This window comes from Dryocola baronae (assembly GCF_051297175.1).
In the GTDB taxonomy this organism is placed as follows: Bacteria; Pseudomonadota; Gammaproteobacteria; order Enterobacterales; family Enterobacteriaceae; genus Dryocola.
In genome coordinates, this window is record NZ_JBINNY010000001.1 from 1891690 (window position 1) to 2122375 (window position 230686).

Sequence of the window (230686 nt, forward strand, 5' to 3'; positions counted from 1 at the left end):
GCGCATACACGGCTACGACAGGGCACAGCGCGAGGCGCGAACGCTTGAACTGCTGGAAAAGGTCGGCCTGAAGGCCGAGCATCTCAACCGCTTTCCGCACGAGTTCAGCGGCGGCCAGCGCCAGCGGATAAGCATCGCCCGCGCGCTATCGGTCAACCCTGAATTCGTGCTGTGCGACGAGCCGCTTTCCGCGCTGGACGTTTCGGTGCAGGCGCAGGTGGTGAACATCCTGCAAGACTTGCAGCAGGATCTCGGGCTGACGTACCTGTTTATTGCCCACGATCTGTCGATGGTGCGCCACATCTCAGACCGCATCGGCGTGATGTACCTCGGCGCGCTGGTGGAAGAAGCCCCGGCGGAAGAGCTGTACACCCAGCCCGCGCATCCGTACACCCGAGCGCTGCTGGCCTCGATCCCCGTCGCCGATCCGCACGTACAGATGCTGGAGCAGGGCGGCATAAAAGGCGAGCTGCCCGGCGCTATCAGCGACTGGCCCGGCTGCAAATTCGCCAACCGCTGCCCGCGCGCAATGGAAAAATGCCAGCGGCAGGCACCGGTCATGCAGGAGATTTCCCCCGGCCACCGCGTGGCCTGCTGGCTGTTTGAGGAACCGCGCTAAAGTCTAGCGCGGAGCGAGGGCGGGGATCACGTGAACCGGGTCATTTTCAATGGCGCGCAGCAAAGCTCGCGCCGGACCGGTGGGTTCGCGCCGACCCTGCTCCCAGTTTTTCAGCGTATCGACGCTCACAGAGATGAGATTCGCGAACCCCGTTTGCGAAAGCCCCGTCGCCTGGCGTATCGCCTTAACCTGCAAGGCGGTGACTTCCGTTACGCGTGACGGGCCTGCTTTGCCCTCCACGATGTCATTCATCTGCGCCATGCTTTTCGACAGACGCTCAAAAAGTTTTTTATCCATTTACCAGCCCTCGTTCAGCTGCCTTAACGCTCGTTTTTCCGTTTCGCTCAGATCGTCTTTAGCGCCTTTAGCATAAATAAGCAGCAGCCTGATGATGTCGTCCGCTGCTTTGTGGAAGTAGATGATTCTGACACCACCGCGCTTCCCGTGGTTTTTTGCCCGCCAGCGAACCTTGCGCAAACCGCCGGTTTGGGGGATTACGTCACCGCTTAGCGGTGAAAGGGTAAGGAATGCCTGAAACAGCGCGTATTCCTCTTCCGTCAGGAGTTCTGCTACATCCTCTGTAAAAATGGGCGTTTCAATAAAGAGCATCATGTCCGCCATTGGCGTATAGCCATCATCAGGTTATCAGTTTATAGGGGTAAGTCAATGGCGTACTTAAATACAGGCGCTGAGTGACTGGCAAGGGAAACAGCAAAACGGCTAAACGTTTTACGAGATGGGTTCCACAACGGAAAGTTGCCTCGTGAATCATCGCCCATGTACTATGCCCCGCATAAACTACGGCGGCGCAAACAAAGCGTTACGCCAAATGAAACAGGAGCAAAAGATGTCTGAACAACTATCCGCCGACCAGGAGCTGGTTTCCGACGTGGTGGCCTGCCAGCTGGTGATCAAACAGATTCTGGACGTGATCGATGTGATTGCGCCGGTGGAAGTGCGCGAGAAAATGGCCAACCAGCTGAAAACCATTGATTTCGCCACCCACCCGGCCGCCGCCGATCCGGTCACCCGCCGGGCGATTCAAAAGGCTATCGCGCTGATTGAGTTGAAGTTTACGCCGCAGAAAGACGCGCATTGATTTCCTGAAGACGACCGTCTTCGGACATCGCGCCGGATGGCGCTGCGCTTATCCGACCTACGGAGGCGGGTTTTGTAGGGTGGATAAGCGCAGCGCCATCCACCAAATCCACCAGCCCCCCAAAAATCCATCAAATCCCCCAAAACTAACCGGAAAACCGCGCCTGGCTGGTTTTCCGGTACTGCAACGGCGTCTGGCGCATCAGCTTCTTAAAGCAGGTAATAAAATAGGTTACCTCGCTAAATCCTACCGCCTCGGCAATCGCGTCGATGCTTAGCGCCGTGGTGCGCAGCAGGTCGCAGCTCCGTTTAATCCTTCTGGTCAGCAGATATTCATGAATGCTTCCCCCGGTTTGCTGGCGGAACGCCCTTGAGGTGTAGCTGCGCGACAGGCCCATCGCCTGCGCCAGATCGTCGAGCGAAAATTTAGACGAATAGTGCGTTTCAACCCAGCCCATAATCCGCGAGGCCAGCGTCTGCTGCTGGGGCACAGCGGGCTGCGGCTGGGCGGGCAGAAAGGTCATGATCTGCATCATCAGAAACGCCACCTCGCTGGCGGATTTCTGCCCCTCGTCGTCGAGCGCGTCGAACTGCTCAAGGATCGCCTCCATAAAATCTGCCTGTTCGCTTAAATCGTAAACCTGCGCCGGAACGTTGCTTGCCGCAAGCGCGGCAAACCGAGCCTGCTGGCGCGGGAAGCCGCCCAGCGCGGTTTCAACCACCGACTGTTCGATGTGCATCGCCGTGCGGTGGTACTGATTTTTCTCGCTGGCCTCAACGTGCACCTTGTGCAGGCGAAACGGCGGGAAGATAAACAGGCGGCCGGGGCGGGCGGTGTAGTGCTGATTGTCGACGATCACGATGCCGTAGCCTTTCGAAATGTAGAGCAGCTCAACGCACTGGTGCCAGTGGTAGTACACCGCGCTCGACGACCACATGCGGTGAAAGGCGATGACCCGGCTATCGAGGGTAATTCGCTCGAGAAGCTGTGATTCTTGCATTTGACCTCAGGACAACAGATTTAAGTTTTTACGCCATGGTTTGCAATTTATTACCGCCGCGCAACGAAAAATCCAGCAAAAATGAAATGGCGGTTTATTTTTGTGAGCAGGCTCACTCAGCGGCGTAATTAAAAGAGGCTACTCTGTTTCCCGACACACCATGATTCTCTTAAGAAAAGCTAAATAACAATAACTTATCTGATTCTCGTGAAAGACGGGAGGACATCTTGCAACCTGAAAATATTACTCTGAACAACGCGATTGAGAGCCGCAGCGATCTGCAAAAGCTGGTTAACGAGCTGCTGAACGCCGTAACGCCATATTTTAAAAAAGACGCCAGCCGCATCGATCTCGCCAACTTTACCGCCCACTACGGGCAGCAGATTGCCAGCATGGAAACCTTTTCGCGGCTGCTGTGGGGCGTCGTGCCGCTGCTGGCCGGGGGAAGCGAGCCGACGCGGTTCTCTTTTTATATCCAGGCGATTAAAAACGGCACTAACCCGCAGCATGCGGACTACTGGGGCGAGGTCACTCCTTACGATCAGCGCATCGTCGAAATGGCGGCCTACGGCCTGCTGCTGGCGCTGGCCCACGAAACCCTGCTCGCCCATTTTGACGAACGGGAAAAGGTCAACCTCTGGCGCTGGCTTAAGCAGAGCGAAACCCAGGCGATCCCGGACAACAACTGGCACTTCTTCCCGATTTTGGTGCAGGTCGGCTTTCACAAGGCCGGGTTTGCAACCAACCCGCAGGCGCTCGAAGAGCACTTCGCCGCCATGGAAAGCTACTACCTCGGCGACGGCTGGTACGCCGACGGGCCGGGCCGCCCGCGGGATTACTACATCTCTATGGGCTTCCATTTTTACGGCCTGATCTACGCGAAGCTGATGGCCGACGTTGACCCCGGGCGCTGCGCTGAACTGCGCCATCGCGCCACGCTCTTCGCCGCCGACTTCATCCACTTCTTTGCCGACGACGGGGCCGCCGTGCCCTTTGGCCGCAGCCTGACCTACCGCTTTGCGCAGGCCGCCTTCTGGAGCGCCGCCGCCTTTGCGGGGCTGGAGGTTTACGGGCCCGGCGTGATTAAGGGCATCGTGCTGCGCCATCTGCGCTGGTGGATGAGGCAGCCGCTGTTCGACCGCGACGGCGTGCTGAGCGTCGGATTCAGCTACCCGAACCTGATTATGGCCGAAGACTACAACGCGCCCGGCTCCCCGTACTGGGGGCTGAAAACCATGCTGGTGCTGGCGCTCGACGAGCAGGACGCCTTCTGGCAGGCGCGCGAGCTCCCGCTGCCGCCGCTGGCCCACGAGCACGCCATTCCCCATGCCGATCAGATTCTGGTGCACCAGCCGCACCACCTGTGGATGCTGACCGCCGGGCAGCTTGAGCTGAACAACTTCGTCAATACCGAAGCCAAATACTGCAAGTTTGCCTACTCGACGCGATATGGCTTCACCGTCGAGCGCGGGCGCTTTGGGCTGGCGCACGCCTCGCCTGACTCGATGCTTCTGCTGTCTGAAAAGGACGACTACTGGCGCGGCAGGCGCGGCTGCACCTCGGTCACCACCGCCGACGGCATGATTTACAGCCGCTGGCAGCCCTGGCACGACGTGACCGTCGATACCTGGCTGTTAGCGCTCGGCGACTGGCAGGTGCGGGTGCACCACATTCTTTCAGCTCGCGAACTCGACGGCGCAGAGGGCGGATTCAGCATCCCGAACCGCCCGCTGCCGCAGGCCGAAACCGGGGCGCATTTCTGCAGGCTCGCCACGGAAGACGACATCAGCGCCATCTTCTGCCTCAGCGCCAGCCCGCGTCGCGGCGAGCAGGTGTTAACGCCGCCGAACGCCAACCTGCTGTTTGCCGAACGTGCCGCCGTGCCGCTGCTGCGCGGCGAACTGGCGAAGGGGAAACACCTGCTGATCGGCGCGGTATGGGCCGGAAACCCGGACGATTTTGACGCGCGGCTTTGCCCGCAGGCCATCGTCCGCGATGACGCCGTGCGCCTCGTGACGGCTCACCATGAAAAAACGCTGGCCCTAAAATCCCTGCCGGAGAGTGCCGTATGACGACCTCAACGCCCGTCCGCAGCGCTCAGATCAAAATGAGCAGCTTTATCTTCCTTTATTTCTTTACCTGGTCGTCAAGCTTTGGGCTTTACGCCCTGTGGCTCAGCCAGAAGGTGGGACTGGACAGCATCACCATCGGCAGCGTGTTCGCCATCAACGGCGTGTTCGCGGTGATCATGAAGCCGGTCTACGGCTACATCATGGACAAGATCGGCATGAGCAAGCGGCTGCTCTATTTTGTCTGCGCCGTGTCGGCGCTGATGGCCCCGTTCTTCGTGTTTGTCTACCAGCCGCTGCTGCTTAGCCATACCACGATCGGCATTATCATCGGCGCGCTTTATCTCAGCCTCGGCTGGTACGCGGGGGTGGCGGCGTCGGAATCTTACGCCGACCGCTTCAGCCGCCTTTACGGGCTGGAGTTTGGCCGCATTCGCATGTGGGGATCGCTCGGCTGGGCGATGGCGGCGTCGGTTTCCGGCGTGCTGTTTAACTTCACGCCAATGGCAAACTTCCTCGTCAGCTCAAGCACCTCGGTGCTGATGCTGCTGGTGCTCGTCAGCCTGAAAATCGGTGACGAGCAGCTGCGCAACAACAACGTCATCTCGGCGAACAAAATCGTCTTTAGCGACGTGCTGATGCTGCTGAAAAACCGCAAGTTCTGGATGTTTAGCCTCTATGTGGCGGGCGTGGCGTGGATGATGTTCATCGCCGAACAGCAGTTCCCGCGCTACTTCGTGTCGTTCTTCGCCACCAAAGAGCAGGGCAACGCCTGGTACGGCTACCTCAGCACCGTGCAATCCGGCATGGAGTTCGTGATGATGATGTTTATCCCGTGGCTGGTAAACCGCTACGGCGCGAAGCGCGGGCTGCTGTTCTGCGGCTGCGTGGTCGGCGCGCGGCTGATTGCCTCCGGCCTGACCAGCGACCCGGTGATCATCTCGATAATCAAGCCGTTCTACGGCGTGGAGATCGCGCTGCTGCTGATTTCGGTATTCAAATACATCGCCGAACACTTCGACAAAAGGATCAACGCCACCATGTACCTGCTGGGCTACCAGGCGATGATTTACGTCGGCTCCATCGTGGTTGCACCCCCTGCGGGCTACCTCTACGACAAGATCGGCTTCGAGCACACCTACCTGCTGATGGGCTGCTGCGCGCTGGCCTTCACCCTGATTTCCGCCTTTACGCTGTCGCGCTGTAAGGCGCTACGCGACGAATCCCGAACTTTTGCTTCGGCACTTGATACCGCCCCGATTGAACCGGTTAAACATTAATTCAGGAGTTGTTATGACCAAGACCGTGATTACCGAAGCCCTGCGCCCGATTGAACTGCATCAGGTCGATAGGCTGGCGTTGCGCCACAAGCTCGACGATGCGCTGGCCCGCGTGACGCGTAAGCTCGATAAAAACATCGTTGCCTTTGGCGACAGGTTCCCCGGCGAGGCGTGCGAGAACGGCATTTGGCCGCGGACTGAAAACGTCGAATGGACCACCAGCTTCTGGCCGGGCCAGCTGTGGCTGGCGTGGGAAATGACCGGCGACGACAAATACCGCCGCGCCGCCGAAAGCTATCTGCCGTCGTTTGCCGAACGCATCGAAAAGCGCATTGATACCGCCACCCACGATCTTGGCTTCTTATATTCGCTCTCCTGCGTAAGCGCGTGGCGGCTAACCGGCAACGAGGCGGCGCGCAAATCGGCGCTGCTGGCGGCGGAAACTCTGATGGAGCGCTTTAACCCGGTGGCGAAAATCATCCAGGCCTGGGGCGATCTCAACGACCCGGAGCAGCAGGGCCGCATGATCATCGACTGCAATATGAACCTGCCGCTGCTGTACTGGGCGAGCGAGCAGACCGGCGACCCGCGCTATGCGCAGGCGGCGACCGCCCACGCCGAGCAGGCCGCGAAGTACATCGTGCGCGAAGACGCCTCGTCGTATCACACCTTCTATATGGACGTGCAGACCGGCGAGCCGCGCTTTGGCAACACGCACCAGGGCTTTAGCGATTCGTCCTGCTGGTCGCGCGGGCAGGCGTGGGGCATTTACGGTTTCCTGCTCAGCTTTCTGCATACCGGGGATAAAAGCATGGTCGAGCTGTCGCGCAGCCTGGCCCACTACTTCCTCAACCGCCTGCCGGAGGACGACGTTTGCCACTGGGATCTGGCGCTGCTCGGCACCGACGCGGTGCGCGACAGCTCGGCGGCGGCGATTACCGCCTGCGGCCTGCTGGAGCTGGTAAAAATCCTGCCGACGCTCGACGAACACCGCGCGCACTATGAGGAGATGGCGCTGCGCATCGTGGGGTCGCTGACCGATAACTACCTGGCGCGCGACGACGAGGCCTGCGAAGGGTTGCTCAAACACTCGGTTTATCATATGGCTAGCGGAAAAGGTGTTGACCAGTGCTGCAGCTGGGGGGACTATTTCTACCTCGAGGCGCTGGCGCGCCTGCGCCAGGTCTGGTACCCGTACTGGTAATTTTTAAGCAAAGGAAAGCCCTAATGAAAAATGTTGCCGTCCTGCTGGCCCCCGGTTTTGAAGAAGCCGAAGCCATTGTCACGATTGATATCCTGCGTCGCCTGAAAATCGACGTGCAAATTGTCTCCTGCGTGGAAACGCGCGCGGTGGTCAGCTATCATGCCATCCCGATGGTGGCCGACACCACGCTCGGCGAATGCTTCGACACCACTTTTGACGCCGTCGTCCTGCCCGGCGGGCCAGAGGGGAGCGTGTTCCTCGCACAAAGCGCAAGCGTTATCGCCTTCGTGCGCCGCCACGACGAGCTGGGCAAACTCATCTGCCCAATCTGTTCCGCCGCGGCCCGCGTGCTGGGCGGCAACGGTCTGTTGAAAGGCCGCCGCTACGTCTGCTCCGGCGATCTGTGGCAACAGGTGACCGACGGCGAATATGTTGATGCCGACGTCGTGGAAGACGGCAACCTGATAAGCGGCAGGGGGCTGGGTAAAGTCTTTGATTTTGCCCTGACCGTAGCGGCGCGCCTTGAAGGCGACGAGGCCCCGGCGCGGGATCACGCGGAGCATATTTATTATCCGTGGTGATGCTTTCCGGCTAATCGTTTTCGCTTTCTATACTTACTCTTTTAGAGCGAGGAGAAAGAGATGGCGAGCGAACTGGAAACCCTGCGTCTGAACCAACCCAGCGGCGGCGTGCCCAACAGCGCGCTGCCGCTGGTGCTTTACCACCACGTATCCCACGAAGAAAATCTTGCCGAGGCGTTCGAAGCGCTTTTCGCGCGCCACGGCTGGCCGCCGCGCTGGCGCTACCCCATTTTTACCTACACCCATTTTCACTCCAACACCCATGAAGCGCTGGGCGTGTTTGCCGGCAGCGCGCGCGTGCAGTTTGGCGGGGAATCCGGGCCGGTGGTCGATCTTTCGCGCGGCGACGCGGTGCTGATCCCGGCGGGCGTGGGGCATAAGCAAATCGAAGCGTCGGAGGATTTTATGTGCGTGGGTGCCTATCCCGACGGCTTCTCGCCGGATAAGTATCTCGACCAGCCGGGGCAGCTCGATGAGGTGAGAGAGAATATCGCCACGGTTCCTAAACCCGAACGTGACCCGGTGACCGGCTCGCGCGACGGGATTAATACGTACTGGTAATTGCGCATATCGGTCCCTTCACCCTCAGGGTGAGGGGACGTTCAGAACGCCCTCATCCCGGCCTTCTCCCCCAGGAGAAGGAGAAAACCGGACGATACTCTCTCCCCCAGGAGAAGGAGCACACCGGACGATACTCTCTCCCCCAGGAGAAGGAGCACACCGGACGATACTCTCTCCCTCTCGAGAAGGAGCGCACCGGACGATCCCCTCTCCCTGAGGGAGAGGGTTAGGGTGAGGGGGGAAATTCAGAACGCCCTTACCATCCCCGCACCGCCTAATCATCATACAAAATCCACTTTTCTTATGGCCTAAATTGCTGAATTTATGCACGGCCTCACTGTAATTCTGCCGTGTGATTCCGCTCTCTTATGGATTATCGCTTTCCGACTACAACTACATCCAGCGCGGCCCAAAACGGACTCTCGTGCTAAAACGTTGTTTTAAATCGACCTTACCCTACGAATAATAAAATCGATCTGGAGTACGCATGCACAAATTTACTAAAACGCTGGTGGCCATTGGCTTTGCGGCGGTTATGTCACAATCAGCTGTTGCGGAAACGATGAAGCTCGGCTTTCTGGTGAAACAGCCGGAAGAGCCGTGGTTCCAGACGGAGTGGAAATTCGCCGATAAGGCCGGGAAAGACCTCGGCTTTGAGGTGATCAAGATTGCCGTGCCGGACGGTGAAAAAACCCTTAACGCCATCGACAGCCTCGCCGCCAGCGGCGCAAAAGGCTTCGTGATCTGTACGCCCGATCCGAAACTCGGCTCGGCTATCGTCGCGAAAGCCAAAAGCTACGACATGAAGGTTATCGCCGTGGATGACCAGTTCGTCACCGCGAAGGGCAAGCCGATGGAAACCGTGCCGCTGGTGATGATGGCGGCGACCAAAATCGGCGAGCGCCAGGGCCAGGAGCTGTTTAAAGAGATGCAAAAACGCGGCTGGGACGTCAAAGAGTCCGCCGTGATGGCGATCACCGCCGACGAGCTGGACACCGCGCGCCGCCGCACCTCGGGTTCGATGGAAGCCCTGAAGGCCGCGGGCTTCCCGGAAAAACAGATCTACAAGGTGCCGACCAAATCCAACGATATCCCCGGCGCGTTTGACGCCGCCAACTCCATGCTGGTGCAGCACCCGGAAGTGAAGCACTGGCTTGTCGTCGGCATGAACGACAACACCGTGCTGGGCGGCGTGCGCGCCACCGAAGGCCAGGGCTTTAAGGCCCCGGACGTGATCGGCATCGGCATCAACGGCGTGGACGCGGTGAGCGAGCTGTCGAAAGCGCAGGCCACCGGCTTCTACGGCTCGCTGCTGCCAAGCCCGGACGTGCACGGCTATAAGAGCAGCGAGATGCTCTACAACTGGGTGACCAAAGACGCCGAGCCGCCGAAGTTTACCGAAGTGACCGACGTGGTGCTGATCACCCGCGACAACTTTAAGGAGGAGCTGGCGAAGAAAGGGTTAGGCGGCAAGTAGGCCATGCGGTGGATGGCGCTTGCGCTTATCCACCCTACAAAAACCCTTCACGTCATCGGAACGTAGGTCGGGCAAGGCGTGAGCCGCCACCCGACGCCATGCAAAAGGTAAACCATGCAACCACAAACTCCGTATCTCTCCTTTCGCGGCATCGGCAAAACCTTCCCCGGCGTGAAAGCATTGCAGGACATCAGCTTTGACTGCTACGCGGGCCAGGTCCACGCCCTGATGGGGGAAAACGGCGCGGGGAAATCCACGCTGCTAAAAATTCTTAGCGGTAACTATGCGCCGAGCCAGGGCAGCATCGTGCTGCGTGGCGAAGAGGTGGCGTTTAGCGACACGACGGCGGCGCTTAACGCGGGCGTCGCGATCATCTACCAGGAGCTGCACCTGGTGCCGGAAATGTCGGTCGCGGAAAACATCTATCTTGGGCAGATCCCGCACAGGGCGGGGTTTGTAAACCGTTCGCTGCTCAACTACGAGGCGCGCCTCCAGCTTGAGCACCTGGGCCTGGATATCGACCCGCAGACGCCGCTGAAATACCTCTCCATCGGCCAGTGGCAGATGGTGGAAATCGCAAAGGCGCTGGCCCGCAACGCCAAGGTTATCGCCTTCGACGAGCCAACCAGCTCGCTGTCCCGCCGGGAGATCGACAACCTGTTCCGCGTTATTCGCGAGCTGCGCGCGGAAGGGCGGGTGATTATCTACGTGTCGCACCGCATGGAGGAGATCTTCGCCCTGAGCGATGCGATCACCGTGTTTAAGGACGGGCGCTACGTGCGCACCTTCGACGATATGCAGCAGGTGAACCACGACTCGCTGGTGCAGGCGATGGTCGGGCGCGACCTCGGGGATATCTACGGCTGGCAGCCGCGCGAACACGGCGCGGAAAGGCTGCGTCTTGAGCAGGTCAAAGCGCCGGGCGTGCGCACGCCAATCTCTTTGCAGGTTCGCTGCGGCGAAATCGTCGGGCTGTTTGGCCTGGTGGGCGCCGGGCGCAGCGAGCTGATGAAGGGGTTATTCGGCGGCACGCGCATCACCGAAGGGCAGGTGTGGATTGACGGCAGCCCCGTTGCCATCAACAAGCCCGGTGACGCCATTCGCGCCGGAATGATGCTCTGCCCGGAAGACCGCAAGGCGGACGGCATCATTCCCGTGCACTCGGTGCGCGACAACATCAACATCAGCGCGCGCCGCAGGCACATCAGCGTGGGCTGCCTTATCAACAACAGATGGGAAAGCGACAACGCCGCTACGCACATCCGCTCGCTGAACATCAAAACGCCGTCGGCGGAGCAGCTGATCATGAACCTGTCCGGCGGCAACCAGCAGAAGGCAATTTTGGGCCGCTGGCTGTCCGAGGAGATGAAGGTGATCCTGCTCGATGAGCCGACGCGCGGCATCGACGTGGGCGCCAAGCATGAAATCTACAACGTGATTTATGCCCTCGCAGCGCGGGGCGTGGCGGTGCTCTTTGCGTCGAGCGACCTGCCTGAAGTGCTGGGCCTCGCCGACCGCATCATCGTGATGCGCGAAGGGGAGATTGCCGGCGAATTGTTGCATGGCAGCGCCAGCGAGCAGCAGGCGCTGAGCCTGGCGATGCCGAAAACCAGTGTGAGTGCCGCATGAGCAAGGGGAACAAAATGTCATCATTTATCAAGTCTGACGGCGAAGCGTCCGGGCCGGGCAGGTCGCAGATGAGCCTCGGGCGCATCTGGGATAACTACGGCATGCTGGTGGTGTTCGCGGTGCTGTTTATCGGCTGCGCGATCTTCGTGCCCAACTTCTCTTCCTTTATCAACATGAAGGGGCTGGGGCTGGCGATTTCCATGTCCGGCATGGTGGCGTGCGGCATGCTGTTCTGCCTCGCCTCCGGGGATTTTGACCTGTCGGTAGCCTCGGTCATTGCCTGCGCAGGCGTGACCACGGCGGTCGTCATCAACATGACCGAAAGCCTGTGGCTGGGCGTGGCGGCGGGGCTGCTGCTGGGCGTGGCCAGCGGCCTGGTCAACGGCTTCGTCATCGCCCGGCTGAAGATCAACGCGCTGATTACCACGCTTGCCACCATGCAGATCGTGCGCGGCCTGGCCTATATTATCTCCGACGGCAAGGCGGTGGGCATCGAAGACGAGCGCTTCTTTACCCTCGGCTACGCCAACTGGCTGGGGTTGCCCGCGCCAATCTGGCTTACGGTAGGCTGCCTGATAATCTTCGGCTTCCTGCTTAACAAAACCACCTTTGGGCGCAACACGCTGGCGATTGGCGGCAACGAAGAGGCGGCAAGGCTTGCGGGTGTGCCGGTGGTGCGCACCAAAATCATTATCTTCGTGCTGTCCGGGCTGGTGTCGGCGGCGGCGGGGATTATTCTTGCCTCGCGCATGACCAGCGGCCAGCCGATGACCTCCATCGGCTATGAGCTGATCGTGATTTCCGCCTGCGTGCTGGGCGGCGTGTCGCTCAAGGGCGGGATAGGTAAAATCTCTTACGTGGTGGCGGGGATATTGATTCTGGGGACGGTGGAAAACGCCATGAACCTGCTGAATATTTCACCGTTTTCCCAGTACGTGGTGCGTGGGCTTATCCTTCTCGCGGCGGTAATTTTTGACCGTTACAAACAGAAGGCGAAGCGGACGGTATAACTTTTTATCACCCTTAACATCAGACAATTCCGAAGCGCAACGCCAGTCCCCACAAGGCCTGGCGATTTATCTTATAAAATTGCGACACCCGTCACCCTGTCTATACTTACATGGCTAATGATAATTTTAAGTTACCGTTCCGGTGACAACGTTACCCATTTAAGGAGGAGCCACAGGTGGCTGAAGTCGTATCTGTACCGCCCTTACTTTCCGGCAACCTAGCCTTTTTCTTTGACCTCGATGGCACTCTGGCAGAAATCAAACCGCACCCGGATCAGGTTTACATTCCGGCCGCCGTGCGCACGCTGCTGCAGAAAATGTCCGTGATGAGCGACGGGGCGCTTGCGCTGATTTCAGGGCGCTCTATGGCCGAGCTGGACAAGCTCGCCACGCCTTTTCATTTTCCGCTGGCCGGGGTGCACGGTGCGGAGCGCCGCGACATCAATGATAAAACCCACGTTGTGACGCTGCCGGCCCCGCTGGTTAAGGCGCTGTACGAGGAGCTAACGGAAATGCTGGCGCTGCTGCCGGGAACCGAGCTTGAGGCCAAGGGGATGGCGTTCGCGCTGCACTATCGCCAGGCGCCGGAAGCCGAAGAAGCCATTATGATGCTCGCGCAAGAGCTTACCGCCCGTTACCCGGAGCTGGCCTTACAGCCGGGGAAATGCGTGGTCGAGCTTAAGCCGCTGGGCATTAACAAAGGCGCTGCAATACGCGCCTTTATGCAGGAAGCACCGTTCAAGGGCCGCACGCCGGTATTTATCGGCGATGACCTCACGGATGAAGCCGGGTTCAAACAGGTCAACGCGCTGGGCGGCCTGACCGTGAAGGTCGGTGCCGGGGAAACCCTCGCGCAGTATCGCCTCGCCAACGTGAGGATGGTTTATCACTGGCTTGGCAAACTTACGCAACATATAGAAAAACAACAAAAGACAGAAACATTACGGGGAGAAGATTATGAGCCGCTTAGTGGTAGTCTCTAATCGCATTGCACCACCAGATGACAAGAAAGCAGGGGCGGGCGGTCTAGCCGTCGGTATTTTAGGCGCGCTGAAGGCCGCAGGCGGGCTGTGGTTCGGCTGGAGCGGCGAGGTAGGCGACCCCGACGCGCCGCTGAAAAAGGTCAAAAAAGGCAATATTACCTGGGCCTCTTTTAACCTGTGTGAAGAAGATTACGAGCAGTATTACCTGCAGTTTTCGAACGCCGTGCTGTGGCCCGCGTTCCACTACCGTTTGGATCTGGTCGACTTCCAGCGTGAAGCCTGGGACGGCTATGCGCGCGTCAACACGCTGCTGGCCGAAAAGCTCAAGCCGCTGGTTGAGGACGACGACATCCTGTGGATCCACGATTACCACCTGCTGCCGTTTGCCGCAGAGTGCCGCAAGCAGGGGCTGAACAACCGCATCGGCTTCTTCCTGCACATCCCGTTCCCGACGCCGGAGGTGTTTAACGCGCTGCCGCCGCACGAGGAGCTGATTGAAGCGCTGTGCGATTACGATCTGCTGGGCTTCCAGACGGAAAACGACCGCCTGGCGTTCCTAGACTGCGTCGCAAGCGTGACGCGCCTTGATAATAAAGGTAAGCATCAGCACCAGGCGTTCGGCAAAACCTTCAGCACCGAGGTTTACCCCATCGGCATCGAGCCGGAGGAGATTGCCCGCAGCGCGAAAGGCCCGCTGCCGCCTAAGCTTGCGCAGCTTAAATCCGAGCTTGGCAACATCAAGAATATCTTCTCCGTGGAGCGACTTGACTATTCCAAAGGGCTGCCGGAGCGCTTCCTCGCCTTCGAGGCGCTGTTGGAAAATTACCCGCAGCACCACGGCAAGATTCGTTATACGCAGATTGCGCCGACTTCCAGAGGCGACGTGCAGGCCTATCAGGACATCCGCCATCAGCTAGAAACCGAAGCGGGGCGTATCAACGGCAAGTACGGCCAGCTGGGCTGGACGCCGCTGTACTACCTCAACCAGCACTTTGACCGCAAGCTGCTGATGAAGGTGTTCCGCTACGCCGAGGTCGGGCTGGTGACGCCGCTGCGCGACGGCATGAACCTGGTGGCAAAAGAGTACGTTGCCGCCCAGGACCCGGCGAATCCGGGCGTACTGGTACTGTCGAAATTTGCCGGTGCGGCTAATGAATTGACCTCGGCGCTGATTGTTAACCCGTACGATCGCGACGACGTTGCCGCCGCCCTGGATCGCGCGTTAACCATGCCGTTAGCGGAACGAATTTCCCGCCACAGCGAAATGATGGACGTGATCCTTAAGAACGACATCAACCACTGGCAGGAGAGGTTCGTGGACGATCTAAAGCAGGTGACGCCGCGCAGCGCTGAGTCTCATCTCCAGCAGAAAGTGGCGACATTTCCGAAATTAGCGTGATGATATAAAGAAAGCGTCGGGTGGCGATTAAGCTTACCCGACCTACGTCTGCCTGTGCGGGTGTAGGGTGGATAAGCGTTAGCGCCATCCACCGCTTTTTACTGTCTCAAACCAACGGCACCAGCAGCACATCTATTTTACTCGACGCCACTACCGCTTTTGCAGAACAAATCGCTTTGCTAAAAAAGCTCTGATTGTGGTTGCCGCAGACAACCAAATCCACGTCCTGTTTTTCACATATCGCCAAAATGTGCTCGCTGAGTTCGCCCGTGGCGATGGCGGCATGTTCAATCGGATAACCCGCCTTATCTTTCAGTTCCTCAAGGAAAAGCTGCGTTTCTTCGAGCATCAGCTCGCGCAGATTTTCCATCATCGGCGCGGCGAGCTGGTTGTAGATTTCCGGGTCGGAGGCAAGCGTAATCAGGGAAATACGCCCGTTTACCGGCTGGACGATAGAAACGGCCTTTTGCACTAGCCTGTGGCTTTCGGGGGTTACGGCAACGGCGACCAACACATGGCGATAGCTCATGTTCTTCTCCTGTAGCGCAAAGGACATTTTGATAACAATTCCTTTACTTTAATATTAACAATAACGCAACGTTGTTAACCCTGGGAACTGTGAGCCTGCTCATGAAAACAGTTCAATTATTCTTATGTAATGAATTTAGAAGACCGTTGCATGGCAGAAAAAGGCGAAAAAACCATCAAACTTTCGAATTATTTTTAATGTGACATTTGGATAGTTTCGATGGGTGATTAGGCCCTTTGTAATGGTCATTTCCAGTTAAAATTCAAAATGGATTGAAGTTAACAGGCTGATATTACTTAATTTATTCTTTAATAGCCTGCGCAAGTGTGATCCACTTAACAGATAATGATTATCGGGCGGGCCATAAATGGCTGAAAAGTCATAAAGTTGTTGTTCAAAAGTGTGGTTATTCCTTGCGCAAGGTGACGGAAATTCCTGATTTGGCTATAAAACAGCCAAATGAAAAGCCTGGCTGATGGTTTTATCTAATGTATATGGTAAATTTATGTGATCTGCGTCACATAAATTCCAAAATCGCGGTTGACCGCATTGTATGTGCTATAGGCTCCGAGTAGAGTTTGCCCGAATTAGGAAAAATCTTAGTTTTTTGTAAGAAAATTAAGAAAGACGTTAACCGATCTGTCAGCGAAGCGGCTGCATCCTACGGGAGTGGCTCCCGGGCAGAGGGCGACATCAACTAATGCATTTTTTTGGCCGTCACGATTGTTTCACTTATTTACCGGGTTTGCCCGGCGACATCACGGGGTGCGGTTTGGCCGCATAAAATAATAGTTGGTTATTCGGGATGGGAAAAATGCATACATCCGAGTTGCTAAAACATATCTATGACATTAATTTGTCTTATTTACTGCTAGCGCAAAGACTTATTAGTCAGGATAAAGCTTCAGCGATGTTTCGTTTAGGCGTTGGCGAGGATATGGCTAACACCTTAAGAGAATTAACGCTGCCACAAATGGTGAAATTAGCGGAGACCAATCAGCTGATTTGTCAGTTCCGTTTTAATGATAACCAAACCATTAACCGTTTAACGCAAGACTCGCGTGTGGATGATTTACAGCAAATTCATACGGGTATTTTGTTATCCACCCGCTTATTAAATGAGGTGTCAGCCAGCGACGAGGCACCGAAGAAAAAAAGGGCGTAACAAAATGAGCGAGAAAAGCATTGTCCAGGAAGCACGCGACATTCAATTAGCGATGGAGCTGATTACGCTGGGCGCGAGATTGCAGATGCTTGAAAGCGAAACGCAGCTCAGTCGCGGCCGCTTGATCAAGCTTTACAAAGAGCTTCGCGGCAGTCCACCGCCGAAAGGAATGTTACCTTTCTCCACGGATTGGTTTATGACCTGGGAGCAGAACATCCACGCATCGATGTTCTGTAACGCCTGGCAATTCCTGTTACGTAGCGGACAATGCAGCGGCGTTGACGCCGTCATTAAAGCCTATCGCTTGTATCTGGAGCAGTGTCCATCCCAGGCAGACGGCCCGCTTCTGGCGCTGACCCGCGCCTGGACGTTGGTGCGTTTTGTTGAGAGCGGTATGCTTCAGCTAAGCCGCTGTAACTGCTGCGGCGGCAACTTTATCACCCATGCTCACCAGCCTGTTGGCAGCTTTGCCTGCAGTTTGTGCCAGCCGCCATCACGAGCGGTAAAAAGACGTAAACTTTCCACGAATCCTGCCGATATTATTCCACAACTGCTGGATGAACAGGTAGAACAGGCCGTTTAACAGGCCCTGTGTGTACGAGCACTCCAGCAGCGGTAAGCGATTACCGCTGCTTTTTTTTGCCCGATACCAGGCCGTGATGCCGCCACCTGTAAGTCCTCGCCACACACCACAGCAGAAGGACTGACTCGTGCTGATATTAATAGGTTACCTGGTCGTACTCGGGACAGTATTCGGCGGCTATATGATGACCGGTGGTCACCTGGGGGCGCTTTATCAGCCCGCTGAATTTGTCATCATTGGTGGCGCGGGTATCGGTGCATTTATCGTTGGCAACAATGGCAAAGCCATTAAGGGCACGTTGAAAGCGCTGCCTTTGCTATTTCGCCGTTCGAAATACACCAAAAGTATGTATATGGATTTGATGGCTCTGCTTTATCGCCTGATGGCGAAGTCGCGCCAGCAGGGGATGTTTTCTCTCGAAAGAGATATCGAGAATCCAAAAGAAAGCGAAATATTTGCCAGCTATCCGCGTATTTTAGCCGACGCCGTGATGCTCGATTTTATTGTTGATTATTTGCGCCTGATCATCAGCGGAAATATGAATACCTTCGAAATTGAAGCCTTAATGGACGAAGAAATTGAAACCCATGAAAGCGAAGCGGAAATACCGGCAAATAGCCTTGCGCTAATGGGGGATTCACTTCCTGCGTTCGGGATTGTGGCGGCGGTAATGGGGGTTGTTCACGCCCTGGCCTCTGCCGACAGGCCTGCGGCAGAGCTTGGCGGATTAATTGCCCACGCGATGGTGGGAACCTTCCTCGGTATTTTACTGGCCTACGGGTTTATTTCCCCGCTGGCGACCGTGCTGCGCCAGAAAAGCGCTGAAACCACCAAAATGATGCAGTGCGTGAAGGTGACGTTGCTCTCCAGCCTCAACGGCTACGCGCCGCCGATTGCCGTAGAATTTGGTCGTAAAACGCTCTATTCCAGCGAACGTCCGTCGTTTATCGAGCTTGAGGAGCACGTTCGTGCCGTCCGCTCGCCGAACGCCCAGGCGCGCGCCACGGAAGAAGAAGTATGAAAAATCAGGCACATCCCATCGTTGTCGTAAGACGGCGCAAGCACAAGGGCCACGGCGGTGGCCATCACGGTGGGTCGTGGAAAATTGCCTACGCGGACTTTATGACCGCCATGATGGCCTTCTTCCTGGTGATGTGGCTGATTTCCATCTCCAGCCCAAAAGAGCTGGCGCAAATTGCTGATTACTTTAAAACCCCGCTAAGCGCCGCTATTACCGGCGGGCAGCGCATCGCAGACAGCTCAAGCCCGATCCCCGGCGGCGGCGACGATGTAACCCAGCAGCAGGGCGAAGTGAAGAAAAGCCCGGACATCGACGAGCTGAAAAAACGCATGGAAACCAACCGGTTGAAGCGCCTTCGTGACCAGCTCGACCAGCTCATTGAGGCCGACCCGAAGCTGCGGGCGCTGCGTCCGCATTTGCAAATCGACCTGGTGCAGGAAGGCCTGCGCATCCAGATTATCGACAGCCAGAACCGCCCGATGTTTAAGAACGGCAGCGCGGAAGTAGAGCCGTATATGCGCGACATTCTGCGCAGCATCGCGCCGCTGCTTAACGATATTCCTAACAAAATCAGTCTTTCCGGGCATACCGACGACTTGCCGTACGCCATGGGCGAACGCGGCTACAGCAACTGGGAGCTATCCGCCGACCGCGCCAACGCCTCGCGCCGCGAGCTGATGTACGGCGGGCTGACGGATGGCAAGGTGCTGCGGGTAGTGGGCATGGCTTCGACCATGCGCGTAACCGACCGTGGCCCGGAAGATGCAATAAACCGTCGCATCAGCCTGCTGGTGCTGAACAAACAGGCCGAGCAAGCCATCGTGCATGAAAACGCAGAGAGCGATAATCAGCCGTTAAGCACTCTGAAAGAACCTGCTGCCGTGGCTCCGGCGCAGACCACATTACCGCCACAACCAGGTACGAGGTGATAGCGTGAGTATGGATATCAGCGATTTTTACCAGACATTTTTTGACGAGGCCGACGAGCTATTGGCCGATATGGAACAACACCTGCTGGATCTCGTTCCCGAGGCGCCGGATTCAGAGCAGCTGAACGCCATATTCCGCGCGGCCCACTCGATCAAAGGGGGCGCCGGCACGTTCGGCTTCTCCGTGCTGCAGGAGACCACCCATCTGATGGAGAACCTGCTCGACGAGGCCCGACGCGGTGAAATGCAGCTTAACACCGACATTATCAACCTGTTTTTGGAAACCAAAGATATTATGCAAGAACAGCTCGACGCTTATAAAAGCTCAACCGAGCCGGACGCCCAGAGCTTTGACTACATCTGCAAAGCCCTGCGCCAGCTGGCGCTGGACGCCAAAGGCGAAGCGCCCGCCGCACCCGCTAAGCTCACCGTGGTAGAAAATGACGTCCCTGCAGCCAACGCGGCGGCGGCAGGCGACGGCAAACTGCGCGTGGCTATCACCGCCCTCAAAGAGAGCGAGCGCGACCTGCTGCTGGAAGAGCTGTCGAACCTCGGCACCCTGAGCGATATCGAAAAGGGCGAAAGCTCGGTGACCGCTACGCTTGAAACCAGCGTCAGCGCCGACGATATCAGCGCCGTGCTGTGCTTCGTCATTGAGCCAGAGCAGATCGAATTCCTGCCGTTCGCAGGCGCTACGGTAGACATCGTCGAAGATAAAGCCCCGGTCGCCGTTGCGGCACGGTCTGAAGCCGTAGCGCCGGTTGCCGCCCCGGCTGCAAAACCGGTCGCCCGTGCGGAGAAACCTGCGGCGCGCGTCGCAGAATCAACCAGCATTCGCGTTGCGGTCGAAAAAGTTGACCAGCTGATTAACCTGGTCGGCGAGCTGGTGATCACCCAGTCGATGCTCGCCCAGCGTTCCAACGAGCTGGACCCGGTCAACCACGGCGAGCTGATCACCAGCATGGGCCAGCTGCAGCGCAACGCCCGCGATCTGCAGGAGTCGGTGATGTCCATCCGCATGATGCCGATGGAATACGTTTTCAGCCGCTTCCCGCGCCTGGTGCGCGACCTTGCTGGCAAGCTCAACAAGCAGGTCGAACTGACGCTGCTGGGCAGCTCCACCGAACTCGATAAGAGTCTCATCGAACGCATTATCGACCCGCTGACGCACCTGGTGCGCAACAGCCTCGACCACGGCATTGAATCCCCGGAAAAACGCCGCGCCGCCGGCAAGTCCGAAGTGGGCAACCTGACGCTTTCCGCTGAACATCAGGGCGGCAACATCTGCATTGAAGTCATTGATGACGGTGCCGGTCTGAACCGCGAACGTATTCTCGCCAAGGCGCTTTCGCAGGGCATGGCGGTGAGCGAAAGCATGTCCGACGACGAAGTAGGGATGCTTATCTTCGCGCCGGGCTTCTCAACCGCCGAGCAGGTCACCGACGTGTCGGGCCGCGGCGTGGGTATGGACGTGGTGAAACGTAACATCCAGGAAATGGGCGGCCACGTTGAGATCCAGTCGAAGGCGGGGGCGGGCACCACCATCCGCATTCTGCTGCCGCTGACGCTCGCGATTCTTGACGGCATGTCCGTGAAGGTTGCCGACGAGGTGTTCATCCTGCCGCTGAACGCGGTGATGGAATCTCTTCAGCCGAAGGACGACGACCTGCATCCGCTGGCGGGCGGCGAGCGCGTGCTTGAGGTGCGCGGCGAGTATCTGCCGCTGGTCGAACTGTGGAAGCTTTTCGACGTGGAAGGGGCGAAAACCGAGGCGACTCAGGGCATCGTCGTGATTCTGCAAAGCGCGGGCCGCCGCTATGCGCTGCTGGTGGATCAGCTGATCGGGCAGCATCAGGTGGTGGTGAAAAACCTTGAAAGTAACTACCGCAAAGTGCCGGGAATCTCTGCCGCGACCATTCTTGGCGACGGCAGCGTGGCGCTGATTGTCGATGTTTCCGCGCTGCAAAACTTAAACCGTGAACAACGTCTGGCATCCTGATAACTAAAATAGGTACGCAAATGAACGCATTAACCAGTGTGACAAAATTAACCGGGGAGCCGTCTGGACAGGAGTTCCTGGTGTTTACTCTCGGTGACGAAGAGTACGGTATCGATATCCTCAAGGTGCAGGAAATCCGTGGCTACGACCAGGTGACCCGCATCGCCAACACGCCGCCGTTTATTAAAGGCGTGACCAACCTGCGCGGCGTTATCGTGCCGATCCTCGACCTGCGCGTGAAGTTTGACCAGGGCGACGTGGAGTACAACGAAAACACCGTGGTAATCGTTCTGAACCTCGGGCAGCGCGTGGTGGGCATTGTGGTTGACGGCGTGTCGGACGTGCTGTCGCTTACCGCCGAGCAGATCCGCCCTGCGCCGGAATTCGCCGTGACGCTTTCGACCGAATACCTGACCGGCCTCGGCGCGCTTGGCGAACGTATGCTGATTCTGGTGAACATCGAGAAGCTGCTAAACAGCGAAGAGATGGCGCTGGTGGACGTGGCCGCAAGCCGCGTGGCGTAAGGGTTAATAAGCGGCGGATGGCACTACGTTTATCCGCCCTACGATTAAGCTGTAGCTGTAGGGCGGATAAGCCTGCGCCATCCGCCGTTTAAACCTTATCGGTCAGGCCTCAATCTCTTCCCCAATCTCAACCTGCTCCTTCATCTGCCCCTCGTTTTTCGACAGCATCGCCGTCGCCACGCCGTTACCCAGCACGTTAATCGCCGAGCGGCCCATGTCCAGGAAGTGGTCGATACCCATCAGCAGCAGAATGCCCGCCACCGGAATATTGAAGCTCGGAATGGTGGCCGCCAGCACGACCAGCGCCGAGCGCGGCACGCCCGCGATGCCCTTCGACGCCAGCATCAGGGTCAGCATCAGCACCACGATCTCCGAGAAGCTAAGGTGGATGTTGTAGGCCTGGGCGATAAACATCGAGGCAAACGAGCAGTAAACCATCGAGCCGACGAGGTTGAACGAATAGCCAATCGGCAGCACGAACGAGGCGATGTTGCGCGAGCAGCCGAAGCGGGTGAGCTGGTCGAGCGTTTTCGGGTAGGCCGCCTCGGAGCTGCTGGTGGTGAACGCCACCAGCACCGGATCCTTCAGCATCGCCAGCAGGCGGAAAATCTCGCCCTTGAGCACCATGTAGCCGACGCTAATCAGCACCAGACAGGTAAGCACAATCGCCAGATAATAGCCGCCGATAAACGACGCGTAGTTCAGCAGGATGCCCAGTCCTTCGGTGGCGATCACCGACGAAATAGCGGCGAAGATCGCCAGCGGCGCAACGTACATCACGTAGCCGGTCACTTTTAGCATGATGTGGGAAACCACATCCAGCGCCGCCACCAGCGGGGCGTTAAACTTCTCGCCAAGCGACGCGCCCGCGATACCGAAGAACAGCGAGAACACCACGATTTGCAGGATTTCGTTATTCGACATCGCCCCGGCGATGCTGGTCGGGAAGGTGTGGGCGATAAAGCTTTTCAGCGACATGCCGCTGACCGCAAGCCCGGTCTGCACGTCGCCCTGCGGGATTTGCAGGTTCATGCCCGCGCCCGGATGCTGCAGCGTGACGATGAACAGGCCCACCAGAATCGACAGCACCGAAGAAGAGACAAACCAGACCATCGCCTTGCCGCCGACGCGACCGATGGTTGACGTTTCGCCCATGCGCATAATGCCCACCGTCAGCGTGCTGAACACCAGCGGGGCAATAACCATTTTGATGAGGCGAAGGAAAATATCCGTGAACAGCGTGATGTTGTCTGCGTAGCCTTTGACCGTGTCGGCGGCGGCGTATTCATGAATTGCCGCACCGCTGAGGATCCCCGCGATCATAAATAAGATAATGAACAGCGTGAGTTTGTTTGAGCTTGCCACTTACGTAATAACCCCTGTCGTGATTTTAATTAACAAAAAAGCAACTTATTGAACCATATGTAATTTTTATAATTGTCCAACAAATATTCACGGAATAAATTGAAGCAAAGCGGAAGCCAATACAACTATTTTTTACTCTTTATGATTTTTGTTAATAAAGAAACATTAACGGATAAGTGTGATGTATCTCACGTATTAATGAATATATCTGTTTCGCGTTGCATTTACCCTCAGGTCAATCAAGGTTAATTTATTGATAGTTAAGGTTTTATGCTGTCAATACGCCATTCGTTTGGTTGTTACCCGTCGCTCTGGTTAATTCCAAATCCCTAAACTAAATTTCTAATTATTAGTGAGTTAATGTCACTAAATGTCTCGGGCGTTGACCCGTAACGTATTCAGGTTGAGGACGACACTATGAAGAAAATCGTGATTCTGGCGCTGTGCGGGAGCAGCCTGTTGGGCATCAACGCGGCGCAGGCGGTGACCAGCAGCGGGACCATCGGTGCGACCTTAACCCTCACCAACGGCTGCCTGATCAACGGCTCGCCCGCGCAGAACGGCATTAACTTCGGTACGCTGAACTTCGGCACCAGCCCGGCGACCTTTTCAACGCTTACCACCACGCTGACCGGCGCGTCCGGCGGCAACAGCTTCGGCATCCAGTGCACCAGCGGCGCGACCTACACCGTCCAGGTGACCGGCAGCACTAACGCGGCGCCGGGTACCATCGTCGGCACGCCGGGCACGCCGGCCCGTTATCTGGTTAACACCGCCGACGCCACTCAGGGCGTGGCCTATAGCATCTACAGCGACAGCGCCTTCGGGAACGTTATCGCCAACAACACGGCGATTCCCAAAGCGTCCACTACCGCAGGGGTGGATAACTACATCGTTTATGGCCGCATTCAGGGCGGGGGGAACAGCGTGACCGTGGCACCGGGCACCTACACCGACACCATAAACGTGAGCGTGACCTACTGACGCTTCGCTTCATTCGTTCATAAAAGAAAGGTTATTACAGGCAGCCGCGACTGCCGAGGGCTTCGCTTTGCTTAAAATCCACGTCCTTGCGCTATCTGCGGTACTTATCGCCTTGCCCGCCGCCGCCCTGACGGTGACCAGTCGGACGTTTCAGGTGGGGGCAACTATCACGCCGGGATGCTCGGTGAGCAGCGGAACGGGCGGGGTATTTGGCACCTTTAACTTTGGCAGCCACAGCGGCGTGGAGAGTGGGATTGCCAGCGCGGCGTTCGTGCCTAACGGCTCGCTGGCGCTGGCCTGCACGCCGGGCGTGGCGCTCAGCATGGCTATCGACGGCGGGCAGAATTACACCACGGTGCGCCGCCTGAAGCGCGCGGGCAGTACGGACGCGGTGCCGTATCGCCTTTACACCACCAGCTCGCTGACGGCGGCGAGTGAAATTTTGCTCAACCAGCCGGTGTCGGTGACCTACAGCAACAGCAATAACATCACGCTGCCCTTATACGGCGCGGCGCAGCTCACCGGCTTTAGCCCGGCGGGCACCTATACCGACCAACTCACCGTGACCCTGTCATGGTAATCAGGGAGAAGCGAGATGAAGCAGTGTATAAGGCGCATCGGCGCCGCCGTTGGCCTGCTGGGCTGCATGCAGGCCGGGGCCGCCAGCAACGTGCTGATCTGGCCGATTGACCCGTATTTAGCCGCCGATGCGAACGCGGCGGAGCTGTGGATCCAAAACCAGGGCACCGAGGCCACTACCATGCAGGTGCGCGTGGTGGGCTGGCAGCAGGAAGGGGGGCACGAGCGCTATCAGCAGCAGCAGGACGTGGTCGCCAGCCCGCCAATCGTAAAAATTAGCGGCGGCAGCAAGCAGCTGATTCGCCTCATTAAACAGAAAACGGCGCCCGTGGGCCAGGAGCAGGCCTACCGCATCGTGGTGGACGAAATCCCCCAGCCGACGGACGACAGCAGGCCGCAGATGGGGCTGAAGCTGCAGATGCGCTACTCCATTCCTCTGTTTTCCTACGGCGCGGGCATTGCGACGCAAAAAGCCGCCAGCCACCATGCCAATACCGATCCCACCAAACTTGCCTGGCGCGTTATCAGCGACGGCGGCAAGCCTGCGCTACAGGTCAGCAACCGGGGTAACGTTCACGTGCGGCTCAGCAAAGTCACCCTGAGCCAGGGCGGCCAGCAGCGCGTGCTGGCGGACGGGCTGATGGGCTACGTGCTGCCGAACAGCGAGCGGGCGTGGCCGCTTCCGGCCTCGTTTACGCGCCCGACCCGGCTTACCGCCTCGATCAATGCGCCAGATGATGTATGGCAATCCGCTCCGGCCAACTGACCCGGTTACTGCCGATGGCGACGCTGCTGATCTCTTTATCACCCGGAGCCTGGGCCGAAGAGGGGGACGATGCGCTGCCGCCTCCGCCGCAGGCACCCGAGGCCGACGCCGCGGCGGTTTTTCACCTGTCGCTGGTTTTTAACCAGTGGGACAGCGGGCAGGTGGTGCCGGTGACCCAGCGCAACGGGCAGTTTTACGTCGCCAGCGCCGATTTACAGCGCGCCGGGCTGCCCGGCGACAGGCTCCCGCACGGCAACGTTAACGTATCCGCGCTCCCCCTGGTGAAAACCACCTACGACAGCGCCGGGCAGCGGCTGCTGCTCAACGTCCCGTCGGACTGGCTGCCGAATCAGGCGTATGCGCTCGGCACGCGCGATCCCCGGGTTCAGCCGCTCGGCGGTACCGGCGCGCTGTTCAACTACGACATCTATGCCAGCAACACCCAAAACGGCGGCAGCCAGGCCTCGGCGTGGCACGAGCTGCGCATGTTCAGCGGCAGCTATAGCCTTTCGAGCACGGGCATTTTTCGCGAGAATTTTTCAGGTTCCGGCAGCGGCGGCAATGAAGGCTACCGCCGCTACGACACGACGCTTACCGGCACCGACGAAAACGACGTGGTGAGCTGGTCGGCGGGGGACGTGGTGAGCGACGCCCTGAGCTGGAGCAGCAGCGTGCGCGTCGGCGGCGTATCCTTCGGGCGCGACTTTTCCCTGCGCCCCGACCTCATCACCTATCCGCTCCCGGCGTTCTCCGGCGAGGCGGCGGTGCCGTCCACCGTGGACGTGTTTATCAACGGCTACCGCACCGGCAGCACCCAGCTCCAGCCGGGGCCGTTTACCCTCACCAATATGCCGTACGTCAACGGCTCCGGCGATGCGGTGCTGGTCACCACAGACGCACTTGGCCGTCAGGTTTCCACCACGCTGCCGTTTTACGTTGCCAGCGAACTGCTCAAGCCCGGCCTGAGCGACGGGGCAATCACTCTCGGCAGCCTGCGCCGGGACTACGGCGTGGAAAACTTCTCCTACGGCCCGGCGGTCGCCAGCGGCTCTTACCGCTACGGCGTTAACGAATACTGGACGCTGGAAAGTCACGCGGAGGGCGCGCAGTCGCTGGCGCTCGGCGGGCTAGGCACGTTGGTCAAACTCGGCAGCCTGGGCGTGGTCAACGGCGCCTACTCCCGCAGCGAAATGCGCGGCGCGGGCGGGCAGCAGGTGAACTGGGGCTATCAGTACAACACCAGCTGGTTCAACGTCGGCACCCAGCACAGCCACCGCGACCGGGGATTTGGTAACCTCGCGCTCTACGACTCGCCCGATCTGTACGACGACAATCATCAGCCCATCGCCAGCCTCAGCCGCAGCACGGATCAGTATTCGCTCTCCTTTAATATGGGCCGCTACGGCAACGTCGGCGCGGCGTGGATCGACGTGCGCAGCTTCGATGATGAAAAAACGCGGCTGCTTAACCTGTCGTGGAGCAAAAACCTGTGGGGCAACAGCAGCTTTTACCTGGCGGCAAGCCACGATCCGGACGCCAGCGGCTGGTCGGTCGCGCTGTCGCTCCAGGTGCCGTTCGGCACCCAGGACAACGTTGCCCTGAGCGTGGAAAACACCCCGGACGCGGGCAGCACGCAGCGCGTCAACTACAGCCACGCGATGCCCAGCGAGGGCGGATTCAGTTGGAACATGGCCTACGCCCACCAAAGCCGGGACGACGACTATCAGCAGGCGACGCTGGGCTGGCGCAATAATAAGGTCGAACTGCAGGGCGGGGCGTATGGCCAGCGGGATAGCTACACCCAGTGGGGCGAAATGACCGGTTCGCTGGTGATGATGGACAATGCGCTGTTTGCCGCCAACCGCATCAACGACGCCTTTGTGGTGGTCAGCACCGACGGGCACCGCGACGTGACGGTCAACTATGAAAACCAGCCGATGGGCGTCACCGACGATAAGGGCTACCTGCTGATCGGCGGCGTGTCGTCTTATTACCCCGCGAGCTACAGCATCAACACGCTGAATCTCCCGGCGGACACCGCGCTTAAGCAGACCGAGCGGCGAATCGCCCTGAAGCGCCATTCGGGATATCTGCTTGATTTCCCGATGGAGCAGCAGCGCGTGGCGAGCGTTATTCTGCACGACGAGGCGGGCAGGCCGCTGCCGGTATCCAGCCAGGTCTATCGCGCGCTGCAAACGCCGGTGCCCGTGGGCTACGACGGCATCGCGTATCTGGAAAACCTGAGCGACGTTAACACGCTGACGGTCACCACGCCGGAAGGCAGGCTGTGCAAAACCACGCTGACGCTCGGCAAAACCCGCGACCACAGGCTGAATACCTACGGCCCGCTGGTCTGCCGCTGGGAGCGTGGCAATGGCTAGATATGCCTGGCTTATCGGCCTGATTTTGCTCTGCGCGGCCTCGCCGCTGCGCGCCGCCTGCACGCTGAGCGGCTCAAACACCGGCGCGTTCGGGACGCAAAGTTCGTTCGTGGTCAACACCACGGTGCAGTCCACCTCGGCGACGTTTTCCCTAAGCTGCGATACGGTGCTCAACCTGCTGACATCGGATAGCGTTACGCTGACCTATCTGGGCGCAACCCCTGCGGCGACCGGCACGCGCGCATCGCTGCGGCGCACCGACCAGCCGGCAAATACCGATAACGTGCCGGTGGTGGTCTGCGGCCAGGCGGCGTGCGCGGGTAACAGCGAGGTGGCGGTCGGCGGCACCTACGTCTGGAGCGGCTCAACGCTGCTCGGCCTGCTGACCAGCAAGCGCTACGACCTGCCGATCTACTACCGCACCGTGGCCGGGCAGAACGTCAGCGCCGGGCCGTATCAGGTGGTGCTCAATTTCCGCATCGACTGGAATATTTGCAGCCTGGGCGTGGCGGTTTGCCTCGCCTACCAGTCGGGCAACGGCTCGCCGACCACCACGCTCACGCTTACCGTCACCAATGACTGCACCGCCATTACCGCGCCCGCCGTCAGCTTCGACAGCGCGCCGCTGGTGCAAAACTTCAAGAGCGTTTCCCAGACCGTGGGTGTCACCTGCACCAAGGGCAGCAGCTATACGGTGGGGGTGAGCAACGGCAATAACGCCAGCGGTTCGCAGCGGCGCATGGCGAGCGGCGCAAACTTTATGAGCTACGAGATCTACAAGTCCAACGGCACTGACCGCTGGGGCAGCGTCGGGGCAGAGCGCTGGGCAAGCGCGGCCTCTTCCGCCGTCAGCAGCGACGGGCTGCTGCGCAGCTATAACTACGTCGCGAAAGTGTTAACCACCCAGACGACGCCGCCCGCCGGGAGCTACACCGACACGCTGGTGGTGGATATTGCTTTTTGAATCAGGGCTTTTAGTGATCTTTATATGCAAGGCTTTATCGGTTTTGATTCATAAAAATCATGTCCATTAAAAGATAATGTGATAAACAGCGTATTAATTGTAAGATTTATTTTCAGAGTGCTATTTATGGCATGAATTATTTAGACGTTATATGCGCCTTAGATATGCGCTTTAAACGCTAATAAATATGTGGTTTGAATAATTAACAACGGAGCGCCTTGCAATAAAAGAAAGTGTGAAAATTATTTGCGGCATGACTCCAAATTTTTATAAATCGCCCTAAGAATAGCCTTATTTATCTGACCTGGCTGAAATGCTATCTTCCTCCGACATTTCTTTCCTGTTTTAACGTTTGGATCACTGAGCGCGTTTTCTGCCGTCTGTGATTTGCCCCGCACGTCATAAAAGGAGTTGGTTGTGTCAAGCTCGTTTCAGAATGAAATACCTAAAGCCCGTGTCAATATTAAGTTAGCGTTGCATACCGGCGGTGTGCAGAGGCGTGTTGAGCTGCCGCTGAAGCTGGTGGTGGTCGGCGATTACAGCAACGGTCAGGAGCACCGCCCGCTGTCAGAACGCGAAAAAATAAACATCAATAAAAATAACTTCAACAGCGTTCTTGCTGAATTTAATCCCTCCTTAAACATCACGGTAAAAAATACGCTGGCAGGTGATGGCTCTGAAGAAAATATCCGTCTCGCGTTTTCAGAAATGAAAGACTTCGAGCCGGAGCAGGTTGCCCGTCAAATTCCCCAGCTGCGCGCCATGCTGGCCATGCGTAATCTGCTGCGCGACCTCAAGTCTAATCTGCTGGATAACGTAACTTTCCGGAAAGAGCTCGAAAGTATTTTAAAAGATCCATCCCTGAGCGACGAGCTGCGCAAAGAACTTAATGCCCTGGCGCCGAAGGCCTGACCCCTCTCTTTAATGGATTAATGCGAGACAATGCTTATGTCAGTGAAATCAAAACAAACCTCTTCAGGCAAAACTACAGTGTTGGAACAGCCGCAGACTGGCGGTGTCTATGCTTCGCTGTTCGAGAAAATCAACCTGACGCCGGTTGCCAGACTTGGCGACCTGAATGACTTCCAGGACGGTTCCGCCCTCGCCGACGTGACCGCTGACCAGCGCGTTACTGCCGCCGTGCAGGTGTTCCTTGAGCGTCTGAAGCAGTCCGGACAGGCCGTTGAGAAACTCGACAAAACCCTGCTCGACCACCATATCGCCGAGCTGGATTACCAGATAAGCCGCCAGCTGGACGCGGTCATGCACCATGATGCTTTCCAGCAGGTGGAATCCGCCTGGCGCGGCCTGAAGTCGCTGGTGGACCGCACCGATTTCCGCCAGAACGTCAAAATCGAAGTGCTGGACGTCTCCAAAGACGACCTGCGTCAGGACTTCGAGGACAGCCCGGAAATCATCCAGACCGGCCTGTATCACCACACCTACATTCAGGAATACGACACCCCGGGCGGCGAGCCAATCGGTGCCGTCATCTCCAACTATGAGTTTGACGCCTCCGCCCAGGACGTGGCGCTGCTGCGCAACATCTCCAAAGTTTCTGCCTCCGCGCACATGCCGTTTATTGGCGCCGTGGGCGCTAAATTCTTCCTGAAAGACTCCATGGAAGAAGTGGCGGCCATCAAAGACATCGGCAACTACTTTGACCGTGCCGAATACATCAAGTGGAAATCCTTCCGCGATACCGATGATTCCCGCTACATCGGCCTGACCATGCCGCGCGTGCTCGGCCGCCTGCCGTATGGCCCGGACACCGTGCCGGTGCGCAGCTTCAACTATGTTGAAGAAGTCAAAGGCCCGGACCACGAGAAATACCTGTGGACCAACGCGTCGTTTGCCTTCGCCGCCAACATGGTGAAAAGCTTCATCAAGAACGGCTGGTGCGTGCAGATCCGCGGCCCGCAGGCCGGCGGTGCCGTCACCGATCTGCCGATCCACCTGTACGATCTCGGCACCGGCAACCAGGTGAAGATCCCGAGTGAGGTGATGATCCCGGAAACCCGCGAGTTCGAGTTCGCCAACCTCGGCTTCATCCCGCTGTCGTACTACAAAAACCGCGACTACTCGTGCTTCTTCTCCGCGAACTCCGCGCAGAAGCCCGCGCTGTACGACACCGCCGATGCGACCGCCAACAGCCGCATCAACGCGCGTCTGCCGTACATCTTCCTGCTGTCGCGCATTGCCCACTACCTGAAGCTTATCCAGCGTGAAAACATCGGCACCACCAAGGACCGCCGTCTGCTGGAGCTGGAGCTGAACACCTGGGTGCGCACGCTGGTCACCGAGATGACCGATCCGGGCGACGAGCTGCAGGCCTCTCACCCGCTGCGCGATGCGAAGGTGACCGTGGAAGACATCGAAGACAATCCGGGCTTCTTCCGCGTGAAGCTGTACGCCGTGCCGCACTTCCAGGTGGAAGGCATGGACGTGAATCTGTCGCTGGTTTCGCAGATGCCAAAAGCTAAAGGATAAGGTGGTTGCAGGGATGAAAATTTACCGTCCACTGTGGAACGAGGGGGCTTTGCTGTCCCCTCAGCAGTTCCAGCAGCAGGCAGAGTGGGAATCGTTTCGCAGTGCCGGGGTGTCGGCACTGGCATCTCCTTTCCCATACGGAATAGAAAAAGTCGAGTTTGACGACAGGCTGCTTTCATCAGGGCTTATCCAGATTTTGCAGTTGAGGCTGTGGCTTGAGGATGGCTCTCTTATTGATGCACAGAGCAGTGAGCTGCCACCCGTTCCCCGGGAACTGGACGCAGCGCTACTTGCAGGCCACGATGTAGTTACCGTGGTCATTGCGCTGCCGTTGATGCAGCCCGGAATAACCAACGTTCAGCAGGAAAGCGTTATTGCCGACAGGCCGCTTCGCTATCGTGAGGAATGGGTGACCGTTCAGGATGCTTTTGGCGTTGAAGAAGAGTCCATGGCCGTCGCCCGGTTCAATTATTCCATCCGTTTTGCCCATGAAAGTAATGAGTCCTGGAAAACCTGTCCGGTCGCTCGCCTTATCAGAGACGGGCAGGAGGGATGGCGTCAGGATCCGACGTTTATTCCACCGCTGGCATTATTTTCAGCAAGTCCGTCGCTCCGTGAGCGCCTGGTCTTACTCAATCGTCAGCTTCGCTCCCGCCGCCAGCGTCTGATGTCGATGCGTCGTGAGAGCAACGAGCGTCTGGCTGATTTTGCGGTTGCAGACGTTTCTCTTTTCTGGCTTTTAAATGCGCTGAACTCCCACGCCCGCGTGCTGGCAGAGTATGAACGTTTCCCGGCCCGTCATCCCGAACTCGTATGGGCAGAGCTCGCACGTCTGGCTGGCAGCATGCTGACGTTTTCTCTGGATCACGACCTTGATGCGATCCCGGGTTATGACCATGCACAACCGGCCAACGCTTTCCCGCCATTATTTGAGCTAATCACCGGTTTGCTGGAAGCCAGTCTTCCATCAAGAGTCATCGCACTGGAAATGTCGCGGCCTGATGAACAGACATGGAAAGCAAGCCTGCACGATATACGCCTACGTGAAGAAGCCGACCTGTATCTTTCCGTCCGCTCCGACGTTCCGGCCTGGCAGATTGCCGAAAGATTCCCGGCACTTTGCCAGGCAGGGTCGCCCGATGAAGTGAATGAAATTTACAGCGCCGCACTTAGAGGGATCCCACTGATTCCTGTAAGCCGAGTCCCTGCCGCACTGCCTGTGCGTATGGAAAACCAATATTTCGCGCTCGATATGGAAAGTGCTGCCGCCCGTGAGATGCAGGAGCAGGGCGTATGCATGTTCTATGTCCCTGCCCTAATGGGAACACTGGAACTTGAACTCTTTGCGGTGCTTCGCTCATGAGACAAGACATTGATATTGACCAGCTGATGGCAGAAACCTGGCTTACTGTCACCATGCTGAAGAAGGGGGCCGTCACACCTGACGGCACGGCTCTTTATGAGAAATGTGTCAGACAGGTTGAAAGCGTTCGTGAGGCGCTGGAGCGTGCCGGGTATGACGATGACAGTATCGATCATATTTCCTATGCTCAGTGTGCCCTGTTGGATGAGGCCGTGATGGGGCGTAAAGCTGAAAAACCGGAAGATAATGACGAGGTAACGCTTGATGCGGGTCAGTTAGCCTGGCGTAAAGCACCGCTACAGGCAAGGTTCTATGGCTCCCTTTACGCCGGTGAGGCTTTGTGGGACCGCATTGCCGAAATACTGCACCAGCCAGCACCCCTCGATGCGGTCCTGATTTGCTTTCACCGTGTAATCGCACTGGGTTTTCAAGGGCAATATAGCCTTAAGGCGGTTAGCCAGACGCAGCGTGATGAAGTGATCAAAGCCCTTTCAGAGCGTGTTCCTCAACCCGATGCGGGACTCTCTCTCGTGGTTCACCGGACGGGCAAACATCGTTACAGCCTGATGCGTTCGGTCTGGTTCTGGATTGTGCTGGCGGTTCTCCTGACTGCGGCTACCTGGTGGGGTGGGCATCTGTGGCTTCAGGCGCTGCTGTCTGCGCAAATTCCGGGGCTGACACCGTAATGCGTAAATCAGTCATCGTATCGGTTGTTATACATACTCTGGCAGGCGCTGCGGCGCTGCTGTGGCTGCTCTGGTATTTCATCCCCCTCAGTAACGCATTGAAGAGTCTGGCAACGGTCGTCCTATTTATTGTGGCTGGCTGGACTGTCTGGAAAAACTGCCGGTATAGCACGCCGCAGTCTGACGAAACCGAATTATCGGTCGAACTGCCGTTACTCGATACCCAAGGACCGATTGTTCTGGTGTGTGGCGATGACCTTGAGGCGTTATTTCAGGGGCAACAACTCAGGAAGACCGCGCAAGGATGGTGGCACTTGGTTGGCGATGTCAGCCGGTTAACGGATGTTGTGCGCAACATACTGATGCAGCAACCCCGTCAGGCCGGACAGCTTTCGGTGATGTATAGGTGTCTGCCCGACAAACATCAGGATGAGCCAGTTCTGCGATCTTCACTGAAAACACTCCGTCAGCAGGTTCGTCAGATGAAAGCACTGACCGGATTTACGCTGCCGGTGGTAGTGAGCTGCGAGTTTTCAGGGCCAGTGACACCCTGGGTGATTGTTCGCGGAGACAGTCCGGTAGTGTGTTCGTCAAGTGAGCCACCTCAGGCATTGGTGGACTGGCAGCAGACGGAAAATAATCTCGTGGTTCTCCCGGTTCTCGGCCAGGCATTCGCTTTTATCCGGGAGACATTACTCGATGAACTGGATAAGGCTGACCGGCTCATCCCTCCCGTTCGCCCGTTCGCCGTGACATTACGCCTCGGTGCAACCATGCCTGAAACTCATTCACTCTGGTCTCGCTGGTTGTATTTACGTTCCTGTTTGCAGTTGTCATGCGCGGTCGCAGCCGACGATGCAGCCAGCCGTTTTCCCGATGCGGTTCTGCCGTTGCTTGCTCCTTTTGCCTCCCCGACTCAGGGGGGTCAGCGTACCCGCAGCCTGGTGATGTTGGTGTGGCTGTGTGCCCTGGCCGCGCTGGGCTTTTCTGCATGCAATAACCGGGACTTGATCCGGCAGGTCAGTAACGATCTCCAGCGTTGGTCCGCTATTCCAATGGATCATTACGTACCTAAAGCACAATCACTTGCGGTGCTGAAACAGGATGCTCTTCTACTTGAACGCTGGCAGCGTCAGGGTGAACCCATCCGCTACAGCCTTGGCTATTATCCCGGACAGCGTCTGTGGTTTGCCCTGCAACGGACAATTGATACGTATCTTCCTCGGCCGACTCCTGCACCCAAGCCTGTTCCAAAAATTGTCCGTCTTGACAGCATGTCGCTGTTTGATTCCGGAAAAGCACGTTTGAAAGACGGCTCGACCAAAATCCTCGTCAACGCGCTGGTGGACATTAAAGCCAAACCGGGCTGGCTGATCGTCGTTAGCGGTCACACGGACGACACCGGCAGCGTGTCGCTCAACCAGTCACTTTCACTGCAAAGAGCGGAATCCGTTCGCAACTGGATGCGGGATACGGGGGATGTGCCGGAAAGTTGTTTTGCGGTGCAGGGGTACGGCGACAGCCGTCCGATTGCTTCTAACGATACCCCTGAAGGCCGTGCGCATAACCGGCGTGTGGAGATCAGTCTGGTGCCGCAGGCAGATGCCTGTCGTCTGTCAGGCAATAAGACTGCATCACAGGGAGAAGTTGGCGTTGTGACACAAGAAATGGAGAAATAAAAACGTGGTAACTGCAGCCTATATGTGGCTGAAGGGTGTCGGCAGCATCATTCATTCCGACACCAGCAAAGAACGTACTGCCGCGTAAAGCCCAAACGGGCTGATGAAAGTCATCCCGTAAGGTGGATTTTGTCGTTATCTGCCCGGACAGCTCCACAAGTTACTTTGAGCACTAACCTGCAACCTTATGCGCTTTGGTCTCCTAATCAAAAGGAATAGCGATGGGCGGTAGCGTGCCCTGAATCTGAGATAACCAAGCAAAGTGATGCAGGTCAATCGGTCGGACATTCACGCAGCATAAACAAGTCATCGAATGTTAGCCGGTTTCCCTTTGGCTGCCGCAGTGTGAAGAAAGGCGTCTGTCGGGAAACTATTCATCAGTTCAATATTTTTTATAGTTGAATAAAATTAAGGAACAATAAATATGTATAAGAAGTTTATAGCAGTATCAATTCTTTCATTGTTATCTCAGGGGGCTTCTGCGGGCTTATTTGACTCAAATGACTTTAAGTGTGGAAGAGAAGATGCGAACAATGCCATCCTGAAATATATTAAGGATGAAGCGTCAGGGGTACTGCAGAGTAAATATCTTGCGGCCGGGAAAAGTGGATTCAGCAGGTCGCTAAATGACTATCAAGGTGAACTTGATGCAATAAATATCTCTGCTTCAAACATTTCAACGATGCGGACTAAAGATGATGAGTTGAGCTGTAGCGCGTCCATTTCCTTTAAAGTCTCACCCGCAACGCTTACTGTCATTGGTGATGATCCAACAAGGCTCTATCGTATCACTCAGGGAAGTGGGAAGTTTAATAATGGGAATGTAGTCTGGAAGAATGTGACGTATCAACTGAAGTTGGCAGATAACGGTAAAGATATCCAGCTGGATAACTTAAGTAACTATAACGAGATTACGCTTTCCCTCTATCAGTCATCCCTGATGGGGGTCGATAAAGAGACTATTATTCAAGGGAATGGTCAAAGCAGGGTGGTGATTGCTAAGCATAAATACGATGAATCCGACATTTACTTGAATCAGGTTTGGAAAGGTCTTCCTGAGTCCGCAAGAAATTCAATGCGTCGAGAACAGGGGGTGTGGGTGAATCAGAAAGCAGCTAAATGTGGGAAGTTATCTGACGCAGAGCTCTCAACTACGCCTGCGGAACAACGAGTTAAAATATACCAATGTCAGGAAAAACTCACGCAGGAACGTATCGTTTTTTTAGGTGGTGAAGAAGAGTGAAAGTTTTGATGCCATAAGAATTAAGCATCATCTTTATTTTTATTTTTTAGCGTCTGAACTTGTTTGCAAAACGAACGTTATTCATTATTGAATGAGGTTGTCGGTATATTGTCGATATTTGATTTGTAATTTCTGATAATAAGTGTTGGAAACGGATTTCTTAATTCAGCACCTCTAAGTAATGCGTCAATACGTATCGATAAATTCTGGAGTGGCTCAACTACTTCAAAGGATATTTATATTTAAAGGATTCCTGGGATGAATGGTTCTCTGGCAAATATTACTGAGGGATTGGCTCGACGACTGCCTGGTCAGTCCCGCTACTGGATGGATGTTCATGACTGTGCTGAATTTCTTGATGTCCTGAAATTCAATTCGGTCGAGTCGTTGAGCCAGCCATGGCGTTATGACATCTCCGTTACCTGTGCAACAAAGGATATCAACAGTGCGACGTTACTGTTAAAACCCGCATCTTTTACGCTCCAGACGCCGGTGTTTACCGAGGCTCCCGCTATCCCTGTGCGTACTGTCTATGGCGTGGTCGAGTCGTTTAAACGTATTTCCACTTCAAAAGAGGATACCGTTTACGCCCTGGCACTGGTCCCACGCATAGCCTTGTTAGCGCATACGAAAGGCAGTGAGGTTTTCCTCAATCAGTCTGTTACTGAAGTTGTCGAGCAGGTATTACGTAAGCACGGGCTGGAAGGGGCGGACTTTGAGTTCCGCCTGTCCCGTGAGTACGCAGCCCGTGAGCTGATTACCCAGTGGCGGGAAACCGATCTGGAGTTTGTTCAACGTCTGCTGGCCGAAGTGGGTATTTTCTGGCGCTTTGAAATGGATGCCCGTCTTGAACAGGACGTGGTGATTTTCCAGGACACCCAAGAGCACTACCAGTTTGGCGTGACCCTGCCGTTACGCAACCAGGCAGGGATGAGCGACAGTGGGCAGGAAAGTATCTGGGATGTTCACACGGCTTATCACGTTGTCAGTGGTAGCGTGGCGACTCGGGATTACAATTACCGCGATGCACTCACGCCTAAGGACAGCACGGAAAGCATTAGCAGCTGTGAGGGTATCACGACAGGTGAAACCTACCATTACGCGGAGCCGTTCCTGACGGAGGGCGATACAGAAAGCACCGAAACCGGCGCTTACTTTGCTCGTCTGCGCCACGAACGCATTCTGAATGCGCAATCGGCCGTCAGCGGGTGTACCTCCAGTCCTCATCTGGCCCCGGGGCAGGTTCTGGAAACTGATGCCAGCCTGCCGGATGTCGTTAATGACGGCATTGTTATCACTACGGTACGCTCCAGCGGCTCGCGTAAAGACAGCTTCCAGATGACGTTTGAAGGTATCCCGTACAGCGAGACGGTCTGTTACCGTCCGGCACTGCTTAACCGGCCGGTCATTTCCGGTTCACTGCCCGCCCGTGTCGAGAGTTCCCAGAAAGGTGATACTTACGCCTGGCTTGATGACCAGGGGCGTTACCGTGTGAAGCTGGACTTTGACCGTAACGGCACCGAACAGGGCTATGCCTACCTTTGGCTGCGGATGGCAAAATCCTATGCCGGTGATACCTACGGCTGGCATGCGCCGCTCCTCGATGGCACCGAGGTGTCGGTGGTATTCGACAGCGGCGATCCGGACCGCCCGTATATCGCTTATGCCCAGCATGACTCCGAACATCCCGACCACGTCACCAGCGGCAATCACACGAGAAACATCTGGCGGACCCCGGCCAACAACAAGATGCGTATGGAAGACAAGCGGGGCGAGGAGCATATCAAACTTGCTACTGAACACGGCAAAACCCAGCTGAACATGGGCCATCTGGTCAACGCCCAGCGTGAACAACGCGGCACCGGCTTTGAGCTGCGCACGGACGAGTTTGGTGCGGTACGTGCGGCCAAAGGCATCTTCCTGACGGCGGACGCACAGTCAAAAGCGCAGGGGGCGGTGCTTGAAATGACGCCTGCGGTTAATCAGGTGAACCAGGCCAATAGCCAGATGCAGTCCCTGAACAGCGCCGCTGAAGCAGCCGGTGCGCTGGCGTCCGATATCGATACCCAAATAAACCTTATGACAAACCGGCTCAAAGACCTCCAGTCTGCCGTGCTGCTGGCAACCGCTCCCCAGGGCGTGGCGTTTACCTCCGGTGAACATCTCCAGATGAGCAGTACGAAGAACACCATGATTAACGCTGGTCAGCACCTCGATGTAGGTGCCATGAAGAACCTGTCAGTGACTGCGGAAAAGGCACTGGGTCTGTTTGTCCATAAAGAGGGTGCGAAGATTGTTGCCAACCAGGGGGATGTCGAGATTCAGGCGCAGCACAATACCCTGGCGCTGTTCTCGCAAAAGCAGCTGACGGTGACCAGTAGTGAAGACGAAATTATTATTAGTACGCCAGAAACACTGACGCTGAACGGTGGCGGGTCGTATCTGAGGCTGAGTAAGAACGGGATTGAACACGGTTCCTCCGGTGATTTCATAATGAAGACTTCAAACTATCTTGTACCGGGTACCGGCGCAAACCTTCCCAATGAAACACCCAATTTCAGCCTGACGGATATCACTCAGGAAAGCAAAATCAACAGCAAATCTTTCAATGACTAAGGGCTGATGATGGGTCCATTAATTCCTCATATGCGTAATGTGTTTTTATTTGCATTTTTGCTTTGTTTATCAAATTTTACACTGGCATCCGAGCAAACAAGCCCAGAAAGCATCGTGTACAATTTTTATAAGTCATATTTGAAAGAAGAATCATCGGGCAACAGTCGATTTCTCAGCCAATATGTTTCTGATGAATTAATGAAAAGCATTAACGACTTAATGATGTGTAATTATGATTCTGATGATTCAGTGTCGGCAGAAGAACTCGAAAGGAAATGTTCACAAAAGCGCGAATGCAAGCAGTTTAAAGGGCGTTATATTTGTAACTGGCATGGTGCTTGAGTTGATACTGATGTAGATTATTTTTCAAAATCACAAGATATTTATCCTTCATGGAAAGCAAGTATAAGTACCTTTGATGTATCTCAGAAAAAGAATGACTCTTCAGTCAACGTTATTTTAGGCGCGGGTTCCGAGCCTAAAGTTAAATTTAAGGTTGTTCTGGAAAGAATTGATGGGAAGTGGAAAATAACCAGCGTAACGGAACAATAATAACGTGGTCATTTACTAAATTTCTCACCTTGACTACTCGTACAAATACCAATATATCTACGGAGAGACGTTCATGTTGAAGAAGATTATTTTTGCTTGCTGCTTATTCTGCGTGGCTAATATAGCCTCAGCTTCAGCAGGCAATAGTTCAATGCCTGGGGAAATTGTTGAAAATTTTTATCATAATTACCTTGTCGCGTCTGAAGTACCTGATATGGAATCAGCTGATAAACTAACTCAAAAAGCTATTTTTGAATATACAACTGAGCATCTAAGAAGTCTGCGGGATAATGATGAATCGGGTGGTGATTATTTTGTCGATGCTCAGGATATATGTGAAGAATGGAAAGACAGCATTAATGTGGAAACTGTTTCAGAGAACGACCAAGTCGCACAAGTGAAGCTAACATTAGGATATGGTAAGGGCGTATCTCTGTATGCCGTTAACCTGGTTAAAGAAAACGGGAACTGGTTAATGGATTCTGTTAAGCCCATATCTCATAGTAGTATTTATTGCCCTCGACAAGCAGAGGGGGGAGAATAAATGCTGGACAAGAATGTCGCAGTTAGTGTTTTAAACACTCAAGCCCTGACCAGGGCGAAAATTAACGCTGAAAATTTCAAAAATGGCATAGATAAAAAGCTTAAATATGGTGAGTCAAAATGTGCCCGCTATGTTAAAAAAGCATTAATCGCTGGAGGGGCATCTGCAAAAAATTCAGGAATTGAATCAGCTAAAAATTACGGCCCGTGGCTGCTTGAAAATAACTTTAAAGTTGTGGATAACGCTACAACAGTGCGTACTGGCGGTGTATTCACAATTTCTGGTCAGCAAGTGGGGGATGTTGTCGTAATCCAGGCAGCACCATATCATGTGCATGGTCATATGGCGATGTTTAATGGTACACATTGGGTATCTGATTTTGTCCAGGAAAGGGGGTTCTATCCTGCCCAGATATATCGTGATCAAAACATCCCCTATGCACTTTATCGTTATGGCGATAATACCACATCAGAGCAGAACGCCTCGGCTACCCAAAAAGGAAAAATTAAAATTGTTTGGCCTATTCCCTCTAACAACCGAGGCAGTGAATTTGGGAGCCAGGAGGATATCCTTTCACATCTGGGTGGGGAGTCAACCGGACAATACGCGATTGGCCGTAGCGGGATGTGGCATGGCGGTATACATATCACACATGCAACGACCCCTTGGTGTGCTCTCAGTGGCAAAGCCCCTCTGGAGGCATTCGATTTCCCGGTTGCTTTTAAAGGCGAGCAGGCTGTGCGATGCATGGCTGACGGGGAAGTGGTTGCTTATCGTATCTGCAAGGATTATCTGACGCTAGCATGGGAATCCGGTCCGCTGAACTTTTCCGGCTCGTTTGTACTGGTGAAACACTACATTCAACCGGGTGAGAAGGAATCCAGCGGGCTGCATTTCTATACCCTGTATATGCATCTTGCGCCGTATTCAGCCTATGAAAGTGCCAAAAAAGTCCACTGGGTAACTCAGGATACGCTCTCTGGTTATTCAGAAGCCGACTGGTTGATTATGGATTTGAGCCGCAGCGACCAGAGGCCAGCGAGTGCAGGCAATGTCAACAAAGGGACTCCTGTTACCTGGGATGCCTCAGATACATCCCTCACAGCCACCCAGGGGGGACGTACTTATGGACTGGCGACCCTGAATGCGGATAGCGGAAAACTGAAATCGGGCCAAAGAGTCTGGATGCTGGTCGACAATAACAACATAAAACCGGCGCCAGGAAGTGGTCCTGGCTGGTGGGATCAATTGGTTCCACCAGCAAAAGAAGTCATGGTATTTGATAAAACAGTTAGTCTCAGTTCACCTCTCCCAATCAAGGCCGGTGACTCGATTGGGCATATGGGCTACTATCAGGCCCCAAAGGATGGGGGATATGAGGCGAGATATCAGGTGCATATTGAATGTACCAGCATGGACGATAACCTGGAAAAATTCCTGACCAATCCAGAGAAAGTGGGGGAGAAAAACCCACTCTGGCTGAAGTATTCTCCTGGCCTTGCTCTGTACACAAAAGACGTCGCGAAAGGCACCTTCTCAAAGGGAGCGACGTCAACAACTCGGACAAACATTCTTCCGTTGAACAAAGTCACGGTAGAAACGGATAAATCAACAAAACAGGAATACTGGCAGCTGCGGCCTGAAAATGCCTACGTGCCCAAAGGCCAGGCGGAGCCCCAATTACTGTCACAGTATGATCTGGCAAAGCTGGGGTTCAAAACTGAGACCTCAGAACCGGTCAGCTTTGATTACCTGGATGGAAAAAACCAGCCTGTTGGTTTTTTCCGCAGTCTTTTCAACTCACTTTACGAGGCTGCGACCGGTGATACGCGAACCAGTCATGCCCTGGTTAAGCATAATTATCAGCGCCTTCTTGATAAAATTGACAGTGGAAGCGACCGTTACTCTCCTATGGAATACTGGAGAGCACTTCATAATCCCGACTATCGTGACGTCATTCAAAAAACAATAGTAAAACATCCCAGCGACTGGTACTTCAAAAAAGGCGATGCTATCTGGCAACCTTTCCTGAATGCGCTGAAGAAAGACGCCCCTGAATGGAAGAAATACAGTGAAGATTTTCTCGACAATATGGCCTGGATGCAGGACGTAAATAAAGAAAGAAAAGAAAAAATAGGGCCTTCGCTGTGGCATATGCATCCATTGCAATTCTTAGGGTGTTTGAAACAAATTAGCCGCTTTACTTATATTTATACCAATTATGATTGTACATTAGATGATGCGATAAGTAAGCAAATGGCGTTAACTGGTGGCAATCGTCCGGTTTACGGCAACACGGGTTCAGTTACCAGAGCACAGGTCCGTAATTATATGAACCCTGGGCAACATATGAATGGTGCTGATATTTATCAATTTGTTGACCTTTCAGCACCTTCTGGTTTGACTGAAAATGACCTTGCAAAAATATTAGAAGGCAAAGGAGTCCTCTCAGGAAAGGCTTCCATATATTTGGAGGCGGCTGCAAAATATCACGTAAGTGAAGTATATCTTGTATCACATTCTTTACTTGAAACCAATAATGGTAGAGCCTCATTTGCGAATGGTAGCAAGGAATACAATGGACGTACTGTATATAACATGTATGGAATTGGTGTTTTCAATAACAACCCTCAAAATGGCGTAAAATTAGCCTACAATAAGGGCTGGTTTTCTGTTAATGAAGCCATTGATGGCGGAGCTAGATGGATATCCGAAAATTTCATCAACAAAAAAGGGATCTCAAAAAACACTCTATATAAGATGAGATGGAACCCCGCAGCCCCTGCGACAGGTCAATATGCTACGGATATCAACTGGGCATTAGCCCAAAAAAATGACATGAAAAGAATGTTTGATTTATTTCCTGATGCGAATATTACTTTCGACATACCAGTTTACAAGGATTCTTCATTGTGAAATTCAATTCTTTAATGGTTCTTTTTTTATTGTCAGGTTCTGCACTTGCAAATTGCAACGAAAACTGGGAACAAGCTTCTCGGACACAGTTCGTAAACAAAAGCACCGTTCAAAATAAATCTTTTTTTTATTCTGCTCCATCCGAAAAGCACAAATTACCAGACCTCTTTCTAATTAAAGGCGATGATTTTAATACTTACTTAAAAAGTAATGATTTCACTTTTGGAACTTACACCAAAAAAAATGGTTCTGTTGTAATCGGCTGGCTAAAGTCTGAAACATTAGATACAGCTTCAACTAAATCGTCACATTCTCTACCGGAAGTGTCAAAGTTTGACTTTGTCATTATTTCGCCATATAAAAATATCGAGCTAGGTAGTTCATATGAGCAACTATATAAAACATGGGGAGACTGCGAAGTAAATAAACAACCTGACATTGGAATTTTAGGGAATTTCATTACTGTAGACAATGAAACGTATAAATACTTCGATAACTTCTGGAGTGGATTTACAATCCGCTCATCAAACATCAACTACCAGCAAACAGGCAGTGATTACGACTCGTATAGAATAACGACAATTACAGTCAACAGCAAAAAATACATGACCAGTAGAGGTATTACCGTAGGGGATACGACACAAAATATAATTACTGCCTATGGAAATCCTTTGAAATTAGACAAGAATAAAATGACATATAAATTTAAAAACAACGAACTATCATTTGATATCAAAAATAATGAAATCAAAGGCATAGTGATGGATGAAAAAGTAGAGTGACAGACCCAAATTAGCACGTAATTTTCTTCTATATAACCTAAATGAACATTATGAGGTTAATTTATGCTTCAAATTATCCGTAAAGGCGATAAAACTACCCACGGTGGTTCAGTACTGACCGCCTCAGAAACGATGAAATTCGGCGGTATTGGCGTTGCCCGTAAAGGCGACAAAGTGTCCTGCCCGATTCCGGGACATGGCCCTACAACCATCGTAGAAGGAAACCCTGATTACCTTGATCATGGTATCCCGGTTGCCTTTCACGGCCACAAATGTGCCTGTGGTTGCACATTGATCAGTTCATTTGCCGCAGCAAAGGTTGCCTGATAATGCCCGTCTGGCTGGATGCCATCCCTGAAAAGGCCCCTAAGGTAGCGCGTCCCGGCACCGGCCGTTGGCTGCTTTTCCTCGCGTTTGTCATGCTGGGGGGCATAGCGCTCACGCTATGGTGCTGGTCGTCAGAGCGAACCGGATTTGTCTTCTGGTTCACCGCTCTGGGTCTTCCATTTTGCACCTGGGGGCTTATTTTCGGCTTACGCCGTTTTGTCTACAAAGCCGAACAGGTGGGGGCCGAGTCCCGAAATGTCGAGCGAGAAGCGCTCATTGGCAGTGAAATTCTGCGCGGTCAGCGCTGCGCCTGGATCCTCGATACTTATATTCAGAGTCCAGCCGGAAACAAAGCCGATGACCTGCTGAAGGCAATGAAAGTCGCAGCTCCCGCTATCGACTTCTCTCGCCCAAGAGGATGTGACAAACCGGTCAGATACGCGGCATTACCAGAATATCAGAAAGATTTAACGAAGGCCCTGAAAGCAGCGGTTAATAAACTGACCACGCGTGTAGAGGGGATAGTCAAGCCGCTTCCGCCCGCGCTGCCATGCTGGCTGGTGCTGGATTGTGATAACGATCTGTATCCCCTGATTGAAGAGCAGCTTAAAGCCGATCTCTCACTCAAGACGGGCAGGATTTTTCGCCTGATGGTCGGAAAAGGGCTGGCGGCGTTTGATGCCTGGCTGGACAAGGGATGGGACAACCCGGGCATTCTGGTTGCCATCACGCTGTCGTTACCGGCGTTTCCCCGGGAAGAAGATGCTGATGCTGTCTCAATGGTGGTATTGAGCAACCGCAAAGCCCATGCCTGGCCGGATGCGCTCCGCCTTCATCGCCCCGAAAGGGGAACAGAAACAACGCTCACAAAGACGCTCAACCGGGCGCTGCTCTGGGCGAAGACCAGGCCCAATGAACTCAAAGGAGGCTGGATCTCCGGTCCCACATTGACGTCGGGAAGCGGCTGGAATAATGCCTGCGAAAAGAGTGGAGTGGAATTTAGCCTTTCAGAAGACAATTCCAGTATCGATCCCGTGCTGGGCTATACCGGCCATGCTGCTCCATGGCTGGCCATCACGCTTGCCAATACTGACGTTGAACAACGAGGGTCGCAGGTTATCGCCGCACAACCCGTCGCTGACAAGGACGACATCTGGGTCGCCGTCATCACCAAAGAAGAAGTTCGCAAGGAATCGTCTAAGAATGTCTAAGGTAAAAGTAAAAACTCTCATCGGCTCGGTTGTGACTGTCGCTTTTTTCCTGACAGTCATCGTGGCATTTCTGTTTTATGCCTTTCCGGAAAGCGTGGCCTCTGCCACCGGCTTCGGACCATATGACGGCCAGCGCATACTCACATTCTGCGCCATTATGGTTGCTGCGATACTTTTACTCGGCTGGCTGATAGAGAAGGCTTTCGACTTCGCCGGTAAATCCGGATTGTATTTCCAGTGGGGGGAGAAAAAGGCTGAAAGTATCACTCCGGTGACGAACACCATTACCAGTGAAGAAGATGACGATGAACCGGTTTTCAGCGAAGACGTTGTGTCTGAACACCTGCGCTTTCGCTATGGACGCCGCTGGCAGCGTAAGGTGCGACACCTGCTGGTGATGGGCAACCCGGACGACGTCCAGAAAGCGGCCCCGGGTCTGTGTCATGACCTGTGGCAGGAAGGTGACGGTAACGTACTGATTTATGGCGGTGATGCACAGTCACTTCCGGATGAGATCTTCCTTTCAAAACTGAAGCGCCTGCGATCTGGCCAGCCGGTTGATGGTATTATTCAGGTGATGAGTACTTCAGCCCTCCCGACGGATAGCGAACGGGATGCTTTCTTGCGTTGCCGCCAGAAAGCCGACCATCAGCTGGGCTGGCAGGCTCCTGTCTGGCTGTGGCTGACTCACAAAGCCAAAGGTGCTCAGCAGGACGCGGAAAAGGCTGCAACAGGGGTCATATTCGGGCCGGATGGCTCCGTAAAAGAGGCGGGAGAGGCGTTTTCTACGCTGGCGCAACGCCTGCAAAAAGTCGGTATGGCACAGATACTGAATAATCCGGCACATGACGGCCTGCTTCAGTTGTCCTCGCGCCTGCGCCACGAACTGAAAGCCAGTCTGAATGTTTTGCTCAGCGGGCTGATGCAGGGATCTGCGGCCTGGCGTTTACGCGGGGTCATGTTCAGTCCGGAACTGGCCATTGCCGGAACGGTGCCGAACACACGTCTCGGCACGCCGACATGGAAAGCCGTCATTGATGACTGTGATGCCGTCAGCGGCAGGAATCTGGGCTTCGACTGGCTGAAGATGCTGCGGTTAATTCTGCTTTCCCTGATTGTACTGTGGGGGGTCGGTACACTGCTGTCTCTCGTCGTTAACCGGGCTCAGATCTATCAGGCGCAGGACACAGCCAGGCAGGCGGCGGATGCCGCATTACCGCTGACTGAACGCCTGCGTAACCAGCTCGTGCTCCAGCAATCCATTGCCCGTCTGCAACATAGTGAAGCCACCGGTGCGCCGTGGTACACCCGTTTTGGTCTGAATCAGGACAGCGACACGCTGGCCGCGCTCTGGCCGTTATATGCGAAGAACAACATACAGCTGATGAGGGATGCCACCGCAGACCATCTGAAGCAACAGCTGACCGCCTTTGTGAAGTTACCACCGGCCAGTGACGCCCGCACACAGGGCACTCAGCATACCTACGACGTACTCAAAAGTTACCTGATGATGGCCCGTCCGGATAAAGCGGACGCGGGGTGGCTGGCAAAAAATGTGCTGGCCTCATGGCCAAAGCGTCAGACTGTACAGGATGGGGCCTGGCAGGAAATGGCACCGAAACTACTGGGCTTTTATGCACAAAATCTCCCGGATCATCCGGAATGGAAAATTAAGCCTGACGCTGAACTTATCGGCATCGTGCGTCAGATCCTGCTCAAGCAGATAGGCCAACGTAACGCCGAATCCGGGCTGTATCAGGACATGCTTCAGCGCGTAGCAAGCAACTGGCCAGATTTAACGCTGGCGGATATGACCGGCGACACCGATGCCTCAACCGTATTCAGTACCGAAGAAATGGTCCCGGGGATGTTTACCCGTCAGGCCTGGGAAGAGCAGGTTAAAGATGCGATTGACGCGGTCGTCAAAACTCGCCGTGATGAAATTGACTGGGTACTGACGGACAAAACCCGTCAACCGGGGAACGACGTTTCCCCGGAAGCGCTCAAAGCACGTCTGATCGAACGCTACTTTACGGACTTCGGTAATGCCTGGCTCAACATGGTCAACAGCATTCAGTGGCAAGAAGCCAGTTCGCTTTCCGAAGCCATTGCGCAGTTGAACCTGATTGGTGACATCCGTCAGTCACCGTTGGTGGCGCTGATGAACACCCTGGCATGGCAAGGTAAAACCGGTCAGAAGGGTGAGGCGCTGGCAGATTCCATCGTCGATTCAGCGAAAAAGCTCGTGAGCAGAAAGAAATACGCGAAACAGGTTATAGAGCAGGCTCAGGGACCCAAAGGCCCGCTTGATGCTGTGTTTGGCCCACTGACAGGGCTTATCGAAGGAAAAGAAGGTACCGGAAATAACGGCAACCTGAGCTTCCAGTCCTGGCTGGCCCGTGTAACCCAGGTGCGGCTCAAGCTTCAGCAGGTCACCAGCGCCCCGGATCCGCAGGCTATGTCGCAGATGCTGGCCCAGACCGTGTTCCAGGGGAAAGCCATCGACCTGACGGATACCCGTGATTACGGCAGTCTGGTTGCGGCAAGCCTGGGGCAGGAGTGGAGCGGCTTCGGTCAGTCGCTGTTTGTTCAGCCGCTGGATCTGGCCTGGAGGCAGGTGCTGGCCCCGGCTGCGGGAAGTCTGAATACCCGCTGGCAGACTACCATTGTGGATCAGTGGAACAAGGCGTTTGCAGGTCGCTATCCGTTCAGGGCCACCGGTAGCGATGCCTCACTGCCGCTGCTTGCCCAGTTCCTGCGCAGCGACTCCGGCCGCATTTCCACTTTCTTGAAAACCAACCTCGGTGGGATTCTGCACCAGGAAGGCAATCGCTGGGTCGTTGATCCCTCTGCAAGCCAGGGGATGGAGGTAAATCCTGATTTCCTCCGGGCGATTAATCAACTGGCAGAACTGTCAGATATCGTGTTTGCCCAAGGGGATGCGAGCGTACGGTTTGAATTAATGGCCCGGCCTTCTCCGGATGTGGCCCGTATTCAACTCTCACTTGATGAGCAGAAACTGGACTACTTCAACCAAATGGAAAGCTGGCAAAGCTTCACCTGGCCAGGAAATACCTATTATCCGGGTGCCAGCCTCAGCTGGCGCAGCGTTAATAGCGGTATGCAGCTGTATACCAACAACCAGGGTAACTGGGGATTCATTCGTCTACTGGATAAGGCGCTGCTCACTCCGCTGGATGCCGGCCGTACGCAACTGGTATGGATCAGTCAGGACGGTAACCCACTTAAGTTTGTTATGCGCAGCGAGCTGGGCGACGGTCCGCTAGCGTTGCTGAAGCTTCAGGGATTTAAACTACCGGATGCGATCTTTAACGTTGTGCCGCTCGCCGTTACGCCTGTTGATGACCCCAACAGCTTAACAATATGGCCTTAACGAAATGGCGTTATGCCTGCGTGTGAACATACCTCAAGCTGCCCGCAGCTAACGCCGGGTGACACCAACGCTAACTACGCTAATGGCGGCTCCGATCGCCATCGATCCTGCCCGTTCCATGATGCTGTGTGGATAACTATTTATTAATAATCAGGAAACCCGTGCATGGATGACTTAACCCTGCGCTATTTTGAAGCCGAAATGCGCTACCTGCGTGAGGCCGGTAGAGAATTTGCCCGGGCGCACCCGGACCGTGCGGCAATGCTCAATCTGGACAAACCCGGTGCCCGCGATCCTTACGTAGAACGCCTGTTTGAAGGCTTTGCCTTCCTGATGGGGCGACTGCGTGAAAAGCTGGATGACGATCTGCCGGAATTGACCGAAGGGCTGGTGAGCCTGTTATGGCCGCACTATATGCGGACCATTCCGTCACTTGCCATCGTTGAGTTTTCCCCGGAGTGGCAAAGCCTTCGCCAGGCTGAAACGCTGACGGAAGGCTTTTCCGTGCTGTCGCGTCCGGTGGGGCCGAACAAAACGGCCTGCCAGTACCGGACTACGCGCGATGTGCCTTTACAACCACTGCATCTTGCCGATGCACGTCTGCATACCGAAACCGATGGGCGCTCCGCTATTCGTCTGCGTTTCGAATGCCCGGAAAAAGTGGACTGGAGCAAGGCCGGGATCGGCAAGGTTGCCATTTTTCTTAATGCCGAAAGCCCGGTCAGCTCAGCCCTGCATCTGGCGATGACCCGACACGTTCATGCGATGTACGCCCGTCATGCCGGTACCCGCACCGAACGGGAAAAGTTTGAAGGCTGGTGCAAGCCGATGGGCTTCGATGATCATGACAGGCTTTGGCAAAAAGCCGATTCCGCCTTCAGTGGTTACCAGCTGCTGCTGGAATACTTCAGCTTCCGTCCGAAGTTTATGTTCGTAGAGCTACGTGGCCTTGAAACTATCAGGCTTGACGCGGCCAGCACCTGGTTTGAAATCGATATCGTGCTCAGCGAAGCCTGGTCAGCTGACCTGCCGTTTGAGACGGAAAACTTCCGCCTGCACTGCGCGCCGGTCATTAACCTTTTCACGCTTGAAGCCGACCCGATGACGCTGAACCCGCTGGAAAATGAATACCTTCTGCGGCCGCTGCGCCTCCAGGACGGCCACACCGAGATTTACAGCGTGGATAATATCCACGGCGCGCTGAAGCTCGGCAAGCACCAGTATGTGCCATTTTCGAGCTTCCGACACCGGGGCGGCATGATGCGCCACGATGCGCCGGAGCGCTATTTCCACACCCGAGTGAAACGCGGCGCGTCCGGTCTGCACGATACCTGGTTAATTCTGGGAGGGAAATCTTTCGAGGTGGATCAGCTGTCTGAAAAACCCGAATCCCTTTCAATGCGCATTACCGGCACCAACGGCCAGCTCCCGCGCAAGGCGCTGGAAAGTACGTTGCTGGACAAGGTCGTCAAAGCAGGGAAAGTTCCGGTACGGGTGCTGAATGTTTCCGCACCGACGATGCCCCTGTATCCCCCGGCGAATGACCGCTTCCACTGGCGGGTAATGAGCCACCTGGGCTCTAACTTCCTCAGCATGATGGATAACCCTGAAGTTCTGCGGGGCACGCTGGCGCTGTATGACTGGACCGACGATGAGATGAACCGCCGTCGCCTTGAGGCCATTGTTGCGGTGAAACACACCCTCATAAGACGCTTCGAGAAAGGCTTTATGCTGCGGGGCGTGGATATCGAGGTCACGCTGAACATGGATAACTTTGCAGGCGAGGGGGATGTGAACCTCTTTGGCGAGATGCTGCACCGCTTCTTCGCGCTGTATGCGGATGTTCACCTCTTTAACCAGCTTACGCTGGTGCTGCAACCGACAGGGAAACGACTGAGATGGAACGAAAATCACCGCCAGCACGTACCGGGCTGACGCTCGCGCTCAATCAGGAGATCTGGCGCGCTAATTTTTACCGCTTCTGCCAACTGCTGGAACAGGAAAACCCCGGCTCACCGAAGCTCGGGGCGACCAGCCATCCGGCAAACGACCCGGTGCGATTTCGCCCCTGGCCGGGGATGGGGTTTCCGGTCAGCACCCTGAAAGCGGTTGAGACTGATGAAGATCATCCCGAACGTCCCCCGACCGTGCGCACCACCTTTCTTGGAATGTATGGCGTGGATTCACCTCTCCCCGGTGCGTATCTGGATGATATCGCGCAGCGTCGGGAAGGGCATGAGACGGTCACCTCGTTTCTGGATATCTTCAGCCATCGAATTACCACCCAGTATTACCGAATCTGGCGCAAATACGCGTACCCGGCCACGTTTGAGACCGGAGGGCGCGACGCCACCTCCCAGTGCCTGCTTGGGCTGGTGGGGCTAGGTATTCCGGGTACAGCCGAGCATGTGGGGACATCGGTGTCTCGTTTTCTGGCGCTGCTGGGCACCATGCGGTTGCCTACCCGCAATGCGGAGGGCATCCGTGCGCTGGTCAGCCTACTTGCACCACACACCCGGGCAACCGTTACCGAACCCGATCCGGTCAAAGTGCATGTCGACAACCGGAGTGGGCTGGGTGCCGGTAACCGTGTTCGGCTTGAACAACGGGCTACGCTTGGTAAATCCGGTAATGAAGCCTGCAGCCGTGTCCTCGTGACGCTCGTCACTGAAGATCCGGAGGAAGCAGAAGGCTGGTTACCCGGCGGTCACATTCATACCGACCTGCTGGTCCTGATGCGCGTTTATCTCGGCTACCGCAGTGATGCGCGGCTACGCCTGACTGTGCCGGTGCGGCTGCTTCCCGAGCCACGTCTGGGTAAAGGCCGGCGAATTCAACTGGGGCGTACCGGTCTTCTCGGCCTGAAAGACGGCAAACTCAGCGACAACCGTGAAACCCTCACCGTCAGCCTGGGCTGTTATGAAGGGCTGCACTGCCAGGTGCTGCTGCCAGCTGAAGACGGCCGCTACCGTTTCGAATAATTACTCATCAACTTTCCCCAAAATAACTCTGGTAGCAGGATGGCGGCAAACGAATAAGTCCTTGGAAGCATAGTTCACTAGGTGACTGGGGCGAGTGAGTGCAGCCAACGCATCTGCAACCTGAAGTATGACGGGGAAGAAAGGAACTTCTGAATGGCAACAATAACCCGCTGGTGGCCGCTGACGCTTATCGCCTGTGGTCTGCTTGCAGGCTGCGGCCTGACCCAGACCGTCAAGGACGGCACCGTCAGTCTCACAAAATCCATCTTTTATAAAAAGATCAACACGCTGCATCTGGACCTCACCCCGCGTACGGCCATTAACGCTGATGGCGCGCAGATGCCGCTGGCGACGATGGTGAGAGTCTATCAACTCAGGGATCGCAGGGCTGTCGACGCCGCCGATTACCAGACGCTGCTGCGCAATGCCGATACGGCGCTGAAAGAGGATGTGCTGGCCTCAAAAGAGCTGCTGGTGATGCCTAAAGGCAGCGTGTCGCTCAATATGCCGATGGATAAAAACGCGCAGTTCGTGGCGGTGGTGGCCCTGTTCAATCGCCCGGATATGCAGGAGAACCGCTGGCGGATGGTGCTGACACGTGACGATCTTGACCCGGACAAACCCCGCACCGTCGAGCTGGGCGACGGCTGGCTCAGCCTCGTGCCGGTGAAGGAGTGAGTCGATGGATAACTGGTTAGCCCTTTTTGACGGGCAGGCGCGCTATTTTCTCGCTATCAGCGACAGCACCGTGCAGCCTGATGTGCTGAAATTCAGCGGACGGGAAGCATTAAGCGAGCCGTTCAGCTGGGATATTGAGTTCACCACAGCGCAGGCAAACATTGCCCCTGAACAGGTGCTGATGAAATTTGCCTCCCTGCGGATGCGCAGTGGTAAAAACGTCCACGGCATCATTACCCGCCTTGAGTGGCTGTCCACGACGAAGGACCAGTCGCATTACAAAGCCACCCTGAGCGCCCGTCTGGCGCTGCTGTCATATACGCACCGGTGCGCCGTATTCCAGGACCTGTCGGTGCCGGAGGTGGTGGAGCAAGTATTACGCCAGCACGGGCTGGAAGGGCCGGATTTTGAATTCCGGCTTGAACGAACCTATCCAGCGCGTGAACTCATCACCCAGTGGCGCGAAACCGACCTCGAATTTGTCCAGCGGCTGCTGTCCGAAGTCGGTATTTACTGGCGCACGGAGATGGACAGCACCCGTGAGCTGGATATTTATATTTTTGCCGACAGCCAGCTCAACTACCAGTTTGATGTGCATTTGCCCTATGGCGAGCCGTCCGGCCTGTACGACGGTGCGGCGGAATCGGTATGGGATGTGCGCACCTCGCATCATGTGGTCACCGGCACTGTCGCCACGCGTGACTACAACTACCGCACAGCCACCACGCCGCTGGATGCCGCAGTGAGTGTGCGCAGTGATGCCATTATAACCGGTGAACACTACCGCTACGCCGCACCCTACCGCGAAGCCGGGGATGATGCCGACCCGGAGCCGGAAACCGAAAGCGGCGCGTTTTACGCCCGTATCCATCACGAACGCGAGCTGAACAAATCTGCCCGCGTCAGCCTGGACAGTAACGCCTCCTGCCTGACGCCCGGCCAGGTGCTGGAGGCGGATGGCAACGTTATCAGCGCCCTGAGAGACGGCGTGATCGTCACCCTGGTCACTTACCATGCCGCCCGTGATACCCGCCTGCATGTTTGCGTTGAAGGGATGCCGTACAGCGAACGCTACTGCTTCCGCCCGGAAGAAATCCCCCGCCCTGAAATCCACGGCACGCTGCCCGCCCGCATTGAGAGTCGCGAGAAAAACGACATCTATGCGCACCTGGATGCGCACGGACGCTACCGCGTCAGGCTGGACTTTGACCGCAACGACAGCGAGCAGGGTTACGGCTATCTGTGGCTGCGCATGGCGAAGCCGTATGCCGGAGAGCGGTACGGCTGGCACATGCCGCTTACCGACGGCACCGGGGTGGCGATTGCGTACGGCAACGGCGACATCGACCTGCCGTACATCTCCCACGCCATGCACGACTCCGCACACCCCGACCTCGTTAACCGCGACAACCATACCCGCAACGTCCTGAGGACGCCTGCCAGCAACAAGCTGCGGATGGAGGACAGGCGCGGCGAGGAGCATATCAAGCTCGCCACGGAGTACGGCAGGACGCAGCTGAACACCGGGCATATCGTGGACGCGCAGGGCAGGCCGCGCGGTGCGGGCGCCGAGCTGCGCACCGACGAGCGGGGCACCATCCGCGCCGGGAAAGGGCTGTTTATCAGCGCGGACGGGCAGCCAAAAGCCCAGGGCGAAGCGCTGGATATGGACGCCGCGCTTGCGGAAATCGACCGGCTCAACCGGCAGCTGCAGCAGCTGGAGATGGCCGCAGAGCAGGCGCAGGCGCTGAAGGCGGATATCGACAGCCAGATTGCGATGTTTGAGCAAAGGCTGAAGCCGCTTAACGAGGCGATACTGTTCTCCGCTCCGGAAGGCATGGCCTTCACCAGCGGCGAGCATATGCAGATAGCGGCCGCGAAAAACGTCGCCATCAACGCCGGGGGCGATATCAGCGTCGGCGTGATGGGGAATATGACGGCGCTTGTCGGGGAAAAGCTGGGGATGTTTGCCCGCACCGGGCAGCTGAGCCTGAAGGCCAGCGAGGGCCCGATAGACGTGCAGGCGCAGAACGCTAATATGCGCCTGTTTGCTGAGAAAAAGCTGACCCTGACCTCAGAAAGTGACATCTCGTTTGCCGGCAAGAAGCGCATCACGCTGATAGGCGGCGGCAGCTACCTGAAGCTTGAGGCGGGGAGGGTGGAGTACGGCACCACGGCGACCTATATGCGCAGGGTGAAGCGGACGATGGCGGCGGGGGCGGCGACATTGCCGCTGAGTATACAGGAATTGTATCCTGCTATTATCGATAATATTTGCATCCCCTGTCTGCTGAATGCCATTAAATCAAACAGTGCCATCGTACAAGGAGCATAACTATGGATACCACGGCATTACTCCAGGCATTACCTGATAAAAAAGGCACACATATTTATCTGCTGTTTGAAGCCGGCGCGCAGATCACTGAAAATTTTCGGATATTTCAATCAGAACATGCCTCATATATGTACTCCCTGTACATCCATCCGCAACTGGAAGAGTTTCAGGAGTACGGCCCCTGGCTTCTGGAAGCAAAAAATAAAACTCAGTTACTGGAATATTTGGAAAATCTTCCGGGGATTATTGGGGTTATTGTTGCAAATCGACATCTTTCTTCTGTCGCGATACAACTTTCCAGAGGTTGCGTGGCTATCGGGCCGGAAAATAAAGCCTCTCTGATACGTTATTATGCACAACAGGTTCTTAAGGTTCTGGTGCTATCGGCAGAAAATGACTGGCATGCATTTTTATTCCGAGATATCGGGCAGTGGTGGGTTCCAGGGAACGAACAATGGGAACAAATTAATATTCCTACTTCTACAGCTTCAAATCCTATGGACCACGTGGTACGACTGGACAAAGAGGTCTGGCAACAAATAACGGACAAAGCAGAAATCAGCAGCATATTAACGCAATGGCAGAAGATGCCTTCAAGCCAACATTTTCCACATTGCACTCAGCGTGACATGGTAATTAAGGCGCTCAGAAAAGCGAAGGAGGCATCTATACCAGAGGGTACAGACAGCAAACTGTATGCGCTTTACTATCTCAATGGTGGCAAAATGGTGCTCGAGTCGGATGAGATGCAAATATCGTTGCAGCAAGTGAGTCTGGGAAAGATATCTCTTGAACAGCTACTGGCTAAATTTACCGCCTGAAAACGGCATCCCAGGGAAACAATAATGGGATTTTTTCGCAAATTTGAAAGAGTGGAAAGCGTTGTAAACCATGGATATGCTCGTTGGGGGAAATGGATCTGGGGTAGTCTGCTGGCGATGATATTGGCATCTGGTGGTTGGTTATTCTGGGCCGCAATCTGGGGACCGCCGACCGGAGGTGTGACTTTAATTATTCACATCGAAATCGACAGGCTAATTCTGGGGTTCATTATGAATGAGGCGGCTGGGCCAAATGCTTCGGCATTTAAAAAATCCGTATTCAGGAGGGGGAGGAGCTGCCACATGTTGCGGCAGCATTTCGGGGAAGACTGCTGAAGTTATCTGGACTCTTGATATAACCCATGATCAGTACATTAAAGTTATGCGCCTGGAAACGCGTCGAGTCGTCATGCCATTACCGGAAAGGAAACGGGAGAGAATGATTTGCATTTTCACTTTTTCCCGGCGATAAAGTGTTACTGGGCTGGAGCAATAATATTTGGTCTCCTTATAAAAAAAGCCCGATTAATACTAATTAACTTGCGGATTAGAGAAAAATAAGTAATGGGATTTTTTAAAACCTACGACAAAATTAATAATGCTGTGAATCGTGGATATGCCCGTTGGGGAAAATGGATCTGGTGTAGCCTGCTGGCGGTTGTGCTGGCATATGGCGGTTGTTTAATCTGGGCATCAATCTGGGGGCCACCGAGCGGGCCTGTGACGTTAATCATTCACAGCGAAATCGATAGGCCAATTCTGGGGTTTAGTGTGAATGGTGTGGCTGGTTCAAATGCATTTGCCCACGGCGGTGGCGGTGCAACCTGCTGTGGTAGCATCAGCGGGAATACAGCGGAAATTATTTGGACATTAAGTACAACTCGGGCTCAATACGACGCAGGTCTTCGTAAGGAAACGCGTAGAGTTCTCATGTCGTTACCGGAAAGAAGATGGGAAGAAAATTATCTACATGTCTATTTCCTTACTGGTGATAAAGTTCTCTTGTGGTGGGGTGAGGGTTTTATTCATCCAAAATCGGAAGCGCTTTCAACTACGATCCGGGCTAATAAATTAAAGGAGTAATGATGGATATTGAAAGCATTATAGCCGCCGCAACCCGTGCGCAACAGGCAGATGATGCCGCATTGGGAAATTGCTCCCGGATATGGCATGTTGGTTTCTTTTTTGATGGCATTCATCGCAATATCGAGCAGGATTCACCAGAGCAGCGCCTGAGTAATGTTGCTCGGTTATTCAGGGCTTTTCCCGATGAGTCATATGATATTTCTACAAGTAGCCACGCTAAATTCTATATATCTGGTCTAGGTACTCCATTTCAGGAAAGTCTTACCGCAAAACTTCATGCTTTTATGGATGTTGCACAAAACGCCGTGCTGGATGATATAAAAGACCGGCCTAAAGAAATGGCGAAAGAGGCAGGTATGGAATTTCTAAAAGATGGTGACTGGTGGGAAATGATAAAAAACTCAGGAAAAAAACTGATTAATCCCACCGAGAGTAAAAAACTCGCATCAAATGCTGCAAAAAAAGCAGCAAAAAAAGTCAGTATTGAGGCTACCCCTTGGTTACGTGATAACCCCACAGTTGCGGATATGTTAGTAACTGGTGTTGACACCCGAATTGCTTCGACCAAAATTACCTTTGAAGAGGCCTATAAAGAATCAAAAAAAAAGAGTCCGGTCCCAATAAAACTGATCTCCATTTCATTATTCGGTTATGACCTCGGTGCAACTCTCACACGTAAGTTTATTGATACTCTCCTTGAGAATGTTTTTCAGAAACAGGGTGATAAATATACTTACCAGAATGTTCCCGTAGATATTGTTTTCACCGGTTTATTTGATTGTGCTCGCCATACGCCTGCCAGTAGTAATAATGGCGTGGACTGGTTTGTTTCAACATTTGGAGGGCCGATAAAAGACGTAAGTGTAATGCTAGGTGATAAATCTATTGATCAGAAATCTGCATTACCTAATGCGGTTAAAAATGCACTTCATCTGGTGGCTGCCCATGAAAATCGGCCCTGGCGTAGCCTCTATCGCTTGGGCGGAAATAATAAGCATCAGGAAGAGCTGCTACCCGGCTGTGCAGAAGACGTGGGAGGCGGTCTGAAACCGGATGAGCAGAAGCCGAGTGCAGAGCTTTGTCGCGTGGCGCTTCACCGGATGTATCGCGCAGCGACTATGGTAGGGGTTCCATTTCCAGACCTTCAAACGCTTGATAAAACAGATATTGACGTTGCTGCCTATTTCGTTATACAGGATAAAGTCAATAATAAATCAGTCGCGCAGTGGACAAAGATTTACCAGCAGGCTGTGCCGTTTAAAGCCGTTAGTATTGGCGCGCAAAACCGACATTTGGACAGCTATATCGAGTGGCTAGGGCGACAATATTATCAATACCGGTGTGAATGCATGAAATATGAAAAACAGCATGGGGACGTTTTAACTTCAGCGGATTCATCAGCAGGTTTAGTCGGAATTAATCCTCATGGGCACGAGAAAGCGGATCAGTTGCAAAATGAACTTAATGTGTTGCATAAAAACTGGGGCTGGCTGGAAGATGTCCATGATGTAGCGCTACGAATGAAAAACAGCATGGAAACTAATCCACATGATAAACGCCTGCAGATTGTACCTGATGTCTATGGCCCGGCTTTAAGACGGGCGAGAAGATTTATTGATTTTGCTCGGGCCGCATACCATGGCTTACCTCAACCTTTACTTCACGATACAGCTCCACCTGAAATGTATGCCTGGTTTGTTCACGATAGACAAACCGTTGAAAAAGGGGCAGGTATTTCTCAGAACTTCCTGGTTATTCGTTCAATGGAAAAACCTGAAGCCTAATTGACAATGCAGCTTCTCACATTATTTCTTAGCTAGATGCTGCCGTGATACCCACCTGCATATTCTTCCTACTATATTTGCACATTAAATTTGCCACCTGAGGTGATATTTTTTATCTCAGCATAAAACAGGTGACTTCATTTACATGACAATAAAGCGTCAGGTGGCGGGGAAATGTCTGGGATAATAGTCCAATGAAGCGCTTTTAAAGAAGGCTGAAAACACAATTGGTGGCTGTAAAAGCTACTCATCAACCGTGAAGATCTCGACCCCGACAGGCCGCGTATCCTGGAAGCCGGAAACAATCATCTGACGCTCCAGCCCCTGACCAATAACTAATAACCTGGGCACATAGCCCCCCTTGGTTTCCCCATTCCCGAGCAACCTTTTCTCCCAAGCTACTTTCCCCCCGCGCTACCATTCCCTAACCCTCTTCTCTGGGAAGAGGGTCCTCCCGAATTTCACGTAAAGTTCCCTAAGCTGATGCCGATAACCCTGATATCAAGTCATTCATAGGGTGTTATATGTTGAACCGTATTCGCGTTGTCACCATGCTGATGATGGTGCTGGTGGTGTTCGCGCTGCTGCAGCTGATCTCCGGCGGAATGTTTTTTAACTCTTTTAAAGAAAATAACGACAACTTCAAGGTATCCAGAGAGTTACGCGTTCAACAGGCCGAGCTGCACTACGCGTGGGATTTAATGCTGCAAACGCGCATTAACCTCAGCCGTTCCGCAGCGCGTTCCCTGCTGGACGCCAGCAACGGCCAGAGCGCGGCGAAAACGGATTTGCTGAACGTCGCCAAAGGCTCCCTTGCTGAATCCCAAAAGCACTACGCCGCCTTTAAGCAGATCCCCTCCGTATCCCCTGAAATGGACGCGGTGGTCAAAGACGTTGATGACGACTATCAAAATTATAACCAGGCGCTGACCGAGCTTATCGGCTTCCTCGAGCGCGGCAATCTCGATGCCTATTTCGCCCAGTCCACGCAGAGCCTGCAAAACGCGCTGGAAAAAGCATTTCAGCAGTATCTCGCCCTCAACGACCGCAGCTACGAACAGTCCTATATTGCCAGCAACGCCGAATACACCCTCGCCAAATGGCAGATTGTTGGCCTCGCCATCGCGCTTTTAGCGGTGATTGTTCTGGTGTGGTTCGGGATGCGCAAAGTGCTGCTCAGACCGCTGGCCGTGGTTATCGGCCACATCCGCGAGATTGCTAACGGCAACCTGACGGAGAACATCGTAGCCGCTGGCCGCAACGAAATCAGCGAGCTGACCGCAAGCGTTAAGCATATGCAGCAGGAACTGATTATCACCGTCGGCAGCGTGCGCGAAGGTTCGGACGCCATTTACAGCGGCGCGACCGAGATTGCGGCGGGCAATAACGACCTCTCTTCACGCACCGAGCAGCAGGCCGCTTCGCTGGAAGAAACCGCCGCCAGCATGGAGCAGCTCACCGCCACCGTGAAGCAGAACGCCGAAAACGCCCGCCAGGCGTCGCAGCTTGCCCTTAGCGCGTCGGAAACCGCGTCGCGCGGCGGCAAGGTCGTCGACGGGGTGGTGAAAACCATGCACGACATCGCCGGCTCATCCAAAAAAATTGCCGACATCACCAGCGTCATCGACGGGATCGCCTTCCAGACGAATATCCTGGCGCTAAACGCCGCGGTAGAAGCGGCGCGTGCCGGTGAGCAGGGTCGTGGATTTGCAGTGGTTGCAGGCGAAGTGCGTAACCTTGCCCAACGCAGCGCGCAGGCCGCCAAAGAGATTAAATCCCTGATTGAAGATTCCGTCGCCCGGGTCGATACCGGCTCGGTGCTGGTGGAAAGCGCCGGGGAAACCATGAGCGATATCGTCAGCGCGGTCACCCGCGTAACCGACATCATGGGCGAAATCGCCTCCGCGTCGGACGAACAAAGCCGCGGCATCGACCAGGTGGCGCTCGCGGTTTCCGAAATGGATCGCGTTACCCAGCAGAACGCCTCGCTGGTGGAAGAATCTGCCTCTGCCGCCGCCGCGCTGGAAGAACAGGCCAGCCTGCTCACCCAGGCGGTAGCGGCATTCCGGCTGAATAATCACGGAACGATAGAACGTCAAACCGCAGCACCTGCCGCCGCTGCACCGGCGTTAAGCCCGCGCAAACCGGCTACCGCCGGGGGCGACGATAACTGGGAAACATTTTAATCACCCTTTCTGACCACTGATGAACGCCGGCAGACGTGCTGGCCGAGGAAAGCTTTGATGTTAAACCGTATCCGTATATCGACCAGCTTGTTCCTGATTTTGATCCTCTGCGGCGTGCTGCAGATTGGCAGTAATGGTTTGTCCTTCTGGGCCTTTCGTGACGACTTTCAGAACCTCAAAATGGTCGAAGCGGGCAACCAGCAGCGCGATACGTTAACCCAAAGCCGTGCGGCGCTGCTACAGGCCAGCACCGCACTTAGCCGTGCCGGAACGCTCACCGCCCTGAGCTATCCGCCGGAAGATATCAAACGCCTGATGGCGAACGCGCGCGGCAGCCTTAAACAGGCCGACATGCTGTTTAACCAATTCCTCGAGATCCCGCCGACCAGCAAAGAAGGCGAGGAGATGATGGCGTCCACCAAACAGAGCTACGCCAACTACCGCGACGATTTGCAGCACCAGTCGACCTGGCTTGAGAGCAACCAGCTTTCCGATTTCCTCGGCGCGCCGGTGCAAAAGTCGCAGGACATTTTCGACGCCAACTTCAACGCATGGCAGCAGAGCATCAACGACATCGTGGCCTCCGCCAGCGCCGACAGCCAGAAGAATTACCACATATCTGCGGTGATTTTCGGCAGCGTGACGGTGATTGCCATCCTGATTCTGCTGGGTTCGCTTGTCTGGTCGCGCCGGATGATCGTGCTGCCGCTGGCTATCGTGCGTAACCACTTTGACCGCATCGCGGCGGGCGATCTGGCGAAGCCGATTGCGGTTTACGGGCGCAACGAGATATCGGAGATTTTCCAGAGCCTGAAGAACATGCAGGAATCGCTAAAAGCGACCGTAGGCCAGGTGCGCGAGGGCAGCCTCGCGATGCATACCGGCATCGGTGAAATCGCCGCAGGGAATAATGACCTGTCGGCGCGTACCGAGCAGCAGGCCGCGTCGCTGGCGGAAACAGCCGCCAGCATGGAGCAGCTTACCGCCACCGTCGGCCAGAACGCCGACAATGCCCGCCAGGCCGCGCAGCTTTCCCGCAGCGCCGCGAACACCGCGAAGCAGGGCGGGGAACAGGCGGCAAACGTGGCCCGCACCATGCACGACATTGCGGGCAGCTCGCAGAAGATTGGCGACATCACCAGCGTCATCGACGGCATTGCCTTCCAGACCAATATCCTGGCGCTGAACGCGGCCGTTGAAGCCGCGCGGGCGGGCGAACAGGGTCGAGGATTTGCGGTCGTCGCAGGGGAAGTTCGTAACCTGGCAAGCCGCAGCGCCCAGGCGGCAAAAGAGATCAAAGTGCTGATCGAAGAATCCGTAGAGCGCGTGCAGCAGGGATCGAAGCTGGTGGATACCGCAGCCACCACCATGGCTGAAATCGTGCGCTCGGTGACGCAGGTCAACGACATTATGGGCGAAATTGCCTCGGCGTCTGACGAACAGCGTCGCGGCATCGAGCAGGTCGCTCAGGCAGTAAGCCAGATGGATCAGGTCACCCAGCAAAACGCCGCCTTAGTAGAAGAAGCGGCAGCCGCGACCGATGCGCTGGCCAACCAGGCTGAACACTTAACCGGTGTTGTCTCTGTGTTTAACCTGGCGAGCGTTGATGGACAACGCGATACCGGGGAATTTGAAACCTCCGGGGTGCTGGTCACCCCCTGATTGTGACTGAGAAGGCGCTATGACATCACCCCTGTCCAACGGACAAACGTCATTAATGTTACAGATGACACAGCGTCTACCGCTGTCCGACACGCATTTTCGTCGGATATGTCAATTGATTTACCAGCGCGCGGGAATCGTGCTGGCGGACCACAAGCGGGACATGGTTTACAACCGCCTGGTTCGCCGCCTGCGCACCCTGGGCCTTGATGATTTTGGGCGCTATCTGGGCATGCTCGAATCCAACGCCAACAGCGCGGAGTGGCAGGCGTTCGTAAACTCGCTGACCACCAACCTAACCGCGTTTTTTCGCGAGGGGCATCATTTTCCGGTGCTTGCCGATCATGCCCGCAAGCGCGGCGGCGGCGAATACCGCGTCTGGAGTGCTGCCGCCTCAACCGGCGAGGAGCCGTACTCCATCGCCATCACCCTCGCCGACGTTTTAGGCATGGCGCCGGGCCGCTGGAAAGTGTTTGCCAGCGACATCGACACCCAGGTGCTGGAGAAGGCGCAAAGCGGCGTTTACCGCCAGGAAGAGCTGAAAACGCTCTCCCCGCAGCAGATGCAGCGCTACTTCATGCGCGGCACCGGGCCGCACGACGGGCTGGTGCGGGTACGAAATGAGCTGGCGAGCCACATCGAATTTGCGACCGTCAACCTGCTTGATAAGCAGGCGCAGATTCCCGGCCCGTTCGATGCCATTTTTTGTCGCAATGTCATGATCTATTTCGACAAAACGACGCAGCAGGACATTTTGGGGCGCTTTGTTCCCCTGTTGAAACCTGGCGGACTGCTGTTTGCCGGACATTCAGAGAATTTCAGTAACCTCAGTCGCGAGTTCTGGCTGCGTGGTCAGACGGTTTACGGGCTGAGTAAGGAAAGATCATGACAAAAATAAGAGTGCTGTCCGTCGATGATTCCGCCCTGATGCGCCAGATCATGACAGAAATTATCAACAGCCACAGCGATATGGAGATGGTTGCCACCGCGCCGGACCCGCTGGTGGCCCGCGATCTGATCAAGAAGTTTAACCCGGACGTGCTGACGCTGGACGTAGAAATGCCGCGCATGGACGGGCTGGATTTTCTGGAAAAGCTGATGCGCCTGCGCCCGATGCCGGTGGTGATGGTGTCATCGCTGACCGGGAAAGGCTCGGAGGTGACGCTGCGCGCGCTGGAGCTGGGGGCGATTGATTTCGTCACCAAGCCGCAGCTGGGCATTCGCGAAGGCATGCTGTCCTACAGCGAAATGATTGCCGAGAAGGTGCGCACCGCATCGCGTGCCAAACTGGCGGCGCGAGCGCCCGTAGACGCTCCCGCGCAGCTTAAGGCCGGGCCGCTGCTCAGTTCAGAAAAATTGATAGCGATCGGCGCGTCAACCGGCGGCACCGAGGCCATTCGCCACGTCCTGCAGCCGCTGCCGCTATCAAGCCCGGCGGTGTTAATCACCCAGCACATGCCGCCCGGCTTTACGCGCTCGTTTGCCGAACGGCTAAACAAGCTGTGCCAGATTGCGGTGAAAGAGGCGGAAGACGGCGAACGCGTATTGCCCGGACACGCCTACATTGCGCCCGGTGATAAGCACATGGAGCTGTCACGCAGCGGCGCAAACTATCAAATCAAATTACACGACGGCCCACCCGTGAACCGGCATCGCCCGGCCGTGGATGTGCTGTTCCATTCGGTGGCGAAGTTCGCCGGGCGTAACGCCGTGGGCGTGATCCTCACCGGAATGGGTAATGACGGTGCCGCAGGCATGCTTGCGATGCACCAGGCCGGGGCGTGGACTATCGCCCAAAACGAAGCAAGTTGTGTGGTGTTCGGCATGCCGCGTGAGGCCATCAATAGCGGTGGCGTCAGCGAAGTGGTCGATTTAAGCCAGGTTAGCCAGCAGATGCTGGCGAAAATTAGTGCCGGACAGGCAATACGTATTTAACAAAGGAGCCCGGATTTTATGGCGGACAAAGAGCTTAAGTTTTTAGTGGTGGACGATTTTTCTACCATGCGTCGCATCGTGCGTAACCTGCTTAAAGAGCTGGGTTTTAACAACGTCGAAGAGGCAGAAGACGGCGTGGATGCGCTCAACAAACTGCAGTCTGGCGGTTTCGGCTTTGTGATCTCTGACTGGAACATGCCCAACATGGACGGTCTTGAGCTGCTGAAAACCATTCGCGCAGACGGCGCCATGTCGGCAATGCCGGTGCTGATGGTGACGGCTGAAGCCAAGAAAGAGAACATCATCGCAGCGGCACAGGCTGGGGCAAGCGGTTACGTCGTGAAGCCGTTTACCGCCGCTACCCTTGAAGAAAAACTGGGCAAGATCTTCGAAAAGCTTGGCATGTAAGGAGGGGCAAATGCACTCATCGACAAACCCGGCGATGGAGCTCCATCAGTCGCCAACCGATATTATTGCGCGCATCGGCAGCTTAACGCGCATGCTGCGCGACAGCCTGCGGGAACTGGGGCTGGATCAGGCGATTGCCGAAGCCGCCGAAGCCATTCCTGACGCGCGCGACCGCCTGGACTACGTGGTGCAGATGACCGCGCAGGCCGCCGAACGCGCGCTGAACTGCGTCGAGCTTTCGCAGCCGCACCAGAACCAGCTTGAGTCCGGCGCGAAGGCGCTGACCGGGCGCTGGGACGCGTGGTTTGAAAACCCGATTGAGCTAAGCGATGCGAAAGAACTGGTGACCGATACCCGTAATTACCTGTCGGGCGTGCCGGAGCACACCAGCTTCACCAACGCGCAGCTGCTGGAAATCATGATGGCGCAGGACTTTCAGGATCTGACCGGGCAGGTGATCAAGCGGATGATGGACGTCATCCAGGAGATCGAACGCCAGCTGTTGATGGTGCTGCTGGAAAACATGCCGGAGCCGGACGCACGCGCCAAACGCGCCAACGAAAGCCTGCTCAACGGCCCGCAGATGAACGCCAGCGCCGCGGGCGTGGTCGCAAGCCAGGACCAGGTGGATGATTTGCTGGACAGCTTAGGGTTTTAAGCCGTTAAACGCCTTCACCCGGCAGGGTGGGGGCGCTCCAACGCCAAAACAAACGCACAATTCCCCCTATTTTCCCCCCATTAGCCCGCTCACCCTCTGGCATGCTGTCGTAGAAATTGCGGCCACGAGACTGATGCGGTGTCTGAAGAGAGCGACCAGGAAAAGACAGAAGCCCCCACGCCCCACCGACTTGAAAAAGCGCGTGAGGAAGGGCAGATTCCCCGTTCCCGCGAATTGACCTCTTTGCTGATGGTGCTGGCTGGTCTGAGCATCATCTGGATGGGCGGCGAGCCACTCGCGCGCCAGCTTGCCGCCATGCTGTCCGCCGGTTTGCACTTCGATCACAGCATCATTAATGACCCACGGCTCATCGTGAATCAGATAAGCCTGCTGATTAAGCAGGCGGTGTGGGCGCTGCTGCCGCTGATGGGCGGGCTGGTCATCGTGGCGATAGCCGCGCCGATGCTGCTCGGCGGCCTGCTGTTTAGCGGCAAATCCATGGCGTTCAAGTTCAGCAAGATGAACCCGCTGCCGGGCTTAAAGCGCATGGTGTCGGCGCAGACCGGCGCGGAGCTGCTTAAGGCATTTTTGAAGGCGACGCTGGTCGGCTCGGTGACCGCCTGGTATCTGTGGCACAACTGGCCGGACATGATGCGGCTGATGAGCGAGCCGCCCATCGCCGCGCTGCGCCACGCGCTGGATATGGTCGCGGCATGCGGCCTGCTCATCGTCATGGGCCTGATCCCGATGGTGGGGTTTGACGTCTTCTTCCAGGTGATGAGCAACATTAAAAAGCTGCGCATGAGCCGCCAGGACATCCGCGACGAATACAAGCAGCAGGAGGGCGACCCGCACGTTAAGGGGCGCATTCGCCAGCAGCAGCGCGCCATCGCCCGTCGCCGCATGATGGCCGACGTGCCGAAAGCAGACGTTATCGTCACCAACCCGACGCACTATTCGGTGGCGCTACAGTACGACGAGAAGAAAATGAGCGCGCCAAAAGTACTGGCCAAAGGGGCTGGGCTTGTGGCGCTGCGCATCCGTGAGATTGGTAACGAACACCGCATTCCGGTGCTTGAAGCACCGCCGCTCGCCCGCGCGCTTTATCGGCACGCGGAAATCGGCCAGCAAATCCCAGGGCAGCTTTACTCCGCGGTGGCGGAAGTGCTGGCGTGGGTTTGGCAGCTGCGCCGCTGGCGCGTGGCGGGCGGCTTAATCCCGAAAAAACCTGAAAATCTGCCGGTGCCTGAGGCACTGGACTTTGCGAATGAGAAGGACACCGATGGCTAATCTGCTCGCTACCCTGCGCCTGCCCGCCAGTATGAAATCCGGGCAATGGCAAATTCTTGCCGGGCCGATACTGATCCTGATGATCCTGTCGATGATGGTGCTGCCGCTGCCGGCGTTCGTGCTGGATTTGCTGTTCACCTTCAACATCGCGCTGTCGATCATGGTGCTGCTGGTGGCGATGTTCACCCAGAAAACCCTCGAGTTCGCCGCGTTCCCGACTATCCTGCTGTTTACCACGCTGCTGCGCCTGGCGCTGAACGTGGCGTCCACGCGTATCATTCTGATGGAAGGACACACCGGCGCGGGCGCGGCGGGGCGGGTGGTTGAAGCCTTCGGACACTTCCTGGTCGGCGGCAACTTCGCTATCGGTATCGTGGTGTTTATCATCCTCGTGATCATCAACTTTATGGTTATCACCAAGGGTGCGGGGCGTATCGCGGAGGTCGGCGCGCGCTTCGTGCTGGACGGGATGCCGGGCAAGCAGATGGCGATTGATGCGGATCTTAACGCCGGGCTGATTGGCGAAGACGAAGCGAAAAAGCGCCGTTCGGAAGTGACCCAGGAAGCGGACTTCTACGGTTCTATGGACGGCGCAAGCAAGTTCGTGCGCGGCGACGCCGTGGCCGGGCTGATGATCATGGTGATTAACGTGGTCGGCGGCCTGCTGGTCGGCGTGCTGCAACATGATATGGCCGTGGGGGCCGCAGCCGAAAGCTATACGCTGCTGACCATCGGCGATGGCCTGGTCGCGCAGATCCCGGCGCTGGTTATTTCTACCGCGGCGGGCGTTATCGTGACCCGCGTGGCGACCGACCAGGACGTCGGCGAGCAGATGGTCACCCAGCTGTTCAACAATCCGCGCGTCATGCTGCTTAGCGCAGGCGTGCTCGGTCTGCTCGGCATGGTGCCGGGGATGCCAAACTTCGTTTTCCTGCTGTTTACCGCAGCCCTTCTGGGACTCGCCTGGTGGATGCGTGGCCGCCAGATCACCGCTCCGGCTGCGCCGCAGCCGGTCAAAATGCCCGATAACCCGCAGGCCGTGGAAGCGACCTGGAACGATGTTCAGCTTGAGGATTCGCTGGGCATGGAGGTGGGCTATCGCCTGATCCCGATGGTGGATTTCCAGCAGGATGGCGAGCTGCTCGGGCGTATCCGCAGCATCCGTAAGAAATTCGCCCAGGACGTGGGCTTCCTGCCGCCGGTCGTGCATATTCGCGACAATATGGACCTGCCGCCCGCGCGCTATCGCATTCTGATGAAGGGCGTGGAAATCGGCGCCGGTGACGCCTATCCGGGCCGCTGGCTGGCGATTAACCCCGGCACCGCCGCAGGCACGCTGCCCGGCGAGGCAACCATCGACCCGGCCTTTGGCCTTGCGGCAACCTGGATTGAAAGCGCGCTCAAAGAGCAGGCGCAGATTCAGGGCTTTACCGTGGTGGAGGCCAGCACCGTGGTGGCAACGCATTTAAACCATCTTATCGGCCAATTTGCGCCCGAGCTGTTCGGGCGTCAGGAGGCGCAGCAGCTGCTCGACCGCGTGACGCAGGAGATGCCGAAGCTTACCGAAGACCTGGTGCCTGCCGTCGTTACGCTGACCACGCTGCATAAGGTGCTGCAAAACCTGCTGGCCGAGAAGGTGCCGATTCGCGATATGCGCACCATTCTGGAAACGCTCGCCGAGCATGCGCCGATTCAGAGCGATCCGTCTGAGCTGACCGCCGTTGTGCGCGTGGCGTTAGGACGCGCCATCACGCAGCAGTGGTTCCCCGGCACGGGCGAGGTGCAGGTTATCGGGCTGGATACCGCGCTTGAGCGTCTGCTGCTGCAGGCGTTGCAGGGCGGCAGCGGCCTCGAGCCGGGTCTGGCCGACCGGCTGCTGGAACAAACTCAGGAAGCGCTACAGCGCCAGGAGATGCTGGGCGCGCCGCCGGTGCTGCTGGTGAACCATGCGCTGCGTCCGCTGCTGTCCCGCTTCCTGCGCCGCAGCCTGCCTCAGTTGGTGGTGCTTTCGAGCCTGGAGCTGTCGGACAACCGCAATATTCGTATGACCGCAACCATCGGAGCGAAATAATGCGCCTGCTTGCCCTGTTGTTTATCGCGCCGTGGATTGCCCAGGCCGCCGGTGAGGGAAGCTGGCAGGCCAGCGGCATGGGGGTAGCGCTTGGCAATCGCGGCGTGGTGGCTTCGTCGCGGGCGCTGGCACCGTCGCAGCCGGTCAGCGGCACGATGACGCTGGTCGCCTGGCGCTACGAGCTTAACGGCCCAACGCCGGGCGGCCTGCTGGTTAAGCTCTGTTCCCAGACGCGATGCGTGCCGATAGAAGGGCAGAGCGGCACGACGCGCGGGCTAACGAACGTCGACGCAGCCGAGCCGCTGCGCTTCGTCTGGGAAGTGCCCGGCGGCGGCAGGCTTTTCCCGCCGCTGCGGGTACAGAGCAATCAGGTGATTGTGAACTACCGATGAATGGTGTTTCCCCCTCCCCCTAATCCTCTCCCCGAAGGAGCGAGGGGACCGTCTGGCGCACGTTTATCACAGCACATCTTTTTCACCTTCTCCAGGGGGAGGAGGCTGGGATGAGTGCGTCCAGCGCTGCATAGTCGGGTGGCGGCCAGCGCCTTACCCGACCTATATATTAAGCGACTGATTAAAAGCCGCACGCTCGTAGCGGCTTTTCCGTTTGCATCTCTCATTTTTCAATCCGCTCTTTTGATAAAAACGAACCCTTGTTTTATAAATCGAGATGCGGAGACGGTGACTCTTTGTATTTTTGCCAGTGTTCGCCAATGGATGGCAGAAAGGGAAAGGTTTCCCGGTCGTCATGCTTTTACCTTAACCGTGAAAGATTCCGGCAGGCTCGCTTGGGGCCATGACTTGCGATCTCCGATAACAAAAGCAACGGGGTTGACGGCAATGAAAACACGTAAGATTGGACTGGCAAATTACCTCGCCTATGGGTCGGGCGATTTTCTTGGCGCGGGCACAACCGCGCTAACGGCTGCCTGGCTACTGTACTTCTACACGACCTTTTGCGGACTTACGCCTATCGAGGCGACCTTCATTTTTGCGATGGCGAGGGTGCTCGATGCCGTTGTCAGCCCGCTGATGGGGTACCTGACCGATAACTTTGGCTCGACGTGGCTTGGCAAACGCTTTGGCCGCCGTAAGTTCTTCATCCTGCTCGGCATCCCGCTGGTCTTCAGCTACAGCTTTATGTGGGTAGGGGAGATGAGCTACTGGTACTACCTGGTTACCTACCTGATTTTTGACGTGGTCTACACCATGATCCTGGTGCCGTACGAAACCCTGGTGCCGGAAATGACCGACGACTTTAAGCAGAAGACCAAGTTTTCCGGCGCGCGTATCTCAATGGCGCAGCTTTCCGCCATTCTTGCCGCCTTCCTGCCGGGGATTCTGCTGAACCACTTCGGCAAGGACAACGCTGTTTCCTTCTTCTATGCGAGCCTGGTCTTCGCCACGCTTTGCGCCATCGTGCTGACCCTGGTCTGGCTGTTTACCTGGGAGCGCCCGCGTGAAGAGTGGACGGAAGCGGCCCTGCGCGCGGAAGAATAGAAGAAGCAGCTAACGTTTATGCAGAGCATGAAGCGTCTGAACGTCGAGCTGACCTCGACGCTGCGCATCAAAATCTTCCGTCAGCATCTGGGCATGTACCTCGGCGGCTATATCGCGCAGGACGTGTTCAACGCGGTGTTTACCTATTACGTGGTGTTCGTGCTGATGCAAAGCGCGTCGGTGGCGTCCAACCTGCTTGGCACGATGGCTATCATGCAGTTTATCGCCGTAATCGGCATGATCCCGCTGTGCATTAAATATGGCCCGGCTCCTTCCTACCGCATGGTGGTGGTGCTGTTCGGCCTTAGCTCGTTGTCCTACGCGCTGCTGTGGTATGCGGGCTTCAGCGACGTCTTCTCGCTGCTGTTGCTGGTATCGGCTATCGCGGGCCTGGGTCGCGGCGGCATCAACTACGTGCCGTGGAATATCTATACCTATATCGCCGACGTGGACGAGGTGATCACCGGCCAGCGCCGTGAGGGCATCTTCGCGGGCATCATGACCCTGACCCGCAAGGCTTCACAGGCGGGCGCGGTCATGCTGGTGGGCATCGTCATGCAGCTCTCCGGGTTCGTTTCCGGCCAGTCGGTTCAGCCTGCGGCGGTAAGCCATACCATTCTGATGATTTTAAGTTTTGGCACCCTGGCCGTGCTGGCCTGCGGCTTCCTGATCTCTCTGCGCTTTAAGCTCAACCTGCAAACGCATAGCGTGCTGCGCGAAGAGACCGCGAAAATGCGTATCGCCAACCGCGCCGTGCCGGAGGATATCACCCCGCAGGCTCGCGCCACCGTTGAGCTGCTGGCGGGCATGCCTTACGAAAATCTTTGGGGTAACAACAATATTGGTTATCTCAATCACAACAAACCTGCTGCTCCATCGCTAAAAGCGGCGGCAGCAATGAACGACAATTCGAACGCTACTCAGAGGTTAAGTTAATGATTATTTACCCCGTCAAGCACAGCCCGCTGCTGTGTCAGCCGGAGCGCTTTATTGCCCGGGATGAACTGAAAACCCTGATCCATAAGGTGACGGATAACCTGATAACCATTAAAGATGAAACCGGCCAGTTCCTGCTGCGCCTGGACGATGGTCGCGTTATCGATACTAAAGGCTGGGCCGGCTGGGAATGGACCCACGGCGTGGGCCTGTACGGCATGTACCAGTATTATCGCCAGACCGGCGATGAGAAGATGCGCGAGGTCATCGACGGCTGGTTTGCCGACCGTTTTGCCGAAGGCGCAACCACGAAAAACGTCAACACCATGGCGCCGTTCCTGACGCTTGCCTACCGCTACGAAGAGACGCGCGATCCGTCTTATCTGCCGTGGCTGGAAAGCTGGGCAGAGTGGGCGATGTACGAGATGCCGCGCACCGAGCACGGCGGTATGCAGCACATTACGCTGGCGGAAGAGAACCACCAGCAGATGTGGGACGACACGCTGATGATGACCGTGCTGCCGCTGGCGAAAATCGGCAAGCTGCTAAACCGCCCGGAGTATGTGGAAGAGGCTACCTACCAGTTCCTGCTGCACGTGCAGAACCTGATGGACAGAGAAACCGGGCTGTGGTTCCACGGCTGGAACTACGAAGGCAACCACAACTTCGCCAACGCCCGCTGGGCGCGCGGCAACAGCTGGCTGACCATCGTGATTCCTGATTTCCTGGAGCTGGTCGATTTGCCGGAGAACAACGCGGTGCGCCGTTATCTGGTGCAGGTGCTGGAGAATCAGGTGGCGGCGCTGGCGAAATGCCAGGACGACAGCGGGCTGTGGCATACGCTGCTTGACGATCCGAAGTCCTATCTGGAGGCTTCTGCCACGGCAGGCTTTGCGTACGGGATTCTGAAAGGCATCCGCAAGCGCTATATCAGCAAGGATTACGCGCCGGTGGCGGAGAAGGCCATGAAGGGGATTGTGAAAAATATCTCCCCGGAAGGCGAGCTGCTGCAGGTGTCGTTCGGTACCGGCATGGGCAGCGATCTGGATTTCTATCGCCAGATCCCGCTGACCTCCATGCCGTACGGCCAGGCCATGGCGATTCTTTGCCTGGGTGAGTATCTGCGGATTTATCTGTAAGCGTTATGGTGGATGGCGCTATCGCTTATCCACCCTACAAAACTGTAAGCGTTATGGTGGATGGCGCTATCGCTTATCCACCCTACAAATCTGTATGCGTTGTGGTAGATGGCGCTGCGCTTATCCACCCTACAAATCTGTAAGCGTTGCGGTGGATGGCGCTATGGCTTATCCACCCTACAAATCTGTATGCGTTGTGGTGGATTGAGCTGCGCTTATCCACCCTACAAATCTGTATGCGTTGTGGTGGATGGCGCTATCGCTTATCCACCCTACAAATCTGTATGCGTTGTGGTGGATGGCGCTGCGCTTATCCACCCTACAAAACCTAACTCATGTAGGTCGGGTAAGCGTAAGCGCCACCCGACATTCACCAGTCTCATCCGACATCCATCCTTCGTCGTTAAGTTCAAAAAATAAAGAAAATATATTAGGCGTAATACCGCCCTCATTTCTCTATGCTGGCCCCAGTCGATAAGCCCCTTCCCGGTTATTTCCTCTCTTTTCGTACCTTCTTCAGGATAATTTGATGCCCATTTCCCCGTTAGCTCGGGTCGCCCGCAATAGCGTGGTGGCACCCGGCGTCGTCCTCGGCGCGCACGTTTCGATTGGCCCTTTTTGCGTGATTTCCGCAGGCGTGGTTATCGGTGAGGGGACGGTTATCGGTTCCCATTCGGTGGTCAACGGCCTCACCACAATCGGCTGCAACAATAGCTTCGGCCAGTTTGCCTCTATTGGCGAAGTAAACCAGGATCTCAAGTACGCCAACGAGCCGACTCGCCTCGTTGTGGGCGACCGCAACCAGGTCGGGAAAAATGCCACGCTTCATCGCGGCACGGTTCAGGGCAGGAGCGAAACCACCGTGGGTGACGACAACCGGTTTTTGAACGGCGTGCATATCGGCCATGACTGCGTCGTGGGAAACGGCACGCAGATTGGCGATAACAGCGGGCTGGCCGGACATGTGGAGATGAACGACCGGGCGAAGATTGGCTATATGTGCGCCATCCACCAGTTTTGCGTGCTGGGGGCGAACGTCCATATCGCCGACCAGTCGGCGGTGGTGCAGGACGTGCCGCCGTTTGTGATGGCCGCGGGTAATCGGGCGGTGCCCGTTGGGGTTTATGCGGAATCGAACGTTTTTCTGGCGATGGAAAAATACCAGCAGGAGCTGATCCATACGTTTTACGAAATGCTCTATCACCAGTCGCGGGCGATAGAAGAGGTAAAGCATGCGCTGGGGCAGACGGCGAGCGATCTGCCGGTGATGGCATTATTTGACTGGTTTTTTGCGCGCTCGGCGCGGGGGATTATTCGTTAATTCCGAGCTGCAAACCGGGGGGTTAGAGTGGTAAAAGGCGGATGGCGCATGCGTAGGCCGGGTAAGCGTTAGCCGCCGCCCGACATTTACATAGCGACTGCGGATGCCGGGTAAGCATTGCGCCACCCGGCATTCGGCCTGCTTAAGCGCCCGCCGGCACCGCGTGAGCGGTGTTTTTCAGCACCGGACCCTCGTACTTCTCAATCTCCAGCTGCGCCATCTGGCCGCAGTTGCCCTGCGCCAGGCTTGACGAGCCGATATCAAAGGTCAGGCAGTTGACGTTGCCGTTTTTACACAGCGAACCCGGCTGGTGCGGATCCGCCGGATCGAACCACGCGCCTTCGCTGATGCGCACGACGCCCGGACGTACCCGTTCGGTCACCACCGCCCCAACCAGAATCTGGCCGCGATCGTTAAACGCCCGCACCAGCTCGCCGTTATTAATGCCGCGCGCTTTGGCGTCCTGCGGGTGTACCCAGATGGCTTCGCGATCGGCTACCGCGTATTTCTCACGCAGCGGCGTGTTGTCCAACTGGGAGTGCAGGCGGTTTATCGGGTGCGCGGTGTTGAGCGACAGCGGATATTTGCTCGCCTCCGGCCCTTTGTACCACTCGTGCGGCGGCAGCCAGCCCGGCAGGCCCGGGCAGTCGGCGTAGCCCATTTTCGCTACCGTCTCCGAGTAGATTTCGATTTTACCGGACGGCGTGCCCAGCGGGTTGAGCAGCGGGTTTTCGCGGAAGTCAGCAAAACGCACCCACTGCCTGTTTTCTTCCGGCACAGGGAAGCGCACGTAGTTATTCGACGCCCAGAACATATCGAACGGCGGCAGCGCGACGCGGGCGTTGCGCGCCTGCGCCTTCATGTCGTCGTACATCCCCTTGAGCCACTGCATCTCGTCTTTACCTTCGGTAAAGGCTTCCTGCACGTCGAGCTTGGCCGCAAGCCCCGCGAAAATATCAAAATCGCTGCGCGACTCGTGCTGTGGCGGAACGCACTGGTGCATAGGGAAGACGTAGAGCTGGGAATAGTCGCCGCCCATCTCCAGATCGTTGCGCTCGTAGCTGGTGGTGGCGGGCAGCACGATGTCGGCATACTTCGCGGTGGCGGTCCAGTACGGCTCGTTGACCACGATGGTTTCCGGGTGCTGCCAGGCTTTGATCAGGCTGTTGGTGTCCTGATGCTGGTGGAAGGTGTTACCCCCGGCGACGTAGACCATTTTCACATCGGGATAGGTGACCTTCGCGCCGTTAAAGTCGATGGTTTTACCCGGGTTTGCCAGGCATTCGGCAATGCGCGCGACGGGGATCGGCGTTGGGCTGTTCTTCGGCGAGTTGCCGGCGGAAATCCCCGCCAGGATGCCGCCGCGCGCCGTTGGGCTGCCGCCGGAAGAGTAGTGGTAGCTGAAGCCGAAGCCGCCGCCGGGCAGGCCAATCTGGCCTAGCATTGCCGCTACCGTCACCAGCAGCCAGTGAAGCTGTTCGCCGTGGTGCTGGCGCTGGATGCCCCAGCCGCCCATGATCATGGTGCGGTTCTTCGCCATGTCGCGAGCCAGCTGGCGCAGCGCTTCGGCGTCCACGCCGCTGATGGCCGCCGCCCAGTCGGCGTCTTTCACCACGCCATCCTGCTCGCCGTTGAGGTAGGCGATGAATTTGTCTGCGCCAACCGTGTAGGTTTTCAGGAAGTCCGGGTTATGCAGCTTTTCCACCAGCAGGGTATGGGCGATGCCCACCAGCATGGCGCTGTCGGTGTACGGATGCGGGGCAAGCCATTCGGCGTTGAGGTATTCGGTGGTGTCGCTTTTGACCGGGTCGATGCTGATAACGCGCACGCCTTTTTTCTTCAGCGCTTCAAAGCCCGCCTGGCCGACGTGGTCCGGCACGTTCCAGCTGTTTCTCAGCGTGACCATCGGGTTGCAGCCCCACAGCACGACCAGCTGGCTGTGCTCAAGCACGTTTGGCCAGGCGGTTTGCTGTTCGTAGACCTCCATCGACCCCATGACGTGGGACATGATCACCTGGGCTGCACCGGTGGAGTAGTCCCCGGCGTAGCCCAAGAAGCCCCCTGACAGGTTCATCATGCGTTGGAGCAGGGTGCGGCTGTTGTGCAGCATGCCGACGCTTTTCCAGCCGTAGGAACCGGCGTAAATGGACTGCGGGCCGTGTTCGCTCTGCAAGCGGCGAATTTCATCGCTGACAAGCGTGAGCGCTTTGTCCCAGCTAACGCGAACCCACTCGTCGCGGCCGCGTAGCTCAGGGCGGCAGTTTTGCGCGCCGCCTTCCAGCCAGCTTTTACGCACCATCGGGTACTTCACGCGGTTAGGCGCGTGTACCTGATGCGGGGCCATGCTGATGAGTTCGTTAGGGAAAGGATCGTCCTGCACCGGGCGGGTTTCGACCATTTTGCCGTCACGGACGATGGCTTCGAAAGCGCCCCAATGGGCACCGGTCAGGATGCCTTTCTGCGCCTGACGCAGGGCAACAAACTGCGGCAGCGCCTGGCTTACGGCCTCGGCGAGCACCGAACGGGGCCACAGGCAGCCCAGCAGAGAGACGCCGCCAAGCGCTGCGGCTCCGGTCAGAAAACGGCGTCGGCTTAACTGCATCGTTTCGCGATGAGTTTTCATTGTTGTGCCTCCTTGCTGCTGTTGGTGGTGGCCGGCATGTCGCTGGCGTGCTGCTGAACGTAGCGGGTGAGTATGCGCAGCTGTTCCTGACTGAGAGAGGTGCGCGGTGCCATACCTTTAATAACGCCGATCCACTGGTTGGCGTTAAAGCGGTCGAGCGCGGTCAGGCCGTGGCAGCCGGTGCAGTTGGCGGACATCATCGAGGCGGCGTAATCCCAGATTTTCTGCTGGTTGTCGATAAGCTGGCCCGCGGGCAGCCAGACCTGCAGCGCGGTCTGATGCCAGACCAGTTTGGTTTCCGGGTCGGTGAAATCGCTCAGGCGTTTGACCTGCTGGCGGGCGTCTTCGCCGAGCAGCACGCTCAGAATGCGTTTACCGGCGGCGGCGTAAAACACTTCGCTCACGCCGTCCTGCTGCCAGCCGTTAACTTCGGCGAGGATCATGCCGTTGTCGCGTTTGAGGATTTTCGCTTCGGTGCCGGGCATCAGGTTACCGGCGTTATGCTGCTTGCTGTCCGGAGTAAGCCAGAACGGCTGGGTGGCGATAGACCAGGCCTCGCTCGCGCTTTCCGGCAATTTTGCGGCGGCGGCGGAAAGTTCGTTCGCGCCCGCGGCGGAGAGCTGGCTCATGTCCGGCAGAATGTGGGCGACGCCCTTGTGGCAGTCGATGCAGGTTTCACCCTTTTTGATGGCGACGGGATGTTCATGACGCGCTTCCGGGCGCTGGGCCAGCACGTCCATCGCCTCGTAGCTGTGGCAGGAGCGGCAGGTTGCTGAGTCGTTTTTCTTCATGGTGTCCCAGACGCTCTGGGCCATCGCCAGCTTGTGGGCGTCGTATTTTTCCGGGGTGTCGATTTTGCCGGTCATTTCGCCCCAGATGTCTTTTATTGCCATCACCTTGGTGGTCAGATAATCCACCGGCTCGTGGGGAACGTGGCAGTCGGCGCACTCGGCGCGAATGCCTTTCGGGTTCTGGAAGTGAACGCTGCCCTGATATTCCGCCAGCGGCTGGCTCATGGAGTGGCAGGAAACGCAGAATTCGGTGTCGCTGGTTTTGTGCATCACCGTAGCGCCCCCGGCCAGCAGGACCGCGCCCAGCACGGCCCCCGCCAGCAGCACCCAGAGCCAGGCATAACGTCGCCCGGCAGAACGGTTTGATTTACTCATAGATAATCCCTTAGAAAAAAATCAACGCGGATAATTTCTTATTAGTTGTCAAATTAATGACTTAATTATTATAGGGATTTTCAGCATAACTACCTCAAAGGAGGTAATTTAATTGATGCTTAATTGATACTGAACAAAATTGAAAGTCTGGGGAAGGTTTAAGGGGGCGGTTTTTCGAGCGGTAAAAAAGCGGGGAGCGGGCGCCCCCCGTTGAAATTACATACGTTCTACGGTTTCGATACCCAGGGTATCCAGACCCAGCTTCAGGGTTTTCGCGGTCAGCAGCGCCAGCTTCAGGCGGCTGTTGCGGGCCTCTTCGCTGTCGGCGGTGAGGATCGGGCAGTGCTCGTAGAAGCCGGAGAACAGGCCTGCAAGATCGTACAGGTAGGAACACATTACGTGCGGCGTGCCGTCGCGGGCGACCACGTTCAGCGTTTCTTCAAACTGCAGCAGGCGCGCGGCAAGCTGGGCTTCGCGATCTTCGGTGATGACCACCGGTGACTTCAGCAGCTCGGCCTCGTCGATAGCCGCTTTGCGGAAGACGGAAAGCACGCGGGTGTAGGCATACTGCATGTACGGCGCGGTATTGCCTTCGAAGGCGAGCATGTTGTCCCAGTCGAAGATGTAGTCGGTGGTGCGGCTTTTCGACAGGTCGGCGTATTTTACCGCGCCGATGCCGACGGATTTTGCAAGCTGCTCCAGCTCGTCTGCCGGCATGTCAGGATTTTTCTGCGCCACCAGGCTGCGGGCGCGTTCCATCGCTTCGTCCAGCAGGTCGGTCAGCTTGACCGTGCCGCCGGAGCGGGTTTTGAACGGCTTGCCGTCTTTGCCCAGCATCATGCCAAACATCTGGTGTTCGAGCGTTACAGATTCCGGAACGTAACCGGCTTTACGCACGATGGTCCACGCCTGCATCAGGTGCTGGTGCTGGCGGGAGTCGATGAAGTACAGGACGCGATCTGCGTGCAGGGTTTCGTAACGATATTTCGCGCAGGCGATGTCGGTGGTGGTGTAGAGATAGCCGCCATCTTTTTTCTGGATGATAACGCCCATCGGGTCGCCGTCTTTGTTCTTGAACTCGTCCAGGAACACCACGGTTGCGCCTTCGCTCTCGACCGCCAGGCCTTTCGCTTTGAGATCGGCTACGATGCCCGGAAGCATAGGGTTATAAAGGCTTTCGCCCATCACGTCGTCGCGGGTCAGCGTGACGTTAAGACGGTTATAGGTCTGCTGGTTCTGGGTCATGGTGATGTCGACCAGCTTGCGCCACATTTCGCGGCAGTATTCGTCGCCGCCCTGCAGTTTTACCACGTAGCCGCGCGCGCGCTCGGCAAACTCGGCGTCTTCGTCGTAGTGTTTCTTGGCGGCGCGGTAGAACTCTTCGAGGTCGGCCAGCGCCATTTCACCGGCGTTTTCCTGCTGCTGCTTTTCCAGATAAGCGATCAACATGCCGAACTGCGTGCCCCAGTCGCCCACGTGGTTGGCGCGGATAACCTTATGGCCGAGGAATTCCAGCGTGCGCACCGCCGCGTCACCAATAATGGTGGAGCGGATGTGGCCGACGTGCATCTCTTTGGCCACGTTTGGCGCTGAGTAATCGACAACGATGGTCTGCGGCGCAACGGTGTTCACGCCAACGCGGTCGGAAGCGACGGCGGCATCGACGTTTTTAGCGAGGAACAGCGGGTCGAGGAAGATATTGATGAAGCCAGGACCGGCGATTTCAACCTTGCTGGCAATCCCTGTCAGGTCCAGATTGGCGATAACGGACTCTGCGACTTGTCGTGGCGGCTTGCCCAGCGTTTTAGCAACGGACATCACGCCATTGGCCTGATAGTCGCCGAACTGGACTTTGGCTGACTGACGAACCTGCGGTTCGCAATCTGCAGGCGCGCCTGCAGCAACCATCGCCTGACTGACTTTATCTGAGAGAAGAGCCTGAATATTCACCGGGATACCTTACATTTTGCTAGGGCCGCTATGACGTTACAGCAGCCGTATCGTGGGGGATTAAATAAGGGCGTAAGTATAACTTTATTTAACCGCCCTCGTCAGCAAAAGCCTTGGCCCGCGCGCCCTGAACTAATATCAACGGTATAGTGAATAACCATTCAGCGTCAGGCGGCCCGCCGGGAGGTTGGTGATGCGGGAAGAAAAAGGTAGATTAGCGCCCATCGCGATTTTAGAGGATGCCCCATGGCTAACTGGCAGACGGTTGCAGAACTGAATGATATTTCAGCGGATCTCCCGCGTTTTACAAAAGCGTTAACAGAACTTGCCACGCGCCTGGATCTGGAGATCGCAGCGCTTGATGCCGATCACATTTCCCTGCGCTGCCACCAGAATACGACGGCGGAACGCTGGCGCGCGGGCCTTGAAAAATGCGGCACGCTGCTGTCGGATAATATCATCAACGATCGGCCGATTTGCCTGTTCCGGCTCGACGAACCGGTCTGCGTCGAACACTGGAAGTTCAGGATTGTCGAACTACCGTGGCCGGGCGAGAAGCGCTATCCGCACGAAGGCTGGGAGCATATTGAAATTGTGCTGCCGGGCGACCCGCAGACGCTGAATGCCCGCGCGCTGGATTTGTTGTCCGACGCTGGTTTGCGCCAGACGGGGATTTCGGTGAAAACCAGCTCGCCGAAAGGGGAGCGTGAACGTCTGCCGAACCCAACGCTTGCGGTGACGGACGGCAGGGTAACCATCAAATTCCATCCCTGGAGTATTGAAGACATCGTTGCCAGCGAGCAGGCATAACCCCGTGGCGGCATTAGAGCGAGCTCACCGCCGCCCTCATGCGCCCGATAGCCTCATCGAGCGTTGCTGACGTACAGCCGAAGTTTATCCGCACGAATTTTCCGTCGCCAAAATCGGCACCCGGCGAGAATCCGAGGCCCGCTTTCTGGAAGAACAGCGTCGGGTTTTCGACGGCCAGGCCGCTTGCGTCCACCCAGCCCAGATAGGTGGCCTCCGGCGCGGTCATCTTAAGCCCCGGAATGTCGTTAACGGCGGTAACTAACCTGTCGCGGTTGCGACGCAGATACGGCAGCAGCGCCTGTAGCCATGGCTCGCCGTCGCGCCAGGCGGCGGTTGCGGCGGTCAGGGCCAGCACGTCCACGCTGGGCACGATACCGTCGCGCGTTTTGTTAAAGCGTTTGCGCAGTTCCGGATTGGGAATAATGGCAAGCGACGCGCCAAGACCGGCAATGTTGAAGGTTTTGGACGGGGAAAGCAGGGTGACGGATCGCTGTTCCGCATCGGCCCCGAGCGTGGCGAAAGGAATGTGCGTAGCGCCCGGCTCCAGCAGCAGGTCGCAGTGAATTTCATCGGAGCAGACAATCAAATCGTGGCGCTGGGCAAACGCCAGCTGCTGTTCCAGCTCGTCGCGGCGATAAACCGTGCCGCCGGGGTTCTGCGGGTTGCAGAGCATCAGCAGCTTTTCTTTGCCGGTAAGCTGCGGTGTAAGCGCGGGGAGGTCGATTACCCAGCGGTTGCTCTCGAGCCGCAGGGGGGCGTTGAGCTGCGGGCGCTGCGCGAACGCTGAGGATTTTTTGAACGGTGGATAGATAGGCGTGGGGGCAATCGTTGCCTCATCGGCTTCGGTAAAGGCGCGAACGCTGAGGTTCAGCCCGGCGACTACGCCCGGCAGGATGACTATCCACTCTGGTTTGATTTGCCACTGATAGCGGCTAGCCATGCGCTCGACCACCACGTCGATAAGCTCGTCCGGGTGATTGCCGTAGCCGAACACGCCGTGCTCAACCCGCCTGTGGAGCGCCTCCAGAATGCAGGGCGGCGAGCGGAAATCCATATCTGCCACCCACATAGGTAGCACCTCGTTACCATATTTGTTCCATTTCACGCTGTCGCTGTGACGTCGGTCGATGCCTTCATCGAAATTGAATGCCATGATAGGTTACCCCTTATGAGCGTCGTTTCAGAGTAGCATCCTTCCCCCCTGATACAATCGCAATGCTTAAGAATTTTTAAGGAGTTATCAATGGCTAAGCTGGAAATATGCTGCTACGGCATCGACTGTGCCCTGACGGCAGAACAGGCCGGAGCAGATCGAATTGAGCTATGCGCAGCGCCTAAAGAAGGCGGTCTTACGCCTTCAGCGGGCGTGCTGCGAAAGGTGAAGCAGCTGGTGTCGATTCCCGTTCATCCTATTATTCGCCCGCGCGGCGGCGATTTTTGCTATTCGGAGCGCGAGTTCGAAACCATGCTCGAAGATATCGCGTATGTGCGCGATCTGGGCTATCCGGGGCTGGTAATCGGCATGCTGGATGAGGAAGGGCACATCGACATGAAGCGCATGGCGCAGGTGATGGACGCAGGCCGGGGCATGGCCGTTACGTTCCATCGTGCGTTCGATATGTGCCACAACCCGACGCAGGCTTTAGAGCAGCTCGCGGATTTGGGGGTTGCGCGCATCCTTACTTCCGGCCAGCAGCAGAATGCTGAATTAGGACTTTCACTGCTTAGGGAACTAAAAGGACATTCCCGCGCTCCAATCATTATGGCGGGTGCCGGGGTGCGCTTAAGCAACCTGCAAAAGTTTGTTGAATCCGGGATTGATGAGGTTCACAGCTCCGCCGGGCAGTCCGTAGCTTCTTTAATGCGCTACCGCAAAGCGGGCGTTTCGATGAGCGCGGATGCCGAAGCCGATGAGTTTAATCGCTACTGCGTGGATGCTGACGTGGTAGCGGCAATGAAAGCCGTGCTGGCTGCTGCAAAAACGCAGCCTGACGGAAACCGTTTTTAACCGCGCATCATGTCGCCCAATATGATGTTTGCTAGTACCAGGCCCCGGTGTTTTATCGGGGCTTTTTTTATCCCCGCCGTAAGCGAAGCGGTAGTTTCTAATGAAATATTCCCAGCACTAAATCATTGCTCGCCTATACTTACTACTCACGTGGCAAATTAAGGTGAATTTTATGTCGAATTACTCTGTTTTGACGGTTAAGAAAGACGAGCCAAGCAAGTCAAAAAATACCCCTGAGAAAAAACCTCAGCCGACCAAAAAGTAGTGAAGTAGATATAAAGAAGGCCGCAATTGCGGCCTTTGTTTTTTTTACGATTTTACTTAAGGCTTACGCGCGACGAGCACGGCGCGCAGCGGGGCAGGGTAGCCTTCGATAGTTTTGGATGGATCGTTCGGGTCGAGGAAATCCGCCAGCGATTCGGTCGTCAGCCAGCTTGTACGACGCTGTTCTTCGCTTGTGGTGTAGCAATGATCGACGATGCGCACGTCCACAAAGCCGCATTTTTCCAGCCAGTTTTTCAGCGCCAGCGCTGACGGAATGTAATAGACGTTGCGCATCTGCGCGTAACGCTCCCCCGGCACCAGCACGGTATTCTCATCGCCTTCCACCACCAGGGTTTCCAACACCAGTTCGCCTTCTTTGGCCAGCTGGTTTTTTAGCTGCCAGAGATGATCGAGCGGCGAGCGACGGTGGTAGAGCACGCCCATCGAGAAGACGGTATCAAAGATGTTCAGCTCCGGAAGCTGTTCGATGCCCAGCGGCAGCACGTGGGCACGCTGGTCGTTGCCCAACAGCTTGCGAACGGCTTCGAACTGGCAGACGAACAGCTGCATCGGGTCGATACCTACCGCCAGATGCGCGCCCGCGCCAATCATGCGCCACAGGTGATAGCCGCTGCCGCAGCCGACGTCGAGAATAGTGCGACCGGCAAGCGGGGAAATATGCGGCAGCACGCGATCCCATTTCAGGTCGGAACGCCATTCGGTGTCGATGTCCACGCCGTACAATGAGTACGGGCCTTTGCGCCACGGCATCAGGTTGCGCAGCAGTTTTTCGATGCCTAAACGCTGGCCGTCGCTGAGCGGAGCCAAAGATTCAGCGGTGACGCTGTGCAGCAGGTCAAGACGATGCGGCGTGAGCGCCGGCAGGTATTCGACCGAGTTATACCAGTGCTTGAACTGGCCGTGCAGGTTTTCACGCTGCCAGGTAGCGATCTGCGCAGGCAGGGTTTCCAGCCACGGGGCAAGCGGGCTTTTGGCGATAAGCTGATAAAAATTTCCAAAGTCGATCATGCTGGGGTTCCTGATTTCAGCGCAACTAAAGAGCCAAAGTTAAAGCACTGGAACCACAGTTCTGCGTGATCGAAGCCGGCTTGCTTGAGGCGTTTTTTATGGGTTTCTACGGAGTCGGTGAGCATGACGTTTTCCAGCATGCTGCGCTTCTGACTGATTTCTAGCTCGCTGTAGCCGTTGGCGCGCTTAAAGTCGTGATGCATGTTGAACAGCAGTTCGCCGACCTCAGCGTCTTCAAAGCTGAATTTTTCGGACAGCACCAGCGCGCCGCCCGGGTTCAGACCTTGATAGATCTTTTCCAGCAGCAGCTGGCGGTCAACCGGCTCGAGGAACTGCAGCGTAAAGTTCAGCACCACCATTGAGGCGTTTTCAATGACGATATCGCGGATATCGCCCTCAATCACCTCAACCGGGGTCTGCGCCTTGAACGCGTTGATATGGCGACGGCAGCGCTCAACCATGGCCGGGGAGTTGTCCACGGCGATGATTTTGCAGCCGTCGTGCTGGATGTTACGGCGTACCGAAAGTGTTGCCGCGCCCAGCGAGCAGCCAAGATCGTAAACCTGGCTGCCAGGCATGACGAAGCGCTCGGCCAGCATGCCAATCATCGAGATGATGTTGGAGTAGCCCGGCACCGATCGTTGGATCATGTCCGGGAAAACTTCGGCCACGCGTTCATCAAAGGTCCAGTCGCCAAGCTGGGCGATGGGGGCGGAAAACAACATATCGCGGTCAGACATAACTTTAATCCGAAAATTCAAAGTGGCGTATTTTGCGTTAATGCAGCGAGAAAACCAACTCCCACGGCATATACCACAGGTTAGCCAGCACCATTAGCAACAGCGAGCTCCACGTGGCGCTCATGCCGGAGCGACGCCAGCGAATCAAACGGTGATGAAAACCGTAGTAATGCATCAGGCGGCCTACGATCAGCAAAATACCGCAGACGTGCACCATCCACGTTTCAGCGCCATTCATCTCCATCAGCAACAGCAGCAGCAGGGCGATGGGAATGTATTCCACCGCGTTGCCGTGAATGCGGATAGCGCTCTGGAGTTCGGTAAAACCGCCGTCGCCATAGGAGACACGGTATTGCAAACGCATACGCACAACATCAAACGAAAACTTAATCAGGAGCATTGCACCCAGCACGGCGTAGAGCGCGCTTACCATACTCACTTCCTTAAAGGATAGATTTTGCGGCGCTATGATAGCAGCGCAAACGGTAGGATGTCGCTATCCCTAAAAAAGGGAGTTTTGCTGGGGGATGGCAGGCTCGTCGCCGATGCCGGGAAAAGCGTTCTGCAGGCCCGGCCACAGGGTATGAACCAGCTCGTTGACGTGCCCGATATCCGGCGTATGCAGGAAAAGATACGGCGTGGATTTTTCTTCCCATTTCGGCAGGGTTTTCAGCCACACGCCGAAAAGCTCGAGGTTTGTGGTCATGTCGTCGCTGCCGATAAATCTCACCAGCGGGTTGGCGGCGGTGAGCACGGCGTGAACCGGTACCCTGGGCTTTTTGCGTTGTGCTTCGCGTATCGCCTCGCTGTGCGGCATCGCGCTGTGAACCGGGCGGCTGTCAAGAATCGCGCGGTTTACGCCGCGCTCGTGCAGGCCGCGGTTTAGCGCCTGTTCGTCGGGGCTTTTATCGAAGAACGACTGATGGCGGACTTCAACTCCGTAGGTAAAATCCTTCGGCAATGCGTCAAGAAAACCCCACAGGGCGGGTAAATCTGCCGGACCGAACGTTGCCGGAAGCTGGAGCCAATATTGACCTATTCGTCCGGCAAGCGGCGACAGGCGGTCAAAAAACTCGATGGTCAGATCGCCGCACTGGCGCAGGGCGGCCTGGTGCGAAATCGTTGCCGGAAACTTAAAGCAAAAGCGGAATTCGTCGCTGGTTTGTTCATGCCAGCGCAGCACGGTTTCCGCCTTTGGCAGGGCGTAGAGCGTCGTGTTGCCTTCCACACAGTTAAAGTGGCGAGCGTAATCTTCCAGAGAAGTTATCCCCAGCCGCACCCACTTAGGATGCGACCACTGGGGAAGACCAACGTAAATCATCCTACCCGTCATCCTTCAAGCTGTAGGGGTGTTGGCTACACTCCCTTACCCCAGTCACTTACTTAAGTAAGTGACTGGGGGTTCACTCCCTAGCCGCCTACCCACAACTCGAATGATATAGGGTAGACGACGTAAAATTATTAAAGCGCAGAGATAATTTCTTCCGTGCTGCGCACGCGGCCAATACGCGGGAAGATATTGGTCATGCTGCCCTGGTGCTGGTCGGCGCTTGCGGCACTGCACGCGTCTTCGGCAATCACCAGGTTGAAGCCCAGTTCCCACGCGTTGCGGGCGGTGGATTCCACGCCGATGTTGGTGGAGATACCGCACAGCACGATGGTGTCGATGCCGCGACGGCGAAGCTGCAGCTCAAGATCCGTGCCGTAAAACGCGCCCCACTGGCGTTTGGTGACCTCAATGTCGCTGTCCTGCTTGCCGAGCGCTGGCGGGTAAATCCACCAGTTGTCCGGCAGTGCGTGGGCGGGGGCCTGTGCGTCTACCGGCTGTTTGAGCGCTTCGGCAAAGTCTTTTGACCAGCCGACGCGGACCATGACAACCGGCGAGCCGTTGGCGCGGAATTTATCAGCTAGCTGAGCCGAGCGGGTCACCACATCCTGCGCGGTATGCGGGCCGCCGGCAAACGGCAGGATACCTTCCTGAAGATCGATAACGACCAGGGCGGTGCGGGAAGAATTCAGTTCGAGCATGGCGTGACTCCGGTTCAAAATTGGTTTGCGGCGAATACCTTACGACGGAAGCCGCGTTGCACAGTTTACTATTTTTGTTAATTTTTGTGAGTTTTGGCGAAACAAGAGGCGTTGAAAGCTTTCAGAGCGTCGCATCGGGGTTATCGCCGGAGAGAATTTCCATTATAATAGCCCCCTTTTTTCATCCAAACGATGCATACAAAAATAGTGGCCGCCGTTGCAGGATGTGGACGGTGCGCGGCTAATTTAAGGGATATCTCATGCGTACAGTATATTGCGGGCAGCTCAATCAATCCCATGTGGGACAACAAGTAACGCTGTGTGGTTGGGTCAATCGTCGTCGTGACCTCGGTAGCCTTATCTTTATTGATATGCGCGATCGCGAAGGCATCGTGCAGGTGTTTTTCGACCCGGACCGTCAGGACGCGTTCCAGCTTGCCTCCGAACTGCGTAATGAGTTCTGCATTCAAATCACGGGCACCGTACGTCCGCGTGATGAGAAAAACATCAACAAAGATATGGCAACCGGCGCCGTGGAAGTGTTTGCGACCGATCTGACCATCATCAACCGTTCAGAATCTTTGCCGCTCGACTCCAACCACGTTAATACCGAAGAGGCGCGCCTGAAGTTCCGCTACCTGGATCTGCGTCGCCCCGAGATGGCAAACCGCCTGAAAAAACGCGCCAAAATCACCAGCTTCGTGCGCCGCTTTATGGATGACCACGGTTTCCTCGATATCGAAACCCCAATGCTTACCAAAGCCACGCCGGAAGGTGCGCGCGATTACCTGGTGCCGAGCCGCGTTCATAAAGGCAAATTCTACGCGCTGCCGCAGTCTCCTCAGCTGTTCAAACAGCTGCTGATGATGTCCGGCTTCGACCGCTACTATCAGATCGTAAAATGCTTCCGTGACGAAGACCTTCGCGCCGATCGCCAGCCGGAATTCACCCAGATCGACGTCGAAACCTCCTTCATGACCGCACCACAGGTGCGCGAAGTGATGGAAAAACTGGTGCGCGATCTGTGGCTGGACGTACAGAACGTTGACCTGGGCGACTTCCCGGTAATGACCTTTGCCGAAGCCGAGCGCCGCTACGGTTCTGATAAACCAGACCTGCGTAACCCAATGGAGCTGGTGGACGTTGCTGACCTGGTGAAAGACGTAGAGTTTAAAGTCTTCTCCGGCCCGGCTAACGATGCCAAAGGCCGCGTTGCCGCACTGCGTGTGCCGGGTGGCGCACAGTTAAGCCGCAAACAGATTGACGAATACGGCAAGTTCATTGAAATTTACGGCGCGAAAGGTCTGGCTTATATCAAAGTCAACGAGCGCGCTAAAGGCATTGAAGGCATTACCAGCCCGGTTGCCAAGTTCCTGAACGCCGAAATCGTTGAAGAAATCATGACCCGCACCGGCGCTGCCGACGGCGATATGATCTTCTTCGGCGCGGACAGCAAGAAAGTGGTTGCCGACGCGCTGGGCGCACTGCGCCTGAAAGTTGGTAAGGATCTGAAGATCACCAACGAAAGCGCGTGGGCGCCGCTGTGGGTTATCGACTTCCCAATGTTCGAAGACGACGGCGAAGGTGGCCTGACCGCGATGCACCACCCGTTCACCGCGCCAAAAGACATGACGCCTGAACAGCTGGCAGCAGACCCGGAATCTGCCGTGGCTAACGCCTACGACATGGTGATCAACGGTTACGAAGTGGGCGGCGGTTCCGTACGTATCCACAACGGCCAGATGCAGCAGACCGTGTTCGGCATTCTCGGTATTAATGAAGAAGATCAGCGCGAGAAGTTCGGCTTCCTGTTAGACGCGCTGAAATACGGCACGCCTCCGCACGCGGGCCTGGCGTTTGGTCTGGACCGTCTGACCATGCTGCTGACCGGTACCGACAACATCCGTGATGTTATCGCGTTCCCGAAAACCACCGCCGCGGCGTGTCTGATGACCGAAGCGCCAAGCTTTGCTAACCCGCAGGCGCTGGCCGAGCTGGGCGTTGCGGTCATTAAAAAGGCCGAGAAAGAATAACATGGCCTGCATACACGCAATCATTCACGTTGCGTCGAGGCGGCAACTGCGTGAATTCCCATGAGCATAGATAACTGTGTGAATGGGAAGAATGAAGGCAGCCAACAAAGAGGCAGCGTAAAGGATAAAGTGTATAAGCGTCCCGTTTCGGTACTGGTCGTGATTTTTGCCCAAGATACCGGACGGGTGCTGATGCTTCAGCGGCGTGACGATCCTGACTTCTGGCAGTCGGTTACCGGCAGCCTGGAAGAGGGGGAAAGCGCGCTGCATGCCGCACTTCGCGAAGTAAAGGAAGAGGTCGATATTGATGCTGTTCAAGAACAGCTGGCCTTAATCGACTGTCAGCGTTGTGTGGAGTTTGAGATTTTTGCTCATTTGCGTCATCGCTACGAGCCGGGAATCATGCGTAATACGGAATCCTGGTTCTGCCTTGCGCTGCCCCATGAGCGCCAGATAACCATTACGGAGCATCTGGACTGGAAGTGGGTTGACGCCAAATCGGCGGCGGCCATGACCAAATCGTGGAGCAACCGGCAGGCGATTGAAGAGTTTGTAATTGATGCCGCCTGAAAAAGGCGCTTTTGGAGATTGTTATGGCAGGTCATAGTAAGTGGGCCAACACGAAACACCGCAAAGCGGCACAGGATGCCAAGCGCGGTAAAATTTTCACCAAGATTATTCGCGAGCTGGTCACGGCTGCCCGTCTGGGCGGCGGCGATGCAGGGTCTAACCCGCGTCTGCGTGCGGCTATCGATAAAGCGTTATCCAACAACATGACGCGCGACACTTTGAACCGTGCCATCGCGCGTGGCGTGGGCGGTGATGAAGACGCGAACATGGAAACCATCATTTATGAAGGTTACGGTCCTGGCGGTTCAGCCGTAATGGTTGAATGCCTGAGCGACAACCGTAACCGTACCGTGGCTGAAGTGCGCCACGCGTTCAATAAATGCGGCGGTAACCTGGGAACCGACGGCTCCGTTGCCTATCTGTTCACCAAAAAAGGCGTCATCTCTTATGCCCCAGGCAAAGATGAAGACACCGTGATGGAAGCGGCCCTGGAAGCAGGCGCTGACGACGTTGTCACCTATGACGACGGCGCAATCGACGTGTTCACCGCCTGGGAAGACATGGGCGCCGTGCGCGACGCGCTGGAAGCTGCCGGTCTGAAAGCGGACGAGGCAGAAGTTTCTATGATCCCTTCCACCAAAGCGGATATGGACGCGGAAACTGCACCAAAACTGATGCGCCTGATCGACATGTTGGAAGACTGCGATGACGTGCAGGAGGTTTACCACAACGGTGAGATCTCCGACGAGGTGGCGGCAACCCTGTAATGGCGTTTGCTGCGACCGTAAGCCTGTTTACGGAAGGTGCGTGATGGCGATTATTCTCGGCATTGACCCGGGATCGCGCGTCACCGGTTACGGCGTTATTCGCCAGACCGGGCGTCAGCTGACCTACCTCGGTAGCGGGTGCATTCGTACTCAGGTAACCGACTTGCCCTCGCGTTTGAAGCTTATCTACGCGGGGGTGAGCGAAATCATTACCCAGTTTCACCCGGAATATTTCGCCATCGAATCCGTATTTATGGCGAAGAACGCCGATTCTGCTCTCAAGCTAGGCCAGGCGCGGGGCGCTGCGATTGTCGCGGCGGTTAACCACGACCTGCCGGTGTTTGAGTACGCGGCCCGTCAGGTCAAACAGACGGTGGTCGGTATCGGTAGCGCAGAGAAGTCGCAGGTGCAGCACATGGTGCGAACCCTGCTAAAGCTTTCTGCCAACCCGCAGGCGGATGCGGCGGATGCGCTGGCCATTGCCATAACGCACTGCCACGTCACGCAAAACTCGATGCAGATGAGCGACACGCGCCTCAATCTGTCGCGGGGAAGATTAAAATAAATAGGGCTGGATATGTATCCAGCCTTTTTTATATGATAAGCGCAATTTCATCAAACAATACTCTAGATAGTTCAAGTTGCAGGTAGGCGGCAAGGGAGTGAATCCCCAGGAACTTACTTCAGTAAGTGACTGGGGTGACAAATCTGTCTGGAACAGATTTGAACACTGCATGCAGTGGCCCTGAAGGGGTGAGGCACACGACGTGCCGAATAACTGAGTGCAGCCAACACCCCTGCAGCTTGAAATATGACGAGTAAATGTAGGAGCTAAATGTGATTGGTCGACTCAGAGGCATCATCCTGGAAAAACAGCCGCCGCTGGTATTAATGGAAGTGGGTGGCGTGGGGTATGAAGTCCATATGCCAATGACCTGTTTCTACGAGCTGCCGGATATTGGCAAAGAAGCGGTGGTATTTACCCAGTTCGTGGTGCGTGAAGACGCGCAGCTGCTTTACGGCTTCAACAACAAGCAGGAACGCACGCTGTTCCGCGAGCTAATCAAAGTGAACGGCGTTGGCCCTAAACTTGCGCTGGCAATCCTCTCCGGCATGTCGGCGCAGCAGTTTGTAAATGCCGTCGAGCGTGAAGAGATCGGCTCGCTGGTCAAGCTGCCGGGCGTGGGTAAGAAAACCGCCGAGCGCCTGATCGTCGAGATGAAAGACCGCTTCAAAGGCATGCACGGCGACCTGTTTACGCCAGCGGCCGATCTGGTGCTCACCTCGCCGGATAACGGCGCGACGGACGACGCGGAGCAGGAAGCTGTTGCCGCGCTGGTGTCGCTGGGCTATAAACCACAGGAAGCCAGCCGTATGGTGAGCAAAGTGGGGCGCGCCAATGCCGATAGCGAAACCCTGATCCGCGAAGCACTCCGTGCCGCACTCTGAAGTCTCTAAGGTAGCTGAAGGATGATTGAAGCAGACCGTCTGGTATCGCCGGACACCATCACCCCGGATGAACTCATTGACCGAGCCATCCGTCCGCGCTTTCTGGCGGATTACGTCGGTCAGCCGCAGGTGCGCTCGCAAATGGAAATCTTCATTCAGGCGGCAAAACTGCGCGGGGATGCGCTCGATCATCTGTTAATTTTCGGCCCGCCGGGCCTCGGTAAAACCACGCTTGCCAATATCGTTGCCAACGAAATGGGCGTCAACCTGCGCACCACCTCCGGCCCGGTATTGGAAAAAGCGGGCGATCTGGCGGCCATGCTCACCAACCTCGAACCGCACGACGTGCTGTTTATCGATGAGATTCACCGTCTTTCCCCGGTTGTGGAAGAAGTGCTCTATCCGGCGATGGAAGATTACCAGCTGGATATCATGATTGGCGAAGGTCCCGCCGCGCGCTCCATCAAAATCGATCTGCCGCCGTTTACCCTGATTGGTGCGACGACGCGCGCTGGCTCGCTGACGTCCCCGCTGCGCGACCGTTTCGGCATCGTGCAGCGCCTGGAGTTTTATCAGGTCGCGGATTTGCAGCACATCGTCGGGCGTAGCGCCAGCGTACTGGGTCTGGAGATGAGCGAAGACGGCGCATTTGAAGTAGCGAAGCGCGCACGCGGTACGCCGCGTATTGCCAACCGCTTGCTGCGGCGCGTAAGGGACTTTGCGGAAGTTCGCCACGATGGCACCATCAGCGCGGAAATCGCCTCCCAGGCGCTGGATATGCTGAACGTGGACACCGAAGGCTTTGACTATATGGACCGCAAGCTGCTGCTGGCGGTGATTGATAAGTTCTTAGGTGGCCCGGTCGGGTTGGACAACCTGGCGGCGGCGATTGGGGAAGAGCGCGAAACCATCGAAGACGTGCTTGAGCCGTTTTTGATTCAGCAGGGGTTCTTACAGCGTACCCCGCGCGGACGTATCGCCACCCCACGCGCGTGGACCCATTTTGGGATTGTGCCGCCGGACGCGTAGGTTTGAATAACGTCGGGTGGCGCAACGCTTACCCGACATACATTTCATATTGGGCGGATAAGCGCCATTCGCCGAGAATTAAATCGTAATGTGGGTGATTTTGTAGGGTGGATAAGCGCCAGCGCCATCCACCGCTAGATCAGGCCGCCGTCTTCTTCGCCATACTCAACGCAAACAGCACCGCCGAACACAGCACCACCGACGGCCCGGCAGGCGTATCGTAAAACGCCGAGAAGGTTAACCCGCCCGTTACCGCCACCATGCCTACCAGCACCGCAACGCCCGCCATTTGCTCCGGCGTGCGCGCAAAGCGCCTTGCGGTAGCCGCAGGAATAATCAGCAGCGAAGTGATAATCAGCGCGCCGACAAATTTCATTGCCACGCCGATGGTCAGCGCGGTGACCAGCATCAGCAGCATTTTCACACGCTGCAGATTCACGCCGTCTACGTGCGCGAGATCCGGGCTTATCGTCATCGACAGCAGGTTACGCCACTGCCACAGCAGCACGGCGACCACAACCGCTACGCCCAGGGCAATAGAAATAAGATCCGGCATGGTAACCGACAGCAGATCGCCGAAAAGATAGGCCATCAGGTCAACGCGCACGTTGGACATCAGGCTAACCACGACAAGGCCGAGCGACAGCGCGCTGTGCGCCATAATGCCCAGCAGGGTATCAATCGCAAGGTGAGGGCGCTTCTCAAGCCATACCAGGCCGAGCGCCAGCATCAGCGTGACGGTAATCACCGCATAGAACGGGTTGATGTTAAGCAGCAGACCAAAAGCAACGCCCAGCAGCGAAGCGTGGGAAAGGGTATCGCCAAAGTAGGACATACGACGCCAGACGACGAACGAGCCCAGCGGGCCCGCCGCGCAGGCAAGCAAAATCCCGGCAAGCCAGCCGGGCAACAACAATTCAATCATGACTGGCCATTCCCTCTGCGCAGAATAATGCGTCCGGTTAGATCGTGACGGTGATTATGGTGATGGCGGTAAATCCCCAGCTGTTCCGCGCCGCGCTGGCCGAACATGGAGATAAATTCTGGGTGCATGGAAACCACTTCCGGCGTGCCCGAACAGCAGATGTGATGGTTCAGACAAAGCACGTCGTCCGTTTTTGCCATCACCAGATGCAGGTCGTGGGAAACCATCAGCACGGCGCAGTCCAGCTCGTGGCGAAGCTGGTTAATCAGGTTATACAGCGCCAGCTGGCCGTTGACGTCAACGCCCTGGGTTGGCTCGTCAAGCACCAGCAGCTGCGGGCTGTTGAGCAGCGCTCGCGCCAGCAGGACGCGCTGGTTTTCGCCGCCGGAAAGTTTTTGCATTGGGGCATCAATAAGATGCGCTGCCTGAACGCGCTTAAGCGCGGGCAAAATATCGCTCTTCTTGACGCCGGGACGCAGGCGCATAAAGCGATTTACCGTCAGCGGCAGCGTGGCATCAAGATGCAATTTTTGCGGCACGTAGCCGATGCGCAGGTCGCGGTCACGCTTGATCACGCCTTCATCCGGCGCTACCAGCCCCAGCACCACGCGCACAAGCGTAGATTTACCCGCGCCGTTTGGCCCGAGCAGGGTAAGGATACGCCCCGGTTTAAGATCCAGAGAAATGTCAGACAACACGCGGCGCTGTCCGAACGAGACGGAGATATTTTCTAGCGATACTAAATTTGTCATGAGTATTTCAGGGGTTGCAGAAGTTAGCGGATGTTATAATATCACACTTCTCACATTCGCAACGATGATAAGTCGCATTATGTTACATAAAAACACACTTCTTTTCGCTGGTTTTTCAGCCGCCCTTTGGGGTGCCGCAGTGATGCCAACGCAGGCCGCCGTAGTGGCTTCTATCAAACCTCTCGGGTTTATTGCTTCGGCTATTGCCGAGGGCGTCACAACCACGGAGGTTCTGCTTCCAGATGGCGCTTCCGAGCATGATTATTCACTTCGCCCTTCCGATGTAAAACGCTTACAGGGCGCGGACTTAGTAGTATGGGTTGGCCCAGAAATGGAAGCCTTCATGCAGAAGTCCGTAGGGCAATTACCTCAACAAAAACAAGTGACGCTCGCAGCGTTGGCGGGTGTGAAACCGCTGCTCATGAAAGGCGATGAGGATGACGAGCACGAGCACGCGGGTCATGACCATTCAGCAGAAAATAGTGATGCAGATCACCACCACGGTGAATACAACATGCATATCTGGCTCTCGCCGGAGATAGCGCGCCTGTCGGCGGTTGCAATCCACGATAAATTAGTGGAACTTATGCCCGAAAATAGAACCCAACTTGACGCCAATCTGCAGAAATTCGAGTCAGGCTTATCCAGCACTGATAAGCAGCTTGGTACCGTGCTCGCACCGCTGAAAGGTAAAGGGTATTTCGTTTTTCACGACGCCTATGGCTACTTTGAAAAACACTACGGACTGACGCCGCTTGGCCATTTTACCGTCAACCCTGAGATCCAGCCCGGTGCGCAGCGTTTACATGAAATCAGAACACAGTTGGTTGAGCAAAAGGCGGTCTGCGTTTTTGCTGAGCCACAGTTCAGGCCAGCGGTAATTCACGCCGTCGCCCGTGGTACTAACGTCCGTTCAGGCACGTTGGATCCGCTGGGGATGGACGTCGCGCTTGGTAAAGACAGCTATATGCAGTTTTTGACCGGGCTTGCGAACCAGTATGCGAGCTGCCTGAAGGGAGATTAACGAGGAAGTGAATACGTGCAACAGATAGCCCGCTCTGTCGCCCTGGCTTTTGACAACCTGTCCCGGCCCCATCGCGTTATGCTGGGGTCACTTACGGTTCTTACTTTAGCGGTCGCCGTCTGGCGGCCGTATGTCTACCATCCAGAAGCCAGCCCCGTCATTAAAACCATCGAGCTTGAAAAGAACGAAGTGCGTTCTCTGCTCCCCGAGGCGAGTGAGCCTATCGACCAGCCAACCCTTGACGAAGGCGACGACGCCATTCCACAGGATGAGCTGGACGAGAAAACCGCTGGCGAAGCCGGCGTTCACGAATATGTTGTCTCCACCGGCGATACGCTGAGCAGCATTCTTAACCAGTACGGCATCGACATGGGCGATATCAGCCAGCTCGCGGCCGTCGATAAAGACCTGCGTAACCTGAAAATTGGCCAGCAGATTTCCTGGACGCTGACCGCCGACGGCGAGCTGCAGCGCCTGACCTGGGAAATGTCCCGCCGCGAAACCCGCACCTATGACCGCTCCGGCACTACCTTCAAGCTCAGCAGCGAAATGCAGCAGGGCGACTGGGTGAACAATGTGCTCAAAGGCACCGTGGGCGGCAGTTTCGTCAGCAGTGCGAAAGACGCGGGCTTAACCAGCGCCGAAATCAGCTCCGTTATCAAAGCCATGCAGTGGCAGATGGACTTCCGCAAGCTGAAAAAAGGCGATGAATTCTCCGTTTTGATGTCGCGAGAAATGCTCGACGGCAAGCGCGAGCAGAGCCAGCTCGTCGGCGTGCGCCTGCGCAGCGGTGGTAAAGACTACTATGCGATTCGTGCGGAAGACGGCAAGTTCTACGACCGCAGCGGTTCCGGCCTTGCGAAAGGCTTCATGCGTTTCCCAACGGTTAAGCAGTTCCGTATTTCCTCAAACTTCAACCCGCGCCGCCTGAACCCGGTAACCGGGCGTATTGCTCCGCATAAAGGCGTCGACTTTGCGATGCCGCAGGGCACGCCGGTGCTGGCGGTGGGCGACGGCGAAGTGGTGATGGCAAAACGCAGCGGGGCGGCAGGCTTCTTCGTGGCTATTCGTCATGGCCGCACCTACACCACGCGCTATATGCACCTGAAGAAACTGCTGGTGAAACCAGGCCAGAAGGTGAAACGCGGCGACCGTATAGCGCTTTCGGGTAATACCGGCCGCTCTACCGGCCCGCACCTGCACTATGAGGTGTGGATCAACCAGCAGGCCGTTAACCCGCTGACGGCGAAACTGCCGCGTACCGAAGGGTTGACCGGTTCGGATCGCCGCGATTACCTGGCTCAGGTGCGCGAAGTGGTGCCGCAGCTGCGCTTCGATTAATCTCGTGCAACACGCATAAACGGAAAGCCGGTGCCTCAGTACCGGCTTTTTCTTTTGTCTGTCAGCAGTTACGCCGCTAAACTACATCTAAATTCATATCATCAATGATTTGATGCTGTACTGAGAACCTGCATGGAAAAAGCAAAAAAAAGTCATAGCGAGTTTATTCCCGAGTTTCAAAAAGCCTTCTGGCATCCTCGCTACTGGGGGGCCTGGCTGGGCGTTGGCGCCTTCGCTGGACTTGCACTGCTGCCGCCGTCGCTGCGCGATCCGCTGTTGGGGAAAGTGGGGCGTATTGCCGGTCGATTCGGGAAAAGCGCCCGTCGCCGCGCGCAGATAAACCTGCTCTACTGTTTCCCGGAAATGCCGGAAGCCGAGCGTGAGGCGGTCATCGACGAGATGTTTGCCACCGCCCCACAGGCGATGGTGCTAATGGCCGAGCTGGGCCTGCGCGACCCGAAGAAGGTGATGCAGCGCGTGGACTGGCATGGCAAAGAAATTATCGATGAGCTAAAAGCGCGGGAGGAAAACGTGATTTTCCTCGTCCCGCACGGCTGGGCGGTCGATATCCCGGCGATGCTGATGGCGTCTGAAGGGCAGAAAATGGCCGCCATGTTCCACAATCAGGGCAACGCGCTGTTTGACTACGTGTGGAACACGGTGCGTCGCCGCTTTGGTGGCCGTATGCACGCCCGCAACGACGGCATTAAGCCGTTTATCAGCTCCGTGCGTCAGGGCTACTGGGGTTATTATCTCCCGGACCAGGACCACGGTGCCGAGCACAGCGAATTTGTCGATTTCTTCGCGACCTACAAGGCCACGCTGCCTGCTATTGGCCGCCTGATGAAGGTTTGCCGCGCCCGCGTGGTGCCGCTCTTCCCGGTGTACAACAGCAAAACGCATCGTCTGGATATCTTCATTCGTCCGCCGATGGACGATCTGATCGATGCCGACGACAACCGGATTGCGCGCCGCATGAACGAAGAGGTGGAGATTTTTGTCCGCCCGAACCTCGAGCAGTACACCTGGATCCTTAAGCTGCTGAAGACGCGAAAAGAGGGGGAGATAGAGCCCTATCGCCGCAAAGAGCTGTTTCCGAAGAAATAGTATTTGGTGGATGGCGCTGCGCTTATCCACCCTACAAAACTCGGAAATAACGTTATTCGCAGGTCGAAAAAGCGCAGCGCCATCCGACGCGATGCAAAATAAAAGGGGCCAATTGGCCCCTTTTTCACACCGCTAACGCATTACTCAACGCACAGAATACGCGTGGTGTTGGTGGTGCCGATGGTGCTCATCACGTCGCCCTGGGTCACGATGACCAGGTCACCTGATACCAGGTAGCCCTTGTCGCGCAGCAGGTTAACCGCATCGCTCGCAGCGGCTACGCCGTCGCTTGCGCTGTCAAAGTGCACTGGCGTTACGCCACGGTACAGGGAGGTCAGGTTCAGCGTGCGTTCGTGACGGGACATGGCGAAGATTGGCAGACCAGAGCTGATACGGGAAGTCATCAGCGCGGTGCGGCCGGATTCGGTCATGGTGATGATGGCGGTCACCCCTTTCAGGTGGTTTGCCGCGTACATCGCAGACATGGCGATCGCTTCTTCTACATTGTCGAACTGCACGTCCAGACGGTGTTTGGAAACGTTGATGCTTGGGATCTTTTCAGCGCCCAGACAAACGCGCGCCATTGCCGCTACGGTTTCCGCAGGATACTGACCGGCTGCGGTTTCAGCAGACAGCATCACCGCATCGGTGCCGTCCAGCACGGCGTTTGCCACGTCCATGACTTCCGCACGGGTAGGCATTGGGTTGGTGATCATTGACTCCATCATCTGAGTCGCGGTGATCACCGCGCGGTTCAGCTTGCGGGCGCGGCGAATCAGGGTTTTCTGAATGCCGACCAGCTCCGGGTCGCCGATTTCAACGCCGAGGTCGCCACGGGCAACCATCACCACGTCAGAGGCGAGGATAACGTCGTCCATTGCCGCTTCATCGCAAACGGCTTCAGCACGTTCGACTTTCGCAACAATTTTTGCATCACAGCCCGCATCGCGCGCCAGGCGTCGTGCGTAGTTCAGATCTTCACCACAGCGTGGGAAGGAGACGGCCAGATAGTCGACGCCGATTTTTGCGGCGGTTACGATGTCGGCTTTGTCTTTGTCGGTCAGCGCTTCGGCAGACAGACCGCCGCCGAGCTTGTTGATGCCTTTATTGTTGGACAGCGGGCCACCGACGGTAACCTCGGTGAACACTTTCATGCCCTGGACTTCCAGCACTTTCAGCTGTACGCGGCCATCGTCGAGCAGCAGGATATCGCCCGGTACGACATCAGCAGGCAGGCCTTTATAGTCGATGCCCACTTTCTCTTTATCGCCTTCGCCTTTACCAAGGTTGGCATCAAGCAGGAATTTGTCGCCGATATTGAGGAATACTTTGCCTTCTTTGAAGGTAGAAACGCGAATTTTAGGACCCTGCAAATCGCCAAGGATAGCGACGTGACGTCCCAGTTTCGCGGCGATTTCACGAACTTTGTCCGCACGCAGCTGGTGATCTTCTGCTGTACCGTGGGAGAAGTTCATACGCACCACGTTTGCACCCGCTGCGATAATCTTTTCGAGATTATTGTCGCGATCGGTAGCTGGGCCTAAGGTGGTGACGATTTTGGTTCTACGTAGCCGTCTGGACATGTATTACTCCGTTGACTGAAACAACTTGGTGTTGCGTGAACAAAAAACTCGGTTAGTCAGGGTGCGCGCGTTGGCGCAAGGGGACAACTTAACCGAACGACCTAAAAAGTTACAGCTTTGTTATAAAAACTTAATGATTATCCCGTGGAGCGGATAGCTCCTTATCAAAACGCGATTCCCGCAGCGCTTCTTTGACTCGCTTCAAGTTATCCCTGAATTTAGCGCCGCGACGCAAAGTAAAACCGGTTGCCAGCACGTCAATCACCGTGAGCTGGGCCAGGCGCGAAACCATCGGCATATAAATGTCGGTGTCTTCCGGCACGTCGAGCAATAATGAAAGCGTCGCCTCATGCGCCAGCGGCGAACCGTGGGAGGTAATTGCCAGCACAATGGCATCGTTCTCGCGCGCCAGCTGTGCAAGCTCCACCAGATTTTTGGTGCGGCCGGTGTGCGAAATCAGCACGATCACGTCTTCTTCGCTGCAGTTCATACAGCTCATACGCTGCATAACCACATCGTCGGAGTAGAATACCGGCACGTTGAAGCGGAAAAACTTGTTCATAGCGTCGTGCGCGACGGCCGCCGAAGCGCCCAGCCCGAAGAAAGCAATTTTCTTAGCCTGGGTGAGTAAATCTACGGCGCGATTTACCGCTGCCATATCAAGAGACTGCCGAACCTGGTCCAGGCTTGCCATAGCGGATTCGAAGATTTTACCGGTGTAGGACTCAACGCTGTCGTCCTCATCAACATTCCGGTTTACATAAGGCGTGCCATTCGCCAGACTTTGCGCCAAATGTAATTTAAAATCAGGGAAGCCCTTGGTTTCCAGACGGCGGCAAAAACGGTTAACCGTCGGTTCACTGACGTCGGCGTGGCGGGCGAGGGTAGCAATGCTTGAGTGAATGGCATCCTGCGGGGTGGCGAGAATCACTTCTGCGACTTTACGCTCTGATTTGCTAAGGTGTTCCAGCTGAGACTGGATTTTTTCCAGCATATTCATAGGGACTGCACTCATGGATTTTGTCGATTTCAGCAAATGGAGAAATCGAGACAGGTTTTAGCAAGAATATACGCTTGCCCTACCCCGAAAGGGCAAGTAAATCCGTTTGAAATTGTTGTTTTTTTTCATTACATGATCGACGTCTAACTTTAGATACGTTCCGACTGAACGTTAAATAGTCACTAAATTTCACTTAAGAACGAAAGAGAGCACGCCTGCAGCGTTTTTTCCGTTCTGAGCACGATCGGATAACCGGTGACGGTTTACCTAAATTCATAAAAAGCGCTACATTGCTTCGTAATTTAATTACACGTACGACGTGGTACCAGATACCCGAAACGAGGAGATTAAAATGGCGGTAACACAGACAGCTCAGGCATGTGACCTGGTGATTTTCGGTGCAAAAGGCGACCTCGCGCGTCGAAAACTGCTGCCATCCCTGTACCAGCTGGAAAAGGCGGGGCAGATCCATCCTGAGACCCGTATCCTGGGTGTTGGCCGTGCCGACTGGAGCAAAGAGGCGTACACCAAAGTGGTACGCGAAGCGCTCGAAACCTTCATGAAAGAGAAAATCGACGAGAGCCTGTGGGACAAGCTCAGCAATCGCCTCGATTTCTGCAATCTCGACGTAAACGACACCGCGTCTTTTACCAAGCTTGGTAAAATGCTCGACCAGCAAAATCGCGTCACCATCAACTATTTTGCCATGCCGCCAAGCACCTTCGGCGCTATCTGCAAAGGGCTGGGCAAGGCGAAGCTTAACGCTAAGCCTGCGCGCGTGGTGATGGAAAAACCGCTGGGCACTTCGCTGGCGACTTCCCAGGAAATTAACGATCAGGTTGGCGAATACTTCGAAGAGTGCCAGGTCTACCGCATCGACCACTATTTAGGTAAAGAGACGGTGCTAAACCTGCTGGCGCTGCGCTTTGCCAACTCCCTGTTTGCCAACAACTGGGATAACAAAACCATTGACCACGTGGAAATCACCGTGGCCGAAGAGGTGGGCATCGAAGGGCGCTGGGGCTATTTCGACCAGGCCGGTCAGATGCGCGACATGATCCAGAACCACCTGCTGCAAATCCTGTGCATGATCGCGATGTCTCCGCCGTCCGACCTTACCGCCGACCACATCCGTGACGAAAAAGTGAAGGTGTTGCAGTCCCTGCGCCGCATCGACCGCAGCAACGTGCGTGAAAAAACCGTGCGCGGCCAGTACACCTCAGGCTTTGCGCAGGGTAAAAAAGTGCCGGGTTATCTGGAAGAAGAGGGCGCGAATAAATCCAGCAGCACGGAAACCTTCGTGGCTATCCGAGTGGATATTGACAACTGGCGCTGGGCGGGCGTGCCTTTCTACCTGCGCACCGGCAAGCGTCTGCCAACCAAGTGTTCCGAAGTGGTGGTTTACTTCAAGAGCCCGGCCCTCAACCTGTTCAAAGATTCCTGGCAGGACCTGCCGCAGAACAAGCTCACCATTCGTCTGCAGCCGGACGAGGGCGTGGATATTCAGGTGCTGAACAAGGTGCCGGGTCTGGATCACAAGCACAACCTGCAAACCACCAAGCTGGATCTGAGCTATTCCGAAACCTTCAACGAGTCCCACCTGGCGGACGCCTATGAACGCCTGCTGCTCGAAACCATGCGCGGTATTCAGGCGCTGTTCGTCCGTCGTGACGAAGTAGAAGAAGCCTGGAAATGGGTTGACTCCATCACCGAAGCCTGGACCGCGGACAACGACGCGCCGAAGCCATACCAGGCCGGTACCTGGGGCCCGGTCGCCTCGGTGGCGATGATCACCCGCGACGGCCGTTCCTGGAACGAGTTCGAGTAAGCGACACGCTGAAAACCGGTAAACGAGAAGTTTTGTTTTACCGGTAACATGATCTCCCTCATACGGGGTAGATATTTTTGTGATTAAAAGCCCTGACTGGATTCACCAGCAGGGCTTTTTTATTTACACTAGCCTCAGAGATTTTGCCCTGATGTCATGGAGGGCGGCTAATCAAGCAATCTTTCAGCCGTTTAATCTTCTCCTCCTGCGCACTGCGATGGCAGCCACTTTATGAGGTACTTTATGAATCCGAATATGTTACGCGTAACAAAACGCATTATTGAGCGCTCGAAAGAGACCCGTGCAGCCTACCTGGCGCGCATTGAAAAGGCGAAGAGCAACACCGTACATCGCTCCGAGCTTGCGTGCGGAAATCTGGCCCACGGCTTTGCCGCCTGCCAGCCGGAAGACAAGGCCGCGTTGAAAAGCATGCTGCGTAACAATATCGCTATCATTACCTCCTATAACGACATGCTCTCCGCGCACCAGCCGTATGAATCCTACCCGCAGCAGATTCGCCAGGCGCTGCACTCCGTGGGCGCGGTCGGACAGGTTGCGGGCGGCGTGCCAGCGATGTGCGACGGCGTTACCCAGGGCCAGGACGGTATGGAGCTTTCGCTGCTGAGCCGCGAAATCATCGCCATGTCCACCGCCGTCGGCCTGTCGCACAATATGTTCGACGGGGCGCTGTACCTCGGCGTATGCGACAAAATTGTTCCTGGGCTGACCATGGCGGCGCTGTCGTTTGGCCACCTGCCTGCGGTGTTTGTGCCGTCTGGCCCAATGGCGAGCGGCCTTGCTAATAAGGAAAAGGTTCGCATCCGCCAGCTTTACGCCGAGGGAAAAGTTGACCGTAGCGCGCTGCTGGAGTCCGAGGCTGCGTCCTACCACGCGCCGGGCACCTGTACCTTCTACGGCACCGCTAACACCAACCAGATGGTGGTGGAGTTTATGGGCATGCAGCTGCCGGGCTCCTCCTTCGTTCACCCTGACGCGCCGTTGCGCCACGAGCTCACCGCCGCCGCCGCGCGCCAGGTAACGCGCCTGACCGGCAACGGTAACGAATGGATGCCGCTCGGCAAAATGATCGATGAGAAAGTGGTGGTGAACGGTATTGTCGCGCTGCTGGCGACCGGCGGCTCCACCAATCACACCATGCATCTGGTGGCGATGGCTTGCGCGGCGGGCATCATTATAAACTGGGATGATTTCTCTGACCTGTCCGACGTGGTTCCGCTCCTGGCGCGTCTGTATCCAAACGGCCCGGCAGATATCAACCACTTCCAGGCGGCGGGCGGCGTGCCGGTGCTGGTGCGCGAGCTGCTAAAAGGCGGCCTGCTACACGAGGACGTCAACACCGTTGCCGGTTTTGGCCTGCATCACTACACCATGGAGCCGTGGCTGGATAACGGTCAGCTCGCATGGCGCGAAGGCGCAGAAGCCGCGCTGGACGGCGACGTCATCGCAAGCTTCGATAAACCTTTCTCAAAACACGGCGGGACGAAAGTGCTGAGCGGCAACCTGGGTCGCGCCGTAATGAAAACCTCTGCCGTGCCGGTCGAAAATCAGGTTATCGAAGCGCCAGCAGTCATTTTCGAAAGCCAGCACGACGTGCTGCCCGCCTTCGAGGCAGGGCTGCTGGACCGCGACTGCGTGGTGGTGGTGCGCCATCAGGGACCAAAAGCGAACGGCATGCCAGAATTACATAAACTTATGCCGCCACTTGGGGTATTATTGGACCGCCGTTTCAAAATCGCGCTAGTAACCGACGGGCGCCTGTCCGGCGCATCCGGTAAGGTACCGTCCGCTATCCACGTCACGCCAGAAGCCTACGACGGTGGGCTGTTGGCGAAAGTACAGGATGGCGACATGATTCGCGTCAACGGGCAGACGGGTGAACTGACGCTGCTGGTTGATGACGCCGAGCTTGAAAAACGCACCGCCTACCATCCGGATCTCAGCGCCGAGCGCGTGGGGACCGGGCGTGAACTCTTCGGCGCGCTGCGTGAGCAGTTATCGGGCGCGGAACAGGGCGCGACCTGCATTAAATTTTAAGCACCCCTGCGGCAAACGCCGCAGCGGTAGACAAATTATAAAGTTGGCTTAAGAGGCTCTCAGATGAAAAACTGGAAAACCACCGCGGAACAGATCCTGAAAACGGGTCCGGTCGTTCCTGTTATCGTAGTGAACAAGCTGGAACACGCTGTGCCGATGGCTAAAGCGCTGGTTGCAGGCGGCGTGCGCGTGCTGGAAGTGACCCTGCGTACGCCGTGCGCAATGGACGCTATCCGCGCCATCGCTAAAGAAGTCCCGGAAGCCATCATCGGCGCGGGTACCGTGCTGAACCCTCAGCAGCTGAAAGAAGTCACCGAAGCGGGCGCGCAGTTTGCCATCAGCCCGGGCCTGACCGAGCCGCTGCTTAAAGCCGCAACCGAAGGCACTATTCCTTTGATCCCAGGCATCAGCACCGTTTCTGAACTGATGCTGGGCATGGACTACGGTCTGAAAGAGTTCAAATTCTTCCCGGCGGAAGCCAACGGCGGCACCAAGGCGCTGCAGGCGATTGCTGGCCCGTTCGCCAACGTGCGTTTCTGCCCAACCGGCGGCATCTCTCCGGCGAACTACCGCGACTACCTGGCGCTGAAAAGCGTGCTGTGTATCGGTGGTTCCTGGCTGGTGCCGGCGGACGCGCTGGAAGCGGGCGACTACGACCGCATCACCAAACTTGCTCGCGAAGCGGTGGAAGGCGCAAAGGCGTAACCACACCCGCTTTTGCGCAGGGCGGATGAGCAATCGCCATCCGCCAAAACCTCTCCCTTGCGGAGAGGTTTTTTTTAACCTTCGATCTGCACCGCAGCCGCCGCCTTAACCGCGCGATCCACGGCATTTTCAATGTCGCTCCCGGTTGCCAGCGCAACGCCCATGCGACGCTTACCGCTAATTTCCGGCTTGCCGAACAGACGCACCTGAACGCCCGCGCCGAGCGCCGCGGACAGGTTGCCGTACTTCACGTTACTGCTTGCAAGCTCCGGCAAAATAACGGCCGAAGCCGCCGGGCCATACTGACGAATGCCGCCAACGGGCAGGCCAAGAAACGCGCGAACGTGCAGCGCGAACTCTGAAAGATCCTGTGAGATAAGCGTAACCATACCGGTATCGTGCGGGCGAGGGGAGACTTCGCTGAAAATGACATCGTCGCCGCAGACAAACAGCTCGACGCCAAACAGGCCGTAGCCGCCCAGCGCGACGACAACCTTCTGTGCGATCTCCTGCGCGCGGGCGAGGGCTTTATCGCTCATCTGCTGCGGCTGCCAGGATTCGCGGTAGTCGCCGTCTTCCTGACGGTGGCCAATCGGGTCGCAGAAATGCACGCCGTCAACGGCGCTGACGGTAAGCAGGGTGATTTCAAAATCGAATTTCACCACCCCTTCGACGATAACTTTACCCTTGCCCGCGCGGCCGCCCTGCTGGGCGTAATCCCAGGCTTTTGCCAGCTGTTCGCGGGTGCGGACAAAGCTTTGTCCTTTGCCCGAAGAGCTCATCACCGGCTTGATGATACACGGCAGGCCAATCTCGTCGACCGCCTGCCGGAAGCCGGATTCGGTATCCGCGAAACGGTAGCTTGACGTGGGCAGCGCCAGCTCTTCGGCCGCCAGGCGGCGAATGCCCTCGCGGTTCATGGTGAGTTTTGTGGCGCGGGCGCAGGGCACAACGCGCTGTCCCTGCTGCTCAAGCTCAATGAGCATGTCGGTGGCAATCGCTTCAATTTCAGGAACGATAAAGTGGGGTTGTTCGGCGAGCACCAGCGCCTTCAGTTCAGCCGCATCAAGCATATTGATAACGTGGCTGCGGTGCGCCACGTGCATCGCCGGGGCATCCGCGTAGCGGTCAACCGCGATGACTTCCAGCCCTAAACGCTGGCATTCAATCGCCACCTCTTTGCCTAATTCACCTGAACCTAACAGCATAACGCGCGTGGCCGCTGGACGCAGGGCCGTTCCCAACATTGACATAATCTGCTTACCCGTTGTGATAAAATAAACGGCCGCAGTATATACGAAAACGTTTGCGTACGCAGCGCCTTTACGGCTTGCACGGGCAGGATAATATAACTATACTGTATAAATACACAGTTAATCGGAGCTGCAAAATGGCGGTTGAAATCAAATACGTTGTAGTGCGAGAGGGGCAGGAAAAAATGTCTTTTGCCAGTAAAAAAGATGCTGATGCTTATGACAAAATGCTCGACCTGGCGGAAGTGCTGGGCGACTGGCTCACGCAAAGCCCTGTTACCTTCGAAGAAGGGCAGAGCGATGTGTTAGCGATGTGGCTGGCAGAAAACAAAGACGTGCTTTCCACGGTGCTGAGAAGCGGCAAGCTGCCGGAAATCGAAGCGCAACAGCCCGCAGCGGAAGAGGGTGATGCGCAAGCCGCAGATAACCTCGCTGAACACCCGGCGCGTAAACGCACCAAAGCTGCATAACCATACCCCTGTCGGGCTGCCTCACGCGCCCGACACTATTCCTTTATTTTCGCATCTTTAGCCCGCTCAGACACTTCTTGACACCCCTTCGCATACTCTCTTCAGGTTATGTGCAAACTCAAGCTATCTGCAAAAAAGGGTGCCTCTCATGAGTAATTGGTTACAACAGATTCAGTCCATGCTGGGACAGGTTGGTCAATCCAGCCCGCAGTCAACTCAACAAAACGCACCATCCGGGAGCGAGCAGGGCCTCAGCAAACTGCTGGTGCCGGGCGCGTTAGGCGGCCTTGCGGGCCTGCTGCTGGCGAACAAATCATCGCGTAAGCTGCTGACCAAATACGGTACCGGCGCGCTGCTGGTCGGTGGCGGCGCGGTCGCGGGAAGCGTGCTATGGAACAAATACAAAGACCGCATCCGCCAGACTCATCAGGATGAACCGCAGTTTGGGCAGCAGCAGTCGCCGATAGACGTGCGCAGCCGCCGCCTGATCATGGCGCTGGTCTTTGCCGCAAAAAGCGATGGGCACATCGACGATAAAGAGCGTCAGGCCATCGAACAACAGCTGCGCGATGCGGGCATTGAAGGGCCGGGCCGCACGCTGATTCAGGAAGCTATCGACCAGCCGCTGGATCCAAAACGCCTTGCGGCGGACGTCAAAAATGAGGAAGAGGCCCTCGAGCTGTACTTCCTGAGCTGTGCCGCCATCGACGTCGATCACTTTATGGAACGCAGCTATCTCAACGCCTTAGGCGACGAGCTGAAAATCCCGCAGGATGTGCGCGAAGGCATCGAACAGGACATTAAACAGCAGAAGCTAAGCCTGCCGGGTTAACCCCGGCTTTTTCCGCAAATACCCCCGTTTCGCTTGCAAGCCTGCCTGAATTTGCCACCCTTACAGGGTGTTAACTCAAAACGAATAACGATATGCCACCTAAAGCGCAAAAGATCCCCCACACCCTGCAACAGCACGGTGACACAAGAATCGACAACTACTACTGGCTGCGGGACGACGACCGCGAGAACCCGGACGTGCTCGGCTATCTGCACGAAGAGAACGAGTACGGCCAGCGGATCATGTCCAGCCAGCAGGCTTTGCAGGAGCGCCTGTTAAAAGAGATGGTCGACCGCATTCCGCAGCACGACGTTTCAGCGCCCTACACCCAGAACGGCTACCGCTACCGGCAGGTTTACGAGGCGGGGAACGAGTACGCTATTTATCAGCGCCAGTCGGTGGTGCTGGAAGAGTGGGACGCGTGGGAAACCCTGCTTGACGCAAACCGGCGGGCGGCGCACAGCGAGTTTTACACCATGGGCGGCATGGCGATAACCCTCGACAACACGATCATGGCGCTGGCGGAAGATTACCTTTCCCGCCGCCAGTACGGGCTGCGCTTTCGCAACCTGGAAACTGGAAACTGGTATCCGGAGGTGCTCAGCAATGTTTCAACCAGCTTCGTCTGGGCGAACGATTCCACCACGCTTTACTACGTGCGCAAGCACCCGAAAACGCTGCTGCCTTATCAGGTCTGGCGGCACACCGTCGGCCATCCTTCCGCGGACGATCAGCTGGTGTACGAAGAGAAGGACGACACGTTTTACGTCAGCGTGCACAAAACCACCTCGCGCCACTTCATCCTCATTCATTTAAGCAGCGCGACCACCAGCGAAGTGCTGCTGCTGGATGCCGAACTGCTGGACGCCGAGCCGCAGGTCTTCGCACCGCGCCGCAAGGATCACGAATACAGCCTCGACCACTATCAGCACAATTTCTATCTGCGCTCGAACCGCGAGGGTAAAAACTTCGGGCTTTACCGCAGCAAGGTGCGTGATGAAAAGCAGTGGGAGGTGCTGATCCCGCCGCGCGAGCACATCATGCTGGAAGGCTTCACGCTGTTTACCGACTGGCTGGTGGTGGAAGAGCGCCAGCGCGGCCTGACCAGCCTGCGGCAGATCAATCGCAAAACGCGCGAGGTGATAGGTATTGCCTTCGACGATCCCGCCTATGTGACCTGGCTTGGCTATAACCCCGAGCCGGAATCCTCGCGCCTGCGCTACGGCTACTCGTCGATGACCACGCCGGATACGCTGTTCGAGCTGGATATGAACACCGGCGAAAGGCGTGTGATAAAGCAGACCGAAGTCGCGGGTTTTGATGCCGCAGACTACCGCAGTGAGCACCTTTGGGTGACCGCCCGGGACGGCGTGCAGGTGCCCGTTTCGCTGGTTTATCATCGCAGGCATTTTCAGCGCGGTAAAAATCCGCTGCTGGTGTACGGCTACGGCTCCTACGGCAGCAGCATGGACGCCGACTTCAGCAGCAGCCGCCTGAGTCTGTTAGACAGAGGATTCGTCTTCGCCATCGCCCACGTGCGCGGCGGCGGGGAGCTGGGCCAGCAGTGGTACGAGGACGGCAAGTTCCTCAAGAAAATGAATACCTTCAACGACTATCTGGACGTGTGCGACGCGCTGCTCAAACAGGGCTACGGCAATGAAAATCTGCTTTACGGCGGCATGCTGATGGGGACTGCGATCAATATGCGGCCCGAACTGTTCCACGGCATCGTGGCGCAGGTACCTTTTGTTGACGTGGTGACCACCATGCTCGACGAGTCGATTCCGCTGACCACCGGCGAGTTTGAGGAGTGGGGGAATCCGCAGGACGAGGAGTACTACTTCTACATGAAAGGGTACAGCCCTTACGACCAGGTGTCGGAGCAGGATTATCCGCACATGCTGGTGACGACCGGCCTGCACGACTCGCAGGTACAGTATTGGGAACCGGCGAAATGGGTGGCGAAGCTGCGCGATACCAAACGGGATGACAATCTACTGCTGCTGTGTACCGACATGGATTCCGGGCACGGCGGGAAATCGGGGCGTTTCAAATCTTACGAGGGCGTGGCGCTGGAATTCGCCTTTTTGATTGCCCTGGCGCAGGGGACTTTGCCAGGGCGGGCGGAGTAAGCGTTACTGCGCTTCCAGATAGTGCTTGAGCGTCATGCGCAGATCCGGCGTTAGCTCCTTGATGTTGTTCAACATCCAGCGCAGGTAGCCCGGATCGTCCTGGGCTATTTCTTCAATTTTTTTGCCGCGATACTTGCCGAACATCATGGTGCTGACCAGCGCAGGGCGGCCGGTGATGGTGACCATCTGCTCCGGCGTCCAGCCGGACTCGTCCATAATGCGAATCAGCAGCGCGGCGGTGATATAGCAGTCGAACAGCGCCCGGTGATGATGCAGATCGGCGGGCGTTTCAACCTGAAGCTTAAGCGATTTGTACAGCGCCATATTGCTGTATTTGATGCCCGGCCACAGGCGGCGGGCAAGCTTGACCGTACAGATCCATTCACCCGGCATATCCGGCAGCATGCGGCTGTCGAAGCTGGCGTTGTGCGCCACGTAGTAAGGGCTGCCGTGGTAGCGCGGAATAACCTCCTCAATCCACGGCTTGTCCGCCACCATCTCCTCGGTGATCCTGTGGATGGCCATCGCCTGATGGCTGATTGGGCGGTCCGGGCGAACCAGGTCGCTCATCGGATTGACGATTCTGCCGTTTTCAATATCCACTGACGCAACTTCCACCACGCCTCCCTGCAGCCCGCAGGTTTCGGTATCTATAATGCGAAGCATAATGACTCCAGGTCGCACAAACGCTGACTAAACCGCTAGCGTAAAGGAATGATCTCGCCGTGCCAACCTTTCTCATCGCGTCGGCCGACGGCCAGCAGTTCGCCCTGATCGGCTCTGACCACCAGCTGGCCGTAGCTGTCCCAGCAGGCGCTGCGCCCGGCGGTACGTTGCTCGCCCGTCGAAAAAGCGTGGTTGGCGAGCAGCACCGGCATACCGTATTTATGCGCCCAGCGCTGAAGGTACATTTCGTCGTGCTGATAGCTTATTTCCGTCACCAGTTTCCCCGTTGCGTAGAGGTCCGCGCCCAGTTCTGCCGCACTTCGCGGCCAGATTTCCTCCTCGCTGGCAACGCTCAGCCCCATGGCGATGCTGCGATTATGCAGACCGACCAGCGGGGTATGTTGGTCAAGCGAAAAGGCATCTGCGCAGGGCTTTGGCTTGCAGCAGGACACCCGCGAGCCGTCCGGCATAAACCCAACGGCACCCACCGTGTTGCCATCTTCGCAGCGCAGCGGCATGCCGACCACTATCGTCATCTTATGTTCGACGCAGGCATCCTGAAGCAGAGAAAGGCGGTCATCGGTGAAGGGAAGGGCGAGAGCAAGAGCCTGCTCTAAATCGTATCCGGTAAGGGAAAGTTCGGGGAAAATCAGTAAATCAATCTGCTCGGCGGCAGCGCGGTGAATAAAGTCTAAATGATGTGTGATATTAGCGTGGAGATCTCCAGGCCGGGCGCCATATTGCGCGGCGGCAACATTCCATACGGGCATAACTTCTTCCTTAATCAATCCACCTCGCCGGCCCATCCTCGGGCCGTGACAGGCGAGCTTTAGCTCATGGTCAACTGAACAAGAAAAATCTTAGCATCACTTTTGTAAGGAAGTTATATCGAAACAGAATTATTTCACTTTTGGCTCATAGGGCAGTCGAGAAAGGTTGACGGAGGCCAAACGGTGAGCGATTAATCTTTCGCGGAACCAGTTTCGTAGATTTTCCGGCTGTTCACGCTCGACCACTTCGGCGATGACGGGCATGTTGTAGCGCTCTTTAAACGCCACGCCCGCGGCCGCGAGATCGACGTTCACTTTGTCCATTTCGTCCTGGGGTAAATCGGCGAGATTGTAGTTCATAGTTTCCTCCTTCTTTGACCCGGCAGAAGGTAGCGCTTGATGCAGTCGAAGACAAGTTTTTACATGCATTGATAGCCGTTCTCATCTCGACTTGCCCGGCACTCGGCGTTATCCTTTCGCCGTCTCGCATAATAAAAAGGAATAGTTGATATGGCTTTCACCACCCCGCGTATCCTGACCGCAGCCGCTTTCATCGCTGCAATCTTCGTTTCTCCCGCAGCCCTTGCACACGCGCATTTGAAAAACCAATACCCGGCCGCTGATGCAGCAGTAACGGCAGCTCCGCAGGCGCTGACGCTCGACTTCTCAGAAGGCATCGAGCCGAATTTCAGCGGCGTTATCATTACCGGGCCGCAGGAAGCTGCGGTGAAAACGGGGGCGGTTAAACGCAACGAAAAAGATAACAAACAGCTTATCGTACCGGTAGAAGAGTCGCTTAAGCCCGGCGAGTATCTGGTTGACTGGCACGTCGTGTCCGTGGATGGGCACAAAACCAAAGGAACCTACCGCTTCTCGGTGAAATAAAGCCTGATGCTATCGGCGCTTTATATTTCACTGCGGTTTGTGCATTTTGCCGCGCTGATGGTGCTGCTGGGCAGCACCATTTGCAGCGTCCTGCTTGCCCCCCAATCGTTTAAACCGATTCTGGTCCAGCGGCTGGCAACGCAGTGGCGTTCTGCCGTCTGGCTGTCGCTGCTGAGCGCCTTGCTGCTCCTGGCCGCGCAGGCGGGGCTAATGGGCAACGGCTGGGTCGATACCGTTAATCCACAGGTTTGGCTGGCGGTAATCGGCACGCGCTTTGGCTCCGTTTGGCTGTGGCAAATTTTCCTCGGCATCGCGACGCTCGCGGTGTTTCTGCTTAAGCCCCGTGCGTTACAGGGGGTGCTGCTCATTCTGGCCGCGGCGCAGTTAATTCTGCTGGCGGGGGTAGGGCATGCCGCAATGCGCGAAGGTGTGTCTGGCGGCTTCCAGCGGCTGAATCATGCCGTCCATCTGCTCAGCGCCGCGTGGTGGGCTGGCGGATTGTTGCCGCTGCTGATGTGCATGCGCATGGCGCGCAAACCCCACTGGCGGCAGGCGGCGATTACCGCGATGATGCGCTTTTCGCGCTATGGGCATCTGGCCGTTGCGGCGGTTATCGTCACCGGTTTGATAAACGGCGTGATGATCCTCGGCTGGTCGCTACCGCTGGCGAGCGGCTATGTGCAATTATTGCTGCTAAAGGTTGCCCTTGTGGCGGTAATGGTGACAATAGCGCTGGTGAACCGCTATCTGCTGGTGCCGCGCTTTGCCAGCGCGCCGCAGGCAGCGCAGCATCGGTTTATCCAGCTGACCTGGCTGGAAGTCATTTTGTCGGCGGCGGTCCTCCTCGCGGTGAGCACCTTTGCTACCTGGGAGCCGTTCTGACGGTATAGAGATGAAGAGAAACTCATGAAAAAAAGCATTCTGACGCTGTTACTGCTGGCCTGCAGCAGCGCGGCCCTTGCGGCACCACAAATCATTACCGTCAGCCGTTTTGAAGTGGGCAAAGACAAATGGGCGTTTAACCGTGAAGAGGTGATGCTGAGCTGCCGCGCGAACCACGCGCTGTTCGCCATCAACCCAAGCACCCTGATGCAGTACCCGCTAAACGAAGAGGCGGAACAGCAGGTGAAAAGCGGCAAAACCACCGGCCAGCCGATCTCGGTCATCCAGGTTGACGATCCAAACGCTCCAGGCAAAAAAATGAGCCTCGCGCCCTTTATCGAACGCGCCGAGAAGCTGTGTAACTAAACTCCCGCCTGAGCCTCATCCTACCGCGAAAAAAACAGCAATACCCGTCAACCGGTTATTGCTGTTTTTACTCTAATAATCACCTGACGTACGGTTTTTTTCTGAACACTTTTGTGCCGGACTGGAAAACCTGCGCCGGTAATCTATTCTTAATAAGCAAGGCGTTTAAGCCTGCATTAATGCCAACTTTTAGCGCACGGCTCTCTCCCAAGAGCCATTTCCCTGGACCGAATATAGGAATCGTATTCGGTCTTTTTTTGTCTATTGAAAAGTATCAATGACTTATAATGATTTCAGTTACTTATCGCGCATCCTGTTGCACCCCATTACACCCTAAATGATGCTCAGTAGTCACTTTGTGGACGCTCCGCCTATTTTACTTAGCGGGTTTAGTAATAATGCATCCTCAAGATGATCGGGAGCAAAATGGGCATAACGCATCGTAACTCGAATATCAGAATGCCCCAAAATTCTTTGCAGGACAATAATATTCCCGCCCCCCATCATAAAATGACTTGCGAAAGTATGCCTAAGTACATGACTCATTTGACCTTCGGGTAATTCAAGTTTTGCAATTTTTATTACCCGGTAAAATTGACGATAGCATTGCTGAAAAGGTTTGCCGTCTCGCTCAATGAGTTCTTTGTAAAGCGCCTCCGAAATTGGAACCGTCCGGTTCTTTTTCCCTTTAGTGTTTACGAAAGTAATCTTATTAGGTGAGAGCTGCGATTTTTTCAAACTAGCGGCTTCGTTCCATCGTGCACCGGTAGAGAGACAGATTTTTACGATGAGGGTTAACTCCGGATTTCCATGCCCACGACATGCCTCCATTAAGCGCTCAACTTCAGTGTCAGTTAGCCAGGACATTTCCTTTTCAGGCTCATCGAACTCGCGAATATTCTTCAAGGGGTTAGGGTAGGTGACTTCGCCAAGTCTGGTCAGTTCGTTAAACACTGCTCGGAGAAAAGCATGTTCGCAGTTAACGGTGCCGATAGAAACCTTCAGGGATTTTTCACTGGTCTTATAGCCGTTCTGTATCTGGCCGGTGAGACGCCTGTCGCGATAGTGCGCCCAGTCTTTCGCCGTGAGTTGGGAGGCAATAGGATCGCCAAGACCATTGCAAATGATATGCAGCTTCCCTAAGCGGCCTTTTTTATCGCCAAGTGAGCAGCCATGAAGCTTGTACCACAGCTCAATTAATTCGCTCAGATGGCGGCGGTCGTCCTTTTCAGCAAGCCACGGCTTACTCTTTGCCTGTTCGAGCTGATAGCTTTCGTAGGCAAGCGCTTCACCCTTTGTAGTGAATTTCTTCCTGACACGCTTACTGCCGCGCCCGTCAATGTATACGTCACAAAGCCATTGCCCATCGGCCTGCTTGCGTACTGTCATAAGTTAATCCTGAAAAATCAAATACATCAAAAATACTGTATATATAATCAGTGTTCAATGTTTGATTTTGCAAAATCACACATACAAAAAACGACTTATAAGCGTATTGTTAGGCTCGTTGAGTGTTGATGCGGCAAAAAGAGACCTGCTTTCGCAGGCCTATTTCACATCCAAAGTTGTTGTTGGTTGAAGCGGTTAGGGTGGGGCGGGGCAGGAACTATTTCGCCAGGCTTAACGATGAATCGTGCAAGTGATTCGTGTGTTACGAAAGTGCAGCCACAGTTTATATTCTGGCACTGGTGGTAACGCTCTTTAGTTTCTTTACTCAGATATCGACTGGATCGTGCGTGGGCTGCGTCCTGACATAACGGGCAGTGCATCATGGTTTATTTCCCCCTCTCGCTCATCTGAGGGGAATGATAAACCTCAAGCTGTCATTTGCAAGTTATGTTTGCAAAATCAACTTCATTCCGCTTCATAACTTACATCGTTTAATCTCACCTCAAGCTCTAAGGCCGTCGTGAAGCCGCTATTGCTGAGCGAGTGCACCACCTTTGTGATTGTCCACGGCTGTTCGTCTATGACGCGCTTAAAGCCGGAAACGGCGACCGGCGTTTCCGGGTAGAGATCGGCGCGGCCCATTGCCAGGCTGATGGAGAACTCCGCCACGCCGCGTTGCAGCCTGTCCCATTTCGCCTGGGCGGCGCGCATGGCCTGCGCCCTGCTGGCGTAGATGGTGGTCAGCGCAAAAACGTTATCCTCTTCCCCGACCATATACTCGCCCTCGCGTGACTCCTTTTCCTTTGGCGCGGCTTTGGCCTTCACCGGCTTCGCCTTCGGATGCTGGAGCGCGCGCAGATGCTGCGGCTTCGCTTTGCGCCTGAGCTTTACCTTCTGCTTTTGCTCTTTCGGGTCTTTGGTGTGCAGCCACCTGGCGGTAACGCCGGTATAGGCTCCCCGGTCGGCAATCGCGAACTGGTGACGGTCGCCGTCGCGGCGCTCGAGGGTCACCTGCGGAATGGGCCTGCCGCTGGCCGTCACTCCGGCCCCGGCCTTCAGGAACAGCAGTTTCCCGGCATTGACCGATACCTCGGCCCCGTTCCGGTCGGCGAGGCGGGTCAAAAACTTCGCGTCCGACTCCTGCGACTGGTCAATATGCGGCACGGCAATGTCTGCAAACTGCGTCGCGACGCTTGCCGTCAGCCCGTTGCGGCTGGCGATGGTGTTGAGGATCGCCCCGAGCGTGGTGTCGTGATAGGACGCTTCCCGGCGGGAATTGAGCGTGCCGCGAAAATCCGCGCTGCGCGCCCGGATGGTCAGCGTATCGGGCGCGCCCCGGTGCTCGATTTCATCCACGGTAAATTGCCCTTTGCCGAGCAGCGCCGCTCCCTGCCAGCCGAGGAACAGCGAGAGCACCGCGCCGCGCAAAGGCAGCTCAATCAGGCCGTCGCTGTCGTCGAGTTCAATGTCGAGCTGGTCGGCCTCAAATCCCCGGTTGTCCGTCATGGTGAGGCTTATCAGCCGGTCGCTGATGTTGCGGGTGATGTCCTGATTATTGAGCGTCAGCATAAACGCCGGGGCCATGCGCGCGCCCGCGTCCAGGGTTATTCCCGTCAGCATTACGGTAATCCTCCGATCGTGTTCTGCATTTTCCCGCCCAGATTACCGACCAGGCTTTCCGCCTGTTTCTGGATATCGCCAAACATGGCCGCGAGCGACTCGTCCACGCGGGTGAGGCTGACGGTAAAGTCGATTTTTCTCGCCGTGCCGTCGGCAAAAAATTCGCTGTAGGTCTCGCTCACGGAATTAATCACAAACATGCCGTAGATGGTGCCGCCGCCGTCGAGCAGCGGCCAGGCGCGCCCCTCGTCGGCCATGAGGTTCAGGGCGAGAAGCGACATTCGCCCGCCGGTGATTTCTGGCAGCAGGCTGCCGCTGAGAACGATTTTTTCCTCGTTAACGCCGAGGAACTGCATCGCCGGGCGCTGGCCGACGCGGCTGTTTGACGGCCAGCGGTAATCCACGTCCCGTTGCAGGCTCTGGTAGGGCAGCGTCTGCAACTGGAATACAAACATGCCGAGGACAAGCATCATGGTCAGTCTCCTTAATCGTGCAGCATGCTGGCGCGCCGTTTCGCGCGCTTCTCGCGCTCGTATTTTTCCAGCCCGTCGCGCAGCTGGCGCTCAAGCTCGCCGCCGTTCTGCACGCCGCCGCCGATGGCGATGTGATACTCGTTGCGGCTCTGGTCGGTGTAGCTTTTGCCCGCGGCTGCCGTCACCGGCTGATAGCTGCCGTAGCCCCCGGCCAGCAGGCCGCCGGACGGTGAATAACCGCCACCCGCATATGCGTTGACCTTTTCAGCCTGTGCCCCGAGCTGGCCGGACTCCTGGTTAATAATGCCGAGTTTGTCCAGCACCCATTCGATGCCGTCACGCAGCGCGGTAAATGGCGTCATGGCAAGCCTGAAAGCACCGGCAAGCGCCTGACCAAAGGCGACGCCGGAGTCTTTGCAGCTGTCGAGCGTGTTCTTGCTGGTTTTAACGGGGGCGATAAGCTCTTTGAACCATTGCCACACGACCTGCACTTTCTGCCCGATAGCCTCAAAGACCGGGCCGAGCGGGGCGAACATCTCCACGACCGGCGCAAAACCGGCTTTCAGCCCCTCGACCACACCGGCGAAGAACGCGCCCAGCGGCTCCCAGTACTGGCGGATAAGCAGAGCACCCGCGACGATGCCCGCACCCACCGCCACTATCGGCCAGGTGAGCGCGCCGAGCACGGTCAGGATGGCCCCGCCCGCCACGGTGAACGCCGTCCACAGCAGACCGGCGGCGGCAATGATGGCATTCACACCGGCAATCACCGGCCAGGCGACAAGGCCAATCGCACCCACCATGCCAATCACGGCCAGCGCCACGCCGCCGACCTTGAGCAGCGTCTGCGCCAGCCCTTTGTTCTTCACGATCCAGTGGTCAAGTTTGAGCACGTATTTTGTGGTGGTCTGCGTCAGCCTACGGAGCGAGGATTCCTGCTGGTCAAACAGGTCGGTGCCGACCGCCTAATACGCCGACTGAAACTCCTTAAAGTCGCAGCCGAGGTTGTTCTGCATGACCTCGACCAGCTCCGCCGTTTTACCGTCCGAGGCCTTAAACATGGCCGTCAGCTTGTCGAGCTTGCCGCTGGCCGCGTCGGTCATCAGCACCGCCGCCGCCGAGCTGGCCTCCTCGCCGAAGATGGCCTTCATGTACTCCGCGCGCTGCGCCGTGCCGAGCCTGTTCTTCTCAAAGCTCGCCTGCATTTCCTTCAGGATGGTAAACAGCGGGCGCATGTTGCCCTTGTCGTCTGCGGTTTTCACCTTCAGCTCGCTGATGGCGTCATTCGCTTTCCCGACCGGAGCCTGCAGGCGGCTGATGACCGCGCGGCTGCCGGTTCCGGCCATCGAGCCGGTGATTTTGGCGTCGTGCAGCGCGCCCGCCATCGCGGCGGTTTCCTCAATCCCGATCCCGGCGTTTTTTGCCACCGGCGCGACGTAGGTGAGCGCGTCGCTCAGCCCGTTAAAGTCGGCGGCGGTTTTGTTCATCGTGGTCGAGAGCACGTCGCCGATGTGCGCGACCTTATCGTTTGAGAGCTGGAAGGCCGAGCGCATCCCCATCAGCAGCGCGGCGTTTTCCTCCATCGTGCGCCGGTTGGCGAGCGCCATATTCAGCGTGACCGGCGTCGCGGCCTGGATAGCGTCGGCGTCGCCTCCGGCTTTGGCGATAATAATCTGCGCCCCGGCGGCGTCATCGGCCGAGGCAGCGGTATTGTCCCCGAGCTGGCGGGCCTGACGGCGCAAGGCTTCCATTTCGGGCGAGGTTTTCTCCACGCCCAGCACCGCCTGCAGCTCGGAGTTTTTCTGCGCAAAGTCATAGCCGGGCCTGAGGATACCGACGCCCGCCGCGACGCCTGCGGTCGCCATGCCGATACCGGCCGCACCGACGGCACCCGCCGTTCCGGCAAGCTGTTTACCCGCCTGATAACGGTTTTTTACCGCGTTGAGCTTCGCCTGCTTCGCGCTGACCTGCTCGAGCGCCAGCTTCTGCCGGTTGAGCTGGCCGGTCGTTTCGCTGATGCGGCCCTTCAGGCTTTGCTCGTCGCGGGTGAGGTTGCGGGTATTTATCCCGGCCTGGCCGAGTTCCGCCTGCTGGCGCTTAACCGACCGGGTAAGGCTGTCATATTTCGTCTGCAGGCCGTCGGCCGCAGCCCTTGCCGCCGCCAGCGCTTTTGCCTGCTCGCGCGTCGGGCGCTCGGCGTTTTTAAACTGCGTGGCAAGCGCTTCGGCTTCGGCCCGGGCCTTCGTCAGCGACTGGCCGGTGACGGCGAGCTGCGCGCTGGTTTTGCGAAAGCCCTCGATGCGCGACGCCTGGCCGTTCAGCTCGCGCAGGGTTTTCTGCGTGCGGCTGATGTCACCCGAAAGCGATTTGCTCGCCGTCTGGATGTGTTTAAACGGGCGCGTCGCCTGGTCCACGGCCCTGAGCAGCACTTCGATTTTGACGTTATTACTCATGGGAGTTCCCGCTACGCTGTAGCGCCTTGTCGCGCCAGGTGATGAGTTCGGTCAGGCTCATGGGGTAAAGCTCCGACGGCGGCCAGTGAAAAATCACCGCGATATCCGCCATCAGGTCATCGACCGTTAGCCCCGCCGGGAAGGTTAATCCCCCGCATTCGGTGCCAAAAAACCGATCACCTTCGCGGCGATGCTCATCATGTCGGGCAGCTCCATGCGCACGATTTCCGCCTCGGTCAGCGCCGGATACGTCATGCGCGGCAGCACCTTAATCAGGGCGTTCACGTCCGAGCTTGCCACGTCGGCCAGGCTCACGCCGCGCAGGGTGCCCGCGTTCGGCTTTGTCAGGGTGAGCGTTTTAATCACCTCGTCGCCGCGCTTTACCGGCGTTTCCAGGGTGATGAGGTTCGGGTTTTCTGCGGTTTTCTTCTCGACTGTGATTTTGCTCATTGGTTTTACTCCGGGTTTTAAAAGGGGATAACCGGCCAGCTCTCCTGACCGGCCAGAAAATTACGCCAGGCCGATATTGCGGCGGCGCTGCTCAAGGCGGTCGACGCCGTTCACCTTCTCAATCATGTTGATGGTGTCGATTTCAATCAGCTCTTTGCCGTTCATCGTCAGCTTGTAGTAGGTGCACACCGTGGTGATTTTGGTCTCGGTGTCCTCGCCCTGTTTGCTGTCGCCGCCGTCAAACTCCTTATGGCGGCCGCGCACCACCACCTCGACGGCGGTTTCCTCTTCGGTGTCGTCGCGCTGGTAGGAGCCTGCAAAACGCAGCGGCACGCTGGAGGCACCCGGCAGCGCGTACTGCGCCCAGAGTTCCTCATCGGGGAAGCCGCCGAGCGTCCATTCCAGGGTGAGCGCGTCGTCCTCGAGGCCAAAGTCCACGTGGGCGGCACCGTTCATCCCGGCACCGCGCCAGGCCTCCAGCTTGCGGGTGAGTTTGGGCAGCGTCACCGAGGACGCCACGCCCATATAGCTGAGGCCGTCGTTAAACAGGTTCAGCGATTTAAGCTTGCGGGGCATTGCCATTATTCAGGCTCCTTATCCGTTGACCGAGGCGATCAGGTTCACCAGGTACTTGTCGGTGATGCGGCTTCGCAGGGTGAGATTTTCCAGCGGCGGCACCGGCGTGTAGTCGTAGTCGAGGTACAGCTTCCCGGCCTTGAGCGACTCCTTGTCGTTGGCGGTTTCGTCAAACCAGCAGTCGGCGTCCACGATGTAGCCGCCGCTTTTCAGCTCGCGGAATTTCGCCTTAATGCCGTCCACGATGTCACGGATCAGCACCGGGGTAATGGGCTTGTCCACCGCCCACATGTGCCCCTCGGCCATGGTGTCGGCGATAACCTGCGCGGTGCGGGTGTAGTTCTCAAACAGGAAAAGCGGATCGTCCGAGCAGGTGCGGTTACCCCAGAAGCGAAAGCCATCTCTGCGGATAAGCGTCGTCACGCCCGCCTCGTTAAGCAGGTCGGCGTCGGTGCCGGGTGCCTGCAAATCCCAGAACACCGACGCGCTGATGCCCGTCACGCCCTGCACGCCGACGTTCGACAGGGTTTTGTGCCAGCCGACCGTCTGGTCGATGTACGCTCGCAGGCCGAGCGCGCGGGCGGTGGCGTAGGCCGTGGCGCTGGCGTTCGCCACCGTATCCCAGGCGATAAAGTCCGGCCAGATAACCATCAGCTCGCGCTGGCTGAAATTGTCGCGGTACTTGATGGCGTCGGAAAGAGTTTTACAGCCCCACGCGCTGACGTAGCCAAAGGCGCGCAGGCTGATGCACACCGAGGCCAGGGCGACGGCCACCTCTTTGGAGTCCAGCCCTGGCACGCCGAGAATGCGCGGGCGAACGCCGGTTACCGCTTCGGCGGCGAGCAGCGCCTTCAGGCCGGTGTATCTGCCGTTTTCATCCGTGCCGCCGATGATGTTGGAAATCGTCTGCGCCTGGGCGGCGGCCTCGTCCTCGTCGTCGCCTTCCTCCACGCGCACGACAATCGTTACCGGTTTGCACTGGTCGGCGATGGCCTGCAGGGAAGCGGCCAGGGTGCCTTTTTTCCCGGCCTTGCCGATGGCGGCCTGCACGTTGGTAATCAGTACCGGCTCGTTGAGCGGAAAGGTCGCGGCGTCGGCGTCGCTGGCGGTGCACACCATGCCGATGACCGCCGTCGAGACCGTGGAAATAACGCGCGTGCCGTCGTTGATTTCGACAACCTGCACGCCGTGGTGATAGTCACTCATCCGGGTAGCTCCGTGGTTTTAATGAATGTCTATTTTCGGCGGTAGTGTGGTACAGGCGCGAGCAGCCGCCGCTCGCTGGCCGCAGGCACAACAACGGGATAAGAAATGTGTTTTCAGCGGGTTAAGGCGGGTCTTTGTTGATCGACGCGACCGATCAATCACACGGTATCGATCGGTTATATCCATTATCTATAAGGGGTTATTGCCGCTATCGTTTCGGGCATTAAGGGAGACGATGCGATGCAATATGTTTTATGGGGCGTGGCGGCACTGGTTGGCTGGCTGTTGGTTGGCTATCTCTGGTGCGTATGGTTTGTTGACGATGAAGAAGATGACTATCAGGAATGCCCGTATGACTAGCCCGCGCGATGCGGGCTTTTCTTTATCTGTCAGACGGCGACCGGCGGCTGCGGCCAGTCAATCAGCGGGGCCGTTGAGGTATCAATACGGTTGAGTAAGACGCGGTGTTTTCTCCACGCCAGCAGCAGCGCGGCTTCTTCCTCCGTTGCCATCCCCAAATCGACCGCATCCTGCAGCGGAGCAATGGCCGCCGTCGCCCGCTCCTGCAGGGCGTTTTTCTGTGCGGCAACACGCTCGCTTTCCGGCTGTACGTACTCGACGATGTTCCCTTTTTGATAGAGATAGATTTTTGCGCCGATATCGTCGCGGTAATCTGCGGCGGGGATTTCATAGATGCTCACGCCCTCGGATAACGTCATGAAGTTAGGGTCGCGCGCGCCGGTAGTGATGAAGCCCTCCGGCGACACGGCAATAAACGCCGTTTCACCCGTCCAGACCTTATCCCGCAGCGTGTACCAGTCCCGGCCCCGGTCATCCTCAAAATAACAAACCGGCAGCGGCACGCCGTCGACATAAACCTGCCTGCTGATTTTCACATTTTTAAACTGAATCATTTTAGTTTCCTATCTGAACCCAGCCGCCGCTGACCGTCTTGATCATGAGTGAGCGGTAATAAAAACCCATTGTCCGGGCGTCGCCCAGGTCGGCGCGCAGGTTAATCCCTGTCATATAGCAGCCTGTGGGCGCTTCCCAGTTTGTTAGCACCGTGTGACCTGCATTGACAATTGCCTGGCTTCCCCGCTGTGCCGTACTCACATATCGCGCGTCGCTTTCGGCTTTTGTATATGCCGTACCGGCTGGCGTGTAGTTACCTTTAACCTGATACTTCGCGTCACTTTCCCCTTTCGAATAGGCATAGTCAGTTCTTGCGAGATAAACAACCGAGTTGCTCACCCTGTGCCGCATGTATGGCGCGTTAGCGTTGTTGGATACAAACCCCGCATAGCTTGCGGCGTCGGACATAATGAAACGTGAATCGCTCTCGTTTTTTGTCCAGGCCTCTCCTGCCGGGGTGTAACTTCCCTTTGGCTGAAACGTTGTGGTAGACCATTTTTCTGTAGCAAGCTGGATAACGGCCTTACTGGCCGTATGCCACATATACGGCTTATCCGCGTTGCCCGAATTAAAACCGGCAGTAGCACAGCCATCCTGACCAACGGCCCCAACCTCCGCCGCCGTGGGCCTGTCGCCGGTACTGAAAATCCTCTCCCAGGCCGACCATTTGCCCGTTGCCGCATCGTTAAGGCGGTAATAAATCCGGGGCCTGTCAAACGGCATGTACTGCTGACAGACGCCAGTCGTGCCGTTTGCCCCGCTCTTAAAAACAATAAGCGCGCCCGCGACGACCTCGGGGTAGTTACGTGACAGCGGGGCGTTCGCATTTGCGGGCTGGCAGTAAAAACCGGGCTGCGTAAGCGTGTTTAAATCGGCGGTGCCAATGCCCATCGGCTCGCCCAGGCCAAAAGCCCCCATCGCCAGCAGCCTCCCGGCGGTGCGGTCGGTCGGTGAGTCCTGCGGATCAAGCACGGCGGCCCCTCTCAGCCCGAGATTGGCGCGCGCGGTGGGCTTATCGGCCACGTCGGAAAGGTTGTTCCCCTTTTGCAGGGCGTTGACGATGCGCGTGTCGTTACCCGCTGCAACCGTTCCGGCAGCGGTGCCGACGTCCAGCTCTGCGGCCCCTTTCAGGCCGATGTTTTTACGGGCCGCGGCCTTGTCGGCCACGTCGGCAAGATTGCTGGCTTTCGCGAGGCGACCGTCGGCGTTTTTATTCGCCGCTTCCGCCTTGTCGTATGCCGATTTCACCGCTTTTGGCGTCGCTGCCAGCGACTCGCTGCTGCTGTCGGTGGCGCTGCTGAGCTGCGTCAGCCCCTTAGCCGTGAGCGTGGCGTCGGGGTGCCTGCGCGATTTCTCATGCTCGGCGATTTTCTCGTCGACGTACTCCTGCGTCGCCATCACGGTTGTTGTGTCGACCGTCAGGTCTACCGCCTCAAGCGCGCTGATGATGATCACCATGCGCAGCGTCTGCGCGCGTCCCGACCCTTCGGCCAGCTCCGGCTTGTAGCTCTCCGCCATGTTGGCTACGGCAACCAGCGTGCCGGTCGCATCGTAAAGCCCCATTTCGCGCAGCCAGAAGCCGCCCACCTCCGGGGGAATAACCAGCTCGGCGACCACGTAGTTTTTATTCCTGGCGTCGACGCTGATTTTGTTGAGCGCGGCGCGCCACTTCTCGCCGATAAGGCCGGTCTGCCCGACGTCCGGCACCGGCAGCACGCCGCCGCCGTCACCGACGGCCATGTGCGTAAGGGTGACCTTTGTCCCGCCTGCGGTCGCGGCTGCAAATTTTGCCGCCCCGGCGGTGGTGATAAGCGTTTTGTATTTCACTGCCATTGTTTGCCTCTTTTATCCGGGGTAAACGGTAATAATGTCGCCGTCGTAGCTGACGCCGCCGGTGTACAGGTAGCCGGGAATGTCCTGGATGATGTTCAGCCCGATAAGGTGACGGCTCGCGGCCTTCGCGTCGGCGATGAGCCGCTCCATCTCGTAATACATTTCCTCGGTGATGCCGCTTTCCAGCACGCCGATATCGAGGCGAAAGGTGCCTGGCACGTCATTTGTCTGCCACCACTCGGTAACGTTAATCAGATACCCGAGCGGCTCCACCACGCGCCGGATGGCCCCGATGGTGCCTTTGTGCTTGTGCAGGTATTTCGCCGTGCGTACCACCTCGCGCTTTGTTTCCTCCGGCCAGGCCTCGTCCCAGCGGTCGACCGAAAACGCCCACGCCAGATACGGCAGCAGGTTTAACGGACACTCCAGCGGGTTCCACAGCTGGCGCAGCGGCACCGGCACGCGCGTCAGTTCGGCGCAGGCTTTTGCGGCGGCCAGCTCCAGCGGCGATGAGCCGACCGGCAGCAGCCGGACGTTATTCATCAGCACCCCCGATCGTGATTCTGTAATCGGTGCAGTAGGAGGCCTGAGTGTCATCGAGCACGATGTCGGCGGACGGCTTCGCCAGCTCAACCCGCTGCACGCCCTCAACGTGCAGCGCGGCATAGATAGCCGATTTGCGGATATCCCGCCCGAGGCGGTGCTGCGCGCTGATGTAGGCTTTCAGCTTTGCCTCGGCGGCCTGCCTGACCGGCTCCAGCTCCGGGCCGGGGTAGAGATAGAGCGTGGCGTCGATTTCATAGTCCACGATGCGTGCTGACTGCACGGTCACGCGGTCGGCCACCGGGCGCACGTTCTCGTCGTTCAGGGCGATGCTGACGATGTTCACCAGTTCGGCACTGGCCGCGCCGTTCCCCTCGCGCGACAGCACCGAGATGGTCACGCAGGCGGGCGACGGGCTGATGACCGACACGTCTGCGACCCGGCCGTCGGCGCTGCGGCCGTGGAACTGGTACGCCCCGACCGGCCCGGCCACGCTCAGCCCTTCAAACGACTGCTGGATGCGCAGCCGGTAATCGCTGTCGGACTCCATCACGGCGGCAACGGGCGGGATGGTCGTATCGTCAGCCGGGACAATCACCAGGCGCGCAACGTTGTTGTTTGCGCCGAGCACGTCGAGGTCGTTACCCCTGGAAAATGCCAGCATGACGGCGAGCGCCGACTCGTTGATCCGCTGGCGCAGAATCAGCTCGCGATACGCGTTTTCCTCCAGCAGCTTCACGATGGGTTCGGATTCAAGCGCAAGCGTGCGCGCGACGGCCTCCTGCTCATCTTCCGGGTACAGGGAGATGAGCGTCGCCTTGCGCTCGGAAAGCAGGGTTTCATAGTCCAGCACCTCGACCACGTCCGGGGCGGGTAGCTGGCTCAGGTCAATGGTTGCCATAGTCTCAGCTCAGGGGAACGGTTAGTGAAAAGGGCGCGCCGCTGCTGCCGGTGCGCACGCCGGTGATATCGACGAACAGCTCGCCAGCCTTCCCGCTTTCAAAGGTGATGGCCGTCAGGCGGATGCGCGGCTCCCACTTGAGGATCGCCATATAGCAGGCGGCCATAATCTGCAGGCGCAGCGCCGGGTTATCGGGCTGGTCAATGAGCGCCGAGAGCAGCGAGCCGTAGTCGCGGCGCATGACGCGCGAGCCGATGGGCGTGATAAGAATGTCGCGCACGCTCTGACTGATGTGCCCGGCGTCCGACAGGCTCAGGCCGGAACTGCGGTTCATGCCGATATAACGTGCCGTCACTGCGTGCCCTCCGTGCGGCTTCCGCCGCGCTCGACGCCGCCGTGGTCATGGTCGTCAACCTGCACGCCGTTGGATTTGAACGTGCCGCCGGTGTGCTCGATGTTGCCGCTCATTCTGCCGCCTTTCTGCACTTCAAGCGTGCCGGTGGTCAGTTTGTTCGTGCAGACCACCTCCGGCGTATCGAGGGTGATTTTCTGGCTTGCCATAACGGTCACTACCGGCACCGTCACGGCAACGGTTTCGGACGCGGTGACAGTGGCGGTTTTAATACCCGAAACGGTCAGCGCGCCGGTTTCCGGCTCGTACTCAATAACGGCACCGTCAGGAAAGGAAATATGAAACGCATCGGCGGAGATAGATGGCGCGGGATAGTCGTCGGAATAAATGCCGGGCAGCACAAAGGCGGTATCAAGCTCGCCGCCCACGGCCAGCAGCAAAACCTGCTCACCGGCAGACGGTGCCCACCAGGTACGCGAGCGGCCCGCGCGGGGCGTCATCCAGTTGAGCCAGTCGGTCGTAATCCCGCCCGTTTCAACACGACATAACGCCCGCGCGGTGTCGACTTCGATTACTACGCCGGTGCGGATCACGTTGCGCAGGAGGCGCGCAAGTTCACTGAGAGAACTAATATTATTCATGGTGAAATGATGCCGCCCAGGTGTTCAGGCGGCAACGTAAGAACGTTTTGTAGGTAATGGCACAACTTAGCTCAAAGAAATTAAGCTGTTACCTGTCAAAAGAGATAATAATCACCAATGTTCCATAGAAATAAATCAAATACGCCCCGTATTTTCACACTCTACATATTCGATTTGCTTTACGCCTAATAGAACGCAGACTTTCATATATATACGGGTCATTTTCTCACACAACAAAATATTAAATTGGTGACTATCTGTATAAACGCTTTTATTGAATTCTAAAAAAACAGAGCAACTTTCAATTGTATATTTGAGGGTTTCTTTTTTTGTGTATATCCCTAGTGTATGGACTGTATTCCTTATTCTCCTATGAATGTCAATACAATCTCTGAAGTCCTTAAGCTCTGCTTTTGTTAGCTTTTCGTCACCCTTGATTAGCCCCAGCACGGTATCAATCATAAGGTTTGCGGGTATGTTTTTATGAAACTTACGATTATGTGCTTCTATGGTTTCAGCATTTACCTTGGAGTAATATATTTTTGAAATGAAATATTCGAAAGCAGAGAATGTAGACACCGAAAAATCTAAAAGCATACTGCCTATCATTTCATCATTTCTATTTACATAAAGATTTTGAATTTCAAGTATTGATTTATTATTGTTTGGAAAATTATATCCACTTTCAACAAGCTCAGAAACGCACACCCCCATTGTCAAATTCACTGGAGAACGTCCATTGATCACTACCAATGATTCATCGTTAATAAAATTATAAATCAGTAAGTCAACGCTATGTAGCATAGCCGCGTAGAGGGATATGCCTCTATATGTTTTTCCATCGCTATTGCATGGTTCGACAAACTCTTGTCGAGATAAGCTTATTGACAAAAAATCCCGTAATTTAAAAAGAGCCATAATTCTATCCATAGAAAAGCGATCATATTCCTTATTCACATGGAAATCTAATCTTTCAATCAAGTTGGAATATTTCCCTTTAAACTCCCTATTCATCATACTAGTCCTTTGCAGTTTTCAATTTTAGTATACTTATTCTTACTTGACAGAAAATCGAGATGTTAGATTATCTTAGCAAGGATTTATTTATTGTAAGATAAATAGTTTAAGAACACACCCTCAATTATTTTGATATTATGTATGTCGATTCCAATTAGCGGCCGCGCCTCATACTGCACGGCTTCGCTGTAGCGGTTCGGTTTATCCCGGAGTCCCTCCTGATGCACCCGCGCCATGCGCTGCACGCGCCCGACAAACTCCACCGCGGCCGCGTCGCTTGTGCCTTTCGCCTTCATGTACCGGTTGGTGCGCAGTTTCGTAAACATCGCGCGTTTAACCCGGCCTTTTTTGCCCTTCACCGGCTGGCGCTTGCGGGCGGCATAGGGCGTGCCGTCCGGTGCCTGCTGGGCCTTGATGCGCTTTTGCTGCGAGGCTCTCAGCTGCTTCGCCATCTCTGTGGCCATCCGGCGACGCGCGGCAGGTGAAAGGCTTTCGATAAGCCCGGCAAGCTTGTCCTCAAAGGGCTTAAATTCACTCATCCCACTTGCTCACCAGCTCGCCGTGAACGTACAGCTCCATTGGCCGGGTGACGTTCTCCGGCAGCGGTGGCTCGGGCGCGTGCCTCACGTGCAGGGTTTCGCCTTCCTGCTTAACGAGCGTGCGCTCAGTCAGTAACAGGCTGATACTCACGTCGACACTCTCGTCGTCGTTAATATCGGCAATATACGTGAAGCCTCTTTTTTTGCCCTCGTCGGTGGTCATGATGTCGGGCTGGTTCTCGCGCAGCCAGGCGTTAATCGGCACGATGAGGTAATCCAGATCGCCGCGATAGTCCGTGACGATAACGTTCAGCGTGTACTGATTTTCGAACGACAGCGAGGTCGCGAGCGTGGCGGCGATTTTCCCGCCGTCGATAAAGATGCGCAGCATATCCGGGTTATTACGCAGTACCGGTGCCGCATCACATAGCGCTTTGCGTAAACTGGCTGGCTTGAGCATCGAGTTCATCCTGACAGTGTCTGATGGTTTCAGCCTGGGCGGCGCAGCTGACGAGTGCCGCCTCAAGCTGGCGAATGTCGGCGCTGAGGTCGCCGTTAGTGCGGGGCTGGCTTGCCGGTATCGGGCACAGCGCCACCTTCGGACAGCCACTGTAAATAACCGGCGGTGGTGTCAAAGGCCGGTCGCGTGTGCAGCCGGATAATGTCATCAGGCAAATCAGACTCATACCAGTCGCGCAGGGCTTTATTTTCATTGAGTAACCTCGTTACGGTGTTGCCACGGTTCGCCGCAAGCGTGCTGGCGGTGGCAAGTTTGTTACGTAAATCCACCTGCGCACGCTCGTTACGCTGCCGGATCTGTTCCGCAACGCCGAGCTGGTTACGCAGCATGGTTATCTGGGTTTTCTGCTCACCGGCAACGCGGCTGGCTTTTTCAAACGAGCGGGCGATCGTGGCGTTCTCGCGCTTCATCCACACCAGACCGGCGAGCGCTAGCAGCAACAGAATAATCAGCGTTTTCATTTAACCCCCCTGAGGCAGTAAGCACGCTCCCGCGCGCGGCGGTTTTCCAGCCCGGTATTTTTCTGGCCGTTGACGTACACCCAGCGCGGGAGCTGCCCGCACGCCTGCGCCCACTGCTGGCGCTTGATAAACGAGACCAGCGTCGAGCGACAGGCGGCACCGGTGCCGACGTTAAAGGCAAAGCTCACCACCGCGTCATAGACCGGCTGCGGCATGGCAACCGGCACGCAGACAGCAAGACGGCGCTCCACGTTCAGCACGTCGGCCACCAGGTTCCCGGCCGCCTGCCGCTCGGTGATATCGCCTGTCGGGGTGACGCCTGCGGTATGGCCGATGCCGGACGTCCACACACCGGCGCTGCACTGGTACGGGCGCAGGCGGCACCCCTCAAGGTCAGCAATCAGCGCCAGCCCGTCGGGGGAGGTTTTCAGCAGCCGGAAGTCAGGCACCAGGACGGCCAGGGCCAGCACCGCGGCCACGCTGCAACGCTTAACGACTGAGGCCACGCATCACCTCCTTATCCAGTCCCGCCGCCTTCAGCAGCAGCCAGGTTTTACGGCGATACCACCAGTTAACCAGCGCGGTAAAAATGGCCGCACCGGTGCCGATATACAGCCCCGTCTGCTGGGGCGTCATCGCCCCGAAATACGCCAGCCCGACCGCGAGCCAGTAGGCAAGCCAGGTGCACACTTTTTCCATTGTCAGTCCCATAAATTCACCGTTTCCGCCTGGGGAGAAGTTTCCACATCCGGCAGCTCAACGGCGGTGCCGTGGGGCAGCACCTCGCCGAGTTCCGCCAGTCCGGGATTCGCCAGCAGCACCGCCTCGACCACGCCCTCGGTGCGTCCGTAACGGCGGGCGCAGAGCGCGTCCAGCGTGTCGCCCTGCAGGGCGATGGCCTTCATCAGATTTGCCCGATGATGCAGCGGGATTTGTCCTGCAGCCGGGACACCGCCCAGCGCATGTCCCGCCACATCTCATCGATGGTGCTCTCGATGCTGTCGGCCTTTTTATCCCCCTTAGCGCTCGCATCCACCCCGCGATAGCTCTCGTAAAGCTTTGCGGTGGTCATCGCGGTCACGGCCTGGAGATAGTAAAAGCAGCGCACGCTTTCGCCGTCGATGGCGTCGGCCGGGACGGCGGCCAGGTGCTCATACCCGAGCGCCATCTGCTCGCGCCGGTAGTCGCGCAGCTCGGCGTTGGTTTCGGCCATCCCGTCGACGATGGCCGCGCGCAGGCGCACCGGCGTTACCGTGTGCTCAAGGCGCAGCAGCTCGCGAATGCGCAGCGGCTCCACGTCGGGGAAAAATGCCGTGTTTCTGATAACGGCCTCGGCCACCGGCAGCGGCGGAATAACCACGCCCTGACCGGCCTGCGGGGCTTCGGGCCTGCTGATAATCACTGTCGTCATGACAACCTCAAAATAGGTGGACGGTGGACGCCGGTATTGATGAGGATGAAATCCAGTCTCAACCGGCGTGCCGTCCGGCGCGGGGCGCATTCTTATCCGGTGGTTTTATCCACCTTGCGGGGGCGGCCGCGTTTGCCCGGCGTGGTCACGGGCTTACGGGGGCGCGCTTTTGTCTTTGGCTTTTTGACCGGCGCGGGCTTCGGCTTAAGGGCGTTTTCAAGGCGCTCGATGTCCTTTTTAACCCCCGCCTGCGCGTCGAGCTGCATCGCCCTGCGAAGCTGGGTGAGCGCCCCGACCAGCTGACCAAGGTCTCGCTGTACCAGACCGGTGATTTTGTGCAGCTTCGCGCGCACCCTGTCGGGCATATCCGCCCCGGCGGTGAGCGACTGCGCGGTCAGCAGCAGGCCGACGTCGACCGGCTCCCCGGCGGCGTGGGCGCGCATGGCGGCCAGGGCAACGTCTTCTGCAAGCGTATAGGGCGTGGTGCGGCGAAAAGCGGCGGGCATGGTGAGGCCATACCGCAGCGCGTAGCGGGCAATCTCCAGCGCACCGGCGATATCACCGGCGTCGAGCTTCCACAGCATGACGGTCATCACGATGTCATCCTGCGCGCCTTTGCCCTCCGCGAGGACACCGGCGACCCACGGCGCATACGACGGCAGCAGCTCGCGCTTTTTGTCGGCCTTGCGCTCGATGGAATGAATGTGTTTTAGCGTGCGTTGGTCTGCGGCCAGCTTAACGAGCATCTGCTCGTAGGCGCTTGCGTGGCGCAGCGGGTTATCGTCCCGCCGCGCGCTGACAATGGCCGAAACCCGCATCATGTGACGCTGGGCGGGACTCGCCATTTTTACGCCTCTCCGCTTTCGATTTCGGTCTCAGCCGTCTGAGTTTCCGGGGCGGTTAATACTTTCAGGGCATTAACCACAGCAGCCGCAAACACATCTGCGCTAGCAGTTTCCGGCGTTTCAGCTTCGTCCTGCTCCAGAATCTCGATATTTTCAATCAGGCAACCGGCGGCGTAGTCTTCGATAACAAAGTCGACTTTCACCTGCTCATAGTTTTCTACCTGGTCAAGTTTCGGATTTTCAACGATGTGTCGGCGGTGACCGTTCTCATAGAGATAGATAGAGATGTTATCCAGCGTGGTAATAAAAATACTGTTAGCCGGGAAGAATGGCGCGCGTACGGCCTGTAGCTGACCGATGGTTTTCTGGCTGATAATCAGCTCACCGGCAAGCTGTTCGCTGTTCGCCTGAAATTTATTAATCATCGGGAAATACTTGTCGGTCAGAATACGACGGCCACAAATCACCACCATTTCCGGGTTTTCGCGGTGGATCTCATCAATCAAAGATTCATGCGCATCCATAACCAGCGCATCGAGGTTGGCGTAATGGCCTCCTTTGGCTTTGGGCCCAATTTTAATGGTGTTTGAAATCACCGCACCGTCGTCATCGGTAACGTTCGACATCACGCGCTCTGGTGCGTCGTTGCGGTATTTCTGCAACCATCCAATGGCCACATCCTGCAACATGGGGTTTTTAATGCGGTCTGAGGTGGCTGCGCGGGTTACGCCATTAAAGCCAATGGTGATGTAATCCAGCGACTGACGTTTAACGATGGCGTTACGAATGCGGATCTGAAAGTCCTGGAAACGCGCCCATAAATCCAGCTTGTTGTATTTCAGGTGATAGTCAAAATTGACCGGTTTGCAGAAATAGCGGAACGCATCAAGCTTTGCAAAATCAGCGGTCTTACGTTCGACGCCGTTATCGGTATCCGACGTGCTGGCAATCGTGCCGGTTACATCAATACCGACTTTTTCCTCCGTCAGCTCCTGCACAACAATCATATTGATTTGTTTCAGGAAAGAAGATGACTGCTGGATTTTCTCAAAGAGCTTTTGCGTCACCGACGGCTCGACGCTGAATTTTTTGTTCAGGTCTTCAACCTCAACGCCGTTAAGCTCAGCGATGCGGCTCAGATATTTATTAAACTGAAAGCGGGTTTCTTTACGCATTATTTCTAATTTCCTGTTCTGTAATTAATTGTGCCGGTTCTCTGATATGGCCTGTGCTGCGGTATTATCAGCAGTCGGTCAGACCCGCCTCGGAACCTTCCCCGCCGGTGCATTTCTGGCGGCGCGAAAATTTCTGGCTTTCGGTTTTATCCAGCGTGTTTTTGAGTGAGCTAAGCTCGGTCTGACTTTCGCCAATACTGGCCGTCAGGGTTTTTAGAGATTGCTCCACCGCAGCAAGGCGCTGTTCTGCGGCTTCGTGGTTGGCCTGCACCTGTTCGGTGACGACCGTCACCGCCTCATGCACGTCGTTAAAACGCGCGTCGTCGTCGGCCTGCCTGCGGCTGAAAATGCCTTTTACCTTATCGGCGAGCGCCGTAAACACGGTGTCCGGCTGGTCTTCAAACTCCAGCACGGCAAGGGTGGCAACGGAGAACAAATCTTCCGGGCGCTCCTTGCGACCGGCGAGCGGGTTGGCGGTGGCGCGGGAGCAGAATTCCAGGTATTCGGTGCCGAGACTTGCCGGATCGTCGGTGACGGCCAGGCCCGTCAGGTAGCACTTGCCGGAGTTGGAGAAGTTCGGGCGGATCTCCATGGAGGTGTAAACTTTCTGTAGCGCCTTGTTCATTGCGACCAGCTCGTCGGAGGGCGTGATTTTGGCGAACAAAGCCAGCTTGCCGTTCAGGGCGGAATCATCGTCGATTTTTTCCGCTTTTAACTCTACGACGTCGCCATAGCGCTTAAAGGGGCCGTCGGGTAACAGGCCCCGGATGTGCTCAAGGTTGATGCGCGCGCCGTAAACGCGGGCGTCGTAGGTGTCGGCCATTTCCTGAATATCCGCGCCGCTGATGACGCGGCCGTCGCAGGTGTCGCCCTCAACGCCGATGCGGAACCATTTAGAAACTTTCTTTGCCATTTCAGGTGTCCTGAGTGGGGAGTGGTAGAGGTGCCCAGTTTCGCCACTCGCGCCCCGACCATCCACCCGTTGCGGAAGTGCAACCCCTGACACAACAGCACCTTAGCGCGCGGCCCGCCCCGATTCTTTAGCCTTGCCCCGTACCCTTTAACGCGAGGCAGGCATGACCATCACCACAGACACCTCCATTCTGAAAGACCCGCGCCGTCAGGCGTCGCTGCTGTACTGGCAGGGATTTTCGGTGCCGCAGATCGCCGAGATGCTCGGCCAGAAGCGCCCGACGGTGCAGAGCTGGAAGCAGCGCGACGGCTGGGACGGCATCGCGCCCATCACCCGCGTCGAAAACAGCCTCGAGGCGCGGCTTATCCAGCTCATCACCAAGACCCAAAAGGACGGCGGCGACTTCAAGGAGATTGACCTGCTGGGCCGCCAGATTGAGCGGCTGGCACGGGTAAACCGCTACGCGCAGACCGGCAACGAGGCCGATCTGAATCCGAAGGTGGCAAACCGCAACAAGGGCGAGCGTAAGAAGCCGAAAAAGAACTTTTTCAGCGATGAGGCTATCGAAAAGCTGGAAGAGATTTTCTTCACGGAGTCCTTCGACTATCAGCTCGGCTGGCATAAAGCGGGGCTTGAGCACCGTATCCGCAACATCCTTAAATCCCGCCAGATTGGCGCGACGTTTTACTTCTCCCGCGAGTCGCTCCTGCGCGCCCTGAGAACCGGCCATAACCAGATTTTCCTGTCGGCCAGCAAGACGCAGGCGTACGTGTTCCGGGAGTACATCATCCAGTTTGCGCGCCTGGTCGACGTTGACCTGACCGGCGACCCGATCGTCATCGGCAACAACGGCGCAAAGCTGATTTTCCTCGGCACCAACTCCAACACCGCGCAGAGCCATAACGGCGACCTGCTGGTCGATGAGATTTTCTGGATCCCCAACTTCCAGAAGCTGCGCAAGGTCGCCAGCGGCATGGCCTCGCAGCAGCACCTGCGCTCCACGTACTTCTCCACCCCGTCGACGCTGGCCCACGGCGCTTATCCGTTCTGGTCTGGCGAGCTGTTCAACAAGGGCCGGTCGGACAAAAGCGAGTGCGTGGATCTGGATATCAGCCACGCGGCGTTAAAAAACGGCATGGCCTGCGCTGACGGGCAGTGGCGGCAGATTGTCACCATCGAGGACGCGCTCGCCGGGGGCTGCGACCTGTTTAACCTGGACACGCTGAAACGCGAAAACAGCGCCGAGGACTTCCGCAATTTATTCATGTGCGAGTTCGTCGACGATAAGGCTTCGGTATTCCCGTTCGAGGAATTACAGCGCTGCATGGTCGACAGCATGGAAGCCTGGGCCGACGACTGGCAGCCGTTCGCGACGCGCCCGTTTGGCTATCGCCCGGTGTGGATCGGTTACGACCCGTCACACACCGGCGACAGCGCCGGGTGCGTGGTGCTGGCGCCGCCGGTGGTCTCCGGCGGCAGGTTCCGCATTCTGGAGCGCCACCAGTGGAAGGGCATGGATTTTGCCACCCAGGCGGAGTCCATCAAAAAGCTCACCGAAAAATACCACGTCGAATACATCGGCATCGATGCGACCGGCATCGGCCAGGGCGTGTACCAGCTCGTGCGCGCGTTCTGGCCCGCCGCGCGGGAAATCCGCTACAGCCCGGAGGTGAAAACCGCGATGGTGCTGAAAGCCAAAGACACCATTGCGCGCGGCTGCCTGGAGTACGACGTCAGCTACACCGACGTGACCGCCTCGTTTATGGCTATCCGCAAGACCATGACCAGCAGCGGGCGCAGCGCCACCTACGACGCCAGCCGCAGCGAGGAGGCCAGCCACGCGGATATCGCCTGGGCCACCATGCACGCCCTGTTAAATGAGCCGTTGACCGCAGGCAGCGGCCAGGCATCCACCTCAATTCTGGAGTTCAACTGATGGCTAAAAAGCGCAAATTACCCCAAAGCAAAACGGCACCGGCAGCGACGCAAAAAATGGAGGCGTTTACCTTCGGGGAGCCGTCGCCGGTGCTCGACCGCCGCGACATTCTGGACTACACCGAATGCGTCGGTAACGGCAAATGGTTTGAGCCGCCGGTGAGCTTTACCGGCCTTGCTAAAACGCTGCGCGCCGCCGTTCACCACAGCTCGCCGATTTACGTGAAGCGCAATATCCTCGCCTCGACGTTTATCCCGCACCCGCTGCTTTCCCAGCAGGATTTCAGCCGCTTCGCGCTCGATTTTCTGGTATTCGGCAATGCGTTTTTAGAAAAGCGCATGAGCGTCACCGGCAAGCTGTTAAGGCTGGAAACCTCACCGGCCAAGTACACCCGCAGGGGCACAAGCGAGGGCGTGTACTGGTTCGTGCAGTCGTTCGTCACCCCGCACGCGTTCGCGCCGGGTTCGGTGTTCCACCTGCTGGAGCCGGATATCAACCAGGAGCTGTACGGCCTGCCGGAATACCTGAGCGCGCTTAACTCGGCCTGGCTGAACGAGTCGGCGACGCTGTTCCGCCGCAAGTACTACCAAAACGGCGCGCACGCGGGTTACATCATGTACGTGACCGACGCGGCGCAGAGCAGTACCGACGTGGAGTCACTGCGCGAGGCGATGCGCAGCTCAAAGGGGCTGGGGAATTTTAAAAACCTGTTTTTCTACGCGCCGAACGGCAAGCCGGACGGGATTAAAATCGTGCCGCTCAGCGAGGTGGCGACCAAAGACGATTTCTTTAACATCAAGAAGGCGAGCGCCGAGGATTTAATGAGCGCGCACCGCGTGCCGCCCCAGATGATGGGGGTTATTCCCAATAATACCGGCGGCTTTGGTGACGTGGTGAAGGCGGCGCAGGTGTTCGTGCGTAACGAGCTGACGCCGCTGCAGGAAAGGATTAAGGAGGTTAACGAGTGGATAGGGGATGAGGTGATCCGGTTCAAGAATTATTCTTTGGGGTTAAGTAGCTAGAATTTAAAATTGGTTTCAATGAGGGATATTCTAGTAAATTACTTTGTCTATCCCTCGTTGGTTAGGTTGGAAACATCAAGTCGTAAAATAAAAATTGAAAATGACATTTCCAATAATACCGCATACTACGGAGGTTAGTATGCTGCCAAAAAATAAAAGCATGCTTTTATTTAGATTCTCTTTATATATGTCATATTCATTTCTGGATTTATCTGTAAGCAGGATCCAACTTTGTAATTTTGATTCCCCGTTGCTGGAAATCCAAGTTCCTGCAACTATTGAAATGACTGATGCTATTACCAGGAAAAAAACCAAAGCCAAAACGTATCGAGGCCACGCACCAGTGGACGCAAGCGATAGCAAAAAGTCTATTTTTTGAGACATAATTACATCACTACCTCCTTGTGTTAATTTATCCACAGCATCTTGATATTTAGCGACGAATTTTGATGTGGAAATAATGCCACCTGCGACAAACCCAGCGAATAATAGACAACCTGAGACTAACCCTATTGACTCATGGTTTTTGTATATAAAGTGATTGTAGCTTTTCTTGCTGTCAATGAAGTTAGACAGTTGTGTACTTATCAATGATTCCATATCTACCCCCCATGACCGTTCTGTGTGCATGATGTTTATCAACATTAGATTGTCTGCAGTGATGAATTTTCTATTTAATCCAATGTTACTCTGATAGCGATATCTATAATCAGAGCGTCCAAAAGAAACATTTATTTGTTGTTTTTCGGGGGCACCCTTGTTTTTAAAGGATATCAAATAAACCCAAGATAGTTCAAGCGAGGTGCAAATTACTTTTTTTATTTCTAGGTAATTTGAAAATTCTTCAATAGTATTTATCTGAACCGTTGAGTTATCATCAAAAAACATCTTAGCGGTGAATTGAATAAATGATGATTCGTTTTGTTGATTTATTCTTTGATGAATCAGGTGATGGAGGCAAATTACATCTTCCTTATCTAATCTGAAACTCCCCGGGATGATCTTATCTATAACTTGAGGTTTTCCAAGTAATTTAGATATAAAACTCCCGAAAGAGGCTGGTTCACATGGAAGCATAACACCGTAAGCATTGCTGTTACCATTTTCATTGATTATCAACTCAATGTTACTCTTATCAGACATGATTTACTCCTTGATTTTTTTGATTTATTTAACATTTCTGGATAAATAAATCTAGAGGTTTAATAAAGAGCTATGTCGCGCAATGCTATCCCCGCCACGCCTGCCCGCTTCATGGGGCGGTTTTAATGCAGGTGCATTGTCTTGCTTAGGCTAGGGCTGGCCTGCGGGGGAAGGGGGCGGGCGTCACTCTGTGACAAATGCGAAAAGATGCACCTAGGCATGCATGGCAAGAAATGGAAAAAATCTCGTTAAATCAGTACGGGCAAAGCGACAAAATACTACCCGCGCGTCCAGCGTATTAATGTTGGGAGAACCGCTAGAAAAGCGTGAAATCATCGTCGAATTCAAGATGCCTTTTCTCGACTCGTTCGACGACCAATAAGTACTGGATCCCTTCCAAAAGTGACACTGGCCGTTCTATCCCAAAGAGAAAAAATCCGTCGCAGGTTCGGCCTAACCAGTAGCCTCCGCCACACTCTTTTGGTCTCTGGAAAAAGACCCAGCCGTCAGGCACATAAAAGTCCAGCGTCTGACCGCGGTAAACTATTTGATACTTGTCAAAGCGCTCGCTCATAGCTGGACCTCCGTCGTTCTAATCACTATTCAATGTCATAAAAAATCTCGTCATCCGCTTCCTGGATTTCGCTGTGTACCAGGTCCGCGATGAGGGTCAAAGCTAGCTTCAGGTCGGCTGGTTTGCAGTTAGCGATGAGAGATACCTCAGCAATGAATTGCACGCAGGCTAATTTATGTTGGGTACGGCTATTTTGTTCCATTAGCACGAAACTTCCCCTATGAATAAATGACTGTATACATATACAGTAGCATGCAAAATTATTGTATGGGAAGGTTTTTATCGGCTTAGCTGATGATAATTATGATGCTGATATCAAAAGGTAATTTTCAGTGGTTATGAATTAATCAGTTCTAAGTTACTGACATGCCGTAGCCTGGGAAAGCAGCCGTTCCTCACTTGCCTGACCCTACACTTCTCGATGTTAGGCAAAGCTGACGACGCTTTGTCCTGCTTTCAAACAGCAGTTTATGGGCATCCGGATCGGCCTTTTTAAGCATGTTTTCATACTTTCCGAATGGATCATGAAGCACGTTTTTGGTTGCTCCAGGAGATAGGTTTTCGATGCGCTGCATCAACCTGGCAATCCGAGGAGCGGTGGATGGCGGTTCAGCAGAAAAAATAATTCCCTTTGTGGACGCATGGCACCACTGAGTACCAATCCTCATTTTTCCGCCTTTCATGAGATATAGCGCGGCTCCCTGACTTATGGTTTCGCCAGTCATTTCCTTAACGTTATCGGCGGTTTTGGCCAGCGTTTCTCTGTCATAAGGCTGCAGCCAGGCGCCATCTTTTTTCCTGGCTGGTCTTTCAGCCCTTATCCTCTGACTTAACCTGCGCTTTTCTGCTCGATTAAGTCGCCTTGTGAGATCAATAACCGGGGGAGGGGATACAGTCGGCAAAATGTCCCCCGTACAGTTATTGACAGAACTCCGAGAGGGCGAAGGATCGCCCTTAAGGTCAACGTCCAAATCAAGGGCGAGTTTGGGGACAATCTTCCACTGTACGAGGCGGGTTAATATCGGCGAGTCCATGCCCACGGTGGTATCGAAAACGCCTTTGATGCGTACACATTCCTCACCGTATTCGTTTAATGTCTCGGTTGGCTCGTACCATGTGCGCACTTGGAGATCGTCACGTCGCACAAACGGGCCGCCCTGGGCGTTAACATAATCAGCCCATCGGCCACCGTCGGCCGCATCGTGCACAGCGGCAAATTCCACGCTTAGGCCGTGAGCCGTTTCGGTATCAGCCATTTTTCTCAGCTCGCGATAAACAGTCACCGGCGCGCCGCCGATAAACTGAAACTGACGGATACGCCAGCGGGCCGCCCATGCAGCAACGGCAGGCGCGGTTTCTTTGAGTAGCTCGCCGCTCTCATCGTCACGCTCGTCATCAAGCGCAAACCCATCGATATTTTTACTGATGTATTTAGCCACGTAGCCGGTGGCGCTGCCTTTTTCCGGGTCGATGGCCTCGGCATGAAAACGCGCCTTACGAGCTTTGGCGCTCAGCAGCTCTGCGGCATCTTCTTTGTGCGCATGCTCCTGCATAACGGCGCGAACGCATTCAACATCCTGCGGCATCATAAAAATCAGCATATGCCAGTGGGGCGTTCCATCATGGTGAGGCTCTGCGACACGGATCCCGAAAATACGCACATCCTGACGGTGTAGTTTGGCGCGGATACGCGACCAGACGCCGCTAAGGTAACTTTGCGTATCGGCAGGGCTGGCACCGTTCCATTTGGTATTGCGGTAGCCTGCTTTCGTCGTCGCGTGGTATTTGGACGGCGCGGTGATTGTGTAAAACTCGCCAACGTAGCCCAGCTCGTTTGAGATTTTTTCAAAGCCGCTGATACGGGTCATCAGCTCGCCACGGCGAATAGGGGGATTAGCGACGCTGCCGTCGTATTTATCAATAAGGCTGATGCGGTTTCCCTCATCGTCCTGCAGATCCATTCCTTTGAGAAATTCACGGGTACGGCGCTTTTGCTCGCGCCAGTCGGCTATGCAGGCCTTACTGGCGTAAGGTGCATTTTTTTTACTGACATTACCTAAGGCGATTTGCAGGTGTTCGCGCCATTCGGCGGCAACGCGACGCAGGCGGCCACGCCACCATTTTTCATTGGTCATCCTCAGCACTGCCGGGGCGATATCATCCAGCGATACCAGCCTGGTTGTCACGCGCTCCCATAGCGGCGGCATGCATCTGAAATGTTGCGCGATAATCGCTGCGCGCATGTAGATCTGGTGCATCACTTTTAGGGTTCCAACATCGCCTTCGATTACCCCAATTTCACCTGTAATGTAGTTGGCAACGTCACCGGCCAGCAGCTCGATATCAGCCCTGGACATATCCTGCAGGCGGTTATAGCGAGCGGTCATGTTTATCAGGCGGGAAGCAAAAAAGCTGATTTCGGGTGAGTCAAAGCGCCCACCAAAAAGAAGCCGGGATAAATTCGAATCGATACCGCTAATGGAATATTTACCGGCAACCCGCTCAAGCCGTGGCAATGCTCGCCTGACAAAAGTGACGAGGTGAGCATTGGCTCGTTGAGCGCTATAGGTCCGTTCTAAATAATCGACGCGGCGATTGATATCGTAACGCACGCAGTCCGGCTGTTTTGCCAGTTCGGTACGCGCACGCAGCAACGCCGCAATCTCTCGATCGCGGCGACGCTGCTGTTCATGGGTTAAGTATGGACTTGGAATGCCTTGAGAAGGTACATTCCACCAATATGTATAGCTTTCAGATACTTCTTTTGTTGGAATATTTACCATACTCATTCTTTTGCAGAGGTCTATGTGATGGAAGAGCGAAACGGAAAAAAGCATCAATCACAAACTCGATACATCGATGGCATTCGCTTCATTAACCAACCCGTAAATAACGACAACCGATATAGATTGGCTGGGGCTAATGACCTCCTTCTTTGCTGTGATGCCTTGCTGAAGGAGAGTTCATTGCGTTTATCAGATCGATGGCCGCGTGAGAAAGCGTGTCGAATTGATCTCTCACGGCGCGTGGCGAGGCATTTGCCATCCGAATGGCCTGATCGCGCAGCATGGTCAGAGATAATTCAGCAAGCGGTAAAAACTGAGTCGGAGTATTTTTCGATTGGCCATAGATCTGTACTGAATCATTGGGCTTCATGGGCAGAGCTAGAGTCAGATATTCATATTGCGGTTCACTGCACACGTGAGGCTGTACTTTTGTTTCATGCAGACAAAAAGCACCTTCCTCAGAACACTTCGCTCTTTCTTGTACATGATGATTTTCGCAATTTTGTATCAGAGCTAATTTCTGGAGACTTGACTCCTCTATGGGCTGCGCAGATCGAGGCGACTGACACTCCGGGATGCATACATGGTTTTCTTCCGAAATATGCATTTCTGGATGATTTGTGAAACTCGCTGTTAGCTCATTGGATAAAGCGGCTCTGGTAGGGATATCAGAGAAGCGCTTTTCTAACATTTGTTGAAGGCGTTTAATTTCCCCTGCAAGCTCTAGAGTGTAGTTCCACAGCCCATCGATATGGGCTGCGGCTTCGGAGAGAGCATATTTTTCAGGATTATGTCGTAGCAAGTTCGCGAGCATTTCACTGTCATCAAAAACGCCCATGCGGTGCAAAATATTTTTCGACGTACAATTCATGATTGAGAGTCCTTACTATCCAGTAATAAAAAAACGAGCTGGCATTCCTGGACAATACTTTCTGTTATGTCACAAATCTGAGTAACCGAGTCGACATCCCTGCTAAACACCAGTCGAAATAGGCTGTCAGAAATGATGTCACGGACAAGAAGTACCTTGCTGTCATACAAAGCCATTAGAGCAAAATGAGCCTTAGTACCGTTGGTCTGCAGGCGTGAAAGCGAGTATTTCGCTTCCTTTACGGCATCCGGGGCGAATGAGATACGGTAGTTATTAGCTACTACTAAACTCATATAGCCCCCCTGTAATGCTGATTTTTCAACTCAACGATCTCCTGGCATGACACGCAAAGCTCAACACCGGGAAGGGCCAAGCGGCGCGCTTCGGGGATGGGTGATGAACATGCCTCACACTCAAAAGCTGAAACGCTGGCGCGGCGGATGAGCGCATTTTTGATATGCCGCTCGCGGTCTTCCTGTTCACGCTGCTGCGCTAAATCTATTGCGTCGGCCATCAGTGCAGCTCCTGAGATTCATTTTCAAAGCGAAGGGCTTCACGGCGCAGCAGTTCGGCGGCTTCGGTGCCGTTCATCGCCTCTTTGGTGATATGGATAGCCAGCGCCTCAAGACGAATGGAAACAGCGAGCGCGCGGTCTTTACGCTCTTCTTTTTTGGCATCGGTCAGCAATACGGCCAGCGCGTCGCTATCAGTGTTGAAACTACAGGTTGCGGTATTACGCATAATTAACTCTCCTGATTTTGGGCAATAAGAAGCCCGGCGGGTTTACGCCTGTTTTTAGGTTTGGATTAATTACTCAGTTAAATAGCAGTCGTACTTTGAAAATCTTGATGGGAGCAAACTTCCCCAGCGGGTAATTTCGTTCATCGACCTGATTATCAATGCGCGGCGCGCCTGGTCGAAAAACTCAAACGGCTTACCGATTTCATCAGGCTTGAATGATGAAGGTTCCAGACGGTTCGCAAGAGTCAGGACAACGAATTTAAAGTTGTTGTCGAGCTTGTTAAAATTACGCAGCGCCGAGTTATTTGTGGCTTTTAACTGCTTGCGAAAACGAGCGAGACATTCGTCGCCGGTCATTTTCTGCGGGCCATCGATACGGGCGTGCATGAAGTACACATTGTTAAACGTCGCTTGTCCTGCTTTTGCGGATTTTACCAGGGCTGCACTTTTCATTTTGTCCTCCAGCGTTTAATCAACCGGGTAACGAGTGATGGCTTGTGAGTACGCAGTCCATTTAACAATGCAGACTGATCGCGGCTCGGGTGCCAGCGGTGATTGTTCTCGCCCATAATCCAGCCATGGCCGTAACTCATCGACGGGCTTTGGCGTTTCAGCAATGAAGCGAATGACGGTTCCATATGCATCACCTCAAATCAGGCCGAATGACGCGCCCAGGCCACTGACAGAATCGATAACGCTGTTCATGGCTGGGTTGGTCTGCAGACGCGCATGCATCGTGAGGGCTGCAAGGGAGAGATAACGGATGCCCGAATTAACGCTCTCAATCATCGAATGCTTACGGCATGCCGTAAGCTTGCCGTTGAATGTTGCGCCTGCAGCAATTTGGCCGACTTCTGCGGTCGCTTTGAGTGCATATTCCTGCAGCCTGTCGACGGCTAATTCATTCACCGGGACACATGGCAGGCAATGGAGTTGCGTCAGGAAACCATCAACCAAAGATGGGTCTTCAGTTACGTCCGTTATTGCCATTAATTCCGGAACGTTTAATTGATGCGGTTGCTCAGGGTTGAGCTTATTGCGCAGCACCTGAGGGCGCATGCCGAGCTTGTCCGCGAGGTCTGCAAGATTGTGCTTACTGGCAAAGTTTCGACATGCATCTTCGTAATGGGGCTGTTTAGAAACTTGGTAATCAAACATGGTGACTCACCTTAAAACTTGCATAATCAAGTTATCGTTTGATGTAACGGCAGTTTACGGCGTGCTGACGGTTCTTTTCGCGCCATGCAGCAACGTTAATCAAGGCGCTACCATGCTTTTCCATCACGTCTTTACGAGTTTTACCTGTCTCTTTGCAGGTAATAGTGCGTGTGACCTTCGTGGTTGGTGTAGGTGCGAGAAGCACAACACCGTTTGCAATCCACTTTTCAAGTAATGAACTACTGATGCCGTTGGCAGCACAGAAGTTTTCTTTAGACATGGTGGGGGAGTTCGCCAGCGCTGCAGCTTTTTCCAGTGCCTGATCAAGAGCATTATTGATGGCTGGAACTAACTGAGCTGCAATGCTTGCAATGAAGTCAGGGGAGGCCAGCATCTGAGATGTGAGCTGAGAGTTTGCATTTTCAGTATGCATAACGCAGTATCTCCGTATTAATGGTTGTGTTCTATGGTGTTACATGTGGTGTGTGACCACTATAGATCGCTTTATTTTAACTGTAAAACTAATTTTGCGTTCTTGGTGGAATAATGCGTCTTGAAAATGCAGTTGCAAGTGAGGTACTCACGAGGATTCTGTCTGCCTATGGTTTCAGTATGCAGAAAGATTTAAGTGACCATTTAGGAATAGCCAAAAGCAATGTGGCGAGCTGGTTGCAACGAGGGCATGTACCCGGAAATGTTATAGTCCAATGCGCATTAGACACAGGTACTGACGTCCAATGGTTAGTGACAGGTGAACTTGAAAAAGCAAGAATAATGGGAGAGAAACCTAAGCTAAATGGTAAAAAGCTATACGAAGAAATAATGTCCAATGGCGGTAGGGCAGTGCTTCAACGAATCATGGACGCATACGGTTTTAGCACTCAAAAACAACTTTGTGATCTTCTCGAAATATCATCAGGAACTGTAAGTACATGGATAAGGAGGAACTATTTTCCTGGAGATGTCGTTGTAACATGTGCTCTTGAAACAGGGGTACCACTTCTATGGCTGGCAACGGGTGCAAAAGATCAGCGAAAAAATAGTGAAATACATAATGCAACTGTTATTCCAAAAATAGATATTAATACAGGTGAGTTAGTAGATTCTGGTGAATTTGTAATTGATAATTTTTTCTTCACAAAAAGCAATAGAAATGCTGACAAAGTTAAATGTGTTCTTAAAAACAACAATATTTGGTTAATTGATTATAGCGAAGTAAGTTTAGGCAATGGAACTTGGTTGATCTCTATAGATGGTATCCATGATATATGGAATGTCGTTCGGCTACCAGGAGGTAACATAAAGCTTTCTAATGATTTATTAGAATTCACTTGCCAAAAAAGTGATATTAACTGCGTTGGACGAGTGGTACTAAAAATACAAGATTTTTGAAATGACAGGAGAGCAAGATATGTCAGTAGATTATTTACAAGTTGCCGTGGATTCTGGAGCAGGTGCCTTTGTGAAGACGGCGGTATCTGAAACTATAAGTTATCTCATGACTGTAAAATGGAAAGCAGATACAGATGTAGGAAAAGATATTTTAGAACAATTCGGCTCTAAAGAAGTTGTAGATAAATTTGCTATCAAAATATCAAAGGACATACTTACTTTTCGAAGCCTTTCAAATGCAGGGCGAAATGTCAATTTAGATGATGTATATTATCCATTAACGTTGACATTGGAGGATAATAGAGATCTAATTAGGATTGAAGATAATACGACAATAAAACACAAGGGAATTATTGTTATAAGTGGTAGTGCAGGACAAGGTAAAACAACCATACTGAGAAAATTATTTATAGAGGAAATCAAAGATAAAAATAGATTACCAATTTTTATCAACCTGAGAGAGGTGGATTTTGAAAATTCAGTTAGTACAATCAGTGTTATAAAACAATTCTTTACAAGTTATGGAATTGAATGTACTGACGAGAGTATCTCATTGCTGATGCAGTCCTCAAAATTAGTAATATTCTATGATGGATTTGATGAAGTAAATCAGGCATATAGAACGCGAGCAAGAGAGATTATAAAATCAACATGGAATAGATATAATTGCCAAGCGATTGTAACAACGAGGCCTCACACTGAAATTTACAGAGATAGTGGATGTAAAAACTGCCAAGTTAACAAGCTTGAGACTGAGGATCTTGAAGGGATAATCGGTAAAATTTCCCATAGTGAAAAGCAAAAAGAGGCGTTGATAAGTTTAATAAAATCTAGAGAATTTCTTTTAGAAGCATTAATATACCCTATCATGGTTGATATATTAATGGTTAGTTATTATAGTATGCGTGATACTCCTAAAACAATAAAAGATTTTTACGCGGGTCTATTTAGAAATTTAATGTATTCACATGATTTGCTAAAGCACTTTGAACGTCATAAATATTCTGAATTGGATGTTGATGAGTTGGAAATGGTATTTGATTCGTTCAGTGCATGTACATTTTTATCTGATAGATATCAATTTAGTGAAAGACAAATTGATAGGTTCTTCGAAGCAAGTTTGATGCATGTTAAACAAACTAAAGGTAAATCATATAATTCAAAAATGATTCGGAGAGATATTATAGATGGTACAAATTTAATTTCACGAGACGGCACCGATTTCTACACGTACATTCATAAATCAATACAAGAGTTTCATGCCGCAAAATTCCATATTTACTCAAATGATAAAAAACAACTGCTCCGGGATTTAATTAGAGATAATGATTCAGCAAAGTTAAACTTCTTACGCTTTCTTTATCAAATTTCGCCGAAGGATTTCTTATTATATTATGTCGTTCCATATATGAGATCTCTGGGATTTGTTGGAAACTATGACAGGAATGCTGGGTATAGCGAGCAGCAAATAATAAATAAGCTCATGATTGGAAGTGTATTAGAGTTTTCTTCAGAGGACAGCAAGGTAAGGTCTAAAAGCATCACTATTGAGTTTGGATTAGGGCAGAAAATAATTAAATCGTATGAACGCCTGAAATTTTTAGTGGGTATTTTGCAGGATATATTTAATCCTGAGATACCAAATGGGTACTTATTAAAAATAAATTTGCGAAGAAATCCGTATGTAAATGCTGATGTTCTTGCAAAACAAATACAATCGGGGAATATTAAACCGCAAGATTTTACTATAGCTTGTGGGATAAATAATAAAAATAAATCTAGAGAAAAAAGGTTGTTCATTCATAGAACTGAACTTAGCATTTTAAAACATGATATTCATTCTTTAACGTACATAGATACAGACTATAGAAAATATAGAGAAATGTTTGAGTATCTTTCTGACTTCTATAAAAATAATATAATGCCATATTATGAAAGGAAAAGCAGAAGGTCAAAATTAAAAATAACTGATATTTAAATGTATACTTGAAAATTAATCTTATCTATGCCTAGAGATTCATTGATGTTTTTACTTATGAGTAATTAACTACATCAATGAATCTCTAGGTGGAAATTTGATACTAACACTACTATGTAATCGCAAAAGAGATGTAGACAGGGTGTGGACACCCTTAGTTGAATCAATGGCAACCTATTGTTTTTTAGGGGTTTCAAAATGGAATATTAATATTCGGTCTTTTTTTGTCTGCAATATAGCGAACAACCGCATCATCCTTCGCGGCCCGCCGCAGACGGTTTTTTTATCATATCGCCGCGCCCTCTGATGTCCAGCAGTATTTGTAACATTTACGCTACTTTTTCAAGCTGTTTCGTTATAGCTAATATGCTTTCTATAATGGCACGTTATTAATTGGCTGTTTCCAGAGCGCTTTTTGAACCGCATCACATTCATTAGCATCCTTAGTAGTCTGTCAGTACAATCACCGGCTGCCTGGCCGCGCCTGGACGTGGCGATAACAATGATAAACCTGCAAAGACGAATCTATGACAACGACTCAAACCCAGATGCATGCGCGGGAAAATTCGCTCGCCTGCGTCCTGCGTTCCCCCCGGCTTTTTGTTCGGGAATCCCTGGCTGGCGTGATTACCGCGCTGGCGCTCATTCCAGAGGTTATCTCCTTCTCGGTGATTGCCGGTGTCGACCCAAAAGTCAGCCTTGTGGCTTCAATCGTGCTCTGTCTTGTAATGTCGATACTGGGCGGCCGCCCGGCTATGGTGACCGCCGCTGCTGGCTCCGTGGCGCTGGTGATTGGCCCAATGGTCCATCAGTACGGCGTAGGGTATATCCTCCCCGCCGTGGTATTTGCGGGGCTTATCCAGATTCTGTTCGGCGTGACCGGCCTTGCGCGCATGATGCGCTATATCCCGCTGTCCGTGATGACCGGGTTTGTGAACGCGCTGGGCATCCTGATTTTCTTTGCGCAGGTTCCGCATGTCTGGGGCCATAGCCCGCTGGTTTGGGGGCTTTTCGCGCTGACGCTGGCCATCGTTTTGCTGCTTCCCCGCGTGGTCAAAAGCGTCCCCGCGCCGCTGGTGGCGATCGTGGTCATTACCGTTGCCTGCGTAGGCATGGGTTTTTCCGTGCCGACGGTGGGCGACACCGGCCCGATGCAGGCCGGCATGCCCGGGTTTACCGAACTAATGGTGCCGTTGAATCTGGATACGCTGCGCATTATTTGGCCCTGCGCGTTAAGCATCGCGTTCGTTGGCCTGATGGAGTCACTGCTGACGGCGAAGCTGGTGGATGAACTTACGGATACGCCGTCCAGCAAGCGCCGCGAATGTTGGGGGCTTGGCGTTGCCAATATCTTTGCCGGTTTTTATGGCGGCATCGCAGGCTGCGCCATGATTGGGCAAACCATCGTCAACGTCGAACTGGGCAAGGGGCGGACTCGTCTTTCCACCGTCGCGGCAGGACTGGTACTTTTGCTGCTGGTTACCGGCCTAAGCGAAATGATGGCGAAGATCCCGATGGTCGTGCTGGCGGGCATCATGATGATTGTGGCGGTGAAAACGCTGAACTGGCACAGCGTGAAGCCTGCCACGCTTAAACGAATGCCGGTGCCGGAGACTCTGGTGATGGTCGTTACCGTTGCCGTCACGGTTTTTACCGGCAATCTGGCCATCGGCGTAGTGGGCGGGGTTATCTTTGCGATGATGCTGTTTGCCCGCCGGATCGCCCACGTTGTTCATGCCAAAAGGCAGCTTGCAGAAGACGGCAGGTCAGTTCGTTACACCGTAACGGGGCCGCTGTTCTTTGCCAGCAGCAACGATTTGTTCGAACACTTCCATTACGCCGACGATCCGCAGCGCGTCATTATCGACCTGACGCAGGCGCAAATCTGGGATGCATCGACGGTCGCGGTGCTGGACGCTATTGAAACGCGCTACCGGCGCTACGATGCGCAGGTTGAAATTGTCGGCATGGACGTGCGCAGCGCCGACTTCCACGAGCGTCTGAGCGGCAGATTTTAAGAACGAGCGCCAGCGGCCGCATTGGTCTGCTGGCGCTTCCAGTCGTAAACTCCGGTTTTTGCAATCCTCCTCACGCTATTCCCCTCTTGTTCTCTGCCGCAGCCGTCGTTCAAATCACAAGCTGGCGAATTAAACAATCCCTTAACATTGTCGTTGCGACGCTGGCGGAAAAATCTTATTACTCTTTAACCGTTTAGTGCAAAGCAGGCCAGCCCCTCCCAACAATAACGATAATCAACAGGATGACGCATGATGACAAAGCCAGCCGCCAGGCCTCCCGCCGAGGCGACGCTATTTCAGAGTTTAAAAACCTTTCCTGCCACGGTTCACGCGCTGCTGTTTTTCACGTTGGTCATCCGCTTTAGCTATTTTATGGCGTGGCCGTTTATCGCCATTATCATGACGCGAAATTATCAAATGTCGCCGGTGACGATTGGCCTTGCGATGACCGGAAGCGCGCTGCTGTCGGTGGTGCTGGGCATGTACGGCGGCCAGCTTTCTGACCGATTAGGCCGCAAAGCTATCCTGATGACCGGCTGCCTGCTGTCCTGCGTGGGTTATGGGCTGCTCGCCTTAGCGAGCGGGGTCGGGCTATTTGTCCTAGGGCTGCTGATCATCGGCGTTTGCTACGCATGGGTCGACCCGCCGGTACGCGCGTTGATGAGCGATTTGCTGGGCGACAAGCGCCGCCGCGCGCTGGCCTTACAGCTTCGTTACTACCTGATAAACGTCGCGGCGGTGAGCGGCCCGCTGGTCGGGATCGCCTTTGGTTTAACCTCCCAGAAGGGGACGTTTTTAATCACCGCGTTGAGCTATCTGCCGTTCTTCGTCTACGTCCTGTTTTATATTCCATCGGGAAAAATTGTCGCCGAGGGCGCGGCAGAAAAGCCGGTGAAGCTTCACGAAGTCATGATGATTATTGCTCGCGATAGGCTCTACGTGGCGGCGCTGATGTGCAGCATTTTATGTGCCGTGGTCTACGTGCACTACGAATCCGTTCTGCCACAGTATTTGCTGCGCCTGGATCCGGAAGCCGCGGTGCGGCTGGTGACGCTGATTCTGGTCACCAACGCCTGCGCGGTGCTGCTGGCACAGACTTTCCTGGTACGTTTTCTGGTTCGCGTCAGCCTGCCTGACCGCATTTTGCTGGGCGCGGCGATCTTTGCCGTTTCGCAGATCTGTTTTTGGGCAACCCGCACGCCGGATGTCTACGTGTGGATTGGCGCGACAATCGTTTACAGCGTGGGCGAGGCGATCCTGATGCCCAACCTTAATATCCTGCTCGATCAGCTTGCACCCCCGGCGCATCGGGGAGCCTATCTTGGCGCGTCGACGTTAAGCACGCTCGGCATCGCCACCGGGCCGCTTATCGGGGGGATTCTGCTGGCGCTGACCGGCGCGGGGGTGTTTATCGCTACGGCATTGTTTAGCCTGCTGTTGTGCGCGATTATCTATGCCTGCAAAATGGGCATGCAGGCGCGCCTGCAAGATTGATAACGATAAAAGGGATATTCATGGTTACTGAAGCACCTCGTCTTGAAACAGATCGTCTGGTTTTAAGGCATTTTACGCTTGATGATTTCGACGCGCTGGCGGCCTGCTGGGCCGACCCGGAGATGGTCAAGTTTATCGGCGGCGGGCTGCCGCAGAGTGCTGAAATGAGCTGGGGCCGCCTGCTGCGCTATATCGGCCACTGGCAGGCGCTGGGCTACGGCTATTGGGCGGTGTTTGAAAAGGACACGCGTCGCTACATCGGTTCGTTTGGCTTTCAGGATGCGCATCGCGATCTAACCCCGGCGCTGGAGCATCCGGAAGCGGGCTGGACGCTGATTCCGGCGGTGCACGGCAAGGGCTATGCCACCGAGGCGCTGGCCGCGATTATCGATTGGGCAGATACCGCTTTCACAGGGCCGGTCTGCTGCATTATTGATGATGATAACCAGCGTTCGATTCACCTGGCGGAACGTTTTGGCTTCCGCTTCGAGCATTACGTGACCTATCACGTCAAGCAGGTGCGAATGCTGGCGCGCCCGAAATCAGGCTGAGACACGCCGCTGGCCTATACTTTTAGAATGAGTGAATGCCAGCGGAGGCGCTATGTACCAGAGAATCGACGGTGAAAACTGGCGTCATATTTACATTGTGGGCGACCTGCACGGCTGCCTGGCTAAGCTGGTCGCGCTGCTAAAAAACCGGCGTTTCGATTCCCGGCAGGATTTGCTGATTTCCGTAGGCGATGTGATCGACCGCGGCCCGGACAGCCCCGGCTGCCTGGCGTTGCTCGACAAACGCTGGTTCAGGGCCGTGCGGGGTAATCACGAAGAGATGGCGCTGGACGCGCTGGAGCAGGGTGACAGGATGCTGTGGGTGATGAACGGCGGCGACTGGTTTAAAAAGCTGCCCGATGAACGCCAGAAGATCGTGCGGGAGGCGCTGCTGCACTGTCACGATTTGCCGTTAATTATCGAACTGCACGTCCATGATCAAACGCTGGTGATTGCCCATGCGGATTATCCTTCTTCCCACTATGCCTGGAACAAACCTGTGGACGAGCGCCGCCTGGTCTGGAGCCGAGAGCGGCTCAATAAAAATATGCAGGGGTTGGGGGAGAATATCAGCGGGGCAGATGGGTTTTACTTCGGGCACACGCCGCTAAAACAGGCCGCCCACTACCACAATCAAAACTACATCGATACCGGCGCGGTGTTTGGCAACACGCTGACCATGGTGCAGGTGCAGTAGCCGCTACAGGTCGCTAAATTCCTGCGCGGGACGCCAGAAGCCGTCGATAAACTCTTCTACCGGATAGCAGCCGCCGTGGCGCATACGCTGCTCGTCCATGACCGACAGGCACTGCTGCTCGGTGTTAAACACTTCTACGACGATATCGTCACAGCCGCCGTCCAGATAACAAACAAATAAAACCAACGCAAACATTAGCGCCTCAAAACCGCTCCGTTTGGCTTAATTGTAGGGGATGTGGCGAAAAGAGGGGAATGACTGCGGTAAATAACCCGTCTGGCGACGGGTTCATCTGGGATCATGCAAGACGCATAACCCACGCATCGGACTGTTGATCGTAACGCTGGCGGTAAAGTACGGAATGCTCGCCGTCTAGCACGGCGGGAATACTGGTGTCGTCATCCCACGCATCAAGCTGCATGCACAGGTCCGGGTCGGATTTGCAGGGAATGCTTAACGTTCGCTCACCCTGCTGCTCCCCGTGTAACTCGGCGTCTTCGATTTCGAATTTGCCTATTCGTACGTTAGTTTTCGTCATTTCGCTCTCCTCCGGTCCACTTGATGTGGTATGACCAGTAAGGTCACCCAAGTTTGAGCCTAGTCAATTGTGCAAAAAGTGCCAAATAAAAAGCGATTATTTTTAAGCCGAATTAACGACTGCTGGCGAACAGTCTGCCGTCGCGAACCAGCTCGCGCGGGTAGCTGTTTTTCAGGCGCGAGCCGATTTTGCGCGCCAGACCAAGGGGTTGCCCCTGGAAGGTGACGATAACATCGTCCGAAGCTGGCGCAGTTTCCGGGTAAATATCGCGCCCGTGATACCACTCTTCGGCCTCGTGCTCCGTCAGCTCAAAGGCCAGCGGCGAGGTGGCGTCGATCAGCGCGATGACCGCTTCGTGCTGCCAGCGGTAGCCTTTGTTGTACTGTTCCGCCAGGCGCAGGCCGATACGGGAGAAACGCACTTTGCCGATAAGCGGCACGATTTCTGCCGGGAACAGCCAGATTTCTTTGTCGCGCTGCCACAGCTTGAGCTCGTCGCCCCAGCTAATGCCAACTTTTGCCGCCGACGAAACGACGTCAGCCGCCGCGCGGCCGTGCAGGGGAGCAAACGGGAATTTGCCGACCTTGTATCCCGGTTCCGGCAGACGATCGATAGAGGCGGTTTTACGCAGGCGGGCGACGAAGAAGCCTTCGCAGTCGTAAATCTGCGGGAAGACGTGCAGGAAGCCTTCTTCGGTGATGGCTTTACCCGCGTCCGGGAACAGATCGTTCAGCGGGGCGATTTCTACCGCGTCGGGCCAGCTGTCGAGCAGCCACTGGCAGATCTGCTGATTTTCCTCGCGGTTGAGGGTGCAGGTGGAGTAAATCAGCGTCCCGCCAGGGCGCAGGGCGTGGAACGCGCTGGCGATCAGTTCGCGCTGGGTGTCCGCGATGCCTGCGGTGCTTTCCGGCGTCCAGTTGCGCAGCGCGTCAGGGTCTTTTCGCACCACGCCTTCGCCGGAGCAGGGCGCATCGAGCAGAATCGCGTCAAAGCATTCCGGCAGCGCCGCGCCAAAGACCCGGCCATCGAAATGCGTCAGCGCGACGTTGCTTATCCCGCAGCGGCTGATATTGGCATGCAGCACTTTCACCCGGCTGGCGGAGTATTCATTGGCAAGAATTGCGCCGCGGTTCCCCATGCGCGCGGCGATCTGCGTGGTTTTGGAACCGGGCGCGGCGGCCACGTCCATAATCAGCTGCGGCTCGCTTTCATCGGCAAACAGCGCCGCCACGGGCAGCATCGAGCTTGCTTCCTGAATGTAGAACATGCCGCTCAGGTGTTCGGCGGTACTGCCCAGCGGCAGGCTCTCTTCGTCTTCTCGTTCAATCCAAAACCCTTCCTCACACCATGGAATCGGCGTTAGCTGCCAACCGTAGGGTGCGACGAGTTCGAGAAAGTCGGCAACGGATATCTTGAGGGTGTTAACGCGCAGGCTGCGGCGCAGCGGGCGCTGGCAGTATTCGATAAAGCTGTCGAGCGACTGGCCGGCAGGCAGCGCGTCACGCATCACGTCAAGAAAGGCTTGCGGAAGAAAAGCGGAGTGAGTTTGAGCCACGAGGGGAGTTCCAGAGAAAAATAAGGGGCGCAGTGTAGCATAAAGGCCCCGGCGAGTACCGGGGCGCTTTGGGTTGGCTAGCGCGGCAGGGCGGTGCCCCACTGACGCCACTCTTTCGGTTCACTTTCCAGCAGCAGGAAGTGTTTGCCCGTTTCTGCTTTCGGCGCCAGCGGCGTGCCCGGAGGCGTCGCAAAGGCGATGCCGCCGCGGATGAACTGGTTAAACGTGCCCGTTTTCACCACGCCGCCGGTCAGCCCGAAGTCAAGGCTGTAGCCGGAAGCCAGCCAGAACACCGAGCTGTCGCGCACCAGATGCTGGAAGCGTTTGCTGATGCGCAGGCCGACCATTACGCGGTCAGAAAGGTTGCCGAGCGTCAGTCCCGTCACGGTGCCCACTTCCACGCCGCGGAACAGCACCGGCGTGCCGATGCTCAACGCGCCCGCTTCAGGCACTTCAAGCACGATGCTCAGGCCGTCGGAGTAGCGCGAGTCGGTGATCGACGTTTCCTGTAGCTCGAAATCACGGCGCGGCGAGCCGCGGCCCGGCTCCACGTTGATATACGGCTGGAGGATAGTATCCAGGTGATCGACGCCCGCTGCGGAGATTTGCGGCGTTACCACGGAGAAGCGCGTTCCGCCGCGAGCAAAGGTAGAAACGTATTCCGGATAGAGCACGGCTTTGGCCTCGACTTCGCTGCGCGATTCGGTGAGGTTCAGCGATTCGAGCTGGCCGATGTCGATCCCCAGATAACGGATTGGCATGCCGGCGGAAAGCTTACCGGCGTCAAACGTATGCAGCGTTATCTGGCTCCCCACCGCACGGGCGGCAGTTTCCGAGGCATAAAGCACGCGCTTGTCGCCTTTGGTGAAGCCCGCGCCCGCGCCGGTCAGGTTATCGAAGCTGATTGCGCCCTTTAGCGCGCGGGAAAGCGGCGATGCCTGAACCGTCAGGCCGCTGCCGTTCAGCTGCACGCGCGCGCCGCCTTCGGCCCAGAACACGCTGCTGGAGGTCAACAGGTTGCGGTATTCCGGCTTGATGTGAACGTCGATATCAAAGCTATTGGCCTTCGGGCGTACGGTGATGATTTCGCCGACCTGGAATTTACGGTAGAGCACCACGGAACCGGCCTGGATATCCGGCAGGCTCGCCGCCGTCAGCGTTAGGGTGGTTGTCGGCAGGTCGCTCAGGCTGTTTTCAACCGCTTTTTCCAGGTTGGCGTAAAGCGGATAGGTCGGCTTCATTTCGCCCTTGTCGCCAGGAATAACGCGCACGCCGCCGCTTACCCATTCGCTCGCGCTTGCGCCGAGGAATTCAACGCCGTCCATGCCGAGCTTCACGTCGATGCGGCTGTTGACCACGAACTTGCTGTCGCCTTTTAACAGATGGCGATACTGCGGCTCGATGGCAACGGCGAAGCTAACGCCCTTGGCGCTCAGCGAACGCTCAAGCACCTGGCCAATCTGAATGCCGTGCAGGATAACCGGCTGTCCCGCGTCGATGCCGTAGCTTTCCGGCGCGGTCAGGCTCAGCGTCAGCACGTTTGGCTGCTGGAGCGGAGTTTTGTCGCTCGGGAGGATGACAAAGTGATCCTGCGGGTCGCCTTCGCCGGGGATCAGCTCGAAGGTGCTGCCCGTCAACAGGCGGCTGATGTCCGGGTTGCTAAGGGAGAGTTTCGGGCTGCGCAGTTCGATGCGGGTGCCGGTGCGCATCAGGTTAACCACGCCCGGATCGACCGTCATTTCGCCGGTCACCGAGCCGCCTGGTAGGAGGTTCAGCTTGGTGAGCGTGCCGACTTCCAGGCCCTGATACATCAGCGGAGTCGAGTCTGCCTTCAGCCCTTCACCGCCCGGCAGGTCGAGCTTGATAAGCACGCCGCGCTGGCTGTGGGCCAGATCTTCATACAGTCCGAATTCGTCATCGGCTTTTGCCGGGGCCGATCCTTCCGGTGAGTCAAAGGCAATTGCCCCGTTGACCAGGGCTGCCAGGCTTTCAAGCTGGATCTGCGCGCCGCTCAGGCTGATATTGCTTTTCACCCCGGAAACGTTCCAGAAGCGGCTGCCCTTTTTCACCAGGTTGGTGAAGCGGCGGTCGATCAGCACGTCCACGGTAACGCCCTGCTTGTTCGGGCTGATGGTGTAGTCGTAAACGCGCCCGACGGGAATTTTACGGAAGTAAACCAGCGAGCCGCTGTTGAGCGAGCCGAGGTCCGGCGCGTGCAGGTGAATCATCAGCTCGCCGTTGTTAAGGCGATATTTCGGCTGGGTATCGAGCGCGACAAAGTGGTCTTTGGGTTCGCCTTTGCCGGGCATCATGCCGATGTAGTTACCGCCGACCAGCGCGTCCAGGCCGGAAACCCCGGCTAAAGAGGCTTTCGGGGTGACGAGCCAGAACTGCGTTTCTTCGCGCAGCGCGTCCTTCATGTCGCTTTTAATGCTGACTTTAACTTCAATTTTATTCAGGTTTTCGCCAAGGCTGACGCTTTGCACGGTGCCCACCTCGACGCCCTGATAGCGCACGGGGGTGCGCCCGGCGACGATGCCGTCCGCTGAGATGAAATCGATAGTTGCCGTAGTGCCGCGTTCTTCATAGGTTGTCCAGATAAGCCAGCTGGCAATCAGCAGGGCGATAATCGGCAGCAACCAGAATGGAGAAATCCGGCGTTTTGTTTTAATTCGCGCTTCAGTCGGTGAAGCGGGCGTTTCCTGACTCATGTGCGTCCCAAAGTAGTCGGCTATCCAGCCATTCGACTGCAAGAATAGTTAAAATAACCGACGCGCCAAAGTAAAACGCGGCCGGTCCCATAGTAAATGCCAGCAGCTGATCGCGGTTGACCAGCGACATGGTGAGAGCAATAACGAACAAATCGAGCATCGACCAGCGGCCAATCCAGGTGACAAAACGCAGCAGCAGTATGCGCGTGCGCAGGCCTTTCTCACATTTGAAGTGGATACTGAGTAAAAGCGTAATCAGTACAATCACTTTAGTAAACGGTACGAGAATACTGGCAATAAATACCACCGCGGCGACCGCAATGTTGCTTCCCGCAAGGGAAATGATGCCGGAAAGTATCGTGTCTTCCTGCCGCGAGCCGTTGACGTAAATAACAGAAATGGGCAGCAGGTTCGCCGGAAGCAGAAACATCAGTGAAGCGATGAGCGCCGCCCAGGACTTTTGCAGGCTTTGCCGACGACGGTGACGCAGCGGCACGTGGCAGCGCGGACAGCGGCCTCGTGCGTCCGGCACGCCGGTGAAGTGGCAGCCGAGGCAAACGCGAAGCTGTGCGTTATAGGCGCGGGCGGGGCGCTGCGGGTAGAACCTTTCCCAAAGCTGCTCGACGTTAAGGTGGATCATGGTCAGCAGACTTAACACGACCAGCGCGACAAATGCGACCAGCCCAACGCCCGGCTGCATAAACGCATACTCTTTCACCTTGATGGAGGCGACGCCTATTCCCACCAGATAGATGTCCAGCATCACCCACTCTTTGAGCTTCTCGAGCATCAGCAACACCGGCCTTAGATTCATGCCAAGAATATTACCGAAGTAGAGATAGGCGATAGCGGCGACCAGCGTCGCCGGAGCGCCCACCGCGCAAAAGAGCACCATGGCTGCGGTAACCGGGTCGCCTCGGCTGGTCATCTGCCAGATGCCCTGAAAAACGTTGGCATCGATTCTGGTCCCCAGCAAATAGATACGCAGCAGGGGTTCGGAAAAGGCCACCGGCATTAGCAACAACATGGCGATAGCCATTGCCGCGAGGCGGGTTAACGACCAGTCGCGCCCGTGATGCACTTTGGCGTCACAGCGGGGGCAATAGGCGCTTTGAGAGGATTTCACCGCAGGCAGGGAGAAAAGGGTATCGCATTGGGGACAACGCTGATAACGTGCCTGCGGCAAAACCTGACTAATGGCGTGTATTTTCATTTTTCGTCTTAGTCCGGAAATCGCCGTGCGGCATGTCGTGTCTCACTATGATATGAATAATAAGCCAAGCCTATATTAATTCATAAAATGATACACCTTGTGGCACAGCGCATTTAGTGCTTATTTTATTATGCTATGCGGTACGGTCAGACAACAAAATGGTTACTCAATGAACAAAGAACAATTTTACGCGGATTTAAATCGCGATTTCAGTGCGTTATTGGCAGGTGAAACAAGTTTTTTGGCAACCCTTGCAAACACCAGCGCGCTCCTTTTCGAACGCCTTGATGGCGTCAACTGGGCGGGCTTTTATCTTCTGGAAGACACGACTCTTGTGCTGGGGCCTTTCCAGGGCAAGATTGCCTGTGTACGCATTCCGGTCGGTAAGGGCGTGTGCGGCACGGCGGTTTCAAGCCGCGAAGTGCAGCGCGTCGAAGATGTGCATGCCTTTGACGGCCACATCGCCTGCGACGCCGCGAGCAATTCCGAAATCGTCTTCCCGCTGGTGGTGAACGACGAAATTATCGGTGTTCTGGATATCGATAGCACCGAATACGGTCGCTTTACTCTGGAAGACCAACAGGGCTTATCCCAACTGGTTACGCAGCTTACACAGCTTCTAACCGCTACGGATTACAAAAAATTCTTCACTCGTTAGCATGATAAACAACGGATAACGTGGCATTTGCCGATAGCGTCATTATAATGTCGCCTGTTCATGCCGCGGTTTGTTGGCAACTCCGTTGTAATCAGGAAATTTCATGGAAAATCAACCCAAGTTGAATAGCAGCAAAGAAGTTATCGCCTTTTTGGCAGAGCGTTTCCCACAGTGCTTTAGCGCTGAAGGTGAAGCTCGCCCCCTGAAGATCGGAATCTTTCAGGATTTAGTCGCGCGCGTTGAAGGCGAAATGAGCCTTAGTAAAACTCAGCTTCGCTCCGCGTTACGTCTTTATACTTCAAGCTGGCGTTACCTGTACGGTATCAAAGTCGGTGCGGTTCGTGTCGATCTCGACGGCAACCCATGCGGTGAGCTGGATGAGCAGCACGTAGAACACGCCCGCAAACAGCTTGAAGAAGCCAAAGCCCGCGTTCAGGCCCAGCGTGCCGAACAGCAGGCTAAAAAACGTGAAGCTGCTATCGCTAACGGTGAGACTGTCGAAGACAAACCTCGTCGCGAGCGTAAACCGCGCCCTGCAGCACCACGTCGTAAAGAAGCAACAGAACGCAAACCTCGTGCCGATAAGCCCGCTGCTCAGGCTCCTCGCGAGGAAAAACGCACGCCAGTGACGGATATTTCAGCCCTGCAGGTTGGACAGGCAATTAAAGTCAAAGCGGGTAACAACGCGATGGATGCCACCGTATTGGAAATTACCAAAGATGGCGTCCGTGTACAGCTGACTTCTGGTATGGCTATGATTGTACGCGCAGAACACTTGCAGTTCTGAAACGGAGGCCAGACCCGGGCATGAACAAACTCTTTAAGCTTACGGCCGTCGCTAGCCTGTTGTTTCTGACAGGCAGCGCGCTTGCCGTCGATAACATCACGCGCGCTGACCAAATCCCGCAGTTAAAGGAAGAAGCACAGCATGCCACGGTGAGTGAGCGCGTAACCTCGCGCTTTACTCGCTCGCACTACCGCCAGTTTGACCTCGACGAAAAATTCTCCGCCAAAATCTTTGACCGCTACCTGAATCTGCTCGACTACAGCCACAACGTGCTGCTGGCGAGCGACGTAGAGCAGTTCGCGGCTAAGAAAAACCAGATTGGTGATGAGCTACGTTCAGGCAAGCTGGATGTGTTTTATGATTTGTACAACCTGGGTCAAAAACGTCGTTTTGAGCGCTATCAGTACGCGCTGAAGGTGCTCGAAAAGCCGATGGATTTCACCGGCAACGACACGTTTAATCTCGACCGCAGCAAGTCACCCTGGCCGACAAGCGTTGATGAGTTGAATAAACTCTGGGACGGTAAGGTCAAGTATGACGAACTGAGCCTTAAGCTGACCGGCAAAACCGAGCAGGAGATCCGCGAAACGCTGACCAAGCGTTATCAGTTCGCGATTCGCCGCCTGGCACAGTCCAATAGCGAAGACGTTTTCTCGCTGGCGATGACCGCGTTCGCGCATGAAATCGACCCGCATACTAACTACCTCTCGCCGCGCAATACCGAGCAGTTCAATACTGAAATGAGCCTGTCTCTGGAAGGTATCGGCGCGGTGCTGCAAATGGATGATGACTATACGGTTATCAATTCCATGGTCGCCGGTGGCCCGGCAGCCAAGAGCAAGGCGATTACCGTTGGCGACCGTATCGTAGGCGTAGGTCAGACGGGCAAAGGGATGGTTGACGTCATCGGCTGGCGTCTGGATGACGTCGTTGCGCTGATCAAAGGGCCGAAGGGCAGCAAAGTGCGCCTTGAGATCCTGCCTGCCGGTAAAGGCACCAAAACCCGCATCGTTACCCTGACGCGTGAACGTATTCGTCTTGAAGATCGCGCGGTGAAACTGACCGTGAAAACCGTCGGCAAAGACAAAGTGGCCGTGCTGGATATTCCAGGCTTCTACGTTGGTCTGACGGACGACGTTAAGGTTCAGCTGCAGAAGCTGGAAAAACAGAACGTGAAGAGCGTGATCATCGATCTGCGTTCTAACGGCGGCGGCGCGTTGACCGAAGCGGTTTCGCTGTCCGGTCTGTTTATCCCAAGCGGCCCGGTGGTTCAGGTGCGCGACAACAACGGTAAAGTTCGTGAAGACAGCGATACCGACGGCGTTGTGTACTATAAAGGCCCGCTGGTGGTGATGGTTGACCGCTTTAGCGCCTCGGCATCTGAAATCTTCGCCGCGGCGATGCAGGATTACGGTCGTGCGCTGATCGTGGGTGAGCCAACCTTCGGTAAAGGCACCGTGCAGCAGTATCGTTCTCTGAATCGTATTTACGATCAGATGCTGCGTCCGGAATGGCCTGCTCTGGGTTCAGTGCAGTACACCATTCAGAAGTTCTACCGCATCAACGGCGGCAGTACGCAGCGTAAAGGTGTCACGCCAGACATCATGATGCCTACCGGTACCGAAGAGACCGAAACCGGCGAGAAGTTTGAAGATAACGCCCTGCCGTGGGATAGCATTAACGCTGCAACCTACGTTAAGTCAGGCGATCTGAAACCGTTTGAGCCGCAGCTGCTGAAGCTGCACCAGGACCGCATCGCTGCGGACCCGGAGTTCCAGTACATCATGAAGGACATTGCTCGTTTCAATGCCCTGAAAGAGAAACGCAGCATCGTTTCCCTGAATCTCGCCCAGCGTGAGAAAGAAAATCAGGAAGACGACGCCACGCGGCTGGCGCGCATCAACGATCGCTATAAGCGTGAAGGGAAGGCCCCGCTGAAAAAACTCGACGATTTGCCGAAGGATTACCAGGAGCCGGATCCGTATCTTGATGAAACGGTTCACATTGCTCTGGACTTTGCAAAGATGGAACAGGACAAGCCGGCTGAACAACCGGCAGCAGCTAAGTAACTCCCAACGGGCACAAGAAATTGTGCCCGTTTTTCTACCTATCTCACGTCACGTCAGCCCCGCCCCCATAAAATGTAAAGTTATGTATTATTAACCACTTGTAGTGTGATGATGCTTGAAAATGGCAGGCTTGCCCCTACGATGTGGGGTAACGCACAGTGCGTATTTTTAACCGAGGTAAAAAGAAAATTATGATGCGTATCGGGCTTTTCCTGCTGACCAACCTTGCGGTTATGGTCGTTTTCGGGCTGGTGCTAAGCCTGACGGGGATCCAGTCAAGCAGCGTTTCCGGTCTGATGATCATGGCGGTATTGTTTGGCTTTGGTGGTTCTATCGTTTCCCTGCTGATGTCCAAGTGGATGGCATTACGTTCAGTTGGTGGGGAAGTCATTGAACAACCGCGCAATGAAACGGAACGCTGGCTGATTGAAACGGTTCGCCGTCAGTCGCAACAGGCTGGCATCGCTATGCCACAGGTTGCCATTTACCATGCGCCGGACATCAACGCGTTCGCCACGGGCGCTCGCCGCGATGCTTCGCTGGTGGCCGTCAGCACCGGTCTTCTGCAAAACATGAGCCGCGATGAAGCTGAGGCCGTGATCGCTCACGAAATCAGCCACGTCGCAAACGGTGATATGGTTACCATGACGCTGATTCAGGGCGTAGTGAACACATTCGTTATATTTATTTCCCGTATCATCGCGCAGGTTGCCTCAGGCTTCCTGTCCGGGAACCGTGACGAAGGTGAAAGCAGCAACGGCAACCCGCTGGTTTATTTTGCGGTCGCAACGGTGCTGGAACTGGTGTTTGGTATTCTCGCCAGCATCATCACCATGTGGTTCTCCCGCCACCGTGAATTCCATGCGGATGCCGGTTCGGCGAAGCTGGTTGGGCGTGAGAAAATGATTGCTGCGCTACAGCGCCTGAAAACCAGCTATGAGCCTCAGGAAGCCAGCAGCATGATGGCGTTTTGCATCAACGGTAAGGCGAAGTCGATGAGCGAACTGTTTATGACGCACCCGCCGCTGGACAAACGTATCGAAGCACTGCGTAACGGCGACTACCTGAAGTAAGCGTTTAGAAAGACGTCAAAAAGCGTGCCCTTAGCGGCACGCTTTTTTTATGCCTGCGTTCTGGGCTGTGACATTCGCAGGCTGCTGACGATGGCGGCAAGCGTTGCGAAACTTCCCGCCAAAATGAGCGAGGCGTGGGTGCCGTGGTTGTGGAACATATTGAACATCAGGGCAACCAGCGCGGCTCCGGTACTTTGTCCGAGCAGCCTTGCCGTGCCCAGCATCCCACTGGCTCCGCCGCTGCGATGGCGGGGCGCTGCGGAAATAATCGTGTGGTTGTTTGGCGACTGGAAAAGGCCAAAACCCGCGCCGCACAGCACCATTCTCCAGATGATGTCGAAATCGGTAGGATTCTGCGGCAGCAGGGCAAGGGCAAACAGGCCGGTTGCCATTACGGCAAGGCCAATTCCGCCCAGCAGGCCCGCGTGGACGCGCTCAATCAGATAGCCTGCAAGAGGTGCCATCACCATCGTGGCAAGCGGCCACGGCGTGAGCAGCAGTCCGGTGTCCACTTCGCTGCGGCCCAGCACGGTTTGCAGGAAGAAAGGCAGCGAAACGAAGGCCAGCATCTGGGCGGCAAAAGAGCAGACGGAGGTGCCCATCGACAGTGAAAATATGGGAATGCGCAGCAGGTCGACCGGCAGAATTGGGAAGGGGAGCGCCAGCTGCCGACGGATAAAGAAATAGCCAATAATGGCAAGCGCTGCCAGCTCGGCAAGAATCAACGTGCTTGACTGGCCCTGGGAGAAACCGCTGATGGCCGAAATAAGTAGGCCAAAGGTCAGGGCGTTCATGATGGCGCTTGGGATATCAAAACGCTGCCCCTGGGACTTCTGCTGGTTTGGCGGCAGGAAGCGCAGCGCCAGAATCAGCGCCACTATGCCAATCGGCACGTTTATCAGGAACAGCCACTTCCACGAGGCAACGGATAAGATTGCCGCCGCGATGGTTGGCCCCGCGGCGGAAGAGACGGCGACAATAAAGGAGTTAATGCCCATCCCGCGCCCGAGAAAGCGCTGCGGGTAAATCAGCCGTATTAGAGCGGTGTTCACGCTCATTAATGCCGCCCCGCCGAAGCCCTGGAGCACGCGAGCAAAGGTGAGCATCGGCAGCGAGGTGGATAGCGCGCAGAACAGTGAGGTCAGGCAGAAAAGTACCAGTCCGCACTGGTAAACCCGGCGGTAGCCAAAGATGTCGCCCAAAAAAGACATGGATAACAGAGAGACGATAATGGCTATCTGGTAGCTGTTTACCACCCAGATTGATTCGGCGGGGCTGGCGCTCAGGTCGCGGGCGATCGTTGGCAGCGCAACGTTTGCAATAGCGCCGTCGAGCACGGCCATCGTAATGCCCAACGCAATGGCGAAGATCGCCCCATAGCGCTGCGGGACGGCAAGCCCGTCAGGAAGAGATTTATCCATGGGAATAGTGTGACTTTATGGGTGTTATTCTGTGTACAAATATTTTAGCATTGATATTTCTGGGATATGTCGCAGATTTGTAACGAAATAGCATAGATTCATTGCGATAGACTGGTCGTCAACTTATACTAAAAACCAGTTCTGATTTTTATAAAACACGTGCGATCGAGGTGATTAATGGCAATCGCAGATCTGGATAAACAACCTGATTCTGTCTCTTCTGTGCTGAAAGTTTTTGGCATTTTACAGGCTCTTGGCGAAGAACGTGAAATTGGCATCACTGAACTTTCGCAACGCGTCATGATGTCAAAAAGCACCGTCTATCGCTTTTTGCAAACCATGAAGTCGCTGGGCTACGTTGCTCAGGAAGGTGAGTCCGAGAAGTATTCTCTGACGTTAAAACTGTTTGAATTAGGCGCGCGTGCGCTGCAAAACGTTGACTTGATCCGCAGTGCGGATATTCAGATGCGCGAGCTTTCGCGTCTGACCAAAGAAACCATTCACCTGGGCGCGCTGGATGAAGACAGCATCGTCTACATCCACAAAATCGATTCCATGTATAACCTGCGCATGTACTCTCGCGTTGGGCGTCGTAACCCGTTATACAGCACGGCAATCGGTAAAGTTCTGCTCGCGTGGCGTGACCGCGAAGAAGTGAAAGAGATTCTCTCCGGCGTGGAATATACCCGCAGCACCGACCGCACGATTATGAGCACCGAAGAACTGCTGCCGCAGCTCGACCAGGTACGCGAGCAGGGTTACGGTGAAGATAATCAGGAGCAGGAAGAAGGGCTGCGCTGCATTGGCGTACCGGTATTTGACCGCTTCGGCGTGGTTATCGCCGGGTTGAGTATTTCCTTCCCGACGCTACGCTTCTCTGAAGACCGTTTGCACGAGTACGTTGCAATGCTGCATGACGCTGCCCGCACGATCTCTGAGCAAATGGGTTATCACGAATACCCGTTCTGAGCGGATATTCAAAGAAAACGCCGCTAAATGCGGCGTTTTTTGTTACTGGCCATTATCGATAACGGTTTCGCTTTTGCGCAGGACGGGGCAGTTGGTGAGGCCGACAATGCCGCTTTCGGTATGAACGAACTGCGCGGTCACAACGTTGCGCGCCGTCAGGTATTTGCACTGCAATCCCAGACCTGCGGCATTTTCGTGGCTGCCAATTAATACGCCGTAGCCTGATAAAAGCAGACCGATCCACACAAGTGCCAAAACGATGATGGTACGAATAACCATACGCATGGAAACCTCTTTTTTTGCTGTGTATTCCGACGCTAAGCGTAGTGGATTGTGCTGTGTCCACAATATCAATATTCCGAATTGTGAAATGCACCCGCAGTTAAGCTAGGTTTAATTTAGCAGTGATAGGCTGGAGTGAATTTAGTGCTGAAGTGGAGACATGAGTGAAAAAGTACCGATGGGTTATCATGGCGGTGATAATCGTCGCCTGCCTCCTGTTATGGACCCAAATGGTCAATGTGATGTGCGATCAGGATGTACAGTTTTTCAGCGGCATTTGCACAATCAATAAATTTATCCCCTGGTAGGGTATTTTTAATCATTGTGGCGATCCCCTTATGGCCGGGCAGGTGTAGAATACGCGTTTTGTTGAGGTGGTATGATGAACGAACTAAACGTTGGCATTTTTAACATTGCGTCTTTGGCTGTCTCTCTGGTTGTGCTGTTGGTGGGCTTGATCCTGTGGTTCTTCGTTAATCGTGCCAGCAGCCGGGCGAACGAGCAGGTTGCTTTGCTTGAAGAGCTGCTCGATCAGCAAAAGCGCCAGAACGCATTGCTGCGTCGCCTGTGTGAAGCAAACGAACCCGAAGTTGAGAAAAAAGCGGCACCTGTCGTAGACGAAGACGAAGAAGAAGACGATTTTGTCCGTCTGGTCGCCGAGCGGTAACCCCTGATCGGGCGGTTGACTGATTTTCCCTTCAGGAGCCGGTATGCCGTGGAAAAATCCCTGGTTCGATCCCAATCAGCCGCACCATCTGCCCGATGGCTTTCGTAATCTGCACGCATCAAAACGCCAGCAGGGCGATGTAAAGCGCTGGCGTGAAGAAAGAAAGGCGCAGGGGCTGCCGCATCCTCCCAGCGCAGGTTACCCGGCCTTTACCGAACGCTGGTGGCAAAAAGCCAGCGTGACGGGCGAAGATGACCGCATCTGGTGGCTGGGGCATGCAAGCATACTTTTGCGCCTGCAAGGGCAATACCTTCTGACCGACCCCGTTTTCTCTCAGCGCGCTTCACCGCTCCCTTTCGCGGGTCCGCAGCGCAAAACCCCCATATCCCTTAGGATTGACGAGCTTCCGCAGCTGAATACGGTGCTCATCTCGCACAACCATTACGATCATCTTGATTGCGCTACCGTGCGTCGTATTGGCCGCCGTTTCCCGGATGCCCACTTTTTTGTCCCGCTGGGCCTTAAAAAGTGGTTCGCCCGTCGCGGCATACGTCACATCACGGAGCTGGACTGGTGGCAGGCCGCGAACTGGAAAGGCATGGTGATGACCGCAGTGCCCGCGCAACACTGGAGCATGCGTTCGTTTTGGGATCGTAACCGCAGCCTGTGGTGCGGATGGATCGTTGAATCCCAGCAGTTGCGCTTCTGGTTCAGTGGCGACACTGGCTATACGCCAGATTTAGCGGATATCGCCCTGCGGCTTGGGCCACTCGACGCGGCCGCTATTCCTATCGGTGCTTATTCGCCTCGCTGGTTTATGGGCAGCCACCATATGGATCCGCAGCAGGCGGTTACGCTCTGGCAAGATATCGGCAGGCCAAAAACCGTGCCAATCCACTGGGGGGTTTTCGAACTTGCTGATGAATCGCTCGATATGCCACCTGCTGAGCTAAATGCTGCCCTACGTGATGCAGGAGTTGAAGAGGATGGTTTCACGCCGTTCCGTATCGGCGAGAGCGTGGCCTTATTTAAAAAATAAGTCCTAATTATTGTCGCTTCATTTAAGTGGGGTATTTTTTTGAATATCTGATGGGTGAAATGTGAAATATATTATAGCGAAACGTTTTTATTGCCACATGTTGGAGCAGCATGTCATTAAACTTTCATTATTTTAGTGCAATATAAACAGCCGACTGTTCAAGCTTTATTCTATTTCAAGCAAGTATGATTTTTTCAAGTCTTGACCGCCTAAAATTATGCGTTTCAATAGGTCATTTTTTGCATAGATATGCATGAAAAGTCATAAGGATAATGTCTTGCTGGATGACTTTTTTAGCGTTCACCTGGACGAAGTGAAGCCTTTGAGCTATGGTAAAAAAGTTGTCTGTAGACTGCCGCTACAGGCGCTCTGGTGGCTGAATGTTTACCAAGTGTTTTATTCATAAACTACGTATTAAATTGAGTGATCAAATGTGTGGTTTTTGGATTCTGTGCGGCAGATCGATACGTGCTTAAAAATGGCTTGCCATTGTTTACGTTGTATGTGATAACACTTTGGGTTAAACGAGGTACAGTTCTGTTTATGTGTGGCATTTTCAGTAAAGAAGTCCTGAGTAAACACGTTGTCGTTGAATACCGCTTCTCTGCCGAGCCTTATATTAGTGCCTCAAGCAGTAACGTCTCTGTTTTATCTAAGTTATGCCTGCGGGCGAAGAAAACAATCTAAGGAATTTGCAAAATGGCAAAGATTAAAGGTCAAGTTAAGTGGTTCAACGAGTCTAAAGGTTTTGGTTTCATTACTCCTGCTGACGGCAGCAAAGATGTGTTCGTACACTTCTCTGCAATCCAGGGTAACGGCTTCAAAACTCTGGCTGAAGGCCAGAACGTTGAGTTCGAAATCCAGGACGGCCAGAAAGGCCCTGCTGCAGTTAACGTGACTGCCATCTAATTCAGCTGAATTAGGCTCAGGCGTCAAACGCCTAATTGAGTTAAAAGCCTCGCCTTCGTCGCGGGGCTTTTTAATGCACGAAATAAACTCATCATCTTTCAAAGTGTGACTAAAACCCTCTCTACGTTGCCTCTTGTTGCAATCCTTCGAAGGATGTAGCACTCCTCCCGCACGAAGTGCAGCGAAAATCTGGTTAAATTTTCAATCGCTTATGTTTTGCTAAGGATTGATTGTGAGGAAAATTACCCCCGCGCTCGTGGGCAATTTCATCCAGTGGCGTTTTGGCCTGCTTTGTCTGGCGATCTTGCTCAGCCTTGTCTTTTTACTGGGCAGGGTGGCCTGGCTTCAGATTATTTCCCCTGACAATCTGGTCAAGCAGGAAGACATGCGTTCGCTGCGCGAAAAGCCCATCGTGGTGCCGCGCGGCATGATTGAAGACCGTGATGCGCGCCCGCTGGCGGTAAGCGTTCCTGTCGAGGCGATTTGGGCCGATCCCAAAACTATCATGGAGAAGGGCGGCGTGCAGTTCAACAGCCGATGGCTGGCGCTGGCGAACGCGCTGCATACCCCGCTTAGCGAAATCGCCGCTCGTATCCACCGCAACGACCGCAGCCGGTTTATTTATCTCGCGCGCCAGCTTGACCCGCAGCAGGCGGCCTGGATAGAAAAGCTTAATATTCCCGGCATTTCACTGCGCGAAGAGTCGCGCCGCTTTTATCCCGCTGGGCACGTCGCGTCGAATTTATTGGGCTTTACCAACATCGACGATCAGGGCATCGAAGGCATTGAGAAAAGCTTCAACCGCCAGCTGACCGGCGTTTCGGGCGAGCGGCTGGTGCGCAAAGACCGCTACGGCCACGTTATCGAAAACATAACGGAAACGCCCGCAAGCCCGGCGCACAACATCATGCTCAGCATCGACGAGCGGCTACAGACCGTTACGGAAGATGCGCTGAGCAACGCCGTTACCTGGAACAAAGCCGATTCGGGCGCAGCGGTGGTCATAGACGTTAATACCGGCGAAGTGCTGGCGATGGCGAGCTACCCGACCTTTAACCCTAACAACCGCGACGGCGCGACGCTGAATGATTTCCGCAACCGCGCTATTAGCGACACCTTCGAGCCCGGTTCGACGGTCAAGCCTATGGTCATCATGACCGCCCTCAAGCAGGGCATCGTGCAGCCGGACAGCGTGGTGGATACCCATCCCTATATGCTCGACGGCCACCGGATCCGTGACGTTGGCTTCTATCCGCAGCTCACGCTGACCGGTATTTTACAAAAATCGAGCGATACGGGGGTTTCCCGCCTGTCGCTGGCCATGCCGATTCAGGCGCTGCTGGATACCTATAAAAACTTTGGCTTCGGTACGCCGACCGGCCTTGGCCTGACCGGTGAAAGCAGCGGCCTGCTGCCGCATCGCCAGCGCTGGGGCCAGCTTGACCGGGCGACCTTCTCGTTCGGCTACGGCCTGATGGTCACGCCGTTACAGCTGGCGCACGTGTACGCCACCATCGGCAGCTTTGGGATCTCGAGGCCGCTGTCGATCACGCGTGTCGATCCGCCGGTCGTGGGAAGCCGAGTGATGTCCGATCGGATTGCTCATCAGGTTGAGCACATGATGGAAAGCGTCGCGCTGCCGGGCGGGGGTGGGACAAAAGCGGCGGTGCGCGGCTACCGCGTGGCGGTAAAGACCGGTACGGCGAAGAAGATTGGCGATGACGGCAGGTACATCGACAAATACGTTGCTTACACCGCAGGCGTGGCGCCCGCCAGCAACCCTCGTTTTGCGCTGGTGGTGGTGATCAACGATCCGTCCAACGGTGCATATTACGGCGGGGCGGTTTCTGCTCCGGTGTTTAGCCAGATAATGGGCGACGTGCTGCGGCTTGAAAACGTCGAGCCGGACGGTTTACCGCCGGGAGATGAAAACCTGGTGGTGTTGAATAAGACAAACGGCGCGGCTCCCGCGCTGTAGCCGCTTTTCGTCGCGGGGCGTAAGCGTTACACTTGCGCCCTCGACAGATACCCGGAGCCACCATGTCCTATCTTTGCCCACTTTGCCATTCCCCCCTTGCCGCCGAGGAACGCGGCTATCTCTGCCCACAGGGGCACCGGTTCGATAAGGCGAAAGAGGGCTACGTGAATTTGCTGCCGGTGCAGCATAAGCGCTCTAAGGATCCGGGTGACAGCAGTGAAATGATGCAGGCACGGCGCGCGTTTTTAGACGCCGGGCACTACCAGCCCCTGCGCGACGCAATCAGCAACGTTTTACAGGCGGCCTCGCCCGCAGCGCTGCTGGATATCGGCTGCGGTGAAGGTTACTACACCGCCGGATTTGCCGAAGCGCTGACAGGTAAGGTTGAAAATATCTGGGGGCTGGACGTTTCAAAAGTCGCTATTCGCTACGCGGCGAAGCGCTATCCGCAGGTGCAGTTCTGCGTTGCTTCAAGCCATCGCCTGCCGTATGGCGATCGTAGCCTTGATGCGGTGGTAAGAATTTTTGCACCTTGCAAAGCGGAGGAGCTGGCGCGGGTAGTTAAGCCCGGCGGCCTGGTCATTACCGCAACGCCCGCGCCTCGTCATCTGATGCAGCTTAAGGGTTTGATTTATCAGGAAGTGATGCTGCACTCGGCGGAAACTGAATCCCTGCCGGGCTTCGTTGAAGAACAAACGCAGCAGATTGGCTGGCCGATGAGCTTAAAAGGGGATGAAGCTATAGCGCTGCTGCAAATGACGCCGTTTGCCTGGCGCGCCCGCCCTGAGGTCTGGGAGGCGCTGAAGGCGGAAACGGCGTTTGCCTGCGAAACTGATTTTGTGGTGCGGGTATGGCGGCGCGAGGCCTGAATTACGGGTAAAAATGGCTGTACATAATCTGGCAGCCGATACCAATTAGCACCAGGCCACCGAGGATTTCTGCGCGTTTGCCTAGCAACGGCCCAATAAAGCGGCCAACCATCATTCCTAAGGTGGACATGATCATCGTAGCGCAGCCAATCGCCAGCGCGGTTTCGATGATGTTCACTTTCAGGAAGGCGAGGCCAACCCCAACGGCCATTGCATCAAGACTGGTGGCGATGGCCGTTGTGACCAGAAGCCAAAAGCCGTGGCGCTGCAGTTTCGGCGCATCTTCATCGCCGCCGCGAAAGCCTTCAATGAGCATTCTCCCGCCGAGGAATACCAGCAGGATAAAGGCCACCCAGTGGTTCCACTCTAATATGACCTGGTTTGCCAGCAGGCCAAGACACCAGCCCAGCAGCGGGGTGATGGTTTCAATCACGCCAAAGATCAGGCCGGTACGCAGCGCTTCAGAAAATTTTGGTTTGTGCAGTGAGGCACCTTTACCAATTGATGCAGCGAAAGCATCCATTGACATGCCAAATGCGAGAAGAATAGTTGCGGAGAGATTCATTACAGCGCCTCAGTTGGGGATATCCATATACACGTCACCCATCCCCAACTAACGAGGGTTACGTGCCTATGGTCTCGCCTACTCAAAACTGAGTCGTACACGCCACGTTCTTCGAACGAGTATGTTGACATGTACATTTTCACTTTGGTGAAAATCGGCTACTCCCCAACGACGGGCGCAACCTTAACATATTTTTTGAATATAAAACAATAATTGATATTGACTATTATCCCTGCAAATGATAACGATTTTCATTTAAATTTTAAAGTAATCAGAACGTTAATAAATAAGCACAGGCTTTAGCCGGAAATAGCTTTGGCTATGTTTTTAAAATAGCCAAATCGATTAAAAAATATAGAGTTTGCTATCTTTTTAAACTACTGACTTGCAAAGAGAAGTTTATAAATTTTTTCGAGGTCATCTATATTCTTCACGCGGATAAGCAGGCGCCGCTGTTCTAATTGCATTACCAGCACGCCGTCCTCGGATAAATTCATTTCTTTTATACGGGAATAGAGAATCCAAACGCCGGCGAAGAAAAAACCTTCATTTTTGAACAATAGCTTAGGTTGGCGAATCCAGGAGATATAAATAGCGACCAGCGCGAGTGCAGATAATAACCACGTGGTTAACACGGTACCGTGCGTCGTGACATTGTTGTAAATGAGGATAGCCACCAGCCCGACGAAGATCGTGCTGTCGATGCGGTTTCTGCGCAGTAGGGTGATAGCCAACCGCGTTTTGCCCTTCAGTTTGTCCATAACAAATTCGTCATAGATGGCCCAGCCGAGCAGCAGAACGATAAACACCAGCAATACAACATCCGTTAACGTCATGACACCTTCCGTTTTCAATCAATAAAAAACCGGGGCAGGAGCCCCGGCCAGACCATTAGCATAAACTTTGGCTTTAAAAGCACAGCGTTTCGTGGTGATAAAAGCAAAGAATAATGTTTACTGGTTTACACCAAAGAGTCGAAAACCACGTTTTCGGCTCTTTGTCTTCAACAAACCGGGGCAGGAGCCCCGGTTGTATTCATTTGTTAATTACAGACCCAGCAGGCCGACAGCATAACCCGCAATACCGATCACGAAGAAGCCCATAATGATCCACAGCGCGTTGACTTTCTTACGCAGCAGCCACATACAGGCAAAGGTTAACAGCAGCGGTACCAGGCCCGGCATCAGCTGGTCGAGGATAGTCTGCACGGTGGTGACTTTCACCGCGCCGGTTTGGTCGGTAATCTTCGACACCACAAGCGGTATGTTAACGTGCGTCCACTTGTTAACCAGCGCCCCCATGACAAAGAGGCCGAGAATTGACGCCCCCTCGGTCAATTTTTGCAGGAAGCCGCCGCCCATATCCTTCACGATATCAATACCTTTACGGTATCCGTATGCCACACCGTAGTAACGGGTCAGCAAACGCACGGCGTTAAACAGGATGAAGAACAGCAGTGGGCCAAGCAGGCTGCCGCTCATGGCAATCCCTGCACCTAAGGCTGCAAACACGGGGCGCACGGTACCCCAGAAGATTGGGTCGCCCACGCCTGCCAGCGGCCCCATCAGACCAACTTTGATACCGTTAATGGCACCATCGTCGATTTCTGCGCCGTTCGCACGCTGCTCTTCCATCGCAAGCGTAACGCCCAAGACCGGAGCCGCTACGTAAGGGTGGGTGTTGAAGAACTCAAGGTGACGCTTAATCGCCTGTTTGCGCGCGTCGTTGTTCTCAGGGTATAGGCGTCTGATCGCCGGAATCATTGAGAAGCAGAAGCCCAGCGCCTGCATACGTTCGAAGTTCCATGACCCCTGGAAAATGTTAGAACGCATGAACACGGCACGAATGTCGCCCGGTGTGAGTTTCTTCTCGGTAGTCGTTGTTTTGGTGGTATCAACCATTTCGCTCACCTATTAATCTAATTCGTTATCGAGGTCGTTAGCACCGGCTGCTGGTGCCGGGGCACCTGCGGAACGGTTGTATTTCGGGCTCAGCTGGATGTACAGGATGGCCATAACGGCGCCAATCACACCCAGAGCAACCAGGTTGAACTCGGTAAACGCGGCGGTAACAAAGCCCAGGTAGAAGAACGGCATCAGGTAGCCCGCGCGCATCATGTTGATGACCATCGCGTAACCTACCACCACGATCATGCCACCGGCGATGTTCAGACCGCTGGTAACCACTTCAGGGATGGCGTTGAGCATGTTCTGTACTTCGCTGGTACCGACAGAAATCGCAACGATAACGGCAGGGATAGCGATACGCATGGCCTGTAAAAACAGGGAAGAAACGTGAATCCAGGAAAGGGCAGAGAGGTTGCCTTTTTCGGCTGCCTTATCCGCCGCATGCTGGAAGCCTACGGTGATAGTACGAACGATGATGGTCAGTACCTGTCCTGCTGCTGCCAGCGGGATAGCCAGTGCGATACCGGAACCGATGCCCTGGTGGCCGGCAATAACCAGAATGGTTGAGATAATGGACGCCAGCGCGGCATCGGGAGCCACGGCGGCACCGATGTTCATCCAGCCCAGCGCGATCATTTCGAGCGTACCGCCGATAATAATACCGGTTTTCATGTCACCCAGTACGAGACCAATCAGCGTACAGGCGACAAGCGGACGGTGGAACTGAAATTCATCAAGCACTGATTCCATACCGGCAATACAGGCTACGACGAACACCAGCACAATCTGAAGAGTGGTAATCTCCATTGTACTTCTCCTTAAACGTGAGACTTAAGAGTAAAAACTGAGCAAAACGTAGAATCAGGTAATCACTTCGTAATTAACTTTTTACCTTCGCGATCAGATCCATCATTTTCAATTTTTGATCGGTTGAAACTTTACGGGCTTCCAGCTCAATGCCGCGCGCGTTCAGTTTCTTGAAGGCTTCAATATCTTTCTCATCAACGGAAATTGCGTTATTCACCTGGGTTTTACCCTGGCGGAACGCCATGCCGCCGATATTGACAGAAGTGATCTTCACGCCGCCTTCCACGACGCGCTCAACGTCGGTTGGGTTAGTAAAGAGAAGCATCACACGGTCGCCTGCGTACTTTGGATTGTTGTAAACGCGGATCATTTTCGCCACGTCCACTACGTGTGCAGTCACACCCGGAGGCGCAACCTGAGTCAGCAGCGTTTTACGCACGGTATCGGCTGCGACTTCATCACTGACAACGATAATACGGGTTACGTTAGTTTCTTTGGTCCAGCGGGTCGCCACCTGACCGTGAATTAAACGGTCATCGATGCGGGCCAGGCCAATGTTCATGTAGTCGTTTGGACCCATTGGTTTTAGCGGAGCCGCAGCTTTAGGTGCTACCGCCGCCGCGACCGGAGCAGGTTTTTCAACAGGCTGAGCTTTCAGCGCTTTCACGCCTTCGCGACCGGTTTCTACCGCCAGCGCGACCAGCTCGTCAAAGGAAGGATTGTCATCACGTGCCATCAGCGTTTCGACGAGCATCGGAATGTTAACCCCAGCCACGACTTCGTAATGCTCTTTATCGACGACAATACGGCTTGCCGCATTGAAAGGGCTGCCGCCCCAGGTATCGACGAGAAACAGCACACCTTTGCTGGTGTCCAGATTCGCCAGTTGTGCGTTGTACTTTTCGATCAGCGTCTCGGCATTTTCGCCGGGAACGAAATCTATCCAGCCAACGTTTTCTTGCTCGCCCAATAGCATTTCGGCGGTTTTCAGCAGTTGTTCTGCTGCCCAGCCGTGCGTGCCTATGACAATAGCAATAGTCACTTGCTACCTCCTGTGTTTGTCATTGCAACATCCTTACGAATGTTTTTAATAATCTGCTTCGAAGATAAGAATCGATTCAGATAAGGGGTTAAGAAAGTTCCACTCATTTGCCGGAATTATTTTAGACAGTGAAAAAATAATTTATGTGATGAAGATCCGTAATTTAACTTTGTTACGTTTTCAATAGATTGAGGCGCAAAATATGACCTGCGCAGGTTGCAGAAAAATTGCAAAGACAGGTAAATCTTTGCAAAAGGCGCTTTTGCTCTGATAATGTTGAGCTCTTGTTTAATTACCAAGGAGTATAGGGCAGTAGCCCACTGTATGGACCGTCACCGACGTCTTTTCACTTTTTGGACTGTAGCCTCAGTCCTGCAACGCGACGTTTCCCGTCCGTTTATTCATTCAATTCAAAGTGTTGCGCCCATGATTCATGCGGTGCCGTTTAGCCATTCCCACTGCCGGAGTCTGTCATGGAATTCTTAATGGACCCCCAAATTTGGGCGGGCTTGCTGACGCTTGTCGTGCTGGAGATCGTACTGGGGATCGACAACCTGGTATTTATCGCCATTCTTGCGGATAAACTGCCGCCAAAACAACGTGATAAAGCCCGACTTATCGGTTTATCCCTTGCTTTGGTAATGCGACTCGGTTTGCTGTCATTAATCTCATGGATGGTGACGCTCACCCAACCGCTGTTCAGCGTGATGGACAAAACCTTCTCCGGGCGTGATCTCATCATGCTGGTCGGGGGTATTTTCCTGCTGTTCAAAGCCACGACGGAATTGCACGAACGGCTCGAAAATCGCCAGCACGGCGACGGACACGGAAAGGGCTATGCCAGTTTCTGGGTAGTCGTACTGCAGATTGTGGTGCTAGACGCGGTGTTCTCCCTCGACGCGGTGATTACCGCCGTGGGTATGGTCAACCATCTGCCGGTAATGATGGCCGCGGTTATTATTGCGATGGGTGTGATGCTGCTGGCCTCCAAGCCGCTGACGAACTTCGTCAACCAGCATCCGACGGTTGTGGTGCTTTGCCTTAGCTTCCTGTTGATGATTGGTCTTAGCCTTGTGGCAGAAGGTTTCGGGTTCCATATTCCGAAAGGCTATCTGTACGCGGCGATCGGCTTCTCGATCATCATCGAACTGTTTAACCAAATTGCGCGTCATAATTTCATTCGCCACCAGTCGAACGTCCCGCTGCGCGCGCGTACCGCTGACGCGATTCTGCGCCTGATGAACGGCAAACGTCAGGAGCGCGTGGAGCGTGACGAAAGCAAGACCATCACGCCGATTGAAGCGGAAGCCTTTGCGGCGGAAGAACGCTACATGATCAACGGCGTGCTGACACTTGCATCCCGCTCGCTGCGCAGCATCATGACGCCGCGTGGGGAAATTTCCTGGGTAGATGCGCACAGGTCCGTAGAAGAAATTCGCGAGCAGCTCCTCGAGTCGCCGCACAGCCTGTTCCCGGTCTGCCGGGGCGAGTTGGACGAAATCATCGGCATCGTGCGGGCGAAAGAGCTGCTGGTGGCGCTGGATAAAGGCGCTGACGTAACGGCGATTGCCTCACAAACGCCGGCCATTGTGGTGCCTGAAACCCTTGACCCAATCAACCTGCTGGGCGTGCTGCGCCGCGCTCGCGGCAGCTTCGTCATCGTCAACAACGAGTTTGGCGTGGTGCAGGGGCTGGTTACGCCGCTGGACGTGCTGGAGGCGATTGCCGGTGAATTCCCGGACGCCGACGAAACGCCGGAAATCGTGCGCGACGGCGACGGCTGGCTGGTCAAAGGTTCCACCGATCTGCACGCGCTTCAGCAGCATCTTGACATCAACAACCTGGTCAACGATGAAGAAGACATTGCGTCCATTGCAGGCCTGGTTATCGCGGTTAACGGTCAAATCCCGAAACCGGGCGATGTCATAGAGTTTGCGCCGCTGAGCATCCAGATTATGGAAGCCAACGATTACCGCGTGGACCTGGTGCGCGTGGTGAAAGAACGTGACCCGCACGAGGATGAAGAAGAGTAATTCAGCGCAGTGGGATCGCGGGAATAGCGTGACCATTATGGCGAGGGGGCGGCGGCGAGCGGCCCTCAAGCCAGCGGGGAAACTCCTTCAACGGCATTGGCCGGGCATATAAATACCCCTGTAAGATATTCACGCCGTGGTCGCGCAGATATTCTGCCTGCTCCGGCGTTTCCACCCCCTCCGCCACTAAATCAATCCCCAGCCGCTGCGCCAGCGCGATAATTATATCCGTAACGGTTGAGTTCACCGCGTCCGTGCCGATAGCGGCTGTAAACGACTTGTCGATTTTCAGCACGTTGGGATTGAGCGTTTCCAGATAGGCCAGCGAGCTTTGCCCGGTGCCAAAATCATCGATGGCAAGATTTACCCCAAGCCGGTACAAATCGCGCACCACCCGATGATCGACGTCCGGCAGCGCGTCACGCTCCGTCAGCTCAAGCGTAAGCTGCTGAATGGGATGCGCCGGGAACCAGTAGCGCCGCAGGTCGTCAATGATTTCGCCGTTATGAAAATGGCTGGCGGCAACGTTAATGCCAATATGAAAATCCTTTGATGCCGGGAACATATCAAGGTGGCGCACGGCTTCGTCCAGAACGAAGCGGGTGAGCGGGGCAATCAGGTTTTGCTGCTCGGCAAGGGGAATGAACACGTCCGGCGAAATCCAGCCCTGGCGCGGGTTATTCCAGCGCAGCAGCAGCTCAACGCCAACGCACTGCTGGCTACGGGCATTGAGAAGCGGCTGGCAGAAAACCTCAAACTCGCGCGCGGCAAGGCCAAGGTTAATCTCCCAGGAAAAGCTCATGCGGTTCGCGGTGGCAAGCCAGGTGATATAGCCGATCAGCATGCTTAGTATCAGCGCCAGCGGCAGCTGGGTTGGCAGATTTTTAAGGGCTAAATCGCCGGCAGAGGGGCCGATGGTGGTGATCGAGAAGGGAAATTTTTCTGACGCCATTTCGTGGCTCACCAGCCCGCTGTCGACGTCCACCCGTGCCAGCAGCCCTTTTCCATATTCGAGATGCGAATCCGCCACGTTAAGCACCGCCCTGGCCACCCAGGGGCGTTCCGGCTCAAGCATCAGCCCGGTTAGCATCTCGATATTCACGATTTCCATTACGCCGTCCTGGCTGCCGTTGGCGAGCGGATGCCAGGAAATCAAAATCGGCGTGCCTTTGAGCAGCGAACGGTCGATGGACAGCAGAAGCAGGGAAGAAGCCGCGGGCAGGCGCGGCTGAAGCATCGAAATGGGCACGTTGCGCGCGCCGAAAATGCTCGAACAGTACAAAATGCCGTCTTTGATCAGGCCGATAGAGCGCACCGTCTGCATTCTTGCGGCATGCTCGCGTATCCGCAGCTGCGCGGTTTCGCAGGGCTGGCCTACAAGCGTCAAAACCTCGGCGCTGACGTCCTCGAGCGGGGTCAGAATACCTTCAAGCGTATTGATAGCGCGGGAGTTAAACGCCAGCTGGCGTTGCTCATTCAGGTTACGTTCGGCGACGTAGCGCACGCTGAGGGTGAGAAACAGGACCAGCACGGCTAACGCGGCGCAGACAACAAAACGCCTGCGGCGATACCTCTTAATTATGCGTTGCGCGGTCTGCATCCTTGGTCACCTTTGCTCAGAACTGCGGCCAATGTCGGCACACAGAACATACAAAGTGTAGTGGGGGATTGCGTTAACGACGAGCAGGAACCCGGTTTTACCCTGCCAAAAGTGGATAAAACCGGGAGATTATTTTAAACCGCGCAAAAAAGGCGTGAAATCAGGCCTTAATGCATTTTTACCCCGGCAAGCAGGGTATCTTCATCCAGCAGGAAGTGAGGATTATGGACGTTCCACTCCCCGCCTTTTTCCTCGTTGCGCGAACCGACGAGTAAAAACGCTTCCGGGACGTGTTCCTGGTATGACGAAAAATCTTCGCCGCCGAACGGCGGGGCCGTCACCTCCTGAAGCGTCCCGGCAGGGAAATGTTGCTAATGACCTCGCGGGCGATTGCGCGGGCGCTGGCATGGTTGTTGCCCACCTCGTAGCCGCGCTGCCACTTAATCTCAACGCCCGCATCGCGAGCCTGCGCGCAACGATCTGCTGCAACGCGGTGACTATGTCTGCCCCGATCACGACCGGATCGATGCACAGATGCGGCATCGAACAGCGACCGCCTTTGCCTTTGATCAGAATATCGAAGTTATCGCTGGAGGCGCAGAATACGCCTTCCGTTGCGGCAGGAATGTCAGGCCTTTGCTTGGTAAGAATGATGGGATTGTTGTCGGGTAAGGAGCTGGCCGCTACCCGACGATTCGGTGGATGCCGCAGTCGCGTATCCACCTGACAAGCGCCCGCTAATTAATCACACTGCACTTTAATTGCCAGGCCGCCGCGTGAGGTTTCGCGGTATTTCGAGTTCATGTCTTTCCCGGTCTCGTACATAGTTTCGATAACCTTATCGAGGGAAACGCGCGGCTCGCTGGTGCGGCGCATCGCCATGCGGGTGGCGTTGATCGCCTTCACGGATGCGATGGCGTTACGCTCGATACACGGTACCTGAACCTGACCGGCAACCGGGTCGCAGGTTAAGCCGAGGTTATGTTCCATGCCGATTTCCGCCGCTACGCACACCTGCTCAGGGCTTGCGCCCAGGATTTCAGCAAGGCCCGCGGCCGCCATAGAACAGGCCACGCCGACTTCGCCCTGGCAGCCCACTTCTGCGCCAGAAATAGAAGCGTTCATTTTATACAGCGCGCCAATCGCGCCTGAAGCCAGGAAGTAGCGAATGTAGGTATCCGGGCTGACAGATTCGATAAAGTGATCGTAATAGGCCAGAACCGCAGGCACGATCCCGCACGCACCGTTGGTGGGTGCCGTCACTACGCGTCCACCGGCGGCGTTTTCTTCGTTAACCGCCAGCGCGAACATGTTCACCCAGTCAACCACGTTCATTGGGTCTTTGGAGTTTTTGTCGCTGGAAACCAGCAGGCGGCGAAGCGCGGAGGCACGACGCGGCACGCGCAGCGGGCCAGGCAGCACGCCTTCGGTATTCACGCCGCGATCGATACAGGCACGCATGGTGTTCCACACGTTGGCGAAATACTCTTCAATCTCTTTGCGGCTGTGCAGCGCCAGTTCGTTCTGCATGATCACGCCGGACAGGGACATGCCGGTGTCCTTGCAGTGCTGGAGCATTTCCTGCGCGGAATTGAACGAGTAGGGCACCACGATTTCATCGACGGCATCTTTGCCGAAGTGTTCTTCATCGACGATAAAGCCGCCGCCAATCGAGTAATAGGTTTTGGTGTAGATTTCTTTGTCGCCGCTGTAGGCGTGGATGGTCATGCCGTTTTCATGCAGCGGCAGGTTGTCGCTGCTAAAACGCATGCCGTTATCTTTCGGGAAATCAACTTCGTGACGTCCCTGCGCCAGCATTAAGCGCCCGCGGGTTTCTACGTCGCGAATAAAGCCGGGGATGGCGTCGATATCAACGTTGTCCGGCTGGTTGCCGGCGAGGCCCATAATAATGGCGATATCGGTGTGGTGGCCTTTGCCCGTCAGGGACAGGGAACCATAGACGTCCACGGCGATGCGCGTGGTGCTCTCCAGCAGTCCTTGTTCGACCAGATCATCGACAAACTGCTTGCCGGCCTTCATTGGCCCGACGGTATGGGAACTGGATGGCCCAATGCCGACTTTAAACATGTCGAATATGCTAATCACACTAAAACTCCTCTGAGGCACCGCGTTTGTAAAATATGATGCTATAAATTGGCTGGTCGCTAGTTTAAAAATTTATTGCTTACCTGAGTAAACTATTCACATGAATTAAACTAATGGTTAACGATAAAACACCTAATATCAGCTTCTTCTTAGCAAGACTCTCTACTAAATATAGGCTCTTTGGCACAATTAAAGGGTGATCAAGGTTCCACACCTATCTGTAAGGCCAGCTCGCGGATAATGCCTGCCGTCATGCCCCAGACGAAATAGTGCTGATACCAGGAAAGCCAGACGCGGTGGGCGTTGCCGCGCCGATGGATGTCTAGCGGGTGATAGCGCCCAAGGGTCAACGCCTCCATGAGCGGCATCTCAAAAACGGCAGAAACTTCGTCTTCGCTCGCGTGATAGGGCAAATCCGCAGGGATAATTCCGACCACCGGCGTGACCTGGAAACCCGTCACGCTGTCCACCGGGGGAAGCATGCCGATGATTTCGACCGAATCGGGTGGAATCGCAACCTCTTCGTGGGCTTCTCTCAGGGCTGCCGCAATAAGTGAGGCATCGGTGCTGTCAACGGCTCCGCCTGGGAAAGCGACCTGGCCGGGGTGTTTGCGCAGCAGCGGCGAACGCTGCGTCAACAGCAGGCCCGGCTGGGGGCGGCGCACAATCGGCACCAGAACGGCGGCCTGCCGCCTGTTGCCGGTCAAACGCGTGACGGGGGGCTGTAACATCTGGAAGCGGGATAAAAAATCGTTCAGCGTCAGGGACGAGCCGGACATGCATCAGTTCTCCAGTAGGGGAAGGATTCGATTAACTTTATCAAAAGTTTCCTGGTACTCGCTGTCTTCGGTGCTGTCGGCGACGATCCCGCCGCCGGCAGAGCAGTATAGCCTGCCGTCTTCAGCGGTGAGAGTGCGGATGGTGATGCTGGTGTCCATATTGCCGCAGAAGCTGATGTAGCCAACGCTGCCGCACCAGGCGTTGCGCCGCTGCGGCTCCAGCTCTTCGATGATTTCCATCGCACGAACCTTTGGCGCGCCGGTAATCGACCCGCCGGGGAAACAGGCGCGCAGCAGGTCCGTCGCGCGTAAAGTTTCCGGTAAATCCGCAGTAATAGTGCTGACCAGATGGTGCACCGCAGGGAAGGGCTCAACGACAAACAGCTCGGGAACGCGCACGCTGCCGGGCACCGCCACGCGGCCAATATCATTGCGCAGCAGGTCAACAATCATCAGGTTTTCCGCGCGGTCTTTAGGGGATCCTGCCAGCCTTTCGGCCTGTTTCGCATCTTCCTGCGGGCAGGCCAGGCGCGGCAGCGTGCCCTTAATAGGGCGAGTCTGGATTTTTTTGCCTTCCAGCAAAATAAAGCGTTCCGGAGAAAGGCTCAGAATCGCGCTTTCGGGCAGACGTATAAAGGCGCTAAACGGCGCGCGGTTGGATTCGTTGAGCTTTTGAAACGCCTCCCACTCGCTCCCGGCGTAGGCGGCGCTGAACCGCTGGGCGAGATTGACCTGATAACAGTCGCCGCTCAGAAGATATTCCTGTACCTGACGGAAATTACGTCCATACTGCTCGCGGGTCATATTGGACCGCCAGCCGCTGGTCAGGCGGAAAGTTTCGCGCGGCGGAACGGTTAGTGACTCCAGCCAGGCCAGACGTATAGAAATATCGCCCCAGCTCAGTAAGGTCAGCCGCTGAAGCTGATTGTCGGCAATCAAAGCCCAGTCATAAATCCCCACCGCCATATCAGGCGTGTTGATCGAGGCTTGCGCCCGCTGCGGGATTTTTTCAAAATGACGGCCCAGGTCGTAGCCGAACAGCCCCAACGCGCCGCCTAAAAACGGCAAATCCGCATGGGCATTGGGCGTTAGCCCGCAACTGTCCAAAGTCTGCTGCAGTAAAAACAGCGGATCGTCGAGATGCTCAGACGTGACGCCCTCGATCGTGCAGGCGGTTTGCGGCCCGCGCGTGACAAGCGTAGCACGGGGCTGGGCGACCAGAATATCAAACCGGTTGTGCGGATGATCGGCGAAACCCGAATGTAAAAGCATCGCCCACGGCTCGTCGGCCAGGGGCGCAAAATAGCGTTGAACAGCGTCGGGCTGCCAGGGAAGGGTGCGAAAAGCGGGAGTTTGCGACGTCATAACCACAACCTGAAACAAAAGCCGTCAGCCTGCCACGGGCAGCTGGAGCGGCGTGAAATATAATTAACCTCAAGCAATGTAACAGGAGTCGACGATGATTTCAGGTTTACCAGCACTGTCCCACGAACAGCAGCAGCAGGCTGTCGAGCGTATTCAGGAACTGATGTCGCAGGGAATGAGTAGCGGAGAAGCCATTACTGTCGTAGCGGCGGAGATCCGCGCATCCCATACCGGGGAAATGATTGTTGCCCGCTTCGAAGATGAGGACGAGGAAGAGGAGCAGGCCGAGGAGTATAAGGAGGAGCGCGGCTACGGGCCGGACGAAGAGCAGGGCGACGATTAGATATATCGCAGAACCGTAGGTCGGGTAAGCGCAGCGCCACCCGACATTAACCTGACGCAATAGCCTGATAGTAGAAGAAACCTGGGGTTAGGTTTCCCCAGGTCGACCCGTGTATCTCTTAAACCGCGGCTACAATCTTAATCTCTACCTTGTAACGCGGGTTCATCAACTTCGCCTCAACGGTGCAGCGCACCGGTGCCTGGCCTGCAACCACCCACTCGTCCCATGCTTTATTCATCGCGGCAAAATCCTCGCCGTTTGGCAAAAAGATTGTCACGTCGATAATGCGGGTTTTATCGCTGTCCAGCTCTTCTAACAGCGCATCGATTTGCGCCAGGGTATTGGCCGTCTGCTCGTAGGCATCCGCGTCCAGATTTTCCGGTACGCCGGTGTAATACAGCGTCTGGTTATGGATTATCGCATCGGACATACGCGCTTCGGGTTTAATACGCACAATACTCATGACTTCTTCCTTATCTACTGGTCTTGAGGCTTAAATTTCGCAACAGACTGCCATAATCGCGCGGGGGCTGCCACCTGCTTGCTGGATAAACCTTGTAAGGGCTGACATAATCACTGGCAATATTTACAGGGGGCAATGTGACGGACGATTTTGCAGCAGACGGTCAGCTCGCTCTGGCGATACCTGGCTTTAAACCGCGCGAACCGCAGCGCGAGATGGCCGAGGCCGTTACAAAAGCCATAACCGACGGGCGTGAGCTGGTGGTTGAAGCGGGGACGGGCACTGGTAAAACCTACGCCTACCTCGCGCCTGCGCTGCGCTCGGGCAAAAAGGTCATTATCTCTACCGGCTCCAAAGCACTACAGGATCAGCTCTATTCCCGCGACCTGCCCACCGTTGCCAAAGCGCTCGGCTTCAAAGGCCGCCTAGCGCTGTTAAAGGGGCGCTCAAACTATCTTTGCCTTGAACGACTCGAACAGCAGTCGCTGGCCGGAGGCGATCTACCGGTGCAAACCCTGAGCGAAGTCATTCAGCTGCGCAGCTGGGCGATTGAAGCGACGGACGGTGACATCAGCAACTGCACTAACGTCGCCGAGGATTCAAGCGTCTGGCCGCTGGTCACCAGCACCAACGACAACTGCCTCGGCCAGGACTGCCCGCTATATAAAGACTGCTTCGTGGTCAAAGCGCGTAAAAAGGCGATGGACGCTGACGTGGTAGTGGTCAACCATCATCTGTTCCTCGCCGATATGGTGGTGAAAGAGAGCGGCTTCGCGGAGCTTATCCCGGAGGCTGAGGTGATGATCTTCGATGAAGCGCACCAGATCCCCGACATCGCCAGCCAGTATTTTGGGCAGTCTGTCTCAAGCCGCCAGCTGCTCGATTTAGCCAAAGATATTTCTATCGCCTACCGCACCGAAGTGCGCGACGCCCAGCAGCTGCAAAAAAGCGCCGATCGCCTGGCGCAAAGTACCCAGGATTTTCGCCTTCAGCTTGGCGATCCGGGCTACCGTGGCAACCTGCGTGAACTGCTGGCCCAGCCCGCAATTCAGCGCGCTTTACTGCTGCTCGACGATGCGCTGGAGCTTTGTTACGACGTGGCGAAGCTCTCGCTTGGACGCTCCGCCACGCTTGATGCCGCCTTTGAGCGCGCGGTGGTCTATCGCAGCCGCATCAAACGCCTGAAGGACGTCGACCAGCCGGGCTACAGCTACTGGTACGAATGCAACTCGCGCAATTTCACCCTTGCGCTCACGCCGCTTTCGGTGGCGGATAAATTCAAAGAGGTCATCGCCCAAAAGGCGGGGACCTGGATATTCACCTCAGCGACGCTTTCGGTGAACGACCAGCTAAGCCACTTTACCGACCGTCTTGGTATCGATAACGCCAAAACGCTGCTGCTGGCTAGCCCGTTTGATTATGCCACCCAGGCGCTATTGTGCGTGCCGCGCGGCCTGCCGACGCCGAACCAGCCGCACGCCGCAAAGCATCTGGCGAAAATGCTCCAGCCGCTGATCGAAGCCAACAACGGTCGCTGCTTTATGCTCTGCACCTCGCATTCCATGATGCGCGAGCTGGCGGAGCAGTTCCGGGCGAGCATGACGCTGCCGGTGCTGCTGCAGGGCGAAACCAGTAAAGGCCAGCTTCTGGAGCAGTTTGTCAGCGCAGGGAACGCTCTGCTGGTGGCGACCAGCAGCTTCTGGGAAGGGGTGGACGTGCGGGGCGATGCGCTCTCGCTTGTGATCATCGACAAGCTGCCGTTTACCTCCCCGGACGATCCGCTGTTAAAGGCGCGCATGGAAGACTGCCGGATCCGCGGCGGCGATCCGTTCGACGACGTTCAGCTTCCCGACGCGGTGATCACCTTAAAACAGGGCGTTGGCCGCCTGATCCGCGACGTTGACGATCGCGGCGTGCTGGTGATTTGCGACAACCGCCTGGTGATGCGGCCATACGGTGCGGTATTTCTCAACAGTCTGCCGCCCACGCCGCGCACGCGGGACATAAATCGGGCGGTTGAGTTCCTTAACTCCCCACCGACGCAGTAATTTGTGCCAGGCTATGGTATGATGCGCGCCGATTTTTGACCCTATTTCTATCCAGATTCTCGCCAGAGGTTGGCCAGTCCATGCGAATTTTAGCCATCGATACCGCAACAGAAGCCTGTTCGGTTGCCCTGAACAACGACGGCACCGTCTGTGCCCATTTCGAACTCTGCCCGCGCGAGCATACCCAACGAATTTTGCCAATGGTGCGGGACATCCTGAACCAGGGCGGCCTTTCCTTGTCTGAGCTACACGCGCTCGCCTACGGGCGGGGGCCGGGGAGTTTTACCGGCGTGCGTATTGGTATTGGTATTGCGCAGGGGCTGGCTCTGGGTGCCGAACTGCCGATGATCGGCGTTTCTACCCTTGCGACTATGGCGCAGGGGGCCTGGCGTTTGACCGGCGCTACGCGCGTGCTTGCCGCCATCGACGCGCGCATGGGCGAGGTCTACTGGGCCGAGTACCAGCGCGACGAGCAGGGCGTGTGGCACGGTGAAGAAACCGAAGCGGTGCTAAAGCCTGAAGCGGTTGCAGAACGGTTGAAGCAGCTCGAAGGCGAGTGGGCTACAGTCGGCACTGGCTGGCAGGCATGGCCTGATATGGCCGCAGGCAGCAGCATCGTGACGCGCGATGGGCAGGTAGCGCTGCCAACGGCGGAAGATATGCTGACGCTCGCCGTTCAGGCATTTGACGCGAGCCGTACGGTAGCCGTTGAACATGCGGAGCCGGTTTATCTGCGCAACGAAGTAACATGGAAGAAGCTTCCCGGCAAAGAGTGATACTCAGCGTTACCAGGTTGCGTAACGCGGTATAAGGAGATGGGTATGGCAGGTTGTAACGTCAGGAAGTTAGGTGGCTTGTTAACCATCGTCGCGACGCTGTTACTGAGCGGCTGTGTGACGGTGCCGGATGCCATCAAAGGTACCAGCGCGACGCCACAGCAGGATTTGGCAAGCGTGATGAACGCGCCGGAACTGTACGTCGGCCAGGAAGCCCGCTTCGGCGGACGCGTGGTAAACATCGACAACAAGGCGGGTAAAACGCGTCTGGAAATCGCGACGGTAAGCCTCGATGAAGGGGCACGTCCACGGCTTGGTGAACCTTCAAAAGGGCGCATTTATGCCGATGTGAACGGCTTCCTCGACCCGGTTGATTTCCGTGGCCAGCTGGTGACGGTTGTCGGGCCAATCAAAGGCACCATCGAAGGGAAGGTGGGGGAAACGCCGTATAAGTTTATGCTGATGCAGGCCACCGGCTATAAACGCTGGAACGTCGTGCAGCAGGTAGTCATGCCTCCACAGCCAATTGACCCGTGGTTCTGGGGCGGCCCCTATCCGTATCGCGGTCACTATGGTATGTGGGGCGGCGCTGGCTGGTATAATCCAGGCCCGGCGCAGGTACAGACCATTGTAACTGAGTAACATATTGTTTTAGTTAACTTTATAGACAGCGGCATGTCCGCTGTTTATTTATTTCCAGGATGGAAAGAAAAAATTTAGTGATGCGCTTCGCAACCTTAAATCAGGCTAATTAATAAACTGGTACGCTGAGTTAATATTATGTTAACGGCATGTGTCCTGTTTGGGGTTGTGATGACGACAAATAATAAATTCAGAGGTGTTTCCTTGAAGAAGGTTTGGCTTAACCGCTACCCGGCCGACGTTGCGGCTGAGATTAATCCCGATCGTTATCAATCCCTTGTTGATATGTTTGAACAGGCAACGGTGCGCTATGCTGACCAGCCCGCGTTTGTGAACATGGGCGAGGTGATGACGTTCCGCAAGCTTGAAGAGCGCAGCCGCGCCTTTGCCGCCTATCTGCAACAGGGGCTTGGCCTGCAAAAGGGCGACCGCGTCGCGCTGATGATGCCAAACCTGCTCCAGTATCCGGTCGCGCTATTTGGGATTTTACGTGCCGGAATGGTAGTGGTGAACGTTAACCCGCTCTACACGCCGCGCGAGCTGGAGCATCAGCTCAACGACAGCGGCGCAAGCGCTATCGTTATCGTTTCCAACTTTGCCCACACCCTTGAGAAAGTCGTCGATAAAACCCAGGTTAAGCACGTCATTCTTACCCGCATGGGCGATCAGCTTTCGGCGGCAAAGGGCACGGTGGTGAACTTTGTCGTGAAATACATCAAGCGCCTGGTGCCAAAATACCACCTGCCGGACGCCATTTCCTTCCGCAGCGCGCTGCACAACGGCTACCGCCTGCAGTACATCAAGCCAGAGGTGATTAGCACCGACCTCGCCTTCCTGCAATACACCGGCGGCACGACCGGCGTGGCGAAAGGCGCAATGCTCACCCATCGCAATATGCTGGCGAACCTCGAGCAGGTGAGGGCAGCCTACAGCCCGCTGCTGTACGAACGTAAAGAGCTGGTGGTGACCGCGCTGCCGCTGTACCACATTTTTGCCCTGACCATGAACTGCCTGCTGTTTATCGAGCTGGGCGGTCAGAACCTGCTTATCACCAACCCGCGCGATATTCCGGGGCTGGTGAAAGAATTAGGCAAGTATAAGTTCACCGCCATGACCGGCGTAAACACGCTGTTCAACGCGCTGCTTAATAACAAAGAATTCCAGCAGCTCGACTTCTCCAGCCTGCACCTTTCCGCAGGCGGCGGGATGCCGGTGCAGCACGTGGTGGCCGAACGCTGGGAAAAACTCACCGGGCGCTACCTGCTTGAAGGCTACGGCCTGACGGAGTGCGCGCCGCTGGTAAGCGCCAACCCGCACGATATCGACTATCACAGCGGCAGCATCGGCCTGCCGGTGCCGTCGACGGAAGTGAAGCTTATCGATGACGAAGGTAACGAAGTGCCGGCAGGCGAACCGGGCGAGCTGTGCGTCAAAGGCCCGCAGGTCATGCTGGGCTACTGGCAGCGTCCGGATGCGACGGACGAAATTATGCTGGACGGCTGGCTGCGAACCGGCGACATCGCTACCATGGACGAAGAGGGCTTTATGCGCATCGTCGATCGCAAAAAAGATATGATTCTGGTTTCCGGGTTTAACGTTTACCCGAACGAAATCGAAGACGTAGTGATGCAGCACCCTGGCGTGCTTGAAGTCGCCGCGGTCGGCGTGCCGGGTGGGGCAAGCGGTGAAACGGTGAAGATCTTCGTCGTGAAGAAAGATCGGGCGCTTAGCGAAGAATCACTGGTCACCTTCTGCCGCCGTCACCTGACCGGCTACAAGGTGCCGAAGCTGGTGGAATTCCGCGAAGAGCTGCCAAAATCCAACGTCGGAAAAATTTTACGACGAGAACTACGTGACGAAGCCGCCAAGGCCGATCAACAATAGCGCCTGAGCTCCGAGTCAGTCGCCCCTAACGCCGGTAATCCGGCGTTTTTTATGGGCGCAAACCTAAGAGAACCCAATTTGACTTACCTTATGATCACCACCGATGAGCAGCTTGCAGAAGTCTGCCAGGCCGCCCGTCAGGTACCTGCCCTGGCGCTGGACACCGAATTTGTCCGCACGCGCACCTATTACCCGCAGCTTGGCCTGATCCAGCTGTATGACGGCAATCAGATTTCCCTTATCGATCCGTTAACCATCACCGACTGGTCGCCGTTCAAAGCGTTGCTCGCCGACAGCAAGGTCATTAAGTTCCTGCATGCGGGAAGCGAAGATCTGGAAGTGTTCCTCAATGCCTTCGGCGCGTTGCCGGATCCCTTTATCGATACCCAGATTCTGGCGGCATTCAGCGGGCGCGCGCTGTCCTGCGGTTTTGCCACCATCGTCGAGGCCTATACGGGCATCGCGCTGGACAAAAGCGAATCCCGTACCGACTGGTTGGCACGTCCGTTAACCGAGCGCCAGTGCGAATACGCGGCGGCGGACGTGTTCTACCTGCTGCCAATCGCTCATAAGCTGATGGCAGAAACCGAAGCCGCAGGCTGGATGAAGGCCGCGCTGGACGAATGTAACCTGATGGCAAATCGCCGCCAGGAAATCCTCGACCCGGAAGAGGCGTGGCGCGAAATCGGCAACGCATGGCAGTTGCGTACTCGTCAGCTTGCGTGCCTGAAGAAGCTCGCGTCGTGGCGTCTGCGTAAAGCCCGCGAGCGCGATATGGCGGTGAATTTCGTCGTGCGGGAAGAGCACCTCTGGCAGGTAGCGCGCTATATGCCGGGGTCGCTTGGCGAACTGGATTCGCTTGGCCTAAGCGGCAGCGAAATCCGCTTCCACGGTAAAACGCTAATCGCGCTTGTGGCCGAAGCGCAGGCGCTGCCGGAAGACCAGTGGCCGGAAGCGCTCAGCAATTTAGTGGATATGCCGGGCTATCGTAAAGTGTTCAAAGCCATCAAGGCGCTGGTACAGGAAGTGAGTGAAAGCAGCGGCCTTAGCGCGGAGCTGCTCGCCTCACGTCGCCAAATTAACCAGCTGCTTAACTGGCACTGGCAATTAAAAACCAGAACCAGTGCGCCGGAATTAATCAGCGGCTGGCGCGGTGAATTAATGGGTGACAAGCTAAAAACGCTGCTCGCAGATTATTAATAAGATGCATTTATACCTGTAAATAAATACAGTGCATAACCTAAGTGCGGGAAAATAGTTAAGAAGAGTGGCAGATAATTCTTAATATAAATGGCGCAACGGGAAATAATAAAATAAACCCCCTGAATACATCAGGGGGTTTTTTATTTGTATCACGCGGACTTTGTTGTTTCCTGCGTCTCGGGAAGCGTAACGTTAAGTTCCAGAACGGAAATATCGTCACCTTTCTGATCGAGCACGACGGTCAGCATCTCCGGATCGATCTGCACGTATTTGCAAATAACTTCCAGAATATCGCGCTTCAACTGCGGCAAATAGTGAGGTTCACGGTCGCCGCGACGGCGTTCCGCAACGATAATCTGCAGTCGCTCTTTCGCGATGTTAGCAGTGTTCTTTTTCCGTGAGAGAAAAAAGTCTAGTAATGCCATAACTTATCCTCCGAACAGGCGTTTGAGGAAACCTTTCTTCTCTTCTTCGATGAAGCGGAAAGGACGTTCTTCTCCGAGAAGGCGTTCAACGGTATCTGCGTAGGCTTTGCCCGCGTCTGCTTCAACGTCGAGGATCACCGGCTCGCCCTGGTTGGAGGCGCGCAGCACGGACTGATCTTCCGGGATCACGCCGACCAGAGGAATACGCAGAATTTCTAACACGTCTTCCATGCTCAGCATGTCGCCACGGCTTACGCGGCCCGGGTTGTAGCGGGTCAGCAGCAGGTGTTCTTTAATCGGGTCTTCGCCGTTTTCAGCGCGACGCGATTTAGAAGACAGGATGCCAAGGATACGGTCGGAGTCACGAACCGAAGAGACTTCCGGGTTGGTGGTGATTACGGCTTCATCGGCGAAATAGAGCGCCATCAGCGCGCCGGTTTCGATACCTGCCGGGGAGTCGCAGACGATAAACTCGAAGTCCATATTTTTCAGATCGTCGAGCACTTTCGCCACGCCTTCGCGGGTCAGCGCGTCTTTATCGCGGGTTTGTGAAGCCGGCAGAATATAGAGCTGCTCGGTACGTTTATCGCGGATAAGCGCCTGGTTAAGCGTGGCATCGCCCTGAATAACGTTAACGAAATCGTAAACCACGCGGCGTTCACAGCCCATGATCAGATCCAGGTTACGCAGGCCGATATCAAAATCGATAACGACGGTTTTTCTTCCCTTCTGGGCCAAACCCGTAGCGATGGCCGCGCTGGACGTGGTCTTACCGACGCCCCCTTTACCCGATGTAACAACAATAATGCGTGCCATAAAGGAATTCCTTGTTAAAAGGGCTTAATTCAAAGGTTGAACGGAGAGAGCACCGCCCGCAAGACTCAGGCGCGCCGCTTTCCCATAATAATCGGCTGGTATTTGATCACTCAGCCAGTATTCACCCGCTATTGAGACCAGCTCAGCTACCAGGTTGGTACAAAATATTTGTGCATCACGATCGCCGCTGGCACCTGCCAGGGCTCGGCCACGCATCATGCCGTAAATATGGATGTTGCCATCAGCAATAAGTTCCGCACCGGCGCTGACGTGATTGGTGACAATCAAATCACAGTTTGGTGCATAAATGCGCTGACCGGAACGAACCGGGGTATCAATCAAACGCGTTTTTGTGACGGGTGTGGCAATTGGCTCGGCCACGGTCACCGGCTCCGGAGCGGTAACCTTAGCCGCACGAGGGGCTTTTTCTTTCCCTTCGGATAGCAACGGCAGACCGGCGCGTTCAATTTCGCTTTTCAGCGATTCATCTTTACAACCGCTGATACCGACCACGCGCAGACCGGTAGAAGCCACCGCCTGCTGGACCTTCTTCCAGTTTACAGAACCATCGAGACTGGCAACGTTAACAACAACCGGGGCATTTTTAAGAAAAGCAGGCGCCTGGGCGATTTTATCCTGAAGGGCCTGGCGAATGACCTCGGGTTGAGCATCATGCAAATGAACAACTGATAAGGTGAAACTGCTGCCTTTTAACTCGATTGGCGTGTTTGACATCCTGGCCTTACTCAATTCAGTTTCAATCCCCACGGCTCGTGGGACGATATTCCGAAGTACATTAAGCATGGTATAGTCACAGGTATATTCAGGCAAGCCACCATCCGGCGAAAATAGAGTAAAAAAAATGTTTTGTGTGATCTACAGAAGTAGCAAACGTGACCAGACTTATCTTTATGTCGAAAAAAAAGACGATTTTTCACGCGTGCCTGAAGAATTGATGAAAGGCTTCGGTGAACCTAAGCTGGCAATGATATTACCGCTCGACGGAAGTAAAAAACTGGCCAACGCGGATTTCGATAAAGTGAAACAGGCACTCAAAGATGAAGGCTATTATTTACAGCTGCCACCGCCGCCGGAAAGTTTGTTAAAAATGCACCTGGAAAAAGGGCCAAAAAAATAAGATTCGGATTAGCGGTAAATCTTTTCTATACATAAAGGAGGAAGATGACAGCAGCAAACTTATCGCGAGAGGGTAGATGAAAACTTCAGCAATCTGTATAACCATCAGCACGTTACTTCTTGCCAGCTGTGCCGCAAAATCCCCCAGCGCGGAGGCCGTTGCTCCTGCAGCGCCTCCCGCTGCAGCCCAGCCGTCGGCACCGTCCACCTCGACAACGCTCGCCGAACAGGGGCGTGACCCGGCAGAATTCCCGGCCTACGTCGAAGAGCTCAAGCAAAAGGCTCGCCAGCAGGGCATCAGCAATAACACCATCACCGCGGCCTTTGCCAACGTCCATTTTGTTGATCGGGTCATTAAATCCGACCGCAACCAGCTTGAAAAGAAAGTCACGCTGGATGACTACCTGTCGCGCGTGATTACCCCCGCAAAAATTGAGCAGGCCCGCGCGCTGTACAAACAGCACCAGCCCGAGCTTGCTTCCGTCACCGCAAGCACCGGCGTGCAGGGTAACTACATCGTCGCGCTGTGGGCAATGGAGAGTAATTTTGGCAAGATTCAGGGCAAAGAAGATATTGTCTCAGCGCTCTCGACGCTGGCCTTTGAAGGGCGGCGAGAAGCCTTCTTCACCAAAGAGCTTATCTCATCGCTGAAAATCCTCGACCAGGGGCACGTTACTGCCGACGAGCTGAAAGGCTCATGGGCAGGTGCGATGGGCCAGAACCAGTTTATGCCTAGCTCCTACCTGCGTTACGGCAAGGACGGCGACGGCGACGGTAAAATCGACATCTGGAATAACACCAGCGATGTCTTTGCTTCAACCGCCAACTACCTGGCGACGGAAGGCTGGCAGGCAGGCGGAACTTGGGGCACTGAAGTTAAACTGCCGCAAGGCATCGACGCAGGGCTTGCCGGAACGAAAACTGCCCAGGGCAAAACCGTTGCCCAGTGGCAGCAGCTTGGCGTCACCCTGCCTGACGGCTTGCAGCTTCCTGCTTCAGGCCAGCGCGCGTGGATAGTTACCCCGGACGATAATCAGGGCCGCTCATTCCTGGTCTATAACAACTTCAGAACCATCATGCACTGGAACCGTTCGTACTACTTTGCCATCAGCATCGGAACCATGGCTGACGCAATCGCACAATAACGCACGCTCCCCGGTATTCACCGGGGATTTTTTTATCTAGTATCAAATGCAGTTAACACAACGACGCAGAGGAAAGGCATGTATCAACATCATAACTGGCAGGGTGCGCTGCTGGATTTTCCGGTCAGCAAAGTAGTGTGCGTGGGCAGCAACTACGCAAAACATATTAAAGAGATGGGTAGCGCGACGCCGGAAGAGCCGGTCTTGTTTATTAAACCCGAAAGCGCGCTGTGCGACATTCGCCAGCCGCTTGCGCTGCCGCAGGATCTTGGTTCGGTGCACCACGAAGTAGAGCTTGCGATTTTAATCGGCGCCACGCTCAGACAGGCGACCGAAGAACACGTTGCTAAAGCGATTGCGGGCTACGGCGTGGCGCTGGATTTAACCCTACGCGACCTGCAGGGCAAGCTAAAGAAAGCAGGGCAGCCGTGGGAAAAAGCAAAAGGCTTCGATAACTCCTGCCCGATCTCCGGTTTTATTCCGGCGGCAGAATTTACCGCCGACCCGCAAAATACTGACCTTTCCCTTAAGGTTAACGGCGAGGTTCGCCAGCAGGGCTCCACCTCCGACATGATCCACAAAATCATCCCGCTCATCGCCTATATGAGCCGCTTCTTCACCCTGCGCGCGGGCGACGTGATATTGACCGGTACCCCGGAAGGCGTCGGCCCGCTTGCCAGCGGCGACAGCCTTGAAGTGAGCTTCGACGGACGTAGCCTTACCACTCGCGTACTATAATCAATTTGCCGCCGCCAGGGCGGCAACGCTTGCATCTTATGACCACAGCGTTTATAAGGTGCAGCTTGATTTTTCATATGCAGGCCTTTTTATGACACAGATACCTTTTTGGCAGAGTACAACGCTCGACGAAATGACCGACGCCCAGTGGGAATCCCTGTGCGACGGCTGTGGCCAGTGCTGCCTGCATAAGCTGATGGACGAAGATACCGATGAAATCTATTTCACCAACGTCGCCTGTAAGCAGCTGAATATCAAAACCTGCCAGTGCCGTAACTACGAGCGCCGCTTCGAGTACGAGCCGGACTGCATCAAGCTGACGCGTGACAATCTGCCAACCTTCGAATGGCTGCCGATGACCTGCGCGTACCGTCTTTTAGCAGAAGGAAAAGACCTGCCCGCGTGGCATCCTCTTTTGTCAGGTTCTAAGGCAGCGATGCACGGCGAACGCATTTCGGTACGTCATATCGCCGTGAAAGAGTCGGAAGTTCGCGATTGGCAGGATCATATATTGAACAAACCTGAGTGGGCAGACTGATCCACCAGTATTCCGGAAGTGCACAAAAATAAATCGTACAAAGCGAAATCTTTGTGATACGGTGTACTTTCTATAACAAGTAAAAGAAGGTTTTTATCCAGTACTTAACATTTAAGTGTCCGTCTTGTGGCGGTTCACAGTATCGCACCTCCCCCTACGATGTCCGAGAAACAAATCCCCATGGCGCTGTTTGTATCTTCTGCAAAGCAGGAATGCATGCTCTACATCGTCCGATGAGTGCGATTCATCAATATAACGTCGCGGCACGTTAAGTCCGCATCCCGCTGGTTTTGCTTTCCCCACTCCCGCACTGTTAACATTCTGCCTCCTGACTGGAGGGAAAATGAAGAAAATAACATTACTGTTTGGGGCGCTCATTCTCAACGGCTGTTCATCACCCGAACCTACGGCGCCAAAACCGCCACAGGTTATCGGCATGCCGAACCCGGCGTCAGTTTACTGCAAAGATAAAGGCGGTGAGCTGAGAGCGGTGAAAACCGATCTGGGCGAGCGTGGCGACTGCATATTGCCGAGCGGTGAACGCATAGACCAGTGGACGCTTTATCGTCGCGACCACTAATAATAAAAAACCCGCCATCGGCGGGTTTTTGCTTTCTGATACTAAAACCTAGCGGCCAAACAGGTCGCGGCGCTTAGGCTTGAACGGCTGAGCGATCGTTACCAGCACGGCGATAATCAGGAAGATGGCGAAAATGCCAACCAGCCACTGCACCATATCCAGCGACAGGAATTCCCACTGACGCACTGAGCAGTCACCCGTTGCCACAAATACCGACGGCAGCCACTTATTAAGCGGCAGCCAGGACGGGAAGCGCGCGGCGAAATCACAGGTGACAAACGGCGAAGGGTGCAATTGCAGCATCGTGTGATCCCACGCAAGCTGAAGGCCTTTGCCCGCGCTGTACAACCAGAGAGCCAGCGCGCCGTAGCGTAACGGCGATTTTGGCGCGATGGCACCGACAAGCCCGGCACCCATAATCCCAAACAGCGCACAGCGCTCGTAAATACACATAACACAAGGTTTCAGCAGCATCACGTGCTGGAACCACAATGCCACCATTTCCAGAGCAAAAGCGGTGAAGGCCAACAACAGCCAGGCGCCGCGCCCACGGGAGCATTGGTTTAAATATCGCAACATAATCAGTTTCCCTGCAACATGCGGTGATTCGGCAGTGTAAACCAATTCAGTTTCAGCGCCAGTAGCATTGCGAAAAATATGTGTTTATTCGGACGTTTATCAGGCGAATAAGCCTTATGGGCAGCGGGCTGCCCATAAAATAACATTAGTGCGGGATAGCGCTGAGAGCAGGCGTTGAAATCCAACCCGCATGCAGCATCCACTCGGTCGCCGGAAGCAGGGTAGTCTCCACGCATAGCAGGCCGACCAGCGTTAACACAATGGTGTAAGGCAGCGCCATCAGCACCATTCGGCCATACGACAGACGAATCAGCGGCGCCAGGGCCGAGGTCAGCAGGAACAGGAAGGCCGCCTGGCCGTTTGGCGTGGCGACGGAAGGCAGGTTCGTCCCGGTATTGATTGCAACGGCGAGCAGTTCGAACTGTTTAAGATCGATGATCCCGCTTTCCATTGCGGCTTTCGCTTCGTTGATGTAAACCGTCCCAACGAACACGTTATCGGAAATCGACGACAGCACGCCGTTAAAGAGATAGAACAGCGAAAGCTGGGCGCGCGGCTCGGCCTGCAACACGTAATGGATGACCGGCGCAAAAAGATGCTGATCGATAATCACCGCAACGACCGCAAAGAAAACGGTCAGCAGCGCGGTAAACGGCAGCGCTTCGGTAAAGGCTTTGCCGATCGCATGCTCATCCGTTACGCCGCACAAAGCGGTCGCAAAAATAATCACCGAAAGGCCAATCAGGCCGACTTCTGCGAGATGCAGCGCCAGCGCCACCACCAGCCAAACGCCAATGATCACCTGCACCAGCAGTTTAACATTGTCCTGTTTGGTGCGTTTCGCGCCGCTTTTGGTGTCGAAATCCTGCAGAATTGCGCGTACTTTTTCCGGCAGCTGCGCGCCGTAGCCCAAAATTTTGGTGCGCTCAACCAGAATGCAGGTTAGCAGGCCGCAAACCAGTACCGGCAGAGAAACGGGAGCCATACGCAAGAAGAACTCACCGAAATGCCAGCCGGCGCTTTTGGCGATGATCAGGTTTTGCGGTTCGCCCACCATGGTCATCACGCCGCCTAACGCGGTGCCCACGCCCGCATGCATCATCAGGCTGCGTAAAAATGCGCGGAACTGTTCAAGGACGGCGTGGTTGTCGTTTTCAATATGGCTGTCGTCCTGGAGGTCGCTTCCGTTACCCCCTTCGGAAGCCACGCGGTGATAGATACCGTAAAACCCAACGGCGACGCTAATCACCACCGCGACCACGGTAAGCGCATCTAGGAACGCGGACAAAAATGCCGCTGCGACGCAGAACGCCAACGAAAGCAGGATTTTCGAGCGGATACCAAGCAGCAGCTTGGTGAAGACCAGCAACAGCAGCTGCTTCATAAAGTAAATGCCTGCCACCATGAACATCAGCAGCAGCAACACTTCAAGATTACTGGCAACCTCTTCGCGGACGTGGTTGGCGCTGGTCATTCCCACCAGCACGGCCTCGATAGCAAGCAGGCCACCGGGCAGCAGGGGATAGCATTTCAACGCCATCGCCAGCGTGAAGATGAATTCGGCAACCAGCATCCAGCCCGCGACGAAGGGGCTAACAAACCAGAAAACCAGCGGGTTAACAACGAGAAAAAACAAGATTGCGAATTTATACCAGTCAGGTGACTGGCCCAAAAAATTGCGATAGAGGGCACGGCCAGTGGACATTTCCATGGTGATGAAAGCATTCTCCAAATGATTGTTATATCGAAAACGGCATGATTGGGTCAGGTTACTCGCGCCTGGCGTCACTAGCAAGGCGCGGGGGAATCCCACGCTGTCTAAAATTGGAAAAAAGCAAACGCCGATCCCGCATTTAGACGGCTGGTCTGCTATCTGGCGCGCGGAGCATCTGGTATGATGAGTCCCATTTGCTAAACCTGTGTAATGGAAATCATACTATGGTCATTAAGGCGCAGAGCCCAGCGGGTTTCGCGGAAGAATACATCATTGAAAGTATCTGGAATAGCCGCTTCCCCCCGGGTTCCATTTTGCCTGCCGAGCGCGAGTTGTCCGAGCTGATTGGCGTCACGCGCACCACCTTGCGCGAGGTGCTTCAGCGCCTCGCACGCGACGGCTGGTTGACGATTCAGCACGGCAAACCGACCAAAGTGAACAACTTTTGGGAAACGTCAGGATTAAACATCCTGGAAACGCTGGCGCGTTTAGATCACGACAGCGTGCCGCAGCTCATCGATAACCTGCTCTCCGTGCGCACCAACATCTCGACCATCTTTATCCGTACGGCGATTCGCCAGCATCCGGAAAAAGCGCAGGAAGTGCTCGCAACGGCAGACCGTGTTGAAGACCACGCGGACGCGTTCGCAGATCTGGATTACAACATTTTCCGCGGCCTTGCGTTTGCCTCCGGCAACCCTATCTACGGCTTGATTCTCAACGGTATGAAAGGCCTGTACACCCGCATCGGGCGTCACTACTTCTCCAACCCGGAAGCGCGCAGCCTGGCGTTAGGGTTCTACCACCGTCTTGGGACGATCTGTAAAGAAGGCCTGCACGATCAGGTGTTCGATACCGTTCGTGCCTACGGTCGTGAGAGTGGGGAGATCTGGCACCGCATGCAGAAGAACCTGCCGGGCGATCTGGCGATGCACAGCCGCTAAAGATAGGCTTACGTCGGGTGGCGGCTCGCGCCTTACCCGACCTACAAGATATGCGGTTCGCGCAGTTTGTAGGGTGGATAAGCGGTAGCGCCATCCACCGAATCCTGTCGGGTGGCGGCTCACGACTTACCCGACGTCCAGTGATAAAAGGCTTCCTTCCGGAAGCCTTTTTGCTTTCTAAATACTGTTCAACCGCGCCGGACAGCGGTCAAGAAGCTCAACGCTGCCGTCCTCATTCTGCTGCTCAAGCGTCACATCAAAGCCCCACAGGCGGTGAACGTGCTTCAGCACTTCCCGGCGGCCCTTGTCCAGCGGCGCGCGGTTGTGCGGAATATAGCGCAGCGTCAGCGAACGGTCGCCGCGCAGATCCACATTCCACACCTGAATATTTGGCTCCAGATTGCTCAGGTTATACTGCGCGGAAAGCTGCGCGCGGATTTCCCGGTAGCCTTCCTCATTGTGGATAGCCGAAATTTCCAGGTAGTTATTGTGGTCGTCATCCAGCACGGTAAACAGGCGGAAGTCGCGCATCAGCTTCGGCGACAGGAACTGGCTGATAAAGCTCTCGTCTTTGAAATCGCGCATCGCGAAATGCACCGTCTCCAGCCAGTCCTTTCCGGCAATATCCGGGAACCAGTATCTGTCCTCCTCGGTCGGATTCTGACAAATACGTTTGATATCCTGGAACATCGCAAAGCCCAGCGCATACGGGTTAATGCCGTTGTACCACGGGCTGTTGTACGGCGGCTGGAACACCACGTTGGTGTGGCTGTGGAGGAACTCAAGCATAAAGCGTTCCGTCACTTTTCCTTCATCGTACAGATGGTTAAGGATGGTGTAGTGCCAGAACGTCGCCCAGCCTTCGTTCATCACCTGGGTTTGCTTCTGCGGATAGAAATACTGGCTCACCTTGCGGACGATACGCAGGATCTCGCGCTGCCACGGCTCAAGCAGCGGCGCGTTCTTCTCCATAAAATAGAGTAAGTTTTCCTGCGGTTCGGAAGGATAGCGACGCGCTTCGGCAACGGTCTTTTCCTCTTCGCGACGCGGCAGGGTGCGCCACAGCGTATTCACCTGGCTTTGCAGATACTCTTCGCGGCTTTTCTGCCGCGCTTTTTCTTCCTGCAATGAAATCTTTTGCGGACGTTTATAGCGGTCGACGCCGTAGTTCATCAGGGCGTGGCAGGAATCCAGCAGGCGCTCCACTTCGTCCACGCCGTAGCGCTCCTCACAGTCGCTGATGTAGTTGCGGGCGAAGATCAGGTAATCGACTATTGAACTGGCATCCGTCCAGCTGCGGAATAGATAATTGTTTTTAAAGAAAGAGTTGTGCCCGTAGCAGGCGTGCGCAATGACCAGCGCCTGCATGGTAATGGTGTTCTCCTCCATCAGATAGGCGATACAAGGGTTGGAGTTAATCACAATCTCGTAGGCCAAGCCCTGCTGACCGTGCTTGTACAGCCGCTCGGTTTCGATGAACTTCTTGCCGAATGACCAGTGCGGATAGTTGATCGGCATGCCGACGCTTGAGTAGGCGTCCATCATCTGCTCGGAGGTGATGACCTCAATCTGATGAGGATAAGTGTCTAAGCGATAAAGCTTTGCTACGCGGTCAATCTCGGCCAGGTAGACATCCAGCAGCTCGAACGTCCAGTCGGGTCCATCACTCAGACGTTTGGAATCCTTTGTGGCGGAAAGGTCAACAGTTGCCATCAGCGCGCCCTCATTGTTGTCGGCTCTCTCTGAATGGATAGCCTCATTCAAAGGATAGAACACTGCGCAAACTTAGCTGTGGCAAGAAAAATAATTTCCGCACGATTTAGTGATTTTCACACCCCGTTTTCAACCCTTCTTGCAGCACATTATTCTGGGGAAAATATCTTCCCTCGCAGGAGATCCCAATTCTCTGCATCCAGTGAGAATGGGGCAAGATGTGAGGATGCTCACCATAATAAAGCCATATGTTGAATAACATTTTCATCTGGGTTATCAATTTGTAATCAGAAGATTATTCTTTTAGCTAAATGGTGGAACGGATATGCGTGTTGTGGTGCTGGGAAGTGGGGTTGTCGGCGTCGCCAGCGCCTGGTATTTACGCCAGGCAGGACATGAAGTGACGGTCATCGAACGCGAGGCGGGCCCGGCGCTGGAAACCAGCGCCGCTAACGCCGGGCAAATCTCTCCGGGATACGCCGCGCCGTGGGCCGCGCCGGGCGTGCCGCTTAAGGCAATCAAATGGATGTTCCAGCGCCATGCGCCGTTGGCGATAAGCCTGGACGGCACGCGCTTCCAGCTTAAATGGATGCTGCAAATGCTGCGCAACTGCGATATGCGCCATTATCAGGAAAACAAAGGCCGCATGGTGCGCCTGGCCGAGTACAGCCGCGACTGCTTAAAAGAGCTGCGTCACAGCACCGGCATTCAGTACGAGGGCCGCCAGGGCGGGACGCTACAGCTTTTCCGCACCGCGCAGCAGTATGAAAACGCCGCGAAAGACATCGCGGTATTGCAGGATGCGGGCGTGCCCTATCAGCTGCTGGAGGCCAGCCAGCTTGGGCAGGTTGAACCCGCTCTTGCGGCCGTTGCCCACAAGCTGACCGGCGGCCTGCGCCTGCCAAACGATGAAACGGGCGACTGCCAGCTGTTCACCCAGAACCTCGCGCGCATGGCGGCAGAGGCGGGCGTCGAATTCCGCTTTAATACCGCGGTCGATCGCCTGCTGTATGAAGGCCAGAGCATCTATGGCGTGCAGTGCGGCAAAGAAGTGGTGAAAGCGGATGCCTACGTCGTGGCATTCGGTTCGTACTCTACGAGCCTGCTGAAGCGCATTGTCGATATACCGGTCTACCCGCTCAAGGGCTACTCGCTCACCATCCCCATTGCCGACGAGCAGGGCGCGCCGGTTTCCACTATTCTCGATGAAACTTACAAAATCGCGATTACACGCTTCGATAACCGCATTCGCGTGGGCGGCATGGCGGAAATCGTCGGCTTCAACACCGAGCTGTTGCAGCCTCGCCGCGAAACCCTTGAAATGGTGGTGCGCGATCTCTATCCGCGCGGCGGCCACGTGGAGCAGGCCACTTTCTGGACCGGCCTGCGCCCGATGACGCCGGACGGCACGCCGATCGTTGGCCGCACGCCGTTTAAAAACCTGTGGCTCAACACAGGCCACGGCACGCTCGGCTGGACGATGGCCTGCGGCTCGGGGCAGATGCTCAGCGATTTGATTTCCGGCAGAACGCCGGCAATCCCGTTTGATGATTTATCGGTGGCCCGCTATACCCCAGGCTTCACGCCGACCGGCTCCCAGCGGCTGCACGGCGCGCATCAGTAAGCCGGTAAGAATAAAAATAAGGAGTAGCCATGGCTCGGCCAATTGTCGCGACGCTCGATCTCGTCGCGATGCGTAATAATCTTCAGGTGGCGCGTCAGGCGGCACCTCATTCCCGCGTGTGGTCGGTCGTCAAAGCAAACGCTTACGGCCACGGTCTTGACCGCGTTTGGTCAGCGCTGGGCACCACCGACGGCTTCGCGATGCTCAATCTTGAAGAGGCCATTCTGCTGCGCGAGCGCGGCTGGAAGGGGCCGATTCTGATGCTCGAAGGTTTTTTCCACGCCGACGAGCTGCCGCTGTTCGATAAGTATCGCCTGACCACCAGCCTGCACAGCAACTGGCAGGTTAAAGTGCTGGCGAACGCCCGGCTCAACGCGCCGCTCGATGTATACCTGAAAATGAACAGCGGCATGAACCGGCTGGGGTTTACCGCCGACCGCGTGCAGACAATCTGGAAGCAGCTGCGGGCGATCTCAAACGTCGGTCAGCTGACGCTGATGGCGCATTTCGCGGACGCCGAGCTGCCGGAAGGCATCGCCGAGCCTATGAAGCTCATTGAGCAAGCGACGGAAGGGCTGGAGTGCGCCCGTTCGCTCTCCAACTCGGCGGCGACAATGTGGCACCCGGAGGCGCATTTTGACTGGGTACGCCCCGGCATTATTCTTTACGGCGCGTCGCCGAGCGGGCAGTGGCGGGATATCGCCAACAGCGGCCTGAAGCCGGTGATGTCGCTTAAAAGTGAAATTATCGGCATTCAAAATCTGAAGGGCGGTGACGCGGTGGGCTACGGCAGCCGCTATCGCGCAACCGACGAACAGCGCATCGGCATTGTGGCCTGCGGCTACGCGGACGGCTACCCGCGCCACGCCCCGAGCGGCACGCCGGTGCGGGTCGACGGCATCTTGACCACCACGGTAGGCACCGTTTCGATGGATATGCTGGCGGTAGACTTGACGCCGTGCCCGCAGGCGGGCATCGGCAGTTCGGTTGAGCTGTGGGGCAATGAGGTGAAAATCGATGACGTGGCCGCAGCCGCCGGAACGGTTGGCTATGAGCTGATGTGCGCCCTGGCGCAGCGTGTGCCTGTGGTGGTGCAATCGTAGACGTTTGTTTTTCTCCTTCTCCTGGGGAGAAGGGCGGGATGAGGGCGTTCAAGGCTAAGTCATTTGCATTGGCAGGTGATTGTAGGGTGGATAAGCGAACGCGCCATCCACCGCAATCTGTCGGGTGGCGCTGACGCTTACCCGACCTACCTTCGCTAACCCTCTCCCGCAGGAGAGGGGGCAAATGGAACTTACTCTTCTTCTTCCTCGGCCACGCGAACGCCAATCTTGCGTACCAGATTGTTTTCCTTCTCGGCCACCGTCCAGATCATCCCGGCGAACTCCACCTGGTCACCCACAACCGGCGCGCCGCCGAGCATGCCCAGCACGAACTCGCCCAAGGTCTGATGCGTATTAACGGTTTCGTCTAAATCCAGGCCGTAGATGGTCGCGACGTCGGAAAACTGCGCGTTGGCTTCCAGAATAAAGTCGCCGAAGAACCGCTGGTCCAGCGCCACCGGCGGCGACTGGCTGAACAGCTTGCCGAGCGCGGGTAAATCGCGCTCGCGGCCAATGACGCACAGCACGTCGCCCTCCCGCAGGCGCGTGCTGCCGGTCGGGTGCAGCAGCGCGTTATCGCGGAACAGGGCGGCAATACGCGTCTCGGTCGGCATGTGCAGATCGCGAAGCGCCGCGCCCACGCACCATTTATCCTCGCTAAGCTGATAGACAAACTGCTCCCACGGATTCTCGGGATGGATATCCAGCCCGACGCGGGAAACGGGCCAGCCGACCGGCGGAACCACAACCTTGGCCTTTTTTGCCGCCCAGCCGAGCGACGATCCCTGCAGCAGCAGCGAAACCAGCACCACGAAAAACGCCACGTTGAAAAACAGCCTGGCGTTATCAAGGCCCGCCATCATCGGGAACACGGCAAGAATGATCGGCACCGCGCCGCGTAAGCCCACCCAGCTGATGAAAATACGCTCGCGGCCGTTGAAGCCGCGGAACGGAATCAGGCCGACGAACACCGACAGCGGGCGCGCGAAGAAAATCATCCAGGCGGAAAGCAGCAGCGCCGGAACGGCGATTGTCAGCAGGTCGGTCGGATTGACCAGCAGGCCGAGCACCAGGAACATGCCGATTTGCGCAAGCCACGCCAGGCCGTCAAAAGTTTGCAGAATGCCGAAACGGCTGCGGATAGGGCGGTTGCCCAGCAAAAATCCGCACAGATAAACCGCCAAAATGCCGCTGCCGTCCAGCGCCGTGGTGATGCCAAAGACCATAATGCCGCCGCTCAGCGCGAGCAGCGGATAAAGCCCCTGCGGCAGCGTGATGCGGTTAATCATTTGCAGCAGCAGATAGCCGCCGCCGAGGCCCAGCACGATGCCGAGGCCAAACTGCCGGAGGATATCGACCGCGAACATCCAGCTCAGGCCCGACTGGCCCTTTTCGATCATCTCGATGAGCGTGATGGTCAGGAACACCGCCATCGGGTCGTTGCTGCCGGATTCAATCTCAAGCGTTGCGCCCACGCGTTCGTTAAGCCCCTTGCCGCCGAGCAGCGAAAACACCGCCGCCGCATCGGTTGAGCCAACGATTGCGCCGATCAACAGGCCCTGAATCAAATCCAGATGGAACAGCCACGCCGCTGCGATGCCGGTTAGCCCGGAAGTGATAAGCACGCCGACGGTGGCAAGGGACAGCGCCGGGCCGAGGGCGACGCGAAATGAGCTGGCCTGCGTGCGCATCCCGCCGTCCAAAAGGATCACGGCTAGCGCAAGGTTACTGACCAGATAGGCAAAAGGATAATTATCGAACGGGATGCCGCCCACGCCGTCCACGCCCGCCAGCATGCCGATGGCGAGGAAGATAACGAGAATGGGGATACCAAGACGGGAGGAAAAAGAACTTAATAAGATGCTACAAGTTACCAATACGGAACCTAAAATAAACAGACTAATTATCGCACCCGCGTCCAAAATTATCATTCTCCTTTATAAGAATCGTTGTGTTTATCGCAAAATGTTATCACGGAACGCGCTGAATAAACGCCCGAAAAGGGCGTTTATTTTTACGAGATCGTCGAATGGCCGCTGATGCTCAGCACGCTTTGCTGCCCGTCGTGGTGTAGCTCCCCGAACGCGCCGAGTGGCAGCGTCACGGTTTGCGGCTCGTGGCCGAACGGCAGGCCCGGCAGCACGGGAATAGACAGCCGCTCGCTCAGCGTTCTGCACATCTCGTTAAAATCGTAGCCCGCGTCGTAGTCGCTCAAGGTTGCGCCGTTAAAGCTGCCAAGAATGAGCGCTTTTTGACGCCTTAACACGCCCGCATGGTGCAATTGCAGCAGCAAACGTTCCACGCGGAACGGGTGCTCGTTGATATCTTCGACCACCAGAATGCCGCCGTCGATGGCCGGTAGCCAGGGCGAGCCTAGCAGCGACACCAGCATCGCGAGATTTCCGCCCCAAATCGTGCCGCCCGCCGAACAGGCCGGAGCGGTATTCTTCCAGCTCACCGTAAACTGCGGCTCGGTGACGGCCTTCCAGAAGTGCCGCCAGGTGAAATCGTCCAGCTCTTCCGCGCCAAAGTTTCCGGCAAGCATTGGGCCGCTGAATGTGATGGTGCCGCACTGGGCAAGCAATGCGAGCTGGATGGCGGTGAAGTCGCTGTGGCCGCAGATAACCGGCGTGCGGGCGCGCAGCGCAAGCCCGAGGCGCGGGTAGTCGATTCTTTCGAGCAGCCGCGTTGCGCCATAGCCACCGCGCACGGCGAGCACGATATCGCATTCCGGCGACAGCGACGCGAGCTGGTGGACATCCGCCAGACGCTCTTCGTCCGTGCCCGCGAAACGCTGAAAGCGCCGCGTGACCGCCTGCTGATTCTCAACCTGATGACCCGCATCCTGCAGGCGTTTTATTCCGCGCGCCGCCGCGGCCTGGTTGACACAATAGCCCGAAGGGGCAAGCAAACGAATCAGAGACATGGCATTTCCTGGCAGTAGATTATTTGGTTATGATGCCGCTATCACAGGCGGTTGTCATCCGCCCGACGCCCTGAAACGCTGGAATAGCGAGCAAAGTGTTTAATAAGGATAGATTGCATGAATTTAAGATGGCTGATTGTTTTGGTTCTGTTTCTCGCCGGCTGTTCCAGCCACACCACAAAGCAACCGGAATGGGACCCGACAAAGCCGGTGCAGCGCGCGCTGACCTGGATGCCGATAACCGAGCAGGCGGGCCAGCAGTGGGGCGTTAGCCCGCGAGTCATCACGGCAATCATTGCCGTGGAGTCCGGCGGCAACCCTGCGCTTGTCAGCAAATCCAACGCGGTCGGGCTGATGCAGATTAAAGCCTCGACGGCGGGCGCTGACGTCTATCGCCACATGGGGTGGGGCGGCCAGCCGTCAACCAGCGAGCTGAAAGACCCGGCGCGCAATATCTCCATCGGCACGGCGTATTTAAGCATCATGGAACACGGCATTCTGGCCGGAATTGAAGATCCGCAAACCATGCAGTACGCGCTGCTGGTTTCCTACGCGAACGGCGCGGGGGCGCTGCTGCGAACCTTCTCGTCGGACCGTAAAAAGGCCATCAGCGAAATCAACGACCTCAGCCCGGACGAGTTTTGGGAATACGTCGCGAAGAACCACCCGGCGTCCCAGGCGCCGCGCTACCTGTATAAAGTCTCGCGCGCCATGCAGGCGATGTAGTTCCAGCGTTTACCTTACGCGGTCGGCCTTTTCCCGGGCCGACCGTTCGAGGGCGAAAATAATCTTCTGTAACTCCCGCTCCACCGCCGGGTTGACGTTCAGGAAGCGGAAGCTCAGGCGCGGCGTGCTGATAGTCTGATTCTTGCTGTCCACTACCTGGCGCTCGGAAAGCATCACCAGCTGCATATCGAAGTAAAACTTACCCCATTCCACCAGGTCGATTTCCACCTGTGAAAACCGCATTCCGGTGTTCAAACCTTCCGGCAGCACGCCCTGCGCCAACGCGCCCATGCCGCCCAGCGACAGGTCACACAGCCGAAAGTCGAACAGCGTTCCGTCCGGCAGCTTCGTGTGGCAGAAATAAATGGGGTTAAGCGGCGCGTTGATGCGGAAATATTCGCGGCGCTGCACGAACCACAGCGTCTGCGGCAGCGGCGCGCTGAACGCGGGCAAATTCAGGTAATCCACGGCCTCAAGCTTCGGCAGCGTAAATTCCACCTTCGCGCCCTGGGTTTCCGCCGTGAACTGGATGTCCGTCGCCTTTTGCGCCGCCTGGTTTTCCTGCGTTTGGCTGCCGAAATCCATCACTAAGCGCGCGGGCGAAACGTCCAGAATGCGGCTGATAAACTGCCCTGAACCCCAGCTAAGACGCACCGGCACCTGGTTCTTATGAAGATCGCGCAAAACCCCTAACACGGCGAGAGGACTTTGCTTCAGAAACTGCTCGTTATAATTACTCAAGGCCCTTGTCCTTGTTGCGTTCTGAGATAGTAGTAAGCATGGTTATCGGCAGGCAAAATGGAAACTTAAGATAAATCTCAAGGCATTAGCGCGAGAAATTCAATAAGTTAGTGATGTCGGTCACGTTTTTCTCTGGCTTGATTATACTTAGCGTACCGACAGCCGGAACCCTGCGTGAAGGCGCGGCCAAAACGGGTACTACACACAATAAATGAAGAGGACTTTCGAAAATGGGTATTATTGCCTGGATTATTTTTGGTTTGATCGCGGGTATCATCGCGAAACTCATCATGCCTGGTAAAGATGGCGGCGGTTTTATCCTGACCTGTATTTTAGGGATTGTAGGTGCCGTCGTGGGCGGCTGGTTAGCAACGTTCTTCCATATCGGCGGCAGCGTAACGGGCTTTAACCTGCCAAGCTTCCTGGTTGCGGTTGTGGGCGCCATCGTGGTGCTGGCCATTTACCGAATGATTCGACGTTAATCGAATTTTGAGCAAAAAACGGCCCCTAATTAAGGGGCCGTTTTTGTTGGTGGATTACTTCTGCCGCGTGAAGAAATCGTTGTAAAGCATATACAGATGGGCTGCGCTCCACGAGAAGTTAGGCGCGCCCTGTTGGTCACCGTTTAACGGGTTATAGTTCTCGCGGATTGGCCCGTCCGACACCAGCCCGTCGGCGTGTGCAAAGAACCGGTTCGCCATTTCCACCGCGTCCGCGCGATAGCCGTAGCGCTCCATGCCCTTCAGCCCGAAGTAAAGCTGGTCAACCCACACGCGCCCGCGCCAGTAGATGTCCGCGCCGAACGCCGGATTGGTCAGCGACGCGGTGCCCAGCGGCACAAACGTATTAAACTCTTTCGGGTCTTTCATCACCTTAACCACCGCGTCGGCATGTGGCTGCGTTGCGGCACCGTTAAACAGCGGCGACCAGCCCTCCGGCCCCTTGCCGCGCGCGAAGAGAGGCCCGCCCGCACAGCCGTTAGCCAGCGGCTTGTCCTCTATTCGAATATCGTAGAAGAAGCCGGTTTTCTCATCGAACATGCAGGTGTTGATGTAGTCGGCAAGGTGGCTCGCGTGCTCGCGAAACCTGCGCTCGTCGTCCTGTTTCCCGAGGATCTTCGCCATTTCGGCCAGATAGCTGCTGTCGCTGTACATGTAGCTCGCCTGATCGACGGATTCCTGCAGCAGCGAATAGCCCAGCAGCGTGCCGTCCGGGGCGCGGTTTTCGGCAAACAGCACCTGCCAGTCCTCGCGGCTGCCGCCTTTGTCCACGTAGCGCTGCAGCTGATCGGCGTCGATAAACCCGAACACCGCCGCGTCGTCGCGCCCGGACTCCCAGGATGCCGCCACCTGGGCCGGAATGTCGATGCTGTCATAGCGCCCGCTGCGCAGCACGCGGTTATAGCTTTCAAGCCCGACCATCTTCCGCTCTTTGCCGCCGCGCTTAACGGTGAAGATCATTTTGCCGTCCGGCGTATTGTGCGCCTTATCGCGCGTGGCCCCGTATTCCGGCACGCCGTTATGATTGTGGTCGCGGTTGCGCAGCCACCAATCGTGATAGGCCACCAGGTGCGGGTACATCTCCTCGAGCCACGCTTTATCGCCGGTGGTTTTGTACACCTCCATCACCGACCATGCCGCAAGGCTTGGCTTGGTGTTGCGTTCGTTCCAGTTGCTGCCGTCGCCGCCGCGCTCCGGGCTGGTGTTGTAGGCAAGAAGGTCAGGAACAAAGCCCGCGTCCCACGGGCGTACCGCATCGTCGGCTGGGATCTGCCAGGCAAAGACCGCGCGAATATTGTCTTTGGCGACGTCCGGGTTGAAGTGCGCCATCGCGTAGGCCTGCTTCCAGGTATCCCAGGGCCAGGTCTGGTTGCCCGAGAACCAGCGGCCGGTGACCGACGGCGTAACGGAGTCAAACTTCATCGCGCCCGCCACGCCGCGCCAGTTGCCGTTCAGCGTTTCGATGGCCTTCACCGCCACGCGCGTCTGGGCAGGCGTGGCCTCAGGGTTGCTCAATCCCTTCTTCAGATAGTCTTCCCAACGCCGTTCGGAGGCGGTGATGTACGGCTGCGGCTCGCGCAGAATATCGTTGATTTTACCCTGTTCCCTCTGCGCCTCTTCGGCGGTAAGCAGGTGGGAGTAAGTGGTGAACACCGTCGTCGATCCGGCAATCTTCGCTTTCCCGACGAAGCGGTGGCCATCGATTTGCGTGCTCATCGGCAGGGTTTTGTGAATTTGATACTGCGAGCTGCCCGACGTCATCAGATTCGCATCGGCGCGCACCTTGCCAAAGCTGACGGTCAGGCCGTCGCGGGTGGCATGGAGCGTACGGTCATAGCCTGGGAACGCCTGGTCGATAGTCTGGTCAGACTTCGGCTTCTGCTCCTGATAGTGATACTTCTCCAGCAGCTCGCCGTCCCACACCAGCTCCAGCGGCGCGTCGGTGGTGATGTCGGTTGCCAGCAGGGAGGTGCGGGACGTGACGAAGCGCAGCGTCATTTTTACCGTCACGCCGGGGGCGCTCAGCGTCTGCACTAACGCGCCGGGAATGCTGTAGGCCTGCAGGGTAAACGCGACCTTCTGCCCGTCTTTGTAGACGCTAAGACGGTCAAAATTGTTGGCCATAAAGTTGATGTACTCTTCGGTCAGCAGCGCGGGGCCGGGGAAGCCGCCCATGCCTTCGGGGCCTGCGGGCAGCAGGTGCCCGTGCCACGCGCCGTCGTCGAACAGCGGGTTGTAGCGCTGATGTTCGTCAAAATCGTAGTCCAGCATCGCCTGCGGCGCGCCGGTTCGGTCGATAACGTTGTGGAACGCGCTGGCTTTCAGCGGCGGCGTATCCTGATGCGCGGTTTTACATCCGGCGAGCATCAGCAGCGCCGCAAGCGGGGCAAGACGGAATAAAGGTTTCATGTCGTATCCTTACCAGTAGAAATATTGCATCACGAAGACCGAGTTGCTGGCGTCCGTGGTGTCGTTATGCAGATAGAATCGGCTGTCCAGCGCGGTCGCCAGCCTGCCGCCGTAGTATTCGTACCAGATGCCAAACTGCGCGAAGGAGGTGGTCTGGTCTTCGGCGTCGTCCATCAGATGCCGCGCGTAGCTCCAGGCGGTGGAGAAATACAGCCCCTTCGCCGGTTCAACCATGCCGCTGACCATCATGCCGCTTTCGCTGCCCGCGTCGTGCCCGTCGCCTTTGCCGGTGTGGTGCCAGACGCGCCCGGCGAGGTGCTTACCCTTTAACCCCAGCAGATACAGCTGGCCGGTGCCGTCGGTGACTTCCAGGCCGTTAAGCAGGGTTAAATCTTCGCGGATATCGTATTGCAGATAGCCGTTGATCATCGCCCGGTAGGTGTACTTGTCCGAGTAGCGGTCGTATTTGCCGAAGTGCAGCCAGGCTTTGCTCTCGTCTTCGCGGCTTTCCGGTGCGGCGGTGATGCTATAGCGCAGGTCGCCGGTCAGGTTTTGCAGCTTAGCGGCGTAGGTTAAATCGCGCGTGTTGGGGATGACGTAGCCGTATTCCGGAGTGAAGTCGGCCCACCACTGCAAATCGTCCAGCGATGAATCGTTGCGCGCGCTCAGGATCCATTCGGTGCCGCCTTCGGTGCGATAACCGCCGTAAAAGCGGTTGATGCCGCCTTCGAAGCCGCCCCAGCCGTGGTCCGGCACCCAGGCGTTACCGTCGCGGTCGGCCTGCACGGTCCATCCCTCGCCGTAAAGTAAACCAAACCAGCTGCCGTGTTTCACCTCGAGGCCGCCTTCAATGTAGGTGCCGTCACCGTATTTATGCCTGTCGTCCCCGTTCAGATAAACGCTGCCGCCAAGGCCCATTTCGCCGTAAAAGCGAAACGCCGTAGCACCCGCATCAGCGGCCAGCGGCGGCGGGGCGGGCGTCTGACGCTCGGCGGGAACCACGGCCTCGGCGGCAAGCGGCGAACCCAAAGGGCAGAGAAGTAAAGCCAACGGTGCCAGAGGAAGAATCTTGTTCATCAAGCGCATCCTTGTCGTTATAGATATCGTTAAGCCAGAGAATGGCGCACATATTAGTTAAAATTTTACTAAAAAATACACCTAAGATGAGAAAGCGATAAGTGGATCACATCCGGCGTGGCGGCAAAAACGCGGTAAAAGCAGGGGTATACATGTTCAGCGGATGACATTAAGCTACTGTTTTCATCTGAAGATTATTGGGATGTTATGGCTACATTGAAGGAAATCGCTGAGGCGGCGCAGGTATCTGTGGCGACGGTTTCAAGGGTGCTAAATGACGATCCCACGCTGAGCGTTAAAAGCCAGACGCGGCAGAAAATCCTCGAAGCCGCCGAACGCCTGGAATACCGGGTGCCAAGCGCCAAGCGCCAGGCCAGCCAGCGCCTGACTTTTGCCGCGCTGTACACCCACGGGCAGGAGCTGGAAATCAACGACCCTTACTATCTGGCGATGCGCTACGGCATTGAAACGCAGTGTGAAAAGCTCGGCATCACGCTGATTTCCTGCTACGACTTCAAGGGCGACCGTCCGCTGGTCGCGGCGGACGGCCTGCTGGTGATCGGCAAGCCTCCGGCGGCGGCGCAGGCCGCGCTCGCCCAGCAGGAGCTGCCGCTGGTCTACATCGACGGCGTGACGGACGACCCGCGCTTTGACTGCATTAACGTTGATTTATATAAAATCAGCCGCAAGGTTATCGACTACTTCATCTCCCGCGACTACCTGCGCATCGGCTTTATCGGCGGGCGCGACGACCCGGCCAACGCCGACCAGCGCGAGCAGGCGTTCGTTGAGTACGGTCGCCATAAAAAAGTCGTCAGATCGCAGGATATTTATTACGGCGATTTCACCAGCCAGTCGGGCTACCAGTGCGCGCTCAAGATGCTCGAGGCTGGCGACGACTACCCGCCGGCGCTGTTCGTCGCCACGGACTCGATTGCCATCGGCGTGCTGCGCGCGCTGCACGAACACGGCATCAGGGTGCCGGAGCAAATGGCGCTGATTAGCGTTAACGACATTCCTACCGCGCGCTTTGTTTTTCCGGCGCTGTCTACCGTGCGCATCCCTTCGGAAACCATGGGCGCGCAGGCGGTTAACCTGCTGACGGAGCGCCTGCGTGACGATCGCGCGATTCCGCTTACCGTCTACGTTCCCAGCTCGCTACAGCTGCGCGATACGACAACCGCCGAGTAAATTCTCCCCAGCGCTCTCTGCCGTAAATGTCGGATGGCGCTGCGCTTATCGACCTACAAAAATCCGCGTTAACTCTTTACCCTTATTTGTGATCCCTCCGTCATTTAGTAAACTTTGATTTTTAATTTTACTAAATATTTACTATTGTTCGCCCAGAACACACGTAATGAGGAAGTCGACGTGAAAAACTGGGAAAACATAGACAGGCTATCTGAACACCGGCTGCCGCCGCGGGCGTGGTTTCACGGCTACGACAGCGCCGAGCAGGCGCGTACGCTCGACCGCAGCGCGAGCCAGGGCTTTATGCTGCTGAGCGGCAAATGGACGTTTAACTATTTCGATCATCCGGATAACGTCCCCGCCGAGTTCTACCATCAGGCGATGCCGCAGTGGGGCGAAATCACCGTTCCCGGCATGTGGCAGATGGAAGGCCACGGCAAGCTGCAATATACCGATGAGGGTTTTCCGTTCCCCATCGACGTGCCCCACGTGCCGACCAATAACCCCACCGGCGCCTATCAGCGGCAGTTCACCCTTGAGCCTGACTGGCTTACCCGCCGGATACTCATCAAGTTCGACGGCGTGGAAACCTATTTCGAAGTTTACGTCAACGGCCGCAACGCGGGCTTCAGCAAGGGCAGCCGCCTGTGCGCCGAGTTTGACATCAGCCCTTACGTTCAGGCGGGCGCGAACCTGCTTTCCGTGCGCGTGATGCAGTGGGCGGACTCGACCTATATCGAAGATCAGGACATGTGGTGGATGGCGGGCATTTTCCGCGACGTTTACCTCATCGGCCAGCCGAAGGTTCACCTGCACGACCTCACCGTGGTGACGGAATTTGACGAAAGCTATCGCGACGCGTCGTTAAATCTTACCTGCCAGCTCGGGAATATCTCGGGCGATGCGGCAGAAGGGTATGAGCTGGAAGCCCAGCTGTTCGACGGTGAAATCTGCGTAGCGCAGCAGACGCGCGCGGCGACGTTCGAGAATGACTGCGCGTTTACCCTGCCCGTTAGCCAGCCAAAGCAGTGGAGCGCGGAGCATCCGTATCTTTACCTGCTGCTGCTGACGCTGCGTGACGCCGGCGGCAGCGTCGTATCCGTAGTACCGCAGCAGGTCGGCTTTCGCGACATCAAAGTGCGCGACGGCCTGTTTTACGTCAACGGGCGCTACCTGAAGCTGCACGGCGTTAACCGCCACGACCACGACCACCGCAAGGGCCGGGCGATAGACATGGCGCGCGCCGAACGCGACATCATTCTGATGAAGCAGCACAACATTAACTCGGTGCGCACGGCGCACTATCCGAACGATCCGCGTTTTTACGCGCTGTGCGACAGGTACGGCCTGTTCGTCATGGCGGAAACCGACCTGGAAAGCCACGGCTTCGCGAACGTCGGGGATCTGAGCCGCATTACGGACGATCCGGCGTGGGAAAAAGCCTACGTGGAGCGCATCGAACGCCACGTGCTGGCGCAGAAAAACCATCCCTCCATCATTATGTGGTCGCTGGGCAACGAGTCCGGCTACGGCTGCAACATCCGCGCGATGGCCGCCCGCTGTAAGGCGCTGGACCCGACGCGCCTCGTGCATTACGAAGAGGACCGCGACGCGGAGGTGGTCGACGTCATCAGCACCATGTACTCGCGCGTGTCGATGATGAACGCCTTCGGGGAATATCCGCATCCGAAACCGCGCATCATCTGCGAATACGCCCACGCGATGGGCAACGGGCCGGGGGGGCTCGCGCAGTACCAGGCGGTGTTCAACAGGCATAAAAGCCTGCAGGGGCACTACGTCTGGGAATGGTGCGATCACGGCCTGCTGGTGCACGACGAGCGGGGACGCGAGCGCTTCCAGTACGGCGGCGACTACGGCGACTATCCCAACAACTACAGCTTCTGCATGGACGGGCTGATTTACCCCGACCAGCGTCCCGGCCCCGGCCTGCGCGAATACAAGCAGGTTCTCTGCCCGGTTGCCGTACGCAGCGCCCCGCAAAATGACGTGCTGCTGGTGGAAAACCGCTACTGGTTTAGCAGCCTTGACGACGTTGAGCTGCGCGTAACCTACCGGCTTGACGGCGAAATGCTGGCGCAGCAGACGCTCGCGCTGCCCAATATCCAGCCGGGGCAAACGGGCGAGCTGCACCTCTGCGCGCCGGATCTGCCTGCCGGCGAGGCGTTTATCAACGTAGAGGTCTTCAAGCGTACCGCAAGCGCCTGGTGTGAAGCGATGCACCCGCTCGGGCACTATCAGTTCGCGCACCGGCAGGTTGATAAGCGTGAACCGCTGCCGCACGCCGCGCGGCCCGCGCTGCAAAGCGAAGTACAGGATCATCAGCTGATCGTAAGCGGCGCGGACTTCTCCCTCAGGTTCGGCACGCTCGGCGGCGAGCTGAAGTCGTGGCTGGCGGGCGGCGAGGAAATCGTCGGGCGCGCGCCGCATCTCACCTTCTTTAAGCCGACGATCGACAACCACAAGCAGGAGTTTGAAGGGCTGTGGGAACCCTATCACCTGCACCTGATGCAGCATCATTTCCGCGCTATGCGGCACGGCTCGCGGGGCGATGACATCTTTGTGGAAGTGGATACGCTGATCGCGCCGCCGGTGTTCGATTTCGGCATGCGCTGCACCTACCGCTGGCTTATCACGCCGCAGGGCCAGGTCACGCTCGATCTCGAAGGCACGCCGTACGGCAACTATCAGGCCATTATTCCGAAAATCGGCCTGGACTTCGGCATCAGCAGGCGCTTCCAGCAGGTGGAGTATTACGGGCGCGGGCCGGGTGAAAACTACGCGGACAGCTGCCAGAGCAGCCTGATTGGCCGCTATCGCCAGCCGGTGGCGGAGCTGTTTGAAAACTACCCGTTCCCGCAGGACAACGGCAACCGGCAGCAGGTGCGCTGGCTGTGCGTGGAGGACGAGCAGGGCAAGGGGATTTTCATCCAGCCGCGCGCGCCGATTAACTTCAGCCTCTGGCCCTACACGGCGGAAATGCTACAGCAGGCGCAGCACATCAACGAGCTGGAGGAGGGCGATTACCTGACGCTGAACCTCGACCATCAGATACTTGGCCTCGGCTCGAACTCCTGGGGTTCTGAGGTGCTCGACTCGTTCCGGGTTTATCTCAGGCCGTTCCGCTACGGCTTCACGATGCTGCCGTACCGTGCGGAAAATACGCCCGCGGCGACGCTCGCCAAATATGATCTCCTGCCGCGCGAAAAATCTGAGGAGCACGCGTGATGATTATTTTAAAAACTCATGAAGCCTTCCGGCGGGAATACCGCGCGGGTAAAAAATGGCAGCGCTGCATGGAGGCCATTAATAACCTGGGAAACATCCGGCCCGACGTTTTTTATTCCATCGGCGATTCGCTGGTCTATCGGCTGGTGGACGGTGACGAAAAGCCAAACGCGCTATTTGAGGGAAACCGCCGTTATTTCGACGTGCATTATTACCTCGCCGGGCAGCAGACGGTGGAATACGCCGATAAAAGGGCGTTAACGCCGGAATACCCCTACGAAGATGAAACCGACCGCGAATATTTCAGCGGCAGCGGCGAAACCTGCCCGCTGGCCGCGGGCAACGTCGTCATCTTCGAAAACCACGAGGCGTATCGCTTTACGGAAAGCACGGGGCTGCGAAAGGTGATTCTCAAAGTCACCGTCGAGGAGACCTATTTTTTAAATAAGTAAGCCTGTGATTTTGTAAGGTGGATAAGCGCACGCGCTGTCCACCTTTTTACACCAGAAGAAAACCTATAAAAGTACCCTACAAACGTGGAGTGTGTTCATGGCTTCAACAAACAGAAATACCATAGGCAAGTTCGGGTTATTAGCGATGACCTTTGCGGCGGTATTTAGCTTTAATAACGTCATTAATAATAATATTCAGCTAGGTATCGCCTCGGCACCGGTGTTCCTTGTCGCGACGCTTATTTACTTTATTCCGTTCTGCCTGATTATTGCCGAATTCGTTTCGCTTAACCGAAATTCCGAAGCGGGAGTTTATGCGTGGGTTAAAAGCGCCCTGGGCGGGCGCTGGGCGTTTATTACCGCCTATACCTACTGGTTTGTGAACCTGTTTTTCTTCACCTCGCTGCTGCCAAGGGTTATTGCCTACGCGTCTTACGCGTTCCTGGGCTACGACTATATTTTCACGCCGTTAACAACTGCGCTGATCAGCATCTGCCTGTTTGCATTCTCGACCTGGATTTCCAACCACGGTGCCAAACTGCTCGGGCCGATGACGTCCGTCACCTCGACGCTTATGCTGCTGCTGACCTTCTCCTACATCATTCTGGCGGGCGCGGCGGTGGTTGGCGGCGTTGAACCGGCCGACCCGATTAACGTTGAGGCAATCACGCCGCAGTTTAGCTGGGCGTTCCTCGGCATTATCGCGTGGATCTTCCAGGCGGCGGGCGGGGCGGAGTCCGTGGCGGTTTACGTCAACGACGTGAAGGGCGGCAGCAAGGCCTTCGTCAAAGTCATTATTCTCTCCGGCCTGTTTATCGGCGTGCTCTACACCGTTTCTTCGCTGCTGATCAACGTCTTCGTCCATCAGGCCGACCTGCACTTTACCGGCGGTACGGTTCAGGTGTTTGAAGGCCTGGCTCGCCACTTCGGGCTGCCTACGGTGGTCATGAACCGCTTCGTGGGTATCGTTTCGTTTACCGCCATGTTCGGCTCGCTGCTGATGTGGACGGCGGCACCGGTAAAAATCTTCTTCACCGAAATCCCGAAAGGCATTTTCGGTGAGAAAACCGTGCGCCTGAACCAGCACGGCGTGCCGACCCGCGCGGCGTGGATCCAGTTCCTGATTGTTATCCCGCTGATGCTTATCCCGACCGTCGGTTCGGGCAGCGTGCAGGAATTGATGAATACGCTAATCAACATGACCGCCGCCGCCTCGATGCTGCCGCCGCTGTTTATCATGCTGGCCTACCTGAACCTGCGCCTTAAATATGACCGGGTGGACCGCGATTTCCGCATGGGGACGCGCATGCAGGGCATCACCATCGTCAGCGTTTTGATTGTTATCTTCACCGTCGGCTTTATCGCTTCGACCTTCCCGACGGGGGCGAGCATCATAACCATCGTCTTCTATAACGTCGGCGGGCTGGTTATTTTCCTCGGCTACGCGTGGTGGAAATACAATAAGTACGAGAAGGGGCTGGACGCGCGGGCGCGCTATGATGCGGATACGCCGCTGGCGCAAATTGCGCTGGAGCGCCAGCAGGAAAGCGGGCTGGCGCAAAAGCCTGTCCTAACGCAATACAAGCTCTGATACGCCAGGGCGGGTGCTTCATGTCGCCCGCCGAATCACCGATGCCTGCTAATAAGCTGTGCTAGTATTACCGCCTGTTTTTACTCTGGAACTCTCCTTCATGAACGCAAAAAAAACAAAATACGAGCAGCTTAAGAGTAACCTTGCGGCGGATATCCTGAAAAATAAAAAGGGCTTTTCATGGCGCAGGATCGTTCTTAGATGTATTAAACAGCCTCAGCACAGGTTCATTTTTTGGTGGCGAATTGCGAGCTATCTGTATGCCAAGGACAGCCACTTCTGGAAGGCCCGCGCGCGTAAGCTGAACTATTCGCTAATCCGCAAATACGGTATTGAGATCATGCTCGGCGCGGAGATAGGCGCGGGCATACGGCTCCCTCATTTAGTGGGCATCGCGATTAATCCCTACTGTAAAATCGGCGCAAACGTCCGTATCAGGCAAAATACGACGATCGGTATTAAAGAGGACAACGGCAGGAGCGGCGTTGTTATTGGGGATAATGTGGATATTGGCGCGAACAGCTGCATTATTGGCAATGACCTGACGATCGGTAATAACGTCGTCATCGGCGCGATGTCGTTCGTGAATAAAGATATCCCGGATAATGTGGTTTATTACACGGAAAAAACCGGGCGCATGATCGTTAAAGAGCAGTGACGGTTTACCCGTCACCGCTCTTGCACAGCTTTAGAAATCGTAACCCACGGTTGCGATAACGGAACGCTCGGCGCCCCAGTAGCAGTAGCCGGTGCCGTAGCAGCCCGCAACGTAGTCGCGGCCCGTCAGGTTGGTAGCGTTAACCTGCACGTAAGCGCCTTTCAGCGCCGGTGTCCACGCGCCCATGTCGGCACGCACCATGGCGTCCAGCAGGGTTGCGGACGGCACGCGCAGGGTATTTTCGTTATCGGCCCACTGCTTGCCGATGTAGCGAACGCCCGCGCCCAGGCTAATCCCGAGGTCGGCTTTGAATACGCCCCACAGGCTGGCCATCTGATCCGGCGTCACGTACGGCGTATTGCCGTCGTTGCCGTCGATAGCATCCTTAAAGCGAACCTTGTTCCAGGTGTAGCCCGCGATGGTGGAGAAGCGCTGGTTCCACTGGGAGCGCGCTTCAAGCTCGACGCCCTGGGAATGAACCTTCCCGGCAGGCTCGTAGTAGCTGCCCTGCACGATACGGTTGCCGACATCCTTCTGCGTCAGATCGTAAACCGCGACGGTGTACAGATCCGCCGTGCCGACCGGCTGATACTTCACGCCTGCCTCATACTGCTCGGCCGTTGTCGGTTTAAGCGTTTTGCCCTGCGCGTCCGGCAGGACCTGCGGCGTAATCGCCTGGCTATAGCTGACGTACGGAGAAATGCCGTTTTCAAACGCGTACAGCAGGGAGGCGCGGCCGCTGAAGTGGTCGTCGGTACGGTTATCGGTCACGTCGCTGTCAATGGCTGGCGCAACGATGTGGCTTTTGGTGACGAGATGGTCGTAGCGGCCGGACAGCGTCATGTGCCACTGGTTCCACTTCATATCATCCTGTAGATAAACGCCGCTTTGCTCGTACTGACGCTTGCCGGATTTGGTCAGCAAACCCTGGTTGATGGTGGCGTAGGTCGGGTCGCGCGGATCGTAATAGTAGAAGCCGCCAGGGCCGCCGGATTGACCGGTCCACGGATTGAGATTGGTGGTGTAGGCGGAATCGTCGGACAGGTTATTGGTGAACTTGTGGTATTCACCGCCCAGCACGACCCTGTGTTCCAGCTCGCCGGTGGCGAAGTCGGCTTCCAGCTGGTTGTCGATAGCCCAGGCGTCAAGGGATGAGGTTTCACCGCTGTAGTAGCGCGACAGTTCGTCGTGCGCCGCGTCCGCCCAGCCAATCTGGTAGGCCTGCTTCAGGCCGACGTTCGAATGGGTATAGCTCGCGTTGGAGCGGAAGGCCCAGACGTCGTTGAAGCTGTGGGCGAACTCGTAGCTGTAAATCTGCTGGTGGCGTTTGAATTCGTCGTTGCCCGGTTCGACGTCAGAGAAGCCGGTATCCAGCTTGCGGCCGGTGGAGGAATACAGGCTGCCGTCCCCTGGAACCGAGCCGTGGAAGCCGCCGGACGGATCTTTTTCCAGATAGGCGCGCAGCAGCAGGGAGGTATTGTCGTCCGGCTGCCAGAGCACGGACGGCGCAATGGCGTAACGCTCTTCGCGGGTATTTTCATACTGCGTATCGGTGTTGCGGGTCATGCCGGTGATCCGCCAGGCCCACTGGTCGTTAATGGCGTTGGTGTAGTCGAACGCGGTGCCGTTGGTGTTGTGATTGCCGTAAATCGCGCGGACGTGGCCTTCTTCAACAAACTGCGGACGCTTGGAGGTTTCCATCACCAGCCCGCCCGGCACCGTCTGGCCGTAAAGCGCGGAGGACGGGCCTTTGATCACGTCGATGCGTTCGAGGAACCACGGATCGACCTGCACAACGTTGTAGCTGCCGCCGTCGCTCATCAGGCGCAGGCCGTCTAAGAAGATATTGTTCACGTCGCCGCCGTGGAAGCCGCGCAGGGCAACGGTATCATAGCGCGTTGCGCCGCCCGCAAAGCCGGTGAAAACGCCCGGCGTGTAGTTGAGCGCGCTGTTCACGGACAAAGCGCCCTGATCTTCTATCTGCTGGCGGGTGATGACGGAAATGGACTGGCCGGTGGTGATAACCGGCTGGTCGGTTTTCGTCGCGCCGCGCGTGGTGCTGGCGGTGTATCCCTGAGTCGGTGAAGTTGCGGTGTCCGCAGGCTTAGCGGTGACGACAACCGTGTCTTCTGCCATAGCCAATCCCGGTGCGGCAAGTGCAAGCGCGCAGAGTAAAGCGGAGCGCTTTACGGTGAATGCCAGTTTCATCTTATTATTTTCCCGTGAAGGTAAAGTTGTAATCACGAACGGACGCCGCGAGCCGGAACGACCGGGGCATCAGAGGGTGCCACTGCATTTTTAGAATGCGAATTATTATCGTTATTGTTTCTGGATTCAAGTGCAGATTTTGGCGGGGGAGGCGGGCGAAAAAGCCCTGATAAGACAGGTGTTTTCGGGGGGTGTTTGGTGGATGGCGCTGCGCTTATCCCCCCTACAAAATCTAAACTGTAGGTCGGGTAAGCGCAGCGCCACCCGACATAAACGCTACTGTGCCGCTTTCACCGGCGCGGTTTCGGTCACCGGGCCGGGCGTTGCCGAAGGCAGCTTATCCGGCGTCGAGTCACAGGGCTTCTCTTTGCCGCACAGCAGGTCCAGCATTTTCAGCGTTACGCCGTTGGTCCAGCCGAAGCCGTCCTGCAGCGGATATTCCCCGCCGCCGCCGCCCGTACCCGTCGACGACACGTCATATTTTTCCACCAGCTTCTGCTCGCGGTTATAGGTCTGCTGCACGTTGGTCAGGAAGCGCCAGGTCACCTCCATGGCGAGATCCTTGTGGTTGTAGTTTTGCAGCCCCTCGGTTGCCACCCACTGCAGCGGCGCCCAGCCGTTTGGCGCATCCCACTGCTGGCCCGTTTTCACGTTGGTGGTGGCAAGGCCGCCGGCCTTCAGGAGCTGGGAACGCGTGACGCTCGCCATTTTATCGGCATGCTCTTTCGAGGCCGAGTGGACGTACAGCGGGAACAGCGCGGCCGCCGTCAGCTGGCTGCGCACCGCGTTGCGCTTCAGATCGTAGTCGGCATACCAGCCTTCTTTGGCGTTCCACAGGTTCGCCTCGATGGCCTTCTGACGCGCGTCGGCCAGCTGCTGATATTCGCCCGCGGCGGTGTTGTCTTTCGCCACGCTGCTGGCGTGCGCCAGCGTTTTCTCAAGCTGGTACATCAGGGAGTTCAGATCCACCGGCACGATGGAGGTGGTGCGAATCGAACCGAGCTGGTTCGGGTTGTCCATCCAGCGCGAGCTGAAATCCCAGCCGGATGCCGCACCGGCGCGCAGATCGCGGTAGATCTCGGTCGCCGGGCGGTTTGGATTGTTTTTCGCGGTGGTCACGTCGTCGAGCCAGGATTCGGTACGCGGCGTGTCGCGGTCGTCCCAGTAGCGGTTAAGCACGGAGCCGTCTTTCAGCTTCACGACGCGTTTGTTTTGCTCACCCGGCTGCAGCGCGTCGCTGCCTTCCATCCAGTAGGCGTACTCCTGCTTAAGCTGCGGCAGATACTTGCTGTACACCTCGTCGCCGCTGTGGCTGGCAAGCAGTTCGACCATAAAGGCAAAGAACGGCGGCTGGGAGCGGCTCAGGTAGTAGCTGCGGTTGCCGTTCGGGATGTGCCCCCAGGCGTCAATTTCGCTGGCGAAGTTATCCGTCATGTCCTGGACTTTGTCCCAGTGGCCGCTTTCCGCAAGCCCCAGCATGGTGAAGTAACTGTCCCAGTAATAGACCTCGCGGAAGCGGCCGCCCGGTACCACATACGGCTTCGGCAGCGGCAGCAGGGAATCCCATTTGCCGACGCTTTCGGTGGAGCGCGTCAGCACCGGCCACAGGCCGTCAATGTGCTCGCGCAGCGTCTGGCCTTCCGGCGGCACGTACTTCTCGCCTTCTTTCGGCAGCACGAAGTTCACTTCAACGAAATGCTGCAGGTCGAAGCTCGACTGGCTGCGCTGCATGCGGTAGTCCGCCAGAATCATCAGCGGGTCGCTTTTCGGCACGGCGTCGGCAAACGTTTTCTGATCGGGGAAAAGCTTCGCGGACTGCACGTCGGTAAACAGCGGGCCGAGCAGGGCGTCAGGCGGCTGCGGCTGGGTGCGAATCTGCGGATTGTCATCGGCGGTGGCCGGGAGGGTGAAGGTAACGAAGGCGCTGCCAAGCGCCATCTGGACTGCGAGCAGTAAGGTACGCGGACGGCGCAAACCGGGATTTATCATCTATTATTCTCCTTTGCAGGATCGCAGCCAAAGTTTACCGCGATCAACCCTATGAAAACCTTAGCCGAAATTCGGCGGGATAGGGTGGCGAATGTTGCAAAAGTACCGAATGCAGACTTTTTACCGGGCGGGCGCTCACAAATAAAAACTCCCGCACGAGGGCGGGAGCGGGGTTACGTCCTGGCAGATCAGCTTTGCGGATTGAGCAGCCAGGTGCCGGGCGTCACAACCGACAGCGATACGCTGCGCGACTGGCCCTGGTTGCTGAGCGTAATGTCGTACTTGCCCGCGGGCAGCTGCAAAACGCCGTAGCCGTTGGAAATGGGAACGTTTTTCTGCGGCTTGCCGTTCACCTGCATGGCGTCACCCTGGTTGATGCGGATATACACGCGGGCAATCAGCCCGTTTGCCGCTGTGCTCGCAGGGGCGGCCGCAGGATCGGTGCTTTGCGCCGCCGCAGTATCGTTAGCGGCCAGCGTTTTAGCCGCAGGAGCCTGCGTCTTACTGCCGAATATAGCGGCCCCAACGATAATTCCCACGACAACGCCCGCGGCAATCTGCAGCGGCGACTGATAGCGTTTCCACAACGGTCGCGCGGCGATATCGGTTTCTTCTTCTTCAACGGCAACCAGCATGGTGCCGGGTTTTTTCGCCCCCGGTAGCTCGCCGATATCGCCCAACGGGATTTCCGCAAGCCGGGCAAACTCGGCAATCGACTGCGGGCGGTCTTCCGGCTTGAGCGCCAGCGCGCGGTCAACGGCCGACAGCAGGCTGTGGGAATACCCGGCAGGCCCGCTTTGCGCAAGCGGCGTGCAGGTATCCTGAATGCTGCGCGCAACGCTTGCCTGCGGGGTGCTGCCGGTTATTAGCGTATAGAGCACGGCCCCCAGCGCGTAGATGTCCGTCCACGGGCCGAGCTGGTTTTCCAGGTCTTCGGTGTACTGTTCGAGCGGCGCAAAGCCCGGATGCAGCAGGGTTTTGCTTTCGTCGCTCATGCCGTTGACGTTACGGCGCGAGGCGGCAAAGTTCAGCAGCAGAGGAATACCGTTATCCTGAATCTGAATGCTTTTCAGCGACAGGTCGCGGTGGATATAGTCCCCGTCGTGCAGAGCGGCAAGCGCGCCGCAAATCATCGGCAGCATGCGGCGGATCCACGCCTCGTCGATGATTTCCGGCTTCTGCTGGTGCAGTTCCGCAAGCGTAATCCCGCTGTAAAACAGCGTGGCGGTATAGGCGGTTTCGTTGAGCGTCCAGAAGCGCAGCACCTGTAGCAGGTTGGGGTGGTTAAAGTGCGCGAGCTGGCGCGCTTCCTGAATAAAGCTGTTCAGGCCGGTAGTAAACTCGCTGCTGTCCTGTTTGCTGCGCAGCACCAGGCGCATGTTGTCGCTGCGCACGGTGAGCGCGCGCGGCATAAACTCGCGGATGGCGACCGGGCGTTCGAGCTGGTGATCCCAGGCGCGATAAACGATGCCCGTATTGGTTGAATCAATGACTTCCTGAATTTCAAACTCGTCGAAACGGTAGCCTGGCGGCAGAGCGTCCGGGATCCTCGGGGTGTAATCGTTATCTGTCATGATAGCTTTCTCTGCTCGAAAATTGACCAATATTCAGGGTTATTTCTGGGCTCGCCACGCGCCAACCGCCGGATCGCGCAGCTGCGGATGGAGGGAGTCAATCAACAGCAGCGTGATGGTGGCGTCGGGTTCGAGCCAGCCGGACCACACTTTGCGGATCTCATTGAGCCGGGTTTGCAGGCGCGCCTCGTCCAGCGCCATTTCGCGCGGGACTTCCACCGCGATGGTGCCGCTCGCCTGCCAGCCGTTTAGCTCGGGCTTGTAGGGCAGGATCATCCAGCTTTGCGGCGCATGTTCGGTGCTCACCACCATGCGTTCATTATTCAGGCCGGTGATAAGCAGGCTGTCGGCGTTGGTCTTGCTGTTAAGGCCGCTTACCGGGAAGCCGTGTACGAAGGTCATCTGCAGGCGTTTTTCGCCGTTTTTTACCGCTTTGCACGACTTCCGCGCGGCCGTTAAGCCAGCCGCCTTTTTCACATTTACCGTCGGGGATAAACAGCGCGGCGGCGTTTTCGTCGCCCTGCCAGAAGGTGCGCAGATGGCAGCCGTCCTGCAGCGTGAACTCCTGCCACGGGGTGCGGTCAGCCGGTGGCGACATCTCTTCGGCGCGTTCGGCGGTATTCGCCGTACCCGAGGCGGCAGGGGCAACGGTCACCGCCCACTCGCTTTTCTTGGTCGAGGTGCCGTAGGCCAGCGTATCGCCGCGATCGTCTTCCATGCGCCAGTTAACCAGCTCGATTTTTTCACACTGGTTTTCCAGCAGGGTGCCAAGACGGGGCATAAAGGTGTTCAGTAAAGAAGGGCTTTTATCGCCGTGGGCGACAATGCGCAGGGGGAGTTCCGTGTCGCACCAGCTCTGCGGGGAGTTGTTTTTGATGTTATCTATCCACACATCCAGCTTCTGCGAAGGGGACTGCACGATTTGATAGTTCCCTGCCAACACGGTGGTAGATGCCAGTAGCAGTGCCACACCTGAGAGCCAGAGTTTCATAAAATTCCTTGAAAGCCAAAGTGAGTACGGGAAAGGGGCGGCGCATCGGTCGGAGGTTGCGACCCTGCGCGCCCCTATATTCTCATGCTAAATAGGTGTACTAAAATTTTTCTTCTACGCCACGCGCGGCGTTAATCAATAATCCAGGTGCCGCTGTTGGCGTTCTTACAGGCCTTGCTGCCGTTGTCGACGGCGACGCAGGTCGAGGATGCTTTTTTGCTCGCCTTACGCGGGCGAGGGCGATCCTGTTTTATGGTCTGGGCGTACAGTTCGCTTTTAACCAGCGCGCGCATCGGCACGTAGCCCAGCATTTCCCGTTTGTCCTCTTCGGCAATCGCCAGCCACGCGTGTTCAACCTGGCCCAACACGGTGTAGGTGTGGCCGTTTTCAAGCTGGCTGATGACCTTGCCGCCGAAATCCGGTTTGCTCATGATCGATCCTGCATAGAGCGCGCGGTAGCTGGCGTCTATCGGCGTGAATTCGCTCGGCGCGGAAACCGCGTAACGGTGGGTGAGCGTCACACCGTTTATTTCGCTGGTCACCAGCGTGTCGTCCGTCATCTTCGGCGGCGGTGCCTTACATCCGACGACGCTTGTGACCACCAAAAGGGCTAACAGATATCGCAATTTCATCGTGACTTTCCCTGAAAAAATGGTTTAAACCCGACTGCCGTAGAACGCGCAGGTGCCGCAGAGGAAAAAATAGCCCATGGAGTGGGAAAAGCCCATGTGGTTTTAAGCTATTGGGCAGGAATCATCCTGACCCTTGAAGCGTAAACTTATTCACATGGGTTGTGCATAGTAGCCGAGATTTTACATAGCCTGAATAACAATTCAATGGCGAGATAACACAGCGACAACATTAAACGAAGCGGCAATTAATGAAGGAGGGAATACGCCGCAAAAATCGCGCCGCGGTGGAGCGTAACCCACCGGTCAAAAAAACAGCGGCCGCAGCCAGCGTTACACGTAACATTCTGAATTAAGGTGATAAAATTTGAGCAGATCCCTAACCGCCAACGCCGGCAAAAAATGAATAAAAGCGGGGCTGATAAGCGCTGCCTGAGGTTAATCTTAAATCAAAGTTATTCATGATTTGAATCATTGGGTCACTTCTGTGCAAACGGCAACGGCTAATTTTAAACGGCGGCGAATGTCAGCTTCGGTAAACATATTTCTCATTAACGCTAATTAAAGAATGTTGGCTGCGGCATGTCGGCGTTAAAAGGCTGCCCGACATTTTATAAATTGTATTTGGAATAAATTCCTCGCTAATCAGCCTTAAAGCCCGTTTCCCCGTTTCGCTGTCTGAGAGGCCAGCGGCTAATGACCTACAGCCAGACTGGTTATTCATTTGCAACATTTAAGGCCATGGAAAAGGCTTGTGACAGCATAAAAGGCCAAGTAGCGTGTAACCATCTGATATCGAAATGAAATATTTAACACTTTTCGTAGCAATAAATTATTGAGCGGACGCTTAAAAAAACCTATATTGGCCGCGCTTTTCATAGGCATGCGATTTTCTACTTAATTTATTCAATTGGGGCACAACGCTAAGCCCTGGTTGTAGGAGAGATATGATGACGGATAAAGTCCGTATTGATACTTTAGGTGCAAATTCTATTAAAGCTAACAACGAGACTTATTTAGCCAGACAGGCTGAATTTGAATCGAATGTCAGGAGTTATCCACGCAAGCTGCCGTTAGCTATCGCTAAAGCGGAAGGCGTTTGGATCACGGACGTTGAGAACAATCAGTATCTTGACTGCCTGGCTGGAGCCGGTACCCTGGCTCTTGGACATAACCATCCAGACATGCTGCAAAGCATCCAAAACGTCATTACCAGCGGCTTGCCGTTACATACTCTCGATCTGACAACGCCGTTGAAAGATCGTTTTTCCGAATATCTCCTCTCTTTATTACCCGACCAGGGCAAAGACTACTGCCTGCAGTTCACCGGCCCGTCCGGCGCGGACGCGGTTGAAGCGGCGCTTAAGCTCGCTAAAAAATACACCGGCCGTTCAGGCGTTATCAGCTTCTCCGGCGGCTATCACGGCATGACCCACGGCGCGCTGTCGGTCACCGGCAACCTGTCACCGAAGGAAGCGGTTAACGGCATGATGCCGGAAGTGCAGTTCATGCCTTATCCGCACCTTTACCGCTGCCCGCTGGGCATCGGCGGCGAAGCGGGCGTGAAGGCGCTGGCCTACTACTTCGAAAACCTGATCAACGACGTTGAGAGCGGCGTGCGTAAACCTGCTGCGGTGATTCTGGAAGCGGTGCAGGGCGAAGGCGGTGTGAACCCGGCTCCGGTCGAGTGGCTGCAGCGCATCCGTAAAGTGACCGAAGAGCACGGCATTCTGCTGATCGTTGATGAAGTGCAGGCGGGCTTTGCGCGCACCGGTAAATTCTTCGCCTTCGAACACGCGGGCATTCAGCCAGACATTATCGTGATGTCCAAAGCCGTTGGCGGCGGTCTGCCGCTTGCCGTACTGGGCATCAAAAAGCAGTTCGACGCATGGGAGCCAGGCCACCACACCGGCACCTTCCGCGGCAACCAGCTGGCGATGGCGACCGGCCTGACCACGCTTGCGCATCTGAAAGATAACAACATCGCGGATAAAGTCGCGGCGCAGGGCGAATGGCTGAAGGGCAAGCTGGCCGAGCTGCAAAAACGCTACCCGGTTATCGGCCACGTGCGCGGTCTGGGCCTGATGATCGGTATCGAAATCGTTAAGCCAAACGAAGCGCAGGATCACATGGGCTGCTATCCGGCTGATGCCGAGCTGTCCGCGCTGCTGCAGAAGAAATGCTTCCAGGCTGGCCTGATTCTGGAGCGCGGCGGCCGTAACGGCTGCGTGCTGCGTCTGCTGCCTTCGCTGCTTATTTCCAACGATGAGCTGGGTATTTTCCTCGATAAATTTGAGCAGGCGCTGTTAGCGGCCGGCGTCAAACCTGTCTGAGTGGAGCTTAAAACCGCTATGTCCGACGTAAACCCAATTCTGGCTGCCTCAAAGCAAAGCACCGAGGCCTACCAGAAGGCGATTGCCCAGAGCAGCCAGGCCGTTGTGCAATGGCTTGAGCAGCCTGAAATGTATCAGGGCAAGACCGTAGCCGAACTGCGCGAGCGTATTCAGCTTGATTTCAATCCTCAGGGCCTCGGCAACCAGGCGGCGATTGAACGTGCGATTGAGTACTTTTTAAAAGACAGCCTGTCGGTACACCACCCGCAGTGCGTCGCGCATCTGCATTGCCCGAGCCTGGTGGTAAGCCAGGCCGCCGAGGTGTTGATTAACGCCACTAACCAGAGCATGGACTCCTGGGATCAAAGCCCGTCGGCGACCATCATCGAGATGAAGCTTGTCGAATGGCTGCGCGCTCAGGTGGGCTACCAGCCCGGCGATGCGGGCGTGTTCACCAGCGGCGGTACGCAGAGTAACCTGATGGGCCTGATGCTGGCGCGCGACGCCTTCTTCGCCCGTCAGGGCCACTCCATCCAGCAGGATGGTCTGGTGGGTAACCTGCGCAAAATCAAAGTACTCTGTTCAGAAAATGCCCACTTCTCGGTGCAGAAGAACATGGCTTTGCTCGGCCTCGGCTACCAGTCGGTAACGCTTGTTAAAACCGACCGCTTCGCGCGAATGGACGTGAACGACCTCGCCGAGAAAGTCGCACAGGCGCAGGCCAACGGCGAGCAGATCCTGGCGATTGTGGCCACTGCGGGCACCACCGACGCGGGCGCGATTGACCCGCTGCGCGACATCGCAGCGCTTGCGGCACGGCACGATATTTGGGTGCACGTGGACGCAGCGTGGGGCGGGGCGTTACTGCTTTCTGAAAAGTATCGCGACTATCTTGACGGCCTGGAGCTGGTGGATTCCATTACCCTGGACTTCCACAAGCAGTTCTTCCAGACTATCAGCTGCGGCGCGTTCCTGTTAAAAGAGGCGCGTCACTACGAGCTGATGCGCTACCAGGCGGCCTACCTGAACTCCGAGTTTGACGAAGCGCAGGGCGTGCCGAACCTGGTATCTAAATCGCTGCAAACCACCCGCCGTTTCGACGCGCTGAAGCTGTGGATGGGGCTGGAAGCGCTGGGCCAGAAGCAGTACGCGGAGATCATCGATCATGGCGTGACGCTTGCCCAGCAGGTTGCGCACTACATCGCCGAGCAGCCTTCGCTTGAGCTGGTGATGGAGCCGCAGCTGGCGAGCGTGCTGTTCCGCTATCGTCCGGCGCAGCCTGCCGGCGATGCGGCCATCGCATTGCTGAACCAGAAGATCGGCGATGCGCTGTTAGAATCCGGGCGCGCGAACGTTGGCGTCACCGAATTCGACGGCGTTACCTGCCTGAAGATGACGCTTTTGAACCCAACGGTTAGCCTGGAAGATATCCAGCTTCTGCTGGCGCTGGTGGAAAAAACCGCGCAGCAGCTGATGGACGCCTAGTCCGCAACCCGGCGTTTAGCGTAAATAAAAAGCCGATAACATCATCTGTTATCGGCTTTTTTATTGGTTGTTGGGCGGGAATATTAACCTGATAATATTTTCTTTCGGTCACGAATAATATTTCCACACTCACATTGCCACTGCTTTTTTTAATTTAAAAAAGCAGTGGCAATGTTTATAAGGTTAATTGATTTTGTGAATGAAGTTTTAAATTTCGTTAAAATTGCGTTAGCATATGCGCACTTCATTCATTATTGCGATGTAATATTCCTATTATGCCTGCACTCAATAAGACGATTATTTCTCTGACCACGCTCGCGCTGTTTGTCAGTTCAGCAACCTGGGCGAAAACTGAAACCACTCAAAAAACCGATTTCCTGCTGATCGGCGGCGGCATTATGAGCGCCTCGCTTGGCACCTGGCTTGAAGAGCTACAGCCGGAATGGAAACAGGTGATGGTGGAGAAACTCGACGGCGTGGCCCTTGAATCTTCAAACGGCTGGAATAACGCCGGTACCGGCCACTCCGCAAATATGGAGCTGAACTATACGCCGGAGCGCCCGGACGGCACTATTGACGTCACCAAGGCGCTGGAAATAAACGAACAGTTTATGATTTCCCGCCAGTTCTGGTCGGCGCAGGTGAAGCGCGGTATTTTGAACGATCCGCACGCCTTTATTAACTCCACGCCGCACATGAGCTTTGTCTGGGGCGATAAGAACGTTAATTACCTTGAAAAGCGTTATGACGCGCTGCAAAAAACGACGCTTTTCCAGGGCATGAAATTCTCCACCGACCATCAGCAAATTAAACAGTGGGCACCGCTGGTCATGGAAGGGCGCGACGCGAATCAAAAAGTTGCCGCGACCTGGACCCCGGTTGGCACCGACGTCAACTACGGTGAAATTACCCGCCAGCTGATCGGCAGCCTGAAGAAAAACAAAAACTTTTCCCTGCAAACCTCTGCCGAAGTTACCGACTTCAAGCGCAACGACGATAATTCCTGGCACGTGACCATTAAAGACGTCAACAGCGGCGACGAGCATGCGATCGACGCGAAGTACGTGTTTATCGGCGCGGGCGGCGGGGCGCTTAAGCTGCTGCAAAAAACCGGCATTCCGGAGGCGGATAACTACGCGGGCTTCCCGGTCGGCGGCTCGTTCCTGATGACCGAAAACCCGGCGGTGACCAGCCAGCACCTCCAGAAAGTCTATGGCCAGGCGTCCGTGGGCGCACCGCCAATGTCCGTGCCGCACATTGACGCACGCTTCATCGACGGTAAACGCGTTGTGCTGTTTGGGCCGTTCGCGACCTTCTCCACCAAGTTCCTGAAAAACGGCTCCATCTTCGATCTGCTGAGCACCACCACGACCAGCAACGTGATGCCGATGACCGACGTGGGCCTGGATAATTTCGACCTCGTGAAATACTTAATCAGCCAGGTCATGCTGAGCGATGAAGACCGCTTTGCGGCGCTGAAAGAGTACTATCCGGCGGCGCGTCAGGAAGACTGGAAGCTGATTCAGGCCGGTCAGCGCGTGCAGATCATCAAGAAAGATGCCGACAAGGGCGGCGTGCTTAAGCTTGGCACCGAAGTGGTTGTCGACAAGCAGAAGACCGTTTCCGCACTGCTGGGCGCATCGCCTGGCGCATCTACCGCCGCGCCTATAACCC

The 230686-nt window shown here is 55.8% G+C and carries 212 protein-coding genes, 8 pseudogenes and 1 riboswitch (2 of these 221 running past the window's edge); of the genes and pseudogenes, 125 read left to right on the forward strand and 95 right to left on the reverse strand.

The window, feature by feature from the left end:
• Window positions 1-619: the 3' portion of an ABC transporter ATP-binding protein gene (locus ACSPHG_RS08850; protein WP_435953106.1), read on the forward strand. Its footprint begins 359 nt before the window's first position; 619 of the gene's 978 nt are visible here — the last part of the coding sequence; the start codon falls outside the window, past its left edge; the stop codon is at window positions 617-619.
• A gap of 3 nt (window positions 620-622) precedes the next feature.
• Here ACSPHG_RS08850 and nadS read toward each other — a convergent pair whose 3' ends face one another.
• Both nadS and ACSPHG_RS08860 read right to left on the reverse strand, forming a co-directional pair.
• Window positions 623-916: a NadS family protein gene (gene nadS, locus ACSPHG_RS08855; RefSeq protein WP_435953107.1), complete on the reverse strand. Its 294-nt coding sequence runs from the start codon at window positions 914-916 to the stop codon at window positions 623-625.
• A complete protein-coding gene (locus ACSPHG_RS08860) occupies window positions 917-1228 on the reverse strand; it encodes a type II toxin-antitoxin system RelE/ParE family toxin (protein WP_435955979.1) in 312 nt (103 codons plus the stop codon).
• 238 nt (window positions 1229-1466) lie between these two features.
• Here ACSPHG_RS08860 and ACSPHG_RS08865 point away from each other — a divergent pair, with 238 nt between their 5' ends.
• A complete protein-coding gene (locus ACSPHG_RS08865) occupies window positions 1467-1718 on the forward strand; it encodes a DUF2766 family protein (RefSeq protein ID WP_435953108.1) in 252 nt (83 codons plus the stop codon).
• Window positions 1719-1863: 145 nt separating this feature from the next.
• On the opposite strand, the gene ACSPHG_RS08870 is transcribed toward ACSPHG_RS08865, so the two are convergent.
• Entirely contained in the window at window positions 1864-2718 is an 855-nt protein-coding gene (locus tag ACSPHG_RS08870) for a helix-turn-helix domain-containing protein (protein WP_435953109.1), read from the reverse strand.
• A 227-nt stretch (window positions 2719-2945) separates the two neighbouring features.
• Here ACSPHG_RS08870 and ACSPHG_RS08875 point away from each other — a divergent pair, with 227 nt between their 5' ends.
• The 10 genes from ACSPHG_RS08875 to otsA all read left to right on the forward strand — a co-directional run bounded on the left by ACSPHG_RS08875 (window position 2946) and on the right by otsA (window position 14911).
• Window positions 2946-4790 carry a DUF2264 domain-containing protein gene (locus ACSPHG_RS08875; RefSeq protein ID WP_435953110.1) on the forward strand — a complete coding sequence of 615 codons (1845 nt, stop codon included), beginning with the start codon at window positions 2946-2948 and terminating at the stop codon, window positions 4788-4790.
• The gene (locus tag ACSPHG_RS08880) at window positions 4787-6067 is read left to right on the forward strand and encodes an oligosaccharide MFS transporter (RefSeq protein WP_435953111.1); all 1281 of its coding nucleotides are present in this window, start codon (window positions 4787-4789) and stop codon (window positions 6065-6067) included. Before ACSPHG_RS08875 ends, ACSPHG_RS08880 begins: the two co-directional genes overlap by 4 nt.
• A 13-nt stretch (window positions 6068-6080) precedes the next feature.
• Complete coding sequence (locus ACSPHG_RS08885; protein WP_435953112.1) at window positions 6081-7271, forward strand: glycoside hydrolase family 88 protein; 1191 nt, start codon at window positions 6081-6083, stop codon at window positions 7269-7271.
• Window positions 7272-7294: 23 nt separating this feature from the next.
• Window positions 7295-7852, forward strand: a complete 558-nt coding sequence (locus tag ACSPHG_RS08890) for a DJ-1 family glyoxalase III (RefSeq protein WP_435953113.1) — start codon at window positions 7295-7297, stop codon at window positions 7850-7852.
• Window positions 7853-7912: 60 nt separating this feature from the next.
• A complete protein-coding gene (locus tag ACSPHG_RS08895) occupies window positions 7913-8413 on the forward strand; it encodes a cupin domain-containing protein (RefSeq protein WP_435953114.1) in 501 nt (166 codons plus the stop codon).
• A 487-nt stretch (window positions 8414-8900) separates the two neighbouring features.
• Window positions 8901-9890 (forward strand): arabinose ABC transporter substrate-binding protein, encoded by a 990-nt coding sequence (locus ACSPHG_RS08900; RefSeq protein WP_435953115.1) that lies wholly within the window; start codon window positions 8901-8903, stop codon window positions 9888-9890.
• 114 nt (window positions 9891-10004) lie between these two features.
• Window positions 10005-11519 (forward strand): L-arabinose ABC transporter ATP-binding protein AraG, encoded by a 1515-nt coding sequence (gene araG, locus ACSPHG_RS08905; protein ID WP_435953116.1) that lies wholly within the window; start codon window positions 10005-10007, stop codon window positions 11517-11519.
• A 14-nt stretch (window positions 11520-11533) separates the two neighbouring features.
• Complete coding sequence (araH, locus tag ACSPHG_RS08910; protein ID WP_435953117.1) at window positions 11534-12529, forward strand: L-arabinose ABC transporter permease AraH; 996 nt, start codon at window positions 11534-11536, stop codon at window positions 12527-12529.
• Window positions 12530-12705: 176 nt separating this feature from the next.
• On the forward strand, window positions 12706-13512 hold the full coding sequence (gene otsB, locus ACSPHG_RS08915; RefSeq protein ID WP_435953118.1) for a trehalose-phosphatase: 807 nt from the start codon (window positions 12706-12708) through the stop codon (window positions 13510-13512).
• A complete protein-coding gene (otsA, locus tag ACSPHG_RS08920; protein WP_435953119.1) occupies window positions 13487-14911 on the forward strand; it encodes an alpha,alpha-trehalose-phosphate synthase in 1425 nt (474 codons plus the stop codon). The genes otsB and otsA overlap by 26 nt, the downstream gene beginning before the upstream one ends.
• A gap of 106 nt (window positions 14912-15017) precedes the next feature.
• Here otsA and uspC read toward each other — a convergent pair whose 3' ends face one another.
• A complete protein-coding gene (gene uspC / locus ACSPHG_RS08925) occupies window positions 15018-15440 on the reverse strand; it encodes a universal stress protein UspC (protein ID WP_435955980.1) in 423 nt (140 codons plus the stop codon).
• A gap of 814 nt (window positions 15441-16254) precedes the next feature.
• On the opposite strand from uspC, the gene flhD reads away from it, so the two are divergent.
• The 6 genes from flhD (at window position 16255) to cheW (ending at window position 21661) form a co-directional block, all read left to right on the forward strand.
• Window positions 16255-16605, forward strand: coding sequence for a flagellar transcriptional regulator FlhD (flhD, locus tag ACSPHG_RS08930; protein ID WP_435953120.1), 351 nt, complete (start codon window positions 16255-16257; stop codon window positions 16603-16605).
• A gap of 4 nt (window positions 16606-16609) precedes the next feature.
• A complete protein-coding gene (gene flhC / locus ACSPHG_RS08935; RefSeq protein WP_435953121.1) occupies window positions 16610-17188 on the forward strand; it encodes a flagellar transcriptional regulator FlhC in 579 nt (192 codons plus the stop codon).
• 127 nt (window positions 17189-17315) lie between these two features.
• Window positions 17316-18209, forward strand: coding sequence for a flagellar motor stator protein MotA (gene motA, locus ACSPHG_RS08940; protein ID WP_435953122.1), 894 nt, complete (start codon window positions 17316-17318; stop codon window positions 18207-18209).
• Entirely contained in the window at window positions 18206-19138 is a 933-nt protein-coding gene (gene motB / locus ACSPHG_RS08945; RefSeq protein ID WP_435953123.1) for a flagellar motor protein MotB, read from the forward strand. Before motA ends, motB begins: the two co-directional genes overlap by 4 nt.
• A gap of 10 nt (window positions 19139-19148) precedes the next feature.
• The gene (cheA, locus tag ACSPHG_RS08950) at window positions 19149-21137 is read left to right on the forward strand and encodes a chemotaxis protein CheA (protein WP_435955982.1); all 1989 of its coding nucleotides are present in this window, start codon (window positions 19149-19151) and stop codon (window positions 21135-21137) included.
• A gap of 20 nt (window positions 21138-21157) precedes the next feature.
• Window positions 21158-21661: a chemotaxis protein CheW gene (cheW, locus tag ACSPHG_RS08955; RefSeq protein ID WP_435953124.1), complete on the forward strand. Its 504-nt coding sequence runs from the start codon at window positions 21158-21160 to the stop codon at window positions 21659-21661.
• Between the two features lie 102 nt (window positions 21662-21763).
• Here cheW and ACSPHG_RS08960 read toward each other — a convergent pair whose 3' ends face one another.
• Window positions 21764-23026: a dicarboxylate/amino acid:cation symporter gene (locus tag ACSPHG_RS08960; RefSeq protein WP_435953125.1), complete on the reverse strand. Its 1263-nt coding sequence runs from the start codon at window positions 23024-23026 to the stop codon at window positions 21764-21766.
• A 417-nt stretch (window positions 23027-23443) separates the two neighbouring features.
• Between ACSPHG_RS08960 and ACSPHG_RS08965 the strand changes: the two genes are divergently transcribed.
• The 41 genes and pseudogenes from ACSPHG_RS08965 (at window position 23444) to lpxA (ending at window position 73293) form a co-directional block, all read left to right on the forward strand.
• Window positions 23444-24010, forward strand: a complete 567-nt coding sequence (locus ACSPHG_RS08965) for a Csu type fimbrial protein (RefSeq protein WP_435953126.1) — start codon at window positions 23444-23446, stop codon at window positions 24008-24010.
• Between the two features lie 106 nt (window positions 24011-24116).
• On the forward strand, window positions 24117-24590 hold the full coding sequence (locus tag ACSPHG_RS08970; protein ID WP_435955983.1) for a Csu type fimbrial protein: 474 nt from the start codon (window positions 24117-24119) through the stop codon (window positions 24588-24590).
• Between the two features lie 15 nt (window positions 24591-24605).
• Window positions 24606-25355 (forward strand): fimbrial biogenesis chaperone, encoded by a 750-nt coding sequence (locus ACSPHG_RS08975; protein ID WP_435953127.1) that lies wholly within the window; start codon window positions 24606-24608, stop codon window positions 25353-25355.
• Window positions 25331-27736: a fimbria/pilus outer membrane usher protein gene (locus tag ACSPHG_RS08980; protein ID WP_435953128.1), complete on the forward strand. Its 2406-nt coding sequence runs from the start codon at window positions 25331-25333 to the stop codon at window positions 27734-27736. The genes ACSPHG_RS08975 and ACSPHG_RS08980 overlap by 25 nt, the downstream gene beginning before the upstream one ends.
• Complete coding sequence (locus ACSPHG_RS08985; protein WP_435953129.1) at window positions 27729-28700, forward strand: Csu type fimbrial protein; 972 nt, start codon at window positions 27729-27731, stop codon at window positions 28698-28700. The genes ACSPHG_RS08980 and ACSPHG_RS08985 overlap by 8 nt, the downstream gene beginning before the upstream one ends.
• 417 nt (window positions 28701-29117) lie before the next feature.
• Window positions 29118-29612, forward strand: coding sequence for a type VI secretion system contractile sheath small subunit (gene tssB / locus ACSPHG_RS08990; protein ID WP_435953130.1), 495 nt, complete (start codon window positions 29118-29120; stop codon window positions 29610-29612).
• 30 nt (window positions 29613-29642) lie between these two features.
• Window positions 29643-31190, forward strand: a complete 1548-nt coding sequence (gene tssC / locus ACSPHG_RS08995; RefSeq protein ID WP_435953131.1) for a type VI secretion system contractile sheath large subunit — start codon at window positions 29643-29645, stop codon at window positions 31188-31190.
• A gap of 13 nt (window positions 31191-31203) precedes the next feature.
• Entirely contained in the window at window positions 31204-32553 is a 1350-nt protein-coding gene (gene tssK / locus ACSPHG_RS09000) for a type VI secretion system baseplate subunit TssK (RefSeq protein WP_435953132.1), read from the forward strand.
• Window positions 32550-33239, forward strand: a complete 690-nt coding sequence (tssL, locus tag ACSPHG_RS09005) for a type VI secretion system protein TssL, short form (RefSeq protein ID WP_435953133.1) — start codon at window positions 32550-32552, stop codon at window positions 33237-33239. Before tssK ends, tssL begins: the two co-directional genes overlap by 4 nt.
• Window positions 33239-34918 (forward strand): OmpA family protein, encoded by a 1680-nt coding sequence (locus ACSPHG_RS09010; protein WP_435953134.1) that lies wholly within the window; start codon window positions 33239-33241, stop codon window positions 34916-34918. Before tssL ends, ACSPHG_RS09010 begins: the two co-directional genes overlap by 1 nt.
• Before the next feature lie 424 nt (window positions 34919-35342).
• A complete protein-coding gene (locus ACSPHG_RS09015) occupies window positions 35343-36161 on the forward strand; it encodes a lysozyme inhibitor LprI family protein (RefSeq protein ID WP_435953135.1) in 819 nt (272 codons plus the stop codon).
• Window positions 36162-36419: 258 nt separating this feature from the next.
• Window positions 36420-38777 carry a type VI secretion system Vgr family protein gene (locus ACSPHG_RS09020; protein ID WP_435953136.1) on the forward strand — a complete coding sequence of 786 codons (2358 nt, stop codon included), beginning with the start codon at window positions 36420-36422 and terminating at the stop codon, window positions 38775-38777.
• 6 nt (window positions 38778-38783) lie between these two features.
• Window positions 38784-39119: a hypothetical protein gene (locus ACSPHG_RS09025; RefSeq protein ID WP_435953137.1), complete on the forward strand. Its 336-nt coding sequence runs from the start codon at window positions 38784-38786 to the stop codon at window positions 39117-39119.
• A 21-nt stretch (window positions 39120-39140) separates the two neighbouring features.
• A pseudogene (locus ACSPHG_RS09030) lies at window positions 39141-39329 on the forward strand (DUF3828 domain-containing protein); the annotation flags it as partial.
• A 73-nt stretch (window positions 39330-39402) separates the two neighbouring features.
• Window positions 39403-39873, forward strand: a complete 471-nt coding sequence (locus tag ACSPHG_RS09035) for a DUF3828 domain-containing protein (RefSeq protein WP_435953138.1) — start codon at window positions 39403-39405, stop codon at window positions 39871-39873.
• 342 nt (window positions 39874-40215) lie between these two features.
• Complete coding sequence (locus tag ACSPHG_RS09040) at window positions 40216-42789, forward strand: N-acetylglucosaminidase (protein ID WP_435955984.1); 2574 nt, start codon at window positions 40216-40218, stop codon at window positions 42787-42789.
• Window positions 42786-43571 (forward strand): hypothetical protein, encoded by a 786-nt coding sequence (locus tag ACSPHG_RS09045; protein ID WP_435953139.1) that lies wholly within the window; start codon window positions 42786-42788, stop codon window positions 43569-43571. Before ACSPHG_RS09040 ends, ACSPHG_RS09045 begins: the two co-directional genes overlap by 4 nt.
• A gap of 63 nt (window positions 43572-43634) precedes the next feature.
• Window positions 43635-43898, forward strand: coding sequence for a PAAR domain-containing protein (locus ACSPHG_RS09050; RefSeq protein ID WP_435953140.1), 264 nt, complete (start codon window positions 43635-43637; stop codon window positions 43896-43898).
• A gap of 2 nt (window positions 43899-43900) precedes the next feature.
• On the forward strand, window positions 43901-45109 hold the full coding sequence (locus tag ACSPHG_RS09055) for a KPHS_23130 family T6SS system protein (RefSeq protein WP_435953141.1): 1209 nt from the start codon (window positions 43901-43903) through the stop codon (window positions 45107-45109).
• Entirely contained in the window at window positions 45102-48503 is a 3402-nt protein-coding gene (locus ACSPHG_RS09060; protein WP_435953142.1) for an ImcF-related family protein, read from the forward strand. Before ACSPHG_RS09055 ends, ACSPHG_RS09060 begins: the two co-directional genes overlap by 8 nt.
• Window positions 48504-48668: 165 nt before the next feature.
• Entirely contained in the window at window positions 48669-50438 is a 1770-nt protein-coding gene (tssF, locus tag ACSPHG_RS09065; protein ID WP_435953143.1) for a type VI secretion system baseplate subunit TssF, read from the forward strand.
• Entirely contained in the window at window positions 50402-51484 is a 1083-nt protein-coding gene (gene tssG, locus ACSPHG_RS09070) for a type VI secretion system baseplate subunit TssG (RefSeq protein ID WP_435953144.1), read from the forward strand. Before tssF ends, tssG begins: the two co-directional genes overlap by 37 nt.
• 153 nt (window positions 51485-51637) lie before the next feature.
• Window positions 51638-52162, forward strand: coding sequence for a type VI secretion system lipoprotein TssJ (gene tssJ, locus ACSPHG_RS09075; protein WP_435953145.1), 525 nt, complete (start codon window positions 51638-51640; stop codon window positions 52160-52162).
• 4 nt (window positions 52163-52166) lie between these two features.
• Entirely contained in the window at window positions 52167-54497 is a 2331-nt protein-coding gene (locus tag ACSPHG_RS09080; RefSeq protein WP_435953146.1) for a type VI secretion system Vgr family protein, read from the forward strand.
• A 2-nt stretch (window positions 54498-54499) separates the two neighbouring features.
• Window positions 54500-55318: a DUF4123 domain-containing protein gene (locus ACSPHG_RS09085; RefSeq protein ID WP_435953147.1), complete on the forward strand. Its 819-nt coding sequence runs from the start codon at window positions 54500-54502 to the stop codon at window positions 55316-55318.
• Window positions 55319-55342: 24 nt separating this feature from the next.
• Window positions 55343-55857: pseudogene (locus ACSPHG_RS09090) on the forward strand (DUF3304 domain-containing protein).
• Window positions 55858-55882: 25 nt separating this feature from the next.
• A complete protein-coding gene (locus tag ACSPHG_RS09095) occupies window positions 55883-56401 on the forward strand; it encodes a DUF3304 domain-containing protein (RefSeq protein ID WP_435953148.1) in 519 nt (172 codons plus the stop codon).
• A gap of 2 nt (window positions 56402-56403) precedes the next feature.
• Window positions 56404-58188 carry a T6SS phospholipase effector Tle1-like catalytic domain-containing protein gene (locus ACSPHG_RS09100; protein WP_435953149.1) on the forward strand — a complete coding sequence of 595 codons (1785 nt, stop codon included), beginning with the start codon at window positions 56404-56406 and terminating at the stop codon, window positions 58186-58188.
• A gap of 240 nt (window positions 58189-58428) precedes the next feature.
• Window positions 58429-58527, forward strand: a pseudogene (locus ACSPHG_RS09105) (type VI secretion system lipoprotein TssJ); the annotation flags it as partial.
• Window positions 58528-58712: 185 nt separating this feature from the next.
• Window positions 58713-60374, forward strand: a complete 1662-nt coding sequence (locus ACSPHG_RS09110) for a methyl-accepting chemotaxis protein (protein WP_435953150.1) — start codon at window positions 58713-58715, stop codon at window positions 60372-60374.
• A 57-nt stretch (window positions 60375-60431) separates the two neighbouring features.
• A complete protein-coding gene (locus tag ACSPHG_RS09115) occupies window positions 60432-62036 on the forward strand; it encodes a methyl-accepting chemotaxis protein (RefSeq protein ID WP_435953151.1) in 1605 nt (534 codons plus the stop codon).
• 19 nt (window positions 62037-62055) lie between these two features.
• Entirely contained in the window at window positions 62056-62925 is an 870-nt protein-coding gene (gene cheR, locus ACSPHG_RS09120; RefSeq protein WP_435953152.1) for a protein-glutamate O-methyltransferase CheR, read from the forward strand.
• The gene (locus tag ACSPHG_RS09125) at window positions 62922-63971 is read left to right on the forward strand and encodes a protein-glutamate methylesterase/protein-glutamine glutaminase (RefSeq protein WP_435953153.1); all 1050 of its coding nucleotides are present in this window, start codon (window positions 62922-62924) and stop codon (window positions 63969-63971) included. The genes cheR and ACSPHG_RS09125 overlap by 4 nt, the downstream gene beginning before the upstream one ends.
• An 18-nt stretch (window positions 63972-63989) precedes the next feature.
• Window positions 63990-64379 (forward strand): chemotaxis response regulator CheY, encoded by a 390-nt coding sequence (gene cheY / locus ACSPHG_RS09130; protein WP_435953154.1) that lies wholly within the window; start codon window positions 63990-63992, stop codon window positions 64377-64379.
• Window positions 64380-64389: 10 nt separating this feature from the next.
• The gene (gene cheZ / locus ACSPHG_RS09135; RefSeq protein WP_435953155.1) at window positions 64390-65037 is read left to right on the forward strand and encodes a protein phosphatase CheZ; all 648 of its coding nucleotides are present in this window, start codon (window positions 64390-64392) and stop codon (window positions 65035-65037) included.
• Window positions 65038-65175: 138 nt separating this feature from the next.
• Window positions 65176-66327, forward strand: coding sequence for a flagellar biosynthesis protein FlhB (gene flhB, locus ACSPHG_RS09140; RefSeq protein WP_435953156.1), 1152 nt, complete (start codon window positions 65176-65178; stop codon window positions 66325-66327).
• Window positions 66320-68398, forward strand: coding sequence for a flagellar biosynthesis protein FlhA (gene flhA / locus ACSPHG_RS09145; protein WP_435953157.1), 2079 nt, complete (start codon window positions 66320-66322; stop codon window positions 68396-68398). Before flhB ends, flhA begins: the two co-directional genes overlap by 8 nt.
• Window positions 68398-68790 carry a flagellar protein FlhE gene (gene flhE / locus ACSPHG_RS09150; protein ID WP_435953158.1) on the forward strand — a complete coding sequence of 131 codons (393 nt, stop codon included), beginning with the start codon at window positions 68398-68400 and terminating at the stop codon, window positions 68788-68790. The genes flhA and flhE overlap by 1 nt, the downstream gene beginning before the upstream one ends.
• A 447-nt stretch (window positions 68791-69237) precedes the next feature.
• A pseudogene (locus ACSPHG_RS09155) lies at window positions 69238-70833 on the forward strand (MFS transporter).
• Window positions 70833-71972: a beta-galactosidase BglB gene (bglB, locus tag ACSPHG_RS09160; protein WP_435953159.1), complete on the forward strand. Its 1140-nt coding sequence runs from the start codon at window positions 70833-70835 to the stop codon at window positions 71970-71972. Before ACSPHG_RS09155 ends, bglB begins: the two are co-directional and overlap by 1 nt.
• A 529-nt stretch (window positions 71973-72501) precedes the next feature.
• Window positions 72502-73293, forward strand: a complete 792-nt coding sequence (gene lpxA, locus ACSPHG_RS09165) for an acyl-ACP--UDP-N-acetylglucosamine O-acyltransferase (protein WP_435953160.1) — start codon at window positions 72502-72504, stop codon at window positions 73291-73293.
• Window positions 73294-73435: 142 nt separating this feature from the next.
• On the opposite strand, the gene torA is transcribed toward lpxA, so the two are convergent.
• From torA to argS, 3 genes are all read right to left on the reverse strand, one after another.
• Entirely contained in the window at window positions 73436-75916 is a 2481-nt protein-coding gene (gene torA, locus ACSPHG_RS09170; protein WP_435953161.1) for a trimethylamine-N-oxide reductase TorA, read from the reverse strand.
• A complete protein-coding gene (locus ACSPHG_RS09175) occupies window positions 75913-77082 on the reverse strand; it encodes a NapC/NirT family cytochrome c (RefSeq protein WP_435953162.1) in 1170 nt (389 codons plus the stop codon). Before ACSPHG_RS09175 ends, torA begins: the two co-directional genes overlap by 4 nt.
• Window positions 77083-77298: 216 nt before the next feature.
• On the reverse strand, window positions 77299-79032 hold the full coding sequence (argS, locus tag ACSPHG_RS09180) for an arginine--tRNA ligase (RefSeq protein WP_435953163.1): 1734 nt from the start codon (window positions 79030-79032) through the stop codon (window positions 77299-77301).
• 246 nt (window positions 79033-79278) lie between these two features.
• On the opposite strand from argS, the gene ACSPHG_RS09185 reads away from it, so the two are divergent.
• Window positions 79279-79842 carry a VOC family protein gene (locus ACSPHG_RS09185; protein WP_435953164.1) on the forward strand — a complete coding sequence of 188 codons (564 nt, stop codon included), beginning with the start codon at window positions 79279-79281 and terminating at the stop codon, window positions 79840-79842.
• 13 nt (window positions 79843-79855) lie between these two features.
• Here the strand turns inward: ACSPHG_RS09185 and ACSPHG_RS09190 are convergent, their stop codons facing one another.
• The gene (locus ACSPHG_RS09190; RefSeq protein WP_435953165.1) at window positions 79856-80995 is read right to left on the reverse strand and encodes a MalY/PatB family protein; all 1140 of its coding nucleotides are present in this window, start codon (window positions 80993-80995) and stop codon (window positions 79856-79858) included.
• A 90-nt stretch (window positions 80996-81085) separates the two neighbouring features.
• On the opposite strand from ACSPHG_RS09190, the gene cutC reads away from it, so the two are divergent.
• On the forward strand, window positions 81086-81850 hold the full coding sequence (cutC, locus tag ACSPHG_RS09195) for a copper homeostasis protein CutC (protein WP_435953166.1): 765 nt from the start codon (window positions 81086-81088) through the stop codon (window positions 81848-81850).
• Window positions 81851-82171: 321 nt separating this feature from the next.
• On the opposite strand, the gene cmoB is transcribed toward cutC, so the two are convergent.
• The 5 genes from cmoB to ACSPHG_RS09220 all read right to left on the reverse strand — a co-directional run bounded on the left by cmoB (window position 82172) and on the right by ACSPHG_RS09220 (window position 85911).
• A complete protein-coding gene (gene cmoB / locus ACSPHG_RS09200; RefSeq protein WP_435953167.1) occupies window positions 82172-83143 on the reverse strand; it encodes a tRNA 5-methoxyuridine(34)/uridine 5-oxyacetic acid(34) synthase CmoB in 972 nt (323 codons plus the stop codon).
• Window positions 83140-83883, reverse strand: a complete 744-nt coding sequence (cmoA, locus tag ACSPHG_RS09205) for a carboxy-S-adenosyl-L-methionine synthase CmoA (protein WP_435953168.1) — start codon at window positions 83881-83883, stop codon at window positions 83140-83142. Before cmoA ends, cmoB begins: the two co-directional genes overlap by 4 nt.
• A 37-nt stretch (window positions 83884-83920) precedes the next feature.
• Window positions 83921-84316 carry an MAPEG family protein gene (locus ACSPHG_RS09210; protein WP_435953169.1) on the reverse strand — a complete coding sequence of 132 codons (396 nt, stop codon included), beginning with the start codon at window positions 84314-84316 and terminating at the stop codon, window positions 83921-83923.
• Window positions 84317-84385: 69 nt separating this feature from the next.
• Window positions 84386-85204, reverse strand: a complete 819-nt coding sequence (locus ACSPHG_RS09215) for a DUF72 domain-containing protein (protein WP_435953170.1) — start codon at window positions 85202-85204, stop codon at window positions 84386-84388.
• Window positions 85205-85344: 140 nt separating this feature from the next.
• Window positions 85345-85911, reverse strand: a complete 567-nt coding sequence (locus tag ACSPHG_RS09220; RefSeq protein ID WP_435953171.1) for a hydrolase — start codon at window positions 85909-85911, stop codon at window positions 85345-85347.
• Between the two features lie 260 nt (window positions 85912-86171).
• Here ACSPHG_RS09220 and aspS point away from each other — a divergent pair, with 260 nt between their 5' ends.
• From aspS to ruvB, 6 genes are all read left to right on the forward strand, one after another.
• Window positions 86172-87944: an aspartate--tRNA ligase gene (aspS, locus tag ACSPHG_RS09225; RefSeq protein ID WP_435953172.1), complete on the forward strand. Its 1773-nt coding sequence runs from the start codon at window positions 86172-86174 to the stop codon at window positions 87942-87944.
• A gap of 60 nt (window positions 87945-88004) precedes the next feature.
• Window positions 88005-88514, forward strand: coding sequence for a dihydroneopterin triphosphate diphosphatase (gene nudB, locus ACSPHG_RS09230; protein ID WP_435953173.1), 510 nt, complete (start codon window positions 88005-88007; stop codon window positions 88512-88514).
• 23 nt (window positions 88515-88537) lie between these two features.
• Window positions 88538-89281, forward strand: coding sequence for a YebC/PmpR family DNA-binding transcriptional regulator (locus ACSPHG_RS09235; protein WP_435953174.1), 744 nt, complete (start codon window positions 88538-88540; stop codon window positions 89279-89281).
• Between the two features lie 43 nt (window positions 89282-89324).
• Window positions 89325-89846, forward strand: coding sequence for a crossover junction endodeoxyribonuclease RuvC (gene ruvC / locus ACSPHG_RS09240; RefSeq protein WP_435953175.1), 522 nt, complete (start codon window positions 89325-89327; stop codon window positions 89844-89846).
• 272 nt (window positions 89847-90118) lie between these two features.
• Window positions 90119-90730 carry a Holliday junction branch migration protein RuvA gene (ruvA, locus tag ACSPHG_RS09245; protein WP_435953176.1) on the forward strand — a complete coding sequence of 204 codons (612 nt, stop codon included), beginning with the start codon at window positions 90119-90121 and terminating at the stop codon, window positions 90728-90730.
• Window positions 90731-90751: 21 nt separating this feature from the next.
• Window positions 90752-91759, forward strand: a complete 1008-nt coding sequence (ruvB, locus tag ACSPHG_RS09250) for a Holliday junction branch migration DNA helicase RuvB (RefSeq protein WP_435953177.1) — start codon at window positions 90752-90754, stop codon at window positions 91757-91759.
• Window positions 91760-91898: 139 nt separating this feature from the next.
• On the opposite strand, the gene znuB is transcribed toward ruvB, so the two are convergent.
• Both znuB and znuC read right to left on the reverse strand, forming a co-directional pair.
• Window positions 91899-92684, reverse strand: coding sequence for a zinc ABC transporter permease subunit ZnuB (gene znuB / locus ACSPHG_RS09255; RefSeq protein ID WP_435953178.1), 786 nt, complete (start codon window positions 92682-92684; stop codon window positions 91899-91901).
• Window positions 92681-93436, reverse strand: a complete 756-nt coding sequence (gene znuC / locus ACSPHG_RS09260) for a zinc ABC transporter ATP-binding protein ZnuC (protein ID WP_435953179.1) — start codon at window positions 93434-93436, stop codon at window positions 92681-92683. The genes znuB and znuC overlap by 4 nt, the downstream gene beginning before the upstream one ends.
• A gap of 79 nt (window positions 93437-93515) precedes the next feature.
• Between znuC and znuA the strand changes: the two genes are divergently transcribed.
• The 3 genes from znuA (at window position 93516) to lpxM (ending at window position 96908) form a co-directional block, all read left to right on the forward strand.
• A complete protein-coding gene (znuA, locus tag ACSPHG_RS09265; RefSeq protein WP_435953180.1) occupies window positions 93516-94460 on the forward strand; it encodes a zinc ABC transporter substrate-binding protein ZnuA in 945 nt (314 codons plus the stop codon).
• Between the two features lie 15 nt (window positions 94461-94475).
• Window positions 94476-95801, forward strand: a complete 1326-nt coding sequence (gene mepM, locus ACSPHG_RS09270; RefSeq protein WP_435953181.1) for a murein DD-endopeptidase MepM — start codon at window positions 94476-94478, stop codon at window positions 95799-95801.
• Window positions 95802-95933: 132 nt separating this feature from the next.
• The gene (lpxM, locus tag ACSPHG_RS09275; RefSeq protein ID WP_435953182.1) at window positions 95934-96908 is read left to right on the forward strand and encodes a lauroyl-Kdo(2)-lipid IV(A) myristoyltransferase; all 975 of its coding nucleotides are present in this window, start codon (window positions 95934-95936) and stop codon (window positions 96906-96908) included.
• A gap of 140 nt (window positions 96909-97048) precedes the next feature.
• On the opposite strand, the gene pyk is transcribed toward lpxM, so the two are convergent.
• Together pyk and ACSPHG_RS09285 are read right to left on the reverse strand one after the other, a co-directional pair.
• Window positions 97049-98491: a pyruvate kinase gene (pyk, locus tag ACSPHG_RS09280; protein WP_435953183.1), complete on the reverse strand. Its 1443-nt coding sequence runs from the start codon at window positions 98489-98491 to the stop codon at window positions 97049-97051.
• A 130-nt stretch (window positions 98492-98621) separates the two neighbouring features.
• Window positions 98622-99524 carry a MurR/RpiR family transcriptional regulator gene (locus tag ACSPHG_RS09285; RefSeq protein ID WP_435955985.1) on the reverse strand — a complete coding sequence of 301 codons (903 nt, stop codon included), beginning with the start codon at window positions 99522-99524 and terminating at the stop codon, window positions 98622-98624.
• Between the two features lie 319 nt (window positions 99525-99843).
• Between ACSPHG_RS09285 and zwf the strand changes: the two genes are divergently transcribed.
• The 3 genes from zwf to kdgA all read left to right on the forward strand — a co-directional run bounded on the left by zwf (window position 99844) and on the right by kdgA (window position 104079).
• On the forward strand, window positions 99844-101319 hold the full coding sequence (gene zwf / locus ACSPHG_RS09290) for a glucose-6-phosphate dehydrogenase (RefSeq protein WP_435953184.1): 1476 nt from the start codon (window positions 99844-99846) through the stop codon (window positions 101317-101319).
• A gap of 243 nt (window positions 101320-101562) precedes the next feature.
• Window positions 101563-103374 (forward strand): phosphogluconate dehydratase, encoded by a 1812-nt coding sequence (gene edd, locus ACSPHG_RS09295; protein ID WP_435953185.1) that lies wholly within the window; start codon window positions 101563-101565, stop codon window positions 103372-103374.
• A 63-nt stretch (window positions 103375-103437) separates the two neighbouring features.
• Complete coding sequence (kdgA, locus tag ACSPHG_RS09300; RefSeq protein WP_435953186.1) at window positions 103438-104079, forward strand: bifunctional 4-hydroxy-2-oxoglutarate aldolase/2-dehydro-3-deoxy-phosphogluconate aldolase; 642 nt, start codon at window positions 103438-103440, stop codon at window positions 104077-104079.
• 74 nt (window positions 104080-104153) lie between these two features.
• On the opposite strand, the gene purT is transcribed toward kdgA, so the two are convergent.
• Window positions 104154-105332: a formate-dependent phosphoribosylglycinamide formyltransferase gene (gene purT / locus ACSPHG_RS09305; protein ID WP_435953187.1), complete on the reverse strand. Its 1179-nt coding sequence runs from the start codon at window positions 105330-105332 to the stop codon at window positions 104154-104156.
• Window positions 105333-105469: 137 nt separating this feature from the next.
• Here purT and ACSPHG_RS09310 point away from each other — a divergent pair, with 137 nt between their 5' ends.
• The 3 genes from ACSPHG_RS09310 to ptrB all read left to right on the forward strand — a co-directional run bounded on the left by ACSPHG_RS09310 (window position 105470) and on the right by ptrB (window position 108766).
• Entirely contained in the window at window positions 105470-105802 is a 333-nt protein-coding gene (locus ACSPHG_RS09310; RefSeq protein WP_435953188.1) for a YebG family protein, read from the forward strand.
• A 148-nt stretch (window positions 105803-105950) separates the two neighbouring features.
• The gene (locus ACSPHG_RS09315) at window positions 105951-106634 is read left to right on the forward strand and encodes a tellurite resistance TerB family protein (protein WP_435953189.1); all 684 of its coding nucleotides are present in this window, start codon (window positions 105951-105953) and stop codon (window positions 106632-106634) included.
• Window positions 106635-106726: 92 nt separating this feature from the next.
• Window positions 106727-108766: an oligopeptidase B gene (ptrB, locus tag ACSPHG_RS09320; protein ID WP_435953190.1), complete on the forward strand. Its 2040-nt coding sequence runs from the start codon at window positions 106727-106729 to the stop codon at window positions 108764-108766.
• 3 nt (window positions 108767-108769) lie between these two features.
• Here ptrB and exoX read toward each other — a convergent pair whose 3' ends face one another.
• The 3 genes from exoX to ACSPHG_RS09335 form a co-directional block, all read right to left on the reverse strand.
• A complete protein-coding gene (gene exoX, locus ACSPHG_RS09325; protein WP_435953191.1) occupies window positions 108770-109432 on the reverse strand; it encodes an exodeoxyribonuclease X in 663 nt (220 codons plus the stop codon).
• A 35-nt stretch (window positions 109433-109467) separates the two neighbouring features.
• Window positions 109468-110202 carry a carbon-nitrogen hydrolase family protein gene (locus tag ACSPHG_RS09330; RefSeq protein WP_435953192.1) on the reverse strand — a complete coding sequence of 245 codons (735 nt, stop codon included), beginning with the start codon at window positions 110200-110202 and terminating at the stop codon, window positions 109468-109470.
• Between the two features lie 129 nt (window positions 110203-110331).
• Window positions 110332-110562 (reverse strand): DNA polymerase III subunit theta, encoded by a 231-nt coding sequence (locus tag ACSPHG_RS09335; RefSeq protein ID WP_435953193.1) that lies wholly within the window; start codon window positions 110560-110562, stop codon window positions 110332-110334.
• Between the two features lie 150 nt (window positions 110563-110712).
• Here ACSPHG_RS09335 and yobA point away from each other — a divergent pair, with 150 nt between their 5' ends.
• The 3 genes from yobA to ACSPHG_RS09350 are packed head-to-tail and all read left to right on the forward strand — an operon-like array spanning window position 110713 to window position 112335.
• Window positions 110713-111087 (forward strand): CopC domain-containing protein YobA, encoded by a 375-nt coding sequence (yobA, locus tag ACSPHG_RS09340; protein WP_435953194.1) that lies wholly within the window; start codon window positions 110713-110715, stop codon window positions 111085-111087.
• A gap of 6 nt (window positions 111088-111093) precedes the next feature.
• The gene (gene copD / locus ACSPHG_RS09345; RefSeq protein WP_435953195.1) at window positions 111094-111969 is read left to right on the forward strand and encodes a copper homeostasis membrane protein CopD; all 876 of its coding nucleotides are present in this window, start codon (window positions 111094-111096) and stop codon (window positions 111967-111969) included.
• Between the two features lie 24 nt (window positions 111970-111993).
• Window positions 111994-112335, forward strand: a complete 342-nt coding sequence (locus ACSPHG_RS09350) for a YebY family protein (RefSeq protein WP_435953196.1) — start codon at window positions 111994-111996, stop codon at window positions 112333-112335.
• Window positions 112336-112686: 351 nt separating this feature from the next.
• Here ACSPHG_RS09350 and ACSPHG_RS09355 read toward each other — a convergent pair whose 3' ends face one another.
• From ACSPHG_RS09355 to ACSPHG_RS09485, 27 genes and pseudogenes are all read right to left on the reverse strand, one after another.
• Complete coding sequence (locus ACSPHG_RS09355) at window positions 112687-113724, reverse strand: phage integrase (RefSeq protein ID WP_435953197.1); 1038 nt, start codon at window positions 113722-113724, stop codon at window positions 112687-112689.
• Between the two features lie 164 nt (window positions 113725-113888).
• Window positions 113889-114107 carry a DNA-binding transcriptional regulator gene (locus ACSPHG_RS09360; protein ID WP_435953198.1) on the reverse strand — a complete coding sequence of 73 codons (219 nt, stop codon included), beginning with the start codon at window positions 114105-114107 and terminating at the stop codon, window positions 113889-113891.
• An 82-nt stretch (window positions 114108-114189) separates the two neighbouring features.
• Window positions 114190-115344, reverse strand: a complete 1155-nt coding sequence (locus ACSPHG_RS09365) for a phage late control D family protein (RefSeq protein WP_435953199.1) — start codon at window positions 115342-115344, stop codon at window positions 114190-114192.
• Entirely contained in the window at window positions 115344-115817 is a 474-nt protein-coding gene (locus tag ACSPHG_RS09370) for a phage tail protein (protein WP_435953200.1), read from the reverse strand. The genes ACSPHG_RS09365 and ACSPHG_RS09370 overlap by 1 nt, the downstream gene beginning before the upstream one ends.
• Before the next feature lie 11 nt (window positions 115818-115828).
• Window positions 115829-118270: pseudogene (locus tag ACSPHG_RS09375) on the reverse strand (phage tail tape measure protein).
• Window positions 118263-118382 carry a GpE family phage tail protein gene (locus ACSPHG_RS09380; RefSeq protein WP_435953201.1) on the reverse strand — a complete coding sequence of 40 codons (120 nt, stop codon included), beginning with the start codon at window positions 118380-118382 and terminating at the stop codon, window positions 118263-118265. Before ACSPHG_RS09380 ends, ACSPHG_RS09375 begins: the two are co-directional and overlap by 8 nt.
• Window positions 118383-118414: 32 nt before the next feature.
• Window positions 118415-118720 carry a phage tail assembly protein gene (locus ACSPHG_RS09385; RefSeq protein ID WP_435953202.1) on the reverse strand — a complete coding sequence of 102 codons (306 nt, stop codon included), beginning with the start codon at window positions 118718-118720 and terminating at the stop codon, window positions 118415-118417.
• Window positions 118721-118780: 60 nt separating this feature from the next.
• Window positions 118781-119302, reverse strand: coding sequence for a phage major tail tube protein (locus ACSPHG_RS09390; protein ID WP_435953203.1), 522 nt, complete (start codon window positions 119300-119302; stop codon window positions 118781-118783).
• Window positions 119303-119314: 12 nt separating this feature from the next.
• Complete coding sequence (locus tag ACSPHG_RS09395; protein ID WP_435953204.1) at window positions 119315-120502, reverse strand: phage tail sheath protein; 1188 nt, start codon at window positions 120500-120502, stop codon at window positions 119315-119317.
• Between the two features lie 389 nt (window positions 120503-120891).
• Entirely contained in the window at window positions 120892-121416 is a 525-nt protein-coding gene (locus ACSPHG_RS09400; protein WP_435953205.1) for a tail fiber assembly protein, read from the reverse strand.
• Between the two features lies 1 nt (window position 121417).
• On the reverse strand, window positions 121418-123250 hold the full coding sequence (locus tag ACSPHG_RS09405; protein ID WP_435953206.1) for a phage tail-collar fiber domain-containing protein: 1833 nt from the start codon (window positions 123248-123250) through the stop codon (window positions 121418-121420).
• Window positions 123251-123262: 12 nt separating this feature from the next.
• The gene (locus ACSPHG_RS09410; RefSeq protein WP_435953207.1) at window positions 123263-123793 is read right to left on the reverse strand and encodes a phage tail protein I; all 531 of its coding nucleotides are present in this window, start codon (window positions 123791-123793) and stop codon (window positions 123263-123265) included.
• Window positions 123786-124694: a baseplate assembly protein gene (locus ACSPHG_RS09415; RefSeq protein ID WP_435953208.1), complete on the reverse strand. Its 909-nt coding sequence runs from the start codon at window positions 124692-124694 to the stop codon at window positions 123786-123788. Before ACSPHG_RS09415 ends, ACSPHG_RS09410 begins: the two co-directional genes overlap by 8 nt.
• Before the next feature lie 4 nt (window positions 124695-124698).
• Window positions 124699-125049, reverse strand: coding sequence for a GPW/gp25 family protein (locus ACSPHG_RS09420; protein WP_435953209.1), 351 nt, complete (start codon window positions 125047-125049; stop codon window positions 124699-124701).
• Window positions 125046-125687 (reverse strand): phage baseplate assembly protein V, encoded by a 642-nt coding sequence (locus ACSPHG_RS09425; protein WP_435953210.1) that lies wholly within the window; start codon window positions 125685-125687, stop codon window positions 125046-125048. The genes ACSPHG_RS09420 and ACSPHG_RS09425 overlap by 4 nt, the downstream gene beginning before the upstream one ends.
• A gap of 135 nt (window positions 125688-125822) precedes the next feature.
• On the reverse strand, window positions 125823-126704 hold the full coding sequence (locus tag ACSPHG_RS09430) for a hypothetical protein (protein WP_435953211.1): 882 nt from the start codon (window positions 126702-126704) through the stop codon (window positions 125823-125825).
• Window positions 126705-126787: 83 nt separating this feature from the next.
• Window positions 126788-127243, reverse strand: a complete 456-nt coding sequence (locus ACSPHG_RS09435) for a phage virion morphogenesis protein (protein ID WP_435953212.1) — start codon at window positions 127241-127243, stop codon at window positions 126788-126790.
• The gene (locus ACSPHG_RS09440) at window positions 127236-127703 is read right to left on the reverse strand and encodes a phage tail protein (RefSeq protein ID WP_435953213.1); all 468 of its coding nucleotides are present in this window, start codon (window positions 127701-127703) and stop codon (window positions 127236-127238) included. The genes ACSPHG_RS09435 and ACSPHG_RS09440 overlap by 8 nt, the downstream gene beginning before the upstream one ends.
• Window positions 127666-127911, reverse strand: a complete 246-nt coding sequence (lysC, locus tag ACSPHG_RS09445) for an Rz1-like lysis system protein LysC (protein ID WP_435953214.1) — start codon at window positions 127909-127911, stop codon at window positions 127666-127668. Before lysC ends, ACSPHG_RS09440 begins: the two co-directional genes overlap by 38 nt.
• A complete protein-coding gene (gene lysB / locus ACSPHG_RS09450) occupies window positions 127799-128224 on the reverse strand; it encodes an Rz-like lysis system protein LysB (protein ID WP_435953215.1) in 426 nt (141 codons plus the stop codon). The genes lysC and lysB overlap by 113 nt, the downstream gene beginning before the upstream one ends.
• On the reverse strand, window positions 128221-128730 hold the full coding sequence (locus tag ACSPHG_RS09455; protein WP_435953216.1) for a lysozyme: 510 nt from the start codon (window positions 128728-128730) through the stop codon (window positions 128221-128223). Before ACSPHG_RS09455 ends, lysB begins: the two co-directional genes overlap by 4 nt.
• Window positions 128714-128935 (reverse strand): primosomal protein, encoded by a 222-nt coding sequence (locus ACSPHG_RS09460; protein WP_435953217.1) that lies wholly within the window; start codon window positions 128933-128935, stop codon window positions 128714-128716. The genes ACSPHG_RS09455 and ACSPHG_RS09460 overlap by 17 nt, the downstream gene beginning before the upstream one ends.
• Window positions 128926-129129, reverse strand: coding sequence for a tail protein X (locus ACSPHG_RS09465; protein ID WP_435955986.1), 204 nt, complete (start codon window positions 129127-129129; stop codon window positions 128926-128928). Before ACSPHG_RS09465 ends, ACSPHG_RS09460 begins: the two co-directional genes overlap by 10 nt.
• Window positions 129129-129635: a head completion/stabilization protein gene (locus ACSPHG_RS09470; RefSeq protein ID WP_435955987.1), complete on the reverse strand. Its 507-nt coding sequence runs from the start codon at window positions 129633-129635 to the stop codon at window positions 129129-129131. The genes ACSPHG_RS09465 and ACSPHG_RS09470 overlap by 1 nt, the downstream gene beginning before the upstream one ends.
• Window positions 129636-129727: 92 nt before the next feature.
• Entirely contained in the window at window positions 129728-130480 is a 753-nt protein-coding gene (locus ACSPHG_RS09475) for a phage terminase small subunit (RefSeq protein ID WP_435953218.1), read from the reverse strand.
• Between the two features lie 2 nt (window positions 130481-130482).
• Window positions 130483-131655 carry a phage major capsid protein, P2 family gene (locus ACSPHG_RS09480; protein ID WP_435953219.1) on the reverse strand — a complete coding sequence of 391 codons (1173 nt, stop codon included), beginning with the start codon at window positions 131653-131655 and terminating at the stop codon, window positions 130483-130485.
• A gap of 67 nt (window positions 131656-131722) precedes the next feature.
• Complete coding sequence (locus tag ACSPHG_RS09485) at window positions 131723-132568, reverse strand: GPO family capsid scaffolding protein (RefSeq protein ID WP_435953220.1); 846 nt, start codon at window positions 132566-132568, stop codon at window positions 131723-131725.
• 163 nt (window positions 132569-132731) lie between these two features.
• Here ACSPHG_RS09485 and ACSPHG_RS09490 point away from each other — a divergent pair, with 163 nt between their 5' ends.
• Window positions 132732-134504: a terminase ATPase subunit family protein gene (locus ACSPHG_RS09490; protein WP_435953221.1), complete on the forward strand. Its 1773-nt coding sequence runs from the start codon at window positions 132732-132734 to the stop codon at window positions 134502-134504.
• Entirely contained in the window at window positions 134504-135526 is a 1023-nt protein-coding gene (locus tag ACSPHG_RS09495) for a phage portal protein (RefSeq protein ID WP_435953222.1), read from the forward strand. Before ACSPHG_RS09490 ends, ACSPHG_RS09495 begins: the two co-directional genes overlap by 1 nt.
• A 75-nt stretch (window positions 135527-135601) precedes the next feature.
• Here the strand turns inward: ACSPHG_RS09495 and ACSPHG_RS09500 are convergent, their stop codons facing one another.
• The 12 genes from ACSPHG_RS09500 to ACSPHG_RS09555 form a co-directional block, all read right to left on the reverse strand.
• On the reverse strand, window positions 135602-136669 hold the full coding sequence (locus ACSPHG_RS09500) for a hypothetical protein (RefSeq protein ID WP_435953223.1): 1068 nt from the start codon (window positions 136667-136669) through the stop codon (window positions 135602-135604).
• A gap of 316 nt (window positions 136670-136985) precedes the next feature.
• Window positions 136986-137243, reverse strand: a complete 258-nt coding sequence (locus tag ACSPHG_RS09505; RefSeq protein ID WP_435953224.1) for a hypothetical protein — start codon at window positions 137241-137243, stop codon at window positions 136986-136988.
• A gap of 25 nt (window positions 137244-137268) precedes the next feature.
• Window positions 137269-137445, reverse strand: a complete 177-nt coding sequence (locus tag ACSPHG_RS09510; RefSeq protein ID WP_435953225.1) for a hypothetical protein — start codon at window positions 137443-137445, stop codon at window positions 137269-137271.
• Between the two features lie 193 nt (window positions 137446-137638).
• A complete protein-coding gene (locus tag ACSPHG_RS09515) occupies window positions 137639-140026 on the reverse strand; it encodes a replication endonuclease (RefSeq protein WP_435953226.1) in 2388 nt (795 codons plus the stop codon).
• Window positions 140027-140162: 136 nt separating this feature from the next.
• On the reverse strand, window positions 140163-140900 hold the full coding sequence (locus tag ACSPHG_RS09520) for a hypothetical protein (RefSeq protein ID WP_435953227.1): 738 nt from the start codon (window positions 140898-140900) through the stop codon (window positions 140163-140165).
• Complete coding sequence (locus ACSPHG_RS09525) at window positions 140897-141193, reverse strand: DUF5405 family protein (RefSeq protein ID WP_435953228.1); 297 nt, start codon at window positions 141191-141193, stop codon at window positions 140897-140899. Before ACSPHG_RS09525 ends, ACSPHG_RS09520 begins: the two co-directional genes overlap by 4 nt.
• Complete coding sequence (locus tag ACSPHG_RS09530; RefSeq protein WP_435953229.1) at window positions 141190-141414, reverse strand: TraR/DksA family transcriptional regulator; 225 nt, start codon at window positions 141412-141414, stop codon at window positions 141190-141192. The genes ACSPHG_RS09525 and ACSPHG_RS09530 overlap by 4 nt, the downstream gene beginning before the upstream one ends.
• The gene (locus ACSPHG_RS09535) at window positions 141414-141641 is read right to left on the reverse strand and encodes a DUF2732 domain-containing protein (protein WP_435953230.1); all 228 of its coding nucleotides are present in this window, start codon (window positions 141639-141641) and stop codon (window positions 141414-141416) included. Before ACSPHG_RS09535 ends, ACSPHG_RS09530 begins: the two co-directional genes overlap by 1 nt.
• Before the next feature lie 69 nt (window positions 141642-141710).
• A complete protein-coding gene (locus tag ACSPHG_RS09540; protein ID WP_435953231.1) occupies window positions 141711-142094 on the reverse strand; it encodes a hypothetical protein in 384 nt (127 codons plus the stop codon).
• A complete protein-coding gene (locus ACSPHG_RS09545) occupies window positions 142091-142279 on the reverse strand; it encodes a phage filamentation protein Fil family protein (RefSeq protein ID WP_435953232.1) in 189 nt (62 codons plus the stop codon). Before ACSPHG_RS09545 ends, ACSPHG_RS09540 begins: the two co-directional genes overlap by 4 nt.
• Window positions 142280-142289: 10 nt before the next feature.
• The gene (locus ACSPHG_RS09550; RefSeq protein WP_435953233.1) at window positions 142290-142799 is read right to left on the reverse strand and encodes a phage regulatory CII family protein; all 510 of its coding nucleotides are present in this window, start codon (window positions 142797-142799) and stop codon (window positions 142290-142292) included.
• 31 nt (window positions 142800-142830) lie between these two features.
• On the reverse strand, window positions 142831-143232 hold the full coding sequence (locus ACSPHG_RS09555) for a hypothetical protein (RefSeq protein ID WP_435953234.1): 402 nt from the start codon (window positions 143230-143232) through the stop codon (window positions 142831-142833).
• Between the two features lie 179 nt (window positions 143233-143411).
• Here ACSPHG_RS09555 and ACSPHG_RS09560 point away from each other — a divergent pair, with 179 nt between their 5' ends.
• The 6 genes from ACSPHG_RS09560 to ACSPHG_RS09585 all read left to right on the forward strand — a co-directional run bounded on the left by ACSPHG_RS09560 (window position 143412) and on the right by ACSPHG_RS09585 (window position 150929).
• On the forward strand, window positions 143412-144191 hold the full coding sequence (locus tag ACSPHG_RS09560) for a helix-turn-helix domain-containing protein (RefSeq protein WP_435953235.1): 780 nt from the start codon (window positions 143412-143414) through the stop codon (window positions 144189-144191).
• Window positions 144192-144210: 19 nt separating this feature from the next.
• The gene (locus ACSPHG_RS09565; protein WP_435953236.1) at window positions 144211-146169 is read left to right on the forward strand and encodes an NACHT domain-containing protein; all 1959 of its coding nucleotides are present in this window, start codon (window positions 144211-144213) and stop codon (window positions 146167-146169) included.
• A gap of 527 nt (window positions 146170-146696) precedes the next feature.
• A complete protein-coding gene (locus ACSPHG_RS09570) occupies window positions 146697-148187 on the forward strand; it encodes a SulP family inorganic anion transporter (RefSeq protein WP_435953237.1) in 1491 nt (496 codons plus the stop codon).
• 249 nt (window positions 148188-148436) lie between these two features.
• Window positions 148437-149681 carry an MFS transporter gene (locus ACSPHG_RS09575; protein ID WP_435953238.1) on the forward strand — a complete coding sequence of 415 codons (1245 nt, stop codon included), beginning with the start codon at window positions 148437-148439 and terminating at the stop codon, window positions 149679-149681.
• Between the two features lie 20 nt (window positions 149682-149701).
• Window positions 149702-150232, forward strand: coding sequence for a GNAT family N-acetyltransferase (locus ACSPHG_RS09580; RefSeq protein WP_435953239.1), 531 nt, complete (start codon window positions 149702-149704; stop codon window positions 150230-150232).
• Between the two features lie 52 nt (window positions 150233-150284).
• Window positions 150285-150929 carry a metallophosphoesterase gene (locus ACSPHG_RS09585; RefSeq protein ID WP_435953240.1) on the forward strand — a complete coding sequence of 215 codons (645 nt, stop codon included), beginning with the start codon at window positions 150285-150287 and terminating at the stop codon, window positions 150927-150929.
• Between the two features lie 3 nt (window positions 150930-150932).
• On the opposite strand, the gene ACSPHG_RS09590 is transcribed toward ACSPHG_RS09585, so the two are convergent.
• The 5 genes from ACSPHG_RS09590 to yebS all read right to left on the reverse strand — a co-directional run bounded on the left by ACSPHG_RS09590 (window position 150933) and on the right by yebS (window position 156946).
• Window positions 150933-151124 (reverse strand): YdfD/YebW family protein, encoded by a 192-nt coding sequence (locus ACSPHG_RS09590; protein WP_435953241.1) that lies wholly within the window; start codon window positions 151122-151124, stop codon window positions 150933-150935.
• Window positions 151125-151227: 103 nt separating this feature from the next.
• Complete coding sequence (locus ACSPHG_RS09595) at window positions 151228-151467, reverse strand: YebV family protein (protein ID WP_435953242.1); 240 nt, start codon at window positions 151465-151467, stop codon at window positions 151228-151230.
• Window positions 151468-151579: 112 nt separating this feature from the next.
• The gene (gene rsmF / locus ACSPHG_RS09600) at window positions 151580-153022 is read right to left on the reverse strand and encodes a 16S rRNA (cytosine(1407)-C(5))-methyltransferase RsmF (protein ID WP_435953243.1); all 1443 of its coding nucleotides are present in this window, start codon (window positions 153020-153022) and stop codon (window positions 151580-151582) included.
• A 77-nt stretch (window positions 153023-153099) separates the two neighbouring features.
• Window positions 153100-155733, reverse strand: a complete 2634-nt coding sequence (locus tag ACSPHG_RS09605; RefSeq protein WP_435953244.1) for a PqiB family protein — start codon at window positions 155731-155733, stop codon at window positions 153100-153102.
• Window positions 155702-156946, reverse strand: a complete 1245-nt coding sequence (yebS, locus tag ACSPHG_RS09610; protein ID WP_435953245.1) for a membrane integrity lipid transport subunit YebS — start codon at window positions 156944-156946, stop codon at window positions 155702-155704. The genes ACSPHG_RS09605 and yebS overlap by 32 nt, the downstream gene beginning before the upstream one ends.
• A gap of 169 nt (window positions 156947-157115) precedes the next feature.
• On the opposite strand from yebS, the gene ACSPHG_RS09615 reads away from it, so the two are divergent.
• The 4 genes from ACSPHG_RS09615 (at window position 157116) to htpX (ending at window position 161533) form a co-directional block, all read left to right on the forward strand.
• On the forward strand, window positions 157116-157604 hold the full coding sequence (locus ACSPHG_RS09615) for a GAF domain-containing protein (RefSeq protein WP_435953246.1): 489 nt from the start codon (window positions 157116-157118) through the stop codon (window positions 157602-157604).
• 103 nt (window positions 157605-157707) lie between these two features.
• Window positions 157708-158391, forward strand: coding sequence for an RNA chaperone ProQ (gene proQ / locus ACSPHG_RS09620; protein ID WP_435953247.1), 684 nt, complete (start codon window positions 157708-157710; stop codon window positions 158389-158391).
• Between the two features lie 20 nt (window positions 158392-158411).
• Window positions 158412-160460 carry a carboxy terminal-processing peptidase gene (prc, locus tag ACSPHG_RS09625; RefSeq protein ID WP_435953248.1) on the forward strand — a complete coding sequence of 683 codons (2049 nt, stop codon included), beginning with the start codon at window positions 158412-158414 and terminating at the stop codon, window positions 160458-160460.
• Between the two features lie 191 nt (window positions 160461-160651).
• A complete protein-coding gene (gene htpX / locus ACSPHG_RS09630) occupies window positions 160652-161533 on the forward strand; it encodes a protease HtpX (RefSeq protein WP_435953249.1) in 882 nt (293 codons plus the stop codon).
• Between the two features lie 47 nt (window positions 161534-161580).
• Here htpX and ACSPHG_RS09635 read toward each other — a convergent pair whose 3' ends face one another.
• Window positions 161581-162954 (reverse strand): MFS transporter, encoded by a 1374-nt coding sequence (locus ACSPHG_RS09635; protein WP_435953250.1) that lies wholly within the window; start codon window positions 162952-162954, stop codon window positions 161581-161583.
• Between the two features lie 177 nt (window positions 162955-163131).
• On the opposite strand from ACSPHG_RS09635, the gene kdgR reads away from it, so the two are divergent.
• Window positions 163132-163923: a DNA-binding transcriptional regulator KdgR gene (gene kdgR / locus ACSPHG_RS09640; RefSeq protein ID WP_435953251.1), complete on the forward strand. Its 792-nt coding sequence runs from the start codon at window positions 163132-163134 to the stop codon at window positions 163921-163923.
• Between the two features lie 42 nt (window positions 163924-163965).
• Here kdgR and ACSPHG_RS09645 read toward each other — a convergent pair whose 3' ends face one another.
• Window positions 163966-164208: a YobH family protein gene (locus tag ACSPHG_RS09645; RefSeq protein ID WP_435953253.1), complete on the reverse strand. Its 243-nt coding sequence runs from the start codon at window positions 164206-164208 to the stop codon at window positions 163966-163968.
• A 161-nt stretch (window positions 164209-164369) separates the two neighbouring features.
• Between ACSPHG_RS09645 and mgrB the strand changes: the two genes are divergently transcribed.
• The 7 genes from mgrB to rlmA all read left to right on the forward strand — a co-directional run bounded on the left by mgrB (window position 164370) and on the right by rlmA (window position 169667).
• Window positions 164370-164513 (forward strand): PhoP/PhoQ regulatory lipoprotein MgrB, encoded by a 144-nt coding sequence (gene mgrB / locus ACSPHG_RS09650; protein WP_435953254.1) that lies wholly within the window; start codon window positions 164370-164372, stop codon window positions 164511-164513.
• Window positions 164514-164584: 71 nt separating this feature from the next.
• A complete protein-coding gene (locus ACSPHG_RS09655; RefSeq protein ID WP_435953255.1) occupies window positions 164585-164872 on the forward strand; it encodes a YebO family protein in 288 nt (95 codons plus the stop codon).
• A gap of 43 nt (window positions 164873-164915) precedes the next feature.
• Complete coding sequence (locus ACSPHG_RS09660) at window positions 164916-165911, forward strand: MBL fold metallo-hydrolase (protein ID WP_435953256.1); 996 nt, start codon at window positions 164916-164918, stop codon at window positions 165909-165911.
• 543 nt (window positions 165912-166454) lie between these two features.
• Window positions 166455-166598, forward strand: coding sequence for a DUF2627 domain-containing protein (locus ACSPHG_RS09665; protein ID WP_271123094.1), 144 nt, complete (start codon window positions 166455-166457; stop codon window positions 166596-166598).
• Window positions 166599-166610: 12 nt separating this feature from the next.
• The gene (gene cspE, locus ACSPHG_RS09670) at window positions 166611-166820 is read left to right on the forward strand and encodes a transcription antiterminator/RNA stability regulator CspE (RefSeq protein ID WP_001062678.1); all 210 of its coding nucleotides are present in this window, start codon (window positions 166611-166613) and stop codon (window positions 166818-166820) included.
• 229 nt (window positions 166821-167049) lie between these two features.
• Window positions 167050-168798 carry a peptidoglycan glycosyltransferase FtsI gene (gene ftsI, locus ACSPHG_RS09675; protein WP_435955988.1) on the forward strand — a complete coding sequence of 583 codons (1749 nt, stop codon included), beginning with the start codon at window positions 167050-167052 and terminating at the stop codon, window positions 168796-168798.
• A gap of 62 nt (window positions 168799-168860) precedes the next feature.
• Entirely contained in the window at window positions 168861-169667 is an 807-nt protein-coding gene (gene rlmA, locus ACSPHG_RS09680; protein WP_435953257.1) for a 23S rRNA (guanine(745)-N(1))-methyltransferase, read from the forward strand.
• A 1-nt stretch (window position 169668) separates the two neighbouring features.
• On the opposite strand, the gene mntP is transcribed toward rlmA, so the two are convergent.
• The 5 genes from mntP to manX all read right to left on the reverse strand — a co-directional run bounded on the left by mntP (window position 169669) and on the right by manX (window position 173988).
• Window positions 169669-170232, reverse strand: a complete 564-nt coding sequence (gene mntP / locus ACSPHG_RS09685; RefSeq protein ID WP_435953258.1) for a manganese efflux pump MntP — start codon at window positions 170230-170232, stop codon at window positions 169669-169671.
• 9 nt (window positions 170233-170241) lie between these two features.
• A riboswitch (yybP-ykoY riboswitch) is annotated at window positions 170242-170411 on the reverse strand.
• 198 nt (window positions 170412-170609) lie between these two features.
• The gene (locus tag ACSPHG_RS09690) at window positions 170610-171068 is read right to left on the reverse strand and encodes a DUF986 family protein (RefSeq protein WP_435953259.1); all 459 of its coding nucleotides are present in this window, start codon (window positions 171066-171068) and stop codon (window positions 170610-170612) included.
• 210 nt (window positions 171069-171278) lie between these two features.
• Window positions 171279-172133 (reverse strand): PTS mannose transporter subunit IID, encoded by an 855-nt coding sequence (locus tag ACSPHG_RS09695; RefSeq protein WP_435953261.1) that lies wholly within the window; start codon window positions 172131-172133, stop codon window positions 171279-171281.
• 12 nt (window positions 172134-172145) lie between these two features.
• Entirely contained in the window at window positions 172146-172946 is an 801-nt protein-coding gene (locus ACSPHG_RS09700) for a PTS mannose/fructose/sorbose transporter subunit IIC (RefSeq protein ID WP_435953262.1), read from the reverse strand.
• Window positions 172947-173019: 73 nt separating this feature from the next.
• Window positions 173020-173988: a PTS mannose transporter subunit IIAB gene (gene manX / locus ACSPHG_RS09705; RefSeq protein ID WP_435953263.1), complete on the reverse strand. Its 969-nt coding sequence runs from the start codon at window positions 173986-173988 to the stop codon at window positions 173020-173022.
• Window positions 173989-174461: 473 nt separating this feature from the next.
• On the opposite strand from manX, the gene yoaE reads away from it, so the two are divergent.
• Window positions 174462-176021: a CNNM family cation transport protein YoaE gene (yoaE, locus tag ACSPHG_RS09710; RefSeq protein WP_435953265.1), complete on the forward strand. Its 1560-nt coding sequence runs from the start codon at window positions 174462-174464 to the stop codon at window positions 176019-176021.
• 1 nt (window position 176022) lies between these two features.
• On the opposite strand, the gene ACSPHG_RS09715 is transcribed toward yoaE, so the two are convergent.
• The 5 genes from ACSPHG_RS09715 to pabB all read right to left on the reverse strand — a co-directional run bounded on the left by ACSPHG_RS09715 (window position 176023) and on the right by pabB (window position 181871).
• Window positions 176023-177621 (reverse strand): EAL domain-containing protein, encoded by a 1599-nt coding sequence (locus ACSPHG_RS09715; RefSeq protein WP_435953266.1) that lies wholly within the window; start codon window positions 177619-177621, stop codon window positions 176023-176025.
• 167 nt (window positions 177622-177788) lie between these two features.
• Window positions 177789-177962: a hypothetical protein gene (locus ACSPHG_RS09720; protein WP_435953267.1), complete on the reverse strand. Its 174-nt coding sequence runs from the start codon at window positions 177960-177962 to the stop codon at window positions 177789-177791.
• 400 nt (window positions 177963-178362) lie between these two features.
• Window positions 178363-179727 (reverse strand): L-serine ammonia-lyase, encoded by a 1365-nt coding sequence (gene sdaA / locus ACSPHG_RS09725; protein ID WP_435953268.1) that lies wholly within the window; start codon window positions 179725-179727, stop codon window positions 178363-178365.
• 200 nt (window positions 179728-179927) lie between these two features.
• Window positions 179928-180506, reverse strand: a complete 579-nt coding sequence (locus ACSPHG_RS09730; RefSeq protein ID WP_435953269.1) for a CoA pyrophosphatase — start codon at window positions 180504-180506, stop codon at window positions 179928-179930.
• Window positions 180507-180509: 3 nt separating this feature from the next.
• Entirely contained in the window at window positions 180510-181871 is a 1362-nt protein-coding gene (pabB, locus tag ACSPHG_RS09735) for an aminodeoxychorismate synthase component 1 (RefSeq protein ID WP_435953270.1), read from the reverse strand.
• Between the two features lie 94 nt (window positions 181872-181965).
• Between pabB and ACSPHG_RS09740 the strand changes: the two genes are divergently transcribed.
• The gene (locus ACSPHG_RS09740) at window positions 181966-182214 is read left to right on the forward strand and encodes a YoaH family protein (protein WP_435953271.1); all 249 of its coding nucleotides are present in this window, start codon (window positions 181966-181968) and stop codon (window positions 182212-182214) included.
• Between the two features lie 118 nt (window positions 182215-182332).
• On the opposite strand, the gene ACSPHG_RS09745 is transcribed toward ACSPHG_RS09740, so the two are convergent.
• Window positions 182333-182677 (reverse strand): RidA family protein, encoded by a 345-nt coding sequence (locus tag ACSPHG_RS09745; protein WP_435953272.1) that lies wholly within the window; start codon window positions 182675-182677, stop codon window positions 182333-182335.
• A gap of 137 nt (window positions 182678-182814) precedes the next feature.
• On the opposite strand from ACSPHG_RS09745, the gene yoaA reads away from it, so the two are divergent.
• The 5 genes and pseudogenes from yoaA (at window position 182815) to rnd (ending at window position 189227) form a co-directional block, all read left to right on the forward strand.
• Window positions 182815-184725: a DNA repair helicase YoaA gene (gene yoaA, locus ACSPHG_RS09750; RefSeq protein WP_435953273.1), complete on the forward strand. Its 1911-nt coding sequence runs from the start codon at window positions 182815-182817 to the stop codon at window positions 184723-184725.
• A gap of 80 nt (window positions 184726-184805) precedes the next feature.
• The gene (gene tsaB, locus ACSPHG_RS09755) at window positions 184806-185501 is read left to right on the forward strand and encodes a tRNA (adenosine(37)-N6)-threonylcarbamoyltransferase complex dimerization subunit type 1 TsaB (protein WP_435953274.1); all 696 of its coding nucleotides are present in this window, start codon (window positions 184806-184808) and stop codon (window positions 185499-185501) included.
• A gap of 99 nt (window positions 185502-185600) precedes the next feature.
• A pseudogene (locus ACSPHG_RS09760) lies at window positions 185601-186143 on the forward strand (Slp family lipoprotein); the annotation flags it as partial.
• Window positions 186144-186347: 204 nt separating this feature from the next.
• Complete coding sequence (fadD, locus tag ACSPHG_RS09765; RefSeq protein ID WP_435953275.1) at window positions 186348-188027, forward strand: long-chain-fatty-acid--CoA ligase FadD; 1680 nt, start codon at window positions 186348-186350, stop codon at window positions 188025-188027.
• A 78-nt stretch (window positions 188028-188105) separates the two neighbouring features.
• Window positions 188106-189227, forward strand: coding sequence for a ribonuclease D (gene rnd, locus ACSPHG_RS09770; RefSeq protein ID WP_435953276.1), 1122 nt, complete (start codon window positions 188106-188108; stop codon window positions 189225-189227).
• A gap of 152 nt (window positions 189228-189379) precedes the next feature.
• Here the strand turns inward: rnd and minE are convergent, their stop codons facing one another.
• From minE to minC, 3 genes are read right to left on the reverse strand one after another with little or no spacing between them, the layout of a single operon-like run.
• Complete coding sequence (gene minE / locus ACSPHG_RS09775; protein ID WP_435953277.1) at window positions 189380-189655, reverse strand: cell division topological specificity factor MinE; 276 nt, start codon at window positions 189653-189655, stop codon at window positions 189380-189382.
• Window positions 189656-189658: 3 nt separating this feature from the next.
• Window positions 189659-190471 (reverse strand): septum site-determining protein MinD, encoded by an 813-nt coding sequence (minD, locus tag ACSPHG_RS09780; protein ID WP_435953278.1) that lies wholly within the window; start codon window positions 190469-190471, stop codon window positions 189659-189661.
• Window positions 190472-190495: 24 nt separating this feature from the next.
• Window positions 190496-191206, reverse strand: a complete 711-nt coding sequence (gene minC, locus ACSPHG_RS09785; protein ID WP_435955989.1) for a septum site-determining protein MinC — start codon at window positions 191204-191206, stop codon at window positions 190496-190498.
• Between the two features lie 127 nt (window positions 191207-191333).
• On the opposite strand from minC, the gene ACSPHG_RS09790 reads away from it, so the two are divergent.
• From ACSPHG_RS09790 to ACSPHG_RS09815, 6 genes are all read left to right on the forward strand, one after another.
• Window positions 191334-191609, forward strand: a complete 276-nt coding sequence (locus ACSPHG_RS09790; RefSeq protein WP_435953279.1) for a YcgL domain-containing protein — start codon at window positions 191334-191336, stop codon at window positions 191607-191609.
• A gap of 76 nt (window positions 191610-191685) precedes the next feature.
• Window positions 191686-192753, forward strand: coding sequence for a lytic murein transglycosylase (locus tag ACSPHG_RS09795; RefSeq protein WP_435953280.1), 1068 nt, complete (start codon window positions 191686-191688; stop codon window positions 192751-192753).
• Between the two features lie 78 nt (window positions 192754-192831).
• Window positions 192832-193491 (forward strand): fumarylacetoacetate hydrolase family protein, encoded by a 660-nt coding sequence (locus ACSPHG_RS09800; RefSeq protein ID WP_435953281.1) that lies wholly within the window; start codon window positions 192832-192834, stop codon window positions 193489-193491.
• Between the two features lie 91 nt (window positions 193492-193582).
• On the forward strand, window positions 193583-194029 hold the full coding sequence (ycgN, locus tag ACSPHG_RS09805) for a cysteine cluster protein YcgN (RefSeq protein ID WP_435953282.1): 447 nt from the start codon (window positions 193583-193585) through the stop codon (window positions 194027-194029).
• A 95-nt stretch (window positions 194030-194124) separates the two neighbouring features.
• Window positions 194125-194301 carry a cold shock small protein YmcF gene (gene ymcF / locus ACSPHG_RS09810; RefSeq protein ID WP_435955990.1) on the forward strand — a complete coding sequence of 59 codons (177 nt, stop codon included), beginning with the start codon at window positions 194125-194127 and terminating at the stop codon, window positions 194299-194301.
• A 71-nt stretch (window positions 194302-194372) separates the two neighbouring features.
• Complete coding sequence (locus ACSPHG_RS09815) at window positions 194373-194609, forward strand: putative hemolysin (RefSeq protein ID WP_435953283.1); 237 nt, start codon at window positions 194373-194375, stop codon at window positions 194607-194609.
• Between the two features lie 48 nt (window positions 194610-194657).
• On the opposite strand, the gene dsbB is transcribed toward ACSPHG_RS09815, so the two are convergent.
• Window positions 194658-195188: a disulfide bond formation protein DsbB gene (dsbB, locus tag ACSPHG_RS09820; protein WP_435953284.1), complete on the reverse strand. Its 531-nt coding sequence runs from the start codon at window positions 195186-195188 to the stop codon at window positions 194658-194660.
• A 145-nt stretch (window positions 195189-195333) separates the two neighbouring features.
• On the reverse strand, window positions 195334-196899 hold the full coding sequence (nhaB, locus tag ACSPHG_RS09825; protein WP_435953285.1) for a sodium/proton antiporter NhaB: 1566 nt from the start codon (window positions 196897-196899) through the stop codon (window positions 195334-195336).
• 227 nt (window positions 196900-197126) lie between these two features.
• Here nhaB and fadR point away from each other — a divergent pair, with 227 nt between their 5' ends.
• Window positions 197127-197846: a fatty acid metabolism transcriptional regulator FadR gene (gene fadR / locus ACSPHG_RS09830; RefSeq protein ID WP_435953286.1), complete on the forward strand. Its 720-nt coding sequence runs from the start codon at window positions 197127-197129 to the stop codon at window positions 197844-197846.
• Window positions 197847-198023: 177 nt separating this feature from the next.
• Here fadR and ACSPHG_RS09835 read toward each other — a convergent pair whose 3' ends face one another.
• Window positions 198024-199559 (reverse strand): SpoVR family protein, encoded by a 1536-nt coding sequence (locus ACSPHG_RS09835; protein WP_435953287.1) that lies wholly within the window; start codon window positions 199557-199559, stop codon window positions 198024-198026.
• Between the two features lie 325 nt (window positions 199560-199884).
• Between ACSPHG_RS09835 and ACSPHG_RS09840 the strand changes: the two genes are divergently transcribed.
• On the forward strand, window positions 199885-201183 hold the full coding sequence (locus ACSPHG_RS09840) for a D-amino acid dehydrogenase (protein WP_435953288.1): 1299 nt from the start codon (window positions 199885-199887) through the stop codon (window positions 201181-201183).
• Window positions 201184-201212: 29 nt separating this feature from the next.
• A complete protein-coding gene (gene dadX / locus ACSPHG_RS09845) occupies window positions 201213-202286 on the forward strand; it encodes a catabolic alanine racemase DadX (protein WP_435953289.1) in 1074 nt (357 codons plus the stop codon).
• A 257-nt stretch (window positions 202287-202543) separates the two neighbouring features.
• Here the strand turns inward: dadX and ACSPHG_RS09850 are convergent.
• Both ACSPHG_RS09850 and ldcA read right to left on the reverse strand, forming a co-directional pair.
• A pseudogene (locus tag ACSPHG_RS09850) lies at window positions 202544-204217 on the reverse strand (potassium/proton antiporter); the annotation flags it as partial.
• 83 nt (window positions 204218-204300) lie between these two features.
• Window positions 204301-205212, reverse strand: coding sequence for a muramoyltetrapeptide carboxypeptidase (gene ldcA / locus ACSPHG_RS09855; RefSeq protein WP_435953290.1), 912 nt, complete (start codon window positions 205210-205212; stop codon window positions 204301-204303).
• A gap of 117 nt (window positions 205213-205329) precedes the next feature.
• On the opposite strand from ldcA, the gene emtA reads away from it, so the two are divergent.
• Entirely contained in the window at window positions 205330-205938 is a 609-nt protein-coding gene (gene emtA, locus ACSPHG_RS09860) for a membrane-bound lytic murein transglycosylase EmtA (RefSeq protein ID WP_435953291.1), read from the forward strand.
• 9 nt (window positions 205939-205947) lie between these two features.
• Here the strand turns inward: emtA and ycgR are convergent, their stop codons facing one another.
• Window positions 205948-206679: a flagellar brake protein YcgR gene (gene ycgR, locus ACSPHG_RS09865; RefSeq protein ID WP_435953292.1), complete on the reverse strand. Its 732-nt coding sequence runs from the start codon at window positions 206677-206679 to the stop codon at window positions 205948-205950.
• A 230-nt stretch (window positions 206680-206909) separates the two neighbouring features.
• Here ycgR and ACSPHG_RS09870 point away from each other — a divergent pair, with 230 nt between their 5' ends.
• Window positions 206910-207161, forward strand: a complete 252-nt coding sequence (locus tag ACSPHG_RS09870) for a GlsB/YeaQ/YmgE family stress response membrane protein (protein WP_435953293.1) — start codon at window positions 206910-206912, stop codon at window positions 207159-207161.
• Between the two features lie 54 nt (window positions 207162-207215).
• On the opposite strand, the gene ygjK is transcribed toward ACSPHG_RS09870, so the two are convergent.
• Both ygjK and ygjJ read right to left on the reverse strand, forming a co-directional pair.
• Complete coding sequence (gene ygjK, locus ACSPHG_RS09875) at window positions 207216-209588, reverse strand: alpha-glucosidase (RefSeq protein WP_435953294.1); 2373 nt, start codon at window positions 209586-209588, stop codon at window positions 207216-207218.
• A gap of 9 nt (window positions 209589-209597) precedes the next feature.
• Complete coding sequence (ygjJ, locus tag ACSPHG_RS09880) at window positions 209598-210665, reverse strand: protein YgjJ (protein ID WP_435953295.1); 1068 nt, start codon at window positions 210663-210665, stop codon at window positions 209598-209600.
• Window positions 210666-210872: 207 nt separating this feature from the next.
• On the opposite strand from ygjJ, the gene ebgR reads away from it, so the two are divergent.
• From ebgR to ACSPHG_RS09905, 5 genes are all read left to right on the forward strand, one after another.
• Entirely contained in the window at window positions 210873-211856 is a 984-nt protein-coding gene (ebgR, locus tag ACSPHG_RS09885) for a transcriptional regulator EbgR (protein ID WP_435953296.1), read from the forward strand.
• 180 nt (window positions 211857-212036) lie between these two features.
• Window positions 212037-215102 (forward strand): beta-galactosidase subunit alpha, encoded by a 3066-nt coding sequence (ebgA, locus tag ACSPHG_RS09890; RefSeq protein WP_435953297.1) that lies wholly within the window; start codon window positions 212037-212039, stop codon window positions 215100-215102.
• Window positions 215102-215554, forward strand: a complete 453-nt coding sequence (locus ACSPHG_RS09895; protein WP_435953298.1) for a beta-galactosidase subunit beta — start codon at window positions 215102-215104, stop codon at window positions 215552-215554. The genes ebgA and ACSPHG_RS09895 overlap by 1 nt, the downstream gene beginning before the upstream one ends.
• A 97-nt stretch (window positions 215555-215651) precedes the next feature.
• Window positions 215652-217145, forward strand: a complete 1494-nt coding sequence (locus ACSPHG_RS09900; protein WP_435953299.1) for an amino acid permease — start codon at window positions 215652-215654, stop codon at window positions 217143-217145.
• A gap of 100 nt (window positions 217146-217245) precedes the next feature.
• A complete protein-coding gene (locus ACSPHG_RS09905) occupies window positions 217246-217803 on the forward strand; it encodes a serine acetyltransferase (protein ID WP_435953300.1) in 558 nt (185 codons plus the stop codon).
• Window positions 217804-217833: 30 nt separating this feature from the next.
• Here the strand turns inward: ACSPHG_RS09905 and ACSPHG_RS09910 are convergent, their stop codons facing one another.
• From ACSPHG_RS09910 to ACSPHG_RS09930, 5 genes and pseudogenes are all read right to left on the reverse strand, one after another.
• Window positions 217834-220011: a TonB-dependent siderophore receptor gene (locus tag ACSPHG_RS09910; protein ID WP_435953301.1), complete on the reverse strand. Its 2178-nt coding sequence runs from the start codon at window positions 220009-220011 to the stop codon at window positions 217834-217836.
• Between the two features lie 276 nt (window positions 220012-220287).
• On the reverse strand, window positions 220288-222000 hold the full coding sequence (gene treA, locus ACSPHG_RS09915; protein ID WP_435953302.1) for an alpha,alpha-trehalase TreA: 1713 nt from the start codon (window positions 221998-222000) through the stop codon (window positions 220288-220290).
• Window positions 222001-222188: 188 nt separating this feature from the next.
• Window positions 222189-223574 carry a serine/threonine protein kinase gene (locus tag ACSPHG_RS09920; RefSeq protein ID WP_435953303.1) on the reverse strand — a complete coding sequence of 462 codons (1386 nt, stop codon included), beginning with the start codon at window positions 223572-223574 and terminating at the stop codon, window positions 222189-222191.
• A gap of 39 nt (window positions 223575-223613) precedes the next feature.
• Window positions 223614-224565 (reverse strand): annotated as a pseudogene (locus ACSPHG_RS09925) (hypothetical protein).
• A 131-nt stretch (window positions 224566-224696) separates the two neighbouring features.
• Window positions 224697-225197, reverse strand: coding sequence for an SH3 domain-containing protein (locus tag ACSPHG_RS09930; protein ID WP_435953304.1), 501 nt, complete (start codon window positions 225195-225197; stop codon window positions 224697-224699).
• Between the two features lie 944 nt (window positions 225198-226141).
• Here ACSPHG_RS09930 and ACSPHG_RS09935 point away from each other — a divergent pair.
• The 3 genes from ACSPHG_RS09935 to mqo form a co-directional block, all read left to right on the forward strand.
• Entirely contained in the window at window positions 226142-227527 is a 1386-nt protein-coding gene (locus ACSPHG_RS09935) for a diaminobutyrate--2-oxoglutarate transaminase (protein ID WP_435953305.1), read from the forward strand.
• A gap of 18 nt (window positions 227528-227545) precedes the next feature.
• Window positions 227546-229012: a pyridoxal phosphate-dependent decarboxylase family protein gene (locus tag ACSPHG_RS09940; RefSeq protein ID WP_435953306.1), complete on the forward strand. Its 1467-nt coding sequence runs from the start codon at window positions 227546-227548 to the stop codon at window positions 229010-229012.
• A 275-nt stretch (window positions 229013-229287) separates the two neighbouring features.
• Window positions 229288-230686, forward strand: the 5' portion of a protein-coding gene (mqo, locus tag ACSPHG_RS09945; protein ID WP_435953307.1) for a malate dehydrogenase (quinone). Its footprint extends 260 nt past the window's final position; 1399 of the gene's 1659 nt are visible here — the first part of the coding sequence; it begins with the start codon at window positions 229288-229290; its stop codon lies beyond the right edge, outside the window.

Excerpts from the sequence above, each read along its gene's own strand:
- lpxM (WP_435953182.1), top strand. The coding sequence starts at position 95,934 with ATGGAAAAAGCAAAAAAAAGTCATAGCGAGTTTATTCCCGAGTTTCAA.
- ACSPHG_RS09470 (WP_435955987.1), bottom strand. The coding sequence starts at position 129,635 with ATGACGACAGTGATTATCAGCAGGCCCGAAGCCCCGCAGGCCGGTCAG.
- exoX (WP_435953191.1), bottom strand. The coding sequence starts at position 109,432 with ATGCTTCGCATTATAGATACCGAAACCTGCGGGCTGCAGGGAGGCGTG.
- ACSPHG_RS08865 (WP_435953108.1), top strand. The coding sequence starts at position 1,467 with ATGTCTGAACAACTATCCGCCGACCAGGAGCTGGTTTCCGACGTGGTG.
- ACSPHG_RS09740 (WP_435953271.1), top strand. The coding sequence starts at position 181,966 with ATGATTTCAGGTTTACCAGCACTGTCCCACGAACAGCAGCAGCAGGCT.
- torA (WP_435953161.1), bottom strand. The coding sequence starts at position 75,916 with ATGAAAACTCATCGCGAAACGATGCAGTTAAGCCGACGCCGTTTTCTG.
- ACSPHG_RS09840 (WP_435953288.1), top strand. The coding sequence starts at position 199,885 with ATGCGTGTTGTGGTGCTGGGAAGTGGGGTTGTCGGCGTCGCCAGCGCC.
- ACSPHG_RS09790 (WP_435953279.1), top strand. The coding sequence starts at position 191,334 with ATGTTTTGTGTGATCTACAGAAGTAGCAAACGTGACCAGACTTATCTT.
- cutC (WP_435953166.1), top strand. The coding sequence starts at position 81,086 with ATGGCTAAGCTGGAAATATGCTGCTACGGCATCGACTGTGCCCTGACG.
- ACSPHG_RS09360 (WP_435953198.1), bottom strand. The coding sequence starts at position 114,107 with ATGATGCACTGCCCGTTATGTCAGGACGCAGCCCACGCACGATCCAGT.
- ACSPHG_RS09535 (WP_435953230.1), bottom strand. The coding sequence starts at position 141,641 with ATGCGTAATACCGCAACCTGTAGTTTCAACACTGATAGCGACGCGCTG.
- ruvC (WP_435953175.1), top strand. The coding sequence starts at position 89,325 with ATGGCGATTATTCTCGGCATTGACCCGGGATCGCGCGTCACCGGTTAC.
- ACSPHG_RS09460 (WP_435953217.1), bottom strand. The coding sequence starts at position 128,935 with ATGGGACTGACAATGGAAAAAGTGTGCACCTGGCTTGCCTACTGGCTC.
- ACSPHG_RS08895 (WP_435953114.1), top strand. The coding sequence starts at position 7,913 with ATGGCGAGCGAACTGGAAACCCTGCGTCTGAACCAACCCAGCGGCGGC.
- ACSPHG_RS09645 (WP_435953253.1), bottom strand. The coding sequence starts at position 164,208 with ATGCGTATGGTTATTCGTACCATCATCGTTTTGGCACTTGTGTGGATC.
- tssJ (WP_435953145.1), top strand. The coding sequence starts at position 51,638 with ATGGCAACAATAACCCGCTGGTGGCCGCTGACGCTTATCGCCTGTGGT.
- ACSPHG_RS09055 (WP_435953141.1), top strand. The coding sequence starts at position 43,901 with ATGCCCGTCTGGCTGGATGCCATCCCTGAAAAGGCCCCTAAGGTAGCG.
- ACSPHG_RS09870 (WP_435953293.1), top strand. The coding sequence starts at position 206,910 with ATGGGTATTATTGCCTGGATTATTTTTGGTTTGATCGCGGGTATCATC.
- ACSPHG_RS09930 (WP_435953304.1), bottom strand. The coding sequence starts at position 225,197 with ATGAAATTGCGATATCTGTTAGCCCTTTTGGTGGTCACAAGCGTCGTC.
- ACSPHG_RS09900 (WP_435953299.1), top strand. The coding sequence starts at position 215,652 with ATGGCTTCAACAAACAGAAATACCATAGGCAAGTTCGGGTTATTAGCG.
- ycgN (WP_435953282.1), top strand. The coding sequence starts at position 193,583 with ATGACACAGATACCTTTTTGGCAGAGTACAACGCTCGACGAAATGACC.
- yobA (WP_435953194.1), top strand. The coding sequence starts at position 110,713 with ATGGCTTTCACCACCCCGCGTATCCTGACCGCAGCCGCTTTCATCGCT.
- ACSPHG_RS09100 (WP_435953149.1), top strand. The coding sequence starts at position 56,404 with ATGGATATTGAAAGCATTATAGCCGCCGCAACCCGTGCGCAACAGGCA.
- ACSPHG_RS09700 (WP_435953262.1), bottom strand. The coding sequence starts at position 172,946 with ATGGAGATTACCACTCTTCAGATTGTGCTGGTGTTCGTCGTAGCCTGT.
- ruvB (WP_435953177.1), top strand. The coding sequence starts at position 90,752 with ATGATTGAAGCAGACCGTCTGGTATCGCCGGACACCATCACCCCGGAT.
- ACSPHG_RS09210 (WP_435953169.1), bottom strand. The coding sequence starts at position 84,316 with ATGGTAAGCGCGCTCTACGCCGTGCTGGGTGCAATGCTCCTGATTAAG.
- cspE (WP_001062678.1), top strand. The coding sequence starts at position 166,611 with ATGGCAAAGATTAAAGGTCAAGTTAAGTGGTTCAACGAGTCTAAAGGT.
- ACSPHG_RS09655 (WP_435953255.1), top strand. The coding sequence starts at position 164,585 with ATGATGAACGAACTAAACGTTGGCATTTTTAACATTGCGTCTTTGGCT.
- ACSPHG_RS09540 (WP_435953231.1), bottom strand. The coding sequence starts at position 142,094 with ATGAAAAGTGCAGCCCTGGTAAAATCCGCAAAAGCAGGACAAGCGACG.
- ACSPHG_RS09355 (WP_435953197.1), bottom strand. The coding sequence starts at position 113,724 with ATGACAGTACGCAAGCAGGCCGATGGGCAATGGCTTTGTGACGTATAC.
- ACSPHG_RS09800 (WP_435953281.1), top strand. The coding sequence starts at position 192,832 with ATGTATCAACATCATAACTGGCAGGGTGCGCTGCTGGATTTTCCGGTC.
- ACSPHG_RS09695 (WP_435953261.1), bottom strand. The coding sequence starts at position 172,133 with ATGGTTGATACCACCAAAACAACGACTACCGAGAAGAAACTCACACCG.
- ACSPHG_RS09815 (WP_435953283.1), top strand. The coding sequence starts at position 194,373 with ATGAAGAAAATAACATTACTGTTTGGGGCGCTCATTCTCAACGGCTGT.
- ACSPHG_RS09575 (WP_435953238.1), top strand. The coding sequence starts at position 148,437 with ATGATGACAAAGCCAGCCGCCAGGCCTCCCGCCGAGGCGACGCTATTT.
- flhA (WP_435953157.1), top strand. The coding sequence starts at position 66,320 with ATGGCTAATCTGCTCGCTACCCTGCGCCTGCCCGCCAGTATGAAATCC.
- ACSPHG_RS08900 (WP_435953115.1), top strand. The coding sequence starts at position 8,901 with ATGCACAAATTTACTAAAACGCTGGTGGCCATTGGCTTTGCGGCGGTT.
- ACSPHG_RS08965 (WP_435953126.1), top strand. The coding sequence starts at position 23,444 with ATGAAGAAAATCGTGATTCTGGCGCTGTGCGGGAGCAGCCTGTTGGGC.
- ACSPHG_RS09905 (WP_435953300.1), top strand. The coding sequence starts at position 217,246 with ATGAACGCAAAAAAAACAAAATACGAGCAGCTTAAGAGTAACCTTGCG.
- ACSPHG_RS09370 (WP_435953200.1), bottom strand. The coding sequence starts at position 115,817 with ATGATGCTTGTCCTCGGCATGTTTGTATTCCAGTTGCAGACGCTGCCC.
- ACSPHG_RS09085 (WP_435953147.1), top strand. The coding sequence starts at position 54,500 with ATGGATACCACGGCATTACTCCAGGCATTACCTGATAAAAAAGGCACA.
- ACSPHG_RS09390 (WP_435953203.1), bottom strand. The coding sequence starts at position 119,302 with ATGGCAATGCCCCGCAAGCTTAAATCGCTGAACCTGTTTAACGACGGC.
- emtA (WP_435953291.1), top strand. The coding sequence starts at position 205,330 with ATGAATTTAAGATGGCTGATTGTTTTGGTTCTGTTTCTCGCCGGCTGT.
- tssF (WP_435953143.1), top strand. The coding sequence starts at position 48,669 with ATGGATGACTTAACCCTGCGCTATTTTGAAGCCGAAATGCGCTACCTG.
- ACSPHG_RS08880 (WP_435953111.1), top strand. The coding sequence starts at position 4,787 with ATGACGACCTCAACGCCCGTCCGCAGCGCTCAGATCAAAATGAGCAGC.
- ACSPHG_RS09590 (WP_435953241.1), bottom strand. The coding sequence starts at position 151,124 with ATGTTTGCGTTGGTTTTATTTGTTTGTTATCTGGACGGCGGCTGTGAC.
- ACSPHG_RS09530 (WP_435953229.1), bottom strand. The coding sequence starts at position 141,414 with ATGGCCGACGCAATAGATTTAGCGCAGCAGCGTGAACAGGAAGACCGC.
- nadS (WP_435953107.1), bottom strand. The coding sequence starts at position 916 with ATGGATAAAAAACTTTTTGAGCGTCTGTCGAAAAGCATGGCGCAGATG.
- nudB (WP_435953173.1), top strand. The coding sequence starts at position 88,005 with ATGAGCATAGATAACTGTGTGAATGGGAAGAATGAAGGCAGCCAACAA.
- prc (WP_435953248.1), top strand. The coding sequence starts at position 158,412 with ATGAACAAACTCTTTAAGCTTACGGCCGTCGCTAGCCTGTTGTTTCTG.
- ACSPHG_RS09385 (WP_435953202.1), bottom strand. The coding sequence starts at position 118,720 with ATGAGCAAAATCACAGTCGAGAAGAAAACCGCAGAAAACCCGAACCTC.
- ACSPHG_RS09570 (WP_435953237.1), top strand. The coding sequence starts at position 146,697 with ATGACAACGACTCAAACCCAGATGCATGCGCGGGAAAATTCGCTCGCC.
- yoaE (WP_435953265.1), top strand. The coding sequence starts at position 174,462 with ATGGAATTCTTAATGGACCCCCAAATTTGGGCGGGCTTGCTGACGCTT.
- tssL (WP_435953133.1), top strand. The coding sequence starts at position 32,550 with ATGAGACAAGACATTGATATTGACCAGCTGATGGCAGAAACCTGGCTT.
- ACSPHG_RS09435 (WP_435953212.1), bottom strand. The coding sequence starts at position 127,243 with ATGAGTGAATTTAAGCCCTTTGAGGACAAGCTTGCCGGGCTTATCGAA.
- ACSPHG_RS09490 (WP_435953221.1), top strand. The coding sequence starts at position 132,732 with ATGACCATCACCACAGACACCTCCATTCTGAAAGACCCGCGCCGTCAG.
- ACSPHG_RS09665 (WP_271123094.1), top strand. The coding sequence starts at position 166,455 with ATGTGTGGCATTTTCAGTAAAGAAGTCCTGAGTAAACACGTTGTCGTT.
- ACSPHG_RS09095 (WP_435953148.1), top strand. The coding sequence starts at position 55,883 with ATGGGATTTTTTAAAACCTACGACAAAATTAATAATGCTGTGAATCGT.
- lysC (WP_435953214.1), bottom strand. The coding sequence starts at position 127,911 with ATGACATTATCCGGCTGCACACGCGACCGGCCTTTGACACCACCGCCG.
- cheA (WP_435955982.1), top strand. The coding sequence starts at position 19,149 with ATGGATATCAGCGATTTTTACCAGACATTTTTTGACGAGGCCGACGAG.
- ACSPHG_RS08980 (WP_435953128.1), top strand. The coding sequence starts at position 25,331 with ATGGCAATCCGCTCCGGCCAACTGACCCGGTTACTGCCGATGGCGACG.
- ACSPHG_RS09480 (WP_435953219.1), bottom strand. The coding sequence starts at position 131,655 with ATGCGTAAAGAAACCCGCTTTCAGTTTAATAAATATCTGAGCCGCATC.
- ACSPHG_RS09175 (WP_435953162.1), bottom strand. The coding sequence starts at position 77,082 with ATGAGTAAATCAAACCGTTCTGCCGGGCGACGTTATGCCTGGCTCTGG.
- ACSPHG_RS09415 (WP_435953208.1), bottom strand. The coding sequence starts at position 124,694 with ATGGCAACCATTGACCTGAGCCAGCTACCCGCCCCGGACGTGGTCGAG.
- copD (WP_435953195.1), top strand. The coding sequence starts at position 111,094 with ATGCTATCGGCGCTTTATATTTCACTGCGGTTTGTGCATTTTGCCGCG.
- ygjJ (WP_435953295.1), bottom strand. The coding sequence starts at position 210,665 with ATGAACAAGATTCTTCCTCTGGCACCGTTGGCTTTACTTCTCTGCCCT.
- ACSPHG_RS09660 (WP_435953256.1), top strand. The coding sequence starts at position 164,916 with ATGCCGTGGAAAAATCCCTGGTTCGATCCCAATCAGCCGCACCATCTG.
- ACSPHG_RS09425 (WP_435953210.1), bottom strand. The coding sequence starts at position 125,687 with ATGAATAATATTAGTTCTCTCAGTGAACTTGCGCGCCTCCTGCGCAAC.
- cmoA (WP_435953168.1), bottom strand. The coding sequence starts at position 83,883 with ATGTCTGACCGCGATATGTTGTTTTCCGCCCCCATCGCCCAGCTTGGC.
- ACSPHG_RS09545 (WP_435953232.1), bottom strand. The coding sequence starts at position 142,279 with ATGGAACCGTCATTCGCTTCATTGCTGAAACGCCAAAGCCCGTCGATG.
- flhD (WP_435953120.1), top strand. The coding sequence starts at position 16,255 with ATGCATACATCCGAGTTGCTAAAACATATCTATGACATTAATTTGTCT.
- ACSPHG_RS09115 (WP_435953151.1), top strand. The coding sequence starts at position 60,432 with ATGTTAAACCGTATCCGTATATCGACCAGCTTGTTCCTGATTTTGATC.
- dsbB (WP_435953284.1), bottom strand. The coding sequence starts at position 195,188 with ATGTTGCGATATTTAAACCAATGCTCCCGTGGGCGCGGCGCCTGGCTG.
- minC (WP_435955989.1), bottom strand. The coding sequence starts at position 191,206 with ATGTCAAACACGCCAATCGAGTTAAAAGGCAGCAGTTTCACCTTATCA.
- zwf (WP_435953184.1), top strand. The coding sequence starts at position 99,844 with ATGGCGGTAACACAGACAGCTCAGGCATGTGACCTGGTGATTTTCGGT.
- kdgR (WP_435953251.1), top strand. The coding sequence starts at position 163,132 with ATGGCAATCGCAGATCTGGATAAACAACCTGATTCTGTCTCTTCTGTG.
- cheW (WP_435953124.1), top strand. The coding sequence starts at position 21,158 with ATGAACGCATTAACCAGTGTGACAAAATTAACCGGGGAGCCGTCTGGA.
- ACSPHG_RS09635 (WP_435953250.1), bottom strand. The coding sequence starts at position 162,954 with ATGGATAAATCTCTTCCTGACGGGCTTGCCGTCCCGCAGCGCTATGGG.
- znuC (WP_435953179.1), bottom strand. The coding sequence starts at position 93,436 with ATGACAAATTTAGTATCGCTAGAAAATATCTCCGTCTCGTTCGGACAG.
- ACSPHG_RS09795 (WP_435953280.1), top strand. The coding sequence starts at position 191,686 with ATGAAAACTTCAGCAATCTGTATAACCATCAGCACGTTACTTCTTGCC.
- ACSPHG_RS09475 (WP_435953218.1), bottom strand. The coding sequence starts at position 130,480 with ATGGCGAGTCCCGCCCAGCGTCACATGATGCGGGTTTCGGCCATTGTC.
- ACSPHG_RS09190 (WP_435953165.1), bottom strand. The coding sequence starts at position 80,995 with ATGGCATTCAATTTCGATGAAGGCATCGACCGACGTCACAGCGACAGC.
- ACSPHG_RS09015 (WP_435953135.1), top strand. The coding sequence starts at position 35,343 with ATGTATAAGAAGTTTATAGCAGTATCAATTCTTTCATTGTTATCTCAG.
- ptrB (WP_435953190.1), top strand. The coding sequence starts at position 106,727 with ATGCCACCTAAAGCGCAAAAGATCCCCCACACCCTGCAACAGCACGGT.
- fadR (WP_435953286.1), top strand. The coding sequence starts at position 197,127 with ATGGTCATTAAGGCGCAGAGCCCAGCGGGTTTCGCGGAAGAATACATC.
- ACSPHG_RS09310 (WP_435953188.1), top strand. The coding sequence starts at position 105,470 with ATGGCGGTTGAAATCAAATACGTTGTAGTGCGAGAGGGGCAGGAAAAA.
- ACSPHG_RS09050 (WP_435953140.1), top strand. The coding sequence starts at position 43,635 with ATGCTTCAAATTATCCGTAAAGGCGATAAAACTACCCACGGTGGTTCA.
- ACSPHG_RS09235 (WP_435953174.1), top strand. The coding sequence starts at position 88,538 with ATGGCAGGTCATAGTAAGTGGGCCAACACGAAACACCGCAAAGCGGCA.
- ACSPHG_RS09500 (WP_435953223.1), bottom strand. The coding sequence starts at position 136,669 with ATGTCTGATAAGAGTAACATTGAGTTGATAATCAATGAAAATGGTAAC.
- ACSPHG_RS09380 (WP_435953201.1), bottom strand. The coding sequence starts at position 118,382 with ATGGCGGATATCGCGGTGATTTTTCACTGGCCGCCGTCGGAGCTTTAC.
- bglB (WP_435953159.1), top strand. The coding sequence starts at position 70,833 with ATGATTATTTACCCCGTCAAGCACAGCCCGCTGCTGTGTCAGCCGGAG.
- tssG (WP_435953144.1), top strand. The coding sequence starts at position 50,402 with ATGGAACGAAAATCACCGCCAGCACGTACCGGGCTGACGCTCGCGCTC.
- ACSPHG_RS09835 (WP_435953287.1), bottom strand. The coding sequence starts at position 199,559 with ATGGCAACTGTTGACCTTTCCGCCACAAAGGATTCCAAACGTCTGAGT.
- ACSPHG_RS09510 (WP_435953225.1), bottom strand. The coding sequence starts at position 137,445 with ATGGAACAAAATAGCCGTACCCAACATAAATTAGCCTGCGTGCAATTC.
- ACSPHG_RS09010 (WP_435953134.1), top strand. The coding sequence starts at position 33,239 with ATGCGTAAATCAGTCATCGTATCGGTTGTTATACATACTCTGGCAGGC.
- ACSPHG_RS09185 (WP_435953164.1), top strand. The coding sequence starts at position 79,279 with ATGGCTAACTGGCAGACGGTTGCAGAACTGAATGATATTTCAGCGGAT.
- proQ (WP_435953247.1), top strand. The coding sequence starts at position 157,708 with ATGGAAAATCAACCCAAGTTGAATAGCAGCAAAGAAGTTATCGCCTTT.
- ACSPHG_RS09605 (WP_435953244.1), bottom strand. The coding sequence starts at position 155,733 with ATGAGTCAGGAAACGCCCGCTTCACCGACTGAAGCGCGAATTAAAACA.
- ACSPHG_RS09060 (WP_435953142.1), top strand. The coding sequence starts at position 45,102 with ATGTCTAAGGTAAAAGTAAAAACTCTCATCGGCTCGGTTGTGACTGTC.
- ACSPHG_RS09365 (WP_435953199.1), bottom strand. The coding sequence starts at position 115,344 with ATGCTGACGGGAATAACCCTGGACGCGGGCGCGCGCATGGCCCCGGCG.
- pabB (WP_435953270.1), bottom strand. The coding sequence starts at position 181,871 with ATGACGTCGCAAACTCCCGCTTTTCGCACCCTTCCCTGGCAGCCCGAC.
- dadX (WP_435953289.1), top strand. The coding sequence starts at position 201,213 with ATGGCTCGGCCAATTGTCGCGACGCTCGATCTCGTCGCGATGCGTAAT.
- ACSPHG_RS08885 (WP_435953112.1), top strand. The coding sequence starts at position 6,081 with ATGACCAAGACCGTGATTACCGAAGCCCTGCGCCCGATTGAACTGCAT.
- cmoB (WP_435953167.1), bottom strand. The coding sequence starts at position 83,143 with ATGATCGACTTTGGAAATTTTTATCAGCTTATCGCCAAAAGCCCGCTT.
- kdgA (WP_435953186.1), top strand. The coding sequence starts at position 103,438 with ATGAAAAACTGGAAAACCACCGCGGAACAGATCCTGAAAACGGGTCCG.
- htpX (WP_435953249.1), top strand. The coding sequence starts at position 160,652 with ATGATGCGTATCGGGCTTTTCCTGCTGACCAACCTTGCGGTTATGGTC.
- ACSPHG_RS09525 (WP_435953228.1), bottom strand. The coding sequence starts at position 141,193 with ATGAGTTTAGTAGTAGCTAATAACTACCGTATCTCATTCGCCCCGGAT.
- ACSPHG_RS08870 (WP_435953109.1), bottom strand. The coding sequence starts at position 2,718 with ATGCAAGAATCACAGCTTCTCGAGCGAATTACCCTCGATAGCCGGGTC.
- flhC (WP_435953121.1), top strand. The coding sequence starts at position 16,610 with ATGAGCGAGAAAAGCATTGTCCAGGAAGCACGCGACATTCAATTAGCG.
- ldcA (WP_435953290.1), bottom strand. The coding sequence starts at position 205,212 with ATGTCTCTGATTCGTTTGCTTGCCCCTTCGGGCTATTGTGTCAACCAG.
- ACSPHG_RS09110 (WP_435953150.1), top strand. The coding sequence starts at position 58,713 with ATGTTGAACCGTATTCGCGTTGTCACCATGCTGATGATGGTGCTGGTG.
- yebS (WP_435953245.1), bottom strand. The coding sequence starts at position 156,946 with ATGAAAATACACGCCATTAGTCAGGTTTTGCCGCAGGCACGTTATCAG.
- ACSPHG_RS09335 (WP_435953193.1), bottom strand. The coding sequence starts at position 110,562 with ATGAACTACAATCTCGCCGATTTACCCCAGGACGAAATGGACAAAGTG.
- ACSPHG_RS09550 (WP_435953233.1), bottom strand. The coding sequence starts at position 142,799 with ATGTTTGATTACCAAGTTTCTAAACAGCCCCATTACGAAGATGCATGT.
- ACSPHG_RS09330 (WP_435953192.1), bottom strand. The coding sequence starts at position 110,202 with ATGCCCGTATGGAATGTTGCCGCCGCGCAATATGGCGCCCGGCCTGGA.
- otsA (WP_435953119.1), top strand. The coding sequence starts at position 13,487 with ATGAGCCGCTTAGTGGTAGTCTCTAATCGCATTGCACCACCAGATGAC.
- ACSPHG_RS09440 (WP_435953213.1), bottom strand. The coding sequence starts at position 127,703 with ATGCTCAAGCCAGCCAGTTTACGCAAAGCGCTATGTGATGCGGCACCG.
- cheZ (WP_435953155.1), top strand. The coding sequence starts at position 64,390 with ATGCACTCATCGACAAACCCGGCGATGGAGCTCCATCAGTCGCCAACC.
- ACSPHG_RS09215 (WP_435953170.1), bottom strand. The coding sequence starts at position 85,204 with ATGATTTACGTTGGTCTTCCCCAGTGGTCGCATCCTAAGTGGGTGCGG.
- ebgR (WP_435953296.1), top strand. The coding sequence starts at position 210,873 with ATGGCTACATTGAAGGAAATCGCTGAGGCGGCGCAGGTATCTGTGGCG.
- znuA (WP_435953180.1), top strand. The coding sequence starts at position 93,516 with ATGTTACATAAAAACACACTTCTTTTCGCTGGTTTTTCAGCCGCCCTT.
- pyk (WP_435953183.1), bottom strand. The coding sequence starts at position 98,491 with ATGTCCAGACGGCTACGTAGAACCAAAATCGTCACCACCTTAGGCCCA.
- ACSPHG_RS09580 (WP_435953239.1), top strand. The coding sequence starts at position 149,702 with ATGGTTACTGAAGCACCTCGTCTTGAAACAGATCGTCTGGTTTTAAGG.
- minE (WP_435953277.1), bottom strand. The coding sequence starts at position 189,655 with ATGGCATTACTAGACTTTTTTCTCTCACGGAAAAAGAACACTGCTAAC.
- ACSPHG_RS09560 (WP_435953235.1), top strand. The coding sequence starts at position 143,412 with ATGCAGAAAGATTTAAGTGACCATTTAGGAATAGCCAAAAGCAATGTG.
- ACSPHG_RS09585 (WP_435953240.1), top strand. The coding sequence starts at position 150,285 with ATGTACCAGAGAATCGACGGTGAAAACTGGCGTCATATTTACATTGTG.
- znuB (WP_435953178.1), bottom strand. The coding sequence starts at position 92,684 with ATGATTGAATTGTTGTTGCCCGGCTGGCTTGCCGGGATTTTGCTTGCC.
- ACSPHG_RS08890 (WP_435953113.1), top strand. The coding sequence starts at position 7,295 with ATGAAAAATGTTGCCGTCCTGCTGGCCCCCGGTTTTGAAGAAGCCGAA.
- ACSPHG_RS09040 (WP_435955984.1), top strand. The coding sequence starts at position 40,216 with ATGGCGATGTTTAATGGTACACATTGGGTATCTGATTTTGTCCAGGAA.
- ACSPHG_RS09410 (WP_435953207.1), bottom strand. The coding sequence starts at position 123,793 with ATGAATAACGTCCGGCTGCTGCCGGTCGGCTCATCGCCGCTGGAGCTG.
- ACSPHG_RS09430 (WP_435953211.1), bottom strand. The coding sequence starts at position 126,704 with ATGATGAATAGGGAGTTTAAAGGGAAATATTCCAACTTGATTGAAAGA.
- ACSPHG_RS09615 (WP_435953246.1), top strand. The coding sequence starts at position 157,116 with ATGAACAAAGAACAATTTTACGCGGATTTAAATCGCGATTTCAGTGCG.
- treA (WP_435953302.1), bottom strand. The coding sequence starts at position 222,000 with ATGATAAATCCCGGTTTGCGCCGTCCGCGTACCTTACTGCTCGCAGTC.
- ACSPHG_RS09350 (WP_435953196.1), top strand. The coding sequence starts at position 111,994 with ATGAAAAAAAGCATTCTGACGCTGTTACTGCTGGCCTGCAGCAGCGCG.
- ygjK (WP_435953294.1), bottom strand. The coding sequence starts at position 209,588 with ATGAAACCTTTATTCCGTCTTGCCCCGCTTGCGGCGCTGCTGATGCTC.
- mntP (WP_435953258.1), bottom strand. The coding sequence starts at position 170,232 with ATGAATCTCTCCGCAACTATTCTTCTCGCATTTGGCATGTCAATGGAT.
- ACSPHG_RS09690 (WP_435953259.1), bottom strand. The coding sequence starts at position 171,068 with ATGACGTTAACGGATGTTGTATTGCTGGTGTTTATCGTTCTGCTGCTC.
- motB (WP_435953123.1), top strand. The coding sequence starts at position 18,206 with ATGAAAAATCAGGCACATCCCATCGTTGTCGTAAGACGGCGCAAGCAC.
- rlmA (WP_435953257.1), top strand. The coding sequence starts at position 168,861 with ATGTCCTATCTTTGCCCACTTTGCCATTCCCCCCTTGCCGCCGAGGAA.
- ACSPHG_RS09745 (WP_435953272.1), bottom strand. The coding sequence starts at position 182,677 with ATGAGTATTGTGCGTATTAAACCCGAAGCGCGTATGTCCGATGCGATA.
- ACSPHG_RS09515 (WP_435953226.1), bottom strand. The coding sequence starts at position 140,026 with ATGGTAAATATTCCAACAAAAGAAGTATCTGAAAGCTATACATATTGG.
- ACSPHG_RS09465 (WP_435955986.1), bottom strand. The coding sequence starts at position 129,129 with ATGAAGGCCATCGCCCTGCAGGGCGACACGCTGGACGCGCTCTGCGCC.
- ACSPHG_RS09730 (WP_435953269.1), bottom strand. The coding sequence starts at position 180,506 with ATGTCCGGCTCGTCCCTGACGCTGAACGATTTTTTATCCCGCTTCCAG.
- purT (WP_435953187.1), bottom strand. The coding sequence starts at position 105,332 with ATGTCAATGTTGGGAACGGCCCTGCGTCCAGCGGCCACGCGCGTTATG.
- ACSPHG_RS09035 (WP_435953138.1), top strand. The coding sequence starts at position 39,403 with ATGTTGAAGAAGATTATTTTTGCTTGCTGCTTATTCTGCGTGGCTAAT.
- tssC (WP_435953131.1), top strand. The coding sequence starts at position 29,643 with ATGCTTATGTCAGTGAAATCAAAACAAACCTCTTCAGGCAAAACTACA.
- uspC (WP_435955980.1), bottom strand. The coding sequence starts at position 15,440 with ATGAGCTATCGCCATGTGTTGGTCGCCGTTGCCGTAACCCCCGAAAGC.
- ACSPHG_RS09020 (WP_435953136.1), top strand. The coding sequence starts at position 36,420 with ATGAATGGTTCTCTGGCAAATATTACTGAGGGATTGGCTCGACGACTG.
- ACSPHG_RS09565 (WP_435953236.1), top strand. The coding sequence starts at position 144,211 with ATGTCAGTAGATTATTTACAAGTTGCCGTGGATTCTGGAGCAGGTGCC.
- edd (WP_435953185.1), top strand. The coding sequence starts at position 101,563 with ATGAATCCGAATATGTTACGCGTAACAAAACGCATTATTGAGCGCTCG.
- ACSPHG_RS09405 (WP_435953206.1), bottom strand. The coding sequence starts at position 123,250 with ATGGCAGTGAAATACAAAACGCTTATCACCACCGCCGGGGCGGCAAAA.
- ACSPHG_RS09520 (WP_435953227.1), bottom strand. The coding sequence starts at position 140,900 with ATGAATTGTACGTCGAAAAATATTTTGCACCGCATGGGCGTTTTTGAT.
- flhE (WP_435953158.1), top strand. The coding sequence starts at position 68,398 with ATGCGCCTGCTTGCCCTGTTGTTTATCGCGCCGTGGATTGCCCAGGCC.
- ACSPHG_RS09125 (WP_435953153.1), top strand. The coding sequence starts at position 62,922 with ATGACAAAAATAAGAGTGCTGTCCGTCGATGATTCCGCCCTGATGCGC.
- ACSPHG_RS09555 (WP_435953234.1), bottom strand. The coding sequence starts at position 143,232 with ATGCATACTGAAAATGCAAACTCTCAGCTCACATCTCAGATGCTGGCC.
- ACSPHG_RS09025 (WP_435953137.1), top strand. The coding sequence starts at position 38,784 with ATGATGGGTCCATTAATTCCTCATATGCGTAATGTGTTTTTATTTGCA.
- ACSPHG_RS09080 (WP_435953146.1), top strand. The coding sequence starts at position 52,167 with ATGGATAACTGGTTAGCCCTTTTTGACGGGCAGGCGCGCTATTTTCTC.
- ACSPHG_RS09495 (WP_435953222.1), top strand. The coding sequence starts at position 134,504 with ATGGCTAAAAAGCGCAAATTACCCCAAAGCAAAACGGCACCGGCAGCG.
- nhaB (WP_435953285.1), bottom strand. The coding sequence starts at position 196,899 with ATGGAAATGTCCACTGGCCGTGCCCTCTATCGCAATTTTTTGGGCCAG.
- ACSPHG_RS09715 (WP_435953266.1), bottom strand. The coding sequence starts at position 177,621 with ATGCAGACCGCGCAACGCATAATTAAGAGGTATCGCCGCAGGCGTTTT.
- tssK (WP_435953132.1), top strand. The coding sequence starts at position 31,204 with ATGAAAATTTACCGTCCACTGTGGAACGAGGGGGCTTTGCTGTCCCCT.
- ACSPHG_RS09220 (WP_435953171.1), bottom strand. The coding sequence starts at position 85,911 with ATGCTCGAACTGAATTCTTCCCGCACCGCCCTGGTCGTTATCGATCTT.
- cheY (WP_435953154.1), top strand. The coding sequence starts at position 63,990 with ATGGCGGACAAAGAGCTTAAGTTTTTAGTGGTGGACGATTTTTCTACC.
- lpxA (WP_435953160.1), top strand. The coding sequence starts at position 72,502 with ATGCCCATTTCCCCGTTAGCTCGGGTCGCCCGCAATAGCGTGGTGGCA.
- ACSPHG_RS09315 (WP_435953189.1), top strand. The coding sequence starts at position 105,951 with ATGAGTAATTGGTTACAACAGATTCAGTCCATGCTGGGACAGGTTGGT.
- araH (WP_435953117.1), top strand. The coding sequence starts at position 11,534 with ATGTCATCATTTATCAAGTCTGACGGCGAAGCGTCCGGGCCGGGCAGG.
- ACSPHG_RS09940 (WP_435953306.1), top strand. The coding sequence starts at position 227,546 with ATGTCCGACGTAAACCCAATTCTGGCTGCCTCAAAGCAAAGCACCGAG.
- ACSPHG_RS08975 (WP_435953127.1), top strand. The coding sequence starts at position 24,606 with ATGAAGCAGTGTATAAGGCGCATCGGCGCCGCCGTTGGCCTGCTGGGC.
- aspS (WP_435953172.1), top strand. The coding sequence starts at position 86,172 with ATGCGTACAGTATATTGCGGGCAGCTCAATCAATCCCATGTGGGACAA.
- tsaB (WP_435953274.1), top strand. The coding sequence starts at position 184,806 with ATGCGAATTTTAGCCATCGATACCGCAACAGAAGCCTGTTCGGTTGCC.
- ACSPHG_RS09400 (WP_435953205.1), bottom strand. The coding sequence starts at position 121,416 with ATGATTCAGTTTAAAAATGTGAAAATCAGCAGGCAGGTTTATGTCGAC.
- ACSPHG_RS09920 (WP_435953303.1), bottom strand. The coding sequence starts at position 223,574 with ATGACAGATAACGATTACACCCCGAGGATCCCGGACGCTCTGCCGCCA.
- cheR (WP_435953152.1), top strand. The coding sequence starts at position 62,056 with ATGACATCACCCCTGTCCAACGGACAAACGTCATTAATGTTACAGATG.
- araG (WP_435953116.1), top strand. The coding sequence starts at position 10,005 with ATGCAACCACAAACTCCGTATCTCTCCTTTCGCGGCATCGGCAAAACC.
- ACSPHG_RS09505 (WP_435953224.1), bottom strand. The coding sequence starts at position 137,243 with ATGAGCGAGCGCTTTGACAAGTATCAAATAGTTTACCGCGGTCAGACG.
- ACSPHG_RS09395 (WP_435953204.1), bottom strand. The coding sequence starts at position 120,502 with ATGAGTGACTATCACCACGGCGTGCAGGTTGTCGAAATCAACGACGGC.
- minD (WP_435953278.1), bottom strand. The coding sequence starts at position 190,471 with ATGGCACGCATTATTGTTGTTACATCGGGTAAAGGGGGCGTCGGTAAG.
- ACSPHG_RS08985 (WP_435953129.1), top strand. The coding sequence starts at position 27,729 with ATGGCTAGATATGCCTGGCTTATCGGCCTGATTTTGCTCTGCGCGGCC.
- ACSPHG_RS09485 (WP_435953220.1), bottom strand. The coding sequence starts at position 132,568 with ATGGCAAAGAAAGTTTCTAAATGGTTCCGCATCGGCGTTGAGGGCGAC.
- ACSPHG_RS09910 (WP_435953301.1), bottom strand. The coding sequence starts at position 220,011 with ATGAAACTGGCATTCACCGTAAAGCGCTCCGCTTTACTCTGCGCGCTT.
- ACSPHG_RS09935 (WP_435953305.1), top strand. The coding sequence starts at position 226,142 with ATGATGACGGATAAAGTCCGTATTGATACTTTAGGTGCAAATTCTATT.
- lysB (WP_435953215.1), bottom strand. The coding sequence starts at position 128,224 with ATGAAAACGCTGATTATTCTGTTGCTGCTAGCGCTCGCCGGTCTGGTG.
- ACSPHG_RS09595 (WP_435953242.1), bottom strand. The coding sequence starts at position 151,467 with ATGACGAAAACTAACGTACGAATAGGCAAATTCGAAATCGAAGACGCC.
- ACSPHG_RS09895 (WP_435953298.1), top strand. The coding sequence starts at position 215,102 with ATGATTATTTTAAAAACTCATGAAGCCTTCCGGCGGGAATACCGCGCG.
- ACSPHG_RS08860 (WP_435955979.1), bottom strand. The coding sequence starts at position 1,228 with ATGCTCTTTATTGAAACGCCCATTTTTACAGAGGATGTAGCAGAACTC.